Consider the following 171,085-nt stretch of genomic DNA (forward strand, 5'->3'; position numbering starts at 1 on the left):
CAGAAAGATTGCGGTAAACACTCATCAATTTGTCATTGGGAATAGTAATCAGTGAGTCTACGTATTGGGAGAGATCTTCAATACCTTGTTGGGCTGATGCCAAACGACGTTTGCCTTCAAACTGAAACGGTGTTGTGACCACAGCGACGGTCAAAATGCCCATTTCTTTGGCAATCTCAGCAACAACTGGTGCAGCACCAGTACCTGTACCACCGCCCATACCGGCAGTGATAAAGACCATGTCCGATCCTTGTAAGGTTTCACGGATACGCTCATGTTCTTCTTGTGCGGCAAGACGACCCACTTGAGGGTCAGCACCAGCACCCAGACCACGGCTGGTTTGTAGGCCCAATTGGATACGGTTTGGTGCAGACATACGATCTAAGGCTTGGCGATCAGTATTCGCACATGCAAATGCAACGCCTTTAATGCCTGAACGAACCATATGTTCGATTGAGTTGCCACCGCCACCGCCAATACCGATCGCTGTAAATCGCGCCAGTCCGTTATTGTCAGATGTTTCATCTTGCACCAATGTATAAGCTGACATGGCGTTATGTCTCCAAAATAAATAGTACGGCAATGACTTATGTTGATTTTGATCTATTCTAAATCATTCTAAGTCAAGTCATTGCCTCATGCTGTGTGATAATACGTTTAAGTTCTGTGTTTTCGTGCACACGCTGTCTGACAAGTCATCTCAAAGACAGCACAACCATCAACTCCAGAACAACCCAAATGACTCATAAAAACTTTAAACTATTGGAAATTTCTCGGGTAAGTGCAAAATGCCCTCCCCTCAAACGACATCAAAAAATTGAACGTAACCAATCCACTGTCCGCTTCCATGGTGTTACCATCAAGCGGTTCACAATCTGGCCATCTCGTCCTGCATCACGATCAGTTTCTTCGCTCCAGCGCTGGTTTTCGCTTTGGCTATAGAGGAGCAAACCGCTTGCCGTTGCAAAAATAGGTCGATGTAGCAATGGCTTACGATCATCGCGAATTTCGACACTGGCAGGATGATTACCCAAATGAACGGGGACACCCAATGATTGCCGCGCTAAACTGACGATGCCTTCGATCTGACAAGCGGCGCCCGACAATACGACACCATGACGCAATACGCCAAAGGCACCCGTATCAACCAGTAAGCGCCTGATTTCTTCAAAAATCTCTTCGTAGCGCGCGATAATGATATCCGCCAGATCCATACGGCTCAGGGTAATGCCCGGATTACTACCGACACCAGCAACCTGAATCATTTGATCAGGACGAATCAGATCACGATTAACACCCCCATAACGGACTTTCAACGTCTCAGCTTGTTCCGTCGAAGTCTGGAGTACCGAAGCGATATCACGCGTCACATTTTCGCCACCCCGTTGAATGGTATGGCTTAAAATCAGGCGGTTTTCAAGATAAACCGATACTGCGGTAATACTCGCACCAATATCAATCAAACACACCCCATAATCTTTTTCATCACGCAACAATGTCGATTCTGCTGTGGCAAGATTAGAGATAATCATACGCTCAACACCAATATTGGCGGACTTGAGTGCTTTATCCAAATTTTGCATGGTGTTGTTTGGCAGCATCATCAAATGATAATGACCTGTGATCGCGTTTGCAGCCATATTGATCGGATACTCAGCCCACTCATCACTATCATCAATCGATACGCCGAGTGGTACCGAATTAATCAGATAATGCGTTGGCATCAAATGGCTACTTTTCGCCATCTCCAGCGTGCGAACGATTTCTGCTGTGGTAATCGTGCCATTGGCAACAGGCGTGCGACCGGACGCATTGAAGCTTTGCAACTCTGGACTTGGAATCGCAACCCAAGCACTGTGGACACGGCAATCTGCCATGTCTTCAGCTAGTGCAACCGCTTCTTTGATCGAAGCGACGACCTTATCCATATTGCTAATCATGCCCTTATTCATGCCGCGATTACTGGCATGACCAAGCCCAATAATTTCAATATGATCAGCAGCATGAACCCGGCCAATGAGTACCGCAACTTTATGCGTGCCGACATCAATAGCCACTATCGTCGGGATGGTTTCAGTTTCACTCATTATCACAGCCTACTTGTTCACAAAAACATCGTCAAAATTCATATTTTAAGTGGCACATAGGCCACTCTCTCAATTCATCAGTGATTCTTGGAGGGATTAGCCACCTAAGGTTGAACCACGGTATTCAGCGCCCCAAATGTCGGTGCGGATGGCGTCGCGAGTGTGGTAGCAGCATTTGCAGTACTCATCACTGGGCGTTGATTCACGGCAACATCCTTCCACTGAATCGCCATTCCATTACGATAACGCAAATCAACGGCGGCAATCCGCGGCCAAAGCCCACGTAATTTTTCATCACCCTGACCTAAATCACTTAAACGCTGTAATTTTAGGTTAGTCTGTTCTTGATCAACAATAACACGCAGCCCTGAATCAAAAGACATAAACCAAGTCATCCGATCCGTCAGGTACAACTCTTTTAGACGCAGCCCCAAAGGGGTAAACCATTGATCAATTTGTTGATACTGCTGCATCATCGCCACAGATTGGCTGATCGGACCGTGAAGCAGAGGTAAATCATTGTGATCCTGACGCACTGCTTCCGTAAAAACCATACCACGACCGCTCAACAAACGACCACTCCCCCAACGCGCGATCGGCTGTCTAGGAATCACCCGCACCAGCAAACCGTCGGGCCAATGCCGCGTCACAGTAACACTTTCAACCCAAGATTGATCCAGCACCGCATCGCGAATCTTGGTTAAATCTGCTGTAAAATAATTTTCATGAATCAGAGGTTGAATACCGCGCTGTAAAATATTCTGCTCAGCACTACTGATATCACCAGTCACCATCACCTCTGCTACAGGCGCATGCAGCAAACGATGTGCCAGTCCCCACACGCCCATACCGCACAGGACCAATGCCGCTACAACCAACAACCAGCTTCCTAGACCTGATAGCTTACCAGCCATCGTCTGATTACCAGCTTTGACTTGGACTTGAGGTTCTGAGCGTAGAGAGGCAGGTAACTGAGCCATATCGTATTTTATCTCAACCGGCATGCGCAGCAGTAGGCTTAGAAGCTGGCGCAGCATCTACACCCTGTTCAGCCTGATTGACAGTCTGACGCAGAATCTCTACACACAGATCAGCAAAAGAATACCCTACTGCTTTTGCCGCCATCGGCACCAGCGAGTGGTCGGTCATACCAGGAACCGTATTGACTTCCAGTAGCCAAAACCGCCCTTGCTCATCTTGCATAGCATCGACACGACCCCAGCCAGTCGCACCCACAGCATTAAAAGCACGTAATGCCAGTGATTGCAGTTCTTGTTCTTCTGCATTACTTAAACCGGATGGAATCCCGTATTGCGTGTCATTACGAATGTATTTGGCTTGATAGTCATAAAAAGCAACATCTGCGGGTGGCTGGAGACGAATCACTGGCAGTGCTTTGCCATTCAGCATCGCAACGGTAAATTCACTACCCGTAATCCACGCTTCCGCCATCACCACCGCATCATGACTGCTTGCCGCTTGATAGGCTGGCTCCAGTTGCTCTAGGGTCTCAACTTTGCTCATGCCTACGCTTGAGCCTTCATGAACCGGTTTGACAATCAGCGGTAGACCGAGCTCGGCAACCACCGCATTAAAATCAGTATTTTCATCCAGTAAACGATATGGCGCCGTAGGAAGATCGATCCCTTTCCACAGTTGCTTGGTGCGAACTTTATCCATACCCAGTGCAGATGCCAGTACACCAGAGCCCGTATACGGGATATTCATCCACTCCAGCAACCCTTGGATCTGGCCATCTTCACCGCCACGACCATGCAACACGATAAAAGCACGGGAATATTCCGTGAGGTCACTGAGTGCCCGATGTGATGGATCAAATGCTTCAGCCTGCACACCTTTCGTCAATAATGCATCGAGAACGGCTTGACCACTTTTCAAAGAGACTTCACGCTCTCCGGAATTTCCACCAAACAACACCGCAACTTTGCCAAACTGTTCCATGCTTTTTAAACCCATGCTAAATCTATATGCCCAAACGGTCGATCAAAACAGCCTGATTGCTCTTCTGCGCGCAATACCCATAAAACCACAATGACATTGATCAAATTTTCCACCGCACTCTTGAGAAAATCAACTTTCAATCAAAAGTGTGTCTAACCGCGCAATTTATCATGCTAAACATCTGATCATGACGTTTTTCATGTATGTTTTTTATAGAATGCATCATTTTGGTGATTCTACCTGTAGATACAAACCATGCTGTGCCAAATCGTTAGACACTGCACCTACATTTCCCGCGCCTTGGGTTAATAACAAATCGCCTGCACGTAGTAATCCTTGCAGGACCTGCGGTAATTGCTCATCCACGGGATCCACCAAAATCGGCTCGACCTGACCACGGGCGCGGATACTACGTGCCAAACTACGGCTGTCTGCCCCCACAATCGGCTTCTCACCAGCTGGATAGACTTCCATCAACAACAACACATCGACATGCGATAAGACCTCAACAAAATCCTCAAAACAATCCCGTGTTCGCGTAAAACGATGCGGTTGAAATAGCATTACCAAACGTTGATTCGGATGACTTTGACGTGCGGCCTTGATTGTGACTTCCACTTCTTTAGGGTGATGTCCATAATCATCAACCAGAATCACATGACCGTCTTGATGCGCAAACTCGCCTTGAATTTGGAAACGACGACCCACACCAGCAAAACTCGCCAGCGCACGACCAATCGCAGCATCACTCACGCCTTCATCAGTGGCAATACCAATCGCCGCCAATGCATTTAAGACATTATGCAAACCGGGTTGATTAGTCGTCAGTGTCAATGGCTCACGATCCCGCCGCAGTACCGTGAACTGAGTTTTCATCCCAAGCTGAACAACATCTACTGCGCGGATATCATTGCCTTCATTAAAACCATAGGTAATAAACGGGCGGCCTACACGTGGCAATAGCTCACGAATATTCTGATCATCACCACACAGGACAGCCAATCCATAAAACGGCAGATTGTGCAGGAACTGAATAAAGGTATCTTTCAGTTTTTCAAAACTGCCGCCATAGGTTTCCATATGGTCCGCGTCGATATTGGTAATAATCGCCGCCATAGGTTGCAGAAAAAGGAATGACGCATCGCTTTCATCGGCTTCCGCAACCAGATAACGACTGGCACCCAACTGTGCATTTTTGCCTAAACTGTTCAGCATACCGCCGATCACAAACGTTGGATCCAAACCTTCTTCGGCAAGCATCATGGTGAGCAGACTTGTGGTCGTAGTTTTGCCATGGGTTCCTGCCACGGCAATACCATGACGATAGCGCATGAGCTCCCCCAACATTTCTGCACGGCGCACCAAAGGAATATGCTTCTCGATCGCGGCTTGAATCTCAGGATTTTCATGATCAATCGCGGTTGAAACAACCAGTACGTTCGCACCCTCAACATGCGCAGCATCGTGACCGTAGAAGACTTTTACACCCATTTCCTCTAAGCGCTGAGTGGTTTCACCGATTTTTAGATCTGAGCCTGAAACGTCATACCCTTGATTCTTCAGCACCTCAGCAATACCACACATTCCCGCACCACCAATCCCCACAAAGTGGATTCGTCCGATACGACGCATTTCTGGGATCTCGATCAAACGACTCACTTTAGCCTGAGCTTGGGATGCAAGGGATGAAGCACTTACGGATGACTGTTGTGACGCTGGCATACCCAACTCCATGTTTTATATTCTTTAAATAAATGAACGAAGATGATTAAAAACACTCATCCAAATTAAATTTCAACCACCGCATCAACGACAGCCGACGTCGCACACGGCTGTGCTTGTAATCGTGACTTCTCAGCCATGTTTAGCAGTGTCGCGCGATTCAGCAGTGGGCGCAATTGTTCTGCCAAATGTTCAGGTGTTAATGTCGCCTGTGGACAAAGTAACGCCGCCCCTGAATCACTTAAATAACGCGCATTGGCCGTCTGATGATCATCGACTGCTTGCGGCAACGGGACAAACACAGCAGGTAAGCCCGCCGCAGCAACTTCAGATACGGTCAAGGCACCCGCGCGGCAAATAATTAAATCCGATTGTGCATAAGCGTACGCCATATTATCAATAAATGGCACCACTTCGAATGTCAGATACGGTTTCAATGCAAGGCTATCATAGCGTGCAGTGGTTTCATCGACTTGCTTTTGACCACATTGATGACGGACGTGAATCGGCTGCCCTGGCGACGCCAATAACGCTAAAGCTTTCGGTACGCGTTCATTCAGTGCTTGTGCGCCTAGAGAGCCGCCTATCACTAAAATCTCAATTGGACCGCTACGATCTAAAAAGCGTTGCGCAGGTTCTGCGACATGCAAGATATCCGTCCGCACAGGATTACCCGTTGTACGGACTTTGGCAGCGGGCGCAAATGCTTTGGGAAAGGCCTGTAAAACTGTGGTCGCAATCTTTGCCAATTGACGATTGGTCATGCCCGCAATCGCATTCTGTTCATGGATTACCAGTTTGATACCCAACAAGCGTGCAGCCAAGCCACCTGGACCTGCAACATAACCACCAAAGCCGACTACCACGTCAATATTTAGAGCCTTCATAAGACGCATGGCCGCGATGGTTGCCTTTAAGATTTTCAATGGTGCTGCGATCAAACGTTTCAGGCCATTTCCACGTAAACCCTGAATATCAATGGGATACAAAGGAATCCCCGAAGGCGCCACCAACCGGTGCTCCATACCCGATGGTGTTGCCAGCCAATGTACTGCCACACCTTGCGCACGCAATCGCTCAGCCACAGCCAGTGCCGGAAATATATGTCCGCCAGTACCTGCTGCCATGATCATGACATTGGCAATTCTTTTTTGGACTTTTTGAGGTTTTGCTGAATTTGAGGACACAAAATTTGCCTAAAGTGGATGCTTTGAATGTTTAATACCGACAGGGTATCGATCACGCCTATACGGACAATGTAGAGCGAATCTCTTCTCATTCGCCCACGACCGCGCATGATACTCGCAACCATGGTCATGTTTGAAGCGTTTGTGTCGTAATCGGCGTTATCTGACGATAAAGCAACGTCACGGTACTGTAAAACAACTCTGCGTTTAATGTGTGTTGATCTGTTTCTAGTGCTCAGAAATTAAACAGTTTCTTAAATACATCACCCTTCGCACTTAAACTGGATGATTGGGCAGACCCTACAAGGAAAGTCTATGAGTGATCACGAGATACGTTTATACAGAAATCACCTAAAAAAACCGCATTGATAATGCTAAATTGCTGCGGCAAGTTTACCTCTTAATTACAATGAAAACGGAAGCTCAATCATGTCATTCACCATTTATAGTGCCTTGATTCCAATGGCAAAGCACCTGCTTAACAATCAATCCAAAATTCTTAGCAAAGCATCAAACTATGCCGCAGAGAATAGTATCGACCCTAACTCTTTATTGAATGCACGTTTCGCACCGGATATGTTCCCCCTGACCCGTCAAGTTCAAATGGCAACCGATACCGTCAAGAAAGGCGCAGCGCGTTTAGCCGCCATTGAGGCACCTGTATTTGAAGATGTTGAAGCCACTATTCCGGAACTGCAGGAACGCATTGCCAAAACCGTTGCGTTTTTAGAGAGCATTCCAGAGAGTGCTTTTGAAGGTGCAGAAACCCGCGCGTTAAAAATCCCTCTCGGCCCAGGCCTCCTCGTTGATTTTACAGGTCAAAACTATTTGACGCAGTGGGTACTGCCTAATTTTATTTTTCACACCACAACTGCGTATGACTTACTCCGTCACCAAGGTGTGACCTTGGGCAAACGTGACTTTTTAGGTTAATGGACCTTCACACCTCGGCAATTAACTCTCCGCAACAATGGAAGCCATTATGAATTATCAAGACATCCTTTCGTTTTGGTTTACAGAGTCCACACCCGAACAGTGGTTTACGAAGGATCTTGCCTTTGATGAGACGATTCGTCGTCGATTTGAAGACGTTCACAGGCAAGCCATTGCCTGCGAGCTGTCTGCTTGGCGTAAAGTCGGCGCGCAAGGACGGCTGGCTGAAATTATTGTGATTGATCAGTTCTCGAGAAATCTGTTTCGTGATGATCCGCGTCAATTTGCCGCCGACCCCATGGCACTGGTTCTTGCGCAAGAAGCGATTGCACTAGGGCTTGATCAACAGCTTACTCCTGAACAGCGGGTCTTTTTATACCTACCGTTTATGCATAGCGAATCACGCACTATTCATATCGAAGCGGTGCGCCTTTATACCGCTCTCGGTATCGCAGGGAACCTAGAGTTTGAATATAAGCATAAAGCGATCATTGACCGTTTTGGACGTTATCCTCATCGCAATGCCGTGCTAGGACGCGTCTCCACCCCTGAAGAAATTGAATTTTTAACAGAGCCCAACAGTCATTTTTAGCTTATTCTTGAGATATCACCATTTAAACATAATGGAGTTGCTCTCTTGATCGAGCTTAAAGCAATATTTCTCTTCGCCATCACTGCAGTAGTCGAAATCATTGGCTGCTATTTGCCTTATTTGTGGTTGACGCAAGGCAAAAGCCCTTGGTTATTGATTCCGGCTGCATTTGCATTAGCCGCCTTTGCATGGCTACTGACGTTGCACCCTGCTGCTGCAGGTCGCGTGTATGCCGCGTATGGAGGGATCTATATTGGTGTCGCCATCTTATGGCTTTGGGTAGTGGATGGGGTACGCCCAACGGTTTGGGATATAACGGGCTGCACAGTTACGATATTAGGTGCGTGTATTATTATTTTTGCGCCGAAGAGTTAAAGGAAATAGGGAAGCAATCAAAACTTTAATAATTACAACTTCTCAGCAGGACTCTGAGATGGAGAAAAGACAAAGATTCGTGAACTATCTTCCGTTAAACGAACACCTTCAACAATCAGCCAACTTCCCTCCGAACCTAATGGGTATAGCTCCAATTGACCACATCCTTGGATAGCTTCAACCATGAGTGTTTTGCCAAGCTCATATAAAGCTTGGCGTGAGGAATATTCTAAATAGACGTCTTTATTATCTAAATCAATGCTTACTTTGATATTATGTGCATTATTTTTCAAAATTTCCTGTGAAATCTCGGTTTCAGACAGAAGATTGACAACACTTTCCATAAGGTACTCTAACATTGAAATTAGGGTAATTTATGAGGCGACAAGCCCCCCCCCACATCCTTACCCAACACAAAATTTCCAATCCTTATCGCCCCGCTTCCAGCACCTTAAACAAATCATCCGCGATCGACGTCCCATAAGCGGCATCAATCTCACGGACACAGGTTGGGCTGGTGACATTGATCTCCGTGACATACTCACCAATCACATCCAAACCAACAAAAACCAATCCTTTCTCACGCAGTACAGGACCGACTTTCGCTGCGATCGTACGATCTTTTTCAGTCAGAGGTCGCGCTTCACCGCGACCACCAGCAGCGAGATTACCGCGCACCTCACCATTTTGCGGAATACGGGCTAGGCAATACGGCACTGGTTCGCCATTAATCAGCAAAATGCGCTTATCCCCATCAACAATTTCGGGGATATATTTTTGCGCCATAATCGGGAATTGCCCCAGATTGGTCAGCATTTCCAGAGTTGAACCGACATTCGGTACGCCGGTTTGCAAACGAAAAATCCCCGAACCACCCATACCATCCAAAGGCTTCACGATAATATCGCCATGCTCTGCCAAAAACTCACGAATCAGGGATTGCTGCGAAGTCACCAGAGTAGGCACCATCAAGTCTGGAAACTGGGTTGCAAATAGTTTTTCATTGCAGTCACGCAGACTTTGCGGGCGATTCACCACCCACGCCCCTTCACGCTCAGCCTGCTCTAGAATATAAGTGGTATAGACAAAGTTCATGTCAAACGGCGGATCTTTGCGCATCAGAATCACGTCATAACTGGCGAGAGACTCTTTTACAGTTTCACCCAGTTTAAAGAAATCTTTCGTACCCTCGAAGACATCCAGCGGCTTTACCAAACCAAAAGCTTTACCGTTATTGATAAATAAGTCACTTTGCAACACATAGCCCAACGTATGTCCACGGCGCTTGGCCGCCCACAGCATCGCTAAAGTGGTATCTTTTTTGATGTTAATTTTTTCAATGGGATCCATCACAACAAGAACGCGCATAGTGGTGCAGCCTTTGATTGACATAGTTTTATAAAAGTAGGCGTCCCTCTTTAATCAAAGAGGGACTGAAGAAATAGACTCATGAGCAGACGAGGATGTTGACTTAAAACGCTGCCTCATCAAACAAGCCACGTTGCAAAGAATCAACCGACTTGCTCTGGATACCAAATTCCGCACGATAATTTTGCATGCGCGCAAGATCGTCCAAACGATTTTCTTTCTTCAAATAGTTCATGAGATCGGTCATGGTCAGTAGGGCTTGAACAGGGATATTATATTGCTGTTCAATTTCTTGAATGGCTGATAGCTCACCTTGTCCACGCTCTTGACGATCCAATGCAACCAAAACCCCAGTCACTTTAGCACCCGCTTTCGTTAAGACATTCATTACTTCGCGTATAGCCGTTCCTGCGGTGATCACATCATCCACAATCCACACGCGTTGACCCGCAACCGGCGCACCGACCAACAAGCCACCTTCCCCGTGATCTTTGACTTCTTTACGATTAAAGCCCCAAGGCACATTCACCCCATGCTCATGCCACAGCGCACTGGCGGTTGCAGCGACAAGAGGAATGCCTTTATAGGCTGGACCAAATAAGACGCCCACATCTTCGCTTGCCATCATTTTTTGCGCGTAGCCACTGGCCAACAAGGACAGTGCTTCGCCATCATTGAGTAAGCCTGCATTAAAAAAGTAAGGACTCACACGACCAGACTTTAGGGTAAACTCTCCAAATTTAAGTACGCCACGCGAAAGAGCAAGCTCAATCAGTCCATGTACGCTAAATTTTTGCGGTGAAGGTTGCTGTGACATGATGATCTTCTCCCAAAGAGTCTACATATTCGGCATATAAGGTTTAGGCAAATCGTTTTAATTGAGCCGTATCATTAAAAGTTTGAGGATAGCGCAATGATAGCAAAGGAAACAGGTTTAATCCGCATCGTTTCACTGAATGCCAACGGTTTACGTGCCGCGGCAAGCAAAGGTCTCATCGAATGGCTTGATGCATCCGATATCGACATCATTTGCCTGCAAGAAAGTCGTCTGCAAACTCATCAATGGATCGATAGCCATAAGCCCGCACTTTGGCACACACACCTTTTCCCTGCCGAAAAAGCGGGCTACGCAGGAACGGCTATCTATAGTCGCTTGCCCATTACCAAGATCACAGATGGTTTAGGGTTTGAACTATGCGACAGCGAAGGCCGCTGTACGATTGCCACCTTTGAGGTGAATGGTAAAACATTTGATGTGGCTTCGGTGTACATTCCGTCAGGTTCTAGCTCTGAAATTGCACAGAGCCGTAAAGATGAATTTATTGCAAAGATGCTGCCGATTTTCGATGCTTGGCGTCTGGAAAACCGCTCTATTATTGTCTGTAGTGATGTCAACATTACCCACAGAGACATTGATCTGAAAAACTGGAGAGGCAACATCGGCAATTCAGGCTGTTTGCCCCATGAGCGTGCATGGATGGATGATGTGTTTGCACTGGGTTATATCGATACCTTCCGTGAGCTCAACAAAAATGCCGAAGAATACTCATGGTGGTCAAACCGTGGGCAAGCCTGGGCAAAGAACGTTGGGTGGCGGATTGATTATCAAATTGCCTCCGCAGATTGGCGCGATAAAATCAAAAATGTATTTATTTATCGTGACACTCGTTTTAGCGACCACTCCCCTGTAGTGATCGACTATCTGGTTGAGTAAAACACCTCTTCCTGACTTGGGTATAAAAGTGTACTGATGTACGCAAATGCTTACAAAAACTGACGTGCTTTGCGGCTATCGGAGCCTGCTCAAAAATTGGATTATGATCAGGCATCACAAGGAAGTCGGCAAGGATCGCCAAGGGGGAGAACCTCGCCGCAAAACAGAAAAAAAAGGTTCGGGATGAATACCGTGCGTTGTGCGAGATGCATGACAAACGTGCAAAACAGGGCGTAAGAACAAATAAGCCGCGCATCAGGATGAGAGTCAGCGCGGCTTTTTTGTGCCTGTAAAATAATGCATCCAACGCGAATAACCACAAATCGTTTATCATAGCGCCCCAATTCACCCATTCTCGGAAAAATCCTCATGAATCGCCAAGAACTCGATAGCCTACACGCACGTTGGCGCCAAGATTTGCATTTTGAAGAATCGGTATTGGGGAAACCGATGAAATTCACTTCAACATGGGGGCTATTTTCACCTGAAAAATTGGATGAAGGCTCGCTCATGTTGCTGGATCATATTGAGTTCCGCCCTGCCGACTCCTCCATAGATCTGGGTTGTGGTTACGGGATTTTGGGTATGACCGCTGCACGCGAATGCCCAGAAGGACAGCATCTGCTCATTGATAAAGATTTCGTCGCGATTGAATATGCCAAGAAAAACTGTGCGGATAATAAACTGAGCAATACCGAGGTCCAGCTCTCCAACGGCTTTCGTCATGTTGATCCCAAACGTCGCTTTGACCTTGTCATGTCGAACCTACCCGCCAAAGCCAGCAAAGAACAACACTATCTCTACTTGCTGGATGCATATAACGCAATGAATAGCGGCGGTCGTTTCTATGTGGTCACGATCAATGGTTTACGTGAATTTATGCAGCGTACCTTTAAGGAAGTGTTTGGTAACTCGGATAAGCTTAAACAAGGGAAAACCTACACCATCACGATGGCGCAGAAAGACTGACGTTTATAACATCAGCTTCCATTGATCCCATGAAAAAAGAAGAAAGCGAGCCTAGCGTGCTCGCTTTAAAAAATAACCACCCAAGGCAAACACGGCCAATATCGGTATCAACACATACAGAATCGTCCAGCCACCAGCCACCAAGCCCACATAGCCAATGAAATCTTGCAGATAACGGAAGCCCAATCCAACCAGCAGTGCAATCACGATCCGAAAGCCCATTGATCGATTGCGCAAAGACCCGAAAACAAATGCACAGGCTAGGACCACAAGCGACATCAAGCCTAAAGGCGCGAATATCTTCTGCCAAAATGACAGTTTGTATTCACTGGGTACTGGTGTCTTATCGGATGACAACAAACGACCATATTTAAATAGCTGACTGGGAGACAGCTCATAAGGATCAGCGGTCGCCGCTGACAGCAGCTTGGGTTTCAGATTCACCGACCAAATTTGGCTCGCTGCATGAACGGGGAAACTTTGGCCCGTGGGCTGAATCTTGGCATTGGACACATCGTTCAGTATCCAAATCTGACTCCCTTGGAACTGCCCTGATGGTGCCTGCCAGCTATCCAGTAAACGCTGGTCATCATTAAAATGAAACGCCTTGACGACCCCTAATGCCCCTTTTTCATTCGCATAAGAAATAAAAGCATATTCTTGCCCTTCTTTATGCCAATAGCCGTGCACACCTGAGTCTTTAGCAAGGCCGCTGCGAATTAGCTCTGCTTTTTGAGTTGCTGGTGGAATAATCCACTGGCTCGCTGCAAAAGCAATCAAGCCCAAAACCAATGCGGGGCGGAGCACCCAACCGACGATGCGCCAGACACTTACACCGGATGCACGCATCACGATCAATTCGCTACTGGATGCCAGTGAACCCAAACCAACAACAGCACCAATCAAGGCACCTATCGGCAGCACGCTATAAAAATTACCTGGGGTTTGCAAGAGTACGTAGCGCAACGCAGATCCAATGCGATAGGTATCTTTAAGATCACTCATCTGACCCAAAAAGACAAATAACATCTGCACAATGAGCAGAATCAGGACAACACCAATCATTGCCGAAAAAGTCACCCGAATCACATGACGACGCATAATCATGATAACTCTCCCACATGCGGCATATTCGTTGGACCTCCTCCTCCATGCGGATGGTGCGGGGTTTTACCACTTAAGCGTGCCGTTAAGCGTTGTTTACGGGCCAATATCATGGCAAAGGACAAGTAGAAAAAGACCAGTCCAGCATACCACCAGACAGATAAGGTCCCTTTCCCGATTCTCAGTTTGAGTGCAAGCACACCAATCACCAGCGCTACAAAAACCAATAACGCAGGGAACAGGCGTAAATATCGCCCTTGACGTGGATTCACTTGAGATAAAGGTAAAGACAAAATAACCGCCAGAATAATCATCACAGGCATCGTCAGGCGCCAGCCCAGTTCACTTTGTGCTTTTGCATCTTTAGGGCGTGCCAAGAGATCTTCTGTCGACATCGACTCATTGGACATCGCAACCGCTTCAGCCGCTTGTGGATCATTCAAATGTAAACGATAAGTTGCAAACTGTGCTTCAGAGTACTTAAGCTGACCTGCTTTAAGCTCATAGCGTCGACCATTATGCAACTCGACAATCGTATTCAACCGTGACGGATCGATAAGACGCACCGCTTCCTTTGCCACAATCAGCACATCCGAGCCATTAGCAGCATCCTGATGCACAAAGACATTCAGCAAAGTGGTTCGATCTTTAGACTGCCCATCCGCATAGAAGGTATAACTACCCGAATTCATAAAGCGACCGGGACTTACAAGATCAAAGCCTTTCTTAGCCGACTGTTCGGCAAGTACTTTTTCAGATCGCTGAAATCCCCACGGCGCAGCATAAAGGGTTAAGCCTGCTTCAACTACAATCAGCAGAACAGCCAAAGGCCATAGCCTGAGAGCTAGACTGTCCCGACTCACACCGCTGGCATTCAACACCGCCATTTCGTGGTCCACGTAGAGGCGACCAAAGACCAGCATCAGTCCTGTAAAAAAGCCAAGAGGTAAGATCAACGTCAAGAAATCAGGCATGCGATAGGCAACTAGCCAGAGCAAGGCACTGACATCGAGTCGACCTTGAGCAGCAATACCAAAATATTTAATAAGCCGTCCGCCGATCATGATGAACGCTAAAAAACTGGTGACCACCAGTGTCGTTGTCGCCACTTGGCGCAGCAAATAACGGCTAATAATCACAATGTATGATCCGTAAGAAAGCGCATATTGAAGTCCAAAAACAGCCTAAAAAGGCGTTTAGTCGGTCATTAGAATATCGTTGAAATACAGTGTACCTGATTGCGGACAATCCTTCACAGAGAAACTACATTCTCGTTGTTCAAAACATGGCAATCGACCATGCTGAGAAAGAACAGTGATTGAACCATTCAGTTGTGCGCAAATACAACAATATCATGCGTAAATCACAATCTAACTACTGTTCATCAAGGGATGACAATGTTTTAATGAGGGATAAGTTGCAAAGCATTTTGCAGCGCCAAACTCTCAATATCGTTAAGCCTGTTAAACTCATTGGACACCACGACTCATGCCATCCGCTACTCACACTCAAGACTCTCCGCTTTTAAGTTCTGCACTCTCCCTACTGACAACCGCTCAGGTTACCGCCTCATCCGAAGATGTCTTGGTTATTCTACTCGATAGCGACGCGCTTTCAGGCTTGCCAACCACCCTATCAGCTAGCGCACAGCAAGCCATTCAGGCCAGTGCAAGCCGTGCAGGTTTCTCTGCAAAACTGGGTGAAACTCTGCCACTGTATCAAGCAGAGCAAGATGGATTTGAACAAATACTGATTGTGGGTGCCGGCACCATCAATGAATTAAACGCAGGTCAAGCACAGAAGCTGGCTGCAAGTATCATTAAAGCACTAGCAGAACGTACTACCCATGCCGTTATTGCCATTGATAGCCTACCCGATGCTGCGATTGAGCCTTTCGCTCTCGCACTGGCCAACAAAGCCTATCAATTCGATGTTTATAAAAGTAAAAAATCAACCAATAAGCTGAAAAGCATTACGCTACAAACAACTCAAGCGGATGCTCTACAAGCGCGGATCAACTTGGTCAACGCGATTCACATCGGACAAAGCTTTACCCGCAATCTGGCTAATCAACCCGGCAACATTTGCTTTCCAGAATATCTTGCAGATCAAGCAATTGCATTAGCTGCTGAATTTCCAGAAGTGCTAAAAACTTCTGTTTTAGATGAAGCCCAGATGGCCGAATTGGGTATGCACTCATTCCTGGCGGTATCCAAAGGCTCTGAGCGTCCGGGTCGACTCGTCACCCTTGAATATAATGGTAAAAAAGATGACAGTAAGCCTGTTGTTTTAGTCGGAAAAGGCGTAACTTTTGATACAGGCGGTATTTCGCTAAAACCCGGCCCTGGCATGGAAGATATGAAATTTGATATGAGCGGCGCAGCATCCGTATTAGGGATCATTCGCGCAGTTTGTGTCGCTAAACTGCCCATTAATGTGGTTGGTGCGTTGGCCTGTGCAGAGAATATGCCCTCAGGCCGCGCAACCCGTCCTGGCGATATCGTGACCTCCATGAGCGGTCAAACGATTGAAATTTTAAACACCGATGCTGAAGGCCGTTTAGTACTGTGCGATACCCTAACCTACATTGAACGCTTTAATCCAGAAATCGTTATCGATATGGCTACTCTGACTGGTGCTTGTGTCGTTGCACTGGGTGAGATCGTTTCAGGCTTGTTCAGTGCCGACGAAGAACTGGTTGCTGAAATACTACAAGCAGGGCTTGAAGTTCATGACCGGGCATGGCGCTTGCCACTGCTTGAGGATTATCAAGAATTACTCGACTCCCCTGTAGCAGACATGGCCAATATCGGTGGACGTACTGCAGGCGCAACTACTGCAGCATGTTTCTTGTGGCGTTATACAAAGCAATACCGCTGGGCACATTTGGATATTGCGGGAACCGCGAATACCAGTGGTGCAAATAAAGGATCAACTGGCCGTCCAGTCCCACTCCTGATGCAGTTTTTAAGAAAACGGGCTGGCGTATAAAATAAAAGGAAGCGCTTGTGAGTGCTGTCAACTTTTATGTATTGAATGATGTGCAGGCGAGTCACGAGTTATTCGCCTGCCGTCTCTGTCAACGCGCCCTACAAGAGGGGTTACCTTTATTTGTATGGTGCGAATCGGCAGAAGCCTTGGAGCGCTTCGATCAATTGTTGTGGGACTTTCAAGCGTCCAGTTTTATTCCACATGACGTTGATAATGCCAGAGCGCCTATTTGTCTGGGCTTGAACATTCCAGACGATTTTTTGCAGGCAACACCGCAAAAAGTGGGCTGCCTTAATCTTAGTGGACATGCTTTGACTTCTGCTGAAGCACTCAGTCGCTTTGATCGTGTGATTGAAATCATTGAAGCCAATGAAGCAGCAAAAGCAGCAGGGCGAGAACGGTTTAAAGCCTATAAACAACAAGGGATTACCCCGATCACACACCAGATCAAATAATCAAAAAAAATCATTTTACGAAATTCGAGAGTATGTTCTATGTCCTTACAACTTGGTGCTGACTTCCCTAGTCGATGGCTCGCAACGCCTTATGCCGAGCGTCGGCAATGCTTACGTGACTTAAGTAGCGTCTGCTTGTTGTTAGACCCCAATACCGATTTTGATGAATGGGAAAAGTCCCTGCAAAATAACACTGATGATGTGGAGCCGATCACACTGGCCACCCAAGCTCCCATTCAGAAAAATAAAGCCGAAAGTAACGCTATAAATCTAACACCGCCTCTCATCGATATCACATCCCAACCTGAGTTTGAGAAACGCCTCCATCAGCAAATTGACACGATCATTGAGCGCTCGCTTGACCCGATTCGTCTTGAATTACGCAAGTGGCTCGAAAATCAGATTCAGCAAGAATTAAAAACTCTTAAGAAATAATACAAACCTCTTATTTCTTAAGACGAATTGCAACTTTCAAACCCACCGGTTTAGAAGCCACCCAAGCTGAAAATTTGGCAATTTCAGGGTGACCTGCGAGGGCTTCAACCGTATTGTAGTTCTGCATCAATGTTGCATTGTCCAAAACCGCATGCACTTGTGAATGACAAGGTCGACACAGCAGCGCAATCCGATGCTGCATATCTTGTTTGGCAAAGAAACGCTGGGTGCGGGTTTTATTATGGCGGGATTGCGGAATCAGATGATGGCGGGTTAAAGGCAGCTGCGCACGCCCACAAAGCTCGCATGCGCTATCACTGGCCCCAACCTCTTGTTCTAACATGGTGATGACTTATGCGCTGGTATTCACAATAGGACTAACACTTTTTTCACCGCAAAGCACGATCAAAAGATTGCTCACCAATGCAGCTTTGCGATCGGTATCCAGCGTCACCGTCCCTTTATCTTCAAGACGCAAGAGCGCCATTTCAACCATCCCCACGGCACCATCTACAATCTGACGACGCGCGGCGATCATCGCTGCCGCTTGCTGACGTTGAAGCATGGCTTGCGCAATTTCAGGGGCATAGGCCAAATGGCTGATCCGTGCTTCGATGACAACCACACCCGCACGTGCCAAACGCTCATTTAACTCACGCTCCAAGTACTCATTGATCAATCCGGTACTATCGCGCAGGGTAATATCGACATGATCATCTTCGCTATGATCATAGGCATAGGAACTTGCAAGCTTACGCACCGCAGCTTCGGATTGAATATGAACAAATACCGAATAGTCATCAACATCAAAAGTCGCACGGGCGGTGTCGTCCACCTGCCACACCACAACAGCGGCAATTTCGATGGGATTACCGCTTTTATCATTCACTTTCAGCGCTTGACCATTAAGATTCCGAGCGCGGAGGCTAATTTTTTGTTTGCTATAGAAAGGGTTGACCCAACGTAGCCCACTCTTTTTCATCGTGCCCATATAAGTGCCGAGAAAAGTAGTAATCACGGCCTCATTCGGCGCAATCACCGACATGCCTTTAAAAATGAGCAGACTCAAAACAAATAACGTGACCGATACGATCGTTGGCTCGTGGGTCTGCAGAAACGAAATGCCTGCAAAAGCCAGTAGAACTAACGCCACAACCAGCAGGGCATAACCGCTAATCGACACCAGTAAGGGCTTTTCGGTGACCGATGTTTTAGAAATGGGATGAGATGTATTTGCCATAATGATTCTTCCTCGTCATGATCTTTTTTAATTATCCTAATCCGAAGAGATTACAGGGCAAATACAAAGACTTCCATAGCGGCGATGTAATGATTGGCAAACCCTGACCGAAGCTCAACTATGGAGACTCCGGCCACTCAAAACGATAGCCCACACCATAGATAGACTGAATCCATTCATATTGATCGGTACGTTTGGCGACCTCAGTAAGTTTTCGACGTAGATTTTTGATATGGCTATCGATCACGCGATCGGCCACATCAATACTATCCGGACTTAAATGATCTAATAATTGCGCACGGGAGTAGACTCGTCCTGCATTCTTGATGAATAGACTCAATAAGTTGTATTCGTATGGCGTCAACAGTAACGGCTTGCCATCAAACAGAACACGCCGCCCTAACTCGTCTACCTTAAAACCCAGTTCGGTAGAATTCTCTTGTGCCAATGCTAGGCCATACTGATAACGCCGCAAAACAGCCTGAACCCGCGCGACCAATTCTCGTGGGCTAAAAGGCTTGCATAAATAATCATCCGCACCAATTCTAAGCCCCAGTAGTCGGTCAATCTCTTCACTCCGGGCAGTCACCATAATAATCGGCACTTCCGAAAACTGACGAATCGCATGGCACATCGTAATGCCATCCATGCGAGGCAGCATGATATCGAGGACAATCAGGTCGGGTACTTTCTGATGGATGACATCAAAAGCACGCTGACCATCATGATAGACACCGACATCAAAACCAGCATGGCGCAAATAATCTTCGATTAAACTTGCGAGCTCTTTTTCATCTTCAACCACCATCACATATGCCACATCACACCTCTATCTTTAATTTTCATGAATGATTTGTTTGACTGGCAAGCGTAAAATCGCTCGGAGCCCACCCAAAGGCGAATGCTCAAACAATAAATCACCCCCATGCATTTCCGCGATCTGGCGAGATAACGCAAGACCCAACCCTGCGCCACCCGTTGCTCTGGTCCGCGATGAATCCGCCCGAAAAAACCGCTCACCTAAATGAGAAAGCACATTATCTGACACACTCGGTAAGCTATCGTCGATCAACAAGGTCCAGAATCGTTCCTTCTGGATGACTTGCAATTCGGTACTGACCCGTACTACACCGCCCGGATCAGTGTAGCGTCGGCTGTTTTCGAGTAGATTGGCCACAACCTGACGAATCCGATCCGCATCGATTTCGAGCTGTATAGAAAAATTGGGCGGAATGACCTGCAGCATGAGTCCTTGTGATTGCATGGGCTCACTAAACCCTTCGCACTCGGCATGAACAACGGTCCAAGGTTCGGTGATGCGCAGATGACAAGAGAGTTGTCCCACATCCGCCCGCGCAAGCTCATAGACATCATTTAATAAGCGCGACAGAGCACTCACTTGCCCATGCATCGCTTGTAGATGCTTGACACTGGGCTCGCGTACACCGTCCTGCATCGCTTCAATTTGCGCTTGTAATACGCTGACTGGAGTTCGCAGCTCGTGAGAAGTATCGGCTACCCATTGCCGCCTTGAGGATTCATGTTGACTTAATATCTCCGACAGCTGGTTCATGGTTTTACCCAAATCACCCAGTTCATCCGAACGATTGATATGATTTTTGAACGTGTACTGTCCATGAATCAGATGATTGGCCGAATCCATGAGGGTTTGGATGGGACGGCGGAAATGGCGGGCCAACAGCCCTGCCACAACCGCGCTCATGACAATGCAACCGATGCCTATCCAAAATAATTGTTCTTTTTGCTGAGTAAAAAATGCTTTAGACAACGCGTCATCAGGATCGATGCGTGGTTCAAGAGTCAGATAGCCAACAGTCTTTTCATGGACCCGAATCACTAATCTGGGTGCACGATTTGTAGCATAAGCACCCGCGACCAAGGTGCCTTGCTGATCAATGAGACCCAAGCGACTCCCAATATCCAGCCGATCAGGAAATCCGCCAAATAAAGGCGGTGGCATTTTAAAACGTTTCATCTCGAAAAGGGGCTGAGATCCGGAGTCGCTCAGTGTCGGCTGATAAGGTCGATGATCATCTATTCCATTTGGAGGTAGTGGTTCTGAAGTCGATGGCGGATAATTCGGCAGCATGAGTCTACGCGATTCTTTTTTTTCACTGAACTTGCTCAGCATATGATGATGAAACTGTGCCCGCAGCCACTGATGCTTCTCATCTTCAGATAACTCGGGCCAATGCCCTGATCGCTCATAATCTTGTTGCAGTTGCGTAACCAAACCCTGCAGTTTATTGATCTCAATCTGGGCCACATAGACCGCAAAACCATCGCGCATCGCCAAATGGAACATCCACAGGCCCAAAAGCGTAATCGTCACTGCGGTCAAAAGGATTGCCATAAACAAGCGAATCGCAATGGGCAAACGGATCGAGACGGGTTTTAAAAATGAGCGCACGCAGCAAATTTCTCCTGGAGGGAATCTGATTAACATGCCGCGTGGACGCGGCATTTGCAAGCAGATTTTGCTTCATGGTTGCTCCATAATTTTGTTGCATCGTTTTAAGCATGACAAACACGGACAGGACGTCGTAGCGACCATCATGCCAACCCCGATCATGCGCAAATCACAACAATATCTTGCACAAGCGATCTTAATGACGATGCTTATTTCTTTAAGTCAGTCAGCATGGTCAAAAATGACGGTCATGCCAGATGCCGAGATGTCGGAAGCTACGGGACAGTCGCTACTCAACCTGACGTATGTCGCCCCTGGAGCAAGCGGCAATAACAATATGGTTGATGGCAGCACCACCGCCAATGTTGGCTTTTACCGTGTGGGTTTACAAGCGACGACCTCGATTAATACCAATATCCAATCCCTACAGTTAGGCTGCGGTGGGGTTAATGGCCCGGGATGTGATATCAATCTATCCAATGTCAGCTTGACGGGACTCAATCCGGGAGCTGATGGCAGTTATGCGAGCTCCGACGCAACCATCACCAACCCGTATCTTGAGTTTGCCATTAAGAATCCAACCAGTTTGTCGACTCGAGAAGTGGAGGGATTTCGAATCGGTGCAGCGAGTATCTTAGGCAGACTCTCGATCGGAACGAATGACGACACCACAACAACTGCCGATGACACCGGTATTTCAAGCCTGAGTGGTAATCTCACGGTCAACATCACCAATGGCAAACTCAATAATATTAAAATCGGCGGCGGACTCTTGACCACGACGGCAACGATCGCAAACTATTCCTCCACCCAATCGCTCACCCGCGCCTCAACCATCACCTTAAATGGCATTAGCGCAACTACGGGCTCACTCAAATTGGGAGGAATCCTACCGACGATTTCCAATCTTACGCTGAGCAATATCACCTTGGACAGTGAGCCTTTATCTTCCGTCCATAATTTGGCACTCACCAATGCCGATGGCACAGCAACCTCAGATGCCTATTTATCGCTACAAAAAACTGCACTGAAATGGCAAACGATCAGTACTGGGGCATTTGACGCTCCAGCAGCACAAACAGGCTGGTGGTTGTCTCTGCCGTCCATCACGATTAATAATCTGAACAGCAATAATGAAATTGATATCCCTCTGCTCACTGCGCTGACGGGTGTGTTTGGGACACAAGTCATTCTCCCCGCATTTGACCTTGCTCAAACGCCCATTCAAAACTGCTATGGAACTCTAAAATTTTGCTAATACTATTGCTGGCTAGCTCGACTTAGACAAATCCACATCTTTAGCCTCATACCCAAACCAGGCCACAATTGCCAAAATGACTGCGGCAACCCCGATAGTCCATGACAGGGCCAGAGCAAAATTATTGCCATGAGATTCCGCGATGCTCGCTTGAAAAGGTGCCATCTTCGATGTGGCCAAATTACCCAGTTGATATGCAAAACCGGGCAGAATGGCGCGGACAGCGGGGGGTGATAATTCGTTCAAATGTGCCGGAACAACGCCCCATGCCCCTTGAACCATCAGTTGCATGCAGAAGGCACCCAGAGCAAACATGATCGGCGTTGCCGCATAAGCCCAAAGGGGAATCATCGGCAAGACCAGGAGCGCGGCTAAGGCGATGGTTTTTCGTCGCCCCAAACGAGAAGACAAGGAGCCGAATAAAACTCCGCCACAGAGAGCGCCGAGATTTAAAACAATCGCAATATTTGCGGTGATATCGGTGCCGTAACCATGTTGGACCTGTAAAAACGTGGGATATAGATCTTGAGAACCGTGACTTAAAGCCGTGAAGCACACCATAATCACAACCATAAACAACATCAGCGGAATATGTCCACGCACTGCGCCCCACATCTCTCCAATCGTTTGTCGTTTCTGTTTTGCGCCTTCCAGCCACGCAGGGGACTCTTGCACTGAACGTCGAATAAAAAATACGAGCAGGGCAGGTAGCGCACCGATGATAAACATCCCGCGCCAACCGACATGATCAAATGCAAATTTAAAAACCAATGCCGCCATTAAATAGCCAAGCACATAGCCCTCTTGGAGGAGACCGGAAAAAAAACCACGATTCGTTGCTGGCAGTGTTTCAAGAGCAAGTGCTGCGCCTATCCCCCACTCTCCGCCCATGGCTAGCCCAAACAAGGCGCGGAAAGCGAGTAAAACAGCAAGACTCGGTGCAAATGCGGACGCCAACTCACAAATGGCAAAGCTAACCACATTAATCATCAGGATCGGTCGCCGACCATATCGCTCAGCCAGCCAACCAAATAATAATGCGCCCAGTGGGCGCATGGCTAAGGTCAAAAAGATGCCTTCGGATACCGCTTTGACATCGGTATGAAAATCACCTGCGATCGATTTAATCGCAAAGACAAAAAGGAAAAAATCAAAAGCATCAAGCGACCAGCCTGACAGCGCAGCGATAAAGGCATGGAGTTGTGGTCCGGTCAGCTCGGCAAATGGATTAGAGATTTTCATAAAAACGTCCCTGATGACTCACTGCAATTTTCTGGTCAAACAACGAAGGGGGCAGATCACAGCAAGTAAGCAAATCGTTATAACAAACATCGACGTTGTTGATTGATATTTAAAATCTTGACCTATTGGAAAATATCACATCACTTTGCACAGAATCTATGTCGATTACAAAACACGCGCTAAATTTATTGAACCATCTAAAGTCGATTCTCACGCCATCTTTCGACAGGATTCATATGATTGAATCCCCACATTCCGCCCAACATCTTCTACAATAGATTCCTTATATAGCTATTTTCAAAAAACGAGCGAGCTGCATGAACCGCACATCCCAAGCAACTTGGCTAGATGACGTCAAATTTGATGCACACGGCCTAATTCCTGCCATTGCCCAAGACCGTGATACCGGTCGGATCTTGATGGTGGCATGGATGAATAAAGAATCTTTGCAACTGACTGCCGAGCGTAGACAAGGCGTGTATTTCTCACGCTCACGCCAAGCGCTTTGGCATAAAGGGGAAAGTTCGGGTCATACGCAGGATGTGCATGAAATTCGTTTGGATTGTGATGGTGATGTCATTGTGTTGCAAATCACCCAGCAAGGCGGCATTGCATGCCACACTGGGCGCGAATCTTGCTTCTATCGCGTGCTGACCCCAGACGGCTGGCAAATTGTCGATGCGGTTAAGAAAGATCCGAAGGCGATTTATGGTGATGCCCATAGCCATGATCATAAACACGATCACGGCGTGACGACGCCTATTGATGACGTTCCGACCTCAGAAATCATCGATGTGCTTGCGCAGCTCGGACAGATTGTTCAAGCACGTAAAGGTGCCGATCCAAGCTCATCTTATGTTGCCAGCCTCTATCATAAAGGCTTGAATAAGATTTTAGAAAAAGTGGGTGAAGAAGCCTTTGAGACCGTTCTTGCCGCAAAAGATGCCAGCGAAACAGACGCACAAGACCTTATTTATGAAACCGCTGACCTTTGGTTTCATGCTATCGTCATGCTGGGACAGTTTAATGTCCCTCCTCAAGCCGTATTGGATGAGTTGGCAAGACGTTTCAATCTTTCTGGGCTGGTTGAGAAAGCCTCTCGCACAGAAGGGTAAACGGATGAGTACGGACTACCCATCTATTTTTGATTGATCATTTTAATGTTGAACCCTCTTTTTCAGAGGGCTCAACCCTGTTAAAAAACGTATAGAGGACATCGTCATGTTTGGTTTATCTCCCGCACATTTGATTTTGATTTTGGTCGTTGTCATTCTGGTTTTCGGTACATCTAAACTGAAAAATCTCGGTAAAGATCTGGGCGGTGCCGTTAAAGGTTTCAAAGATTCGATAAAAGACGAAGAAGCCGCGAGCAAATTGGAACAAGATCGCACCCTTGATGGTAGTGCACAGCGTACTCAGCAACATGATAAAGACAAAGTCTAAGCAGTGTCATTTCTTTGAGCAGCACGGCACTGCTACTGCACAACTTTAACGAGTTTTAAGAGAATTCTGACGTGTTAGATATAGGCTTTACTGAAATTTTACTGCTGGGTGCCGTCGCATTGATTGTGCTAGGACCTGAAAAACTCCCTCACGCCGCACGTATGGCTGGGGCATGGTATGGTCGTATTCGTCGAAGTATTGCGACCATTCAGGCGGAGATTGAACAAGAGGTCAATCTGGCTGAAATGCGTAAACGCATGAATGACGAGTTGGAAAAAATTCGCCAGGCCGAGCAATCGATTGGTAGTGAGATGAATAGTATTCATCACAATATCCGAGGTGAAATGAGCAGCGTAGAACAATCCATCAAAGGAAATGCCGAAGCACCAACCCATTCCTTTGTGCAACGTGATTACGTCGTCATTTCTCAATCCGAACGCGAAGCATTGATTCCAGCAGCACCCTATCAGCACCGCAAAGCAACTCGTCCTCTGCATGAGACGACACTCACCGAAGAATACAAAAACACCCATGACTGAAGCCTTACCCCCACCTGAATCAAACGATGATCACGCAGAGATGCCGATCACCGCACACCTGATTGAACTGCGTAAGCATCTCATTCGAATTTTCAGCTGTGTCGGATTGATTTTTTTCTCATTGGCGTATTTTGCACGTGACTTGTACGAGATGCTATCTGTGCCTCTACGTGCCCAGCTTCCGCATAATGCGACCATGATTGCGACCGACATTACCTCGACCTTCATGGCACCATTTAAGCTGACGTTCTTTGTCGCGATTATGATTGGTATGCCTTATATCCTGCATCAGATTTGGCAGTTTATTGCGCCTGCCCTGTATAAGCACGAGCGCAAAATCGCGATCCCCATGCTGACATCCAGTATCCTTCTGTTTTATGTCGGTGTTGCGTTTGCCTACTTTATTACATTGCCTTCGATCCTGACGTTCTTTATTCATATCGCCCCGCATAGCGTGGTGCCAATGACGGATATCAATCTCTATTTAAACTTTTGTTTAAAGTTATTTTTGGTCTTTGGTTTAACCTTTGAGATACCAATTGCAACCCTCTTACTGGTTCTGGCTGGGATTGTGACTGTGGACTCACTGGTCGCAAAACGGCGCTATATCATCGTGGGTTGCTTTGCGATTGCCATGTTTGTGACTCCACCCGATGCCATCAGTATGGCCATGCTGGCAATCCCGATGTGGTTATTATTTGAATTAGGATTGGTCTTTGCGCGTATACTTGAAAGACGTCGTGCGAGTACCTGATCTGAAGTGAACAATTCTGTAAACCCGAATACCATTCATACCACACAAAAAACTGGTCAAAAAGCAGCGCTTGCGACGCCTGAGCAATCCATCGCGATTGAGCAGGCAAAGAGCGGGCAGTCTTTCAAAATTATTGCTTATGCAGGCAGTGGTAAAACCACAACTTTGCAACTGATTAGCCAAGCAATTCCACAAAAAAAAGGCATCTACTTGGCCTTTAATAAATCCATTGCCGATCACGCCAAAACGCGTTTTCACGCCAACGTGGATTGCCGCACCTTCCACTCAATGGCATTTCGTCACGTCAATCGTACCATCACCGATAAGCTGCGTCTGCCGCGCTTAAGTCCTTCCCGGTTAGCGGAAGAATACCGACTAGAACCGATGAAAATTCGACGTATGTTGGGTAATCGTTTTGAATACTTTACGCTTACCCCGAGTCGTCTCGGCAGCTTTATCAGCAATGCAGTCAGTCGTTTCTGTGCGACCAATGCCCAGCACCCTGCACCGCGCCATATTGAACTGCCCGAATGGCTTCATCCCGATGATGCGGAAAGTCTGCGTTTGTATCTATTTCCGCATGTCGAAAAACGCTGGCGAGATTCGATCGACCCTCGCCATCAAGCTGGCATAGGGCATGATATTTATCTCAAATGCTGGGCGCTGTCTGACCCAATCATTCCTGTAGATTATATTCTGTTTGATGAAGCACAGGATTCTGACCCCTTGATGCTAGGCGTGCTGATGAAGCAAAAGCGCGCGCAGGTGATTTATGTTGGCGATGCACATCAGCAAATTTACGCTTGGCGCGGTGCGGTTAATGCCATGCAGCAATTGCCACTGACCGCAACTCGACTCACACGCTCATTTCGCTTTGGTGATGCCGTTGCCGATGTCGCCAATGTCTTTTTACGTGAGCTCAAAGAGCAAGTTCCGCTGGAAGGTGAACCCTCCAAGCAATCTAAGATTGATTTATCTCCGCGCATGAACGTCAAAAATGCCATCTTGTGTCGTACCAATGCCCGTGCCATGTCGTTATTGCTTTCAGGCCTCGTCAATGGAGATAAAGTTGCGCTGCAAGCAGACAGTGAACGCTTATTGAAATTTGTCGATGCAGCCGCGTCACTTAAGGCGGGACGACGTGTTTACGACGCACCTGAACTCGCATGGTTTTCAAGCTGGCAGGATGTGCATGAATACTGCGAAACCAATGATGGCAGTGACATCAAATCCTTGGTGAAACTGGTCGATGATCATGGCACCGACCCTTTGAAAAAAGCCTTACTCAAAATCACCCCGATCGCCACGGCAGACTACGTGATTTCTACTGCACATAAAGCGAAGGGCTTGGAATGGCACAACGTCCAGCTTGAAGATGACTACAGTTATAAAATCAATAAAAACGAAGCGCAGATTGCCGATGAAGAGCTACGCCTGCTTTATGTTGCAGCCACACGCGCGCAAACCAATTTGAATGTGCATCATGTCTTACCGTTAATAGGTGCGCTTAGGATTAAGCAGAATAAAGAAGGCACTTCCCCCAAGATGCAAGCAGGGATGACACCCTCTTATCGCACAAGTGAAGATTAAGCGAGTACTCTAGATTCAGAGAAAGAGCCGATTAAAATGTGATTAAGTTATCACTTGACAATAATACTATTTATTATTTCAGACAAAATAACATTTAAAACAGACAAAATCTAAAGTATAAACTGATAATACGATTTTTATCATAAACTTATAAAACCCTATAACCACACCCATATGTTCATAAAAAATAAAAATATCTCTCCATATCACAAACAATGAAATCGTTATTCACAAGTGGTAATATTTTATACAAAAAAAATTTAATCATTAAAAATAAATATTAAAAACAACTTCTCAAATAAATTCAATATCTATTTTAGATATAATAATTCAACTTATGAAATCACGCGATAATTAAAAAATAAATCATTCTATTCACAATAACTAATAACACTTTATTTTCGGATAAAAAATCCTATACTCAAATTGTCTTCATTACCAACAAACAAACCAATTAGTAAAAAGACAAATCGCATCATACCTTCATTATCCGGAGTTTTATATGCAACAATCTATCTCTAAGCGCTTTACCCAAGCGCGTCGTGTGACAGTATTATCCGCCGCTATCTCTGTAGCGCTTGCCACATCTTTGACAGCACAAGGTGCAGAAGCATGGGTGTCTACCAAAACTAAAGCCTTCTCACCCATTACCCAAACAACAGCGAGAGCCGCCACAGCGGGTGTATCTGCTGCAACGCTCGCAACCGCCACCACACTGACTGCGAGCGAGCCTGTTGAGATCACGGTCGGCCTAAAATTACGCAATGAAGTCCAGCTCGACAAGCAACTCGAATACCTACAATCGGGCGGCTCGCGACAATACCTCACAAGTGCTCAATTTATCGACCAATATAGTCCGACCCAACAACAAGTCGATACCGTTGTTAAGCACTTGACCAAAGCAGGCTATACCAATATCAGCGTTACACCCAACCGCCTGTTTATCACAGCAACAGGCACGGCAGCCAACGCTAAAACCGCATTTAATACCACACTGAAAACGTTCCAAAAAGAAGGAAAATCGGTCTTCGCCAATACCACTGATGCTCAAGTGCCTCAATCACTGAGTGGTATTGTCGATACGGTTCTTGGATTACAAACCGCGGCAGTAGCGCGCACTTATCATCGTGAAGTTCCTTTAAGTTCAAGTGCACAAACAGCGGGCACCGCGTCTGTGCTTGCCCGTCCAGCCGCGACTCCTGTAGCAGTCGGTCACAACCCACTCGATTTCTCAACGCTATACGGTGCAGGAACAACACCTACGGCATCAAATACTGCTGTCGGAATCGTGACCTGGGGCAGTCAAACTCAGACGGTCAAAGATCTGACTACTTACACGACCAAAAATAATTTAGCCACCATCCCCACTCAGATTATTAATATCGGCTCAGGCGCGCACACTCAGTCAGATGCAGAGTGGCAACTGGATAGCCAATCCATCGTAGGCGCTGCTGGCGGTGCAGTGAAAAAGATTATTTTCTACAACGCACCTGACTACAACACCAATGCCAGCATCGTGAGTGCGTTCAATCGCGCGGTAACCGATAATGTGGTTAAAGTCATTAATGCCTCATTTGGTCAATATGAAGGCACTGACGATAGCATCGCTGCAACGAATACTGTTTTTAAACAGGCCATTGCACAAGGTCAAACAGTGTCAGTGTCAAGCGGTGATGAAGGTGCATACGAAGAGACTGGCGGTGTACCCGAAGGTAGTACGTATACCGTTTCAACCCCTGCAAGCTCACCTTATGCGATCGCTGTTGGTGGAACAACGCTCTATACCAATGGTACGGCATATAGCAATGAAACCGTTTGGAACGAAGGCTTATCAGGCTCGCGAATCTGGGCTACAGGTGGCGGCTATAGCACGATCCAACCCGCCCCAACTTGGCAAACTGCGGCCATTACGGGTTCAACCAAACGCGCACTCCCCGATGTCGCATTTGATGCCGCAGGAAGCAGTGGTGCTCAAATTTATTACAAAGGCAAACTCGTCCAGTATGGTGGCACCAGCTTAGCCTCACCAATTTTTGTCGGAATCTGGGCACGTTTGCAATCAGCCAATAACAATACATTGGGCTTTCCGGGTGCAAGTTTTTATAAATACTTCCCAACCAATACATCCTTACTTCACGATGTGACTTCAGGAAATAACGGCAGTGGTTCCTACACGGGCTACCCTGCAAAAGCAGGGTGGGATGGCTCAACCGGTTTCGGCAGCTTTGACATCACCAAGCTCAATGCTTTTATTAAAGCCAACCCAGACTTCTCAAAATAAGTCGGCTCATCTTGCAAAAAATCACCGCGCTTCCGCGGTGATTTTTTTAATCAGATAAGCCATTGGATGTCAATGCTGAAAAAACTGTCCCTAATGTATACCCCGTTTATGTTGATACTTCTAAAGGTGCACACAAGGTTTTGTTTACCTATTACTCAAAATCCGCTATAAAGACCACCCGAATCGCACCTGATCACATCTCCCCTCACATGAAACTCATCCTCGCCCCAATGGAAGGTCTCACCGACCCGCCCATGCGTCGTCTACTCACCGAAGTCGGTTCTTACGACTGGTGCGTGACTGAGTTTATTCGCGTGACCGATCAGCTTCTACCCGCCCATGTGATTCACAGCTACTGCCCTGAACTACACAATGCCTGTAAAACAGACAGCGGCACACCCGTACATATCCAGTTTTTAGGCAATGATCCAGTTGCTTTGGCAGACAATGCTGCTTTTGCGGCGGAGCTTGGAGCACCTGCAATTGATCTGAATTTTGGGTGTCCAGCAAAAACTGTCAATCGCCATCGTGGCGGTGCGGTGCTCTTGGATGAACCCGAGGTGATTTACCAGATCATCAGCGCGGTTCGGCACGCTGTACCCGCCCATATCCCTGTCTCCGCAAAAATGCGCCTAGGCTATCTTGACGATAGCCGGACACTGGATAATGCCCGGGCGATTGAGGCAGCGGGAGCAGCGTGGCTAACCATTCATGCCCGTACCAAAACGGATGGCTATAAGCCGCCTGCGTATTGGGAAAAGCTGCCTGCAGTACGCGCAGCCGTCAAAATTCCCCTGATTGCCAACGGTGAAATCTGGACCATAGATGACGCTACGCGCTGTCAGGAAGTATCAGGATGTGTGGATCTCATGCTAGGTCGCGGTGCAGTCACGCGCCCAGATCTGGTGAATCGCATTCGTGGTCAAGCTGAGATTGACTGGGCGACATTGCTTCAGTTGCAACTCGACTTCTTGGACAGTCCAACCAAGACTGATGCAGGACTTGTTGGACGCTATAAGCAGTGGCTGGGGATGCTCACACAAGGTTATAGTGAAGCCGAACTGTTGTGGGCTAAACTTAAAAAAGCCAAACAACTCAGTGAACTGCGGGCAGAAATTCAAACCGCTTTAGCTTAAATCACGCCATTATTTTCCCATCTCAAAAAATCCATGGTACAGAACTTGCTGGATGAAGACTCCTTCCACCTTGTGAGTTCTACGATGAAATTACAATTGTACAAAACCTTCTGGGGTTTTCACGGGCCTTTATCCGAAGCCTTTAACACAGTTCGCGAAGCAGAGTTCGATGGCATTGAAGCCCCGATCCCTCATGATCCAGCCAAGCGTGAACGCTTCGCAATCGAAGTCGCCGAATCAGGTTTAGGACTGATCGCAGAGATCTGTACAGCTGGCAGTTATGTACCTGAGCGCAGCGCAACGATTGCCGATCACCTTACTGATCTTGAAGCAAAAATTATCAATGGCAAAGACCTTAAGCCGCGCTTTTTTAATGTGATGGCAGGTTGCGACGCATGGTCATTGGATCAGCAAATTGATTTTTTCTCACGAGCCGTCGATATCGCAGATCAACATGATGTGATCTGCAGTTTTGAGACGCATCGCGGACGTTCTTTTTTTAATCCATGGGTCACCCGTGATGTCGTGCGTAAAGTACCCGCTCTCAAATTGACCTGCGACTTTAGCCATTGGGTCGTTGTCTCAGAACGATTGATGGACAGTGAGTGGGATACGATTGCTGAACTTGCGCCACATGGCCATCATGTCCATGGTCGGATCGGTTATCCGCAAGGCCCGCAAGTTCCTCATCCAGCAGACCCCGCTTATGCCGATTGTCTAGCATCGCATCAACGCTGCTGGGAAGCAGTGTGGGATGCACAGCGCGCGCAAGGCTATCAGATCAGCACCCTAACCCCGGAATGTGGTCCAGATGGCTATACCCATCAGATCCCCTTTACAGGTGAGCAAGTGGCTGACATTTGGCAGATGAATCGCTGGATCGGAGACACCGAAAGAGTGCATTTTTTGCACCATGACAGTGCTTTTTTAAAGCGTGCCGAATCCAGTATTGCTTAAATTTTGTCACAGCATTGATTCGCATTCATTTTTAAAAAATGGCATGTCCTTTGCTTTTATGAACATTAATGATTTGTTTTTAGCGCGTATGACGCGTTATTGATAACCCACCGTTTGGGACGACCCAGACATCATGGTGCTTACTTTTTCTGGACGACCAGATTCAGTCTGAGTGTTTACGCCATGTACCATGCACCAGCAACACATTCACAAACAACCGTAACACCCGCGCCACCGACATCGCATCATTTCGATCAACTACCGATTATTGATATTTCAGGGTTATACAGTCCTGATCTTTCCGTTCGCCTCCACACCGCAGAAGCCCTCGGTAAAGCCGCGCGTGAAGTGGGATTTTTCTATATCAAAGGCCATGCGGTATCCAAATTAATGCGTAGCCACTTGATTGAGCAAACTCGTGATTTCTTTGATCTGCCTTTAACTGAAAAAATGCGCTACTACATCGGAAACTCAGGGAATCTGGCCCATCGGGGCTATGTTCCGGAAGGAGAAGAAGTGTTCGCCACGGGCAAGCATGATCGTAAAGAAGCTTTTGATTTGGGCTTTGAACATTCAGTCGATGACCCTGATGTGATTGCAGGAACACCGATGCATGGGCTCAATATCTGGCCGGAGCAGGAAGGGTTTGAGGCAGCGATTCGCACCTATTACCAAGCCGTCTTTGCACTGGGTCAAACCCTTTTACACGGTTTTGCGCTCGCACTGGGGCTGGCCGAAGAAGCGTTTAATGGCTTTATCCAGAACCCCACCTCCCAATTGCGCCTGATTCACTACCCTTTTGATGCCAGCGCCAGCGATAGTCCAGGTATCGGTGCGCACACAGACTATGAGTGCTTCACTATTTTATTACCCACGGCACCCGGACTAGAAGTCGTCAATGGCGAAGGCAAATGGATTGATGCCCCGCCCATGGAAGATGCCTTTATTGTCAATATTGGCGATCTCATGGAAATCTGGAGTGGTGGCACGTTTGTCGCCACCGCTCATCGCGTGCGTAAGGTCAGCACGGAACGCTATTCATTTCCGCTCTTTTTTGGTTGTGACTACCACACCCATGTAGAACCATTGCCAGCCTTTGCCACAGCGGAAACGATTCAAAAATATCCAGCACTGAATGCCGGTGAGCATCTGTTTGCCCAGACCGCGCAAAGTTTTGGCTACCTCAAGGTCCGGCTCAACAACGGCTCACTCAAACTGGGTCATCAAGCACGACCGCTAAACTCCTTTGGCCCATCTGAGCACAAGGTGTAAGGCAAATATTTCGATTCAGCAACAAAGCACGTAACACCACTGTAAACAACGATTCACTTTTTTAACTTTAAATCCGCGGGGAAACATCATGACAGCATCTAAGACTCAACGCTTCATCAAACGGACTGCGCTTGCAACGCTCATCCTGAGCACAGCAGGGCTCCACATTTCACACGCCCAAGCGGCGCCGCTTAAAATTGGCTACAGCGATTGGCCGGGCTTTGTTGCTTGGCAGATCGCGATTGATAAAGGCTGGTTAAAAGAAGCCGGTGTTGATGCAAGCTTCCAATGGTTTGATTACTCTGCATCACTGGATGCCTTTGCCGCAGGCAAACTCGATGCAGTCGGTGCAACCAATGGCGACATGCTAGTCACAGGGGCTGGCGGTACTAAAGGCGTCATGGTACTGCTCACCGACTACTCCAGCGGCAATGACATGGTCATCGGTACACCGGCGATTAAATCCATTAAAGACTTAGCGGGTAAATCAGTCGGTGTCGAACGTGGACTCGTCGATCACCTACTACTGGTCAATGCACTCAAAAAAAATGGCGTCGCTGAATCCTCGGTCAAACTGGTGAACGGTAAAACCAATGAATTGCCGCAAGTCTTGGCTTCCGGCAGTGTCGCCGCAGTCGCCGTGTGGCAGCCTGTTGCAAACCAGACGCTCAAAGCCGTTGCAGGCTCACATCCACTCTACACCTCAGCCGATGCACCGGGGTTGATCTATGACGGAATCACCGTCAACCCTGCCAGCCTTGCCGCCAAGCGTGCAGACTGGATCAAGATGGGCAAAGTCTGGGATCGCGTCGTGAAGTACATCAATGACCCGAAAACTCAACCGGATGCGGTGCGTATCATGTCTGGCCGTGTCGGCGTTGCACCTGCGACGTATCAACACTTCTTGAATGGCACACATTTACTCGATCTCACAGCCAATCAAAAAGCCATGGTTAAGGGCAAAGGCTTTGATTCAATCTATGGCTCAACCTATTTCGTCAATCAATTTAACGTCACGACAGGCGCCTATAAACAATTGCTCAATGCAGACAGTTTCATTGATCCGAATGTCGTGCATGGCAAATAAGACTGACCAAGACTGAAAAGCGCTATCAGTCAACAAAATATCCACTGAATCCTCAAGCGACGTCTTACCGCCTGAGGATTTATTTTTATAAATAAATTAATTATATCAAAATGAGTTTCAACGGGAATGGCTAAAAACCACAATCCTAAAAATTAAAAAAATAACCCATCTTTTTTTGAATCCAAACGCATCCCGACTGCGTATATCTCTAGGTAGCACCCACAATCAATATCTGACTTGATTGCACCTTACCTAATAATTTTGAGAAAGGATGAACCCCATGAATAAGTTATCTCTCGCCCTCGCTCTAACGGCATCTATGACTCTAAGTAATGTTGCTCTGGCTGATAGCCCTGTACTGGTCGGCGGGCAAAGCATGCTGCCCAGCAAAGACATTGTAGACAACGCGGTCAACTCTGCGGATCACACGACTCTTGTTACGGCGGTTAAAGCGGCAGGTCTGGTCGATACGCTAAAAAGTAAAGGACCATTCACCGTATTTGCACCGACGAACGCAGCTTTTGCCAAGCTGCCTGCTGGCACGGTGGATACACTCTTGAAACCTGAAAACAAAACCACCTTAACCAAAGTACTGACCTACCATGTCGTGCCCGGTAAATATGACTTCGCTGCATTGTCTAAACTGATTGCCAAAGAACAGGGTAAAGCGAAACTCAAAACCGCCAGTGGCGGCACCTTGACCTTCAGCATGAATGGTGCGCATAACATCCTCGTGTGGGATGAAAAAGGTGGTTATGCCAACATCACCACTTATGACGTCTATCAATCCAACGGTGTGATTGATGTGATCGATACTGTATTGATGCCGCAATAATATGGATTGCACAACATCAAATCAGGCTTCTTTATAGAAGCCTGATTCTTTTATTTTTAAAAATTACTCTGACGTTGAGAATGCGCGATTCCACCAGACGATGGCTAATAACCCAATCGCAAGGGCAACGGCAGAAAATCCCAGAAGGTGATAAAACAGCGCCCCGCTGATCGCGCCCAGCGCAAACGCCAGCACTGCAGGCAGCATCTTTCTGATGCGCTTTTCCTCGGCACTATTATTGCCACGATGACGCACGAAATTAATACTATCGATCACCACTTGGGTCACGTTACCCGTCATGACGGTGGATGGTGCAAGATCATTAAACACCAGTCGGCCACTGGCATTCTGTATCCCCATCGCAATCACACCCATCATTCCAGTCACAATGCTCAGTAGACTATCAGGGTGGGACCGATCTGGCAGCATCAAGCCTAATACCATAAGCAACAGTAGAAAAAATGCTTGAGCCAGTAAAAGGGGGGAAATTGCCGACCGCTGACGTCGCTCGCAGAAGTGAACGATCAGCATAGTGAGACCAATAGCCGCAATAAACGTTGGCAATGCCAAAAGTTTGGCGATCAAACCACCGTGCTGACTCACGATCGACGCGCCGATCAGAACAAAGTTGCCTGTGACATGCGCCATAAATAAACCAGCAAAAGCAACAAAACCGATGGTATCGATATAGCCCGCGATAAAGCTCAGTAGCACTGAAACCCTAAAATTGGGATTAATCATCACTTCTGAAGATGCCATACAAGCCTCAACACACCCAAGAGAGCGCCACCAAATTCAGATGAGAATATCCCAGTTTGGTGACATGCCATACCCCTTGTTTGCATCATCTTCAAAATATAATGCCCTAACCACGGATAATTTTACCCGTATAGAGCACTGCACCTGTCGGTTGCCCTGTCGGTGATCCATTCTTTGGCTCTAGGCTGATTGCAAGTGTACTGTCCTTGACGACCAGATCTGCGGCAACTCCTGAGATAGTCGCTTGACCATTTTTGATATGCAGTACGCCCAGAGAACGTGGGACGGTATTGCCCTGAATACTCCAGAGCTCTAGATCACGACCTGAAGGAACGGCTTCTGTATTCAGCGCACTCAAAACTAAGGTCTGTCCTTGCTGACGTACAACCCATGCTGGCGCATTTTTATCCGTGCTAAGCACCGCTACATCATGACTCACAAGTTGTACTTGTGCTGTCACAGGAGGCTGTAGCGTTATTCCTTCAGGACGAACCAGAATAAAGAGCGCAAGGCCAGCCGCTATCGCTGAACTCGCCCACGCCCAAGGTTTCCAATACCCGTCATTCGCCGCCTTGACTACGACAGGTTGTGCTGGATCAGACGACAAAGGCACGATAGCATCAAGTCGTGCTTCAATTTTTTGCCAAACTTCGGGTGGTACGTGTCGAGGAACCAGAAGATGAGTCAGCGGGTTCAAGCGGCGCTCCCATGCATAGGTTAACCGACGAAGCGCAGGTTCCTGCTGCAAGCGAGCCTGAAAACGTAACCGTGCAGATGCCGATAAAGTGCCCAGTACATATTGAGCAGCGATCAGGTTTAAAGGCGATTCTTCTCTGTCCATAACGTCATCATGTCGAGTCATTTTATAGGGCTCCCATACATTTCTTGAGAAACTCTAGACCGCGACGGATCCATGTCTTCGCGGACCCCAGCGGGACAGTTAGATGAGTAGCAACTTCCTGATGCGTCATCCCATCAAAAAAAGCTAGTGATACACAATGGCGCTGCTGTTCATCCAACTCCCCCAAACAAACCGATAATAGGGCATGATGATCTTGATAGAGTACATGGGTCAGAGGATCATCTTTTTCAGAGGTTAGGGCGTCATCATCCTGAAGTGGTAACGTCTCCACAGGTGCACGGCGAATGCGGTCTATACATCGATTACGCGTGATCGTGGATAGCCATGTGCGCACAGAACCCCGCTCAATATCGTATTGATCAGCGGCATGCCAGATCGTCAAAAAAACCTCTTGCAGTACCTCCTCAGCGCTATCTCGCTTACGTAACAAACGCAATGCCACCGCGAATAAGTGAGGCGAGGTTTGATCATAAAGCTGGCGGAATGCCTGACGATTACCTTGGCCAATTTGCAACAATAAAGTCTGTTCATCCACAAGTGGTGCAAACATGATCTTGATCCATACCAATGAGTAATGTGATGCCGTGCAGATAATATCGGCAGCATACATCGTTGATGATAAAAGAAGTCGCACCCATCGATTAAAATCAAGTGGGCGTGGTCATCTCAAAGGTATTACGCAAAAAAGATGTTTTTGGATTCAAAAATATTTTTATATTTTGTTATGCGCGCTAATCCTAGGAGTTCAAAATCATTTGAACTACAAAAGATCACTATGGGGGGGATGCAATGAATCCAGATGAGAGAGGTATGATCCCCTCATGTTCAGTCAAGAAACATTAATGTTTTTATTCACGCGTCAATGGCCCAAAACACTGATCATCAGACTCCCCAAAACACATTTTCACCTGCTTGCCATCAGGACTAAAACGTGCAAATAAGGTGGAATGCGTCCCTGACTGTCCCGGTTGCCCGCGGCAATCGTTCGAACCGTTATCCGTGGCCACTGTATTCTCAATCCGGTAATAGCCTTTCGGGCTAGGCTCAGCGGAAACCGTGTACAGACTCTCGCCCACTTCTGCGCCGCTTGCAAAGCCTAAACGATTATTAGCTTTAAAGTTATATAGCTCTGAACAACCCGCGTTTGGGGTCGTCCACTTCCATACGCCCAAAATCGGATGATTGGATGCAATCAAAGCAGGATCCTCTGCATAGCTCAGTGAACTACACAACAGCGCTGCGGCAAGGTAAATCTTACGCAAAGTCATTCTCCATATTCAACAAAACCAGAACTCACTTAGAACGACTGACATGGTCTTAAAATGAATTCGATCTATCCATATCTCAAGGCGAAAGTAAATCCTCGACATCCAGTCACATGTGAAGTCAAAAATCTATTGACTCTGTAAATGCATCTTCATACTATCAATCGCATAATAGCGAATCTTAGAAGTAGATCACAATAATTTCAAAAAATGCACACAAAAAGGACCAGACATCGAAAATCATGGACAAAAATACCTGTAATACCTCACGACGTCACTAAAACCATTAGTAATCATCCACAGTAAGCAAATCAGCCACAATGACTTGCGGTAATCATGATGAACTGCATGTTTTTTTTACCCGCTCAAGCATTGAAGTGACTGAAAGTGAGCAACGCCATGAATAACGACGTATCAAAAATTTACGAAGTCAGTATCTTCGAAGCTGCGCCCACACCTGAACCGCGTTTATCACGCATTCTAAAGAACTTGCCTGGACGTGACTTTGCACTAAATCAGCTTAAATACGCAGAACAACGATTGCTGCATGAGATCAAACATCGACTGGATTTGATGGAGCCAACTGAAGCTGATCATGCCTTAGTCGATCATTCAACCTCAGGACAGCTCAGTGCGCGACTCTCCGAGCTGCTGGAAAACTCACAAATCCAGACCCGAGAGCAAGCGGAATACAACTATTTCTACACCATTCTAGAGTCATTAGTACCCGATCAAGCCCGTATTCTGTCAGCGCTCTCTGAAGGAATCGGCTATCCACTCATTCATGTCGAAGCTGGTACTCGATTTGTGTGGACGCATTATGCGGTCGAGTGCGTCTCCAGTGTCGGCAAGAACTGCGGTGTTCAATGCGCGGATCTCACCCATATTTATGTCCAGCATTTACGCAATATGGGGCTCGTCAGAATTGAACCGGTTGAACACAGCCAAACCATGAAGTATGAAATATTAGAAACTGAACCTGTGGTGCGCAAGGTCCTTGAACAACTGAAAAAAAATGGGCAGCGCAGCAGGATTATTCGGCATACACTACGCATATCCGACTTCGGGGAACGCCTCTGGGCAGCATGTCAGCGTTAAATACGTTGAGTAAAAAATGCTCGTAAACTGATGAAAAATAAGCACCACGCCATTAATGGATAGGAATAACAAGAAATGCAAACATGGTCAGAAATAGTCGTCGATGTGCAGCAAAACTGGTGGCTCTACGCCTCCATGCCTTTTGTTGCCGCGATCATTGGCTACGGTACCAAAATCGTCGCAATCAATATGATGTTCAGACCGCTGGAATTCTTTGGGATTAAGCCTTACTTGGGCTGGCAAGGGATAGTACCGCGTAAGGCCGCCGTCATGGCAGGGATCGCTTGCGATACGATGACCACCAAACTGATCAGCCCCGAAGATATTTTTAATAAGCTGGATCCCGATCGGATTGCCAAAGAAATCGAAAAACCACTGCTTGAGGCCATCGAAGATATTACCCGTGAAGTCGCTATACACTACTCCCCGGGTCTTTGGGAAGTTGCACCGCAATCCGTCAAAAATAAGATCATTCGCCGGATTCAAGACGATGCACCCAATATCGTCAATAACATCATGAGTGATATTAAAACCAATATCGGCTCCGTATTTGACCTCAAAGACATGGTCGTCACCAGCCTTTTACGTGATAAACAGCTCCTGAACCGAATCTTTCTAGAAGCGGGCAGTGGCGAATTTCGCTTCATTCGTAACTCTGGGGCACTCTTTGGTTTCGTCATCGGTATCGTGCAAGCCGTGACTTGGGCATTGACGCACTCCCCGTGGGTGATGCCTATTTTCGGTCTATTCACCGGTTGGTTTACGGACTGGCTCGCCTTGAAAATGGTCTTCAATCCCAAGCAGCCGACCAAATACTTGGGTGGTCTGATTCAATGGCAAGGCCTGTTTTTGAAGCGTCGTCATGAAGTGTCTGCAGAATATGGACGCCTGATTGCCAAAGAGGTCGTCACACCGCGCAATATCATCGACTCCATACTGCGCGGTCCCTTGTCAGATCGCCTGTTTGGGATGGTTCAAAAACATGTGCAGTTGGTCGTAGATGAACAATCCGGAATGGCGAAGCCTTTTGTCGTATTTGCCGTAGGGAGTGGTCGCTATCAGGAAATGAAGCTTTTGGTTGCTCAGGAGATCATCAAACGCTTGCCGGAGACCCTAAAAAATATCGAACAATATGCTGAAGATGCCATGGATCTGGAACGAACTCTGGCCTCAAAAATGACCGAACTCACGCTGGAGGAATTTGAAGAACTCCTCCACCCAGCATTTGAGCAAGATGAATGGATTCTGATTGCGGTGGGTGCAACACTCGGTTTTTTAGTTGGGGAACTACAAGTGATACTCATGGAACACTTTGCTCGATAACTTCTCATGAGCGCTGCATGGAGGGGAATACCCCCCTCCTCTCGCAAAAATATCAAATCAATAATAATTTTACAGAATCAATCATTCGCTTAAAGACATTCCCTTCTTGCACATGATTCAATGCGATCAAAGGTACCGTGCCGAGAACGTGACCATCCAAGGTCGCAGTCATCGACCCCACGTGTTGATTTTGAGTGATGGGTGCCTTGAGGTGCGTGATCAGGGTCGTTTGAATCTGCACATTCTGACGCTGACTACGCGGAATCGTGATGGCAAAGGGCTCTGCAGTCCCAATATCCAGCGTATTGTTCTGACCCAACCACAGCGGCACAGTTTTCAGGACTTGGTTTTTGGCGCTCAGATTCAGCGTCTCAAATTGATTAAAGCCCCACTCTAATAATGCTTTGGACTGAATACCGGATTCTGCTCTGGTTTTCGTACCTAGAACGGCGCTAATCAAACGCATACTACCGATCTTCTGCGTGACAACGAGGCAATATCCTGCTTCATTGGTATGCCCTGTCTTCATGCCATCAACCGTAGGGTCGGCCAGTAAGGGATTATGGCTTTCAAGCAAAATGGCGGGGCTATAGCGATACTGGCGTTGACCATAAATGGGGAAGTATTGCGGTTGCTCATGGATGATGGCTCGCGCCAAAGTTGTCAAATCATACGCACTGGCATAATGTCCAGACATCGGCATGCCCGAGACGTTCATGAACTGGGTATGGTGCATGCCGAGTTTCTTGGCTTCAACATTCATGCGCTCAGTAAAGGCCTGTTGACTCCCTCCCACATACTCCGCAGCAGCTCGGGCTGAATCATTGCCGGATTGGATGACGATACCGCGCAGCATATCCAGTAAGGGTGCCGAACCATTCAACGGAATGCGCATACAGGACTCACCCAGTTGGCTCTGACAGAGGGCTGTGGCATTCATACGAACAATATCCTGCTCTTTGAAACGACCACTACTTAAATCCTGCCCAATAATATAACTGGTCATCATCTTCGTCAGTGACGCGGGAGGCAACTCGGCATCGGGATTTACTGAAGCCAGCACTTGTCCAGTGGAATAATCCAGTAGGGCGTAAGCTTTGTTATCCAGTTGAGGAAACGCTACGGTTGGAGGCAGTACTGCATATACAGGTGCGGATAGGGTGATCGCCATCATGAGTCCGACATGGCGAGAGGATAAAAATAACGTCATAAAAAACTAATCATTGTGTAAAGAAATCAAAAAAACATCGTGCCAATCGGTCACGATGACGGTAGAAATCACGTTTTGTTTAAGGTGAAATCCAAAAGAATCAGGATCGCGATCACAGAAATGGATTGGTCGTAGATTTAAACCCAGCTCTTTAAAAAGCCATCGCGATGAATGTCATGTACCGCCAGGAAATCACGCGTGTGTTGGACCCACTCATCGTGATCAGCGAGATCTAGCTGTCCACGCAAGAGTTGCCAGCGTAAATAAACGAGCCAAGTATTGAGCACGTCGCCTTCACAGTACTCTTTGAGCGCTTGCCACTGACCCGCTTGCACCTGACTACTGACATCTGCGCCACTCACGCCTTGTTTGCCGGGCAGACCAAAGAGCTGCGCAATATCATCCAAACGCTGGAAGTTACGGTTGTTAAAGAGTGCCATGGCATCCATCAGATCGGTATGTCGGGTTTGATAACGGTTCTGATAATTATCATAACGCCGACTGGTGTCATGCTCGCCCTGATCGAGGAAGCGTGGCGCGGAGAGCTTGTGATACATGGCCCGATAGAGCAAAACGGGCACATCAAAACCGGCGCCGTTCCAACTCACCAGCGTTGGAAAGTGTTTATCAAACACACTAAAAAACCGCGCGATAATATCCCGTTCAGACAAGTCCTGCTGGCTAAACGAAAACAGTTTCATCTCGCCTGATCCAACCCAGAGTCCAGAGATACAGACTACTTCGTGAAAGGGCAAGCGTGGAAAATCGGTACTGCCATCATAACGCCCGAGTGCTTCGCTACGCCGCAACAGCGATAAAGCCTGCAGCGCCTCGGGGGTAGGTAAATCCAAGCCATGCATCCGCTGGCCAGCTTTGACATCAGGGATTGTTTCAATATCAAAAACCAAAATCGGCTGATTCATCATATGACTAATCCTCGTCTTTATTGTTCAGCACGTCCGGCGTTTCAAACTACTCATCAATGACAGAATATAACCCTGTTGATAAATAACGATCACCGCGATCACAGATAATGCAGGCGATGACCGCCCCTGGGTTTTCTTCAGCGATCTTGATTGCGGCCCATGCGGCTCCCCCTGAGGAAACACCTGCAAAGATCCCTTCTACACGCGCCAATTTGCGCATGGTTTTCTCTGCCTCGATCTGCGGAATGTCCATGGTGCGATCCACCAGCTCAGGCTTAAAGATCGTCGGTAGGTATTCTTTAGGCCAGCGACGTATACCTGCAATCTGGGCACCATCCGCCGGTTGTAAACCAATGATTTGAATATCAGGGTTTTGCTCTTTTAAATAACGCGCAACTCCCATAATCGTTCCGGTCGTCCCCATGGAACTGACAAAATGGGTAATTTTGCCTTGCGTTTGTTGCCAGAGTTCAGGGCCTGTGGTTTTGTAGTGGGCATCCGAATTATCTGGATTGCCGAACTGATTGAGTACACGACCTTTGCCTTCCGCCTGCATTTGCAACGCCAGATCCCGTGCTGCTTCCATCCCACCGCCTTGCGCAGGCACTTCAATCAAAGTCGCACCGTACGCCAACATGGCATCCTTGCGTTCTTGAGTGGAGTTATCCGGCATAATCAGAATCATGCGGTAACCCCGCATGGCAGCGACCATGGCCAGTGCAATACCAGTATTACCACTGGTGGCTTCAATGAGGGTATCCCCGACTTTGATATCGCCGCGCAACTCAGCCTGCATAATCATATTGTACGCAGGACGATCCTTCACCGAACCTGCCGGATTATTGCCTTCAAGTTTTGCAAGGACTGTCGCTTGGGTATGCTCCGCTAGGCGCTGTAAACGAACCAAAGGGGTATTGCCAATAGTCGAATCAATCACCATAGATGTCAGAGCCGGTGAGGAAGTTGACTCTGTTTGCGTGAACTCACTGGAGGGAACGACGGATTGCAGCATGGCAATATACTCAAACAAAATATGAAAACGTTGAACAGATGAGATTGTAGAGAAAAACCGATACTTTTGCACCGCATCAGGTGTAATCATTGTGAATGGGCTAAATAGTTTGAGATTTCAATCCTGACTGGATAACTATGCTAAAACCGATTTAGAATGCTAAGTTCAATATGACAAAATAATAATCTTAAGTTTAGTCTCGTAAGAGTAACGATGCAGCACGAGAACTGATAAGGAATTGCAGTATGGCCTCGGCTCAAACAAGTTGGTTTCATCGTCTGAGCATTCAAAATGCTTATGGGCAATTAGTCGCGCTGATTTTTGTGCCGATCACGATCCTGACTTTGATTGGTGCCTCACTGGTTATTTCCGAAACCGCACGGGCCACCAAAGCCGAACAACGCAGTCGTGCCGAAGCGGTATTAGCGCGCTACCAACTGGCCAGCAAAACCCTGATTCCTCTCCTCGAACAACCCGATGGTGCAGGCAAAGCACGAAATATTCTGCAAAATATCCTTGGCGAAGAAAATGTCAAACGCGCAGCGCTGATCGATATCCATGGCATTCCCCGTTTAAGCATGGGCTATAACGCTGATGCAGACTGGGCCAAATTCTCAATCAATCGCCAAACCTTTGGTCCACTGCCCAGTAGCGTTGGCAACAATTATGGCCTCAGGGTGGGCTTTGCTACCGATAGTCCGATTTGGCTCGTCATCGATATGGATAACCAGCCCTTAGAACTCGCACGCTATCGAGTCTGGGGTGTACTGGTGATTACGGGCTTAATTACCTTGCTATTACTGCTGCTCTGCCTGAGTTTCTATTCAACACGCTGGATCAGCCCGATTTATGAATTACGCATGCTGCTCCAGCGCCTTTCGATTACTACGCTCAACCAGCCTATCGAAAGTAATAGTTATGGCGAAATGCGCTTGCTGCAAAAAGACTTTGGTTATTTTTTAAGACGCCTACATAGCAGTGTGGTCGAGCTGCAAGCCTACAGTGATCAAACTGAAGATGACTTGCGCCAAACGCTTGATACGATTGAGATGCAAAACATCACCTATCGCCAAGCCCGCGACTCTGCACTACAAGCCAGTACCACCAAGTCCGTCTTCCTCGCCAACATTAGCCATGAACTGCGCACTCCGCTCAACAGTATTGATGGTTTTATTAATCTATTGTCACGGCGCGGTGAACTGTCCGATGAACAGACCTTGTATGTACAAACCATTCGTAAATCCAGCGCCCACTTACTTGCTCTGATCAACGATGTGCTGGATTTCTCAAAAATTGAAGCAGGCAAACTCGTACTTGATAAAGCACCCTTTAATTTAGAAGAAACCGTGTTTGATGTCATCGACATGCTAACGCCACTGGCCAGCGAGAAAAATCTCAATATTGCGGTCTATTTTTATGACGATGTCCCACGTCAGGCTCAGGGCGACGCCTTACGCCTCAAGCAAATTCTGACCAACCTCGTCAGTAACGCAATTAAATTTACCCAGCAAGGCGAAGTGATTATCCGTGTGCGCTTGGATGACCCCGCTCAGCAACCGCAGCGCATCTACCAGAACCTGATTCACTTCTCTGTACAAGACAGTGGCATTGGGCTTGGTAGCATGGAAAAAGATCAACTCTTCCAATCCTTCCACCAGGGCGATCCTTCGGTGAATCGCCAGTATGGTGGCACAGGATTAGGCCTTGCCATTGTGCGCCAGCTTGCACAGCTCATGGGCGGTGAAGTGGGTTTTGAAGATAACGCCGAGCAAGGGGCAACCTTCTGGTTTACCGCGCTCTTGGGTGTGACCCAAGAGAACTTCGTCGATTGGCCACAGTTCAATGGCCGCCGTGTGCTGGCACATATTGAGCATCGGGCTAGTCTCAACGTACTCCGTGCTTATCTTGGACATATGGCAGTTGAACTTGAGCAAGCCAGCTCACTCCCTGATCTATTTGGGCGTTTGACCGCGTTTGAAGAGGAAACCCAAGGCCGAGGCTGGGTCATTACCGATGCGGATGCCAAAGATACACCCGCGCTCCTGCGCGAAATCCGTACCCGTTATAGCGGTGCTCTAGTGATTTATGGCTATCAAATGGCGATTGACCCTGTAGTGCTGACAGAATACCAAGTTCAAGCGCTGTATCAACCCGTCAGCCGTGTTGGATTACTCAGCGTCCTAGAACCGAAGAACAAGAATGAACTCGCCGCCGCGCCACGTTTTGAAGGACGTAACTTGCATGTCCTGGCAGTAGATGATCATGCACCGAATCTCTTGGTTCTGGATGCACTGTTGGGTGATCTGGGCATTCAAACCACAAAAGCCAGCAGCGGTCTTGAAGCCATCGAATATATCGAATCGCGCTTGCATCCTGAATCTCCTGAAGCACCTTTTGATTTGATCTTTATGGATATTCAAATGCCACGCATGTCAGGGCTTGAGACCACGCAGCGTATACGTCTGCTAGAGACCGAATATGCCGAAACTTATCACGAGCAACAGCATACGCCGATCATTGCCCTGACTGCCCATGCCTTAAGTGACGAGCGCGAACGCCTCCTTGCCGCAGGGATGGATGATTATTTTAGTAAACCCATTCAACAAGCCCAACTGGTCGATATCCTCGAACGCTGGACAGGTCAGTTTGCAACCAACAGCCCCAATGCCTACTTTGATAACAGTGCGATTGAACCCGTCTCTCACCCCATTGTTGATTGGCAGCTCAGTCTTAAACTGGCGGCAGGTAAAGTCGATCTGGCACGCGATTTATTACGCATGTTGATTGAAGCATTGCCTACAGACAAAATGGAGTTGATCGCCAGTTGGGAGAGTCGAAATTTTGAATCGCTCATGTCGGAAGTTCATCGTCTACATGGTGGTAGTCGCTACACCGGCACACCCACTTTACGTAAAACAACAGGGGTTATGGAACGGGCATTAACCGCAGCACAAAAAAATGGCACACTGATTAATTTTGAATCCGAAACAGCGTTAAAAACTGAACTTTTGGTAAATTTTTCTGCAATGATAGATGCCATTGACGCCGTTTTAGCCTATCCTTTTGAGCAGGTCGGATTAAGTGTCAATCCACCCTAAAATCTGTTAACTACTTCTCTTATCAGGCTTATTTAGAAGAGATGCTCACCAACAAGGACTTTATACGTGATGATGATTTGGTTTACGGTTTTACTCTACCCCGCCATATTACTCATGCTGGCGACATTACTGCGTCGACGTGTCAGTTTCCTCATCATGCTCTGGACACAACTCTTAATCTTACTCATCCCCTTCATCCGATTCTTGCTTGGACTAGAGCCTTTTACAGGATTTTCCAATAGCCTACTGATGCTGGTATTCTGGTTATTTGCCGGTTTATTGACAGGGTGGCCTTTGGCTGAACGCTTGCGTCGCTATATTGATCAGCGCCGCGAAACAATTACCAGTACAATCATCTTGCCTCAAGCTTTCCGCAGTGCATTACTGGCGACCGTCATCACGACGCTACAGAGTTTATGCTGGCAGAAGCTCTCGCTGGCTTGGCCACTGTATCAAAAGCCTATTGGTGATTGGCTGGGTGTACTGCCGACCTTAATCATTTTAGGTCTTTGCCTATTGGTTGGCTTGATTGGCTTGCCGCGTTATATCAATTCGGTTTTTTATCGGCGCTAAATATTACTCAAGCGCTCGATAGCGCTCTTGATGCCTTAATCATGGTAATGCTCGACATTTGCCATACCCTACTGGATGCTGACCTATGTCTCTTGTTTTCCTGCAAAAAAAAGGCGCTATCGCCACCGTTCAATTGAATCGCCCCGAAAAACGCAATGCCATGAGCTTTGCGCTGCTGCGTGAGCTGGTACAAACTGCACGTCTGATCAAGAAAGATAAATCCATTCGTGTGGTGATTCTGACTGGTGTGGGTGAATCCTTCAGTTCAGGTATTGATTTAACCGATCTCAATGACAAAAAAAATGCCATTTTTGCGGTATGGGAACTGATTAAACCGGGCCAAAGCCTCTTCCAAAAAGCATTTTTGGTCTGGCAAGACCTTCCTGTACCTGTCATTGCAGCATTGCATGGGCATTGCTTAGGCGCGGGCATGCAATTGGCACTGGCTGCGGATATTCGAATTGCTACGCCGACCTGCAAGCTGTCGATTATGGAAAGTCGTTGGGGCTTAGTACCCGATATGGGACTCACCCAAACCCTCAAGGGCATCGTCCCGCTGGATGTCGCGAAAGAACTGACCCTGACCGGACGGGTATTAACGGGTAAAGAAGCAGAAAAACTGCATCTGGTCACGCATCTTGCCACGGACCCTCTGGCTGCCGCAGAAACGCTTGCGCAAGAGTTCCTCACGCGCTCTCCTGATGCCCTACTTGCTGGCAAACGCGTATTAGATGCGATGCAGCATCATCCGAAGCGTGCACTGCGTCTGGAAAAAATCTGGCAGCTTAAATTACTCATGGGCAAGAATCGTCAAATCGCCATGCGTAAAGACAAAAAACCAGAGCTGGAATACCAACCCCGTCAATACCACTAAAACGGGTCTGTAACGATGAGCAATGCCGCAAAAATTGCCTTTGTCGGGATGGGACTGATGGGCAGTCGCATGAGCCTGCGCCTGCTGCAAGCCGGTTTTGAAGTCGGTGTTTGGAATCGCACCGTCAGCGCAACTGAACCGCTCATTATACAGGGAGCGATACTACTCCCTGACTTAGACCATCTGCAGGACTTTTCAATCATCGCGCTTTGTCTGGCCGATGATGCTGCTGTGGAGGCCATAGGGCTCAAGCTTCTGGATCAAATCCAGCCCGATCAGATCATCGTTGATTTTTCCAGTAGTTCGGTCGCACTGACTCAGCGCCTTGCCAAGCTAACACGTGAAAAAGATGCGCATTGGATCGATGCGCCGGTTTCTGGTGGCGTTATCGGTGCCGAACAAGGCACGCTCGTCATCTTTGCAGGTGGTGATGCCCATGTTATTGGGCATCTTGCCCCTTTCTTTGCCCCACTTTCGCAGCGGGTGACTACCATGGGCGGTAGCGGCAGTGGTCAGGCCACCAAGATTTGTAACCAACTGATCGTCGCAGCGACCAGTACCTTGATTGCCGAAGCCATTGCGCTGGCAGAAAAATCGGGCGTGAATGCCGCATTATTCGCCCCCGCTATGGCTGGCGGTTTTGCCGACTCTAAACCCTTCCAAATCCTTGCACCCCGTATGGCGACACGTCAGTTTGAACCCGTGCAGTGGAAAGTGCAGACCTTAGAAAAAGATCTCAACAATGCCATGACACTTGCAGCCGATCATGGACTTAGCCTACCCGTGGCTCAGCGTGCGCTAGGCCAACTTCGTCAGCATGCAGCACAAGGCTATGCAAGCGATGATTTATCGAGTTTAATTCAAGGAATTGAATTCAAAAGCTAAAATATCGAGTACACCCATTTTATGCCTCATTTCTCTGCCAATCTATCCATGCTGTACACCGAAGTGCCGCTGAAAGAACGCTTTGCACTGGCACGCCAGTCGGGTTTTGATGCTGTAGAAATTCAATTTCCCTATGAGCTGACTACGGATGAGATACAAGCAGAGCTGACGCAGCATCAACTCAAATTGGTACTGATCAATGTTCCGGCGGGTGATCTGATGCAAGGCGGAGATGGGCTTGCAGGTATTCCTGGGCGCGAGCAAACCTTTAGGCAAGCGGTGTTTGAGGCATCGCATTATGCGCGGACACTGCATGTGCCTCGAGTCAATATCTTAGCAGGGCGCCAACCTCTGGATACCGACTTGTTACCCTGCCTGCATGTCCTTGCCGCCAATACCCGTTTTGCCATGGATGTGTTTGCAGGATCAGGAATCAGTACCGTGATGGAAGCGATTAATGGAGTAGACATGCCGCGCTTCCTGATTCAAAACATCGTGCAGATGCAAGAGATGCTGGAAGCCATTAATACGCCCAGCGTGGTCATCCCGTTAAAAATGCAATTCGACTGCTATCACATGGCGATGATGGGAGAAAATTTAGACAGCGGCCTAAACGACAATATCCAGCAGATTGGTCATATTCAATTCGCCGACTGTCCGCATCGCCATGAACCCAATACGGGCAATATTGATTATCCGCATTTGTTTAAGTTGATTGATTCATTGGGTTATCAAGGTTACTGCGGCGCGGAGTATCGCCCGTCGAAACAGACTTCGGAAACGTTGGACTGGATGCACTGGATTTAAAAGAGATTTAAAAAAGCCAACAATGCAAAACATTGTTAGCTTTTTTTGTTGCCCGTTTTACGACTCGCTCTTACTGGGTCACAAAATCTCTTGCAAACGAGACACCAACGCTTGATTCTGCTCAGCCGTCCCAATCGTAATCCGCAAAAATTGATCAATACGTGGCTTCGCAAAGTGACGCACAATAATGCCGCTCTCACGTAAACCTTTAGCAAGGGTCACCGCCTCATACTGAGGATGACGTGCAAAGATAAAATTGGCGTGAGAGGGCAACACATCAAAACCTAAACCTTGTAGCTTGCTCACCAAGTCTTCCCGCAGATCAATCAATGCCTGACAAGTGGATTGGAAATAGGTATCGTCTTCAAAAGAAGCAACGCCGCCCGCAATCGCAAGGCGATCTAACGGATAGGAGTTAAAGCTGTTTTTAACCCGTTCCAGCGCTTCAATCAGATGGGCTTGCCCAAACACCACCCCTATCCGTAAACCCGCCAATGCGCGTGATTTTGACACGGTATGACAAACCACCAGATTGTCGAACTCGTTGATCAATGTAATTGCCGATTGACCACCAAAATCGATATACGCTTCATCAATCACCACCACCGATTCCGGATTATTGCTCAGCAATTGTCGAATTTGATCCAGCGTGAGCAACACGCCTGTTGGCGCATTGGGATTGGCGAGAATAACCCCACCGTTAGGAATCTTATAATCATTCACATCAATGCGAAAATCAGCGTTAAGCGGAATCTGCACCGTTTCAACCGCATACAACTGGCTATACACCGGATAAAAACTATAGCTAATATCTGGGGATAAGATCGGTAAGGACTGCTTAAAGAACGCCGTATAGATATGCGCCAAAACCTCATCGGAGCCATTGCCTAAAAACACCTGATTGGTGGCAAGACCATGATAAGTTGCTATCACTTGCTTCAAGCTACTGGCATCCGGATCTGGATAGAGACGCAAGATGTCCCCATCCGATCCTAAAGCGCTGATCACCGCTTCACGGACCTTAGGTGATGGCGGGAATGGGCTCTCATTGGTATTGAGCTTGATCAAATTATTGATTTTTGGCTGCTCACCCGGCACATAAGGCACAAGGTCTCGTACCAAAGGGCTCCATAGACGTTGCTTCATCGGGATATCAACTGAACTCATGATTGCTCCCCAACGCGATAGCGTGCCGAACGCGCATGTGCATCCAGTCCTTCCTGCTGAGCAAGAATATCCGCAGCTTGTGCCAATGATTGGCTACCAGCGGGTGAACAATGAATGATGCTGCTGCGTTTTTGAAAATCATAGACCCCAAGTGGGGACGAAAAACGTGCCGTGCCAGACGTAGGCAACACATGATTTGGACCCGCGCAATAATCGCCGATCGCCTCTGGAGTATGACGACCCATAAAGATCGCGCCTGCATGACGAATTTCAGGCAACAGGCTGTCTGGATCATCCACACACAGCTCTAAATGCTCAGGCGCGACCCGGTTAATCAATGCCAGTGCTTCTGCCCGATCTTTAACCAGAATCAATGCGCCGCGATCATGGGTTGAAGTGCGTGCAATTTCTACACGCGGTAAGGTCGGCAATAACTTCTCTACGGATGCCGCAACTTGCTCAAGCAAGCCTGCATCCGTCGTGACAAAGATCGATTGGGCAATTTCATCATGTTCGGCTTGCGACAGCAGATCCATGGCCAGCCAGTCCGGATTGTTCTGCCCTTCCGCATAAACAAGAATTTCAGAAGGTCCAGCGATCATATCTATCCCGACCTGCCCAAATACAGCACGTTTTGCTGCCGCGACATAGCGATTGCCTGGCCCGGTGATCTTGTCCACTTTGGGGATCGTTTCTGTGCCATAGGCCAATGCCGCAACTGCTTGTGCGCCGCCGATGGTCAATACGCGATGAACACCAGAGAGATACGCTGCTGCCAGTACTAATTCATTGAGCTCGCCCTTTGGCGCTGGCACGACCATGATGATCTCTGTCACACCAGCCACTTGGGCCGGGATCGCATTCATGAGTACCGATGAGGGATAGGAGGCTTTGCCACCCGGCACATAAATGCCAACGCGATCTAGGGGGGTGACTTTTTGTCCCAGTACATTGCCCAATTCATCGGTATATTGCCAGCCGTCCTGCTTTTGCGCAGTATGAAAACTACGAATCCGCGCCGCTGCCAACTCCAGCGCAGTGCGTACCGTTGGATCAAGTCCCTCAAAGGCTGCTTTGAGCGCAGCTTGGGTCAGTTCAAGTTCAGCAAACGTTTGAGCAGGATGCTGGTCAAACTGTTGGGTGAGTTTAAGCACATGCGCATTGCCATGAGTACGGACATCATGAATGATCTGGTCCACAGTATGAATCAGAACTGCATCATTCACGGTTTCAAAAGCGAGCAAACTATTCAGTTGCTCATCAAAATTCACATCCACACTCGACAGGCGACGCATCATTGACCGCATCCACTTTTTACAAAAATTTAAGGATGCGATTTTAACTTGTTTTTGACGAGAATGTGGGAGGAATTATACGTTAATTACACGACAAAATATGTGACCTATTTATCATAAAATCAACATCATTCAACCAGAATATCTTATCGCTTTAGTTTAAGAGCTGTAACCATTTCGCCGTATAAATAGATTTTTGAAGCAATTATCTCTACGCTTTGTTGGTTTCATGTGGTTTATCCACACCTTATATATTTCATCAAGAGAGATGCCAATGACATTCCCCATTAAAAAACTAACAGCAGTGATGCTCGGCCTCAGTCTCAGTGTTGTGTCCTATGCCGCTGAAGACGCGATTAAAGTTTCTAAAGACAAAGATTACAACCTTGATGCAGACTTAAGCTACTTGCTCAATAATTCGAATAATACCGATGGCACTTCATCCAATAAACAAAGCATCGCTGGGCATGTGACGTTTAAACGCATGCAGGGCGATTGGGGACAAGAGTTTAAAGCAGAGGCGATTGGCAGCAGCGACAATCAATCAACAGACAATATTGAGCGCTATCTGGCTTCCGGCAAATTGATGCACAGCGAAGGCAGCTATTATGAATTTGGCAAGCTGCAATGGGAAAAAGACTTAAGCAGTGCCTTTGACTATCAAACCTATCTGACCGGTGGAATCGGTAGCGAGCTATATCGCGATGATGTGCAATTTCTGACTGGCGAAATCGGCGCCGGTGTGCGCTATAGCGTGGAGCGCCAGCCACCCAAGGATGATAAAACGGAAGCCATTGGGACGCTCGCCGCGCACTATGAACGAACTCTAACCAAGACCGTCAACTTTGCCCAAGACTTGGGTTATGACTATGGCGCGTCCTCCAACACCTTCCGTTCACGCAGCGCATTATCGATGATGATGACCGACAAGCTTTCTGGCCTGCTCAGCTTTGATTATAAAAAAATCAGTTCAAACGAAGGGGATTCAAACAGTTCATTAACCGCTTTCGGCTTAAAATATAGCTACTAAATTGCTCTAATGCGATGAGTCACATCGCTCACTTAAAAAAAATCGCAGTCATCCTACTGCGATTTTTTATGGTCAGGCGCTTGATAGAGTCCATGCTATTTTCTGCTAATATCGAGATACTGGGCCAACGCTCAGATCACAACATCCCACACATGACAGCAAGGACCGTTCCCATGGCTTATGACACGAATAATATTTTTGCCAAAATACTCCGTGGAGAAATCCCGTGCACCAAAGTCTACGAAGATGAACATACTCTGGCATTCATGGACATCATGCCGCAAGCGGACGGGCATACCTTGGTGATTACCAAAGAACCCGCGGAAACCCTGTTAGACCTGTCCCCAGAAGCGGCTACCGCCTGGATTAAAACTGTTCAGAAAGTCTCTAAAGCGGTGAAGACTGCGATGGATGTTGAAGGCTTTGTGCTCATGCAGTTGAATGGTGCAGCAGCAGGACAAACTGTACCGCATGTCCATTTCCATATCCTGCCAAGCTCACTGGGTGCACTGATGACCCGCGCGCATGGTGCAAAGATGGGCGATATGGCCCAGATTCAAGGATTTGCAGAGAAGATTAAAGCGGCATTAGACGCTTAAAGCGATAGAGGTGAACGCCCTGTTTTTTGATTCGAAACAGGGTGAGCATCAGTCCAAATTAACCAATTGCGGCTTCAATCCCTGCCAGAATTGGACTTAAGACCGCTTGTTTACGTTTATAACTGGCTTTGTTGACGATCAGACGTGATGAAATCTGAGCGATCACATCAAAAGGCGCAAGGCCATTAGCACGTAGCGTGTTGCCCGTATCTACAACGTCTACAATCAAATCCCCTAAGCCAACCAGTGGCGCAAGCTCCATAGAGCCATACAACTTGATGACATCCACTTGCTCACCACGACTAGCGTAGTATTGGCGCGTCAAATTGACATACTTGGTCGCAATCTTTAAACGCCCCGTTGGCTTCTGCCAGTGACCTTCTGCATCCACACGACCTGCGGTCATGAGACGGCAATTGGCAATTTTAAGATCGATCAACTCATAGACATTTTGCGCACCGTATTCCATCAGTACATCTTTGCCCGCCACACCGACATCCGCAGCACCGTTCTCCACATAGGCAGGCACGTCACTGGCACGTAGAATCAGAATACGAACCAGCGGATGGGTGGTCGGAAAAATCAATTTACGACTTTTATCGGGATCTTCAAGCAACTCAATGCCCGCATTTTTTAAGAGCGGCAATGTTTCTTTGAGAATACGACCTTTGCTGAGCGCCAGCGTCAAACCATGATCAAAATGACCCATCACAGACTCATCAGTGCCCGTCGGTGTTTGAGGAATAGCTTGGGAATCACTCATTTATTTTACTCGCTCAATCACTGCGCCAAGGCCGCGTAATTTTTCTTCAACATTCTCATAACCACGATCAATATGATAAATACGGTCAATGATGGTCTCGCCTTCCGCGGTTAATGCGGCAAGCACTAGCGACATGGACGCGCGCAAGTCGGTGGCCATCACGGGTGCGGCTTGCAGTTTTTCCACACCGGTAATGATCGCGGTATGACCATCCACTTGAATCTTTGCGCCCATGCGTGACAATTCTGGAACGTGCATATAACGATTTTCAAAAATCGTCTCAATCACGGTTGCCGTACCTTCAGCAACCGTGTTCACCGTCATGATTTGCGCTTGCATATCTGTTGGGAATGCGGGGTGAGGCAAAGTACGGAAGCTGACGGCTTTCGGACGCTTACCGCGCATATCCAGTTCAATCCAGTCATCGCCAGTCGTCACTGTTGCGCCCATTTCTTCAAACTTGAGCAGTACCGCCTCAAGCAGCCGTGCATCGGTGTTCGTGGTCCGTACACAGCCGCCGGTCATGGCTGCCGCTGCAAGATAAGAACCGGTTTCGATACGATCCGCGACCACACGGTACTCAACACCGTTTAAAGACTCCACACCATGAATGATTAATTGATCGGTGCCAATCCCTTCAATTTTAGCGCCCATTGCGACTAACAAATGCGCCAAGTCAGTCACTTCAGGTTCACGTGCACAGTTATCTAGAATCGTCGTGCCGCTGGCAAGGGTTGCGGCGATCAGAATGTTTTCGGTACCGCCGACCGTCACCATATCAAACGAGAAGCGGGTCCCTTTCAAACGACCGTCGACTTTGGCATGGACATAACCATTTTCAACCGTAATCTCAGCACCCATGGCCTCCAGTGCTTTGAGATGCTGTTCGACTGGACGTGAGCCAATGGCACAACCACCCGGCAACGACACCGTTGCTTCGCCATAACGCGCCAGCAAAGGTCCCAAAACCAGAATGGATGCACGCATGGTTTTGACCAGTTCGTAGGGCGCAAATTTGCTGTTTAATGTTGCGGTATCAACATGGACAACTCCCGTACCTTTTTCACGTTGAACAGTGATTCCTAAGCTTTCCAACACTTTGATCAGTGTAGAAACATCTTTAAGATCAGGAACATTAGTCAAGGTAATGGGCGTACTCGCCAGTATCGTCGCCGCAAGTAGTGGCAGTGCTGCATTTTTTGCACCGGAAATCTGTACCGTTCCGCTTAAACATGCGCCACCTTGAATCCGAAATTTATCCATAGCTCAAACCACTACCTGCGTCTATGACCTTCTGACTTTATCGCTGTATCATGGCGACTTATGAATTAAGCAGCAGATACAACAATCAAATCGGTCTATTAATAAGAATTTTTTTAACAGTTTATGTCAGTCAAAATGACAAAATTTGAAATACGAATCGCATCTTGGACATCAGCGTGCCCATCGATCTGTATTTATTAACGATCATTAACCAAACAAGCTGGCTTTACGCCACTCTTCTGGGGTCAGGGCTTTGATGCTAACCGCGTGCACTTCACCACTGGCTATATAGCTGCCTAGCGGGGCATAGACCGACTGCTGACGCGCAACGGGACGTTTGCCTTCAAACTGAATGTCCACAACCCGTACATCAAACTTACCGGCCTGTCCAGAGGTGGCGATTTCCGCGCTTGGAAATGCGGCTTGTAATATCTCGTGTAAGATTTCAGGGGTCATGCTGCTGCTCAATTGGATAAAGAGATAGAATAAAGCGAAGGTTAGCCTGTGTCTGGGTTATAGTCCAGTCAAACACGCGGTTTGTCTGGTTCAGCACTGGACTTGATGCTTCCAATAACAAACCTAAAAACGCATCGAAGATGTTTAAAAATACGGTAACGACTGAATGAAAACCACAGAAGAATTATTATACCAAATTCGAGGGCTTGCGCGCATCGTCGTTGCGTTCAGCTTTTTTTACCAAGGGCTTGTCCCGAAGTGGCTATCGAATGACTCGGCTGAACAGGCTATGGTCATGGCGCACGGCATATTGACGGCTTACCCCACTTGGATTTCACATATCGGTGGGCTGTTTGAAATGGCACTGGCATGCTGGCTGGTCACTGCATTTACAGATAAAAAACCACTGTGGGTTGCAGGTGGGGCGCTGGTGTTTTTCTTACTCGATACGATGATCTTCTCACCCACCTACTTGGGCACAACCTTTAATGCAGTAATAACCAACATCACCCTACTCGCATTGGTTTTAATTGATCAGCATATTCTGAAATTTCAAGCTGATGAGATCAATCAGCGCCGGATCGGACAATACTTTCGCTTTACGCGGGATCGTATGCTCTATGAGTTTGTCAAACGTCTGGAACTCAAAGACCTCCCTCACCTCATGCATACCCTGACCCAATCACGGATCAAACGCCGACGTAAGGTTCGCCAAAAACTCAAAGAGTCACTACAACCCGCGGATAGCCCGCTCAAAGACCGTAGTCAGATTGATCGGCGCAGCAGCAGCGATCGGCGTCGAATCTTCTCCCTACCCCAAAGCAAAAGAACAACGACACCGCCCGACGATACCGGAAACCCAGCCCCATAGCGCGCAATGGGATGGGCGTTAATGACCTGCTTTGATTGACGTATTGCTTTCCGCACCGATGAAATCATCCACCTGCTCAAACTCAGCAGACTGACCGACAACATGATCGCGAACCAAGGGTTTAAGATAGGTCATCTGTACATCACCATACATGGTGGAGAACGCGACATCTTTCGCATCAGTGCCGGTGCCAATGCGCACAATCTTATCCAGAGGTGCCATCTTGGTTGCATCGAACAATATCCACTCTCCGCCTAAAAAAGCCTCGAATACGGCATGAAAATCGGGTGGTGGATCAGGAAATTCAGTATGCCCAAAAACAAAACGGGCGGGAATGTTGAGCGCCCGACAAAACGCGATACCCAGATGTGCAAAATCACGACACACCCCAGCTCGATTCACCAGCACTTCACGCGCCGTTGTGGAGGCATAACTTGACCCAATCTCATACACGACGTTGTTCTTAATCCAATTACAGATGGCTTCGACCCGGCTAAAACCACGTGGCAAATTACCAAAAGTCCGCTGGGCCATCGCGCTGATCAGATCCGACTCACAATAACGACTGGGCAATAGATAGTGCAAAACGTCAGTCGGTAAATCTGCAACATCCATTTCTTCTGCGCGGTAATTACGCGGCGGCATATCCACCTCAACCGTCGCACGATAGCGCATCTCGATTGGGCCTGGATGACCACTGAAACGGAACATACGATTCTGACCTGTGATATCCACGAAAGACTCAGGCATAATCCCAGCCAAATCCAGCGACTCGGAAATCACACGTTGCCAAGGATGATTTGCAGCTTGAATCTGAATAATAAATTCAGATTTCTGATTCACCAAATAGCCCAAACTACAATCCACATCTACGGTTTTCATGCCAACCCAACCTGCCCTTAAAACCAACGAATAGAAATACCACGGTATGCTTGATATCACATCATCCATTAAAACGATGACAGACAAACGAAGCATAAAAAAAGCTCGGACGAATCCGAGCTCTCATAATAACAACGACTTTAACCAGTTTACTGAACATCAATATTATTGAACCTTAAGTCATCTCTGTTCAGCAAATCTTGGCGTCAATCTCGATACGCTTTCTCAAAGCATACCTAAGATCGATCAACATTACTCCAGCGCAAATTGCTGATGATGAGTTTGGTTACTATGATTCTTGAGGCGTTCTTTATGGCGCACGATTTGGCGGTCCAGTTTATCCACCAACAGATCCAGAGTCGTTTGAACATTATCAGCAGTCGCTTGCGCAAATAATTCAGAGCCGGGAACGCGCAGAATCACTTCAGCTTTGTGATTTGCCAAGCCCTTACGGCCGTCGTAGCTAGAATCTGAATGGTGATTTTCTTTAGAAAAGATCACTTGCATGCTGTTGATGTGATCAAAATGTCGTTCGACTTTTGCGAGTTTATCGTGAACGCTAGATTCCATTTCTGGGGAAACACTCACATGATGTCCACTAATCTTAATTTGCATAAAACCATCCTCGTAATGTGTCGAAGATATGATTCAATGAGTCGAGCGGCCATTCAAATAGAGCTGACTGGTCGGCGACAAGCGAATCATACCATCGCTTTTAGCCTGATAGTCGGCCCGTGCAGTTGTGATTTACAGACTTCAAATTACATTAGAAAACTTCATTATAAAAAAGCAATCAACATAAATTAATTCATATAAAACAACATCTGACGCGAGTCGGACGGGTTCATGTCACCCTTGCGGCAACACCTCTAAGAGAACACATCGAAAATATTAAAGCAAGCATTACGAAATTTATTTTTACATTTCTACTATACTACAGCCCACGTGTGACATCCGTATTACAGCAGTCTTTTACGTTCGCTGGATGACGCAATATTGAGTGATTCACGGTATTTGGCGACCGTGCGTCTAGCGACATCAATCCCCGCCTCATGCAGCTTTTCAGTCAACGCATTATCTGACAACGGTTTCTTGACGTTTTCTTCCTGAACCATTTTTTTGATCATGGCGCGAATCGCAGTCGATGAACACTCACCACCTGTACTTGTTGCTACATGACTTGAGAAGAAATACTTCAGTTCAAACAACCCACGCGGCGTGAGTAAGAATTTTTGCGTGGTCACACGAGATACCGTCGATTCGTGTAGCTCAGTTTCCAAAGCAATATCCCGGAGAATCAAAGGCTTCATTGCCTCTGGTCCATGCTCAAGAAAAGCACGCTGGTGCTGAACGATACAAGTCGACACTTTCAGTAATGTCTTATGGCGCTCATCAACACTCTTGATAAAATTACGCGCTTCTTGCATGTGGGTGCGTAAATATTGATTTTCTTCACTCTGGTCAGCACGCTTAATCATACTGGCGTAATAAGAATTGACGCGAAGTTTTGGCAAAATATCGGTATTGAGCTGCACTTCCCAATGATCATTTTTTTTACGGACAATCACATCCGGCACTTGATGCTCACGTTCGTTATTTTGAAATTTCAAACCGGGATAAGGATCTAGAGACTTCACCAACGCCAATGCGGAACGCAGTTCGTCTTGATCTAAATTGGTTTGACGCATCAGCTTGGGGATATCATTAATCAGCAAAAGCTCATGATGCGCCATCATATTCAAGGCATCACGGCGTGATGGGGTATGCTCAGGCAGTGCGCGCAGTTGTAAGCAAAGACACTCACTCAAGTCACGGGCGCCTACACCCGGCGGATCAAAATTTTGAATACGTTTTAAAACCACTTCAAGCTCAGAGAGCTCAACTTCTTCGATATCCAAATCCAGCGCGTCGAGTTGATTTTGCGTCGCTTCTAACAACTCTTCTAGGCTTGCTTCAAGATAGCCACGCTCATCAATACCATCAATAATGCACTCCGCCATAATCCGATCCACCGGACTAAATGGCGTTAGATTCAACTGCCAGCGCAGCTCGGACCAAATGGAATCGCTCACGGTACGCGTATCTTCGCGTTCATCAAATTCTGGAGAGGCCAATGCTGTCGATTGATGGCTAAACACGTCGTCCCATTGGGTATCGACCGGTAAATCTTCACCCAGTCGGGTCAAGCCCATCTGCTCATCCAGCGCAATCGAAGACGCGCCATCAGAGACCGCGCTATCTTGAAAATCGCTTAAGGAGTCGTAATCGGAGGTTTGTTGTTCATTCGACTGATAATCGACATTGTTATCTAAAGAATCAGAGGCCTGCCCTTCAGGTGAAGAATCTATCGCCTCGAGAAGCGGGTTACTGTCGAGCTGATTTTGGATTTCTTGTTCAAGCTCAAGCGACGATAATTGAAGGAGGCGGATGGCCTGCTGCAACTGTGGCGTAAGCGATAACGAGCTTGAGACTCTCAGTCCGACTGATAACTTCATCTATCCCTCATGAATAATAGCTTGCAACATTTGAATTTATCATGGTTAATAGTTCATCTCGGCGTAGATGGAATGGATAACACCCGTTTTTAGTATACAACCGAAGCTCGCGCGCGTATGCAATTTTTATGCCTTTAATGCATTTTTTTTAACCATCAAATTTCATTGCAATCACAGCGCGTTATCATTCTAGCGCTACATTGCAGGCGATACCACTGCGTAATTAAAATAATTACTTACAAAAATAAAGCAACAAAACTTCGCTAAAACTGCTCAAATCATCCTTTAGACCTAGAAAATTAACATGAAGTAACATAAGCTGTTTTTTCGAGATAAGGTTTGAGTTTTTTTATGTCTAACACACGCCTCATGACAGCGCTTGGCCTTTGCATTAGCCTATCATCGACGATTGCCGCCGCAGAAACAGTAACCGCAGACTCATTAAGCACGGCCACAGATACCGCCTCTGTACCTGTGGTTGCCGAAACCAGTTCTGTAGCGGCGACTCCACCAGTAGCAGCAGTGAGTGCTCCAAGCAGTACGGTAGTCGCTGTCCAAAATATTGACAGTGCATCTGATCTCAGTACCGCCTCGGCGGTCACAAGTACTGACGTCCAAACCGAAACGGGTTTAGCACCAACTGCCAATAAAAATGTCATCACGCGATCCATAGATAAAACCATCGATAAGATTGGTGAGCTGGGTACAAAAATCGCTGTTGATGCAACAGCAGCACAACCTGACCCTGTAAAAGATCCTTTTGAAGGCTTCAACCGCAGCATCTTCAAATTTAACTCAAAGCTCGATAAGTATATTTTGCTTCCTGTCGCTGGGGCTTATAGCCGCAATGTTCCCCAACCCGTGCAGACCGCGATTTCACAATTTTTCAGTAATCTGGGCACCCCATGGACTGCTGTGAACAATTTACTGCAAGGTCATCCTGGAACCTCTATTGAATCGTTGAGCCGTTTTATTATCAATACCTCGACAACACTGGGTTTCTATGATGTTGCAGGGTATCTCGGTGTTGAAAAATCGAGTGGCGATTTTGGTCAGACACTGGGGAAATGGGGAATTGGTTCTGGCCCCTTCCTGATGTTACCCTTTTTAGGGCCGAGCACCGTGCGTGACACGTTTGGCACAGCAGTAGATCAGTTCGGTTCACCCATTTACTATGTGAATGATGGCTGGACTTCAGCAGGACTCACCGCAGTAAAAACTGTCGATATGCGCGCTAAACTCATTGGTTTAGAGCACTTTGTGGAAGGCGATCAATATTCACTGCTCCGCGATGTCTATCTGCAAAACCGTCAGTTTAAGATTAACGGTAAAGCCGACTCATCTGCGACCAATAGCAGCTTTAGCGACGATGGATTCGGGGATGACAGTAATAGTCCATCCACAACAAATCCTGATGCCCCAAATAAACCCGCCAAACGCAGCACCCACCCGCACAGCAGTCAAGAGTCCGTGCCCCCTCAAGGCAATCCGGATACCAATACAGCGCCGACGACCTCATCTGCCTCATTTAAAGAGGTAAATGATGCACAAGGGTCCTTCAATGTAATTCAAGCGTTTATGGTGACCAAGCCATCCAACATCATGGCTCCCCAGCCAGCGTCTCTTTGATTAACTGTCTTGTCGGTTTATCTCATTGATTCGCCCGTAGACGACAGCCATGTGCGTCTACGGACAGATGTGCCTGACATCATCAGCATTTCGGTAGACGACCTGCTCAGTATTCCTGCCGAGCATCTCGTCATTGCCGATGTCAGTATTTATCTGGCACACCGCTGGCCTCAGCCCACCATCGTTCTGGCGCACAATCATCAAGGTTATGAACTCGTCAATGCATGGCAACGTGGTGCTTGGGCGGGCTGGATTCGTGATCAACTCCCTGATTCGCTTGCTCCCATCATCCAACAGCTCAAGATGCAGCATCAGCATCAAAGCGATAGTCGCGATCTACCTGCCGCCGCCCGACTACAAAAACGATTGATTCCCCGACCACTCGATATTCCAAACTATCAAATTGAACACATCTACCAGCCCGCCAGTGCACTGTCGGGTGATTGGCTGGACTATTGGATGACTCCAGACAATCGACTATTGTTTTATCTGGCCGATGTGGCGGGTCATGGCGCAGCTAGTAGTTTATTAACAGGTTGGCTCGCTGCATTTCATGGTTCAGAACACTCACCTCAAGCCTTGCTCAGCCGTATGAACCGCTTGCTGGTGACTCAAAATGCAGGCAAACACATTACCGTATTATGCGGTTTACTCAATCCAGTAACGCATCATCTGGAGTGGTGTAGCGCAGGGCACTACCCACCACCGATCTTGATCCACCCCGATCGCACGACGGAAATACTCAATAGTAGTAGCTTCCCATTAGGTCTCGTCACCGATTTGACGCTCACAACGCAAACCACTTCGCTGGAGCCACAATCTCAGCTGTTGTTTTGCTCCGATGGCGCCATAGAAATTTTTGCAGGCGGGACCAGTGAACAGCTCACCCAACTGATTGAGACACTTTCAACTCGTCGTTTTGACCCACCGGATCATCTGACGGACGATCTCACCATCTTGTCCCTTAGCCGTATTTAGCCAACTGGTTCACAACTATTGCAGTACAGCTTTCATTTTGCGCATTTTTTAGTCGAATCCTATTCTCTAGGCCTTATTTCTCAAGCCCACAGACAACATGTCTAGTAACAAACTAGCCGCTACAATCAAGATGTTTTTTTCTCTGAAACTTGTTGTTTGGCATTTTTTTGTGCGATAATTGTGACTCCGAATGTGAGTGTTTGCATTTATATGTCAACTGGTCGTATTGAGTATGCAGTCCTACAAGGAACGCATGTGTTCAAACTGGTCGGCGAGATCCGCGCAATGACCTGCAGTAGTCTAGATCACTTATTAGACAAAATCACACAAGATCCAGCACTCACTGGTGCACTTGTGGATCTGACTGACACAACTTTTGTCGATAGCACTACGCTGGGCGTCCTCGCCAAGCTAGGTCTACACTTGCGCACGCAACGTGACATCCAACCGATTATGTTATCGACCAATCCAGACATCACTACCCTGACCAATAGTATGGGTCTAGGCCAAGTTTTTGTGATGATGAATTGCAAGACGGCATCGCAGTGTACGTATACGCTGCCTGAAGAAAAACCCGAAGCACATGCCATGCTGGAAACCGTGCTTGAAGCACACCAAGCCCTGATGAACCTGAACGATAATAATAAAGCCATGTTTCAACCACTGGTCAACCAGCTGGAAAATGAACACCGCCAGCAACAGCAAGCCTCGCAAAACTTCTCCTGCTCCCAGCAACATCACTGATCATTCATCTCAAATAAAAAAACCCTCATAATTCAACTTGACGCTTGTCCCAGCTTGCTCCTATATTGAAATGACGAGACGATACATTCCCCCTTGTGGAATGTATCTCCTGACTCGTTTTTTCTGATTATCTCAAGACATAGCCAAAGAGTCCGTCCATGACGTCTGCTCGCTTCACCGCCATCCAAATGAACTCGCAAAATCAGATTGAGCAAAATCTGTTGCAAGCATATGAGCTCTTGAAACAGACTGCACATCAGGGCAGTGTGCTTGCGGTTTTGCCCGAGAATTTTGCCTGCTTTGCACCCGGCCAACAACGAATCACGGCCGAGCGCTTTGATGAAATTGCGACAACCTTAAAACGCTGGGCCGAGCAACTGAATCTTTGGATTATTGCAGGATCAATCCCGTGCGCTTACCGTCCTGATGGTCAAATCATTGAGGATGGCCGTGTGCGCTCGGCCTGCCTCCTGATCGACCCCAGCGGTCAAGTCGTCGCGCGTTATGACAAAATCCATTTATTTGATGTCAAAGTCGCGGATGGCATCGGTGTATATCAAGAATCGGCAACCTTTGAGCCCGGCAATCAAATCATTTCCGCCAATACACCTTTTGGCAAACTCGGCCTGATGATCTGTTACGACTTACGTTTCCCAGAATTATCAATCGCTTTACGCCAAGAAGGTGCCGAAATTCTGACTGCACCCTCCGCCTTTACACACCTGACGGGTCAAGCGCACTGGGAATTACTATTGCGGGCGCGTGCCATAGATAGTCAATGTCATATCATCGGTGCAGGGCAAGGTGGCTGGCATGGTACTCGGCAAACGTGGGGACACAGCACGATTGTGAATAGCTGGGGAGAAGTTTTAGCCTCAAGCTCGGATGAGATCCCCACTACCATCAGTGCCGATTATGATGCGGATGTACAATTATCCAGACGTACCGCGATGCCTCTCATGGAACATCGCTAAAAGAATCCTGGTAACAATCCAAAAACGTGATTGAGTTAGCATCTAAAACCGCTCAAGCTATTGATCCAGATGGCCTCGAACCTTACACTTGCTGGCTAGATATAAGCTGGAAAGTATAACGTGGTCTCCTCAACTGATCTAAGCCAAACCGATCCTCAACAATCTGTTCACGTGCAATCCGAAACCATGCATTTCGTTGATGAAAAGAGCCCTGCGATGGCCGCGGATTCTGTGGGAATCGTCGTACCGCGTTTGGAATCCTTTGAAGATCCTTTGATCTTGGAGACGGGCCGTATCCTGCCTCGTTTTGACTTGATGATCGAAACGTATGGCACGCTCAATGCCGATGCATCCAATGCCATTCTGATCTGTCATGCCCTCTCCGGCCATCATCATGCGGCAGGATACTATGCAGGAGAAACGAAAGCCGGCTGGTGGGACAGTTGTATCGGCCCCAATAAAGCCATTGATACCAATCTATTCTTTGTAGTTGCTCTCAATAATATTGGCGGTTGCAATGGTTCGACTGGTCCAACATCCCCTAATCCTGAAAATGACAACAAGCCCTATGGACCTGATTTCCCGCTGGTCACAGTGCGCGATTGGGTTAATGTCCAAGCTCGACTGGCTGATCGTTTGGGCATTGGCATCTGGCATGCCGTGGTGGGTGGCTCACTGGGTGGAATGCAAGCATTACAATGGGCCGTGGACTACCCACAGCGCCTGAAAAACTGCGCGATTATCGCCAGTACGCCCAAACTTTCTGCACAGAATATCGCCTTTAACGAAGTTGCACGCCAGTCGATTCTGTCGGATCCTGATTTCCATGCGGGACGCTATCTCGAACAACAGACTTTCCCGAAACGTGGGCTGATTCTGGCGCGAATGGTGGGTCATATCACCTATTTGTCCGAAGAAGCCATGAAAGAAAAATTCGGCCGCGATTTGAAATCAGGCAATTTTCTCTATGGCTATGACGTCGAATTCCAGGTTGAAAGCTACTTACGCTATCAAGGTGAGCAATTCAGTCGTAACTTCGATGCCAACACCTATCTGATCATGACCAAGGCTCTGGATTATTTTGACCCTGCCCGCGATCATGACAGCAAATTGAATCAGGCACTGGCACCGGCAACCTGTCGCTTTCTAATCGTTTCCTTTACGACCGATTGGCGCTTTGCACCGAGTCGCTCCCAAGAAATCGTCGATGCCTTGATTACCAACCGCCAGCCAGTCAGTTATATCGATGTGGATGCCCCGCAAGGTCATGACTCGTTTTTGTTCCCGATCCCGCGCTATGTCAACACACTGCGTGGCTTCCTAAGTCACCCCTCAAGTCATAATTTAGGGCAAAATGTGACTAAAAATGCACCAGAATTAGGCAAGGCTGACCTAAATCAAACAACGACTGTTGCAGGAGCCGCACTATGAGACTCGATCAACAACTCGCTGAACGATGGATTAAGCCAGGATCACGAGTTCTCGACCTGGGTTGTGGCGATGGTGAATTGCTGGCTCACATGGCAAAACGTCTCGATATTGACTGTTATGGTCTTGAAATTGATGAAGATAAGATCACCACAGCCATCGGCCGAGGACTGAATATCATTGAGCAGGATTTGAATGACGGCTTAGGGCGCTTTGCCGATCAAAGCTTTGATGCTGTTGTTATGGCACAAGCTTTGCAAGCAGTTAAAGCACCAGATCAAATTTTACTGGATATGGTGCGAGTCGGTCGGGAAGCCATCATCACCTTTCCTAACTTCGCTCATTGGAAGACGCGTAGTTACCTTGGATTTCGAGGAAAAATGCCAGTTTCAGAGGCTTTACCTTACATGTGGTACAATACCCCGAACATCCATTTGTGTACATTTCGTGATTTTGAAGCCCTTTGCCAAGCAAATGGCATTAAAATCATCAATCGACTTGCTGTCGACGGCGATCAGCAAGGTAATTTTTTCATGAAGCACTTTCCCAATTTTTTTGGTGAAATTGCGATATATAGAGTGAGCCGATCATGAAGCACACACTGACCGCCCTAGCACTGTCCTTAGGTTTGACTGCAAGCATTCCTGCTTGGGCCGACTTGACGTCATTAACACCCGAAGCACCAAAGCCTAGCTTTGCAAGCATGTCCCTGACGGATCTGCAAGCAGCTGCACAAGGTGGCGATGTCCGCGCACAGTTTTTCCTGGCGACCCGCTATAAGTTAGGTCAAGGCGTTCCACAAGATATGCAACAAGCGTTTGCATGGTACAAGAAGGCCGCTGATCAAGGCGCTGCCCCCGCACAATTGAATATCGGTCAAATGTATGCCCAAGGCAAAGGCGTTGCGCAAAACATTGATCAAGCTAAAGTCTGGTTTGGTAAAGCGGCCAAACAAGGCGATAACCGCGCCAGCTATAACTTGGCGTTGATTGAAGAACGTGACCAGAATCTAGCCGATGCTTACCAATGGTACGATTTGTCAGCACGCGATGGCATGCTTGATGCGCGCATCAAAGACAAAGCACAAGGCAAAATCCGTACATTGGCCGCAAACTTGTCACCACAAGATATTCAAGATGCCAAAAACCGTGCTGATCGCTGGATTCAAACCGACGATGCCAATAGCACAGGAAACAGCAGCAATAAATAATTGTTGATTACACTGTTTTATAAGCCCGATTCCATCGGGCTTTTTTTATCGTGTGATGCGCTGTGCTTCAAGCACTCCTCTCTATTTTGCTATCATGACGATTATCCCCTCTTCAGAAGCACGTCGTATGCTGAGTCTACCCCAAAACACACTAGTCCTTGCCAGCAATAATTCCGGTAAAATCAAAGAATTCAATACACTGTTCGAGTCTGCGACGCTCCCGATACAGGTCATCGCCCAAGGCGAGCTTGGTATTGCGGATGCCATCGAAGATGGCTTAAGTTTTATTGAGAACGCCTTGATCAAGGCGCGTCATGCCGCCAAAAAATCCGGCTTTGCAGCGCTTGCCGATGACTCTGGCCTATGTGTGCCACTCTTGGGCGGTGCGCCGGGCATTTATTCAGCGCGATTTGGCGGCGAACATGGCAATGATATCCTCAACAATCAGACCTTGCTCGAAAAGCTAAGACCGCTGCGTAACGGGCAGCCTATCTCCGCGATGTTTGTCTGTGTTTTGGCACTGGTACGCCATGCTGAAGACCCTTTACCGCTGATTTGTCAGGGAATCTGGCAGGGAGAGGTTCTGGATGAAGAGCGCGGCGCAGGCGGTTTTGGTTATGATCCCCTGTTCTGGTTGCCTGAACTCGGCAAGAGCAGTGCAGAGCTTGAACGTGCGGAGAAGAATAAAATCAGCCATCGTGGACTCGCAATGGCGCAATTTAAACAGGCAATGCTGGCGAATATCTGACGATATCAGACCTGATTCCATGTGCCATCCAAGCGCACAAAGTTACCTTCTACCGGCCTTAACGTCTTCTCTGCAAACGTATAGCCGTCACTGCTAAGAATCAGCACGCTGGATACCCGAGTCCCATAAATCGGGCTTTCGATACGAATTGGTGAGAGGACTTTCTCCATCATCGGTCCAACTCCGGTATGCGGTAACTGTTCATCAGGTGCAGGGGTCTGATCATTCAGTAAAGCAAGGCCCTGATCCACCAGTAAATCATCATCATTGTGTAAATCCAGCGATTTAAAACCCTCCAGTAAACGTGCGGTTTTAGGCCATACCGTATCCAAGAGTGCATTACTGAGTCCATGGATCCCCGAGGTCAATGGCTGTGGCGGTGTCCCTCGATTTCCCAGTACAGCCGCTTCTGTCAAGGTCCCGACAATCAGATTAAAGCCCGCATAAACGGCCTGATCTACCGATGCCAAAAATGCAAGTGGGGTTTGATCACTCTTCAAATATTCAGTAATTAAACCGCCACGAGAGACAACATGTTCAGGAGAGCTGACTTTTTCACGGTAATTAGTGATCACTGCCCAGCGACCTGTGGGCGATATACCAAGCCATGTTCCACCAGATTGTAGATCCTGCCCAGCAATAATGGTGTGATCGGGCCATCGATTCAAAGGTGAGGCGTCTCTGGCATAGAATTCATCCCTATTTCCAATCAAGACCAATGGCTTATTTGGCAAAACCTGCCACGCTAACGCAACAATACACATAGAGACTCACAAGAAAATCGTCACAACAATGGGGTAGAATGCCGTAACTTTGAAACAGATACAATGAGACGTTCATAATGCTGACATACCCGCAAATTGATCCAATTGCTTTAGCCATCGGTCCGTTGAAGATTCATTGGTACGGGATCATGTACTTACTGGCCTTTGCCGGTGCCTATGGTCTTGCACTGTGGCGTGCGCGTGAAGCAGAACGGGGCTGGACGGCAGAGCACGTCTCCGATCTCGTTTTCTACGGTGCACTTGGGGTCATTTTGGGTGGGCGTATTGGTTATATGCTGTTTTATCAAGCCGACACCTTGTTTAGCAATCCATTGTCCCTATTTAGAGTGTGGGAAGGCGGCATGAGCTTTCATGGCGGCTTTATTGGTGTGATGCTGGCGATGGTGCTTTTTGCACGCAAATACGGCAAAACAGCGTTTCAAACGCTTGATTTTATTGCACCTTGTGTACCTACAGGTTTAATGTTTGGTCGTCTTGGCAACTTCATCAATGGTGAGCTTTGGGGACGTCCAGTAGTCGACCAGACCTATGCTTTGGCCATGAAGTTCCCAACTGGGGGGGATGTTTTGCGCCATCCATCCCAGCTTTATGAAGCGACGTTTGAAGGCTTAGTGCTCTTTCTCGTCTTATGGTGGTTTTCGGCCAAACCTCGTCCACGCATGGCCGTTTCCGCATTATTCTTGCTGGGTTATGGCATCGCTCGTTTTGGTATTGAATTCTTCCGTCAACCTGATTTTGATCAGCACTTATGGTTTGGCTGGATGAGCAAAGGACAGCTACTCACCGTGCCGATGATCGTGATTGGCGTGTGGCTATTCTGGTATGCTTATCGTCGTAATGTGTATGATTGGGGTCCGCGTGCATCCCAACAAAAAAGTCAGTAATAGCCCGTAACAAGAGGAACCGTGCATGAAAAATTATCTTGATCTGATGCGCCATGTGCTTGAGCATGGTGTGGATAAAACCGACCGTACTGGCACGGGTACGCGCTCTGTTTTTGGCTATCAAATGCGATTTGATTTGAAAAAAGGCTTTCCGATCCTGACCACCAAACGCGTGCACTTTAAGTCTGTGGCAGTTGAACTGCTCTGGTTCCTAAAAGGGGACACCAATGTCCAGTATCTTAAGGACAATGGCGTGACCATCTGGAACGAATGGGCGACCGCTGAGCAATGTGCGCGTTTTGGTCGGGATGAAGATGATTTAGGACCAGTTTATGGTCATCAATGGCGTAACTTCGGCGCAACTAAAAATCCCGATGGCAGCTATGCCAAAGATGGTTTTGATCAGATCGCGTGGCTAGTCAATGAAATTAAGACCAACCCCGATTCGCGTCGCCTGATCATCTCTGGCTGGAATCCCGCTGAAGCTGGACAAGTGGCCTTGCCCCCTTGCCATACCATGTTCCAATTCTATGTGGCCAATGGCAAGCTCTCTTGCCAATTGTATCAACGCAGTGCCGATATTTTCTTAGGTGTGCCGTTTAATATCGCAAGTTACGCCTTGCTCACCCACTTGATTGCGCAAGTCACGAATCTCGATGTCGGTGAGTTTGTCTGGACGGGTGGTGATAGCCATTTGTACAGCAATCATTTTGAGCAGACTAAACTACAGCTGAGCCGTGAACCTATGGCGCTGCCCACCTTAAAAATCAATCCGGAGATTAAGGATCTCTTCGCATTTGAATATGCAGATTTAGAATTAGTCAATTACGAACACCACCCTGCAATTAAAGCGGCGGTTGCTGTTTAATACACTGATCCCGTGGGGGCGTGCGATAGGCTTTGTTTGCGCACCCTACTACTTCAGAGAAATAAGGATCGTTCATGAGTTGGAATATCGCTGAAAACCCGATTGAAATTGTCCATGTTGTTGCGATGGATAATCAGCACTGTATCGGCGTAGACAATCAATTACCTTGGCATATTCCTGCCGATTTACAGCATTTTAAGCAGATTACCCAAGGTGGGGTCATTGTCATGGGTCGCAAAACCTTTGACTCGCTTGGACGCCTGCTGCCCAATCGCAGCCACTGGGTCCTCACGCGTCAAGCCGACTGGCAACACGATGGTGTACAGGTTAGGCAGACTATCGAAGATCTGCTGACGGGTGCCGCGCAAGATGCGATTGCCCGCGGACAATCTTCCGTGTATGTCATTGGAGGTGGTGAGTTATTTCATTTAACCTTGCCGTTTGCCGACCGTTTAGAGATTACTCATGTTGATCTGGATGTCCGAGGCGAAGCCCACTATCCAGAAATTCCCAGTGACTGGATACTTGATCCAAACCCAATCTTTGATCGCAATTCCTTGGTTGATGAAAAAAGTGGTACCTCATTTCGCTTTGAAACTTACCGCAAAACAATTGGTTGATGAATAAATATCCGTTTTAACATTGCCCCAACGCAATAGATGCCCAGCATTATCAGCAATGTGCTAACGTCAAAGCATAGAGATAACCCGATATAAGATCCCCCCAAATTAGGAGCATGATCATGACACTTGCAAATCCATCCGCACTTTCACGTGCGATCGTGGGTGGCGGTTGTTTCTGGTGTAGTGAATCCGTCTTTCGCGCCGTACGCGGCGTACATGCCGTGGTCAATGGCTATGCGGGCGGCGCACGTCCTAATCCCAGCTATGAGCAAGTCTGCACTGGTGCGACTGGACATGCTGAAGTCATTGCTATTGATTTTGACCCAACCCAGATATCCTATGAACGCATCCTTGATATTTTCTTTGCTACCCATGACCCAACCAGCTTAAACCGTCAAGGCAATGACATTGGTACGCAATACCGCTCCGTGATTTTCTATGAGAACGATGCCCAGAAAAGCATTGCCGCAACAAAAATTGCAGAACTCAAAGCCAATGGGGTGAATGTCGTCACCGAACTCTCGCCAGCCCCGACTTTTTATCGCGCCGAAGAGTACCACCAGAATTTCTATGAGAAGAACCCTGAACAAGGGTATTGCACCTTTGCGATTCCGCCTAAGCTGGCTAAACTCAAGCAATACTTCTCTGAAGAGACGATTTAATTACATCCTTATTGCTTGCAAAAAATGACTAGCGCCAAGCCTTTATTGAATCGAGGTCAATTATGAAGCTAAAAAATATTTGCGTATACTGCGGTTCAAGCAGTGGTAAAAATTCTGCATACGTCGAAAGCGCCAAGCAACTTGCAGACGTCCTTGTTGAGCGCAATATCGGACTGGTTTATGGTGGCGCACAGATTGGCGTCATGGGCGCAGTGGCCAATCGTATGCTTGAACAAGGTGGGCGGGTAATAGGGGTAATTCCTGAAGGTTTATTACTCAAAGAAGTCGCACATCAGGGTCTCACCGAACTGCATGTCACCAAGTCGATGCATGAACGTAAAGCACTGATGGCAGAACATTCAGAAGGCTTTATCGCCTTGCCCGGCGGCATCGGCACCTTTGAAGAGTTATTTGAAGTCTGGACATGGGCCCAGTTGGGTTTTCATCATAAACCGTGCGGTTTGCTCAATATCGCAGGCTACTATGATCAGTTGATTGCGTTCTTGGATCATGCAGCCAATGAAGGCTTCGTTAAACCACCACATCGTGAGCTCCTGATGGTGGAACAAGATCCCGCAAAAATTCTGGATCGCATGGCACTGTATACACCACCAACAACGTCACCCCTCGCAGTCAAATTGGATCTTGCAGCGACCTAAAGCCGTCGTGCGCACATTTTGGATAAGGACATCTCATGGATACCGCAGCGTTATTATGGGGTGTGTTATTCGGTGCGATAGGATTGGGATTCTTTGTCTATGGTCGTAAGCAAAGTGCCGTTATTCCGCTGATTTGCGGCATCTTATTGATGGTCTTTCCGTATTTTGTTTCTAATAGCTATCTGATCGTTGGGATTGGCACCGTCTTAATGGCAATCCCTTATTTTATTCGGCGCTGATGCCGCTTTGACAACGCTCTTAATGCGTCGCTTCACTCACAAATGCCAGATCGGTTAAACCGGCCTGATTGGCCCGTGCCAGAACTTGTGCCAGCGTATCGTACTTGGCTTCACGATCAGTCCGTAAATGCAAAGAAGGCTTGGTTGGTGCCTGTGCTGCGGCATTCATTCGCTTCGCGACCTCATCCAAGCTCACCACATCCTGATTCCAATGAATCACACCTGCTGCATCAATGCTCAAGGTCACGACTTCCGGTTGATCAGGCACAACCGCAGCGTCCGCTTTAGGCAAATTGAGCTTCACCGCAGGATTCACGATCGTTGCTGTCACCAAAAAAATGATCATCAGCACGAGCATAATATCAATCAGTGGAATGAGGTTGATCTCACTCATCCCCTGATCGGTGTCATCACCCAAATGGAAACCCATCAGACCTGACCTCCGAGCTGAGGCTTAGCTTGCGCTGGGCTGAGGGTCAACAACTCTTCAACCAACAAGCTATGCGCTTGATCATGGAGCTTATTCAGCAGTACGCGATTCAAGCGCACACATAAGTTATAGGCCAATACCGCAGGGATCGCAACGGCAAGCCCCATACCGGTCATGATCAATGCTTCACCGACGGGACCTGCCACTTGCGCAAGACCAGCCTGCCCAGATTGTCCAATCGCAGCCAAGGCATGAAAAATACCCCAAACTGTTCCAAACAAACCGACAAACGGAGAGACCGATGCAATCGTTCCTAAAATCGAAACCCCGCGCTCGACATCATTCCGTGTCCGTGCTAATTGTTGAAGCAAGACTTGCTCAGCCACATCCCGTCGATTTTCAGTCGATAAATTAGCACTGCGGATCGCAAGCTCTGCAATCGATTGGTTTAGCTCCTTTGCCGAGCTTGCCGTCGCTTGGCGCGTGGCCAGCACACGTAGAATCACGATGGTCCATGTTGCAATCGACATGATGAGCAAAACAAAAGACAGAGATTTACTCAAGAAATCCGCATGTGTCCAAAAATCGATAAAACTCATAACCACAACCCTTATTGGTATTCTTGCGTAAATAGTTCATGACTTAAAATGTGTCATCGCTAATCTTGGTCTAGATTGAACTCTATTGGTATTAATGTATAGACTGCTTGTGCAACACCATTTTCGCGATACGGTTTAAAGCGTGCTTTTTTAACAGCTTGCAATGCCGCACGGTCTAGAAGTGCACTGCCAGATGTCTTCTTCACCGCGACATCATCAACTAAACCATTGACGTTAATCAATGCTCGCACAATAGTTTTGCCAGTATCACCTGAAGCCCGTGCAGCATCAGGGTAAATCGGCTCAGGCTGTCTTAAATAAGCAACCCCTTCGACCATTTTTGGAGGTGCTGGCTCTTCCTTCTGCGGTGGCACAGCAGGCGCTGGTGGTGCAGCCACAACAGGAGGAGGATTATCTACAGGCTTTTCAACCGATTTTTCCACCGGAGGCACCGATACAGGGCTTTTCGCTGTTTTCGGGGCAACCAAGATCGGTAAGGGCTTTGGCTTTGGCAAGGCCTTAACGATGGGTACTTCTTTCGGTTTCACCACGGGTTTTGGTGGCACAGGTTTAGGCTGCTCAGGCACAATCGATACCATGCGTATGGCGATTGTTTGTGGAGGAACCACATTGATGGTTGATCGGATGAGTGCCAATCCGAGTAAAATCAAACCATGCGCCACTACAACCAGCGCGACGATCACCATAGTCCGTTTACTGAACCGCGGATGGGTCGTCTGAATCTGCTGTGATTCTACTTTATGAATCTCTGCGCTGAATATGGCGGAAGACATAATTTAACCTCAAGACCGTTATCCACCAACAATCCTTACACTCAAGTACTGACCGTGGCTTGTGATCATATTGAAAATCTTTTAGGCTTAAAAACGCTCTCATCACCTGATGATCAGTCATAAAGCTTGCGTTATAATAAATGATAACCAATCTCAATAGCAATCTTAATATTGATACAGTCCCTAAGCTAAGACTTAAAATTTATATCTTTCTCCTTAAAAAATTCATGCTCTCTGCACTTTTCATCCTTATGCTGAGGTCAAATCAAGTCTGTATTTTATTATTTAATTCTGTTTTTTGAGATATTTACCATGACTAGGCTGCACCGCTTATTGTTTATTGGGCTCTTTCCTGCCAGTTTAGGCAGCCCGGTCTATGCCGATAGCAATCCTGCATTATCCCCAACAACAGATACAACGGTACAATCTAATAGTGACCATACAGGGACTAACTCGTCCCGAAATTCAACTGATGCAAGCACAACAGACTCCCCCAATAAAACGGCTGCAAATGATCAAGTTTTGGCAACAATTGTCGTCACAGGAAAACTAGAAACTGAAGATCCGACAGAAATCAGTGCGATTCGTAAGACCGTCATTACTCAAGCAGAGATGATTAATTATGGCGACATCTCCGTGACAGATGCCTTACGCCGTGCAGCTGGCATTCAAATGGGCAGTGGCGGTGTAGGTCGGTCATCATTTCGCGGGCTATCTGTACCGCCTGTCATCCAAATCAACGGTGAGGCGATACAAGGCGGTAAACGCGTTGGAACCTCACTGGTGGATACCATCAGTGTTGATATGATTGATCGTATCGAAGTCACCAAACAAGCCAGCGTCACTCAGGCCTCCGGTGCTTCGGGCGGGGTCATCAATATCATTCTAAAAGACGGGCAAAATGCCAGTGCACCAATCACGGGTATTGTCAAAGCAGGTTATGGAACCTATGGCGATGACACACTAGGCAATAATAAACGTCAGTTGAACTTACAACTGGATGGTAAAGAAGGCAATTTCAGCTATAGCACCTCTGCGATCTACAATCGTAACAGTGGTGACAGTCAAACCTTATTGACCAACGCTACGTCCATGGGTCTCTCGACCAACACACAAAACAGTTCCAGCGCCAATGATTTTGAAATGCTCTCCACCCGTATGACCTACAAGTGGGACGAGATCACCAAGGTATTTTCTGACCTGATGTATAGCCAACAGGCCAATACCAGCTCCACCAATACGGACCAATCCCAAGTCAACGGCGACAACACTCGGGTAGCTCTGCGTCTTGAACGCACGCCGGGGGTAAATAAACAAACCTTTAGATTATCGGGACAATGGCAAAATGAAGAAGAAACTGACTTTCGCCCCAATGGCATACGCCAAGTCAATGATGGTCGCCAAACCTACTCCGCAGGTTTTGATGGCATCATCAAAGATTTGACCAATCAAGAAATCAAGTATGGATTCCAGAACTCTTGGGCAACCATCGACAGTAGCCAAACCGCTAGTATCCAAGAGAACAAGTATGCGGTTTATGGTGAAGAAAATTGGAAAATCACTGAGCACCAAATCCTGACGGCCGGTCTGCGTCAAGAGTGGTTACAGCGCAGCGGACTGGTCGATTATGACCAACAAGCACTCAATCCGGCTATTTTTTATAAATATCAATTCGACAAGGCATGGTCACTGCAAGCAGGCTACAACCAAAGTAGTCAAACTCCTCAGCCACAGCAATTGTCTCCTGTCGTGACGCTGGCTACTGGAGCAGATGCAGGCTCGCTGAATAACCCAGATAGTAGTGGTAACCCCCATCTCAAGCCTCAAGAAATTCATTCGTTCGAAAGTACACTGACCTATAACTCGCCTGATGGCGGGTTTAATCTGACGGGTTTCTATCGCGATATCAATAACTATATCGGCAACGTCATTACCCTCGCCAATGGTCGCTATATCCAAAGTCCACAGAATCAGGGCGATGCCGTGGCGACGGGCATGGAGCTGGATGGTCGCTGGAACATCCCTGTAGGTAAAGTCCATAAACTCTTGATCAGTGGACAAATCTCGACCATTCGCGCAATCCTGCAAAATGATGGTCAAGCGGATCAACATGCCAGTGGCGTTGCTCCTTATACCGCCAGTGTCGGGGTTTCTTATCAATACAAACCATGGCGCTGGCTCAGCAATATCAATCTGGGTTATACCCCAGCCTATGAAAGCCCTGTGCAAGGACAGTCCTATGTCAGCCGCTTAAATGCACGCACCAGCCTCGACATCAGCACCACCAAGCGCTTTGACGACGGCTGGGCGGTCACGTTAGCTGCGCGAAATTTGCTCAGTACCGATCAATATTCTGAACTGGATAATCTCGACGGAGCCTTCTACCAAAGCCGCAAAGCCGAAACAGTACCGAATGTGCTCTTAACCGTTGAAAAGCGCTTTTAATAAAGAAAAACCGCGTTCTTCTCATGAAAAACGCGGTTTTTTTGCGTTTAAGCGCGATTATAGCCGAGGTTTATTGGCAGGCTGACGAGCTGCCGCTGAAGCCTTAAATTGGGTGAGCACGCGATCAATCGCACTGAGCTGCGCTTGTGCTGCACGCTCCCCTTCCAGAATACTTTGCTGGCGAGTGGTCAAATCAAGAACGCCCACATTGCCAACGTTCGGTTTAATAATCACGTTGGCCTGCGCCAGCTCCTTATCAATTCCTTGCTGCCCCATGATATTCAGCGTTTGATCCAGCACACCCAGCACATTAGAAGACTGCCCTGGCTTTGGACGTGCTGAGATATCCACCGCAATCACGATATCTGCCCCCATATCCCGTGCAGCAGCCACAGGAATCGGGCTCACCAATCCCCCATCGACATACTTCTTACCTGCAATCGTGGCGGGAATAAAGACATTGGGGATACTGCATGATGCACGAACCGCCTGACCGGTGTTCCCGCGGGTAAAGACGGTACGTGCACCTGTATCCAGTTGCGTAGCCACCGCAGCAAAGCGAATCGGAAATTGCTCCATCGGTTTTTGATTCACTTTAAGATTGACATAATCTTGCAGTTTTTGACCGATGATAAAACCTTGACTGCTCAGCGTCATATCACGAATATCGGACTCTTTTAGCGCCAGTGCCGTCTCTTGTAATTGGTATGGGCTCATGCCACTGGCATATAAACTGCCGACAAAACTACCAGCACTTGTGCCCGTCACGATTTGCGGGTGTATGCCATGCGACTCCAATACCTTGATAATGCCAATATGCGCAAACCCTTTTGCTCCGCCACCACCCAATGCCAAGGCAATGATTGGTTGACGGGGCTGTACAATCGGCGCTGGAGGAGGCGTTGTCGTACAGCCATTGATCACCGCAATACTTAAACCAATCCCTGCCCACAATCCTAATGACTTCATTTGTTGATGAAAACGCATTACTTCACTCTCGTTCAATTCTTAGGGGTTCAGGATGTTTGATGAAACAAACTCGCCAGCGCGTACTCTAGAGCATGCGCAGCGGCTTGGAAAGGCGTTCGGGGTTGGCAGGTGAAGTGTTTTTGTAGAATGCGAGAATTTTTGGTAAATCGGCATCAAAATCTCCACTCGGTTCAAAGCATCCTAAAAATTTCACATTTTTATTTTTAAAATCAAATCCCACCATGACTATCGGAACTTTTGCCGCATAAGCAATGCGATAAAAACCACTTTTCCAGGTCTCCGATGAATCTCGTGTTCCTTCAGGTGCGAGCCCCAACCAAAACTTATCGTGTGAATCAAAGGCATGACACATTTGCTCGACCAGACCATGGGATGACGTGCGGTCAATAGGCATCATCTTCAACCAATTCATTGCCGCTCGAAAAGGCGGTCTGTAGAGGCTGTTTTTAGCCATCAGATGGATTTCTAAGCCCATGGCTAGAACCATCTGTAATCCAATAACGCCATCTTGATTCGAGGTATGCGGTGCACCAATCATCACCGCTTTTGGAATATTAGGCACTTCGCCCAGCACTTTCCACCCTTGCAGTCGAACCAGATTGGTCCAAAACTGACGACTCCAGACCGTACCTCTTTGCGGGATATTTTCACCAAGCACGGGGACAATTTGTGTCATTCTGATCTCCTTCATTTTTATATGCTTGATCCAAGCTTATGTCATGATTATAGACCAAAAAGCCTCTTCAAAATGCCAAGCTAGCGATGGAGTTAAATATCCTAACGCATCTAACTAAGGCGCTACTTCAATCGTTAATCCAAAATTAACCGTTTGTGCGGGAGGTTGGACGCTACGATCGGACGTTAACGCGGGATATGTCGTTGAAATCAGGTAAACACCGGGTAGATCAAAAGTGACTTTGCCATGCCCTTGCTGATCCGTCACCACATCGGGGCGCTCACGCTTGCCTTCCTTATCGTATTGACTCACACCGCGGGCCACATTAAACGTCAATCCTGCAGCCGGCTTGCCATCAAAACGCGCTTCAAATTCAAAACCATCCGTCACATACGCTTCGCTCGGATGCGTGACAGGTCGGACTTCGAAACCTTTATTGGTGAATGCGGTAAGCGGCGCAGGTACACCTTTGGTCACATAAGTCACCGCTTTATTCAGCGCGTTGCTGGTAAAGAGCTGTCCACCTGCTGGTAGTTTATCTTCGCTAACTGAGGTTGCTTTGGCCAGACTTGCCTTCGCAATGTCTCCTTTGTCAGCCTCTGACTTATCCCCGCCTTCTTTTTTAGGCATGTCTTTCATACCTGCCATTGGCGGTCTAGGTGGAACCACACGGAGCCATTGTCCATCGAACAGAACATAACGGGTAGGAATGACCGCCGTATTGACGGTTTGAATCAGATAGGTGCCACTCTGGCTCACATCGGTTTCAATCAGACTAAATTTCTTAAGCTCAGCATTGGCAGGTACGATCTTGCTTTGTCCATCGGGAGTAGTGATGCTGAATTCTGTTTTAAAGTTACGGTTCGGTACAAAAAAACTATCACCGGTAAGTCCACTTTGAACTGTGATGCTGGTTGTTCTGGCATCCACATCAAACTGCTCTGGCAACAAAAAAGGCGCCGCAAAAGCGCTATTCATCATCGAAATCAACGCTAAGATCATCATCTGCTGACGAATTTTGTCGGGATAATGTGTAAACGATTGCAGCATGGACGGTTCCTTAATAAGCGATTCATCATCTATTTTCGAATGCTATCCAGCGTATAGAAACCGTGTGCCATAATCAATAGTTGATAATCGATCTCAATTGCAATATTATTCTCAAACATGCTACAGCAAACACTTTTCATCTCTTTTTATCATCATTCCGTGACCTGCTCTCACTGTGATTGATCCCGCTTTGCATTTTGGAGAACGCCTTCATGTCGTCAACCACTCGTCAATTCGTACTGCGTCCTCTTGTGCTTCAATTATTGACCGTGACAGGATTTGGTTTATCAATCTGTATGCCGACTCTCGTTTCGGCACAAGCCATCCTGAAAGATGACACCACGACCTCCGTTCAATCAAGCAGCAGCGTCAATCCAAAGCATCAAGCGCACTATCATCAAGATCATATTCTGGGGACCTCACTGGATGTCCTCGCCATCAGTGCGACCGCCGAGCAAACCCAACGTGCCTTTACGGTCGCAACGGCTGAAATCCAGCGCCTTAATCAAATTCTCAGTACCTACCGTAGCGACAGCGAAATCAGTGCCCTTAATCAAGCCGTACAAGATGGTCAATCTGTCGCCGTATCTGATGATTTATTTGCAGTGATCCAAGCCTGTGAAAACTGGCGCAATCAAACTTGCGGTGCCTTTAGCGCACGCATGGGTAGCGTGATTCAGGCCAAAGCACAAGGTACTGATGAGGTCTCTGACCTTGCTGAACAGGCTCATCATGCCGAGGTGATTCTCAATCCACAAAGCCAGCGCATTACCCGTCCCCAAGGCGTGCAATTTGCCACAGATGCACTGGCCAAAGGCTATATTATTGACCGAGCGATCAGTGCAGCACGTCAAGCCGTGCCTGAATTGTCTGGGCTGATGGTCGATATAGGCGGGGATATAAAAGTCTGGGGACAAGCTCCGCGCGCTTCAGGCTGGCAGATTGGTTTAAGAGATGCCGGGCAGCGTGCAGATAACCTGGCACCAACCCAAGCACTACAACTTACAAGATCAGCAGCAGTTGCTTTCAGTGGTCAAGGGGCTCGTGATCAGATTGGTCGCGATAGCACGCTTGACTCCCATTTGATCTCGCCAATCTCAGGTGCTGCACTAAATCATGTTGAGCAAAGCATTGTCGTTGCCCCGCATGCAGCGGATGCGGATGCTTTGGCGACAGCCCTTGCCGCAATGACGCCGCAGGACGCAATGGCCCTGATTGAACAGCTTCAACACGTTGAGGCGCAACTGACGCTAACCAACGGTGAAACCTTTAATTCAAGCGGCTGGCATAATCTGGTTGCCACAGAGCAGCACTATGGCAACTTGCAAAGCGTTGCGAATACGACATCAGCTTCGACAAGCAGCGGATGGCCAGCAGGCTATAGCGCTGTGCTTGACTACGATATTCCGAAAATCGAATCCTCTAACTACAAAGCGCCATACGTGGTGATTTGGGTCACCAATGCAGATCGTAAATTGGTCCGTACGCTCCATGTTTGGGGCTCCAAAGAGAAGTGGATTGATTCCAACTATATCTGGTGGAAACGCTACGGTCGTACGACTAGCAACCTCGATACTATTGCCAAGCCTTCCCGTGCGCCTGGACACTATACCGCCATCTGGGATGGCAAAGATGACGCTGGGCAGTTGGTGCCACAAGGCAAATACACCGTGCATATCGAAGCGGCTCGCGAACATGGTGCCCATAGTTATCAGACCTTTGATCTTGATGCCGCACCTAAAGCCAGCAATAAATCACTACCCGCCAAAGATGAATTGGGTGATCTGAAACTTCGTTTTGATCGAGCGATTTAATGACGCGAAAACGCAGTGAGCACTCGATCCATGCTGAAGAAAGTCGGCTAAAAAAAGCCTCGACACAGACGATATTACATCGTTTATCGGGCCGTTTGAGCTATCGTAAATCTGACTTCTATCGCCACGCACGGCATGTCCATGCATGGCTATCCGCTTTTGCTTTTTTATCGTTGATTTTCTTTTCAGCGACTGGACTACTCCTCAATCATCCCGATTGGTTTGCCAGTGAATCCAAAGAATTCACACTGACGACTACCCTGCCGACAGCGGTAATTATCCAAGCAAAAACCTTGGAAAACCCTGCTGCCTTGTTGCTGGATAGCATTCGTAAACAGCCACTGACTCAGCCCTTATTAGGTGCCTTTAAAAGTAGCGATGTGGTCGATGGTGAGCTCGATATGCGTCTGGAAGGTGTTAAGGGCCATAGCGATATTGCCGTGATGCTGGATACTGGGTACACCGAAATCAAGATCACTCCGGCATCAACCATCGATACCCTTAACAATCTGCATCGCGGTAAGAATGCAGGGGTTTTATGGCAGTGGGTCATTGATATCAGTGCGGTATTGATTCTGATTTTATCACTTGCGGGATATATCTTGTTTTTTAGCTTACGCAAACGTAAAGCCATGAGCCTTTGGCTCACAGCAGCGTGTTTAGTGACGATGTTTAGTGTCTTTATCTGGGGAGTGCCTTAAACAAAGGCTTTTTTGTATCAGTTTGCTCTACTGGTCTGGAATCTTCACGCCGTTCGCTTCAACAAGAAATCTGCTAACTCTCGCAAACCATCGGCCCGTTGATCAAAGCCTGCTAATGCTTGAATAGCTTCATGATGCAGATCAATGGCATGTTGCTGTGCAGCAGCAAGTCCAAGTAATGATGGATAAGTCGATTTTTGCAGCTTCTCATCGGAACCAGCAGGTTTACCTAAGGTTTCCGTCGTAGATGTCACATCTAGCACGTCGTCCTGAACTTGAAACGCTAAGCCTAAGGCATAAGCAAAGCGATCCAGATCATTGAGTACAGCCGGAGTCATCATTCCTGCAGCAGAGGCACCCATCCGCACTGCAGAACGAATCAGCGCACCCGTTTTATTCACATGAATCGTTTCCAGCTCTTGCTCACCCACCTGCTTGGTTTCCGCCGCAAGATCCAATAACTGCCCCTTCACCATCTGACTCGCCGCTTGCGACAAGCTCTGCATCTGAGCCAGTTGGATTGATGCGCAAGGCGTTTGATCAGAAAACCACGAGCCTGATAACACATCAAAAGCTAAAGACTGTAAAACATCACCAGCCAGCAGTGCGTTGGCTTCACCATACACGACATGCACGGTCGGTTGACCTCGGCGCAGTTCATCATCATCCATACATGGCAAATCATCATGCACCAACGAATAGCAATGGATCAGTTCTATCGCAACCGCAGCCCGTCGCGCGGCAGCAGGATATAAAACGTCATCTAATGCACATGCCATACAAGCCATATAGACCAACGCTGGTCGAACACGTTTGCCACCTTGTAAGGCAGCATGGCGAACTGCCTTGTGCAAAACCTCTGGCCAGTCCTGCTGATCAATCACATGGAGTAAATCCGCCTTGACCTGAGTCTGCGCATCTATCAACAGCTGAGGCAACGCTACAGAGTGACCCATAGCGGTCGCTCCTACTTGTGATAAATCAGGAATGAACGTCATCAACACACCTTATGATTGATCGACCAACCTATTGGTTGATCTCCAGTAATTCTATCAAGAGAATGAAGACAGGTGCCTTAAATTACGTGTCATCTTTGCAATTTCTTCAGTCAAGTCTTGTCACAACTCAAAATGCAGGCATAAAAAAACGCACAAAAATGTGCGTTTTTTTGCCATCATCCGCAGCTTATTTAGCAGTAGGAGCAGCTTTTGCAACAACTTTACGTTGTGGCAATTTTTCACGGATACGTGCAGCTTTACCAGCCAAGTCACGGAGGTAGTACAACTTAGCACGACGAACCGCACCACGGCGTTTCACTTCGATACCAGCGATGATTGGTGAGTGAGTTTGGAACACACGCTCAACACCAACACCGTTAGAAATTTTACGTACGGTAAACGCAGAGTTGATACCACGGTTTTTGATCGCAATCACAATGCCTTCATAAGCCTGTGTACGTTCACGATCACCTTCTTTTACTTTAACTTGAACAACAACAGTATCACCTGGTGCAAACGCAGGGATATTTTGTTTAAGCTGAGCTGTTTCAACGATTTGTACTAAAGGGTGCTTGCCACTCATTGTGGATACTCCATAAATGTCACCGATTCAAGCAATAATGAATCAAGCAACTGAGGAAAGAGGCTATCGTTTGCGTGTTATCACTCACCATGAGTCACAACCCATCAAACCGGCGCATATCACTCGTTAAATTAACTACTTTTTAAGTAGGTACAACATTTGATAAAACCTGATGGCTTAACAACAACCATCATTGACTAAAATTTGACTTTTTAAATCGATTTCAAAGAATCATGCTTTAAAAACATCACCCCTTTTAGTCTGGGGATTTCGTTTGAATCTGTTGCGCGGATATACGCGCTTCTTTTTCTGCCTCGGTCAGCCATTTCTGGTGCTGCTTCGACAGCGTGACATCCTTGAATAACTCAGGACGTCGGGCTTTGGTTCGCGTCACGCTTTGCAAAAAACGCCACTTTTCAATCTCAAGATGGTGACCGCTTTTCAGCACATCCGGCACATCCAGCCCTTGAAACGTATCTGGACGCGTATAGTGCGGACAATCCAGTAAACCATCGACAAAAGAGTCTTGCTCAGCTGACGCATTATCCCCCATCACATCAGGGATACGGCGGATCACGCTATCCATCAGCACCATGGCAGGCAATTCACCGCCTGTAAGCACATAGTCACCGATAGACCACTCTTGATCCACATAAAGCTGGATCAAACGTTCATCAATACCTTCATAGCGACCACACAGCAAAATCATACCATCGTAATGCTGTAAGGCTTTTACACCTGTTTCATCCAGTTTGCGACCTTGCGGTGACAAATACACCACTGGCACATTCACAAGACCTTGCACGGCCGCCAGTGCCTTTGCATGGTTAATGGCATCTGCCAGAGGCTCTGCCAACATCACCATACCGGGACCACCGCCAAAGGGGCGCTCATCAACACGGCGATACGCATCTTTTGTGTAATCCCGTGGGTTAAGACAAGTCACACTAACTTGACCCCGTGCAATCGCCCGTCCTGTAATCCCAAAGTCGCGTACCGCTGCAAACATGTCAGGAAATAGGGTAATGATCGCAAACCACATAAACCCACCTTGCTTCAAGTCAACGATCTACACTGAATATCAATTAGACCGTTAACCTTAATTGCTTAGTAGTCAACGCCCCAGTTCACATCCATACGCTTTGCAGTCATATCAATGTTACGGATGATATCTTTGTGCCATGGAATCAGTCGTTCAACTTGGTCTACACTGCCAGCCACAGGACGAACAACGATGACATCATTCGCACCCGTTTCAAACAGCTCATGAATCGCACCGAGGAAGACTGGCGTCGGCTCGACCGCTGAATCATGAATATCATAGGCATGCACGTGTAGCCCCACCAAATCTGACCAGTAATATTCATTAGCCGGCGCTGCAGGTAATGCAGCACGATTCACCCAAACGGTAGCACCCATCAGCAAATCTGCTGCGGTACGATCTAAGACACCCACCAGCGAAACCACCAGACCCTTGCCTTGTGTTCGCCAACGTTTGACTTCCATTTGCTTCCAGCCAGTGCGTGTTTCCACCCACCAAGGCTGATAACCAAAGATATTACTGATTGGATCGGTATCAGAATACAACCACAACCAACCTTGCAAGCCATATGCTGCACGTAACTCACCCACTTTGATTCGATCTGCGGGGAGTACGTCTAAAGGCACAGCGTCTAAATGCATCGTTTCACCTATGCAGCCTTTGGCGCATTTGCACTATTGGATGTTGCCGCAACGCATGTGCAGCGACAACAAGTATCCATCTTCAAAAGATGCGATTAAGCAGCAACCGCAGCAGCTTCTTTTTTAGCACTTGATGCTAAAGATGCAACGCGATCAGAAGGTTGTGCACCGTTTGAAATCCAGTAGGCATAACGTTCTGCATTCAGACGCAGCTTTTCAGCTTGGCCTTTAGCGGTTGGGTTGAAAAAACCAATGCGTTCGATGAAACGGCCATCGCGTGGATTACGGCTATCAGTCACAATAACTTGATAGAACGGACGCTTTTTGGCACCACCACGGGCAAGACGAATAACGACCATGTACGACACTCACTTAAACTGAAAATATGAAACAACAATAAAATAAACTATAGAACTGATATCAAAATCTAATAACAACCGCTCACGTTAATGAGCACCGCCCGCACCAAAAAACCTTATAGAAGGGTCTACCACAAGGCACAGACGCAGTTCTGTCCAAAAAGGGGGCTATTCTACGTTATTTTTTCTGAAATGTGAAGACGAAATGAGCGGGATGTAAAAGAATTCGCCTAATTTCCATCCCATGTTGATGTTGATGTGGGCTGCGAATTCACGCAAAGATTGGTTGATGTTCCATTTGTCTTATTCCAACAAGTCCAGCCTTGATCATTAAGCCTCAGCAAACCGTCATTGCCCTGACGAGTACCGCTGATTGGTGTCGCCGTCATTGTCCAGCTGTTCGTGGGAGATGCTGTAATCATCAGGTTGTAATAGGCCTTACCGGTTTGCGGATAAACAGGAGACGTATTGGGTGTTGAATATCCAAAGATTGCAGGATTAGTTAATGGATTGGTTGCATAGCCTGACGTTGAATTTGATGCGCCAAAGTCGTTATTGGCCAATTTATAAGCTGTCAATTTTTGTGCAATTTGAGCCATCGCTGTTTTGACATCCGTACGACTGCCACGAATCAAATACTGTTGATAAGATGGAATTGCGATCGCGCCCAAAATACCGACTACTACGACGATAATCATGATTTCAACTAAGGTAAAGCCTCTCATATTTCTATTCATTACTTTTCGCCTATTCACATCTATCACCACGCACTAGAGGTGCCTGCACAGAGCTGCGCATCACTTTTGCTCGAATCTTTAATATTTGCAAGCATGGATGCATCACTAAGCGACTGATCCGACAAACAGCGCACCCCACTATTATTCAACACTAAACGAGAAGCCAAGCTCATGATGGAATTAGTCGTATTGGGCTGAGCAATCATAACCCACTGTTGCCCCGCTCCTGTAGAGAGAGACTGAGTTCGATCAGTACCGTCCAGTATGACGATTTTGTATTTATAATTACTTGTCGTGCTTCCTTTCGGCAGATAGAGCGTTGTGTTCGTTGCCGTAGTCAGAGTGACATCCGTAGCATATGGATCAGCTGGGGTAAATCCCTTGTAACTTAACGCTTTTGCGCGCCAGCGCTCAAGATCTGCCGCGATCTTTAGCATCTGGCTTTCTGCAGCTCCTCGCTGAGACTTTCGCATATATTGGTTGTACGTTGGGATCGCGATGGTGGCTAGTATACTCACAGCCATAATCACGACCATCAACTCAATCAGCGTAAAACCCGCACGTTTCTGATAAGTTTGCATGATTACTTCACTTTTGATGGGTTAGGAAGTTTTTCATACCAGCGCGTTGGGATCAATTGACGATTAGAAGACCAACCACCTGTACCCGACGTATTGCCCAGCAAGGTCATGCCACCATTATCATCAGGTCCCAAGGCAATCCCTCGAATCCCCGAACCAATCAATGTTGGATGACTACTCAGCGTATTTACGACGGCACCTGTCGTTGACTCTCGTGAGCTATCGACGCTCCCGCTGGCTGAACCCGAGGTATTTAAACAGGCACCATAAGGCAAGCAGAAGCGCTCACGAATGGTTTCACCAACCACTTTTGCACTGCAAGGGTCTGGCTGCGGTGTCGCAGTGCCTTCAGGATCATACACAGGAACCAGCAAATTACCAGTGATCGCAAGAGGCTCTTCAAAAGCTTTCATGCCACCTGCAGTTTTAGACGCGAGCTCTGCACCCGCACTATTACTCGACAGTGAGCGATACCAACCATTTTTGGTACTGGCCGTCTTAGGAAAGAACGTACTGGGTACATTGCCTGATAACAATTGTGGATTTTGCTGCAGTTGACTCACCGTAGTATCGGCTGTCAACAAAGGCGTTGTTGATGAACAGCTCCCTGTGCCCATGCCGCCACCGTTATAGCACTTATTAGTAATCAAGTCTGCTTTGATAAAGTCACGATCCATAATGGCGTAGACATTATTGACAGGTTTGGTAACCCCCTTGCCTCCCACAGAAGTGGCCAGCACATCCAATGGACTACTACGATCACCCGATGCTACGCCAACAACGATAAAGGTATCTGCCCCCTCATCATGTATCGTGGCTGTAGGTGCCTCATAGAAACGTGGGGAGTTCGCTGCTGTTGATGATGCAAGGTTAGCCAAACGAACCACACGGACCGCAAATGCACCGGTATTATTCAATGTCCGCTGAGACGCATTATTGAAGTCTGCGCGGAAGACTTGTCCACCCAAATCAGCAAAATACAAATGATCAGTTAAACCATCCGCATCACGATCTAACGTTGAAATACGACCCACGATGCTATGAGTCATATAGCTATTTAGCGTTGAATTGAAGCCTGTTGGTGCAGCAACATTTGAAGCCATCCACAACAATTGCCCCGTAGTAGCATTCACCATATAGACCGCATTGCCCGCAGCAGATGATTTACTATTGCAAAGCGTATCGGTCTGCGTTGTTGAGTTCAAAGTAAATAATGGGTTTTCATAGCATAAATCATATCCCCCACCAACAATCATCACACGGGTAATCACGCCATTCCAACGCACGTTGGTTAAAATCGGTTTAGACCATGTATAGCCCATACGATCAAAACCCTTGCCAACCATTGGATCAGTTCCACTGGTTGTAAGCGGCGCACTAATTCTAAATAACAATTTTGGTGCTGTAGGGGTTTTTAAATTCAAACCATAATAGCTATTTCCACCCAGACGTAATCCACCATAAACATTCATGGTTGTGGCGGTAATAGTAGAGGTTCCACCAGGTAAGTTTGGACGACTGACCGTATAGGAAGCATCAGAAACCCAAGCCCCATCAACGCCTTGAGCGGGAACTTGAGATAAGGTTGTGGTTTGCGGTAAAACAGCAGTTTGTGTGATTTGTGTACCCGCTGCATTCTGAATCAAAGCCTGTGACGCAACCGTTTTATCCAGAATCTCTTTAGGGACAAAAACCATCTGCTCAACACCACCTGCAGAAGTTGCACCTGTCCCAGATCCTGCTGCCACAAGATGCAATGCACCTTCCATTGTGCCGTACAACACAGACTCTACGCGAGTAGTGCCGAGCGTTCCATCTGCATTCAAGGTTCCAGAATAACTCAACTGCACCGGCATCGAATGCATGATCGCACCCGCAGTCAAAAATGGACTTGAAGGGGCCGCTAAAGTAGGTACTGTCGTAGGTAATGGCGAAATTGGGACGTTATAACCCAAATAATTCAGCAAAGCGAGGCGTTTTGCCATCGGTATGTTAGTCAATGGCGTTGCATTGAATTTAGTCGTTACATACGCATCGGTTAAACTTGCTGCAGTCGTGGACGCTGGAGCAGGCAATAAATCAACACCACAGGTACTACCACAATTTGCGGTGCTCGAAGCTGTCGCCAATAATTCGGTATCCGATGCTGTTGATGAAAAATTGGTAAAGATTGGACGGATTGTACGTGGCACTGTATTCGCTATGCCATTCGCAGAGGTCGGCATTGGCACTTTGGAGTTTGCTCCACCTTTATTGGTAAAGCCACCATCAGGAGAACCTGAAGAATTCCACAAATCGGTTGTTGATGCCGTAGGCAAATTTGTGACTGGATCGGGAGTACCAAAGACAAAGGTGCCGTCAGTATTCAAAACCTGACGATTGCTTGCATCCGTCAATGCACCGCCACTGATGTTATATTTTTTAAGATTACCGCTCCAGACTAACTGGGTTGTATCTTTAGGATTTGGCGTCAGCATCCGCATATAACCAAATTTTTCAAAGCCTGTGGGATTCAAACTGTCGATAGGAATCGAAGCTGCACCGGTTACCAATGGTGAAATATCATTATTCGCAAGATCTTGAATAAATTGATAAACACTATTGGTCACACTGGCATCAGAAAGGGCACGATAGAACCCCCCAGCCCCATAGCCACCGCCAGTACACAGCTCACTCCCCGCTCCACCGCGGCGCGACCCCCACTTACAGGCATTCGCAGGATCAGGATTGGTGATGGTATCAAAAACAGAGCCAAATCCAACCATCGCAGTTTGGATGGGGGCACCTTTAATCGTTGCACTGCTGTTGTAGAGTGGATTGGTCGCACCATCACCTTTTGTATTGGTCGCACCTGTTTTGGTATTTACATATTCAGAAGCATTACCATACAGTGCTTGAGCAAAGGTACCGATACAGTTCCAAGCAGGGTAGGTATTAATCCCGCCAGTTAATATGCCTGCCCCAGTCACGGCACTTTGCCCTAGTGCCTTGTACGTTGTTTGCACAGCAGAACATGAGAATGTTGACGCGCTGGTGCCTAACGCGGCTTTCATCACCAATGATTGATCATAGGCTGGACCGTTTGGCTCACCATCGGTTAGAAAGTAAATGCCTTGACCGTCACAGCTGGCTCGATTTGCAACCGCAGGCAACGGAGAAACATACGCAGTACCGGCAGAATTTTTAGACGAAGCGACGGAACTGGAAAAACCACTATCCGGATCTGCTGTCAGAACATTCTTGATATAGACCGTATAAGTAGTACCCGAAATGTTACGCGTTACCGTTGTATCATAGGCTGAGCTGGGTTGTGTACTGGATGTGGTTGAGCTCCAGCTCGAACAGGTATTTGTGGCAGGGCTTGACGTTAAGCTGGCACCATTCAAACTTGAACAATTTGAGTACTTACCGGAACTATTCTTTCGATACACATCGGTTGCAACGCTGATATTATTAGCTGTTGATGTCCCCAACAAATAAGCACCCGCTTCCGCATATGCAGGGGCTGTAGGTGTATTATACAAAGCTGATAAGCCACTAATTTGTTGCTTTAATATATAACGTTGACCTGTAGTCCCGGTTCCATTTGACACAACAGGACCTAATGGCAATGCAGGTTGTAAAATTTTGCCTGAATTGCTGTCCGCAAAGGTACCTACACCCATGACAACCGTATCGGGTATGGCAAAAGAAGTCTGATCATCCAATGCCGCGTACATTCCAGATTTCAAGCGGTTAATACGTGTATAGCATTTATAGACAATATTAGTCGTCGGTGAAGCTGCCGCTCCCGTTGCAGTACAGCCTGTCCTGACGTTATTTTGATAATAGCTAGTCAAACCATTCAGCTTAGATTGGCTAACAGGGCAATAACCACGACTATAGGTTGGTAAGCTCGTATTTGGGCTGTTCTCGGTTGACTCAGAGCAACTCCCCAAACCAAAATCTTCATTATACGAACTCGTTCCCATACTTCCCGAGTTATCAAGCATCATCACCAACGTGATTTGTCCTGAAGTCCCTGGTCGATAGATTGCCGAATCGGTTGCATGAGCAGTCCCACACATGAATGTGATGAGCATCGCTCCAAAGAAAATATTCTGCGTGCTCGACTCCCGAGCTTTGATTTGACTGTACATGTCTATTCTCTCTTAAAATAACGATGGATCAGACTACCGATTAATTGATCGCAGTAGTCTGCGTTAGCCCATTGCTTAAGTTATATTCTTGAACCTGCGTATTCGCTGGGACGCCATTTCGAGCCAGACAATCCGTGATCGTTTCTTTGCTAGCATTCTGAGGGTCACCATTGTCACTGATACGACCATTCAAACAGCTACTTTGCACCACACTCAGATCGCCTGTGGCCATACTCGGTAGCATTGCTGTAGACGTCACTCGAATACGCTTCTGTGTTGCAAACTTAGTTGTTGGAGTCCCTTCACTGACACTAGTATCTCGTGTCAAATGTGAGCCGGGAGGTTCAGAGCTCTCCTCCGTAGGTTTCGTCACTGCAACCTGTGTTACTGCTGCTTGACGACCACTTCCAAAGTCAGCGGTCAAATCACAAAAACCACTACCGCCGCTATCATCAACAATACTGACATCGCCCGATGCACCCGCTGCAGGATTGGCATGAATCATATTGGCATTCAACATCAAACCAAATGTCTGTGTGGTTGTAGGCCGATAGCAAAACACCATCTCACGTCCCGCATTGGAATCATCCAATGCACTCCCGATCACGGATGCCAAACTCACAGCACCTGACGCTGTCAAATCCATGGTCGCAAATTTATTTAAAATCGTATCGGAAGACTGAACCAAGATCGAACGGACTTGCGAATTAGTGGAAATATTGAGCGTGGTTAATCCCTGTCTCATTGCCATGACGCCAATTATCGTGATCAGTAGAAGAATAAACAGCACTGCGATCAATGTCGCTCCACGTTGTTGACCCAATCGCACCGGTTGATATCGAATCATATTCATGATGCAGCTCCCATACCATTACGTAATGCAATCGTAGTGAGATAAGCCTGCCGTACATAACGGTTGGTATTTTGATTTGTTTCAGCAATCGGCTTAACAGACTGGTCAAACAGGGTATATATCTTCGCAGGATCAATGAGTGAACTGTTGGTGTTATCCAATGATCGAACCAGTGCAGCCACTTTTACAGACAAGATTCTCGGTGCAATCCCACCAGCATTTCGTGCCGCAACTGCAGCCGCTTTATATTGATTAATGGTGTAGTAAACAAAATTTCCGTTTACCGCTTGAGTTCCGAGCAAAAAATGAATTTGATCAACGCGATTCATGATCACCTGCCCAGGATTTCCGAGCCCCGTTACGATCTGTAGATTTGCCAGAGCAGGAGATGCAGCAGGCGGGGTTACAGATGCGGCATTACAGGCCAAAACCAAATTTTGGACATTTGAACCCGTATTACCGACCGTAATAGTATCCAGACGAATGAAATAACGTTCAATCACTGAACTCCCTGCAGTGACTGGCACCCCTTCACAATTGACCATATCTGCAGGGGCAGCAAACTGGATCGTCAATTGATCGCTTTTAAGCGCACCACCCGTTGATGTTGTGACATTAGACAATCCTGTCCATTGATTTAACGTCGAACTTGCGACATCACCATCACTATTACTCAATAAGGCCGACGAGATATATGCACCCGCACTGTTGCTGGTTCGATATACGGGCAGGTTCGAAGCCGTCGATGCTGCGGTATCTGCCGTGAGAACAATTCCACCCCAAGGGGTGACATCGGTTAAGAAACGATTGGTGATATTGCCAAAATTCGCTAAACGAATATCTCGTGACATGGAATCCAGTCCAAACAATCCACCATCTTGCATATCTGCGCCCGCTTGCTGTAGTCGGGAGTTGATTACCCCACCAACAAACAACTGACTGGCTGCCGCGACCAGCAAAAGCCCTAGCACGATCGAAATCATCAGTTCGATTAAGGTAAATCCAGCATCTTTTCGAGAAGATTGGTAAGCTTTTAAGCGCGATTGCTGATATCTGTAATCAGCTAATCTATTTAATTGATTACACATTTTAATATGCCTCCATCATGACGCATGTCGCCTGGGGCGCATAAGCGCCTGCTGTCGTCATGCAATCCGTGGTGTTAGCACCTAACGTAGGTGTTGTGCTTCCCCAAGCAGCAAATAAGCATTGACGTGGATTAGCCACCGATGCAGGAACCCCAGGGCAAGCTAACATATTAATATTCATACGAATATTATATGCAGCCAGTGCCGCCTGAAAAGAGTCTAGCTTCGCCAAATCGGCAGGTTGACAAGGACTTGATGCGGTGCACCTAACGGTTGGGGAAGTTGGCGCACTAGTCATGGCCGTATAATTTGCAACAGCAGTTGGATAACTGGTCTGCCCATTTGAATTGACTCGAATACTTTCGGCTAGGCCGCGCAAAATAATTATGGCCTGTGAGCGGTTAAATCCCTCGCCCGTTGCTTCAACTGCACGAACTTGCAGTACAGAGAACCCCAACACACCGATAGCCAATAATAGGATCGCAACTAAAACCTCAACCATTCCCACACCTTTTTGATATGGAAGGGGATTTAATTGATTTATGAGCATGATGCGCTCCCGATAGCATCTGAAACATCAGTACTGGGTCCAGCAATGGTTCGAACCCCGCCGAACTGACTCACGATCACGGTATAGCCGCGTTCGCCCATCACGGCAGTATCACAAATGCGAAAACTCACTTGGGTAAAGTTACTCTGCGCAGTGCTTGTTGTTGCAATATTGCCTATATAGCCCGTAGGAAAAAAACGGATACCGCTCAAAGCCGTTGGCGAAGCAGATGATGGCGTAGAACCAACCGTGATCACAGTCTTCTCAGGTAGAGAAACTTGAATGGGATATTTGTTTGTGGTGCTATCTGTAATCGCAACTGCACTCGTTCCTGTCGCAGCGCCTGGGGTGACAACATACCAGCTCAACTTTGCATTTCCTAAGCTGGCTTTACTGACATCACTTGAATTAGGCAGATTTATCGCACTGGTACGGCTGCTATTTGCCACATTCCACCCGCCTGTATAGGCTGGCCATAATTCAACTCGGCGATTATAAGAAGCAGACAATGCACGGGCTTGTAAAATAGATGATTGTAACTCAAATGCTGCACTTTTCATTCTGCGCTGTGCCAGCGCTTGAGTGATTGAAGGCACAGCAAGTGATGATAAAATCGCAATAATTGAAAGCGTCACGATCAGCTCAACCAACGTAAAGCCGCGCGATGATCGCCGATCCGAGCTGAAAGAAAACATAACTAACCCTTTTGTGTGAGCAAACGCTCTATCCTGAGCTGCACGAACTACTGACCTAAAATATACCCAATTACAGTACTTAACCAATACAGTTACGACAAAAACCCCTAAACAACAGACAAGCAACATTATGACTTTCAATAACGTGCTACACGTCTCATTATAACATCAGCAATCGGACACACTGACTCATGCTCGCCAAGCTTAACTCAGACTAAGCCACTAAAATTCAGTCAATTTCTATATTTTTATGAAATGAAGAAAAGCTGTACATTTTTCAACAAAATTTAACGAGCAGACACAACTTCGCGCACACGCCGATTGAGTACTCCATGTTTAAGCATTGATATTCTCGTTTATTTGAGTCAACGACATAAGATGACATTAGCAGCTGAGCGCAATCACCCAGCCATATACAAGTGCGGCGTTATAACACGTCATAGTCACGCACGCCAAGTAAATATAAAATACCATCAAGCCCTACACTTGAGATGGCTTGATCCGCATTTTGTCTCACCAATGGCTTTGCACGAAACGCAACGCCAAGCCCCGCAATAGACAGCATGGGCAAGTCATTTGCGCCATCACCTACCGCAATGACTTGCTCAAGTCGGATACCCTCACGCGCGGCAAGCTCCGTCAAAAGTTCGGCTTTACGCGCACCATCGACAATGCGTCCGGTAACCTGTCCGGTAACTTTGCCATCCTTAATATCCAACTGATTGGCATGAACTTCATCAATGCCCAATTTTTGCTGTAAATATTCAGCAAAATAAGTAAAACCACCCGATAGAATCGCTGTGCGATAGCCGAGGGATTTGAGCGTCGAAATCAAACGGGCTGCACCCTCCGTTACGCGCAGGTTACTGGCGATTCCTGCCAGTACCGCGCTGTCCAGACCTTCCAGTAAGGCCACGCGTGCTTTAAAACTTTGTGCAAAATCAAGCTCGCCTTGCATCGCCAGCTCAGTAATCTCCGCCACTTGTGCGCCTACGCCGGCGGCAATCGCCAGCTCATCGATCACTTCTTGCTCAATCAGCGTAGAATCCATGTCAAAACAGACCAAACGTCGATTGCGGCGATAAACGTTGTCTTCTTGCACGGCGATATCAATCGACAAATTTGCCGAGAGTTTGAGGCAGTCCGCACGCAAGCTCTGGGCATCAGTCAGGCGTCCACGCACACTGATCTCCACACAGGCACGACCATGAAACTCCGCCTCAGGAAGCTTTTCAAGCGCGATCCGTCCCGACAAGCGTTGTAGGCGATCAATATTAAAACCGTGCCGGGCAATCACTGCAGCAACAGCCGCCAAATGCTCAGGCGTCAGATGACGCGCCAGAACGGTGACGATATGACGTGTCTGTCCCCCTTCTTTAACCCAGTTTTCATACTCGGTTCCCGTGATCGGTTTGAAGCGCACAGCCAGCCCAAGCTCATGAGAAACCAATAGAATTTCTTTCATGGCTAATGCTGTTTCCGTCATGTCTCGGCTGACAACCACCAGTGCCAGTGACAATTGATCATGAATGACCGCTTGACCAATATCGAGAATATCCAGATCATACTTTGCCAAAACCGCCATAAGTCTGGCAAACTGGTTGGGCTGATCCGGTCCTAAAAAAGACATTAAAATGATTTCGTGCATTGCAAAGCGCCGTACTTGAGTGACAATATACCGTGAATCATAATACATTTATCTCGCCAACGCCTCGGAGCTCGTGTGAACGCACCTCGTCAAGGGCTATATGCCACTTTATTAGCCATTAGTTATGCTTTGCATACCACATTGATCGTTGAAGGGACTGCCCACCAATTAGCAACAACTCGCGATGCTCAAGGACAATTGTTAATTCGGCAATTGGCCGAAGATGCGACTCTTGGGGTTGCAAGGCAAGATACCGTGTCACTCGCCTTGCTCGCCAATCGTTATAGCCAGCGTGCTGGCGTTGTTTCAATGCGTATCCTCGCTGCGGATGGTCATGTTCTTGCAACAGGCGGTAATGCTCCGTCCCGTGATGGACAACTCTTTCAGCAAATTTTATTGCAAGATCGCACCCAGAATGGCCAAGTTGAGCTCACCCTTGCTGAAGCGAGTCTCGGCGAAGTGGTTCGTTTACAGTGGCTACCGCTCTTATTATCCTTGCTGATTCACATCTTCCTCTGGCTTCTCTATCGCGTGGTTGCACGACCAAAACGCAGCGAGCAAGAAGAAATAAACAGTGAGACATTGAGTGATGAAAGCCCTACTCAAGCAGCTCTAACATTAAACACGCCTGCTAAAAACGCGCCAGAGCCCGTTTTACAAATCAAAACTGCGGATGCAGAAACGCAAACTGCTTATCCTGTGGTACTGCGGATTGCATATAGTGATCCTCGTGGTTTACTGGATACGCTGACCCCCAGCACCTCAGAAAAATATTTCGCCCTCTGCCAAAAAATTCTGGAAGAGGCCATTCGAGTGCTGGGCAGCAACATGCCTAATGAAGGCACACCGACCAAAATCAGTATTGTGGAGTCATTTGGCGCCAAGGGTGCATTGGTGGGGATCAATCAAAACTCAGCACCAGCATTGGGTCACTTGTTATTATTAGCCCAATTGCTCAATCTGCTCAGTGATGCAGTGTACCGCCGCAATCGAGTCGAAAAACGCTTTGCACTGCATACCTGTGCCGCGATTACGGAAGTCGATACGACAGATGAATCAACGTCAAGTTCAACACAACAAAGTGCCGAACTGATTCAACATGCCAATGCCAGCGATGTACTGATCCACGTGTCTGATGCTAACTTGTCCAGACTGATGATCCAATTTAGCTTAAGTGCTTTGGAAAAACCGGTTGAATCTCTGGGAGAAGTGATGCGCTTAAGTGGACTCCGTAGCGATCAAGCGCAACTGATCGAACGGGCTCGCGAGCAGATTTTAGGTCGATCAACTGCATAGCGACTATAAGCCCTACAATACTGGTCTAATGAACGATAAACCCCGACTAAAGCCGGGGTTTATCTTTAACGGATTTACTGATTAGCAGCCTGCTCCATTTGCTTGTTAGTTGCATCATTCGCATCCAATGCCTTGTCTAACTTATGCCGGATTTCCTTACCGTTATAACCGATACTATCAGCCGCTTCTATGCTCCGTGTCTCAGGTCGACCATTATCGACAACTGCGGGTTTGGGTGACGGTGGTTCTTTGCTGCACGATGCTTGTATGAAGATTAAACCCGCAAGTAACCCCATCGATAACGCCTTGAATACCCCATTCATTAAACAACTCCTTTGTTTTCGCATTTTTAATGCTTACCCATAATAAAAGGGACTATCCATTGCAAAGAATCGATAGCCCCTTCGATTTTCGAAGCCCTAGAATGCCACATAAGGGGTTGGGGTACTACTCGGGGTCGTTTTACCTTCAATCGCAGTAAATACGGTTTTACCAAGAAAAAACGGCACACCAAAGACAAAACTACTGGTCTCTAAACTGGTGCTCTTTGAACTCGCCGTAGCAATATTATTAAATACGGCAAATGTTGGGCTTTGTGCAAATAATGATGATGCATTAGCAACGCTAAAGGGCACTACTTTAAAGAGATTATTTTGGCCAAAGATCGTCGCACTCCGATCCAGAGACGTGGTCGGGCAAAAAAGATCCTTGGCTTTCGCGTCAGAGTCGCTGCATGTGGGAATCGCATTATTGGCGTTGGGAATGACATACAAATTCGTACCACTATCCATATAACTGTCCACATAAGTGGCATTGTTATAATCTGCACTAAAAGTAAAGTCGCCCGGATTCACTTGTAATACAGTGGCATTGCCTAAGCCATTATTACTTTGTGTACCAATACCAAAGATCAGAGAGCCCGTCACGGAATAAGTCCCTTGCGCAGGGACAGCAGGTAGCGTAATCACCGATCCATTATTATCGCTTGCAAAGCGTGTAATTGGATTTTGTAGCTGACTCGCCAGCGGCATCGTAATCGAAGTACACACCTGAGTGCTGGTACAGACATAATAAAGGGGGTTGGCCGGCTGGCCTAAGGAGTTCGTCTTACTGCAGCTCGCTCCGCAATCCTGAATCGCACTGGATATCCCAAGAATACCATTCACCCCGGCACTCAAAAAATTTCCTGACGATGCGCTACTATTCGAGCAAGCAGTTGGTTGGCTGGCAAAGGATGAATCATCAACCACTTGTAGATCAAGTTGCTGAGCAGCTTCCCCTCCCATATAGAGATCTGCTGTTTTAATCCCTCCCCAAGTATTGCCCCCGACAAACTGAAAGCACTGTGCATAACGCTGATTGTTGGCATCAACTTTGTTCGGCAACCCAAAACCAGCAGGCAGTGCAGATGCTGCAATACGCAGACCCGTTGAACCCGTATCTAAGAGCACGCGATCAATCGATGTACAATTTTGGGTGCCTGGGGTACAGATTTTGACCGTGACATAAAGACTATTAATATAGCGCGGTGAGACGCCTGTTCCGATTGAAATCGGAACCACATTATTAGTCACTGCGGGAGGAGTTGGCGTGGGTGTTGGAGTGGGGGCTGGTGCTGGCGTTGCAGAGCCGCCGCCACCGCCGCCGCACCCCGCTAAGCTCATCATACTCAAACTGAGAAATACGGCTAAAATCTTCTGATTCAACATAATCACAACCCTATTCTCGATTATTGAATATCACGCAATTCTATGTCTGATGGCAAAAGTGCTGGAACATAAGCTTTCCCATGGAAATTTCGCAAACGTCCCTCAGAGACCACCACAACTTTTGCTGGTGTGCTTGGGGTTTGGGTCGTGTCATTAGCGGCCACATAATCACTAAAATAATCACCTAAGAGCTGACGTAAATCAGGTTTAAAAGGCCCGCGCCACGTGACTGCAAAAACGACCCCTTGGGCATTGGTATATTCTTTAATCTGCCCGCCGATATTGTCTTGCAGATCATGTACGCTATAACTCTTTGCGATAGACGTAGCGCGCTGGGTCACAATCAGTGGATTCAAGGTATTTTGTTGGAGCGGATCGACAGGCCCACCCAGTCCAGACCATGCACAGATCGGCAAAACAACCATGCTCAAAAGCACTATCCTCGTTTTATTCACAGCACTCTCCAAACATGAATAAATGACATCGCAAGCGATACCGCAGCATTGATGTTGAATCTAAGCTGAATATATCTCAATCCGATGAAAATTCTTTGTCCTTAACATTAAAAACAGTCCATTGAAATACGATATCTCGTATCCTTCACATGACCCGACCAATGCAGGGATCCCGCTTCATTCAGCGTACCCTTGCACAAAACAAGCCAACCACATGGTAAAAATAATCATTACACAGCCGCACACAAAGCACTCTTACAATGAATGACTCACAAAATCAATCCAAGCCTTGCAAAATCGGCTAGAATAGCGGTCCTTAAATGCCCTCTCTCGTTGTAAGGTCTTTTTCATGACATCTAATGCCTCAAACCCAGCTCAAAGTAGCACGATCAAGCTCAATACCGTAGAAGAGCTGATTGCGGATATCCGTGCCGGTCGCATGGTCATCTTGATGGATGACGAAGATCGTGAAAATGAAGGCGATTTGGTCATGGCGGCAACGCATGTACGTCCTGAAGATATCAACTTCATGATTACCCATGCGCGTGGATTGGTGTGTTTAACCCTGTCCCGTGAGCGCTGTGCCCAACTGAATTTACCGCTCATGGTTGAACGCAATGGCGCAGCCCATGGCACCAACTTCACGCTATCGATTGAAGCAGCCAATGGCGTCACCACCGGCATTTCTGCGGCAGAACGTGCCCGTACCGTTCAAGCCGCTGTCGCACCAATGGCAAAACCTGCGGATATCGTGCAGCCGGGTCACATCTTCCCTTTGATGGCGCAGCCCGGCGGTGTACTCCACCGTGCGGGTCACACTGAAGCCGGTTGCGACTTATCGCGTTTAGCCGGCCTTGAACCGGCATCGGTCATCTGTGAAATCATCAATGAAGATGGTGAGATGGCACGCCGTCCCGACTTAGAAATTTTTGCAGCGAAACATGGCATCAAGATGGGCACGATTGCCGATCTAATTCAATATCGCATGCTCAATGAGCAAACTGTTGAACGCGTCGAAACACAAAAAATCCAGACCGCATATGGTGAATTTACGCTGCATCGCTACAAAGAACAGGGCAGCCCAGATACTCATGTCGCCTTAGTACGTGGCGTGCCCACTGAAGGTATCACCACCGTACGTGTGCATGCGCTCAATCCACTGCGTGATTTGTTTCAAGTGCATTGCCAAGGCAAACCGAATTGGACACTGGATGCCGCACTTAAAACCATCGCAGCCAGCGAACGTGGTGTCTTGGTGTGGATCAGCCAAGGCGAACAAGTCGACTTTGGCGCAGCACTGGATGCCCTCCAGCAGCCCACACCGGCGAGCTCATCTGCGCATTATCGTTCGATTGGCGTGGGTGCTCAAATTCTACGTGATCTCGGCGTACAGCAAATGCGTTTGCTCAGTTCCCCACTTCGCTTTAACGGCTTGTCGGGTTTTGGGCTTGAAATCGTTGATTATGTGGCATCCAATCCCGTAAACGTTTAATATTTTTTAAAGACCCCATTTTTTATTGATTTATTATTCTCATTAGATTTAAGGAATTACACCATGACCATCCAAGTCATTGAAGGCCAACTGCACCAAGGTAATGAAGGCAAATATGCGGTACTCGTCGGCCGCTTTAACAGCTTTATCGTTGAATCTTTGCTGGAAGGCGCACTTGATACCCTGAAACGCCATGGTGTCGATGACAAAAACGTCACCATCATTCGTGCACCCGGTGCATGGGAACTCCCTTTAGTCGCGAAAAAATTAGCGGCAAGTGGCAAGTATGATGCCATCATTGTGCTCGGTGCAGTCATTCGTGGCGGTACACCACACTTTGAGTTTGTTGCAGGTGAGTGTGCGAAAGGTTTGGGCGTGATTGGTCTGGAATATAATTTACCGGTGATCTTCGGTGTATTAACCACCGACAGCATTGAACAATCCATTGAACGTGCCGGCACCAAAGCAGGCAACAAAGGTTCGGATGCTGCATTGACTGCCATCGAGATGGTTAACCTGCTTAAGGCGATTTGATCTCATGACGATTAACCGCGAAAGCCTCATCAAAGGGTATCCCACCACCTTTGCCGCCAAGCGCAAAGCGCGTCGCTTTGCGATGCAGGGACTCTATGAGTGGCTCCTGACCAATAATCCTGCACATGAGATTGAGGCGCGCACGCGCTCCGAAAATCACATGAACAAGACTGATATTTTTTATTATCACGAACTACTCAGCCAAACCATTCAGCAAAATGAATCTCTGGACGAAATCTTAGATCCAGCGATTGACCGTGAATTGGATGCTTTGAATGTCGTTGAGCGTGCGATCCTGTTGCTCGGCGTGTATGAAATGCGCGAACGTCTCGAGATCCCCTACGCCGTCGTGATCGATGAAGGGGTTGAACTTGCTAAACATTTCGGCGCCACCGACAGTCATAAATATATCAATGGTGTCCTCGACAAACTGGCACGCCAGCTTCGTCCTGAAGAGTTTGCTGCGGGGCGTGCAGCGCGTAAAGCTGCAGCACAACCGCAAACTGATGGTGATTCCACTGATCTTGACTCCCTCTGATCACTGATCATGGATGAGTTTTCGCTCATACACCGATATTTTCAACGACCTGAAAACAGTCCTGCACCATCGGGCATTCTACTGGGTATCGGTGATGACGCGGCAATACTGACACCTCCCGCACACCACGAGTTGGTGATCAGCACAGACACCTTAATTGCTGGACGTCACTTTCCGATTGATACCGATCCCTATTCCATAGGCTGGAAAGCCGCTGCGGTCAACTTATCCGATATCGCAGCCATGGGTGCAAAACCGCATAGTATTCTCCTTGCGCTGACCCTGCCTGAAGCCAATCCTGATTTTCTAGAACCGCTAGCCGCAGGCTTGTTTGCCCTTTGCGATGCCGCTCACGTCAAACTCATTGGTGGTGATACCACGCGTGGACAGGCTTTAAGCCTCACGGTGACTGCTTTAGGTTGGGTGCCAATGGGGCAGGCCATCTTACGTAGTAGCGCACAAGTAGGAGACCTTATTGTGGTTTCCGGAACGCTGGGGGATGCCGCCTATGCCTTACAACATCTGAGCAGCTCGGCTCTTGATCCTGAACTAAAGGCTCGCCTTGATCGCCCAACCCCACGTCTTGCTTTAGGTCTTGCTTTACGTGGATATGCTTCGGCAATGCTCGATATTTCCGATGGCTTGGCTCAGGACTTAGGTCACATCCTAAGGGCAAGTGGCGTTTCGGGTCAGATTCATCTGGAAGATTTGCCATTGTCACCCACCTTGGCGGCGTTAAATCCTGAACAACGTGCGGCACTTGCCTTAAGCGGTGGTGATGATTACGAGCTCTGCTTCACCATTTCTCCATCAAAATTTGCTATCCTGCAAAGTGTATGGGATGACAGCAATCTGCCACTCAGCGTCATCGGTCAGATCAATGCCAGTGATCACAATAAAAATGAACATCCACAAAATAACCTGACCGTTTTGTATCAGCAAAAGCCATTTATTCTGACTCAACAGGGATTTAGACATTTTGAATAGTGATCACTCACCAAGCCTTCAGCCCCGTAAAAAAAACATCAGCACGGGTTCTGCAGCCGTCCTATTTAAAAACATGAGCGTATTAGAAAAGCTGACTTACTTTTTAGGTGTCGGTTTAGGGTCAGGTTTATCACCTAAAGCACCAGGCACCGCAGGCTCAATTGCGGTCCTGATTTTCATCCCGCTATGGATATTATTAGGCACTGATTGGTCCATCGTAGTGATCGCTCTTGCCGCGATTATTGGCATCCCCATTTGTGGAAAAACTGCACAACTGATGGGCGTGCATGATGATGGGCGCATTGTCTGGGATGAATTTGTCGGTCAATCGATGGCCATTATCCCGCTCATTTTCTTTGCCCAAGTCACGTTACTCAATGTCGCCCTCGCTTTTGTTTTCTTTAGGCTGTTTGATATCTGGAAACCGTGGCCGATTCGTTACTTTGATCGCAACGTGCATGGTGGGTTTGGTATCATGTTTGATGATATTTTAGCAGGATTAATGGCAATGTTTGCCGTTTGGGGCTGGCTGGCTTTACATATAGCCTAACGTTGGCTCATAGAGTACCAATGAATAACTGAGTAAAAATAGTACGATACAAAATGGAGATCGGCGACATGACATTAAGTGTAATCATTCTGGCAGCAGGCAAAGGAACGCGAATGAACTCGCGTCTGCCTAAAGTATTACAGCCCCTTGCCGGAAAGCCTTTGCTTGCACACGTCCTCGCTCAGGCCACACGGATTGAAGCCGACCGAATCATTACCGTTTATGGTCATGGCGGCGAAACAGTCAAAGCCGCATTTAAAAATAAATCCACAGAACAAATCATTGAATGGGTTGAGCAAGCCGAGCAAAAAGGGACTGGACATGCCGTTCAAGTGACCCTGCCCGTCTTACCTGAAACAGGAAAAAGCCTGATTCTCTATGGCGACGTCCCCCTAGTTCGCGCTGAAACACTGCACCGTCTGCTTGAGGCAGCTGCAGGCGGAATCGCGATGATCACGCTAAATTTAGACAACCCAACGGGCTATGGTCGTATCGTTCGCGATCGCAAAAACTTGATCACCCGCATCGTGGAACAAAAAGATGCGAACGACAAAGAAAAAGCCATTACCGAAGTCAACACAGGCATTTATGCCGTCGATAATGCCCTGCTGCATCGCTGGTTGCCGCAATTGTCAAATAACAATGCGCAAGGAGAATACTATCTCACCGACATCGTTGCACTGGCCTCCAAAGATGGCATTGAGATCGGCAGTATTCAGCCGGAATATGCCTTTGAAGTCGAAGGCATCAATGACCGCCTACAACTGGCAGATCTTGAACGTCAGTGGCAGCTCCATCAAGCCCAACAACTGATGAAATCAGGCGTGACTTTACTTGATCCTGCTCGCTTTGACCTACGTGGTCATCTGTCTGTCGGTCAGGATGTGCAGATTGATATCAATGTCATTATTGAAGGGGATTGCTACCTCGGTGATGGCGTACAAGTCGGTGCAGGTTCTCATCTTAAAAATGCCAAAGTCGGTGCGGGCACCAAAATTCTGCCCTATAGCGTGCTTGACGACGTCACCGTCGGTGCCAATGCTGCGATTGGACCCTTCTCACGATTACGTCCGGGCACTGAACTGGCCGATGACACACATATCGGCAACTTTGTCGAAGTCAAAAATAGCCGTGTTGGCCGAGGTAGCAAAGCCAATCATCTGGCCTATATCGGAGATGCGCTCATCGGCTCGGGCAGCAACATTGGTGCAGGCACCATCACCTGTAATTACGACGGCGCCAACAAACATCAGACCGTGATCGGCTCACAGGCATTTATTGGTTCCAACAGCTCACTGGTCGCACCAGTCAATATTGGAGACAACGCCACAGTCGGTGCAGGTTCCGTCGTCACCAAGGATGTGCCTGCAGGTGCGCTGGCTGTTGCGCGCGGTTTACAGCGTGTAATCGAAGGCTATGAACGCCCCAAGAAGAAGATGTAACAAAATATTGCAAATATGAATTGATTGCAAATTGCTTATGATTTAACCTTATCAGCTAATAACTGTTGAATTCATTTTATGAATAATCGCGCGCTCGGATCATCCTCCGCCGCGATTGTTTTTGTAGGAAAACATCTATGTGTGGAATCGTCGGCGGAATCGCGGAACGTAACGTGGCCCCTATTTTAGTTGAAGGGCTTAAACGACTCGAATATCGCGGTTACGACTCCGCTGGTGTAGCTTTGATTGATCACGGCGACATCATCCGTGAACGCCAAGTTGGTAAAGTCGCAGTACTTGAGAATGCTGTGATTGGCAAGCAATTGCACGGTGCACTGGGCATCGCACACACCCGCTGGGCCACACATGGCGAGCCCTCCGTCATCAATGCTCATCCGCATACTTCGGGCACGATTGCGGTTGTGCATAACGGAATCATTGAAAATTACGCCGTTTTGAAAGCTGAGCTCCAAGCCGAAGGTTTCGTTTTTACCTCACAGACCGACACGGAAGTGGTTGCTCACTTGATTCATCGCGCGATGCATACGCACTCAACACTGCTTGCCGCTGTCCAATCCGTGATCCCACTATTGCATGGTGCCTATGCGCTGGGTGTGGTCAGTAGTCAAAATGCCGATGAATTGATTGCAGTACGTGCCGGTTCACCGCTGGTTGTTGGTCTCGGTATTGGCGAGAATTTTGTCGCCTCTGATCAAATGGCACTCTTGCCAGTCACCAATCGATTTATCTATCTTGAAGAAAAAGATGTGGTGCGCCTGACTCGCGACAACATTGAGATTTATCAGAATGGTGTACTGACCAACCGGACTTCGCATGAAATTGATGCCAGCGACAGCGCCAGTGATAAAGGTGGCTATAAGCATTACATGCTCAAAGAAATCCATGAGCAAACCGATGCGATAACCCGCACTTTAGCAGCCGGCATTACTGGCGACAGCTTACATAAAGACTTTTTGGGTGAACAAGCGCATCGCTTGGCGCATGTCAAACAGATTCAGATTATTGCGTGTGGCACCAGTTTCCATGCAGGAATGGTCGCGCGCTATTGGTTTGAAAAGCTCCTGAAGCTGCCTTGCCAAGTGGAAATCGCCAGCGAGTTCCGCTATCGCGAACCTGTCGTCCTGCCCAATACGTTATTGGTTTGTATCTCGCAATCGGGTGAGACCGCCGATACCCTCGCGGCACTGCGTGATGTAAAAGCACAGTCCACGCTTGATGATAATCTGTTGTATCTCGCACTGTGTAATGTCAAAACCTCATCACTCATTCGTGAAACAGATCTGCATTTGCTCACGCAAGCGGGTGTTGAAATTGGTGTGGCATCCACCAAAGCATTTACGACTCAGCTTGCAGCCTTGATGCTGCTCGTACTGAAAGTAGGGCAAGAACAAAATCGTCTCACCCCAGCTGAGTCAGCAAGCATCATTGAACAACTGTGGCATGTCCCGAATGCAGTCAATGAGGCCTTGGCACTTGATCCATTGATTGAGAAAATGTCTCATGCTTTTGTAGAACGTCGCCATGCACTGTTCTTGGGTCGCGGTATTGAGTATCCAATCGCTTTGGAAGGCGCACTAAAGCTCAAAGAGATTTCTTATATTCATGCCGAAGGTTATGCAGCTGGCGAGCTCAAACATGGTCCTCTGGCGCTGGTCGATAAAGATATGCCAGTTGTAGTACTCGCCGCGCAAGACGATCTCTTAGACAAGCTTAAATCCAACATGCAGGAAGTGCAGGCGCGTGGTGGAGAATTGTTTGTCTTTGCGGATGTAGATAGCGAGATCAAAGCCGAAGAGCGTGTTCATGTGCTGTATGTGCCAAAGATTTCAGGCTTAGTGGCACCGATTGTTTATAGTATTCCGATGCAACTGCTGTCTTATCACGTTGCTGTATTGCGCGGTACTGATGTGGATCAGCCCCGTAATCTGGCGAAGAGTGTGACTGTAGAATAATCCGCGAATCACTTCCCTGCATGCTGTGGGAGAGTAATAAAGACTCATACTGAGTAATAGAGTGTCATACTAAGTAATAAAGTATCATACTGTATTGATCAAAAAAGCCGCATATGTTATGTTAAAATCTAGGAGCATGACTGAGCGGCTTTTTTATGGCTAAAAGACTCGTTGGTAATTCTGCTATTCAGAATCAGAAATGGATTAAAGAAGGTCGTGGCGCGGGCCACGGATCTGACTATAAGCCATGGTTAACAGTCCGAGATCTAGGCTCCGAAGGACGCTCGCATCGTGTTTTTGGGCACAAAACTAAACGAACCCATCATTTATTATCTGACGTTGAGCTTGCTGTTTTCCTCATGTTGGATTGGCATCCATCCACCACAGATCTACGAGAGCAATTTCCACTTAAATTAGAAGATACCCAGAAGATCGCAATCGAAAATGGCATAGCCCATCCTGCCGTCAGAGGATCTGACCAGATCATGACTTCAGATTTTCTGGTCAATAGCTCTGATAAGAATCAATCTAAGTACGCTATCCAGGTAAAATATAGCACCGCTTTACAAGATGCTCGAACCATTGAAAAACTAGAAATTGAGCGTCGGTATTGGGCACAAAAAGGAATTCCTTGGTTTCTGGTGACTGAACAGGAAATTCCCACTGTAGTTCTAGAAAACATTAAATGGCTATACCCTGCCAGCAGGGCTGCTTTGCCTTATGCAGATGTCTTCGAAAAAGTAACTTTTTATGCTGAACAGCTTAATAAGCAGCCAGAAAAAAGCCTCATCACGATTACCAAAATAATCGACTCCGCCTACAACCTTGAACTGGGACAATCTTTATTTGAAATCAGAGAATTGCTTGCTCAACGTTTTTTTAAATTCGATATATCCCGACTAGTAAGACAACTAAAGGCATCGGATCTGGAACTGGGCGATGCATTATTGTGGTCAGGAGTGCGTCATGCTGCGAATCAATGATGTATTTCTGAGTGAGAATGAACATTTCCGCATCCTGAGTATCTTACCTAGCTCAGTTGTTTGGATATCCTTGGATCAGGATACGGCCTTTCCTGTTCAGGTCGATAAAGATGAATTAATTTTAGCTATCGAGCAAGGGAAGATTGAGCGAGCACCGGATCCTTTTCAAGATATTGTATTCCAGTCTCCAGAATCAGGTTCAACGAATCAGTTAAAACGTGATGAAAATCACAACCTAATTAAACCTTTGATTGAGCATCCTCAGTATTACATCCCAAGAATACGTTCTGCAATGATGCATCAGATTATTGAAGAACAGGGCTCAACCAAGCAAACGCTTTATCGATTGGCACGTCGGTATTGGCAACGTGGTCAAACACCCAATGCGCTAATCCCAGACTATAAAAACTCTGGTGCAAAAGGCGTCAAGAAAACGCCTAAAGACGCAAAACTCGGAAGACCAAGGAAGTATGCCCCTGGGGTTGGCAAGAATGTCGATATTCAAATCGAGCGTTTGTTCCGCACAATCATTGAGACCTATATTCTCACAGATGAAAAGCACTCTTTTCCTTATGCTCACCGCAAATTTAAAGCGCGGTATACAACGTTGTATCCAGATATGCCAGTTGAAGAAACTCCAAGCATTTGGCAATTAAAACACTTCTATGATCGCGAGTATGGCGCAGTCGAACAGGTACAAAAGCGTTATCGTGACATTGAATATAAAAAAGATATCAGACCACTATTGTCCACATCCAATACACAGGTACTTGGCCCAGGATCGCGCTTTGAAATTGATGCCACTATTGCTGATGTTTATTTAGTGTCTGATTCCTCTAGACAAAATATTATTGGTCGCCCGACAGTCTATTTTGTAATCGATGTTTTTAGTCGGATGGTTGCGGGACTCTATATCGGTTTGGAAAATCCTTCCTATGTTGCGGCCATGCAAGCCTTAACCATGGCAATGACTGACAAGGTTGCTTATTGTGAACGTTACGGCTTTAAAATTACGTCAGAACAATGGCCAGTAGCAGGATTGCCAGATGCCATTCTTGCTGATCGTGGGGAGTTGCTGGGACATCAAATCGAAGCTCTGGAACGAAGCTTCTCGGTTCGTATCGAGAATGCCCCTCCTTATCGTGGAGATGCTAAAGGGATCGTTGAGCGTCATTTTCGAACATCTCAGGCACATTTTAAACCCTTTGCACCAGGCGTGGTCGAAGGAGTAAAAGAGAAGAAACGCGGTGGATCTGATTACCGACTGGATGCCAAGTTAACGATTTATGATTTCACCCAAATCATCATCGGCTCCGTTCTTTATCATAATCAATACCATACTCTCACAAAGTATGACCGCGATATTGATATGCCGAATGATCTCCCGATCATTCCGTTAGCCCTATGGAATTGGGGAGTACAGCATCGTACGGGGCGTTTAAGAGTTGTCTCCGAAGATGCGTTGTATGTTGCAATACTACCTAGAACCAAAGCCACTGTTTCTGATTTGGGGATTAATATTTTTGGAGTGTACTACTCATCTTCGGAAGTTGTTAATCGTGGGTGGTTGCATCGTAAAAAAACAGTCAGTCGCCCTTCATCGCTGCAGGTTGCCTATGATCCTAGAAGCACTGCGAGAATCTATATCTTTTTCGATGAGAACAGCATTGAACATTGGATAGGTGAGCTTTCTCCGCGCTCACGCGAATTTGAAGGTTGCTCATTTTGGGATGTCTGGCAAGCTAAACCCGAACAAAAGACTACGATGGCCAGCCATAAGGTTACTGCAGACGCAGAGTTGCACAAGCTTGAGGAGCAGATTGATCGCCTCATCAAGTCGGCGGAAAAAAAGGGGGCTTCAACAGTTCATCTTTCCAACAAAGAACGCATCTCAGCAATACGCCCAAATCGGCATAAAGCAAAGCAGACAGAACGCCAAAATGGAACAAAAAATCCCTCTCCTGATCAGAATATCCCTGAGCAGCAGATGGGGGAAGTTATCCCTATGCCGAAGCAGGTCAAAAAGCCTCCACGCGCTGTTCAGAATAATGCTGCAGATGATGAACAGGTGCGTTATCCAAGTTTCATCAATGAACTTTTCGATGAGGATGAATAATGACTCTCCCTCGTAATTTTGTGAATGCGGTCTATCAGGACAGCTTTGGGCAATATGTGGGGAATCCGCTCATTGAGGCACTTCCCCCCATATTAGAACCATCCCAAATCAAGGCTGGATTGCAAGGTAACGTCGTCTATGATGAGCAGGATATTTTTAAGCCGGGAACTGTTCGGGCACATCTCATCGCTCAACTTCTCAATAATTTTTTCCAGCCCATAGCCCGTCATATCGAGCTAGAGAGCAAACTTTCCATCATGATTCGTGAAGGATATGTGGGTCGCAATTTGGAGAATGGCTTATTAAACGCTCATTTGCAAAATGGCTATGAACGAGTCATGGCTGGGAGTGCAGACGTTTATCGATTTGAGAGTGCAAAATCAACTGCACGGAGTCTATCATTCATGGGGTGCTCGGGTAGTGGTAAAAGCACCACGCTCAACCGTATTTTGGCGACCTATCCTCAGGTCATCTATCATGAAAAATATAATTTCACGCAGCTTGTTTATCTAAAAATCGACTGTCCACATGATGGATCGCTTAAAAACCTGTGCTTACATTTCTTCAGAGCTATAGATGTCGCATTACACACGGATTATGAACGTAAATATGCCCTCAAACGCCATAGTGTTGAAACACTCCTGAACTTGATGCGTCAGATCGCTAACGTGCATGCGATTGGCGTACTCATTATTGATGAGATTCAACATCTGAGTTTGAATCGGTCGGGTGGCGCAGAAAAAATGTTGAATTTCTTTGTCACGTTAGTCAACGTCGTTGGTCTTCCCGTTGTCATGGTCGGAACGCCAAAAGCGCGTTTTATCTTTGAAGGGGATTTACGTTCTGCCCGCCGTGGTGCTGGGTTTGGTTCGATCTGTTGGGATCCTATGAAGGATGAAACGCCTCAGACTCACCCTGACACTGGTAGGTTGATGAAAACTGAATGGATCGCATTTACCAATGCGTTGTGGAAATACCAGTGGCTCAAACACCGTGATTTGACGTTGAGCGAGGAAATTCGCGCCTGCTGGTTTGATCTGTCACAAGGTGTGCTCGATATCGTCGTTAAACTTTTCGTACTCGCCCAACATCGGGCAATCACGACGGGTCTTGAACGGATCACGACCAAGTTATTAAAGCAGGTCTATCAGGATGAGCTCAAGCCTGTGCATCCCATGATTGAGGCCCTACGCTCTGGGGATCCTGAGAAGATTGCAGCTTATTCAGACCTAGTTATTCCCGATATTGATAAAAAGCTACTCTTGTTACAAGCCAAAATCGCTGAGCATTACGATGAACTGGAGGAAAGCTCCAGTTTCTACAATGGTCATGAACAAGCTGAACGTCTACATAATCTGTTGATCAGTATGGATTATCGGTCAGATCTAATAGTGCCCTTAGTTAAACGCGCATTTGCAGACCATCCTAATCTCAACATGCAAAAAATGATGCCCATTGTGATGGCATGGTTGAATGAAACAGATTCTCTAAAACCTCAGGAAGCACCAGCAAAAACAGAAAAGATCAAGCCGAAAGAATGGCATACGCTTGGGTCTACAGATCTGCGTTTCCTTTTTTCTCAAGTGCCCAAAGACTCAAGCTTTTATGACCAGTTAAAACCTACAGGCATGATCTTTGATATCGGATCATGGGTACGGCAAGCAGGTTAACCCGTGCTGAATTTCCCATTGCCTTATCCCGATGAGCTACTTTATAGCACCATTGCACGGGCAGGGATTCATTTTGCCATCACTAGCCCTAAGCAATTACTGGACGAGGTTTTTGGCAATCGCAAAGTGATAGCGACCATTGATTTCCCCAATCATCTACTAAAGCTGACGCAGCTTCTGCCACAACCCAAATATGAATTAGAAGCTCTGGCTTATCAACACACGCTATTTCCTCTATATGCTTTATTCATACCTGAAGATCGTCGGCAGCATTGCTTGCAATGGATGCAAGGGCTATCACAGGGCTCTATTCATCTTGCGCTGGGTGTCGCAGCATCTCGGATTAAGCAGTTGGACTCATTACGATATTGTCCCCAATGCCTTGATGAACAACTTCAGAAACATGGTGAATTTTATTGGTCAAGAATCTGGCAGATTAGAGGCGCTGACTGCTGTTTAAAACATGGTTCATTGCTCAATGCGAAGCTAGAAAACCGAGCGTATCATCGACATCAGTTCGTGCCATCTGGCCCTGAGATTTGCCCATCGCTACAGCAAAGTATGTCTAGTCCATTGATCAAGGGTATTACCGAACATGTCAGTGACATTCTAAAAATCCCTAGTTCACCATCAGCAGACTTTGACCAATGGACAATTTTTTATAAGGATCTTGCTAGAGAAGCACATTGTCTGCGTGGTAAGCATCAAATCGACTATGCAGAGATCCGTGCCAGAATCTGCGCGAAGTGGCCGCAGCAATGGTTGATCCAAAATAACCTCTATGATCTTGAGTCTGAATCGAGCTGGCTCAAAACGATTTTTAGGAAACACCGTAAGTCTTTTAGTTATTTAGAACATATTGTTGTGCTAGATGCTTTACAGCAACAACCTTGGGATTTCACCACCATCCTAACCAAGGTCAAGTCTTATCAAAAAGCGATAAGGGCTTCTGATACACCCCAAATCACAGAGTCATTGGACTCCCTTCAATTGTCAACGAGCCGAAACTGCTGGAAGGAGGCCATTAAGAAATATGGTATCAAGCAGTCACGGCACGAGCATGGAGCTCTATATGCTTGGCTCTATCGGCATGACAAGACTTGGCTTTTACAACAGAACCAACTCTATTACGCCGAACCCACTTCCCAAGGCAGCACTGTTGATTGGGTATCTCGGGATAAAGCTGTTATGAAAAAGCTCGTACAGATTCGTGATGCAGCCGCCCTCGACTTAAGCCTACCTCGCTGGTCAAAGAGATGGTTGCTTGCTCAAATCAAGCATTCTAAAACAATCGAAAAAAACCTAAAGAACCTACCAATCACCAGAAAATTTCTGGATCGATACTGTGAGGACATTGGTTGCTACCAAATTCGTCGAATTACACGCACGATCATCACGCTCAAGAAAGGCGGTGAGGAACTAAAACGTTGGGTTGTTCTGCGTCGATCAGGTCTTAGTGATGAACGGTTGACGGCAGATGCCAATTTTTTCTTAATGTGTGTTTTAAGGATGGAAAATGAATAAAACTAAAGGGTTTCCTAAGGATGCAAGGATCGAACAGATTGGGGGTCTTTTCAGAAGGGCCGAAACTCCTGAGTGGAGGATCAACTTAAGCATATCTCACGATGAAATTCGCGAACATCGCAATACACTATTTTCTAATGCTACGATGCTAGCCAAACGGCGGTTGATCAATCCTACTGAAGCTCACTCACCTTCTGGGTTTCATCTGAGGTTCCAAGTAGATTCCAGTCAAAATTGGATCAGTTCGCTCAATCGAGAATCCAATCAAACTCAGACCACATTTCAGTTGAATAAATTTATATTTAAGGCCAATTGGCTTGATAAAAACTCCAAGTTAAAACAGTCTGTTACGATCCATCTTCCTCAACTTGAGCTGGCGCGGGCTTTATTCTTTTTTACAGCCTACTTATCCCGATCAGCACTTCATGAAAACATTCTTGGCATTGATTTTGATATCCAGCCTCAGCAAGACTCTACATTAATCAACATTCTACCTTCTTGTAGCTTCCCCATTTCACATTTTAACGACGCAGGTATCAGAAGGATTTTGTCTTGGATACTTCTGGATCAGGAAGTTAGGCACTCCTACGAGAGTATTGCCAAACATTGCACAAAATATGGGTATGACTCAAAGAACTATCGACACTGGAATTTCAGCTTCGATCCTCCAATGCTCATAAATATCATCTTCGATGCCTACGGTTATTTCAAACCTGAAACGTCAGAATTTTTTGTGAATGAAATTACGGCCATCAGCAATCTCTCTAGTAGAGTATCTAACTCTGTAGATTTTTGGCACGAGAAATTTAAGCAGCTCGGAAAAGGCTCAAAGGGTGGCGCACGACAAGATGGAAGTTCTACTGGACAAGAACCCACGGCAAGTGATGATGAAGATGCTTCTGATGATGGAGCCCCTGCTATTATTGAGACAACTCAGACTCTCTTTAACTTTATCAACCCAATCGAAACTCGGAAAGTTACAAAGCAAACGCGAGGAGGTTCATCTCAAAGTGGCGAATCCAATCCAGAATCCGAAGATCCTTCTGGGAATGGAAATGTGAGCACAGATGAGCCTCATGCTGGTGGTGTTTTGCCACCAGGGGAATTTGAGGGTGCGGAAGATGAAAGTGATGATGTGGATATTTATTTAGATCGCTTCGTTGCTTTTCAGCAGATGATCGAGCTTTTCTGTTCACGTCATGAAGTTTCATCATCAATGGGGCTACGACTATACAAACTACCTGCTTTAAAAGGTTTTTCTAAGCACTTGAAGAATGACGGCAATCCACGCTGTATCGCAGAAATCAGGTTTACACTCAAACAAAAGCACTATGTCGTACTAGAAGTCGATACGTCCGATAATTTCAAACCACTTTCAACCCAAGTACTCCAAATCAAAGATCTGGGTCAATGGGCTATAGATTTTAAAGACATTCGAGAACTGTTGATCACAAAGTCTTTACTATGGCCCCGTAAACGCTTGGTAAAAGTCTCCCAAAACAAAATTTGGCAGCTGAATCATCCAAGAATAGATCAGAAGAGTAAGCAAATATCTGCTACTGAATTAGAGAGTTGGGCGAGTAGATTCGCATCGGTCTTACAATGATTTGTTTCTTTGGCATAGCGACTAGGCTGATCAATGCAAAGAATGGCTTATTGAACCTCATAATGATGTATTATGCTTTGATTTGAAGAAAAATGATCTTCTATAGAGCAAAGTAGGCGATATCCTGATGATCAAATGTCACTTTTCTAAGGCATTGGGGGAGCGAAAACTCAAAATTTCAGACGTCTCTAGAGACACTGGAATTAACAGAGGGACACTAACTAGGATGTACCATGAAACCCTGATTCGTATTGATTTAGAAACGATAAATATACTCTGCGAATATTTATCAATTACAGTCGGCGAGTTACTTGAATATCAAAAAAGTGAGAATGATGTATGAGTAACAAGCCTATCAAAACAATGATTTCTCTATTCAGTGGTGCGGGTGGTCTTGATCTAGGTTTGAGTACAGCAGGCTTTACCAATAAACTGTGCGTTGAAATAGATCATATCGCCCGGAAGACGCTTGTCTTAAATCATGCGAAATGGAAATTATCTTGTCCTGGTGACATTCATGCATTAACTCCAGCCGAATTAATGAAACAAGCTGGCTTAAAACCGAAAGAACTGACTCTTCTTGCTGGTGGCCCACCTTGTCAACCGTTTTCAAAATCTGGTTACTGGGTTACTGGCGATACTGATCGGTTAACTGATCCACGTGCTAAAACCCTAAAGGCTTACTTGGATATTGTACGCGAAGCTCTGCCGCAAGTTATCCTGCTTGAAAATGTTAAAGGGATAGCTTTTTCTGAAAAAGATGAAGGCTTAAAACTCTTATTGAATGAGTTAAACAGTATTAACAAAGCAAAGAAAACAAATTACAAGCCTCATGTAATAGTAATAAATGCCGCAGATTATGGTGTACCGCAGTCCCGAGAAAGGGTATTCATTATTGCAAGCAGGGATGGTAAACAATTCAACCTTCCTGTCGCCACACACTTCGATCCGTCTATTGTAAAAAATACAAAATACCCACACAGAACTGCTTGGGACGCGATTGGCGACTTGGATGTCGATATCTGGCCTGACGAAGTAAAGCCTTCGGGAAAATGGGGCGATTTACTGCCAACAATACCCGAGGGGCAGAATTATCTATGGCACACAGAACAATCTGGTGGATTAGCTCTGTTTGGCTGGAGAACACGTTTTTGGTCATTTCTGTTAAAGCTGGCTAAAGACAAGCCCAGCTGGACTATTCAGGCGCAACCTGGCCCTGCTACTGGCCCCTTCCACTGGAAAGGTAGATTGCTATCGATTCGAGAGCTCGCGCGTCTCCAAACATTCCCAGATGATTATAAATTTGTTGGCGATCGACGGTCAGCGCATAAACAAATCGGAAATGCCGTTCCGCCCGCTATTGGTGAATTTTTTGGCTTGGAGATACGTCGCCAATTTTTCGGTGAACGTGTTCGCAAACAGCTCAAACTCATTCCAGAAAAAAGGAATAACTGCCCTTCACCAGAAAAGCCTAAAGATGTGCCTAAAAAGTATTTAACATTGGTCGGCACTCACGATGCCCATCCTGGAACAGGGAAAGGTCCTGCAGCACAAAAACGTGAACAAAAGGAACACATCTATGCCTGATAGCAGTAAACGAGAATCACGTTCACGAATTCTTGAAGCCCTTACACGCGAATTAATGGGACCTTCTTCTGTAGATGAAGCATTAACAGAATTCCCAACCACTCGTTATATCGTTGGGCGGCTAGCTCCATTAGATACAGTAATTCCAGAAACCGAAAATGATCAGTTTGCCGTTGGGATCGATGATGACGAAGGTGGGGAATATGAACCTCAGCCCCCGTTAATTGTCGGCTTTAGTCCTTCGTCCATGGGTCTTTCTTTCCTTGTCCCCATCGACACTGAAGTAATAAGTGCAAAAGCTACGTGGGGAGACTATCGGCGGGAAAAAGATGAGTCTGAGGGTGGAACATATTGGCAACGATATCAACGATCATTTTTTGTTGAAGGCATACCTATTAACGCAATAGGAAAGCTCTGCCCAATTCCTTTGTCTAAATCCAATGCACCGGCCGCAATTACAATTACGCCAGATGGCTTCAGTAGGCCTAGTGAAAACGGCAATGGAGACGCTCAAGTGTTTTTGGAAGGGGTCATTCATCATATTGATGGGGCAAAAGCAATTAGCTTGTTCTTGGTCAATAGACGCCCCAAAGGCGATGACTCTGACAAATCAAAGGATCAACAGTGGTTAATGCAGCCAAAATTAGAGGTATTTTCGGAGAATAAATCTCCAATATTTATCGCCAAAAATTTTGATAAGGACATTTCTAAAGACTCAGAAATTGCTACTGCAAACATTCTCTACCGTGACGCTAAAGAGTTTGCAACTGGTCATGGTGTAGCCGTCGGATGGGATGGTGTAAATACTGCGCGTGATAGAGCTAGTGTCCTTTTCACCGACTTTGTTCCTAACTTTGAGGTACCAAGCTTAATTGCACAAAGTGGTGATATTCCTGACCTAAACTTGGATATGCGTGAACTTAGCAAAATCTCATCTTCCAATGATTTGTTCAACGCTATCGAACCTCTGGTTTTATCCTACGAGCAATGGGTTGAGGATAGAAAGCAGGAAGCCAAAGAGGCCCTTTTTGTTTCCTCTCAAGAAAATCAAGATACGGCAAAAGTACTGATTGAATCTTGCGAAGATGCTTCTCGTAGAATGCGGATAGGGCTAGAAATCATAAGAGATGAACACAAGGCATTTGAGGCGTTTTTGTTTGCTAACCATGTGATGTGGGATCAACGCATTCACGCCATATGGGCTAGTCGCAATCGCGATAAAGGTGAAATTATCGGCGCCCCTAGCGATTTTGATCATCCCCATAACCGCATTTGGCGACCATTCCAGATAGGCTTTATTTTACTCAACATTGCTGGCATGGTGAATACGCCAAAAAATGGTGAGAAAGTTGCTGCGGATAGAAAACTAGTCGACTTGTTATGGTTCCCTACGGGTGGCGGGAAGACGGAAGCTTACCTTGGGCTAGCCGCTTTTACCTTGGCGTATCGTCGGTTACGCGGCGATGTAAACGGTCTGGATTCAAGTGCCGGGGTAGCCATTATTATGCGCTACACTTTGCGACTGCTGACTGTCCAGCAGTTCCAGCGTGCAACTGCACTGATCTGCGCTTGTGAGTTGGTGCGTAAAAGTTCCCCTGAAAAATGGGGAAAAGAACCTTTTAAGATTGGTTTGTGGGTGGGTAAAGCCACTACACCGAACGACGCAAAAGCCTCTGGGAAAGCGCTGGAAGATTTGGATGAAGGAAAGAAACCAAGGGACGGTAGCCCTATACAATTGGTTTCGTGCCCACGCTGTGGTACATCCTTGGTAACTCCCCAAGGTAAACCTGAAAACCAAACCTATGATTTTGATAATGCAAGACTCAGGACTTTAGTTCGCTGCCCTAATCCAAAATGTGAGTTTTGCGCACGCAAATCAAATAATGAGGGCTTACCTGTCGTGGTCGTGGATGATGAGATCTACCGCGAGTGTCCATCGCTGGTTATTGCCACGGTCGATAAATTTGCACGTATGCCGTTTAAGGGTGAGACACAAGCACTCTTCGGGTTAAGAGATAGATACAGTCCTACCTACGGCCACCTGACACCAGGACATGGTGAAAAGCCAAATCAACGAGTGGTTAAAGATGATCAACCAGCACGCCGTTTAGTTCCTCCAGAATTGATTATTCAGGATGAACTTCACCTGATTTCTGGACCACTGGGTACTATGGTCGGCCTATATGAAACAGCTATTGATTTTCTAACACGTGTTGAGGTCGAAACTGGGGTTACAATTCCAGCTAAAATCATTGCCTCTACCGCAACCATACGACGAGCTCGTGAGCAAGTTCGCCAACTCTATAATCGTGATCTGGCCATTTTTCCACCCAGCGGTCTTTCATCCAAAGACTCTTTCTTTGCTAAAGAACAAGAGATCAAATTAGACGATGATAAAACCGCTGGCCGTTTATATCTGGGGATAAATGCTCCAGGATCCAGTACCAAAACCTTACTAGTCAGAGTATATGCGGCTCTACTCGCAGCAGGAGAAGCGGAAGTCACTAGAGACCACGAAGCAGCCGACCCGTATGCAACAGTCGTCGGCTACTTTAATAGCCTTCGCGCCCTCGGCGGTGCACGAAGACTGGTGGAAGACGATATCAAAAAACGTCTACGGTATTTAGCTCAACAACGAGGCTTTCCACAACGTTATATAAATGATCCAGATGAACTGACTAGTCGCCTCGATTCTTGGCGGATTCCTGGCTTGTTAAAGCGGTTGGATAATAAGTTCCCTCGTGAAAAAGATAAGCAGTATCCCGTCGATGTTTTGCTTGCCACCAATATGATTTCAGTGGGTGTGGATATTGATCGATTGGGTTTAATGGTTGTTACTGGCCAGCCTAAAAGTACAGCTGAGTATATTCAGGCTACCAGCCGTGTCGGTCGAAAACACCCTGGTCTAGTTATTACCATGTACAACTGGTTGGGTGCAAGAGATCTCTCTCATTACGAACATTTTCGAGCATATCATGCAGCACTCTACCGTCACGTAGAGGCAATCAGTGTGACACCTTTTTCCTCACGCGCGCTAGATAGGGGCCTGCGAGGAGCCTTTGCTGCAATGCAACGATTGGGGGGGCAAAACATGGCTCGAGAAGGACAGGCACAAAATTTTGATCCTGGATCTTCATGCACTGATTTGATGATTACAGATATTACTTTGCGTGCGGCGAATTTGGTGGGTAAGAAAAATGCCAAACTGGTGAATGAGAGACTCATGTCGAGTCGTGACGACTGGGCGCACTACGCCGACGATTTACTGCGATATTCTTGGCTAAAAAGTGACGAGCGACCACCAAATAATACGCGAGTATTGCTAAAGACATCAGGTACTGAAAACGAAGGACAATGGTCAACACCCGGATCGTTACGAGAAGTCGAACCTACAGCGACATTTTATCTGAGTGATGAGGAGTAACGCGGATGTCCAGTAAAAGAGCGATTGGCAACGTTCGGCCCAGTCAAGTGATAACAACTTTTGGCCCGGGCGCCATTGTTGATCTGCAAACCTTATCGGTCATAGTTGCGGGCATTGATGGCTGGCGGTTGGACGAAGATCAAGTCATTCATGAGCCGCGCTTGCAGCGAGCCCTGAAGGTGAAGCGCTTCTTTTCCGCCGAACCTTCCAGTGGTAATTACTCTACCAAGGGAGGAACTGTACCCACTTTTCTATTTCCTCGTTATCAGGTCTGCACCCACCCTGAGTGTGCAACATTGTCCGAACCAGGCGAAGAATTGGTTGAGTACAACGAGAAAACTCAGGAAATGGAATGCAAAGCGCCTAGTTGTAAAGGACGAGGTAGATACCGAGCACCTACAATACCAGCCCCATTTGTCGTCGCATGCCCAAGCGGCCATATTGATGACTTTCCATGGCGTACCTACGTTCACAGGGATGCCAGCAATCCTTGTAAAAAACGCATGCGTTTAGTCTATTCCGGTACTACTGGATCCGTGTCCGATATATGGATCTATTGCGCTTGTGATGCTAAGCGTAACGTGAGTGATGCTTTTGGTGAAAATCGTAGTTTGGTGTTGGGTGAGTGTTCTCGTAAACGTCCATGGCTAGGTATTAAAAATAAAGACCCTCACGAGTGTAAGCATATTGGCCAAGTGCGAGCCATACAGCGAGGCGCTACTAATGGATGGTTTCCGCTAGTTCGCAGTGCCCTGTCTATCAAAGAAGCAGCCAGCCCTATTGGTCAAGCACTAAAAAAGTGCCCTCAACATCAGGTAGAAAAAATAGATTCGCCAGAAAAACTGCAAATCCTGCTTGGAATGGAAATGTTCCCTACCTTGGCTGAATTTAAAGTAGAGGATATATGGCAGACCTTGCTAAAAGAGCGGGGAGAAATTGAAACGGATGAAATTGATTTACGACTACCAGAATGGAATGCCCTTAGAGATATTGAAGGCTGTAACCAAGGCGATCAATCCGATTTTTTCCTAGAAGCAAGCGTGGTCCCTGATTTTTTAACAGACAGAATAGAGCGAATTGTCCTTGCCCGAAAGCTTCTGGAAGTGCGTGCGCTCACCAGCTTTACCCGCATTGACTATGCCTCCGGGATGGATGACGATGGAATAGGAGCTTCGCGCGCACCAATTTACAAGGAACGCCAAGACTGGCTACCAGCGGTCGAGGTACGTGGTGAAGGCATTTTCATCGAACTAAAAGAAGAAAGCCTCTCTGAATGGGAAGCCAATCCTGAGGTAAGAAAACGTGCGGCGGCAATTGAAAGAAAATACAAAGAATGGGCGTTAGAACGAGGCGTCGATGCTGATGATTTCCCTGGGGCACGCTATGTATTGTTACACAGTTTAGCCCATGTGCTTATACGACAGCTTGCCTTAGATTGTGGTTACTCTGAATCATCTGTTCGGGAGCGCATTTACAGTAGTAACGATTCAGAGCGCAAAATGGCAGGTATTTTGTTATATACCGCCAGTGCAGACTCAGAGGGAAGCTTGGGTGGTTTGGTTGATCTGGGTACTAAAGAACGCTTCCCCAATTTAATTCATAGCGCTCTTGAAAATGCCAAGCGTTGCTCATCCGATCCACTTTGTGCAGACCATGAACCCGACGTGCATGCCACCATTAATGGCGCAGCTTGCCATGCTTGCTTATTAGCACCCGAGACCTCATGCGAAGCTTTTAATCGTTTTTTGGAAAGAAACTTTTTGGTGCCTACTATGGCTTATAGCGATATGGCCTATTTCAAATAAGGTATGACCATGCCTGCCACAAGAGATAAAACCGCGAAAGAACTGGCGCAAAATGTTCGGCAATTAATTAATGCGGGAGGCTTTACGGAGATCGTTGCTGCGGTGGAGGCTGGCACACTGACCTCGCAGTCTGGTTTAGCAAGTATTGCCAAGCTAGCAGCGGGACGAACAGCTGTTCAAGATGCATTGATACGTCTGATACGCAGTTGGGGTGATCAGTTCAATACTTTGAGCAACTCGGCGTTTGCTTTACAGCTTGCAATATTAAAGGAGATTGTCTCGTTAACTGAAAACGAAGCTACCCACACAGAAGTGGTATGGACGGGACCAAAGGTCGAAGGCACATATTTGAGAGCCACGCGCCAAGTCGTTCAGGACATTATCGTGGCCGCCCAATTCGAACTTTTGGTCGTAGGTTATTGGTTGGCTGGTAAAGAAGACAATGAAGGCATCATCAACGACATTATAGAGCTAATAGCAAACGCAGTAGCCCGCGGTGTTAAAGTGATTATGGTGTTGGACGAGGGTGAAAAGGGTTATGGCAAGAATAACAGAGATACTGTAATTACACTCTGGCCAAAAGATATTACTTTGCCGAAGCTTTTGACTTGGAAAATCCCAGCAGATGACAAACACCTAAAGTTGCATGCCAAGGTACTAGTAGCAGATCGCCATGACGCACTGGTGACTTCGGCCAATTTGACCATGTATGCGTTGGACCGAAACATGGAAATGGGCGTCAGGGCTCAAGGACAAGCCAGCGAGCGGATTGCTCTGCATTTTGATTTGTTATGTCGCAACCAAGTACTTGTTGGATATTAGCATTTTCCTAGAATATGCATTGAATGGCGCTCTAGTAGTCTTTTGATGATTTCATCCCTAGTGAGCATACTAATCGTAAAGCAGTGTGGATTTTGTGGCAACCACCCAGCATTCCTGAAACTGAATTCCAAATCTATATTTTCGAACCCATATGCTTTTGCTACATGCTTGTTCAGTGTGATGGTTAAATCACGGAACTCCTGAACAAAGATTTCAGAACATGCTTCATCATCGGCCTTTTTTTGTAGCTCGCGCAGGGATAAATTTTGCTTATCGAGAATTCGTTTTCTTGCTAAGTAATAAGCCTTAGAGTGATATTCAATTAACTCCATCTCATTGCTATTCGGAAAAGGGAAATTGTCGAACGAATCACTAATGGAGTATCTGAGATCATTCTTCATTGTTGTAGAAAATCTTTCTGCCCAAATTTGATGAAATATTGACTGCAGAACTCCAAACATTGCGTACTTATCTGTTGCAAATATTACTACCGCATCTGAAGGAGTCCAATCTTGCTTGATCTTTTCTATAAGATGAAGATTACTTACGCGCGATCTTCCAAAGTAGAATTCTTTATCTCTCAATTTATTAAAAAAATCTTCACGACGATCCCAATGCACCCAATACCTTTTTTCATGAATCTGGCCTTTTAATTTGTCTCTCTCGGGCTTAACTGTTGTTGTAATATGATTGAAAGCTTTCTCTATTTTTTTTGCCTCATCAAAATTTAAATCTCCAAAATCAATGCAATATCTACTTGGAATTGATCCCTTTGTGTTGTTTATATCATCGCCCACTAAATAGGGTTTTATCACTTTTTTGCTTTCTGGGTCGTTGAGAAATTCATTTGCCTCTTCTATTGATAAAACAAAACCCGCACCATATACATAGACTCCTGTTCCACAAAGACCCGCATTCTTCATTATAGGGGCAGGAGTTTCATTGCAAGGTATTGAATCCAAATACGATGATATAAGATCACAATTTTCTAGGCCTAATGTTATCTTTCCGGCCCACGGCATTTTCGTGACGTGTAAAATTGAAACTGTTACATTGGCTTTACCTGGCCATTTCATAGATGGTGTAGCATGGTAAATTTTAAATCCTGAACGTAATACCCGAAGCAGCCCAAGCTCTCGAGTATCGCCTTGCGATATTGTATTGGTAGTTATTAAGCCTATGCTTGAACCATTTTTCTTGCAAAGCAAGTCGAAGACGCATCGTATAAGAAAGAAAGTGACAAGATCACAAGCGCCCTTTTTACCATTTTTGAATCTGTCTAGGTAGTCAGCCACGTCTTTTCCAAGAACCGTGCTAATTTTCTTTCCACCCAAGAAAGGAGGATTTCCTATTAGCGCATCGAATCCTTTGTTTTTTCTATAAAAAATCTCTGGAAACTCTGCTTCCCAACAAAAAGGGATAATCGCATCTCCTCTACTACCCAAATTAATAACGATCTTATTCACTTCCTGCTGAGCGGTCTCATCTTTATCTAATCGGTCAAACCAATAGCGGTAATTTATAAGATTAGCTTCACGCTGTTTTGTGTTCTTTCCATCAAAGAAGGCAGCTATCCCAAGAATTGCCTTCAACCTAACTTTGTCCAACGCATCTTCCGCCAGTCTATTTTCTTTTTCTTTGCTGACAAAATCATGGTCGGGAATATTATGAATAGCTTCCCTGTGCCGTTCGACCTCTACAATTTCATGTTCCGGATGGCTTTCGAACAAAGGCCCAAAATCATTGGTAATGGGCTTCCAGGTAAACTCTCTAATCTGTTCTGGAGTTAAGCCTATCAGCGAGTTTCCATGTTTAAGCGCATGATCCACAAATGTAAAAGGGCGATCGGTTGATAGGGTAGTTAACCAAAGTGATAGCTTGGCCATTTCCACAGCCAACCGGTTCATATCCACGCCGTAAATACAGCGTTCAGCTACATAACGACGCGCAAATACAATGCGCTCTTCTCGGGATTCTGGCATCAAGTTTTCGGTTGCCTCACCTTTTGATGGTATAGCAAAAGGCATGGTCAAAATGGCATCAGGCTGTTCGGCTGATATGCGCTCCCAAGCATCTACCAGTCGTTCTGCGAGATAGCGAGTAGCCTGCACCAGGAAGGCTCCAGAACCCATAGCCGGGTCACAAACCTTAAGGCTTAATATTTCCTGTGGTGTTTTGATGAGTTTAGGTTCAAACAGTAATCCAGGTTTGCCCTCTATATTTACATACACCTGGTGCTCAAGCGTCCGGCGCACGACTGGTTCCGTGAGTGTTGGTGGCGTATAGTGAGCACCACTAGATCTGCGATCTTGACCGTGGGTAACATAAAGACCTCCCGGTCGTACAATGCCAAGGTCTTTTAGAAAACGTTCAACTGGCTTGGCTTGCTCCAGTAACTCTGTATCGTCCGTCCCCAGATTGGCGAGCGTGTGGCGCTCTTCTTCTCGCTCTAGGACTTTTTTGATGGTACCAGCAGTTTTGCTGGTGTACTTAGCAATGGCTTTGATCAGCGCGGCCTGATCCAATCCAGCAAAATCTGCGGCGTCCATTGGCTCTGGCTCTGCTATCATTGACCCACCTTGCAAAAGTAGCTGGGTTTTATTGGCCGGGGCTCGGGTAACTCGACGATCTAATAGGCCTTCATACATATGGCCTATTTGTTCAACAGAGAGAGTGCGATAGCTCACCAATTGGCGCACCCCATCGGCCTTAGCGTATTTTAGACTCCGTAGGATATCCCGAATCACCGCATCCCTAACTTTAGGTGGCTCTGGGACTTCGGTTGGCCATATTCCTTTTCTGTTGCGACCATCCAACAGTGGATAGCGATTGGGGTCAAATAACTGTCCGCCATGTGCGGCGATACGAATGTCCTGATCGATGCTGCCATCGTGCAATAAGCGGGAACTAGCTAACAGTCTGGCATAGGCCGCAAAAGAGTGTTTGAGTTTTTCTGGCGCAAGTCGCTTGGTTTCTTCCAATTCTGTTAATAGGTGTAGTACGCCATATGCTCTGTCATAGCTTACGTTGCCGTGGGGAAGCAAACCATTTTCTTCCGCATACAGAGTAAAAAGCAGACGCATAATAAAGGCGACACTGGATTCGAATATTTCGGCCTCGCTGTACCCATGAAGGTAATCGCCGCTAAGTTCAGCATCTATCCTATCCAACTCGTGAACCAAAATCTGCAGAGCTTCACGGACCTGATTACCGAGTTGATCGGCAACATCCATTTGTCGTTGACGGCTTAGTTTGATAAGTTCAAGGATGCCTTGATCCCGTGGCCCAGCAAAAAAACGAGACTCACCAAGTAGATCCTTAAAGGCGGCTAGGGTAAGCGGGTCATCATTCCATGTTTGCGAGGTCCAAGTCATCCAAGATGTGGTTTCCGAAGGAGAAGCTACCACTAAACGCCAGGCTTCACCGTTGGTAAGCAAACCCAACTCGATACCGGTATCACGCAGCAACCGCTCAGATTTGGTGGTAGGCGATGCTTTCCAACGCCCCTTGTTTTGTAGCCAAGGTTTGTCCAATGATTGCTCTCGTGGCACTTCTAATACCAGCATGATTGGCTTGCCTTCATCTAATAAGACGCGGCTGGGACGGAGTCTTTCTTGTTGCTCTGGCAGGTTAACTACCATATTAGCTGGAATGGCAGCTCCAACTTGCCAGTAGTCTTTGTCCTTGAGACCCAGAAAGTCTTCGAGGATAAAGTTAAGCCAGCCAGGTTGTCCATTGCCCTCAACCATGCCTTTGGGTAGGTTCCAAATCTCCCTTTGCTTTCTGAAAGTGGCTAGCTCTTGCTTGTCGAGCGACCTAAAGTTGCCTGCATCAGCTAGCACAGGTTCACTCAACACAACACCAGTGATTTCTACACTAGAAAGCCATCGATGCTGTCTATTGGCAACGCGTTTATTAGTAGCCATTAGTTAATTTCCTTCGGAAGGATAACTTCCAGAGCAACGGGATACATTCTTTGATCTGTCACTTTATATAAATCTTTCTGGCGCTTCGGCTCTGTTTCCCGTTCTTGTTGAAGTTGATCGAGCCTTCGCTGAAGTGCAAGTAAATCCTGCTCTCGCTGATCTTGCTCTTCATCGTCAAAGGAAAATTGCATCTGCATATCCGCAGAGCATTTTTGCCACTCTTTGATTGTATTTCTAATAGCAGCGATGCGTTCAGTTGCTAGGCTTTGTGCATGTTTGCGGGCGAGTTCACCGCGCTCTTTGAGTGTTTCAATAAGCGCTTTGGCTAGCGCATCGGCAGTGACAGATAGTTTTTCGGTAATTGCATCGATATAGGAAGTAATTAATTTTTGAACCCCTGTGATATCGCCTGCAAAAATCGTCGAATCTTCTGGCCTGATAATTTCCTGTTCCGTAAGAACCCCATTTTGAATTGCCAGTTGGCAACGAACTAAGCCTTCGTGTAGCCGATTATGTTCTGGTCCCAGTAATACTAACCGCCCCCACACAACTACAGCTGGTGACGAGATTTCCTTGGATTCTGAAATAGTCACTCTGTTGAGGCGGTTTTTAGATGATTGTGCGCCCCACATCTGAATCCGAAAGGTGGAAATAGCTCTTCGCATCAGAGGGTGGTCTAAATGGGCGATTCCTACTGTGTCATCATCTTTTGATTTAGTGCGATTAAATGACAGACGCTTCTGCAAATAGGAGGTACTAACATAAGCCTTACACTCCGTCCACGCGGTTGGCACACGCAAAATAATGAACTCGTCGTTGCCCAATAGACTTATGGCATCAACACAACCTTCAAGCTGCAACGCCTGTTCCAATAGTTGTAATTGATTGCTATCTGATATGTCGAGCGCACTTCGCGCTTTGTTCAAAACCTGAACCAATTGAGCCACACTCTCATTCTCTCCAGCTTCAATGGCCATTTCCTCTCGAGCAATTCTCCTGCGTGCGTCCTCATCGATTTCACTCAGATTGATGACCTCACCGAGCGCTTTTCGCCGAACATTTTCAGTAATTAAGGAACTTACACTTCCTAGGTCATTTCGAATTATTTCTACTTTATCAACAATGTGTTTTAAGAATTCTGAGTCTTCCTGATTCTTGTAAACAAAATGATGAATACGAACTTCATTCGCCTTTTGACCATGACGATCTACTCGTCCATTTCGTTGTTCTAGTCGAACTGGATTCCATGGAATTTCATAATGAATTAAGTTGCGGCAGTATTTCTGGAAATCAGCACCTTCTGATGCAGCATCTGTTGCGAGCAAAATTCGTACATTGGTTTCGCTGTTAGAAGATTGAAATTCATTGTTGATTTTCTGACGATCACCATCTTTCATTCCGCCAACAATAGTTCTTGTAGCATCTAGATATCCATGTTTTTCAAGTACGCGCTCTAAATAGTTTAATGTGTGCTTATATTCAGTAAAGATGATGACTCGTTCACCATTCCACACATTTTTTTCGCGTAAATTGTCATTGATCCAGAAAATCAACGCGGCAGCTTTACTATCTTCTTTAATGGAATAGTGAGAGACCTGCTTATCAACGATCTCAAACATTTCCTGCAGAAAATATTTTTCGTCAACTGTTAGATCATTTATGAGTTTGGAGGCAGAACTCGTAGCTGCTTCTAAGTTATCTTCTTTTTCTTCATCATCGCCCCATTCTTCAGAATCTTTTTGCTCGAAACTATTGAACAAAGACTCACCAATACCAAGTTCATCTTTAATACCTGTATTTTTCGTATGAACAATGAGGCTTTCACGTAGCGCCAATGGTGAAGACAGCGCCCGTTTTTTCAGCAGGGTAAGTATGAACTGCAGCGGTCGTTCAGAGCGCTTATCGACAGATCCCAAGCGGCTTTCAGTATAAATTCTGAGCAAATCAAAAAGGCGTTGTTCATCTCCCTCTAACTTAACATAGAGCTGAGGATCTTCGGTTTCATTTCGCGGAAGGATTATTCTCTTCGGAAAACGATGAGAGCCATCTGGATTGGTTATGTCCTGTTTTAAGCGTCGAATGGTGACCGCTGAAAGCTGAGCCTTATCAAGGTCAGTGCCTCGAGAAAAGCGGAGATTATCCAGAATCTCTAATAAACCGGTGAAACTTTCGCGGTAGCCATTGTGTGGTGTTGCGGTGAGAAACATCTTGTGTTCAAACTGCTCAGATATCGATCTGAGAAGCGAGGTACGTTCAGAGTCGCGAACATATTGTTTCTTACCTGACGGAGCAGCATTATGGGCTTCGTCTAGGATAAGGAGATCCCATGGGCGGTTGTTAGGGCGTTCCTCTAATCTCCGTCGAATGTACTCATCAAATAAACGACGAGGATGTTCTGTTTTTAGATAATCGATTGATGTAACAAGTCTTGGAAAGCTTGCCCAAGGATTTATGCTAGGGCCATACTCCTTCCTCATTTTAAGGGCAGAATCCCGATCAATGATTTTAAATTCGAGACCAAATTTTTCTGCCATCTCATCGACCCACTTAAGCTTCAAATGAGCGGGACAGACAATCAAGACACGACTTACCCTATGGCTATGGATCAGCTCTTGTGTAACTAGACCTGCTTCAATGGTTTTACCAAGACCAACATCATCCGCTAGTAAGAGGCGCACGCGTGGCATATTAATAGCTCGGATGACCGGAGCTAGCTGATACTCTTCCATTTGAACACCACCCCTGAAAGGGGCTTGCAGTATATCGCCAACGGCTAAGGAACTCGCACTCCACTGCAGTGATCGTATAAAAGCATCAAACAGCTCGGGTTCATCGTAGGCAGTGATATTGGGCAGCGCTGTAGATTCGACCAATGCAGGGAAAATTTCGCGCTCCCATATAACTTGAATATTCTCCCCAAGCGCATCATCACTCAGACATTCAAGGGCAACCCTGTGAATAGCAAGGTTTGGTTGAATCTTGGTTTTATTGACGTCTGTGACTGCCCATATTTTATGGCGCAGTTTGACTATTTGTCCCTGCTCTGGCGCTGCCCCTAAATCTGGCATATTGTTGGATCCACATTTTGATTTTACAGATAAGTTTGATTATATCTTTATACCCACGGTAGTAGATATGAGCCCTTGGCTTTTTATATGGGCAAGTTGCCTCGGACTTGACCATGCTGTATGGCAAGAACACAAGTCAAAAATATTTTCTGGTAGAATTTCCTAAAAATGCCTTAGCGCAATTACGGTCAATTCTGTTGGCTAAAGACTTCCTAAACGTCGACGCAATTTAAGATCTGTCTCAACCTTATCCGGTATCCACAAAAACATAAATTGTATTTATTTTCATATAATTATATTGGTATGATACTTTATTACTCAAATTTTGATGGGCTACTCTAAATAAGTTGATTCAGTATGATACTTTATTTTTTTAAAGAGTCTCTTAAAACAAATAAAATCAATATCTTATATAGATTTTAGTATGATACTTTATTACTCTCCCACACATGCGTGCGGGGAAGTAGCAATAGAATGTCCAGCTGTTACGGACCAACGCGCGAAGCAAAGAACCGGCCCGAAAGGCTTCTGTGACGACAAGTCGACCAATGTTCCCTACCCAACAAAACTTTGCGATTCGCCCTAGTTTCTCCTATTTCTGCAATACGGTCTTTTAGACCTTGATCATGACTAGCAGCAGAGTCTTAATCAAGATGCTTCTCTGCCAGAAACGCAGACATCTGGTCAGCAATCTCAACATTATTGAGGTCGGAAAATGGAAAGTGCGTGTTCCCGTGTATACCAATTTCAGGTAGATGGATCAATGTGGCATCACCGCCGTGGCGATTGATGGCGTCAACCCAAAGACGTGCCATGGCTAGCCGCACGCGCCAGTTATCTTGTCCGGGTATGACACTGGGTTCCGTCGGAATATTGTCGCCATAAAAGACAACAATCGGAATCTTGGTCAGCTTAAGGAATTTCGACAACGGCACAGCTTCACCACTCAAAGGGCCTGCTGTACTGGGCATCGTTGGTGGGACTTCGCCTTCCGGGAAAACAAATCCACTCCCAGGCTCAAACGAAACCACGGCCTTGATGTTCGGATTTTTCATGGCGGCGAGCCATCCGAAGCCACCAGCATGTGAGTGTGTAACTAAAATGCCTGGCCCGATCTTGTTGAACAACGCCGATACCCCTTCGACGGCTAGATTACCGTCGAATGGTCCTGTGTCTGGAACCATTTGCCGAAAGTATTGGTTCAATGCCTCGGAGTCGTGCGAGAACTGTACGCCTAGATAGAAATTTGGCCAGTTGCCAAGGCGGAACTGGTTGAACCAACGCTGTTCATCGGTAACGGGCGTGATAGTCGTTCCAACCGTTGACCGTGAAGCTCCCCCTCGACGAGGCTGGTCAATCAGGTACACAGCAAAGCGACGGCGCAAAAACAGTGTCTGGAAGCCTTCACGACCGTCAGGTGTCGTTTGCCATGTATTCATGAACTCGGCATAACCATGCCACATTACCAACGGCAGTTTCCTAGCATTGACAGGGATCTGATAGAACACATGTGCATGATCACCATGTAGCGTCTGACCCTCTGGGCCCAATTTGATCGGATCAAAATTACCGGGGGTCTTGATCACGGTTCCGCCGACCGCAAAGCTGCCCTGATCCTGAATCATCAGCGGGGGTACATTGTCGGCTGACGCCGCCATGCTCTGTGATGCAATCGAAAGCGCCATGATCAAACTCCTGTAGATTACTTTCATTGAAATCTCCTAGAGCAATGACCGAACCACGGGTCATTGCAATGAAAAGCGACCCATTCTCTCAATGGGTCAGGGAAGATCTGCTGGGTGCAGCAGGTTACAGAGTTCTCGTGTAAAACCCTGACAGCTTGGTCATCGCAACATCCACATACTTAGGTACCCAGTAGGTTTCGATGTGCGTCGCACCATCGATCTTGAACAATTCTTTGTCCTTTGTGCCGGTCGCTTTGGCAAACGCATCTTCACTCATGTAAAGGGTGTCGGCCTTACTACCAGCGATCATCAGTAGCGGCTGATTAATCAATTCAATCTGGTTGGTGGAGTCAAAGCGCATGAGATCCAGCAGGCTGCTCGTGGTGTATTTAAAGGTTGAGTTGGGATGAGCGTGGGTCTTCCAATAGTATTCATAACCCTGCCGATACAGGTCGAATGGCAGTTTGGCGATCTGCTCATCAGTCAGATTGGCGTCACCCGAATAGAGTACTTCTCCACCAGCAGCCTCCTGAGCACGAGCATCGGATGCTTGTTGTAACCGCTGCTGGATGGTGTCCAGTTGCGAATCCTGAAAGCCATTACGACGTACCCGTCCCGAGTTGAACATACTCACCGTAGCAATCGACTTGAAGCGTTTATCGGTTTCCGCCGCTGCTAATGAGTATCCACCGCCTCCGCAAATACCAAGCAAACCTAAACGTTTCCCATCAACTCCTGGATACTGCGCGATGAAATCGGCCATGCCGTGAATATCTTCGATGCGGTTTGCGGGTTTATCGACACCCCGCGGGAGGCCACCACTTGCACCTTGATATGCCGCGTCGGCTGCGATAGTGATATAGCCATGTTCTGCCAAGTGCTGGGCATACAAGCCTGCGGTTTGCTCCTTCACCCCGCCATTTGGGTGTGCCACGACTACAGCAGGGTATTTCTTCTGCGGATCATAGTTTGCCGGGGTGTAGACATTGGCGGAAATATCTAATCCATTGAGCTTGTACGTGACGGGATGGATGTTGACCTTGCCTGGCTCATTCACGGTTATCGCGCCGTCATAGACCAGCGTAAACGGATTTTTCCTATAATCCGCTGCGTCGGCATTGCTTGCCGAAACCCCGACAGCGGCTGCCAAAAGTGTAGCTTTTAATGTATCGCTCATCATGTTAACGCTCCTGTACTGCGGTTGATCATGTCAGGCGGATAAGCTTTGACAGCTACCGCCATAGAGAGTTCGTTGCTCTTTTCAGTCTGATTTCTCAGTGTGGATCCTTCTCAAAAACATCTTTGGCTACCGAAACGGCGGTGACTGCACTAGGCCAACCGGCATAAAAAGCGAGCTGAGTAATCGCCTCAACGATCTCGGTCTCCGTCAAACCGTTCTGGCGCGCCAGAATCAGATGTGAACGCAGTTGGTCTGGACGGTTCATGGCGATTAGGGCGCTGACTGTCACTAGGCTGCGATCCCGCTTGGAAAGACCTGGGCGTTGCCACACATCGCCAAAGAGTACTTTGTCGGTCAATTCGGCAAGCTTTGGTGCCACACTGCCCATTAACTGTTGAGCACGTGTAGGCGTTGAAGCATTATCTGTTTGATCTGCTATTGGCAGGGACTCTTCTTCTTTGCCTGAATACTGCGCATCGGACACTTTTTCCAGCCAGTCAACTGACTTGCCATCAAGCTGCTCCTGTATTGCAAGATGGGTCATAGCGCTGTCTGATGACGCTCCGTGCCAGTGCTTCTGGCCTGCCGGAATCCAGACAACGTCGCCAGCAACGATCCGCTGAACGGGACCGCCCCAAAACTGAATCAAGCCAGCTCCAGCAGTAACGACCAGCGTCTGGCCAATCGGATGTACATGCCAGTCTGTCCGAGCACCGGGTTCGAACGTGACGTAAGCGGCAGATGCTCTAGCCGGTGAGGTTGGTGAGAAAAGCATATCGACGTGTACCTTGCCCGTGAAATGCTCAGGGGCACCCGCAAACGACTCCCGATCTGCCTGATGCAAAATTACAGCGATTGGATGCTTACTGGAGCTGGAAGCAGCGTTGGCTTCGTTAGCTTGAGCGTAAACTGTGGTTGTAAGTGTCATGATTGTCAGAACCGTAAGTAGGGTTTTCATTGGAAAGGTCTCGATATCTCGGAGGTCATGGCAGCCGCTACCGCGTCCGCAACAAGACCTCGGGTTCTTTGGCTGCGATTTCTGCCGCCGTGGTGACACGAGCCCTTTTAGGAACAATCAGCGTAAGCGCGATAATCGCTGCTAGGGCCAGCATGCAAGCACTGCCATTGATTGATGTCGTGATCTGATGAGCCAGCGCCTCAACACTATGAAGATCAGCAGGCTTGGCTGCCGTGAATACGACAACCAACACACCTAGACCCAATGAGCCGCCAAGTTGATGCGCGACATTGACCATGCCTGAAGCCGCCCCAGTATCTTCTGGTGCTACCTCCGCTACAGCCTCGACTGTCAACGGTGCAAGCACGGCTCCTTGGCCAAAGCCGATGAACAGCATGGGTAAAGCCACACCAGTCAAATATGGCGTGTTTGCAGTTGCCTGCCCCAGCCACAGTAAACCCACGATGGCGACGACCAGACCAGCGACAATTAGACCACCATTGCCGAGTGTGCGGGTCAGCCGCGGAACCATGACTGCTGAGATGAGATTAGGCAGGGAAACAGGGAGGAAGGCCAATCCAGCCTGCAATGGCGTAAAGCCAAGCACGCCTTGCAGATATTGGGTCGAGAAGAACCAGAAACCGACCATACCACCCATAAACAGCATGCGGGCAACATAGGCACTGGAGCGTATTTTGTTCGCAAACAAACGTAACGGCAGGATTGGCTGTTCGGCACGAGATTCAACTGCAATAAAGACCGCGATTAACACAATGCCTGTAATCAGCGACACGACTGTTTCCTGTGCACCCCACCCAACGTCCGCCGACCTGACGATGCCGTATACCAATGCCACCATACCTACCGTGGAGCTAATGGCGCCAATCAGGTCAAAATGCCCTGCCTCTCTTGGGGTTTCGGTAAAGTAACGACGTGCTCCGGTGATCAGGGCAATGCCTATAGGCAAATTGATGAAAAATCCAACACGCCAAGAAATCAAATCTGCAACTAGCCCGCCTAATACCAAACCTAGAATCGCACCTAACCCCGCAGCAGCGGCATAAAGAGAAAGTGCACGGGTACGTTCAGGCCCTTCCGCAAAGTTCGTTGACAGCAGAGCCAGCGTTGAAGGCGCGAGCACAGCGGCTCCAACACCTTGGATAGCACGAAACACCAGTAACCACGCTGGAGATTGCGCTACACCTATTGCTAGCGATGCCAGAGTGAATACTGCCGTCCCTACGATGTACATCCGCTTTCGCCCCAAGATGTCGCCAGCCCGAGCACCGAGCAACAGGAGACCTCCAAAAGCGAGCGTGTAGGCGTTTTGCACCCAAGACAACTCGGCGGTAGTGAAGCCAAGACCCGCTTTGATCTTCGGCAGACCAGTAATAATGATCGAAATATCGACCACAATCATCAGATAGCTGGCGACAATGATCGCCAGCAGAATGTTCGACTTGGCTTGACTGCTTAGGGTAGATCCCGCATTCATACGGTTGCTCCTCGCTTGGACAGTGCTAATCAAATGTCGAGCTTACGTTCGCTCATCCATTTGACAATGTCAGGATCACGGTGCGAAAAAAAGCTGCTGGTTCCAGTCTCAAGCGTGGTCATCGCAGCCATGTCGGCATCATCTAGGGCGAAGTCGAGCACATTCAGGTTCTCCGCCATGCGTTCACGACGAACAGATTTGGCCAATGCCACAATCCCACGCTGAACCAGCCAACGAAGAACGATCTGACCTATCGATTTGCCATGCTTGCCAGCAAGGGCGACCAAGACTTCGTTCTGGAAAAGGTTGTTACGGCCTTCAGCAAAAGGTGCCCATGCTTCTGCCTGTACACCATTCTTCACCATGAAGGCAGCGCTCTCAGCCTGCTGGTGAAATGGGTTTACCTCGATCTGATTAACCGCTGGTTTCACTTCATTAAACGCAATGATGTCCATGAGGCGGTCGGGTTGAAAATTGCTTACCCCGATGGAACGCAGTTTACCCGCACGATAGGCCTCTTCCATGGCACGCCAAGATCCATGCACATCGCCAAAAGGTTGATGGATCAGATAGAGATCTAGATAATCGAGCTGAAGACGGCGCAAAGAGTTGTCGATAGCTTGGCGGGTACTCTCATAACCGGTGTGTTGTACCCAGAGTTTCGTCGTAACAAACAACTCTTCGCGCGCGATACCACTCGCCTTGATGCCCTTGCCGACGGACTCTTCATTGAGATAAGAGGCGGCAGTATCTATCAGACGATAGCCAGTCTCAATCGCATCAATGACGCAACGTTCACATTCCTTTGGATCGGGTATCTGGAAGACGCCGTATCCAAGAATAGGCATGATAATGCCATTGTTTAAGGTCACATATTGCATGGTCAGTTTCTCCAAGTAAGGGCAATCAACAGATTGTCTATTTCATGGGTCAAACTATAGTCAACCAATTAACATCGGAGTAGCATCTAATAACTTGTTTCATTAGCAATCAATTCATGATAATCACGACCTGGTAGTATCTATGGCCATCAACGAACTACGCTCCATTTCAATCTTTGTCAAAACTGCTGAATTAGGCAGCCTGCGTAAAGCGGCTATGGCTCAAGGTCTGAGCCCGCAGGCAGCGAGTCAAGCGCTGGCACAACTGGAGCACCATCTTGGCGTCCGCTTGTTTCACCGGACAACCCGCAGCATGGCGTTGACCGAAGAAGGCCGCCAGTTTCTGGATACTGTCCAACCCGCGCTACAGGGTTTGAATCGTGCATTGCACACTGCCAAGCGTACGCGGGAGGAGATTGCTGGGCCATTACGGATTGCGGGTCCACACTCAACGTTCAGACCTGTGATCACATCTCTGGTAAGCGAATTCTGTCAGCGCTATCCAGAAGTACAACCAGACGTGCAACTCGACGACCGGATCGGTAATTGGGTGGAAGATCAAGTCGATGTCGGCTTTCGAATTGGAGCCTCACCCAAGGAAGGCGTCATCGCCCGGCGACTATTGCCCCTACAGTTGATCATTTGCGCCTCACCTGCGTATCTTGATAGACACGGTACACCCATCGATCTGCATGAACTCAGCTCACATCGCTGTAGCGTCTTTCGGCATCCCACGACAGGAAGAGTCGTACCTTGGCATATCAAACTTGGGGACAACATTGTCGATCAACATGTGGTGCCCGCATTTTGTACCAATGACGAACAGCTAGAATTGCAGACCGCATTGGCGGGTCACGTCATTGCTCAGGTATCGGGGATAACAGCCGCCGCTTATATTCGGTCTGGCCAGTTGGTTCCCCTACTGCTTGACCATGTCGTTAACCATGTTAGCCTCTGGATCTACTACGGTAGCCGTGATTCTCAGCCCGCGCGCGCGCGGGCATTCATCGACTTGGCAATCGAAAAGCTGAGTGATTACAACGAATATGTCTTGAGTACTGAGGAGTTGATTTCGCTAACGCAGAGGGCTCACCAACGGACTAAGCAATAACAGATGAGGATTGGCTACATAGAATTCATCGCCACTTCTTTAAAGGAGCTAGTCAAGATTAATGATAAAATGTCGCGTTCATTCTTTATCCCCGTAATCGGTGTGGGAGAAGTTTCTTCTTTACTTTCCTAATGTAATTTAATGCCCTCTCGCAATACTTCTTTTCATTAATACACCTGTTTTTTCTGCCTCAATGCTCTGACGACTCAACATAATGTCCACGCAACTCACTGGGCGCCTTGCCCTTTACCCGTTTAAAGGCACGAGAAAAAACCGACGTCTCGCTATATCCTAACTTCTGAGCAATCTTGCTGAGGGGTAAATTGCTACTGATCAAGAGCAACTCTGCCAGTTCTATCCGTGCCTCTTTAATCAGTGCATTTAAATTACTGCCTTCAGCATTCAAACGGCGACTCAAAGTTCGTGTGGACATGGTGACAAGCCTTGCAATCTCCACAGCATCAGGCAACTTGCCTTGTGATAACAATTCACTGATCAGACGACGAACCTGTAGTGTCACGGATTGCTGCTGTAAGGCATATTTGAGTCGCTGGGCCAGCATTGCATCAAGCGTCAAATGACTCGTACGATTCCGCGTCAACAACGGCTGATCAAGAATGTCCCGGGTGATAATCAGTTGATTCTCGGCACAGCCGAACTGAGCAGCAATGCCCAATACAGAACGAAAAGTCTCGATATCTTCAGTGCTGCTATGGGCAAAATGAACCTCCATGCCTGTCCTCCCTATACCCGCCTCGGATATCCAGGAACCACGGGTAAAAAACGCAATCTTGCTATAACTGCCCGCGATTAATTCAGTCAGTATTTCATTATGAGGGCTGCCAAAGTCGTGGTAGCGACGGATATGGATATGGGTCTTATCACCGATGTTTTCACGATGCAATTCAAAACCAGACAGAACCAAAGGGAAATAACGCAAGCCGACATTCACCGCCTCGCCAAGCGTATCCGCGGTCATTGCCGCCATGCCCATGACATGAACCGTCACCGGTACATGACGTAAAATCTGGATAACACGCGGCTCGCCTACGCTCAAATGCTCTTGGATGATCTGGATGAGTTCAGAAAATTGATCCAGATTCAGCAAAGCATCTGCGTGCTGTAATATATCTGGGCTGACATGACAACGGCTGTAGATTTGCGCAATATCCCCTTGCTTAGCACGCACCAGTGACTCCGTTAACTCTAACCATTGAATGGGGAAAGTATAGTCATGAGACATGGACCTAGACATCACAATTCTCCTCGCATCCATACCACTTCATTTTTATTATTCATATATCAAAGGTAACGACATCATGCCTATTGATCAAAAGCATTACGCCCTCATCATAGCGCCCTTTATCACCGAAGAAAGCAGTCATCAAAGCCAATGACCCGAACTTTAGTCGCCAATGTGTGACATATGCCGCCAATTCACTCTGTATATAGACTCCCTTGCTAGAACTCAAATTAGAAATCGTATATATATGATCATCAATTGATCAAGCATGATCAATTGATGATCCTCCAAGATGCGTCGTGATGACTCAATAACACTGTAATAAACAAAAATTTGAAAAAGCAAAAGGATACTCAATCAAAAGATGTTCGCAAATATTGACGCTGCGCTATCCATAGACAAGAACTAACACTTCCCCAAGCTGACTGTGATCAATCGCGATTGATTGCATGCTGTGCTATAGATTTTCTAATCCAGCCGTCACTCTCCGGACCCCTCTTTTGAAAACTGATCTTTGCGTTTAAAGATCAGTTGTCCCTCCAAATGCTTGAGGAAGAAAATTGAACGTCAAAAGAATGATAATTTTATGCGCAGGGCTACTACTGATTGTCGCCATACTCAGTGGGGTCTATGCAGGCTGGTGGGTACTTAATAATGCAGACGCAAGGCTCACCCTAACCGATCAAGCCGCCCAAGTGATGATTCCGAATGCTGTGCCTGTGAAAGCCGATATCCTCACGGACTTGGACGTGATGCTGAACGGCAGTATCACAACCACCGTTCCCATTGATCAGACCGTACAGGTTCCGATACACGATACGCTGCATGTCATTGCAACGCTAGACAATGATGTCCCTATCAAAATGAATGTGCCCATTCACGATATCGTCCCTGTAGACCAGATTGTCCATGTCGACTCTAAAGTAGATGTGATGGTGCTTGGACGTACGCTAAAACTGCCCATCCGTGGGGATGTGCCGATCAAAGCGCAAGTGCCGATTAATCTGGATGTTCCAGTCGATCAAATGGTGCACTTAAAATTCACCGCACCGGCCGATGTCAAACTCTTACAAGCGCTGTCCGTACCGCTCAAGACTGACATTAAAACAACGATCCCACTGCATAGCGCGATGAAGATTCCCGTGAGATCCTCCCTGCTTGCCAATGTGTCGATCACGGATCCTCTGGATGCCATCGTAACGCATGCTGACCTACGTCTACCATTGAGCACGTTGAAACTCAATTTTGGTAATGCACATCACCGCAGCGCCCAAAATATAGCCGCATCGGTCCAGCCAAAAGGACAAGTACAATGATGGGGCGTATCGTACTCATCGGCTGGGCTGCTTTAGCCATTATCGTCATCGGGCTATTTTTGGGTTTCCAACTATATACGCATATCCTTGCGGGTCTGACGTTATCAGACCAACCCGGTTTTTTACAACTACCGAAAAGTATCACCGGAACAGCTTCTGCGACCAATGACATTGCGATCAAACTCAAAGGCAGAATTGATGCCGAGGTGCCTGTCAAACAAGACTTACAACTGCCATTGCATGGGGTATATCAGGCCAATATCTCCTTAGATACTCATGTGCCTTTACGCTTTACCATTAATTATAAAGGGGATGTCGATGTTCATGCTTATGCGGATATTGTAGGAACAACTGAACTGGTCACCCAGCGACACTGGTATCTACCCACGTTTCCTTTAAAGGCTCGAGTCCCTTTAGATTTTAAACTGCCAATATCGCTCTCCGTTCCTGTCGACACCCAAATCCGCTTTGTTTATAACGGACCACTCACACTTAAGCTCAACCAAACCTTGACCAGTCCAATTGACACGGTGCTGCGCACCTATCTGATGGTCGACCGCAATGTCAGCACCCCCATTCTCGCCAGTTTTGGCATGCGTTTTTATCCACCACAAACGCCTCTCCCTGTGCTGGTGAAATATGCCGACCTCAAGCTCCCCTTAAGCAGTCTAAGAATACAGCGCACCCGGCAACATGATCGGTAAGAAAAAAGAATGACGTAATCGAAGATAACCATCACAAAGACAATTTAGAGATATAAGGAAATCATAACAATGCAAACATGGTCAGAAATCGTTGTTGATGTTCAACAAAATTGGTGGCTCTACGCCTCAATGCCTTTTGTTGCTGCAATCATTGGTTATGGCACCAAAATTGTGGCGATTAACATGATGTTTAAGCCCATTGAGTTCTTAGGCATAAAACCCTATCTCGGATGGCAAGGAATTGTTCCTCGCAAGGCTGCTATCATGGCGGGCATCGCCTGCGATACCATGACGACCAAGCTGCTTCGTCCCGAAGATATTTTTAATAAACTCGACCCAGACCGCATCGCCAAAGAGATTGAAAAGCCATTGCTGGCGGCGATTGAAGACATTACTCGTGAAGTGGCGGCACACTACTCGCCGGGTCTATGGGAGATTGCACCCGAGTCGGTCAAAAATAAAATCATTCACCGTATTCAAGATGAAGCACCCTCGATCGTCAGCAATATCATGAATGACATCAAATCTAATCTCGGGACAGTATTTGATTTAAAGGACATGGTCGTCACCAGCCTGCTGCGCGATAAACAGCTCTTGAACCGAATCTTTCTCGAAGCGGGCAGCGGTGAATTTCGTTTTATTCGCAATTCGGGGGCATTTTTTGGCTTTGGCATCGGTATTGTACAAGCCGTGACTTGGGCACTGACCCACTCACCTTGGGTGATGCCGATCTTCGGTCTGTTCACGGGTTGGTTTACCGATTGGCTGGCGCTGAAAATGGTCTTTAATCCCAAGAACCCGACCAAATATTTAGGCGGACTCATACAGTGGCAAGGCTTATTTCTCAAACGTCGCCATGAAGTCTCCACCGAATATGGACGTCTCATCGCCAAAGAGGTGGTCACACCGCATAATATTATTGATTCAATTCTGCGCGGCCCTCTCTCTGATCGACTCTTTAGCATGGTGCAAAAACACGTCCAGCTTGTTGTCGATGAACAATCTGGTATAGCCAAACCGTTTGTGGTTTTTGCCGTAGGCAGTGGTCGCTACCAGGAAATGAAACTATTGGTTGCGCAAGAGATTATTCAGCGCCTGCCTGAAACACTGAAAAATATTGAGCAATATGCTGAAGATGCCATGGATCTGGAACGAACACTCGCCAGCAAAATGACTGAACTGAGTCTAGAGGAGTTTGAAAACTTACTGCATCCTGCGTTTCAGCAAGACGAATGGATTCTGATCACTGTCGGTGCAACACTCGGTTTTCTAGTCGGGGAATTACAGGTCTTTGTGATGGAGCATCTGGCTCATCATGCACCCACGGCTGTGGCTGTTATTCATTCCGTATCCTAACCAGCAGTTATCCCTGATGGCGATAAGACGGGATCTGAACCAATACCCCTTTTGAAAGTACGTATTCAAAAGGGGCTGCTGTCATTATTTCTTATCCGCAATCGCAGTCCCTGCACCACCACCAATTGCTGCGCCAATCGCCGCACCGGAACTGCCGCCCAGGATGTTTTCACCGACAATCGCACCCAGACCACTGCCGACAGCACCGCCAACCGCAGTGCGGTTATTGGCACCAGCTGCCTTGCTGCCGAGACCAGCACCAACAGCACTTCCTAATGCAGAACCCGTCGTACCACCCATGTTATTACCAATAGTCGCACCTGCCGCGCCGCCTAACGCTGCTGCACCCATACGCTGTTGTGAAGGATCTGCTGCACAGGCAGTTAAAAGCGCTGCTGCTGAAAATGCCACGCTGATAGCAAAAATTTGTTTAGATTTCATCGAAGTATCCATCATTTATATCAAAAAAAGAAAAATTTATAACCTAATCAATATAACTGTTTATACGATGTATAAAGAATTATTGTTTTGTCATGGCTTGGGATGATTTTGTTAATCATCCGCTATCGCTACTCCCCAAATAGCGTGTTATTGCATCACATCAAGGACCCTCAAGCTGCCCAATAGCCAAAGTGAGTGCTTTTTTCATATACCCTTGCCAGAGTCCTTTTGCAATAAACCACAGAACTGGTGCTGTAAATGTGGATTGGGCGTGGAATGCATAACGCCAGCGAATGATTGTTTTGCCCGCGTTCTGCGTGAACCACCATTCCCATCTGCGGATATCGCCAGATGACGTAATATGCCAGTAAAACCACTCACCGTATAACTAAAATAATGGGGATGGTCATATCCCGTCAATTGCTCTTGAGCAGAGCTATCATCAGACAGCAGCACCGTCCGAGTCTGAGCCGCAGCATCCCAAGCACCAGTTTGGTGCTGAGTTCCAATAACCGCTGGCAGCGGTCCATAGCCAGTGAAAATCTTCGTTAAGTCAATCGGAACGATATGATCAAATACAGTAACTTGATCAACATTGGTTTCAATACTCACTATGACGGGGATGACTCTCATCTCTTAGCACTCCCGATATCCGTACACGGTCGTAGTTATCACTATGAATAACGCTTAGCTAAGCCCTACCTTAACGCAAATTGTTTGCAAAATCGCGAAATGCCGTCGCAAATTTCTCTGACAAACACTTTGACAGGCATTAAACCCGCGCTATCACACAACACTCATACACGAACTGGTTTTTGCTCTGCTTAAAGCAATGCAACTGTTCCATAGATTGAATTGCCAAGAATAATAGGATTCGAAATTTTAGTTTGACTCAGAAAATGAAATTGAAGCTCTAAGTTCTTTCTTTAATCAGATGATACAGACTGGGCGTTGCCAAACACCCCAAATGTCGCTAGCATCAAAAAATGCGTACTCTCCGACTGATTTTTTCCTGCTTACTGTCTCTGGCTATCCTCTCGGTAGGATCGGCCGCAGTGGCTATGTCAGTCCACAGTCCGTGTACGATGCAGCAAATGCAGAGCGAAGACGTCGCCACGGCATCAATGATGTCCATGAACATGACCAGTACCCAAGACACGCCACACATGGATTGCATGAAAGTCGAAAAATCCTTGTCACAGCATGATCATCAAGGGCATGACCGTCTGTGTCAATCTGGACAAGACTGCGTCATGTATAACGTTCAACTGGCCTATTCTGCATCGACCCTGATGGCCTCCCAGCCTCAGGCAGAGTATCTGACTGCACAAAATGTGGTGATTCAACACCCTCAATTTCTGCCCGCGCCCGATCTTTTCGGATTGTGGCGACCTCCTCGCACGCTTTAATTCTCCTATCGATTTAGTGGTTCATTGGATCTGATCCTTTGAGCTGTATGCACGCGCATGCGTGTGCCTATACTTTTTAGGGAATGAGAGCATGTCTCCATTTTTAATTCATCGGGTCTCGATCAGACCTGTCCTACGATATTTGTTGCCTGTCGTGCTCGTATTCATCACGGGTCTGGCTGATGCAGTACCGCTGTCACTCGATGCAGCGCTCACTCTGGCCGAGCAAAACGCCCCGGAGCTGATCGCCAATCATGCTCAAATCGATACCGCACAATCGACATCCATACCCGCCGGCGCACTCCCCAACCCCAAAGTGTTTGCGGGTCTGGATAATTTCCCCGTGACGGGTGCCGAAGCAGGGCAACTCACGCGGGACAATATGACGATGCAGAAAATCGGCATCATGCAAGATACCCCCAACGCCGCAAAACGACGGGCACAAATCGACATTAGTCAGGCGAGTATTGAAGTCGCTACTGCACAACTGCCGATTACCCGGCTCAAGATTCGAGAAAATACAGCAACCGCATGGTTTAACCGCTATTACCTCGAACGCAAAGTGGCCCTGTTCGATACGCTGTTCAATGAAAATCAACGGCTTGCCCAAGCTGTCCATGCCCAGATTGCAGCAGGTCGCGGATCAGTGACCGATGGGCTGCTGCCCAAGCAGGAGGCGGCACAACTTGCGGATCAACGCGATGATTTGCAACGGGACTTATCCAAAGCCAAAGCAGCCTTACGTCGATATCTGGGCATCGATTCAACCGCGCCCAGCAGTGATCCCATCCTGACACCTGATGCGCCTGCACTCACGATTGATGCAGAGCACTTGCATCAACATCTCCACCACCATCCCGAGCTGCAAGCCTTTGCGGCGGAATCACAACTGGCGGATGCCAAACTTGCGGCAGCGCGATCCCTCAAAAAATCAGACATGAGCGTGGAGTTTGGTTACCTCCACCGCGCCCCTCAGTTTGGCGACATGATCGCCGTGCAACTCACCTATGAACTGCCGATCTTTTCTGCGCATCGGGTCGATCCGCTGATCATGGCTGCCCAATCCGAACAGGCGCAAATTGATGCCCAGCGTGAAGTGATGTTGCGTGAGCATGCCCATATGCTGGAAAACGATCTGGCGGATTACACCGCCTTAAGCCAGCAACTCGATCGCGCCAATCACATCAGTCTGCCGCTGGCTCAGCAAAAAGTCGATTTACAACTCGCCAGCTATCAGGCAGGCAAAGCCGATCTCAGCATGGTGCTGACCGCCCGCCGTGAATGGATCGAGCAACAGCTAAAAATCATCACGCTTGAAAACATGCGTGCCGTCACTGCGGCACAGCTCTACTACAGCTACGGCGACATGACCACAACACCTGACCTGCAAGGAGCGAACATTCAATGACGTCTCAATCAATGAAACTCGGCGTCTTCGTCATTGCCCTCACCGGACTGGGGCTCGGCATCGGCAGTGGTATCGGCTACTGGTCAGCACGTCATCTCTCGGGCAGCACAGAGACGCCAGCCACGCTGAAATCCAATGCCAAAGTGCTGTATTGGTATGATCCGATGAAGCCCGACCAGCATTTCGATCACCCCGGTAAATCGCCATTTATGGATATGCAACTGGTCGCCAAAACCGCCGATGGGGATCGCCCCTCCACGACAAGCGGGATCAAAATCGATCCGCGGATCACCCAAAATCTCGGCGTGCGTATTGTTCCCATAGAACACGGCTCACTCAAGGACGACATCACGGTTACAGGCACGATCCAGCTCAATGATCGACAGGTTGCCGTGCTGCAAGCCCGCAGCAATGGCTTTGTCGAGCGCGTATATGCACGGGCGGCGGGGGATGTCATTGCTCGCGGTGCGCCGATTGCGGATGTGCTCATACCCGATTGGGCGGCTGCCCAAATTGAATTTCTGGCAGTACTCAACATGGGCGACTCCGCGCTCATCCAAGCCGCAAGGCAACGCTTGCAACTGCTCGGGATGCCCTCGGACCTCATCGCACGGGTCGAAAAGACCCGACGAAAACAAGCCACCCTCACCTTATCCGCGCCCATCGGCGGGGTGATTCAAAGCCTTGATGTCCGATCAGGAATGACGCTTAGTACAGGACAGACGCTGGTCAGAATCAATGGATTAGACCCTGTCTGGCTGGAAGCAGCCGTCCCTGAAGCACAATTCGGCGGGATAAGCACAGGCAGCGCGATCGATGCCCAGTTGACGGCATATCCAACGATGACCGTTCATGGCAAAGTCATCACCATCCTCCCAGACCTGAATACGGACAGTCGCACACTACGCGTACGCATTGAGCTGCCCAATGCCAAGGGTTTGCTGAAGCCCGGCATGTTTGCTCAAGTTCATCTGCCAACCGGCGCGCAACAAACCCAGTTCCTCGTCCCCGAAGAAGCCGTGATTCGTACGGGGACCCGCAACATCCTCATTGTGGCACAAGCGGATGGGCACTTTGTCCCTGTCGAAGTCCAACTGGGAGCCGCCAGCAATGGTCGGATCGCGATTGTCAGCGGCCTACAAGATGAGCAGAACGTGGTGGTATCAGGACAATTCCTGATTGATTCAGAAGCCCGCCTACAAGGGGTGCTTGCGCGGATGAACGCAGCCCAAAAGTCATCTGAAGCCATGAACGACATGTCGATGCAGGCAAAGCCAAGCGTCACACCGCCATCATCACAATATCACAGTATCGGCCAAGTCGAAGAGATCAGCGCACAAGCGATCACCATCTCCCATCAGCCGATCCCCGCCATCGGCTGGGGTGCAATGACCATGACTTTTAAGCTGCCCGACACACTGCACAAAACAAACATCCACGTGGGCGATCAGATCAATTTTGGCTTTAATCACGTTAAAGATGATAATGTCATAGCCACGCTGGACAACGCACAGAGCCACGCTTCGTCGCCTGCGGGAGATCAGCCATGATTGCACGGATTATTCATGGCTCGATCGCGAACCGATTTCTGGTGTTGCTGGCGGCATTGTTCATTGCCACATGGGGCGTCTGGGCGGTCAAAAACACGCCCATCGATGCCCTGCCCGATTTGTCTGATGTGCAAGTGATTATCCGCACCAGCTATGCCGGTCAAGCGCCGCAGATTGTTGAAAATCAGGTGACCTACCCGCTTACCACCACCATGCTCTCCGTCCCTGGTGCAAAGACGGTACGTGGCTATTCTTTTTTTGGTGACTCGTTTGTTTACGTCACCTTTGATGAAGGCACCGACCTGTATTGGGCACGCTCGCGGGTGCTGGAGTATCTCAATCAGGTTCAGGGACGCTTGCCTGCAACAGCCAAGTCATCGCTCGGTCCAGACGCCACTGGTGTAGGCTGGGTCTATGAATATGCGCTGGTGGACAAAACAGGACAGCACGACCTTGCACAGCTTCGCGGTCTACAGGACTGGTTCCTGAAATATGAACTCAAAACCCTGCCCAATGTCGCTGAGGTCGCCAGCATCGGCGGCATGGTCAAGCAATATCAAGTCGTACTTGATCCCATCAAAATGGCGGCGCTACGTATTCCGTTGGACAAGATCATCGATGCCATCCAAAAAGCCAATCAGGAAACCGGCGGTTCAGTCCTTGAAATGGCAGAGTCAGAGTACATGGTGCGGGCGTCCGGTTATTTGAAAACCCTAGATGACTTTCGCAATATCCCCCTCAGCACATCGGCCAATGGCATCCCCATCACGCTCGGCCAGCTCGCAACGATTCAGCTTGGACCTGAGATGCGGCGCGGCATTGCCGAGCTCAACGGTCAAGGGGAAACTGTCGGCGGCGTGGTCATCCTGCGTGCTGGCAAAAATGCCCGTGAGACCATTGCCGCCGTCAAGACCAAACTGGCTGAACTGCAAAAAAACCTGCCTGCGGGTGTTGAGATTGTGACGACCTATGACCGCAGCCAACTGATTGATCGAGCCGTCGACAACCTCAGCCACAAGCTGCTCGAAGAGTTTCTGGTGGTGGCATTGGTCTGCGGCTTATTCCTCTGGCATTTCAGATCAGCGCTCGTCGCCATTGTGTCTTTGCCGTTAGGGATTCTGTGCGCATTTATCGCCATGCACTATCAAGGCATCAATGCCAACATCATGTCGCTGGGCGGTATTGCCATCGCCATTGGCGCGATGGTCGATGCCGCAGTGGTGATGATTGAGAATGCTCACAAACATATAGAGAAATGGCAACACGAACATCCCAATGACGTATTAACCGGCGAAGCACGTTGGTCCGTTATCGCCCGATCCGCAAGCGAAGTGGGTCCGACCTTGTTTCTGTGCTTATTGATTATCACACTGTCGTTCATTCCAATCTTTACCCTTCAAGCTCAGGAGGGTCGCCTGTTTGCGCCGCTGGCGTTTACCAAAACCTATGCCATGGCAGCCGCAGCCGGGCTCTCCATCACACTGGTTCCCGTGCTGATGGGCTACTGGATTCGCGGCAAACTGCCCAGTGAAGACCAGAACCCTCTCAATCGCGGACTCATCCGTCTCTATCGCCCGATGCTGGATGCGGTCCTGCGTCGTCCAAAAACCACCATTGGCATGGCGCTGCTCATCCTCCTCTCCGCGCTGTGGCCGATCAGCCAACTGGGCGGTGAGTTCATGCCGGCGATGGATGAAGGAGACTTGCTCTATATGCCTTCGGCGCTGCCTGGACTGTCAACCGCTAAAGCCGCAGAGCTACTTCAGCAAACCGATCGTCTCATCAAAACGGTTCCTGAAGTCGCGACCGTGTTTGGCAAGGCTGGTCGTGCGGAAAGCGCAACCGATCCGGCACCGATGGAAATGTTTGAAACCACGATCCAGTTCAAGCCACGTGCCACATGGCGCACGGGGATGACACCAGACAAACTCATCCATGAGCTGGATCGCGTGGTCAAGGTGCCGGGTCTGACCAATCTCTGGGTGCCGCCCATCCGCAATCGGATCGATATGCTGGCGACCGGCATTAAAAGTCCAATCGGCATCAAAGTCTCAGGAACCCGCCTCACCGATATCGACCACGTGACTCAATCGATTGAGCAAGTCGCCAAAGGCGTTCCCGGAGTCAGTTCCGCACTGGCCGAGCGTCTCACCGGAGGACGTTATGTCGATGTCAAAATCGATCGCATTGCCGCTTCGCGCTACGGACTTAATATTGCCGATGTTCAGCGCATCATTTCCTCTGCGATTGGTGGGGAGAATGTAGGCGAGACTGTTGAAGGACTGGCACGCTATCCCATCAACGTACGCTACCCACGCGAAATTCGCGACTCTCTGGAAGGGCTGCGCAATCTACCGATCCTGACTGGTAGCGGTCAACAGATCACGCTGGGGACCGTCTCGAATATCAGCATCAGCGATGGTCCGCCGATGCTGAAGAGTGAAAATGCCCGACCCAGCGGCTGGGTCTATATCGACGTGAGTGGACGTGACTTGTCCTCGGTGGTTGCCGATCTGAAGCAAACCCTCTCCAGACACGTCCAGCTCAAGGCGGGCATGAGCATCAGCTATTCGGGTCAGTTTGAGTTTTTAGAGCGCGCCAACGCCCGCTTAAAACTGGTCATTCCCGCAACCCTGTTCATTATCTTTGTCTTGCTCTATCTGATTTTTAAGAATGTCCCCGATGCCACCTTGATCATGGTGACCTTACCTTTTGCGCTGGTCGGCGGAGTCTGGTTTCTGTATTTGCTCGGCGACAACTTATCGGTCGCAACAGGCGTGGGCTTTATTGCCCTTGGCGGAGTATCCGCCGAGTTTGGGGTGGTGATGCTGTTTTATCTCAAACAAGCCATTGCCCATGCCGAGGCTCAATCAAAGAACACGCCTCTGAATCACCTTGATCTGGACGATGCCATTCGTTCAGGTGCAGTCCTTCGCGTGCGTCCAAAAGCGATGACGGTGGCGGTGATTCTGGCAGGACTGGTTCCCATCCTGTGGGGCAGCGGTACAGGCTCAGAGGTCATGAGTCGCATTGCCGTCCCGATGGTCGGCGGCATGATCACCGCACCTTTATTGTCGATGTTTGTCATACCGGCTGCGTATCACTTGATGCGTCGCCGTACAAGCAAGGCTGCACAAGCCTGATGTTGTCTCTATTTTATCAACCGTGGTGCTTTTAACGATCCTGAGGATATTGCAATGAATACATTAACGCTTTCTATTTTGGCCACCCTGATGATGGGTACGTCACTCTCTACGCTGGCGCAAAGCCGGATGAATGATATGGACATGAGCCGCATGACATCTGCTAAAGACGCCAAAGTGGCTCATGGTGTCGGCATCATCAGGAGCATTGATGACAAGAGTGGCATGATTGTTTTGAATCACCAGCCGATCAAAGAACTGAACTGGCCTGCAATGAGCATGGGTTTTAAAGTGGCTGACCATAAGCTACTTGGTGGTGTTAAAGCCGGACAGCAGGTCAACTTTGAATTGACCTCGGAAGGGACTAAACAGATCGTGACCGCAATCTCGGTAGCAAAGTAAATCATGAATGGTTGGTTTCACTGATCTTATCGAAGTTGTAGTGCTCTTGAAGCATAAAATTTCGATAAATTCTATTTTTTCAATAACTGGCTAGGAAAGGTCATGCCCTCTAGTCAGTGCTTACTCACTGATGGGAATACCCGATGTCCGTCTAAAAACAAAAGGGACTAAGATTTCCCCTCCAATCGATCAAGCAAGCGCGGATCAATTCCCGTGTGCGGATTCATCACCATAACGGTTCGCAGGGTCGCAACCAGCATTGTAATAATCATGGTCGCAAACTGCTCACGTGGAAAGGCTTTCTGTTCAAGCCATGCCAGCATCGATTCATTGAGAAATCCAACCCAACCATACATCGCGGTATAGAGCTCAGGGCCAATGGGATGATTAACATTTAAAGCCATCATCACCCGCTCAGCGCCTTCCCAGCGTAATCTCATCACAATCTGCCGGACTTCCTCATCCGCTCCGATCCCACCCCGCATCAAGACCCGAAAGCCGACCGCATGCTCTTCAAGATACGCTATATGGCGACGGATACCGACTTGTAGGGCAATCGCCATGTCATCTTGCTCAGGCGGTCGATCCCGCACAGCACGGAGTTGATCCGCCATCGCCTGCATCGAGGCGACATAAACCCCCCGTTTTGATCCGAAATAATGTGCAACCAGACCAAACGCCACGCCAGCACGTTGCGTGATATCGGCGATGGAAACCGCATCGAACGGGCGCTCCGCAAATAAAGCCTGAGCAGCATCTAAAAGTAATTCACGGCGGTCAGGAGCAATCGCAGGCATAAAAAGTCCAGAGTCAAAAAAAGCATTTTGCTGAAATAAAAATCAATATTGATTTTTAATCAATCTGCATATTGATTTTCGATCAATAGCGTATTACAGTAAAGTTGATTCAAAATCAATATAGCACAATTTGAATCAGGAGGCGTCATGCTGCGGACTAAAACCCATGATTTGAAAGATAAACGTATCCTTCTCACAGGCGCATCCAGTGGGATTGGACGCGCACTTGTGCTGGCCTTAGCACCCCATCAAGTTCACATGGTTCTGGTCGCAAGACGCGCTTCTTTGCTTGAGCAACTCGCTGACGAGATCGTTGCTCTTGGTGGCAAACGCCCTGTCATCCTTTGCGCGGATCTCAGCCAATCTGGGGTGGCAAAATCTATCGCAGAACAGGCACTCCATGCATTGGGCAGCATTGATATCCTGATCAATAATGCCGGCACCAGTATCATCGGCGCACAATATGTGGTCGGTGATGATATTGCAGCACGAGCTGTTTTTGAAACCAATTTTTGGACACCGCTGGCGCTGACCCATGCTCTGGTCCCGCAAATGCGCAGCCAAGGTTATGGCCTGATCGTGAATGTCACCTCCACCCTGCAAGCCGTACCCATGCCGCTGCTCGGTACTTACTGCGCCTCGAAAACAGCACTGGCTCGCGCAACTCAAGTACTCCGACATGAACTAAGCCACTCGCCTGTCCACGTGCTGGAAGTGATTCCTGGTGGTACCGATACCCCAACTCGACAAAATGATCAGTTTTTACCACTGCGCAAAGGTCCGTTACGTGCCCCGAAACTCGTATCCCCTGAAAGCACAGCACAGGCCGTGATTCGAGCGATTCAAAATGGTAAAGATCGTGTTATTCATCCGCGTTATGCAATGATTCCGATAGAACTGTCTATTTTTGGTCGCTTAGTCGGGCACATCGCCGCACGTGGGATTGATACTGATTCAGAACAGGTGATTAATCCCGATATCGCCAAGCATATACTGCTGGATAAGCCTATTCAGGATTCATCGCGGATCTAATAAAAAATACTGCAATAAACTCAACATCAATAGAGGTTTATCATGTCTACAGCCCTTCAAACAACGCTCGGTACACCAGACATCCCCGTCAGGCGGATGGGTTTTGAATTTGACGATGCGATCCCAAAATTCTGGTTCGAACAGAACTCCTATCTTTCCATGCTGATGACTGCCCTCTCTTGCACCTTTCCAGAAGGTGAACGCATGTTTATCCGTGCAGTACGGCGTTTTCAAGACGGCATCCGCGACCCGCAATTACAGCAAGACGTGCGCGCCTTTATCGGTCAGGAAGCCAATCATGGCAAGGAACATGAAGCCTTTAATGCCTTCATGGCGCGCAAAGGATTGCCCATCGACGATGTCATGGCCTTCGTGAAGAAAGGCATCGCGTTTCAAGAAAAAAGACTGTCCCCTGAGCGCATGCTGGCAAAGACCTGTGCGCTGGAGCATTTCACCGCGCTCTTTGCAGAAAAGATTTTAAGCTCGCCCGAGTTGCTGGAAAAAATGGATGAGGGCCTACGTCCATTGTGGTTATGGCATGCCATTGAAGAAAGCGAACACAAATCGGTCGCGTTCGATGTCTATCAGGAGCAAGTGAATAACTACTGGTTGCGGGTCAGTGAAATGGCGACCGTCTCAGTCTTATTTACCTTCTTTACTGGACTACATACGGTGGAATTACTGCGTGCGACCAATGAGCTGACCAATACAACGGCCATGCGTACAGCATTTCGCACAATGCTGGGTAAGAATGGATTCTTTAGAGGGATGCTGCCGCATTATTTGGCGTACTATCGCCGTGATTATCATCCCGCGCAAGTCGATAGCAGCGCACTCCGCAACCAAGGATTGGCATTACTCAAACAACTAACCAATGATGCGGTTCCTCAAGCATTGTTCGATTGATCGGATGACTGATGGTGTGTAAAACCATCAGTCATCCTCACCCATGCTATGGCTAAAAAAAGTGAGCAACACCACTAGACCAACACTTCCTCACGACTGGTGGAAACCTCCATGGATGCAACACGATTACGACCATTACTCTTCGCCGTGTAGAGTGCTTGATCCGCCGTTTTGATCAAGACATGTGGCTCGATCGGTACTCCACTCACACACACAAAGCCAAAACTTGCGGTAACGCGAATAGAATGATTAGACTCTGTCAGTATTTCAGCCCGTGCAAGCTCAATACGGCAACGCTCAATGATGTTCAGCGCCTCTCCGTGATCAGCGCCAGGCAAGACGATGATAAATTCTTCCCCGCCATAGCGACCTAGTGCATCAATATCCCGAATATTCTGCTGGAGAACCTCAGCGGTTCTTTGTAAAACCAGATCACCGACAGGGTGCCCCCAATCATCATTCACCCTTTTAAAATGGTCCAGATCTAAAATCACCACAGACAAGGGGGTATTCATACGCACGGTTCGAGCCACTTCATGATTCAGAAAATCTAAGATGCTGAGACGATTGTGAACTCCTGTGAGTGCATCGGTACGGCTTAACTCACGGATATTGTCCTCACGTGCATGCCACCACGCCAGCATTTGATCCGCCATCACGAGGATCAAAATAAAAAACAGCGCATTAAAGTACACGGTTGAATTCATCCAGAACACACGCCCGGCCTGATCCGTCGGCGGAATCATCAACGATGCATGTGGAAACACAGTGTAGGCGGCGGCATAGCCCAAACCCAGCAGTGCAGCGACCGCAATCCCCGTGGCCCACCAGACAGGCTTACGATCCAGCAAAATCAGCCCCCAGACGGGTGCACCAAGCAAAAACAACCCTGCACTAAACGATAACGGACCAACGTAGTAGAACATTGCAATCATGGAGAGTGAAAAGAATTGCAAAACAAGATATTGGAAAAAAACAGCGTCTGGCTTTCGGCGACGCATCACCAATCCGAATCCCAAGATACCGCATCCCATGACGACCAAGATGGCCTGGATCCATAGGTAGCTATACAGAACGGGAATATTAACGATGCCATGCAACTCCGAATGATTCAAAACATAGCCAGACCACAAGAAATATTGCAAAAAATAGGGGGTCAACATCACCAGAATAAAAATGCCTTTATCGACACGACTCCACTCCAGTATCGAAACCAGACGCTTGCGCAGAAAACTATGTCGTTTTTTGATATGGTGAAATGTCTGTTGAATCGCTATGCCATTACGGCAGACTTCTGGAGGTTGCGCTTCAGTTTCGGAATAACTGCTTGGTGGTGTGAAATATTTCATGATTCAAAGCCCCTAAAATGTCACCTGCTCTTTTCATTGATTGTGTTTTTTCAAAAAAGACGACCGATCTAAATCATAATTTAGAGTGAGCGATTGATACGTCTGAGCAGGGCAACATCCATGCTGGACTGCTGGGTGGATTGGCTCTACATCACTATGGATCCGGCAATGAACAAGCATTGCTTCTGACACATGGATGCTGAACAAAGCATATTGATTTTCGATCAACATAACGCATATCTGATCATTAATCAATCGCTCATTCGCGACATTTGGTGAGCGATCGTTGCTTTTAAAAAAAGGGGCTTCCGTCAGATGGAAGCCCTCTTTCTTATGCAGATTAACGTCTCTTTTAGATTAAGGGGTATCTGCCTGTACCGCAGCCAGATCGAGCGATGGTAAGGCAACGTGCTCTTCGGATTGCGCCTTCACGCAGGCTCTAGCGAAATCGGCAAGACGATGCAGTGCCAGCTTCGCTGAACTCAAGTAGAAAGATTGCAACTGGAACACATGCCAGCGCCCGGAGTAGATTTCAAGTTTGCAATCCACACCACACTGGGTCGCGTGTTCGGCTAAACGGGTCGAATCAGAACGGAGGATCTCCTGATCGCCCACTTGGATCAGCATCGGCGGTAGCCCGCGCAGGTTCTGCTCTAACGGCTGATGCACGGATGCATCTTGACTCGCATACCAGCCTAACCCTTGTTGTAACCAGCCTAGGCGAATCATCGGGTCTTTACGCTGATGGGTTTTTAGCGTAGTACCACTCAGGGTGCTGTCGGTAACGGGTGAAAGCAAGAGTAAGCCTGCTGGCAGCAAAGCCCCTTGATCACGTAAACGTAAGCCCAACGCAATCGCAAGTGAACCACCTGCAGAGTCCCCAGCAATCACGATTTGATCTGCGCTATAGCCTTGTTTCAGCAGCGCGTGATAGCTCGACTCAGCATCATCCAGTGCCGCAGGATAAGGATGCTCGGGTGCAAGACGATAATCAGGTACCCAAACAGACATGCCCGCATTGACCGCGAGATGCGTCGTAATACTGCGATGGGTCGCAGGCGCGCCCAGACAAAATGCACCACCATGCAAATACAAAATTACGCCACTGTCTGATGTTGCTTGTTCAGGAGTGATCACTTCGATCGATAAGCCGTCAACCGTGACTTGCGACTTGAGCGTGCCGCTTCTGCCTGGCATCAATTGAGAGAGCGCACTCACAACACGGCGCTGGCTTACCACCCCAAACGGAGGGCCAATCAGGGTGCGAAAACCTGTACGTAGAAAACCGCGCAAAAATCGCGCTTTGAGTTGTTCAGCACTGCCCTGAGGTTCCGCAATCGCAACAACATCGACCTCGCCAAAACCTGATGATTGCTCTGCTTTACTGAATGTATAAGCCTGCAGGCTGGCGTGATTGGTCAACCAGCGATACGTCAGAGTAAAACCAGGCCAGTTGGTGCTGTTATGCCCTGTCGCATCAACATACCAACTCTTACAGCCATTCCATACTGTGTTCACTAAACGCTGTTGGATATGACCGTTATATTGCTGATATCGCGTTGCATCGACTTCAACGGTATTGGTTTGTGTCGCCTGCATGGTTTTCCAGCAACGCATGACATGCTCGATCTGGCTTTCCAGCATATATACAATCGAGTTATGCCCAAGATTGGTATTGGGGCCATACAGCATAAAGAAGTTTGGAAAATCAGGCACGGTTAGTCCGCGGTATGCCGCAGCGCCTCCTTGCCAAGCGTCATTGAGGTTGAGTCCTTTGCGACCTTGGATACGCATCGGTGATAAGAACTCAGTCGCCGCAAAACCAGTACCATAGATGATCGCATCAACAGGATGATGCTTGCCATCTACGGTCTCAACGCCGTCCGCAGTAATCTGCTTGATGCCATCGGTGATCAGATCAACATTGGGCTTAGCCATCGTGGCTAAATACTCGCTAGACAGCAAAATCCGTTTACAACCGATTGGATAGTCTGGTAATAGTTTTGCACGTAGCGTTGCATCCGGCACTTGCTTCGCCAGTAATCGCTTCGCTGGAATCCCGACCGCAACTTTCATCAACCCTTTAAACTTGGTAAATGCAATGGCACGCGATTCATACTGCAAATAGATCCCAGTGCGATATGCCTTCATGACCTGCGGCACATGCTCAAACAGCGTGTGTTCAAATTTGCTATACGCACGGTCAGGACGTGGAATGATATGCGCAGGTGAGCGCTGAAAAACCTTGAGCTGTTTAACCTGATCGGCAATGGCTGGCACAAACTGAATGGCTGAGGCACCGGTCCCGATCACTGCAATCCGTTTGCCACTCAAGGCGTACTGGCTGTCCCAATGTGCGGAATGGAACGTGTGACCTTTAAACGTTTCAATTCCCGGCAGGCGAGGATATGCAGGGAGACTCAATTGCCCAGTCGCAGTAATGAGCATCGCACTCTCAAGCGTCGTCCCATCGACCAATGTCACACGCCATATCGAACGCGCCTCATCAAACTCAGCCCCTGCCACTTCGGCACCGAACTGAATATGACGCAGAAGGTCGTATTTATGTGCACAGTGCTGAAGGTAGCTGTAGATTTCTTTTTGTGGGGCAAACACGTGTGACCAATTCGGATTGGGTTCAAAAGAAAAAGAGTAAAGATGTGACGGTACGTCGCACGCAGCGCCCGGATAGCTGTTATCGCGCCAGACACCACCCACGTCCTGCGCCCGCTCCAAAATACGGAAATTTTCAATGCCCTGCTTGCGTAGAGCCACGGCCATGCCAACTCCCCCGAATCCAGTCCCAATAATAATGGCCGAAAGGGGGGCCGAATGGTTTGCGTGTTTAAGATCAGACATGTGCATAATCAAATTCTTTCATGAGTGGTTTATCGTTTTGGCATGCAGGTCATCTTATGTGAATGGATTCATCACATCCGGACTGCTGCATCATAGACTGAAAGACTATGTGAATCTGTGCCAGAGTTGAATAGGAGAATGGGACAGATACTTTATATTTTAGGCCAATATTTTGGATCGCTGCCATTGCCTGAACAAACAACTGTCTTTATGCTTTAGGCCAATATCTACGTGAACAAGGCACCTTGCAATGCACTTTTGGGACTTTATGCGTGGTTCGGCCAGTACGCGTTTACTGCTTGATTTTGGAGTAGAGCACGGACTTTCCCCATTCAGTCTATTAAAGGGTACCACGCTCAAACTCGATAGCCTTGATCATCCCAATGCAGAGATCTCCGCCAGCCAAGAGCTACGCGTAATCGAAAACTTATTGAAATTGCTCCCCGACGACCGCCTCGGTCTACAAGTCGGGCTGCGCTATCATTTTTCGACATACGGCATCTGGGGCTATGGACTGATTAGCAGTGCCACGACCCGCGACGCCTTGACACTCGCCTTACGTTTTATCCCACTCACCTATGCCTTCACCCTGATCACCTACCACGAGGAAGGAAATTTGGGCATCTTAAGCTTTGGCGAACCTGATCTTGAACCGCATGTGAAACAGTTTCTCGTTGAGCGCGACATGGCCGCAGCCGCCGTCCTATTACATGAGCTCTCAAGTGCCGACTTTGGTCTTCGCCGCTTGACCTTCCACGCCAAAGCCCAGCATGGCCCGCAGAATTATGACGATGTAGAACGAATTTTTGGGATACCACCTCACTATAGCTCGACACTCAATAGTCTAGCCTTTGACCGGGCTGCACTGGATCAGCAGCTACCACAGGCCAATACCATTACAGCGTCCATGTGCGAACAACTTTGTCGTGAGCTGCTTGAACGCCGCCAAATCCGCTCTGGCACAGCCAGTATCGTACGCCAATACCTAACCGTACAAGGCAATACATGGCCTGATTTAACCATGATGGCAAAACTGATACACACCAGTGAACGAACGTTAAAACGACATCTCAAAGAAGAGGGGACGTCTTTTCGAAACCTTTTGGAAGAAGTGCGCCGGAACTTGGCCGAGACACTGCTCTCGGATGCACAAATCTCAATGACGGAGATTGCTGAGCGGCTTGGCTTTAGCGACGCGTCCAGTTTTTCACAAACCTTTAAACGGTGGTACGGTGTCGCTCCTAATGCCTATCGCAAAGGGTTATCGGGGGATTAAGGATCACTGTTAGAAACAAATGGATCAGACATCATCAAAATAGATCCTATTCCAACAATAATGTTTAACTTTAATAAATTGTTTTATATTAGTTTTTTTAAATAAAAAAACCGTGACCGAATAGTTCCTTTTTAGAATTGACTTACTCATTTGATTGGCTTACCGTCGTGGTTAGCTAATGATCACTTCGTTAAAACTAGAAAACCCTTTTCTATAAGGATCTCGCCATGACTATGGATAAAACCGCCTGCATCCTCTGCTCACGTAATTGTGGCCTAGAGGTCGAAATCGAAAATGGTAAGTTCACCAAGATTCGTGGTGACAAAGATCATCCACTCACCAAAGGCTATATCTGCCAAAAAGCAGCACGACTAGAACACTATCAAAATCATGGCGATCGGCTCCAGTTTCCACTCAAACGGGAAGCGGATGGCACATTTACTCGAGTCAGTTGGGATGAAGCACTTGGTGACATCGCCCAAAGATTGCTGAGCATACGCACGCAACATGGCGGTGATGCTTTTGCTTTCGTTGGTGGAGGTGGTCAAGGCAATCACATCGGCGGTGCCTATAGTCGCCAAATCCTCGCCGCGATGAAAAGCCGCTACGCCTACAATGCACTCGGACAAGAAAAAACGGGAGATTTCTGGGTCAATGGCCGTCTCTTTGGTCGGCAAACCTGTCATACCACTGAAGATGTCGAGCATGCGGATTATGTCCTGTTTATCGGCACCAATCCTTTTCAGGCTCACGGTATCCCGAATGCCCGCGACACGTTAAAAGAAATCAAAAAAGACCCGAATCGGACCATGGTGGTCATAGACCCCCGTCGTTCCGAAACAGCAAAACAAGCCGATATACATCTGCAACTGAAACCCGGCACCGATGCCTACCTGATGTCCGCGATGCTGGCGATTATCATGCGTGAAAAACTACATGACCGTGACTTCATCGCAAAGCACTGCACAGGCTTTGAAGAACTTGAGCAGGAATTACTCGCAATCTCTGTTGAAGACTATGCCCAGCGTGCGGATATCCCGCTGGCAGAAATCGAACGCGTGGCACGCGGTTTTGCTACAGCCAAGACCGCATGTGTGCGTATTGATCTGGGTATACAACAGACTCTACACACCACATTGAACGGTTATCTGGAAAAACTGCTGTATTTGATTACCGGTAACTTCGGCAAAAAAGGCGGCAATAATCTCCATTCGTTCCTGCTACCGATCCTCGGCCATACCGATGAGCGTAAGAAAAAGAACGGCAAATCCTTAAAATTGACGGCCCACCACCAAATGCACCCGATCGCGGGGATCTATCCTCCCAATATTCTGCCCGATGAGATCGAGCATGCTGGCGAGGACCGTATCCGCGCGGTGTTTGTCGACAGTGCTAACCCGCTCATGACCTATGCGGATACCCAAGCCTATGAACGCGCGTTCAAAAAACTTGAGCTTCTGGTCGTGATTGATGTGGCGATGACGGAGACCGCTCGTCTGGCGCATTATGTTCTCCCCGCAGCCTCACAATTTGAAAAGTGGGAAGCGACCGGCTTCAATCTGGAATTTCCAGAAAATGCTTTCCATCTGCGTCATGCCCTCTTTCCGAAACTCGGCGAATCACTGGGCGAACCCGAAATCTATACCCGACTGCTTGAAAAGATGGGCATTTTGCCAGAGCGCTTTCCACTACTGGAGCGTATCGCCAAGCATGAACCTCAAGTTTCTAATCATCTCGGCTATATGGGCGCCATCGGTGCGACGCTGGCACGTAACAAAGCATGGATTCCCTTTGCAGCATCCATCGTCTATCGCACCTTGGGTAAAGCACTACCCAATGATGCCGCAGCAGCAGCGCCTCTCTTGCCCCTTGCCATTCAATATGCCCAGACCCATTACAAAGCGGTACGCCGAGCGGGTTATCAGGGTAATCGTTTGACGCTCGGTACAGTGTTGTTCAATGCCATTCTCACTAACCGGGCTGGCACCTTACTCAGCAAGCACGAATTCAAAGATACGTGGTCGCTCATTAAAACCCCAGATAAACGCGTACATCTAGCGATTCCTGAAATGTTCAGCGAGCTTCGTGCATTGAAATCCGAAGTGATGCCGGGTGCAGATTACCCATTTATCCTCATGGCAGGCGAACGTCGCAGTTATAACGCCAATCAGATTTACCGTAATCCCGCTTGGCGTAAAGTCGATCCGCATGGTGCGATGCGTATGCATCCCGATGATGCCAAACATCTGGAACTGGAAAACGGCTCTCACGCCACGTGTGAATCCGAAACGGGCATGATCAATGTGGTGATTGAGATTGATGATGCGGTGCGCCGTGGCATGGTCACCCTACCGCATGGCTATGGCATGCGCTATCAAGGCAGTGAGCCGATTGGACCCGAGCTCAATCGCCTTACTGCAGGCAGCCATTGTGATCCTTTGTCTAAAACCCCCTTTCATAAACATGTACCTGTGAACATTCGTAAAGTCGAAAAAATTAATCTGGAGCAAGCAGTATGACCTTTGTCGTGATGGAAGAGTGTATTCAATGCAAACATACTGACTGTGTATCGGTCTGCCCTGTCGATTGCTTCTATGAAGGCCCTAATTTCCTGGTCATTGATCCCGATGAATGTATCGACTGCGCCTTGTGTGAACCGGAGTGCCCAGTTGATGCCATCCGCTCTGAAGACGAAGTTCCCGCAGATCAAATGGAGTTCGTCAACTTAAATGCTGTCTTGGCCAAGCATCCCAACTGGACACAAATTACCCAGCAAAAACCCGCGCTTGCCGATCATGAAAAGTGGACCAAAATCGCAGGTAAACTGGCTCAGTTAGATCGCAACGGTGCCTGACATGGGATCCAGCCATCCGATAACCGAGAAGCAAGCAACAACACCGACATTGATTGACCGCTTTGGTCGTCAAATTACTTACTTGCGCTTGTCGGTTACGGATCGCTGTGATTTCCGCTGTGTGTATTGCATGGCAGAAGACATGACTTTTTTGCCCAAAGCTCAAATCTTGAGTTTAGAAGAGCTCTATCAGGTGTCCGCAGCATTTGTAGCGCTCGGCGTCAGCAAAATTCGTTTAACTGGCGGAGAGCCGCTTGTTCGAGCCAATCTGCCTACTCTGGTTGAACGCTTGGCGCAATTAGATGGATTAACGGAGCTCACGCTGACTACGAATGGTGCCCGCCTTCAGCAATTTGCGCTTCCTCTTAAAGCAGCAGGCCTTGATCGGATCAATATCAGCCTTGATAGCCTAAATCCAGTACGCTTTCATGAACTCACGCGCACGGGTCATCTGCATGATGTTTTGGATGGCATACATGCAGCACAAGATGCAGGCTTTGAACGGATCAAATTGAACAGTGTGATCTTACGCGGACGCAATGATGATGAAATCCTGGATCTGGTGCATTTCGCCAGACGTGAGCAACTGGATCTCACCTTTATCGAAGAGATGCCGCTTGGAATCATTGATGAACATGATCGCGCACAAGCTCATATCTCAAGTGCCGAGATTCTCAGCATCATCAAACAACAGTTTGATTTAGTGCCGACACAGGAGACAACCGGAGGTCCAGCACGTTATCATCGTATGGCAGACAGTGACGTGCGTATTGGGGTGATTTCACCACACAGCCATAATTTTTGTGGGGACTGCAATCGGGTCCGCCTCACCGCTGAGGGGCGTCTGCTACTCTGTCTCGGGAATGAAGATGCCGTTGACCTACGACAGGTCTTGCGCAATCACCCCCATGACCAAGAATTTTTGCAAGAGGCGATTCGGAATGCGATACCCAAAAAACCCGAAACCCATTATTTTAACCTCGACGAGCCACCCCAGATTGTTCGCTTTATGAACATGACGGGTGGCTAGACTTTGATGAGAAATTTCCATGTCTAATATGGCCCATGAAACCGTACTCAGTGTTCATCATTGGAACGATACTTTATTCAGCTTCACCACAACTCGCGACCCGAGCCTGCGTTTTAAAACTGGGCAATTTGTGATGATTGGTCTTGAGGTCAATGGCAAACCGCTGATGCGCGCCTACAGCGTGGTCAGTGCCCATTATTCAGACCATCTCGAGTTCTATAGCATCAAAGTTCAGGAAGGTCCGCTCACCTCTCGTTTACAGCATCTCAAAGTGGGTGACACCCTTTTGGTCTCCCGTAAGCCCACGGGCTCACTGATCATCGACAATCTCAAACCCGGCAAAAATCTATACCTGCTCTCCACAGGCACCGGACTGGCGCCATTCATGAGCGTGGTGCGTGATCCAGAATTTTATGATGCCTTTGAAAAAATAATCCTGACCCACGGTGTACGCTGGAAAAACGAATTGGGCTATTTTGAACACATCACAGAAGACCTGCCGGCTCATGAGCACTTTGGGGACCTGATCCGTAATCAATTGATCTATTACCCGACGGTCACCCGTGAAGACTTTGACAAACAAGGACGTTTAACCGATCTGATTGAATCGGGCAAACTCTTTGAAGACATCGGACTACCGCCCTTCAACCCAGAGACAGACCGCATCATGATCTGTGGTAGCCCGAGCATGCTCAAGGATCTGGTCGAGATCTTGGAGGCACGTGGTTTTGTCGAAGGCACTAGTCATGCACCGGGTGACTATGTCATCGAACGGGCATTTGTTGAGAAATAAATCCGCAAAAGAAGGGGGTCTGTCATCAGCTTAATGCAGATGACTGACCATTTGCCTACCGATCCGATCAAGCCTGAGCCTATGGTGCTCAACATCAAAGACCGTGATCGAACCATAGTCCAGCATGGCACATACGACGCGATCCTCTTGGGTGGCGTGTGCAATCAGTGCATTAATCACGAAAAAATGACTATAAATTACGGTATCTTCACGACAACTGAGAATCGCATAGAGCATCTTTTCACGCCAATCCTTCAATGAGTCAGCATAACCCGCCCTTAATTGCTCCCCTGCGTTCGCCATCTCTGGCCAAGACATCGTTAACATCTGCATCAGCCACGCTGAACGGATGACTGGATCTTGCATCGGTGAAGGGACCTCTGTCACAGAAGGCTCAATGATCGGAGTAGCCAACCATCGGTATGCCAACGGCGCAGCCGTTTGACGACAGCGACGTAGTGGACTCGTCCAAATGGGGCACGGATCAAGCCCGTCTAAATCACGGACAATCTCAATGGCTTGCTGATCACCCACAGAATCCAGTGCGGGATTTTTTTCACCCAGATTGCTTGTTTGAGCATGCCCATGGCGTATTAAATAAATCTTTGGCATCAATATGACTCACGCATTTGAAACAGATTGTTGGTTGAGTCGACGCAAGCCGCGACTTCGTGCATAGGGCTTAAGACCCACGCCTGCAAAAATGGCAGAGATGATCATCATGCAAGGCACCGCCCAAGCCAAAGCATCACGCAGTTTCAGCGGATCAGCAAAGACATAATCGGTGAGTAACGCCACGATGGTCGGTCCCAGCCCAAGACCAATCAGATTGACGGTAAGCACCGCCATGGCATTCACGGTTCCGCGCATCCGATTTGGTAATAACTCTTGCAGTGCCGTCGGCCCCGTACCAATCGCAAGCGTGATCAAGAAAGTAACCGCACCAAGCATCAGCAGCGCTGAATGCGGATTCGTCATCAACGGTGCACAGGCCGCAAAAGGAATCGCACAGATCATGGCAGCCCCCATAAGACTTATCCGCCCACTTACAAATCTCTTTGCCACCAAACGATCCCCCAGCAAACCACCCATCACCACACCCAGTATGCCGCTGACCACAATGGTTATCCCATAGGCATGCCCGGTCTGTGCAGCACTCCAACCATAACTGCGGATAAAAAAACTGGCTGCCCATGCATTCAGGGTATAAGAGGACATTGCCGCGAAGGACTGACATAAAATTAGGCTGGTGAATGCGAATCGATGTTCACGCAGATAATGAAAGACTTGGCTTAACGGGATTTTCACCGCGAAGGATTCATCATGACGTCGCATCGGTTCGCGAACCGTCATCATGAGTAAGGCCACCAGTACTCCTGGTAAACCTACCGCAACAAACACCACTTGCCACGGACGCATCACCCCCAATAGCGGTAAAACCATCGTCTCGACAGGGAGTCTTGCAATCACAGCACCACCAATAATCAAGGCAAGCCCAGCGCCTATATAAACACCCATCGAATAAACCCCAATGGCGAGCCCAAGTCGTCTCGGCGATACACTATCGCTGATTACCGAATAAGCGGCAGGAGTTAACGTCGACTCCCCAAGCCCAACCCCCATACGGCAGAACAGCAATCCCGTATAGCCTTTCACGAGACCACAGGCCGCTGTCATAACACTCCAAAAAGCGATGCCAACCGTGATAATGCTCATGCGTCGACTACGATCGATCAGTCTTCCAATCGGTAAACCACCAATCCCCATAAAAACCGCAAAAGCCAAGCCTTGTAGCACACTGATCTCAGTATCGCTTAGACTCAGATCATGCTTGATCGGCTCAACCAGCAGACTTAAGATCTGCCGATCAATAAAGGACAAGGTATAGGCAAAGGTCAGTAAAGCGACCAAATAGGCAGCACGCATGCGAGTCTTCGTTAGACTATGATGCAGATTCATAGTTCACCGGCCTTGCCTAATTTGGCCTTCATGCCAATCAGTTCAGGATAGACTTCCATTTGATCCAATAAATTATGGCGTACCAATCCTGCGACCTCATGCGTTTCAAAGTAATGCTGATCATCCGCTAAAGTCAGCGTCATCACCGCAACGATCTTCTGGCCAATAGGCTCTTGTACCGCATCTGGGATGCAAAACGACGTTGAAGGTGCCCAGACATGCTGAACCCCATCAATATGAATGCTACGCGATTGATGGGTATGACCACTCAGCACAAAGCGCACATCAAAGCCTGTCAGCAGTTGCAACAGCTTTGTTCGGGCTTCAAGGAGTAAATAGCGACCACTACTGTCCTCAACCGAGGGATCTTGACGGAACAACGGCTTATGCAGCATCACCCCTATTGGATTGGGATCGTCACTGGCGCGATCATTTAACAGACTCAGTGCTTGCTCAAGCCATTCAAATTGCTGTTGCTCAGCTTCCCCACCCCGTCCAAACAGTTGTGCGTTAAGCCCGAATAAACGCCAATGACCCGCTGTGATAGCCCAGTAATCCGGTCCAAAAATAGCGCGATAATGCGTCAAACGATCAGCATTGATCCATTGTTCCTCGTGATGACTATATTGATTCGGATTATCCCCGACATCATGATTCCCTGGCAGAACATGCAGCGGGAGACTCAATTCATTCAGCTTGGCATGTGCAAAAGCCAGATGCTGAGAATCATCACTCCCCGCCGCAGTGATATCCCCCAGATGAATCACTTGATCTACTGCAGCCTGCTGAATCCACGTTTGAACCTTTAACCAATTCTGATTAAATGCATCGGCATGAGGGGCAAGATGTGTATCTGTGATAATGGCTATTCTCATGGCAAATCCACATTGAGGCTGAGGAAGAACGTACGCCCCGAAATCCCAAACGGAGACTCCTCACCATACTTAAAACTTCCACCAAAAGATTTAAACGCCACATCTTGCTGGGCAAGCTTATCGGGATAGCTATTGGCCAAATTCAGGATGCCACCTGTCAACTTCACCATTTGGCTTAAACGTGCGGACACGGCCAGATCCACGACCACTTCAGCACCAAAGGTCTGGGGATCTAAAATTGGAGCATCGGTGTATTCCCCATAACGCGTCACATCAAGTATCGCCTCATAGATACCATCTGAGACCTTAAACTGGGACGTCAACTTATCGCCAGGCTGTGCCGCGGTCAGTAGTAATAAAGAATGTTGGCTCAGCAAAGGCAGCGTGGGTAATTTTGGATTTGCGGCGATGGATCGAATCTGGGTTGGCATATGGGCATAATTCATTGACACCCCATAGTTGACCGTATCGGTCAGATTGCCCAAATACTTCATGGCAACTTCATACCCTTGGGTACGTGTATTGACCGCATTGGTAAAAAATGCGGCCTGTTGCACATCACTCACACCTGCATTCTTTAACGCGGCGAGGACAGCAGGTCCGGTTAAGGCATCGCTGAGCGCAATCCGATGATCAATATCGGTTCTGAAGAAATCTGCGGTCAGTGATAACTTGGGCAGCGGGGTCAGGACAATTCCGATATTGGCGCTCTGCGATTTTTCAGCTTGAAGCGGCGTTGCACCTAAGGCTTGTGCGATGGGATCGCCGACTTGATACGTCCCGACATTGACGATGGCTTTATTGGCACCATTGGCCACACTGGTGGTTGAACTGTAGAACTGCTGCTGCAAGGACGGCGCCCGAAAACCGGTGCCCACAGACCCTCGTAAGGACAGCCACGGGTTCGCCTTGGCACGCATGGTGAATTTACCCGTCGTCGCATTACCAAAATCACTATAGTGATCAAAGCGTCCAGCCGCACCCAAGGTCAACCAAGTTAGCGGCTTCAGATCAAGGTCAACAAAAGCGCCTGTGGCATCGCGATTATTATCGACTGGAATTCGCGGATTAAAACCGGGAAAACCCGCGGCACCACTACCCGTATACGATGTAAACTCTCCAGACTTGATCTGATATTTTTCATACCGATATTCCACACCAAGCGACAGGTTACCCCCGGCAAGAATTTCAGGGAGGGCGCGGCTGATACTCGCATTCACAGTATTTTGCAAATAATTCACAGACCCAGCATCAAAAGAGGTTGGGCTTTTACTGCCGAGCGTAATATTAGCGGTATTGTCAGCCCTAAAGTCCGCATTAGAGGCGCCAAAGGTATTGCTTAAATCGTACTTGACCTCCTCCGTCAAAATACCGCGTAGCCCCACAGTTAAGCCGCTATCGAGCAAAATGGGATTTACCTGTGGTCCAAAGCCATTGGGAAACAACGGTGATGTGCCAGGTGTCCGAAAACCCGCGACGTTCGTGCTGTCTTTTCGTGAGAGGAGTCCTGTTACATACAGCTCACTGTCATTCAGCACGGGAAAGGCTGCATTGGCTGCCAGATTGATATTCAGCGCATCAGGATCACCGATTTGATAAGTGACGCGGTCATAGCGCTGGTCTACTGCGGCGCGATTGGTACTTTGCTGCTTCAATACTTCACCCGTGACATTGATATAGCCATCTGCCACAGCAAAGCCTTTATTCACCGCGATGTCGCCATATGCTCCATCGCCACGATCCGTAATCCCCGTACTGGTCTGCAAAGACCCGCCAGAAGAATCCTTGCGTAAAATAATGTTGACTACACCTGCAATCGCATCAGATCCATACTGAGCAGCAGCACCATCACGTAAGATTTCTACGTGATCCACCGCAGCAAGAGGAATCGTGCTTAAGTCATAGGGCGCTGAACCACGCCCCACCGCAAAATTAGTATTGATGACCACGGAAGGATGCCAACGTTTGCCATTAATCAACACCAAGACTTCATCCGGTGATAATCCTTTTAAGGTAATCGCGCGCGTGTTGGCGGCGGAAGGGGTCGTATGTGCACGTGGAAAGTTCAGCGATGGTGCAGTGAATTCAAGCGCCCGGGCGAGGTCACTAAATCCTGTGGCTTGCAGCCTCTGGCTAGTGATGACGTCTACAGGAACTGAAGATGCCAGTGCGGTACGGCCTGCAGAACGGGTTCCGGTGACAACGACCGTATCCAATTGTTGATTTTGTTCATCCCCCCAAACCGTCTCCGTCGCTAATAGCGTCGCGATCACAGTAGGCAGACCAATCATGGTCGATAAAATTTTAAGGCGCATGCGATTTCTCTTTCTCGTCAGATAGAACAGCGAAAGCCATCTAAAATGGGCAGATGCATCGTCGTTTATCCGCACGTACTGATCAATCAATGATCAAGCAATCGCAATTGCGCAAAACACAACTGACTAAAGAAACAGTCCTAAGCCCTTAAAAATATTTGTAATAAAATTAATCTACTTCTTTAAGACGCCAGACTTTTTAGTTTTGGAAACGCGATACAGGAGGGATCATTGATTAACCACTGCCACAGTGTCTGAACTGCGGGATGACGTCGCACTTCGGGAAGTGCTGCCAGATGATAGGCACCTGATAGCGGTTGAACCGAGTTAAAAGCAACCTGTAAACGGTCACTCTTTAAAAAAGAATCAACCAGTGGGGATACGCCCAGCGCCACACCTAGCCCTTGGCTCGCCGCCTCGTACATCACTTGCGCGCTGTCAAAATAACGTGGTTCACGCAAAGGCGCGGTATAACCCGCCTGCGACAACCATTCGGACCACTGATTACGGGGATGAATCAACTCCAATAGTGGCACATCTTGTAAGTCTTCGATTGATCGTGGTGCAGGCATGCCGCCCATCAGCATCGGTGCTGAAACCACAAAAGCCTGCAAATCAAATAATTTTTGCGAAGTGAAATTCGGCCAATCGCCATGGCCATACAAAATGCGTAAATCTGCAGCTCCACCGGTCAAATCAACATTATCCGCACAAGTTTGTATGACCAATTCAATGCCCTTGGTTTTCTGATAAAAATCGGGAAGACGAGGAACTAGCCAGCTTACGGCAAAAGATTGGGAAACACCTAGACGCAATGCGCGCCGTTCAGCATCCGGTGCCATCCACTCCGTCGCAGCGCGCATCGCTTCATAGCTGGGTTCTAAACGTTGTAGATAACGCTCCCCAGCCGCGGTTAATGTCGGTGTCTGACCGATGCGATTAAACAATTTAACCCCGACATGTTCTTCCAGCATTTGAATGCGACGTGAAAACGCTGCTGGGCTCAAGGCGAGCTGGGAGGCCGCATCTTTAAAGCTTGCGGCACGACGGCTAGCAACGATAAATGCCTCTATAGCACCCCACGGCGGAGAACGACGCTTAAGCATGATCTTAGACCCGAGACGGATGGACTTTTATCGTATGACTGTTAGATTGCAGCTTGATGTCTTGATTGATTAAAAAAGTTTTTAGATAGGCGTGAGAATATTTTAAGAGGAAAAATATTAACTCGTATAAAGCCAAAACCCCCACCTTTATAAGAGGTGGGGGTTTTGGTTTTGGAATAATGAGCTGACGATGCCCTACTCTCACATGGCGAATGCCACACTACCATCGGCGCAAAGAGGTTTCACTTCTGAGTTCGGGATGGGATCAGGTGGTTCACTCTTGCTATAGTCGTCAGCACAACTGTTAGGCGCTTTAGTCGCATGCTCAAGGTAATCCTTTTGCTGCTTCTACTAAGTCACCAATCTTACAGATTGGGCTGATTGAGTTGTCGTTAACTATCATGATGCTTTGTTTATGGCGTCTATGATACTAAATCCGAATCAAGCGTGCAATTCACTTATCTAGATTGCGCTTTTGATCTATAACCTTTAAAGCCTCATACAACAACCGCTTGGGTGTTGTATAGTCAAGCCTCACGAGCAATTAGTATTCGTTAGCTTCATACATCGCTGTACTTCCACACCGAACCTATCAACGTCGTAGTCTTCAACGGCTCTTTAGGGGGTAAACCCCTGGGAGATCTAATCTTGAGGTGGGCTTCGCGCTTAGATGCTTTCAGCGCTTATCCCTTCCGAACATAGCTACCCGGCTGTGCCATTGGCATGACAACCGGAACACCAGAGGTTCGTCCACTCTGGTCCTCTCGTACTAGGAGCAGATCCTCTCAAATCTCCAACGCCCACGGTAGATAGGGACCGAACTGTCTCA

The 171,085-nt window shown here is 47.6% G+C and carries 151 protein-coding genes, 2 rRNA genes and 3 pseudogenes (1 of these 156 only partly in view); 81 read left to right on the forward strand and 75 right to left on the reverse strand.

Going from position 1 to position 171,085, the window contains the following annotated elements; all coding sequences use genetic code 11:
• From ftsZ to murG, 6 genes are all read right to left on the reverse strand, one after another.
• Positions 1–550: the beginning of a cell division protein FtsZ gene (gene ftsZ, locus ACLHG7_RS09120; protein WP_410210718.1), read on the reverse strand. It extends 617 nt beyond the left edge of the window; the window shows 550 of its 1,167 coding nt (coding positions 1–550); it begins with the start codon at positions 548–550; the stop codon falls past the left edge of the window.
• A gap of 259 nt (positions 551–809) precedes the next feature.
• Positions 810–2,087 carry a cell division protein FtsA gene (ftsA, locus tag ACLHG7_RS09125; RefSeq protein ID WP_114897715.1) on the reverse strand — a complete coding sequence of 426 codons (1,278 nt, stop codon included), beginning with the start codon at positions 2,085–2,087 and terminating at the stop codon, positions 810–812.
• 104 nt (positions 2,088–2,191) lie between these two features.
• Positions 2,192–3,124, reverse strand: a complete 933-nt coding sequence (locus ACLHG7_RS09130) for a cell division protein FtsQ/DivIB (RefSeq protein ID WP_410210719.1) — start codon at positions 3,122–3,124, stop codon at positions 2,192–2,194.
• Positions 3,081–4,049, reverse strand: coding sequence for a D-alanine--D-alanine ligase (locus ACLHG7_RS09135; RefSeq protein ID WP_410210720.1), 969 nt, complete (start codon positions 4,047–4,049; stop codon positions 3,081–3,083). The genes ACLHG7_RS09130 and ACLHG7_RS09135 overlap by 44 nt, the downstream gene beginning before the upstream one ends.
• Before the next feature lie 222 nt (positions 4,050–4,271).
• Positions 4,272–5,771 (reverse strand): UDP-N-acetylmuramate--L-alanine ligase, encoded by a 1,500-nt coding sequence (gene murC / locus ACLHG7_RS09140; protein ID WP_410210721.1) that lies wholly within the window; start codon positions 5,769–5,771, stop codon positions 4,272–4,274.
• A 65-nt stretch (positions 5,772–5,836) separates the two neighbouring features.
• Positions 5,837–6,958, reverse strand: a complete 1,122-nt coding sequence (gene murG, locus ACLHG7_RS09145) for an undecaprenyldiphospho-muramoylpentapeptide beta-N-acetylglucosaminyltransferase (protein ID WP_410210722.1) — start codon at positions 6,956–6,958, stop codon at positions 5,837–5,839.
• A 429-nt stretch (positions 6,959–7,387) separates the two neighbouring features.
• On the opposite strand from murG, the gene ACLHG7_RS09150 reads away from it, so the two are divergent.
• Genes ACLHG7_RS09150 through ACLHG7_RS09160 form a run of 3 tightly spaced genes read left to right on the forward strand, consistent with a single transcriptional unit; the run spans position 7,388 to position 8,858 of the window.
• Positions 7,388–7,891, forward strand: coding sequence for a DUF1993 family protein (locus ACLHG7_RS09150; protein ID WP_410210723.1), 504 nt, complete (start codon positions 7,388–7,390; stop codon positions 7,889–7,891).
• Positions 7,892–7,940: 49 nt separating this feature from the next.
• Entirely contained in the window at positions 7,941–8,483 is a 543-nt protein-coding gene (locus tag ACLHG7_RS09155) for a DUF924 family protein (RefSeq protein ID WP_410210724.1), read from the forward strand.
• Between the two features lie 45 nt (positions 8,484–8,528).
• Positions 8,529–8,858 carry a YnfA family protein gene (locus ACLHG7_RS09160; protein ID WP_410210725.1) on the forward strand — a complete coding sequence of 110 codons (330 nt, stop codon included), beginning with the start codon at positions 8,529–8,531 and terminating at the stop codon, positions 8,856–8,858.
• Positions 8,859–8,890: 32 nt separating this feature from the next.
• On the opposite strand, the gene ACLHG7_RS09165 is transcribed toward ACLHG7_RS09160, so the two are convergent.
• From ACLHG7_RS09165 to pyrE, 3 genes are all read right to left on the reverse strand, one after another.
• A complete protein-coding gene (locus ACLHG7_RS09165; protein WP_410210726.1) occupies positions 8,891–9,202 on the reverse strand; it encodes a hypothetical protein in 312 nt (103 codons plus the stop codon).
• Positions 9,203–9,287: 85 nt separating this feature from the next.
• Positions 9,288–10,226 (reverse strand): glutathione synthase, encoded by a 939-nt coding sequence (gene gshB / locus ACLHG7_RS09170; RefSeq protein WP_410210727.1) that lies wholly within the window; start codon positions 10,224–10,226, stop codon positions 9,288–9,290.
• A 103-nt stretch (positions 10,227–10,329) separates the two neighbouring features.
• The gene (gene pyrE, locus ACLHG7_RS09175; RefSeq protein WP_114897707.1) at positions 10,330–11,043 is read right to left on the reverse strand and encodes an orotate phosphoribosyltransferase; all 714 of its coding nucleotides are present in this window, start codon (positions 11,041–11,043) and stop codon (positions 10,330–10,332) included.
• Between the two features lie 96 nt (positions 11,044–11,139).
• On the opposite strand from pyrE, the gene ACLHG7_RS09180 reads away from it, so the two are divergent.
• Together ACLHG7_RS09180 and ACLHG7_RS09185 are read left to right on the forward strand one after the other, a co-directional pair.
• Positions 11,140–11,940 (forward strand): exodeoxyribonuclease III, encoded by an 801-nt coding sequence (locus ACLHG7_RS09180; protein ID WP_410210728.1) that lies wholly within the window; start codon positions 11,140–11,142, stop codon positions 11,938–11,940.
• Between the two features lie 369 nt (positions 11,941–12,309).
• Entirely contained in the window at positions 12,310–12,909 is a 600-nt protein-coding gene (locus ACLHG7_RS09185; RefSeq protein WP_410210729.1) for a class I SAM-dependent methyltransferase, read from the forward strand.
• 51 nt (positions 12,910–12,960) lie between these two features.
• Here the strand turns inward: ACLHG7_RS09185 and lptG are convergent, their stop codons facing one another.
• Positions 12,961–14,016 carry an LPS export ABC transporter permease LptG gene (gene lptG, locus ACLHG7_RS09190; RefSeq protein WP_410210730.1) on the reverse strand — a complete coding sequence of 352 codons (1,056 nt, stop codon included), beginning with the start codon at positions 14,014–14,016 and terminating at the stop codon, positions 12,961–12,963.
• Positions 14,013–15,152 carry an LPS export ABC transporter permease LptF gene (lptF, locus tag ACLHG7_RS09195; protein ID WP_410210731.1) on the reverse strand — a complete coding sequence of 380 codons (1,140 nt, stop codon included), beginning with the start codon at positions 15,150–15,152 and terminating at the stop codon, positions 14,013–14,015. The genes lptG and lptF overlap by 4 nt, the downstream gene beginning before the upstream one ends.
• A 349-nt stretch (positions 15,153–15,501) precedes the next feature.
• On the opposite strand from lptF, the gene ACLHG7_RS09200 reads away from it, so the two are divergent.
• The 3 genes from ACLHG7_RS09200 to ACLHG7_RS09210 are packed head-to-tail and all read left to right on the forward strand — an operon-like array spanning position 15,502 to position 17,894.
• Positions 15,502–17,004, forward strand: coding sequence for a leucyl aminopeptidase (locus ACLHG7_RS09200; protein ID WP_410210732.1), 1,503 nt, complete (start codon positions 15,502–15,504; stop codon positions 17,002–17,004).
• A gap of 17 nt (positions 17,005–17,021) precedes the next feature.
• Positions 17,022–17,459, forward strand: a complete 438-nt coding sequence (locus ACLHG7_RS09205; protein ID WP_410210733.1) for a DNA polymerase III subunit chi — start codon at positions 17,022–17,024, stop codon at positions 17,457–17,459.
• A 39-nt stretch (positions 17,460–17,498) separates the two neighbouring features.
• Positions 17,499–17,894: a hypothetical protein gene (locus tag ACLHG7_RS09210; protein WP_410210734.1), complete on the forward strand. Its 396-nt coding sequence runs from the start codon at positions 17,499–17,501 to the stop codon at positions 17,892–17,894.
• A 10-nt stretch (positions 17,895–17,904) separates the two neighbouring features.
• Here the strand turns inward: ACLHG7_RS09210 and ACLHG7_RS09215 are convergent, their stop codons facing one another.
• The 4 genes from ACLHG7_RS09215 to ACLHG7_RS09230 all read right to left on the reverse strand — a co-directional run bounded on the left by ACLHG7_RS09215 (position 17,905) and on the right by ACLHG7_RS09230 (position 21,565).
• Positions 17,905–18,237: a hypothetical protein gene (locus ACLHG7_RS09215; RefSeq protein WP_410210735.1), complete on the reverse strand. Its 333-nt coding sequence runs from the start codon at positions 18,235–18,237 to the stop codon at positions 17,905–17,907.
• 9 nt (positions 18,238–18,246) lie between these two features.
• Entirely contained in the window at positions 18,247–19,134 is an 888-nt protein-coding gene (locus tag ACLHG7_RS09220) for an SPFH domain-containing protein (RefSeq protein ID WP_410210736.1), read from the reverse strand.
• 118 nt (positions 19,135–19,252) lie between these two features.
• Entirely contained in the window at positions 19,253–19,954 is a 702-nt protein-coding gene (locus tag ACLHG7_RS09225; RefSeq protein WP_410210737.1) for a response regulator, read from the reverse strand.
• A 15-nt stretch (positions 19,955–19,969) separates the two neighbouring features.
• Entirely contained in the window at positions 19,970–21,565 is a 1,596-nt protein-coding gene (locus ACLHG7_RS09230) for an ATP-binding protein (RefSeq protein WP_410210738.1), read from the reverse strand.
• Positions 21,566–21,599: 34 nt separating this feature from the next.
• On the opposite strand from ACLHG7_RS09230, the gene ACLHG7_RS09235 reads away from it, so the two are divergent.
• Positions 21,600–22,823, forward strand: a complete 1,224-nt coding sequence (locus ACLHG7_RS09235) for a hypothetical protein (protein ID WP_410210739.1) — start codon at positions 21,600–21,602, stop codon at positions 22,821–22,823.
• Positions 22,824–22,835: 12 nt separating this feature from the next.
• On the opposite strand, the gene ACLHG7_RS09240 is transcribed toward ACLHG7_RS09235, so the two are convergent.
• Complete coding sequence (locus tag ACLHG7_RS09240) at positions 22,836–24,065, reverse strand: MFS transporter (protein WP_410210740.1); 1,230 nt, start codon at positions 24,063–24,065, stop codon at positions 22,836–22,838.
• 317 nt (positions 24,066–24,382) lie between these two features.
• Here ACLHG7_RS09240 and hisIE point away from each other — a divergent pair, with 317 nt between their 5' ends.
• The 11 genes from hisIE to ACLHG7_RS09295 all read left to right on the forward strand — a co-directional run bounded on the left by hisIE (position 24,383) and on the right by ACLHG7_RS09295 (position 35,959).
• On the forward strand, positions 24,383–25,180 hold the full coding sequence (hisIE, locus tag ACLHG7_RS09245) for a bifunctional phosphoribosyl-AMP cyclohydrolase/phosphoribosyl-ATP diphosphatase HisIE (protein ID WP_410210741.1): 798 nt from the start codon (positions 24,383–24,385) through the stop codon (positions 25,178–25,180).
• A 106-nt stretch (positions 25,181–25,286) separates the two neighbouring features.
• A complete protein-coding gene (gene tatA, locus ACLHG7_RS09250; protein WP_410210742.1) occupies positions 25,287–25,508 on the forward strand; it encodes a Sec-independent protein translocase subunit TatA in 222 nt (73 codons plus the stop codon).
• Between the two features lie 71 nt (positions 25,509–25,579).
• On the forward strand, positions 25,580–26,047 hold the full coding sequence (tatB, locus tag ACLHG7_RS09255) for a Sec-independent protein translocase protein TatB (protein WP_410210743.1): 468 nt from the start codon (positions 25,580–25,582) through the stop codon (positions 26,045–26,047).
• Complete coding sequence (gene tatC, locus ACLHG7_RS09260) at positions 26,040–26,801, forward strand: twin-arginine translocase subunit TatC (protein ID WP_114897690.1); 762 nt, start codon at positions 26,040–26,042, stop codon at positions 26,799–26,801. The genes tatB and tatC overlap by 8 nt, the downstream gene beginning before the upstream one ends.
• A gap of 33 nt (positions 26,802–26,834) precedes the next feature.
• Entirely contained in the window at positions 26,835–28,391 is a 1,557-nt protein-coding gene (locus ACLHG7_RS09265; protein ID WP_410210868.1) for a UvrD-helicase domain-containing protein, read from the forward strand.
• A 502-nt stretch (positions 28,392–28,893) separates the two neighbouring features.
• Entirely contained in the window at positions 28,894–30,672 is a 1,779-nt protein-coding gene (locus tag ACLHG7_RS09270; protein ID WP_410210744.1) for a protease pro-enzyme activation domain-containing protein, read from the forward strand.
• A gap of 209 nt (positions 30,673–30,881) precedes the next feature.
• Positions 30,882–31,808, forward strand: coding sequence for a tRNA dihydrouridine synthase (locus tag ACLHG7_RS09275; RefSeq protein WP_410210745.1), 927 nt, complete (start codon positions 30,882–30,884; stop codon positions 31,806–31,808).
• A gap of 84 nt (positions 31,809–31,892) precedes the next feature.
• The gene (locus tag ACLHG7_RS09280) at positions 31,893–32,765 is read left to right on the forward strand and encodes a sugar phosphate isomerase/epimerase family protein (RefSeq protein WP_410210746.1); all 873 of its coding nucleotides are present in this window, start codon (positions 31,893–31,895) and stop codon (positions 32,763–32,765) included.
• A gap of 183 nt (positions 32,766–32,948) precedes the next feature.
• Positions 32,949–34,037 (forward strand): isopenicillin N synthase family dioxygenase, encoded by a 1,089-nt coding sequence (locus ACLHG7_RS09285; protein ID WP_410210747.1) that lies wholly within the window; start codon positions 32,949–32,951, stop codon positions 34,035–34,037.
• Between the two features lie 88 nt (positions 34,038–34,125).
• Positions 34,126–35,124: an ABC transporter substrate-binding protein gene (locus ACLHG7_RS09290; RefSeq protein ID WP_410210748.1), complete on the forward strand. Its 999-nt coding sequence runs from the start codon at positions 34,126–34,128 to the stop codon at positions 35,122–35,124.
• 280 nt (positions 35,125–35,404) lie between these two features.
• Positions 35,405–35,959 carry a fasciclin domain-containing protein gene (locus tag ACLHG7_RS09295; RefSeq protein WP_410210749.1) on the forward strand — a complete coding sequence of 185 codons (555 nt, stop codon included), beginning with the start codon at positions 35,405–35,407 and terminating at the stop codon, positions 35,957–35,959.
• A gap of 63 nt (positions 35,960–36,022) precedes the next feature.
• On the opposite strand, the gene ACLHG7_RS09300 is transcribed toward ACLHG7_RS09295, so the two are convergent.
• The 4 genes from ACLHG7_RS09300 to ACLHG7_RS09315 all read right to left on the reverse strand — a co-directional run bounded on the left by ACLHG7_RS09300 (position 36,023) and on the right by ACLHG7_RS09315 (position 38,842).
• The gene (locus tag ACLHG7_RS09300; RefSeq protein WP_410210750.1) at positions 36,023–36,718 is read right to left on the reverse strand and encodes a YoaK family protein; all 696 of its coding nucleotides are present in this window, start codon (positions 36,716–36,718) and stop codon (positions 36,023–36,025) included.
• A gap of 106 nt (positions 36,719–36,824) precedes the next feature.
• A complete protein-coding gene (locus ACLHG7_RS09305) occupies positions 36,825–37,559 on the reverse strand; it encodes an anti-sigma factor domain-containing protein (RefSeq protein WP_410210751.1) in 735 nt (244 codons plus the stop codon).
• Between the two features lie 22 nt (positions 37,560–37,581).
• The gene (locus ACLHG7_RS09310; RefSeq protein WP_410210752.1) at positions 37,582–38,130 is read right to left on the reverse strand and encodes a sigma-70 family RNA polymerase sigma factor; all 549 of its coding nucleotides are present in this window, start codon (positions 38,128–38,130) and stop codon (positions 37,582–37,584) included.
• Positions 38,131–38,428: 298 nt separating this feature from the next.
• On the reverse strand, positions 38,429–38,842 hold the full coding sequence (locus ACLHG7_RS09315; protein WP_410210753.1) for a hypothetical protein: 414 nt from the start codon (positions 38,840–38,842) through the stop codon (positions 38,429–38,431).
• A 402-nt stretch (positions 38,843–39,244) separates the two neighbouring features.
• Between ACLHG7_RS09315 and ACLHG7_RS09320 the strand changes: the two genes are divergently transcribed.
• On the forward strand, positions 39,245–39,943 hold the full coding sequence (locus ACLHG7_RS09320) for an Abi-alpha family protein (RefSeq protein ID WP_410210754.1): 699 nt from the start codon (positions 39,245–39,247) through the stop codon (positions 39,941–39,943).
• A 75-nt stretch (positions 39,944–40,018) separates the two neighbouring features.
• Entirely contained in the window at positions 40,019–41,266 is a 1,248-nt protein-coding gene (locus ACLHG7_RS09325) for a DUF445 domain-containing protein (protein ID WP_410210755.1), read from the forward strand.
• Between the two features lie 52 nt (positions 41,267–41,318).
• Here the strand turns inward: ACLHG7_RS09325 and ACLHG7_RS09330 are convergent, their stop codons facing one another.
• The 3 genes from ACLHG7_RS09330 to cysM all read right to left on the reverse strand — a co-directional run bounded on the left by ACLHG7_RS09330 (position 41,319) and on the right by cysM (position 44,342).
• Positions 41,319–42,476, reverse strand: a complete 1,158-nt coding sequence (locus tag ACLHG7_RS09330) for a D-alanyl-D-alanine carboxypeptidase family protein (RefSeq protein WP_410210756.1) — start codon at positions 42,474–42,476, stop codon at positions 41,319–41,321.
• 137 nt (positions 42,477–42,613) lie between these two features.
• On the reverse strand, positions 42,614–43,399 hold the full coding sequence (locus tag ACLHG7_RS09335) for a 3'-5' exonuclease (RefSeq protein WP_410210869.1): 786 nt from the start codon (positions 43,397–43,399) through the stop codon (positions 42,614–42,616).
• 49 nt (positions 43,400–43,448) lie between these two features.
• Positions 43,449–44,342, reverse strand: coding sequence for a cysteine synthase CysM (cysM, locus tag ACLHG7_RS09340; protein ID WP_410210870.1), 894 nt, complete (start codon positions 44,340–44,342; stop codon positions 43,449–43,451).
• Positions 44,343–44,659: 317 nt separating this feature from the next.
• Here cysM and ACLHG7_RS09345 point away from each other — a divergent pair, with 317 nt between their 5' ends.
• The 5 genes from ACLHG7_RS09345 to ACLHG7_RS09365 all read left to right on the forward strand — a co-directional run bounded on the left by ACLHG7_RS09345 (position 44,660) and on the right by ACLHG7_RS09365 (position 50,651).
• Positions 44,660–47,512 (forward strand): ATP-binding protein, encoded by a 2,853-nt coding sequence (locus ACLHG7_RS09345; protein ID WP_410210757.1) that lies wholly within the window; start codon positions 44,660–44,662, stop codon positions 47,510–47,512.
• Between the two features lie 69 nt (positions 47,513–47,581).
• Positions 47,582–48,085: a hypothetical protein gene (locus tag ACLHG7_RS09350; protein WP_410210758.1), complete on the forward strand. Its 504-nt coding sequence runs from the start codon at positions 47,582–47,584 to the stop codon at positions 48,083–48,085.
• 85 nt (positions 48,086–48,170) lie between these two features.
• Entirely contained in the window at positions 48,171–48,959 is a 789-nt protein-coding gene (locus tag ACLHG7_RS09355; protein ID WP_410210759.1) for a crotonase/enoyl-CoA hydratase family protein, read from the forward strand.
• A 15-nt stretch (positions 48,960–48,974) separates the two neighbouring features.
• Positions 48,975–49,844 (forward strand): NAD(P)-dependent oxidoreductase, encoded by an 870-nt coding sequence (locus ACLHG7_RS09360; RefSeq protein ID WP_410210760.1) that lies wholly within the window; start codon positions 48,975–48,977, stop codon positions 49,842–49,844.
• A gap of 21 nt (positions 49,845–49,865) precedes the next feature.
• Positions 49,866–50,651, forward strand: a complete 786-nt coding sequence (locus ACLHG7_RS09365) for a hydroxypyruvate isomerase family protein (protein WP_410210761.1) — start codon at positions 49,866–49,868, stop codon at positions 50,649–50,651.
• A gap of 78 nt (positions 50,652–50,729) precedes the next feature.
• Here the strand turns inward: ACLHG7_RS09365 and hisC are convergent, their stop codons facing one another.
• Together hisC and hisD are read right to left on the reverse strand one after the other, a co-directional pair.
• A complete protein-coding gene (gene hisC, locus ACLHG7_RS09370) occupies positions 50,730–51,818 on the reverse strand; it encodes a histidinol-phosphate transaminase (RefSeq protein ID WP_410210762.1) in 1,089 nt (362 codons plus the stop codon).
• Positions 51,815–53,113 carry a histidinol dehydrogenase gene (gene hisD, locus ACLHG7_RS09375; protein WP_410210871.1) on the reverse strand — a complete coding sequence of 433 codons (1,299 nt, stop codon included), beginning with the start codon at positions 53,111–53,113 and terminating at the stop codon, positions 51,815–51,817. Before hisD ends, hisC begins: the two co-directional genes overlap by 4 nt.
• Before the next feature lie 274 nt (positions 53,114–53,387).
• On the opposite strand from hisD, the gene ACLHG7_RS09380 reads away from it, so the two are divergent.
• A complete protein-coding gene (locus ACLHG7_RS09380) occupies positions 53,388–54,143 on the forward strand; it encodes a YdiY family protein (RefSeq protein ID WP_410210763.1) in 756 nt (251 codons plus the stop codon).
• A 173-nt stretch (positions 54,144–54,316) separates the two neighbouring features.
• Positions 54,317–54,742, forward strand: coding sequence for an HIT family protein (locus tag ACLHG7_RS09385; protein ID WP_410210764.1), 426 nt, complete (start codon positions 54,317–54,319; stop codon positions 54,740–54,742).
• Between the two features lie 58 nt (positions 54,743–54,800).
• Here the strand turns inward: ACLHG7_RS09385 and hisG are convergent, their stop codons facing one another.
• From hisG to ibaG, 3 genes are all read right to left on the reverse strand, one after another.
• Positions 54,801–55,505: an ATP phosphoribosyltransferase gene (gene hisG, locus ACLHG7_RS09390; RefSeq protein ID WP_410210765.1), complete on the reverse strand. Its 705-nt coding sequence runs from the start codon at positions 55,503–55,505 to the stop codon at positions 54,801–54,803.
• Positions 55,506–56,768: a UDP-N-acetylglucosamine 1-carboxyvinyltransferase gene (murA, locus tag ACLHG7_RS09395; RefSeq protein WP_410210766.1), complete on the reverse strand. Its 1,263-nt coding sequence runs from the start codon at positions 56,766–56,768 to the stop codon at positions 55,506–55,508.
• Positions 56,769–56,975: 207 nt separating this feature from the next.
• Positions 56,976–57,224: a BolA family iron metabolism protein IbaG gene (ibaG, locus tag ACLHG7_RS09400; RefSeq protein ID WP_114897662.1), complete on the reverse strand. Its 249-nt coding sequence runs from the start codon at positions 57,222–57,224 to the stop codon at positions 56,976–56,978.
• Between the two features lie 166 nt (positions 57,225–57,390).
• Here ibaG and ACLHG7_RS09405 point away from each other — a divergent pair, with 166 nt between their 5' ends.
• Positions 57,391–58,095, forward strand: coding sequence for a DoxX-like family protein (locus ACLHG7_RS09405; RefSeq protein ID WP_410210767.1), 705 nt, complete (start codon positions 57,391–57,393; stop codon positions 58,093–58,095).
• A gap of 18 nt (positions 58,096–58,113) precedes the next feature.
• On the opposite strand, the gene ACLHG7_RS09410 is transcribed toward ACLHG7_RS09405, so the two are convergent.
• The 3 genes from ACLHG7_RS09410 to ACLHG7_RS09420 form a co-directional block, all read right to left on the reverse strand.
• A complete protein-coding gene (locus tag ACLHG7_RS09410) occupies positions 58,114–58,977 on the reverse strand; it encodes a transglutaminase-like domain-containing protein (protein WP_410210768.1) in 864 nt (287 codons plus the stop codon).
• 252 nt (positions 58,978–59,229) lie between these two features.
• A complete protein-coding gene (gene hpf / locus ACLHG7_RS09415) occupies positions 59,230–59,592 on the reverse strand; it encodes a ribosome hibernation-promoting factor, HPF/YfiA family (RefSeq protein WP_114897660.1) in 363 nt (120 codons plus the stop codon).
• 344 nt (positions 59,593–59,936) lie between these two features.
• Positions 59,937–61,472, reverse strand: coding sequence for an RNA polymerase factor sigma-54 (locus ACLHG7_RS09420; protein ID WP_410210769.1), 1,536 nt, complete (start codon positions 61,470–61,472; stop codon positions 59,937–59,939).
• Between the two features lie 351 nt (positions 61,473–61,823).
• Here ACLHG7_RS09420 and ACLHG7_RS09425 point away from each other — a divergent pair, with 351 nt between their 5' ends.
• The 8 genes and pseudogenes from ACLHG7_RS09425 to rdgB all read left to right on the forward strand — a co-directional run bounded on the left by ACLHG7_RS09425 (position 61,824) and on the right by rdgB (position 69,183).
• The gene (locus tag ACLHG7_RS09425) at positions 61,824–63,101 is read left to right on the forward strand and encodes an MlaA family lipoprotein (RefSeq protein ID WP_410210770.1); all 1,278 of its coding nucleotides are present in this window, start codon (positions 61,824–61,826) and stop codon (positions 63,099–63,101) included.
• A gap of 9 nt (positions 63,102–63,110) precedes the next feature.
• Entirely contained in the window at positions 63,111–64,079 is a 969-nt protein-coding gene (locus ACLHG7_RS09430; protein WP_410210771.1) for a PP2C family protein-serine/threonine phosphatase, read from the forward strand.
• A gap of 210 nt (positions 64,080–64,289) precedes the next feature.
• Positions 64,290–64,823: an STAS domain-containing protein gene (locus tag ACLHG7_RS09435; RefSeq protein ID WP_114897656.1), complete on the forward strand. Its 534-nt coding sequence runs from the start codon at positions 64,290–64,292 to the stop codon at positions 64,821–64,823.
• Positions 64,824–64,981: 158 nt separating this feature from the next.
• Positions 64,982–65,797, forward strand: a complete 816-nt coding sequence (locus tag ACLHG7_RS09440; RefSeq protein WP_410210772.1) for a carbon-nitrogen hydrolase family protein — start codon at positions 64,982–64,984, stop codon at positions 65,795–65,797.
• A gap of 216 nt (positions 65,798–66,013) precedes the next feature.
• A pseudogene (locus ACLHG7_RS09445) lies at positions 66,014–67,153 on the forward strand (homoserine O-acetyltransferase); the annotation flags it as partial.
• A 71-nt stretch (positions 67,154–67,224) separates the two neighbouring features.
• Positions 67,225–67,818, forward strand: a complete 594-nt coding sequence (gene metW, locus ACLHG7_RS09450) for a methionine biosynthesis protein MetW (protein ID WP_410210773.1) — start codon at positions 67,225–67,227, stop codon at positions 67,816–67,818.
• Positions 67,815–68,435, forward strand: a complete 621-nt coding sequence (locus tag ACLHG7_RS09455; protein ID WP_410210774.1) for a tetratricopeptide repeat protein — start codon at positions 67,815–67,817, stop codon at positions 68,433–68,435. The genes metW and ACLHG7_RS09455 overlap by 4 nt, the downstream gene beginning before the upstream one ends.
• A 94-nt stretch (positions 68,436–68,529) precedes the next feature.
• A complete protein-coding gene (gene rdgB / locus ACLHG7_RS09460; protein ID WP_410210775.1) occupies positions 68,530–69,183 on the forward strand; it encodes an RdgB/HAM1 family non-canonical purine NTP pyrophosphatase in 654 nt (217 codons plus the stop codon).
• A gap of 5 nt (positions 69,184–69,188) precedes the next feature.
• Here rdgB and ACLHG7_RS09465 read toward each other — a convergent pair whose 3' ends face one another.
• Complete coding sequence (locus tag ACLHG7_RS09465; RefSeq protein ID WP_410210776.1) at positions 69,189–69,947, reverse strand: NRDE family protein; 759 nt, start codon at positions 69,945–69,947, stop codon at positions 69,189–69,191.
• A gap of 77 nt (positions 69,948–70,024) precedes the next feature.
• Between ACLHG7_RS09465 and lgt the strand changes: the two genes are divergently transcribed.
• The 6 genes from lgt to ACLHG7_RS09495 all read left to right on the forward strand — a co-directional run bounded on the left by lgt (position 70,025) and on the right by ACLHG7_RS09495 (position 73,903).
• The gene (gene lgt / locus ACLHG7_RS09470; protein ID WP_410210777.1) at positions 70,025–70,852 is read left to right on the forward strand and encodes a prolipoprotein diacylglyceryl transferase; all 828 of its coding nucleotides are present in this window, start codon (positions 70,025–70,027) and stop codon (positions 70,850–70,852) included.
• 25 nt (positions 70,853–70,877) lie between these two features.
• Complete coding sequence (locus tag ACLHG7_RS09475) at positions 70,878–71,720, forward strand: thymidylate synthase (protein ID WP_410210778.1); 843 nt, start codon at positions 70,878–70,880, stop codon at positions 71,718–71,720.
• An 86-nt stretch (positions 71,721–71,806) separates the two neighbouring features.
• Complete coding sequence (locus ACLHG7_RS09480) at positions 71,807–72,340, forward strand: dihydrofolate reductase (RefSeq protein ID WP_410210872.1); 534 nt, start codon at positions 71,807–71,809, stop codon at positions 72,338–72,340.
• 122 nt (positions 72,341–72,462) lie between these two features.
• On the forward strand, positions 72,463–73,005 hold the full coding sequence (gene msrA / locus ACLHG7_RS09485; RefSeq protein ID WP_410210779.1) for a peptide-methionine (S)-S-oxide reductase MsrA: 543 nt from the start codon (positions 72,463–72,465) through the stop codon (positions 73,003–73,005).
• Between the two features lie 62 nt (positions 73,006–73,067).
• Positions 73,068–73,664, forward strand: a complete 597-nt coding sequence (locus ACLHG7_RS09490) for a TIGR00730 family Rossman fold protein (RefSeq protein WP_410210780.1) — start codon at positions 73,068–73,070, stop codon at positions 73,662–73,664.
• Between the two features lie 35 nt (positions 73,665–73,699).
• Positions 73,700–73,903, forward strand: coding sequence for an amino acid transport protein (locus ACLHG7_RS09495; protein ID WP_410210781.1), 204 nt, complete (start codon positions 73,700–73,702; stop codon positions 73,901–73,903).
• A gap of 19 nt (positions 73,904–73,922) precedes the next feature.
• Here ACLHG7_RS09495 and ACLHG7_RS09500 read toward each other — a convergent pair whose 3' ends face one another.
• From ACLHG7_RS09500 to ACLHG7_RS09510, 3 genes are read right to left on the reverse strand one after another with little or no spacing between them, the layout of a single operon-like run.
• Positions 73,923–74,333, reverse strand: coding sequence for an ExbD/TolR family protein (locus ACLHG7_RS09500; protein ID WP_410210782.1), 411 nt, complete (start codon positions 74,331–74,333; stop codon positions 73,923–73,925).
• A complete protein-coding gene (locus ACLHG7_RS09505; RefSeq protein ID WP_410210783.1) occupies positions 74,333–74,932 on the reverse strand; it encodes a MotA/TolQ/ExbB proton channel family protein in 600 nt (199 codons plus the stop codon). Before ACLHG7_RS09505 ends, ACLHG7_RS09500 begins: the two co-directional genes overlap by 1 nt.
• Before the next feature lie 59 nt (positions 74,933–74,991).
• Complete coding sequence (locus ACLHG7_RS09510; RefSeq protein ID WP_410210784.1) at positions 74,992–75,726, reverse strand: TonB family protein; 735 nt, start codon at positions 75,724–75,726, stop codon at positions 74,992–74,994.
• A 312-nt stretch (positions 75,727–76,038) separates the two neighbouring features.
• Between ACLHG7_RS09510 and ACLHG7_RS09515 the strand changes: the two genes are divergently transcribed.
• Positions 76,039–78,171 carry a TonB-dependent receptor plug domain-containing protein gene (locus tag ACLHG7_RS09515; RefSeq protein WP_410210785.1) on the forward strand — a complete coding sequence of 711 codons (2,133 nt, stop codon included), beginning with the start codon at positions 76,039–76,041 and terminating at the stop codon, positions 78,169–78,171.
• 57 nt (positions 78,172–78,228) lie between these two features.
• Here ACLHG7_RS09515 and ACLHG7_RS09520 read toward each other — a convergent pair whose 3' ends face one another.
• The 3 genes from ACLHG7_RS09520 to ACLHG7_RS09530 all read right to left on the reverse strand — a co-directional run bounded on the left by ACLHG7_RS09520 (position 78,229) and on the right by ACLHG7_RS09530 (position 80,887).
• Entirely contained in the window at positions 78,229–79,158 is a 930-nt protein-coding gene (locus ACLHG7_RS09520) for a patatin-like phospholipase family protein (RefSeq protein WP_410210786.1), read from the reverse strand.
• Positions 79,159–79,225: 67 nt separating this feature from the next.
• Complete coding sequence (locus tag ACLHG7_RS09525; protein ID WP_410210787.1) at positions 79,226–79,837, reverse strand: 1-acyl-sn-glycerol-3-phosphate acyltransferase; 612 nt, start codon at positions 79,835–79,837, stop codon at positions 79,226–79,228.
• Positions 79,838–79,951: 114 nt separating this feature from the next.
• Positions 79,952–80,887: a DUF4198 domain-containing protein gene (locus tag ACLHG7_RS09530; RefSeq protein WP_410210788.1), complete on the reverse strand. Its 936-nt coding sequence runs from the start codon at positions 80,885–80,887 to the stop codon at positions 79,952–79,954.
• 212 nt (positions 80,888–81,099) lie between these two features.
• Here ACLHG7_RS09530 and ACLHG7_RS09535 point away from each other — a divergent pair, with 212 nt between their 5' ends.
• Positions 81,100–82,701, forward strand: a complete 1,602-nt coding sequence (locus ACLHG7_RS09535; protein ID WP_410210789.1) for a DUF2271 domain-containing protein — start codon at positions 81,100–81,102, stop codon at positions 82,699–82,701.
• Positions 82,701–83,402, forward strand: a complete 702-nt coding sequence (locus tag ACLHG7_RS09540; protein WP_410210790.1) for a PepSY-associated TM helix domain-containing protein — start codon at positions 82,701–82,703, stop codon at positions 83,400–83,402. The genes ACLHG7_RS09535 and ACLHG7_RS09540 overlap by 1 nt, the downstream gene beginning before the upstream one ends.
• A gap of 44 nt (positions 83,403–83,446) precedes the next feature.
• On the opposite strand, the gene ACLHG7_RS09545 is transcribed toward ACLHG7_RS09540, so the two are convergent.
• From ACLHG7_RS09545 to serB, 13 genes are all read right to left on the reverse strand, one after another.
• A complete protein-coding gene (locus tag ACLHG7_RS09545; RefSeq protein WP_410210873.1) occupies positions 83,447–84,391 on the reverse strand; it encodes a polyprenyl synthetase family protein in 945 nt (314 codons plus the stop codon).
• Positions 84,392–84,587: 196 nt separating this feature from the next.
• Complete coding sequence (gene rplS, locus ACLHG7_RS09550) at positions 84,588–84,983, reverse strand: 50S ribosomal protein L19 (protein WP_410210791.1); 396 nt, start codon at positions 84,981–84,983, stop codon at positions 84,588–84,590.
• Positions 84,984–85,239: 256 nt separating this feature from the next.
• Entirely contained in the window at positions 85,240–86,025 is a 786-nt protein-coding gene (trmD, locus tag ACLHG7_RS09555; RefSeq protein ID WP_410210792.1) for a tRNA (guanosine(37)-N1)-methyltransferase TrmD, read from the reverse strand.
• A gap of 65 nt (positions 86,026–86,090) precedes the next feature.
• A complete protein-coding gene (gene rimM, locus ACLHG7_RS09560) occupies positions 86,091–86,666 on the reverse strand; it encodes a ribosome maturation factor RimM (protein WP_410210793.1) in 576 nt (191 codons plus the stop codon).
• A gap of 95 nt (positions 86,667–86,761) precedes the next feature.
• Positions 86,762–87,025: a 30S ribosomal protein S16 gene (rpsP, locus tag ACLHG7_RS09565; protein WP_410210794.1), complete on the reverse strand. Its 264-nt coding sequence runs from the start codon at positions 87,023–87,025 to the stop codon at positions 86,762–86,764.
• Positions 87,026–87,255: 230 nt separating this feature from the next.
• The gene (locus ACLHG7_RS09570) at positions 87,256–87,762 is read right to left on the reverse strand and encodes a type IV pilin protein (protein WP_410210795.1); all 507 of its coding nucleotides are present in this window, start codon (positions 87,760–87,762) and stop codon (positions 87,256–87,258) included.
• Positions 87,763–87,785: 23 nt separating this feature from the next.
• Positions 87,786–88,343, reverse strand: coding sequence for a type IV pilin protein (locus ACLHG7_RS09575; RefSeq protein WP_410210796.1), 558 nt, complete (start codon positions 88,341–88,343; stop codon positions 87,786–87,788).
• A gap of 2 nt (positions 88,344–88,345) precedes the next feature.
• Positions 88,346–92,482, reverse strand: a complete 4,137-nt coding sequence (locus ACLHG7_RS09580; protein WP_410210797.1) for a pilus assembly protein PilY — start codon at positions 92,480–92,482, stop codon at positions 88,346–88,348.
• A gap of 40 nt (positions 92,483–92,522) precedes the next feature.
• Entirely contained in the window at positions 92,523–93,335 is an 813-nt protein-coding gene (locus ACLHG7_RS09585; RefSeq protein ID WP_410210798.1) for a pilus assembly protein, read from the reverse strand.
• On the reverse strand, positions 93,332–94,423 hold the full coding sequence (locus tag ACLHG7_RS09590; RefSeq protein WP_410210799.1) for a PilW family protein: 1,092 nt from the start codon (positions 94,421–94,423) through the stop codon (positions 93,332–93,334). The genes ACLHG7_RS09585 and ACLHG7_RS09590 overlap by 4 nt, the downstream gene beginning before the upstream one ends.
• Position 94,424: 1 nt before the next feature.
• The gene (pilV, locus tag ACLHG7_RS09595) at positions 94,425–94,973 is read right to left on the reverse strand and encodes a type IV pilus modification protein PilV (protein WP_410210800.1); all 549 of its coding nucleotides are present in this window, start codon (positions 94,971–94,973) and stop codon (positions 94,425–94,427) included.
• The gene (locus ACLHG7_RS09600; protein WP_410210801.1) at positions 94,964–95,668 is read right to left on the reverse strand and encodes a Tfp pilus assembly protein FimT/FimU; all 705 of its coding nucleotides are present in this window, start codon (positions 95,666–95,668) and stop codon (positions 94,964–94,966) included. The genes pilV and ACLHG7_RS09600 overlap by 10 nt, the downstream gene beginning before the upstream one ends.
• A 427-nt stretch (positions 95,669–96,095) precedes the next feature.
• A complete protein-coding gene (gene serB / locus ACLHG7_RS09605) occupies positions 96,096–97,316 on the reverse strand; it encodes a phosphoserine phosphatase SerB (RefSeq protein ID WP_410210802.1) in 1,221 nt (406 codons plus the stop codon).
• A gap of 75 nt (positions 97,317–97,391) precedes the next feature.
• Between serB and ACLHG7_RS09610 the strand changes: the two genes are divergently transcribed.
• Positions 97,392–98,612, forward strand: coding sequence for a hypothetical protein (locus ACLHG7_RS09610; RefSeq protein ID WP_410210803.1), 1,221 nt, complete (start codon positions 97,392–97,394; stop codon positions 98,610–98,612).
• A 74-nt stretch (positions 98,613–98,686) separates the two neighbouring features.
• Here the strand turns inward: ACLHG7_RS09610 and ACLHG7_RS09615 are convergent, their stop codons facing one another.
• The 3 genes from ACLHG7_RS09615 to ACLHG7_RS09625 all read right to left on the reverse strand — a co-directional run bounded on the left by ACLHG7_RS09615 (position 98,687) and on the right by ACLHG7_RS09625 (position 100,746).
• Positions 98,687–98,935 carry a hypothetical protein gene (locus tag ACLHG7_RS09615; RefSeq protein WP_410210804.1) on the reverse strand — a complete coding sequence of 83 codons (249 nt, stop codon included), beginning with the start codon at positions 98,933–98,935 and terminating at the stop codon, positions 98,687–98,689.
• Positions 98,936–99,031: 96 nt separating this feature from the next.
• Positions 99,032–100,321, reverse strand: a complete 1,290-nt coding sequence (locus tag ACLHG7_RS09620) for a DUF3443 family protein (RefSeq protein WP_410210805.1) — start codon at positions 100,319–100,321, stop codon at positions 99,032–99,034.
• Positions 100,322–100,341: 20 nt separating this feature from the next.
• Positions 100,342–100,746, reverse strand: coding sequence for a DUF2844 domain-containing protein (locus ACLHG7_RS09625; RefSeq protein WP_410210874.1), 405 nt, complete (start codon positions 100,744–100,746; stop codon positions 100,342–100,344).
• A 418-nt stretch (positions 100,747–101,164) separates the two neighbouring features.
• Here ACLHG7_RS09625 and ribBA point away from each other — a divergent pair, with 418 nt between their 5' ends.
• From ribBA to drmC, 17 genes and pseudogenes are all read left to right on the forward strand, one after another.
• Entirely contained in the window at positions 101,165–102,268 is a 1,104-nt protein-coding gene (gene ribBA / locus ACLHG7_RS09630) for a bifunctional 3,4-dihydroxy-2-butanone-4-phosphate synthase/GTP cyclohydrolase II (RefSeq protein ID WP_410210875.1), read from the forward strand.
• A 63-nt stretch (positions 102,269–102,331) separates the two neighbouring features.
• Complete coding sequence (ribE, locus tag ACLHG7_RS09635; protein WP_410210806.1) at positions 102,332–102,802, forward strand: 6,7-dimethyl-8-ribityllumazine synthase; 471 nt, start codon at positions 102,332–102,334, stop codon at positions 102,800–102,802.
• A 4-nt stretch (positions 102,803–102,806) separates the two neighbouring features.
• A pseudogene (nusB, locus tag ACLHG7_RS09640) lies at positions 102,807–103,259 on the forward strand (transcription antitermination factor NusB); the annotation flags it as partial.
• Positions 103,260–103,349: 90 nt separating this feature from the next.
• Positions 103,350–104,327: a thiamine-phosphate kinase gene (gene thiL / locus ACLHG7_RS09645; RefSeq protein WP_410210807.1), complete on the forward strand. Its 978-nt coding sequence runs from the start codon at positions 103,350–103,352 to the stop codon at positions 104,325–104,327.
• A 73-nt stretch (positions 104,328–104,400) separates the two neighbouring features.
• Positions 104,401–104,877, forward strand: a complete 477-nt coding sequence (locus ACLHG7_RS09650) for a phosphatidylglycerophosphatase A (RefSeq protein WP_410210876.1) — start codon at positions 104,401–104,403, stop codon at positions 104,875–104,877.
• Between the two features lie 68 nt (positions 104,878–104,945).
• A complete protein-coding gene (gene glmU / locus ACLHG7_RS09655; protein WP_410210808.1) occupies positions 104,946–106,319 on the forward strand; it encodes a bifunctional UDP-N-acetylglucosamine diphosphorylase/glucosamine-1-phosphate N-acetyltransferase GlmU in 1,374 nt (457 codons plus the stop codon).
• A 137-nt stretch (positions 106,320–106,456) separates the two neighbouring features.
• Positions 106,457–108,292, forward strand: coding sequence for a glutamine--fructose-6-phosphate transaminase (isomerizing) (gene glmS / locus ACLHG7_RS09660; protein ID WP_410210809.1), 1,836 nt, complete (start codon positions 106,457–106,459; stop codon positions 108,290–108,292).
• Between the two features lie 155 nt (positions 108,293–108,447).
• Entirely contained in the window at positions 108,448–109,275 is an 828-nt protein-coding gene (locus tag ACLHG7_RS09665; protein WP_410210810.1) for a TnsA endonuclease N-terminal domain-containing protein, read from the forward strand.
• The gene (locus ACLHG7_RS09670) at positions 109,259–111,391 is read left to right on the forward strand and encodes a Mu transposase C-terminal domain-containing protein (RefSeq protein WP_410210811.1); all 2,133 of its coding nucleotides are present in this window, start codon (positions 109,259–109,261) and stop codon (positions 111,389–111,391) included. Before ACLHG7_RS09665 ends, ACLHG7_RS09670 begins: the two co-directional genes overlap by 17 nt.
• Positions 111,391–113,061, forward strand: coding sequence for an AAA family ATPase (locus ACLHG7_RS09675; protein WP_410210812.1), 1,671 nt, complete (start codon positions 111,391–111,393; stop codon positions 113,059–113,061). Before ACLHG7_RS09670 ends, ACLHG7_RS09675 begins: the two co-directional genes overlap by 1 nt.
• A 3-nt stretch (positions 113,062–113,064) precedes the next feature.
• Positions 113,065–114,585, forward strand: coding sequence for a TnsD family Tn7-like transposition protein (locus ACLHG7_RS09680; RefSeq protein WP_410210813.1), 1,521 nt, complete (start codon positions 113,065–113,067; stop codon positions 114,583–114,585).
• A complete protein-coding gene (locus ACLHG7_RS09685) occupies positions 114,578–116,191 on the forward strand; it encodes a Tn7-like element transposition protein TnsE (RefSeq protein ID WP_410210814.1) in 1,614 nt (537 codons plus the stop codon). Before ACLHG7_RS09680 ends, ACLHG7_RS09685 begins: the two co-directional genes overlap by 8 nt.
• A gap of 127 nt (positions 116,192–116,318) precedes the next feature.
• On the forward strand, positions 116,319–116,534 hold the full coding sequence (locus ACLHG7_RS09690; protein WP_410210815.1) for a helix-turn-helix domain-containing protein: 216 nt from the start codon (positions 116,319–116,321) through the stop codon (positions 116,532–116,534).
• Positions 116,531–117,778: a DNA cytosine methyltransferase gene (locus tag ACLHG7_RS09695; RefSeq protein WP_410210816.1), complete on the forward strand. Its 1,248-nt coding sequence runs from the start codon at positions 116,531–116,533 to the stop codon at positions 117,776–117,778. The genes ACLHG7_RS09690 and ACLHG7_RS09695 overlap by 4 nt, the downstream gene beginning before the upstream one ends.
• Positions 117,771–121,202 (forward strand): DISARM system helicase DrmA, encoded by a 3,432-nt coding sequence (gene drmA / locus ACLHG7_RS09700; RefSeq protein ID WP_410210817.1) that lies wholly within the window; start codon positions 117,771–117,773, stop codon positions 121,200–121,202. Before ACLHG7_RS09695 ends, drmA begins: the two co-directional genes overlap by 8 nt.
• A 5-nt stretch (positions 121,203–121,207) precedes the next feature.
• Positions 121,208–123,007 carry a DrmB family protein gene (drmB, locus tag ACLHG7_RS09705; protein WP_410210818.1) on the forward strand — a complete coding sequence of 600 codons (1,800 nt, stop codon included), beginning with the start codon at positions 121,208–121,210 and terminating at the stop codon, positions 123,005–123,007.
• A 9-nt stretch (positions 123,008–123,016) separates the two neighbouring features.
• Positions 123,017–123,829, forward strand: a complete 813-nt coding sequence (gene drmC / locus ACLHG7_RS09710; protein ID WP_410210819.1) for a DISARM system phospholipase D-like protein DrmC — start codon at positions 123,017–123,019, stop codon at positions 123,827–123,829.
• Here drmC and ACLHG7_RS09715 read toward each other — a convergent pair.
• The 7 genes from ACLHG7_RS09715 to ACLHG7_RS09745 all read right to left on the reverse strand — a co-directional run bounded on the left by ACLHG7_RS09715 (position 123,826) and on the right by ACLHG7_RS09745 (position 137,022).
• Positions 123,826–127,755 (reverse strand): DNA methyltransferase, encoded by a 3,930-nt coding sequence (locus ACLHG7_RS09715; protein ID WP_410210820.1) that lies wholly within the window; start codon positions 127,753–127,755, stop codon positions 123,826–123,828. The two genes, drmC and ACLHG7_RS09715, sit on opposite strands and share 4 nt — an antisense overlap.
• On the reverse strand, positions 127,755–130,823 hold the full coding sequence (drmD, locus tag ACLHG7_RS09720) for a DISARM system SNF2-like helicase DrmD (RefSeq protein ID WP_410210821.1): 3,069 nt from the start codon (positions 130,821–130,823) through the stop codon (positions 127,755–127,757). Before drmD ends, ACLHG7_RS09715 begins: the two co-directional genes overlap by 1 nt.
• Positions 130,824–131,467: 644 nt before the next feature.
• A complete protein-coding gene (locus ACLHG7_RS09725) occupies positions 131,468–132,508 on the reverse strand; it encodes an alpha/beta hydrolase (RefSeq protein ID WP_410210822.1) in 1,041 nt (346 codons plus the stop codon).
• 124 nt (positions 132,509–132,632) lie between these two features.
• On the reverse strand, positions 132,633–133,688 hold the full coding sequence (locus ACLHG7_RS09730; RefSeq protein ID WP_410210823.1) for an alpha/beta hydrolase: 1,056 nt from the start codon (positions 133,686–133,688) through the stop codon (positions 132,633–132,635).
• Between the two features lie 94 nt (positions 133,689–133,782).
• The gene (locus tag ACLHG7_RS09735) at positions 133,783–134,616 is read right to left on the reverse strand and encodes a cupin domain-containing carboxymuconolactone decarboxylase family protein (RefSeq protein WP_410210824.1); all 834 of its coding nucleotides are present in this window, start codon (positions 134,614–134,616) and stop codon (positions 133,783–133,785) included.
• Positions 134,617–134,683: 67 nt separating this feature from the next.
• Entirely contained in the window at positions 134,684–136,141 is a 1,458-nt protein-coding gene (locus ACLHG7_RS09740) for an MFS transporter (RefSeq protein ID WP_410210825.1), read from the reverse strand.
• Positions 136,142–136,170: 29 nt separating this feature from the next.
• Positions 136,171–137,022, reverse strand: a complete 852-nt coding sequence (locus ACLHG7_RS09745; protein ID WP_410210826.1) for an aldo/keto reductase — start codon at positions 137,020–137,022, stop codon at positions 136,171–136,173.
• Positions 137,023–137,164: 142 nt separating this feature from the next.
• On the opposite strand from ACLHG7_RS09745, the gene ACLHG7_RS09750 reads away from it, so the two are divergent.
• On the forward strand, positions 137,165–138,133 hold the full coding sequence (locus tag ACLHG7_RS09750) for a LysR substrate-binding domain-containing protein (protein WP_410210827.1): 969 nt from the start codon (positions 137,165–137,167) through the stop codon (positions 138,131–138,133).
• A 190-nt stretch (positions 138,134–138,323) separates the two neighbouring features.
• On the opposite strand, the gene ACLHG7_RS09755 is transcribed toward ACLHG7_RS09750, so the two are convergent.
• Positions 138,324–139,388 (reverse strand): AraC family transcriptional regulator ligand-binding domain-containing protein, encoded by a 1,065-nt coding sequence (locus ACLHG7_RS09755; RefSeq protein WP_410210828.1) that lies wholly within the window; start codon positions 139,386–139,388, stop codon positions 138,324–138,326.
• Positions 139,389–139,951: 563 nt separating this feature from the next.
• On the opposite strand from ACLHG7_RS09755, the gene ACLHG7_RS09760 reads away from it, so the two are divergent.
• The 3 genes from ACLHG7_RS09760 (at position 139,952) to ACLHG7_RS09770 (ending at position 142,752) form a co-directional block, all read left to right on the forward strand.
• On the forward strand, positions 139,952–140,692 hold the full coding sequence (locus ACLHG7_RS09760; RefSeq protein ID WP_410210829.1) for a hypothetical protein: 741 nt from the start codon (positions 139,952–139,954) through the stop codon (positions 140,690–140,692).
• On the forward strand, positions 140,689–141,396 hold the full coding sequence (locus tag ACLHG7_RS09765; RefSeq protein WP_410210830.1) for a hypothetical protein: 708 nt from the start codon (positions 140,689–140,691) through the stop codon (positions 141,394–141,396). The genes ACLHG7_RS09760 and ACLHG7_RS09765 overlap by 4 nt, the downstream gene beginning before the upstream one ends.
• 69 nt (positions 141,397–141,465) lie before the next feature.
• Positions 141,466–142,752, forward strand: coding sequence for a DUF445 domain-containing protein (locus tag ACLHG7_RS09770; RefSeq protein WP_410210831.1), 1,287 nt, complete (start codon positions 141,466–141,468; stop codon positions 142,750–142,752).
• An 84-nt stretch (positions 142,753–142,836) separates the two neighbouring features.
• Here the strand turns inward: ACLHG7_RS09770 and ACLHG7_RS09775 are convergent, their stop codons facing one another.
• Together ACLHG7_RS09775 and ACLHG7_RS09780 are read right to left on the reverse strand one after the other, a co-directional pair.
• Positions 142,837–143,193 (reverse strand): DNA transfer protein p32, encoded by a 357-nt coding sequence (locus ACLHG7_RS09775; RefSeq protein ID WP_410210832.1) that lies wholly within the window; start codon positions 143,191–143,193, stop codon positions 142,837–142,839.
• Between the two features lie 204 nt (positions 143,194–143,397).
• Positions 143,398–143,826: a hypothetical protein gene (locus ACLHG7_RS09780; RefSeq protein WP_410210833.1), complete on the reverse strand. Its 429-nt coding sequence runs from the start codon at positions 143,824–143,826 to the stop codon at positions 143,398–143,400.
• 353 nt (positions 143,827–144,179) lie between these two features.
• On the opposite strand from ACLHG7_RS09780, the gene ACLHG7_RS09785 reads away from it, so the two are divergent.
• From ACLHG7_RS09785 to ACLHG7_RS09805, 5 genes are all read left to right on the forward strand, one after another.
• Positions 144,180–144,602 carry a hypothetical protein gene (locus ACLHG7_RS09785; protein WP_410210834.1) on the forward strand — a complete coding sequence of 141 codons (423 nt, stop codon included), beginning with the start codon at positions 144,180–144,182 and terminating at the stop codon, positions 144,600–144,602.
• 91 nt (positions 144,603–144,693) lie between these two features.
• Positions 144,694–146,010, forward strand: a complete 1,317-nt coding sequence (locus tag ACLHG7_RS09790; protein WP_410210835.1) for a TolC family protein — start codon at positions 144,694–144,696, stop codon at positions 146,008–146,010.
• Entirely contained in the window at positions 146,007–147,560 is a 1,554-nt protein-coding gene (locus ACLHG7_RS09795; RefSeq protein ID WP_410210836.1) for an efflux RND transporter periplasmic adaptor subunit, read from the forward strand. The genes ACLHG7_RS09790 and ACLHG7_RS09795 overlap by 4 nt, the downstream gene beginning before the upstream one ends.
• Positions 147,557–150,703 carry an efflux RND transporter permease subunit gene (locus ACLHG7_RS09800; RefSeq protein ID WP_410210837.1) on the forward strand — a complete coding sequence of 1,049 codons (3,147 nt, stop codon included), beginning with the start codon at positions 147,557–147,559 and terminating at the stop codon, positions 150,701–150,703. Before ACLHG7_RS09795 ends, ACLHG7_RS09800 begins: the two co-directional genes overlap by 4 nt.
• A gap of 54 nt (positions 150,704–150,757) precedes the next feature.
• Positions 150,758–151,105 carry a copper-binding protein gene (locus tag ACLHG7_RS09805; RefSeq protein WP_410210838.1) on the forward strand — a complete coding sequence of 116 codons (348 nt, stop codon included), beginning with the start codon at positions 150,758–150,760 and terminating at the stop codon, positions 151,103–151,105.
• Between the two features lie 167 nt (positions 151,106–151,272).
• On the opposite strand, the gene ACLHG7_RS09810 is transcribed toward ACLHG7_RS09805, so the two are convergent.
• A complete protein-coding gene (locus ACLHG7_RS09810) occupies positions 151,273–151,902 on the reverse strand; it encodes a TetR/AcrR family transcriptional regulator (protein WP_410210839.1) in 630 nt (209 codons plus the stop codon).
• Positions 151,903–152,049: 147 nt separating this feature from the next.
• On the opposite strand from ACLHG7_RS09810, the gene ACLHG7_RS09815 reads away from it, so the two are divergent.
• Both ACLHG7_RS09815 and ACLHG7_RS09820 read left to right on the forward strand, forming a co-directional pair.
• Positions 152,050–152,934: an SDR family NAD(P)-dependent oxidoreductase gene (locus tag ACLHG7_RS09815; RefSeq protein ID WP_410210840.1), complete on the forward strand. Its 885-nt coding sequence runs from the start codon at positions 152,050–152,052 to the stop codon at positions 152,932–152,934.
• Between the two features lie 42 nt (positions 152,935–152,976).
• Positions 152,977–153,840: a metal-dependent hydrolase gene (locus tag ACLHG7_RS09820; protein ID WP_410210841.1), complete on the forward strand. Its 864-nt coding sequence runs from the start codon at positions 152,977–152,979 to the stop codon at positions 153,838–153,840.
• 74 nt (positions 153,841–153,914) lie between these two features.
• Here ACLHG7_RS09820 and ACLHG7_RS09825 read toward each other — a convergent pair whose 3' ends face one another.
• The 3 genes and pseudogenes from ACLHG7_RS09825 to ACLHG7_RS09835 form a co-directional block, all read right to left on the reverse strand.
• A complete protein-coding gene (locus ACLHG7_RS09825; protein WP_410210842.1) occupies positions 153,915–155,189 on the reverse strand; it encodes a GGDEF domain-containing protein in 1,275 nt (424 codons plus the stop codon).
• Positions 155,190–155,546: 357 nt separating this feature from the next.
• The gene (locus tag ACLHG7_RS09830; RefSeq protein ID WP_410210877.1) at positions 155,547–156,386 is read right to left on the reverse strand and encodes an alpha/beta hydrolase; all 840 of its coding nucleotides are present in this window, start codon (positions 156,384–156,386) and stop codon (positions 155,547–155,549) included.
• Between the two features lie 192 nt (positions 156,387–156,578).
• A pseudogene (locus ACLHG7_RS09835) lies at positions 156,579–158,048 on the reverse strand (flavin-containing monooxygenase); the annotation flags it as partial.
• 250 nt (positions 158,049–158,298) lie between these two features.
• Between ACLHG7_RS09835 and ACLHG7_RS09840 the strand changes: the two are divergent.
• The 5 genes from ACLHG7_RS09840 (at position 158,299) to ACLHG7_RS09860 (ending at position 164,001) form a co-directional block, all read left to right on the forward strand.
• A complete protein-coding gene (locus tag ACLHG7_RS09840; protein WP_410210843.1) occupies positions 158,299–159,324 on the forward strand; it encodes an AraC family transcriptional regulator in 1,026 nt (341 codons plus the stop codon).
• A 227-nt stretch (positions 159,325–159,551) separates the two neighbouring features.
• Complete coding sequence (locus tag ACLHG7_RS09845) at positions 159,552–161,843, forward strand: molybdopterin-dependent oxidoreductase (protein ID WP_410210844.1); 2,292 nt, start codon at positions 159,552–159,554, stop codon at positions 161,841–161,843.
• Entirely contained in the window at positions 161,840–162,178 is a 339-nt protein-coding gene (gene fdxA, locus ACLHG7_RS09850; protein ID WP_410210845.1) for a ferredoxin FdxA, read from the forward strand. Before ACLHG7_RS09845 ends, fdxA begins: the two co-directional genes overlap by 4 nt.
• A 1-nt stretch (position 162,179) precedes the next feature.
• Positions 162,180–163,208, forward strand: a complete 1,029-nt coding sequence (moaA, locus tag ACLHG7_RS09855; RefSeq protein WP_410210846.1) for a GTP 3',8-cyclase MoaA — start codon at positions 162,180–162,182, stop codon at positions 163,206–163,208.
• A gap of 19 nt (positions 163,209–163,227) precedes the next feature.
• Positions 163,228–164,001 carry a ferredoxin--NADP reductase gene (locus ACLHG7_RS09860; protein ID WP_410210847.1) on the forward strand — a complete coding sequence of 258 codons (774 nt, stop codon included), beginning with the start codon at positions 163,228–163,230 and terminating at the stop codon, positions 163,999–164,001.
• A 30-nt stretch (positions 164,002–164,031) separates the two neighbouring features.
• Here ACLHG7_RS09860 and ACLHG7_RS09865 read toward each other — a convergent pair whose 3' ends face one another.
• From ACLHG7_RS09865 to ACLHG7_RS09895, 7 genes are all read right to left on the reverse strand, one after another.
• Complete coding sequence (locus ACLHG7_RS09865; protein ID WP_410210848.1) at positions 164,032–164,613, reverse strand: histidine phosphatase family protein; 582 nt, start codon at positions 164,611–164,613, stop codon at positions 164,032–164,034.
• A gap of 9 nt (positions 164,614–164,622) precedes the next feature.
• Positions 164,623–165,927, reverse strand: a complete 1,305-nt coding sequence (locus tag ACLHG7_RS09870) for a spinster family MFS transporter (RefSeq protein WP_410210849.1) — start codon at positions 165,925–165,927, stop codon at positions 164,623–164,625.
• A gap of 29 nt (positions 165,928–165,956) precedes the next feature.
• A complete protein-coding gene (locus tag ACLHG7_RS09875) occupies positions 165,957–166,835 on the reverse strand; it encodes a metallophosphoesterase family protein (RefSeq protein WP_410210850.1) in 879 nt (292 codons plus the stop codon).
• On the reverse strand, positions 166,832–169,150 hold the full coding sequence (locus ACLHG7_RS09880; RefSeq protein WP_410210851.1) for a TonB-dependent receptor plug domain-containing protein: 2,319 nt from the start codon (positions 169,148–169,150) through the stop codon (positions 166,832–166,834). Before ACLHG7_RS09880 ends, ACLHG7_RS09875 begins: the two co-directional genes overlap by 4 nt.
• Before the next feature lie 182 nt (positions 169,151–169,332).
• Positions 169,333–170,256: a LysR substrate-binding domain-containing protein gene (locus ACLHG7_RS09885; RefSeq protein WP_410210852.1), complete on the reverse strand. Its 924-nt coding sequence runs from the start codon at positions 170,254–170,256 to the stop codon at positions 169,333–169,335.
• 182 nt (positions 170,257–170,438) lie between these two features.
• A 5S ribosomal RNA gene (rrf, locus tag ACLHG7_RS09890) occupies positions 170,439–170,553 on the reverse strand.
• Positions 170,554–170,779: 226 nt separating this feature from the next.
• A 23S ribosomal RNA gene (locus ACLHG7_RS09895) occupies positions 170,780–171,085 on the reverse strand; the annotation flags it as partial.

Source organism: Aquirhabdus sp. (assembly GCF_046462495.1).
Lineage (GTDB): Bacteria > Pseudomonadota > Gammaproteobacteria > Pseudomonadales > Moraxellaceae > Aquirhabdus.

Bases quoted from the DNA above. Each gene is read 5' to 3' on its own strand.
- ftsA (WP_114897715.1), bottom strand. From the start codon at position 2,087: ATGAGTGAAACTGAAACCATCCCGACGATAGTGGCTATTGATGTCGGC.
- ACLHG7_RS09570 (WP_410210795.1), bottom strand. From the start codon at position 87,762: ATGAATAGAAATATGAGAGGCTTTACCTTAGTTGAAATCATGATTATC.
- ACLHG7_RS09350 (WP_410210758.1), top strand. From the start codon at position 47,582: ATGATGATTTGGTTTACGGTTTTACTCTACCCCGCCATATTACTCATG.
- ACLHG7_RS09820 (WP_410210841.1), top strand. From the start codon at position 152,977: ATGTCTACAGCCCTTCAAACAACGCTCGGTACACCAGACATCCCCGTC.
- ACLHG7_RS09800 (WP_410210837.1), top strand. From the start codon at position 147,557: ATGATTGCACGGATTATTCATGGCTCGATCGCGAACCGATTTCTGGTG.
- ACLHG7_RS09440 (WP_410210772.1), top strand. From the start codon at position 64,982: ATGACGTCTGCTCGCTTCACCGCCATCCAAATGAACTCGCAAAATCAG.
- ACLHG7_RS09510 (WP_410210784.1), bottom strand. From the start codon at position 75,726: ATGTCTTCCGCCATATTCAGCGCAGAGATTCATAAAGTAGAATCACAG.
- ACLHG7_RS09490 (WP_410210780.1), top strand. From the start codon at position 73,068: ATGAAGCTAAAAAATATTTGCGTATACTGCGGTTCAAGCAGTGGTAAA.
- ACLHG7_RS09715 (WP_410210820.1), bottom strand. From the start codon at position 127,755: ATGGCTACTAATAAACGCGTTGCCAATAGACAGCATCGATGGCTTTCT.
- drmB (WP_410210818.1), top strand. From the start codon at position 121,208: ATGTCCAGTAAAAGAGCGATTGGCAACGTTCGGCCCAGTCAAGTGATA.
- ACLHG7_RS09625 (WP_410210874.1), bottom strand. From the start codon at position 100,746: ATGGTTGTTTTGCCGATCTGTGCATGGTCTGGACTGGGTGGGCCTGTC.
- ACLHG7_RS09770 (WP_410210831.1), top strand. From the start codon at position 141,466: ATGCAAACATGGTCAGAAATCGTTGTTGATGTTCAACAAAATTGGTGG.
- ACLHG7_RS09360 (WP_410210760.1), top strand. From the start codon at position 48,975: ATGAGCAATGCCGCAAAAATTGCCTTTGTCGGGATGGGACTGATGGGC.
- ACLHG7_RS09295 (WP_410210749.1), top strand. From the start codon at position 35,405: ATGAATAAGTTATCTCTCGCCCTCGCTCTAACGGCATCTATGACTCTA.
- ACLHG7_RS09725 (WP_410210822.1), bottom strand. From the start codon at position 132,508: ATGGCGCTTTCGATTGCATCACAGAGCATGGCGGCGTCAGCCGACAAT.
- drmC (WP_410210819.1), top strand. From the start codon at position 123,017: ATGCCTGCCACAAGAGATAAAACCGCGAAAGAACTGGCGCAAAATGTT.
- hisIE (WP_410210741.1), top strand. From the start codon at position 24,383: ATGAACCGCACATCCCAAGCAACTTGGCTAGATGACGTCAAATTTGAT.
- ACLHG7_RS09675 (WP_410210812.1), top strand. From the start codon at position 111,391: ATGACTCTCCCTCGTAATTTTGTGAATGCGGTCTATCAGGACAGCTTT.
- lptG (WP_410210730.1), bottom strand. From the start codon at position 14,016: ATGATTATGCGTCGTCATGTGATTCGGGTGACTTTTTCGGCAATGATT.
- ACLHG7_RS09735 (WP_410210824.1), bottom strand. From the start codon at position 134,616: ATGACACTTACAACCACAGTTTACGCTCAAGCTAACGAAGCCAACGCT.
- ACLHG7_RS09275 (WP_410210745.1), top strand. From the start codon at position 30,882: ATGAAACTCATCCTCGCCCCAATGGAAGGTCTCACCGACCCGCCCATG.
- ACLHG7_RS09330 (WP_410210756.1), bottom strand. From the start codon at position 42,476: ATGACGTTATTTTTATCCTCTCGCCATGTCGGACTCATGATGGCGATC.
- ACLHG7_RS09200 (WP_410210732.1), top strand. From the start codon at position 15,502: ATGCCATCCGCTACTCACACTCAAGACTCTCCGCTTTTAAGTTCTGCA.
- ACLHG7_RS09235 (WP_410210739.1), top strand. From the start codon at position 21,600: ATGCCGCGTGGACGCGGCATTTGCAAGCAGATTTTGCTTCATGGTTGC.
- ACLHG7_RS09830 (WP_410210877.1), bottom strand. From the start codon at position 156,386: ATGCCAGGCAGAAGCGGCACGCTCAAGTCGCAAGTCACGGTTGACGGC.
- ACLHG7_RS09355 (WP_410210759.1), top strand. From the start codon at position 48,171: ATGTCTCTTGTTTTCCTGCAAAAAAAAGGCGCTATCGCCACCGTTCAA.
- ACLHG7_RS09180 (WP_410210728.1), top strand. From the start codon at position 11,140: ATGATAGCAAAGGAAACAGGTTTAATCCGCATCGTTTCACTGAATGCC.
- ACLHG7_RS09425 (WP_410210770.1), top strand. From the start codon at position 61,824: ATGTCTAACACACGCCTCATGACAGCGCTTGGCCTTTGCATTAGCCTA.
- ACLHG7_RS09165 (WP_410210726.1), bottom strand. From the start codon at position 9,202: ATGGAAAGTGTTGTCAATCTTCTGTCTGAAACCGAGATTTCACAGGAA.
- hisG (WP_410210765.1), bottom strand. From the start codon at position 55,505: ATGAGTGATTCCCAAGCTATTCCTCAAACACCGACGGGCACTGATGAG.
- msrA (WP_410210779.1), top strand. From the start codon at position 72,463: ATGACACTTGCAAATCCATCCGCACTTTCACGTGCGATCGTGGGTGGC.
- drmA (WP_410210817.1), top strand. From the start codon at position 117,771: ATGCCTGATAGCAGTAAACGAGAATCACGTTCACGAATTCTTGAAGCC.
- ACLHG7_RS09525 (WP_410210787.1), bottom strand. From the start codon at position 79,837: ATGACACAAATTGTCCCCGTGCTTGGTGAAAATATCCCGCAAAGAGGT.
- ACLHG7_RS09585 (WP_410210798.1), bottom strand. From the start codon at position 93,335: ATGAATATGATTCGATATCAACCGGTGCGATTGGGTCAACAACGTGGA.
- ACLHG7_RS09515 (WP_410210785.1), top strand. From the start codon at position 76,039: ATGACTAGGCTGCACCGCTTATTGTTTATTGGGCTCTTTCCTGCCAGT.
- ACLHG7_RS09665 (WP_410210810.1), top strand. From the start codon at position 108,448: ATGGCTAAAAGACTCGTTGGTAATTCTGCTATTCAGAATCAGAAATGG.
- ACLHG7_RS09875 (WP_410210850.1), bottom strand. From the start codon at position 166,835: ATGAGAATAGCCATTATCACAGATACACATCTTGCCCCTCATGCCGAT.
- lgt (WP_410210777.1), top strand. From the start codon at position 70,025: ATGCTGACATACCCGCAAATTGATCCAATTGCTTTAGCCATCGGTCCG.
- ACLHG7_RS09870 (WP_410210849.1), bottom strand. From the start codon at position 165,927: ATGCGTGCTGCCTATTTGGTCGCTTTACTGACCTTTGCCTATACCTTG.
- ACLHG7_RS09385 (WP_410210764.1), top strand. From the start codon at position 54,317: ATGGCTTATGACACGAATAATATTTTTGCCAAAATACTCCGTGGAGAA.
- ACLHG7_RS09880 (WP_410210851.1), bottom strand. From the start codon at position 169,150: ATGCGCCTTAAAATTTTATCGACCATGATTGGTCTGCCTACTGTGATC.
- ibaG (WP_114897662.1), bottom strand. From the start codon at position 57,224: ATGACCCCTGAAATCTTACACGAGATATTACAAGCCGCATTTCCAAGC.
- rimM (WP_410210793.1), bottom strand. From the start codon at position 86,666: ATGCATTTAGACGCTGTGCCTTTAGACGTACTCCCCGCAGATCGAATC.
- ACLHG7_RS09815 (WP_410210840.1), top strand. From the start codon at position 152,050: ATGCTGCGGACTAAAACCCATGATTTGAAAGATAAACGTATCCTTCTC.
- ACLHG7_RS09305 (WP_410210751.1), bottom strand. From the start codon at position 37,559: ATGGACAGAGAAGAATCGCCTTTAAACCTGATCGCTGCTCAATATGTA.
- ACLHG7_RS09530 (WP_410210788.1), bottom strand. From the start codon at position 80,887: ATGCTGCAATCGTTTACACATTATCCCGACAAAATTCGTCAGCAGATG.
- ACLHG7_RS09860 (WP_410210847.1), top strand. From the start codon at position 163,228: ATGTCTAATATGGCCCATGAAACCGTACTCAGTGTTCATCATTGGAAC.
- ACLHG7_RS09575 (WP_410210796.1), bottom strand. From the start codon at position 88,343: ATGCAAACTTATCAGAAACGTGCGGGTTTTACGCTGATTGAGTTGATG.
- ACLHG7_RS09420 (WP_410210769.1), bottom strand. From the start codon at position 61,472: ATGAAGTTATCAGTCGGACTGAGAGTCTCAAGCTCGTTATCGCTTACG.
- ACLHG7_RS09335 (WP_410210869.1), bottom strand. From the start codon at position 43,399: ATGAATCAGCCGATTTTGGTTTTTGATATTGAAACAATCCCTGATGTC.
- tatA (WP_410210742.1), top strand. From the start codon at position 25,287: ATGTTTGGTTTATCTCCCGCACATTTGATTTTGATTTTGGTCGTTGTC.
- ACLHG7_RS09285 (WP_410210747.1), top strand. From the start codon at position 32,949: ATGTACCATGCACCAGCAACACATTCACAAACAACCGTAACACCCGCG.
- ACLHG7_RS09775 (WP_410210832.1), bottom strand. From the start codon at position 143,193: ATGAAATCTAAACAAATTTTTGCTATCAGCGTGGCATTTTCAGCAGCA.
- ACLHG7_RS09465 (WP_410210776.1), bottom strand. From the start codon at position 69,947: ATGTGTATTGTTGCGTTAGCGTGGCAGGTTTTGCCAAATAAGCCATTG.
- ACLHG7_RS09475 (WP_410210778.1), top strand. From the start codon at position 70,878: ATGAAAAATTATCTTGATCTGATGCGCCATGTGCTTGAGCATGGTGTG.
- hisC (WP_410210762.1), bottom strand. From the start codon at position 51,818: ATGAGTTCAGTTGATATCCCGATGAAGCAACGTCTATGGAGCCCTTTG.
- ACLHG7_RS09365 (WP_410210761.1), top strand. From the start codon at position 49,866: ATGCCTCATTTCTCTGCCAATCTATCCATGCTGTACACCGAAGTGCCG.
- ACLHG7_RS09210 (WP_410210734.1), top strand. From the start codon at position 17,499: ATGTCCTTACAACTTGGTGCTGACTTCCCTAGTCGATGGCTCGCAACG.
- ACLHG7_RS09795 (WP_410210836.1), top strand. From the start codon at position 146,007: ATGACGTCTCAATCAATGAAACTCGGCGTCTTCGTCATTGCCCTCACC.
- ACLHG7_RS09780 (WP_410210833.1), bottom strand. From the start codon at position 143,826: ATGAGAGTCATCCCCGTCATAGTGAGTATTGAAACCAATGTTGATCAA.
- ACLHG7_RS09435 (WP_114897656.1), top strand. From the start codon at position 64,290: ATGTCAACTGGTCGTATTGAGTATGCAGTCCTACAAGGAACGCATGTG.
- ACLHG7_RS09405 (WP_410210767.1), top strand. From the start codon at position 57,391: ATGAAAACCACAGAAGAATTATTATACCAAATTCGAGGGCTTGCGCGC.
- ACLHG7_RS09300 (WP_410210750.1), bottom strand. From the start codon at position 36,718: ATGGCATCTTCAGAAGTGATGATTAATCCCAATTTTAGGGTTTCAGTG.
- moaA (WP_410210846.1), top strand. From the start codon at position 162,180: ATGGGATCCAGCCATCCGATAACCGAGAAGCAAGCAACAACACCGACA.
- rdgB (WP_410210775.1), top strand. From the start codon at position 68,530: ATGACGATTATCCCCTCTTCAGAAGCACGTCGTATGCTGAGTCTACCC.
- ACLHG7_RS09615 (WP_410210804.1), bottom strand. From the start codon at position 98,935: ATGAATGGGGTATTCAAGGCGTTATCGATGGGGTTACTTGCGGGTTTA.
- ACLHG7_RS09380 (WP_410210763.1), top strand. From the start codon at position 53,388: ATGACATTCCCCATTAAAAAACTAACAGCAGTGATGCTCGGCCTCAGT.
- trmD (WP_410210792.1), bottom strand. From the start codon at position 86,025: ATGTGGTTTGCGATCATTACCCTATTTCCTGACATGTTTGCAGCGGTA.
- ACLHG7_RS09650 (WP_410210876.1), top strand. From the start codon at position 104,401: ATGAGCGTATTAGAAAAGCTGACTTACTTTTTAGGTGTCGGTTTAGGG.
- ACLHG7_RS09185 (WP_410210729.1), top strand. From the start codon at position 12,310: ATGAATCGCCAAGAACTCGATAGCCTACACGCACGTTGGCGCCAAGAT.
- ACLHG7_RS09495 (WP_410210781.1), top strand. From the start codon at position 73,700: ATGGATACCGCAGCGTTATTATGGGGTGTGTTATTCGGTGCGATAGGA.
- ACLHG7_RS09215 (WP_410210735.1), bottom strand. From the start codon at position 18,237: ATGTTAGAACAAGAGGTTGGGGCCAGTGATAGCGCATGCGAGCTTTGT.
- ACLHG7_RS09825 (WP_410210842.1), bottom strand. From the start codon at position 155,189: ATGAAATATTTCACACCACCAAGCAGTTATTCCGAAACTGAAGCGCAA.
- ACLHG7_RS09150 (WP_410210723.1), top strand. From the start codon at position 7,388: ATGTCATTCACCATTTATAGTGCCTTGATTCCAATGGCAAAGCACCTG.
- ACLHG7_RS09280 (WP_410210746.1), top strand. From the start codon at position 31,893: ATGAAATTACAATTGTACAAAACCTTCTGGGGTTTTCACGGGCCTTTA.
- ACLHG7_RS09455 (WP_410210774.1), top strand. From the start codon at position 67,815: ATGAAGCACACACTGACCGCCCTAGCACTGTCCTTAGGTTTGACTGCA.
- ACLHG7_RS09695 (WP_410210816.1), top strand. From the start codon at position 116,531: ATGAGTAACAAGCCTATCAAAACAATGATTTCTCTATTCAGTGGTGCG.
- ACLHG7_RS09580 (WP_410210797.1), bottom strand. From the start codon at position 92,482: ATGTACAGTCAAATCAAAGCTCGGGAGTCGAGCACGCAGAATATTTTC.
- ACLHG7_RS09155 (WP_410210724.1), top strand. From the start codon at position 7,941: ATGAATTATCAAGACATCCTTTCGTTTTGGTTTACAGAGTCCACACCC.
- ACLHG7_RS09810 (WP_410210839.1), bottom strand. From the start codon at position 151,902: ATGCCTGCGATTGCTCCTGACCGCCGTGAATTACTTTTAGATGCTGCT.
- ACLHG7_RS09750 (WP_410210827.1), top strand. From the start codon at position 137,165: ATGGCCATCAACGAACTACGCTCCATTTCAATCTTTGTCAAAACTGCT.
- ACLHG7_RS09590 (WP_410210799.1), bottom strand. From the start codon at position 94,423: ATGTGTAATCAATTAAATAGATTAGCTGATTACAGATATCAGCAATCG.
- ACLHG7_RS09690 (WP_410210815.1), top strand. From the start codon at position 116,319: ATGATCAAATGTCACTTTTCTAAGGCATTGGGGGAGCGAAAACTCAAA.
- ACLHG7_RS09540 (WP_410210790.1), top strand. From the start codon at position 82,701: ATGACGCGAAAACGCAGTGAGCACTCGATCCATGCTGAAGAAAGTCGG.
- ACLHG7_RS09805 (WP_410210838.1), top strand. From the start codon at position 150,758: ATGAATACATTAACGCTTTCTATTTTGGCCACCCTGATGATGGGTACG.
- ACLHG7_RS09325 (WP_410210755.1), top strand. From the start codon at position 40,019: ATGCAAACATGGTCAGAAATAGTCGTCGATGTGCAGCAAAACTGGTGG.
- ACLHG7_RS09885 (WP_410210852.1), bottom strand. From the start codon at position 170,256: ATGCTTAAGCGTCGTTCTCCGCCGTGGGGTGCTATAGAGGCATTTATC.
- ACLHG7_RS09410 (WP_410210768.1), bottom strand. From the start codon at position 58,977: ATGAAAACCGTAGATGTGGATTGTAGTTTGGGCTATTTGGTGAATCAG.
- rpsP (WP_410210794.1), bottom strand. From the start codon at position 87,025: ATGGTCGTTATTCGTCTTGCCCGTGGTGGTGCCAAAAAGCGTCCGTTC.
- ACLHG7_RS09535 (WP_410210789.1), top strand. From the start codon at position 81,100: ATGTCGTCAACCACTCGTCAATTCGTACTGCGTCCTCTTGTGCTTCAA.
- metW (WP_410210773.1), top strand. From the start codon at position 67,225: ATGAGACTCGATCAACAACTCGCTGAACGATGGATTAAGCCAGGATCA.
- ACLHG7_RS09130 (WP_410210719.1), bottom strand. From the start codon at position 3,124: ATGCTGCGCCAGCTTCTAAGCCTACTGCTGCGCATGCCGGTTGAGATA.
- drmD (WP_410210821.1), bottom strand. From the start codon at position 130,823: ATGCCAGATTTAGGGGCAGCGCCAGAGCAGGGACAAATAGTCAAACTG.
- ribE (WP_410210806.1), top strand. From the start codon at position 102,332: ATGACCATCCAAGTCATTGAAGGCCAACTGCACCAAGGTAATGAAGGC.
- murC (WP_410210721.1), bottom strand. From the start codon at position 5,771: ATGCCAGCGTCACAACAGTCATCCGTAAGTGCTTCATCCCTTGCATCC.
- ACLHG7_RS09865 (WP_410210848.1), bottom strand. From the start codon at position 164,613: ATGCCAAAGATTTATTTAATACGCCATGGGCATGCTCAAACAAGCAAT.
- rplS (WP_410210791.1), bottom strand. From the start codon at position 84,983: ATGAGTGGCAAGCACCCTTTAGTACAAATCGTTGAAACAGCTCAGCTT.
- ACLHG7_RS09290 (WP_410210748.1), top strand. From the start codon at position 34,126: ATGACAGCATCTAAGACTCAACGCTTCATCAAACGGACTGCGCTTGCA.
- ACLHG7_RS09785 (WP_410210834.1), top strand. From the start codon at position 144,180: ATGCGTACTCTCCGACTGATTTTTTCCTGCTTACTGTCTCTGGCTATC.
- ACLHG7_RS09600 (WP_410210801.1), bottom strand. From the start codon at position 95,668: ATGTTTTCTTTCAGCTCGGATCGGCGATCATCGCGCGGCTTTACGTTG.
- pyrE (WP_114897707.1), bottom strand. From the start codon at position 11,043: ATGTCACAGCAACCTTCACCGCAAAAATTTAGCGTACATGGACTGATT.
- ACLHG7_RS09220 (WP_410210736.1), bottom strand. From the start codon at position 19,134: ATGGCAAATACATCTCATCCCATTTCTAAAACATCGGTCACCGAAAAG.
- ACLHG7_RS09310 (WP_410210752.1), bottom strand. From the start codon at position 38,130: ATGTTTGCACCACTTGTGGATGAACAGACTTTATTGTTGCAAATTGGC.
- ACLHG7_RS09740 (WP_410210825.1), bottom strand. From the start codon at position 136,141: ATGAATGCGGGATCTACCCTAAGCAGTCAAGCCAAGTCGAACATTCTG.
- fdxA (WP_410210845.1), top strand. From the start codon at position 161,840: ATGACCTTTGTCGTGATGGAAGAGTGTATTCAATGCAAACATACTGAC.
- ACLHG7_RS09320 (WP_410210754.1), top strand. From the start codon at position 39,245: ATGAATAACGACGTATCAAAAATTTACGAAGTCAGTATCTTCGAAGCT.
- ACLHG7_RS09240 (WP_410210740.1), bottom strand. From the start codon at position 24,065: ATGAAAATCTCTAATCCATTTGCCGAGCTGACCGGACCACAACTCCAT.
- glmS (WP_410210809.1), top strand. From the start codon at position 106,457: ATGTGTGGAATCGTCGGCGGAATCGCGGAACGTAACGTGGCCCCTATT.
- ACLHG7_RS09845 (WP_410210844.1), top strand. From the start codon at position 159,552: ATGACTATGGATAAAACCGCCTGCATCCTCTGCTCACGTAATTGTGGC.
- ACLHG7_RS09135 (WP_410210720.1), bottom strand. From the start codon at position 4,049: ATGGAACAGTTTGGCAAAGTTGCGGTGTTGTTTGGTGGAAATTCCGGA.
- ACLHG7_RS09730 (WP_410210823.1), bottom strand. From the start codon at position 133,688: ATGATGAGCGATACATTAAAAGCTACACTTTTGGCAGCCGCTGTCGGG.
- gshB (WP_410210727.1), bottom strand. From the start codon at position 10,226: ATGCGCGTTCTTGTTGTGATGGATCCCATTGAAAAAATTAACATCAAA.
- pilV (WP_410210800.1), bottom strand. From the start codon at position 94,973: ATGCTCATAAATCAATTAAATCCCCTTCCATATCAAAAAGGTGTGGGA.
- ACLHG7_RS09345 (WP_410210757.1), top strand. From the start codon at position 44,660: ATGGCCTCGGCTCAAACAAGTTGGTTTCATCGTCTGAGCATTCAAAAT.
- hpf (WP_114897660.1), bottom strand. From the start codon at position 59,592: ATGCAAATTAAGATTAGTGGACATCATGTGAGTGTTTCCCCAGAAATG.
- ACLHG7_RS09270 (WP_410210744.1), top strand. From the start codon at position 28,894: ATGCAACAATCTATCTCTAAGCGCTTTACCCAAGCGCGTCGTGTGACA.
- hisD (WP_410210871.1), bottom strand. From the start codon at position 53,113: ATGCGTCGCCTGTCGAGTGTGGATGTGAATTTTGATGAGCAACTGAAT.
- ACLHG7_RS09760 (WP_410210829.1), top strand. From the start codon at position 139,952: ATGATAATTTTATGCGCAGGGCTACTACTGATTGTCGCCATACTCAGT.
- ACLHG7_RS09745 (WP_410210826.1), bottom strand. From the start codon at position 137,022: ATGCAATATGTGACCTTAAACAATGGCATTATCATGCCTATTCTTGGA.
- ACLHG7_RS09670 (WP_410210811.1), top strand. From the start codon at position 109,259: ATGCTGCGAATCAATGATGTATTTCTGAGTGAGAATGAACATTTCCGC.
- glmU (WP_410210808.1), top strand. From the start codon at position 104,946: ATGACATTAAGTGTAATCATTCTGGCAGCAGGCAAAGGAACGCGAATG.
- tatC (WP_114897690.1), top strand. From the start codon at position 26,040: ATGACTGAAGCCTTACCCCCACCTGAATCAAACGATGATCACGCAGAG.
- ACLHG7_RS09620 (WP_410210805.1), bottom strand. From the start codon at position 100,321: ATGTTGAATCAGAAGATTTTAGCCGTATTTCTCAGTTTGAGTATGATG.
- ACLHG7_RS09520 (WP_410210786.1), bottom strand. From the start codon at position 79,158: ATGCGTTTTCATCAACAAATGAAGTCATTAGGATTGTGGGCAGGGATT.
- murA (WP_410210766.1), bottom strand. From the start codon at position 56,768: ATGGATAAATTTCGGATTCAAGGTGGCGCATGTTTAAGCGGAACGGTA.
- ACLHG7_RS09765 (WP_410210830.1), top strand. From the start codon at position 140,689: ATGATGGGGCGTATCGTACTCATCGGCTGGGCTGCTTTAGCCATTATC.
- serB (WP_410210802.1), bottom strand. From the start codon at position 97,316: ATGCACGAAATCATTTTAATGTCTTTTTTAGGACCGGATCAGCCCAAC.
- ACLHG7_RS09755 (WP_410210828.1), bottom strand. From the start codon at position 139,388: ATGTCTAGGTCCATGTCTCATGACTATACTTTCCCCATTCAATGGTTA.
- ACLHG7_RS09840 (WP_410210843.1), top strand. From the start codon at position 158,299: ATGCACTTTTGGGACTTTATGCGTGGTTCGGCCAGTACGCGTTTACTG.
- ACLHG7_RS09505 (WP_410210783.1), bottom strand. From the start codon at position 74,932: ATGAGTTTTATCGATTTTTGGACACATGCGGATTTCTTGAGTAAATCT.
- ACLHG7_RS09790 (WP_410210835.1), top strand. From the start codon at position 144,694: ATGTCTCCATTTTTAATTCATCGGGTCTCGATCAGACCTGTCCTACGA.
- ACLHG7_RS09500 (WP_410210782.1), bottom strand. From the start codon at position 74,333: ATGGGTTTCCATTTGGGTGATGACACCGATCAGGGGATGAGTGAGATC.
- thiL (WP_410210807.1), top strand. From the start codon at position 103,350: ATGGATGAGTTTTCGCTCATACACCGATATTTTCAACGACCTGAAAAC.
- ACLHG7_RS09685 (WP_410210814.1), top strand. From the start codon at position 114,578: ATGAATAAAACTAAAGGGTTTCCTAAGGATGCAAGGATCGAACAGATT.
- cysM (WP_410210870.1), bottom strand. From the start codon at position 44,342: ATGGTGATTGATTCGACTATTGGCAATACCCCTTTGGTTCGTTTACAG.